Annotated in this window: 190 protein-coding genes (1 of these 190 running past the window's edge); 84 read left to right on the forward strand and 106 right to left on the reverse strand. The window is 66.4% G+C overall.

The features are described 5' to 3' along the window. The 5 genes from BMY06_RS11025 to BMY06_RS11045 all read left to right on the forward strand — a co-directional run. Nucleotides 1–1,162 carry the 3' portion of an HlyD family secretion protein gene (locus tag BMY06_RS11025; RefSeq protein ID WP_074983079.1) on the forward strand. 74 nt of this gene lie to the left of the window's left edge, so the window shows 1,162 of its 1,236 coding nt (coding positions 75–1,236); its start codon lies off the left edge, out of view; the stop codon is at nt 1,160–1,162. Next, nucleotides 1,159–2,646 carry an efflux transporter outer membrane subunit gene (locus BMY06_RS11030; protein WP_080180266.1) on the forward strand — a complete coding sequence of 496 codons (1,488 nt, stop codon included), beginning with the start codon at nt 1,159–1,161 and terminating at the stop codon, nt 2,644–2,646. The genes BMY06_RS11025 and BMY06_RS11030 overlap by 4 nt, the downstream gene beginning before the upstream one ends. A gap of 325 nt (nt 2,647–2,971) precedes the next feature. Next, nucleotides 2,972–4,045 (forward strand): alpha/beta fold hydrolase, encoded by a 1,074-nt coding sequence (locus BMY06_RS11035; protein ID WP_074983081.1) that lies wholly within the window; start codon nt 2,972–2,974, stop codon nt 4,043–4,045. Between the two features lie 67 nt (nt 4,046–4,112). After that, entirely contained in the window at nt 4,113–4,496 is a 384-nt protein-coding gene (locus tag BMY06_RS11040) for a putative quinol monooxygenase (protein WP_074983082.1), read from the forward strand. A 28-nt stretch (nt 4,497–4,524) separates the two neighbouring features. Further along, nucleotides 4,525–5,361: a transporter substrate-binding domain-containing protein gene (locus BMY06_RS11045; protein ID WP_080180265.1), complete on the forward strand. Its 837-nt coding sequence runs from the start codon at nt 4,525–4,527 to the stop codon at nt 5,359–5,361. A gap of 66 nt (nt 5,362–5,427) precedes the next feature. On the opposite strand, the gene BMY06_RS11050 is transcribed toward BMY06_RS11045, so the two are convergent. Then, nucleotides 5,428–6,261 (reverse strand): aldo/keto reductase, encoded by an 834-nt coding sequence (locus BMY06_RS11050; RefSeq protein ID WP_074983084.1) that lies wholly within the window; start codon nt 6,259–6,261, stop codon nt 5,428–5,430. A 162-nt stretch (nt 6,262–6,423) separates the two neighbouring features. On the opposite strand from BMY06_RS11050, the gene BMY06_RS11055 reads away from it, so the two are divergent. Next, entirely contained in the window at nt 6,424–7,044 is a 621-nt protein-coding gene (locus BMY06_RS11055; protein ID WP_074983086.1) for a TetR/AcrR family transcriptional regulator, read from the forward strand. 17 nt (nt 7,045–7,061) lie between these two features. On the opposite strand, the gene BMY06_RS11060 is transcribed toward BMY06_RS11055, so the two are convergent. Then, nucleotides 7,062–7,793: an SDR family oxidoreductase gene (locus BMY06_RS11060; RefSeq protein ID WP_074983094.1), complete on the reverse strand. Its 732-nt coding sequence runs from the start codon at nt 7,791–7,793 to the stop codon at nt 7,062–7,064. 160 nt (nt 7,794–7,953) lie between these two features. Next, nucleotides 7,954–8,355, reverse strand: coding sequence for a winged helix-turn-helix transcriptional regulator (locus tag BMY06_RS11065; protein WP_074983095.1), 402 nt, complete (start codon nt 8,353–8,355; stop codon nt 7,954–7,956). A gap of 149 nt (nt 8,356–8,504) precedes the next feature. Here BMY06_RS11065 and BMY06_RS11070 point away from each other — a divergent pair, with 149 nt between their 5' ends. Beyond that, nucleotides 8,505–9,626: an NADH:flavin oxidoreductase gene (locus BMY06_RS11070; protein WP_065064094.1), complete on the forward strand. Its 1,122-nt coding sequence runs from the start codon at nt 8,505–8,507 to the stop codon at nt 9,624–9,626. Nucleotides 9,627–9,684: 58 nt separating this feature from the next. Here the strand turns inward: BMY06_RS11070 and BMY06_RS11075 are convergent, their stop codons facing one another. Further along, nucleotides 9,685–10,461 (reverse strand): AraC family transcriptional regulator, encoded by a 777-nt coding sequence (locus tag BMY06_RS11075; RefSeq protein ID WP_074983097.1) that lies wholly within the window; start codon nt 10,459–10,461, stop codon nt 9,685–9,687. A 152-nt stretch (nt 10,462–10,613) separates the two neighbouring features. Between BMY06_RS11075 and BMY06_RS11080 the strand changes: the two genes are divergently transcribed. After that, on the forward strand, nt 10,614–11,558 hold the full coding sequence (locus BMY06_RS11080; protein WP_074983099.1) for a DMT family transporter: 945 nt from the start codon (nt 10,614–10,616) through the stop codon (nt 11,556–11,558). Nucleotides 11,559–11,576: 18 nt separating this feature from the next. Here the strand turns inward: BMY06_RS11080 and BMY06_RS11085 are convergent, their stop codons facing one another. Further along, entirely contained in the window at nt 11,577–12,821 is a 1,245-nt protein-coding gene (locus tag BMY06_RS11085; RefSeq protein WP_074983101.1) for a DUF1479 domain-containing protein, read from the reverse strand. 233 nt (nt 12,822–13,054) lie between these two features. Between BMY06_RS11085 and BMY06_RS11090 the strand changes: the two genes are divergently transcribed. Beyond that, nucleotides 13,055–13,438: an ATP-dependent protease gene (locus BMY06_RS11090; protein ID WP_065064087.1), complete on the forward strand. Its 384-nt coding sequence runs from the start codon at nt 13,055–13,057 to the stop codon at nt 13,436–13,438. Between the two features lie 433 nt (nt 13,439–13,871). Then, nucleotides 13,872–16,457 (forward strand): bifunctional aconitate hydratase 2/2-methylisocitrate dehydratase, encoded by a 2,586-nt coding sequence (gene acnB / locus BMY06_RS11095; protein WP_065064085.1) that lies wholly within the window; start codon nt 13,872–13,874, stop codon nt 16,455–16,457. A 154-nt stretch (nt 16,458–16,611) separates the two neighbouring features. Here acnB and BMY06_RS11100 read toward each other — a convergent pair whose 3' ends face one another. Further along, entirely contained in the window at nt 16,612–17,781 is a 1,170-nt protein-coding gene (locus BMY06_RS11100) for an FUSC family protein (protein ID WP_074983102.1), read from the reverse strand. 498 nt (nt 17,782–18,279) lie between these two features. Between BMY06_RS11100 and BMY06_RS11105 the strand changes: the two genes are divergently transcribed. The 4 genes from BMY06_RS11105 (at nt 18,280) to BMY06_RS11120 (ending at nt 23,932) form a co-directional block, all read left to right on the forward strand. Further along, nucleotides 18,280–18,702, forward strand: coding sequence for a hemerythrin domain-containing protein (locus BMY06_RS11105; RefSeq protein ID WP_065064081.1), 423 nt, complete (start codon nt 18,280–18,282; stop codon nt 18,700–18,702). Nucleotides 18,703–18,779: 77 nt separating this feature from the next. Then, a complete protein-coding gene (gene ubiM, locus BMY06_RS11110; protein WP_074983104.1) occupies nt 18,780–19,976 on the forward strand; it encodes a 5-demethoxyubiquinol-8 5-hydroxylase UbiM in 1,197 nt (398 codons plus the stop codon). Between the two features lie 522 nt (nt 19,977–20,498). Next, entirely contained in the window at nt 20,499–22,280 is a 1,782-nt protein-coding gene (locus BMY06_RS11115; protein WP_074983106.1) for a phospholipase C, read from the forward strand. A gap of 206 nt (nt 22,281–22,486) precedes the next feature. Continuing rightward, nucleotides 22,487–23,932: a cytochrome-c peroxidase gene (locus BMY06_RS11120; RefSeq protein WP_074983108.1), complete on the forward strand. Its 1,446-nt coding sequence runs from the start codon at nt 22,487–22,489 to the stop codon at nt 23,930–23,932. A gap of 106 nt (nt 23,933–24,038) precedes the next feature. Here BMY06_RS11120 and BMY06_RS11125 read toward each other — a convergent pair whose 3' ends face one another. Next, complete coding sequence (locus tag BMY06_RS11125; RefSeq protein ID WP_074983110.1) at nt 24,039–25,835, reverse strand: DNA-binding protein; 1,797 nt, start codon at nt 25,833–25,835, stop codon at nt 24,039–24,041. Between the two features lie 344 nt (nt 25,836–26,179). On the opposite strand from BMY06_RS11125, the gene BMY06_RS11130 reads away from it, so the two are divergent. From BMY06_RS11130 to BMY06_RS11140, 3 genes are all read left to right on the forward strand, one after another. Beyond that, complete coding sequence (locus tag BMY06_RS11130; RefSeq protein WP_074983365.1) at nt 26,180–27,433, forward strand: MFS transporter; 1,254 nt, start codon at nt 26,180–26,182, stop codon at nt 27,431–27,433. A 330-nt stretch (nt 27,434–27,763) separates the two neighbouring features. Continuing rightward, on the forward strand, nt 27,764–29,650 hold the full coding sequence (locus BMY06_RS11135) for a tannase/feruloyl esterase family alpha/beta hydrolase (RefSeq protein WP_161495540.1): 1,887 nt from the start codon (nt 27,764–27,766) through the stop codon (nt 29,648–29,650). A 110-nt stretch (nt 29,651–29,760) separates the two neighbouring features. After that, nucleotides 29,761–30,330 carry a DsbA family protein gene (locus BMY06_RS11140; protein ID WP_074983113.1) on the forward strand — a complete coding sequence of 190 codons (570 nt, stop codon included), beginning with the start codon at nt 29,761–29,763 and terminating at the stop codon, nt 30,328–30,330. A 188-nt stretch (nt 30,331–30,518) separates the two neighbouring features. Here the strand turns inward: BMY06_RS11140 and BMY06_RS11145 are convergent, their stop codons facing one another. The 3 genes from BMY06_RS11145 to BMY06_RS11155 all read right to left on the reverse strand — a co-directional run bounded on the left by BMY06_RS11145 (nt 30,519) and on the right by BMY06_RS11155 (nt 32,773). Further along, the gene (locus BMY06_RS11145; RefSeq protein ID WP_065064233.1) at nt 30,519–31,268 is read right to left on the reverse strand and encodes a glycosyltransferase family 2 protein; all 750 of its coding nucleotides are present in this window, start codon (nt 31,266–31,268) and stop codon (nt 30,519–30,521) included. 106 nt (nt 31,269–31,374) lie between these two features. Further along, entirely contained in the window at nt 31,375–31,581 is a 207-nt protein-coding gene (locus BMY06_RS11150) for a hypothetical protein (protein WP_065064067.1), read from the reverse strand. 304 nt (nt 31,582–31,885) lie between these two features. Continuing rightward, nucleotides 31,886–32,773 carry an SDR family oxidoreductase gene (locus BMY06_RS11155; protein ID WP_074983115.1) on the reverse strand — a complete coding sequence of 296 codons (888 nt, stop codon included), beginning with the start codon at nt 32,771–32,773 and terminating at the stop codon, nt 31,886–31,888. 112 nt (nt 32,774–32,885) lie between these two features. On the opposite strand from BMY06_RS11155, the gene BMY06_RS11160 reads away from it, so the two are divergent. The 5 genes from BMY06_RS11160 to BMY06_RS11180 all read left to right on the forward strand — a co-directional run bounded on the left by BMY06_RS11160 (nt 32,886) and on the right by BMY06_RS11180 (nt 38,877). Beyond that, on the forward strand, nt 32,886–33,818 hold the full coding sequence (locus BMY06_RS11160; protein WP_074983117.1) for a helix-turn-helix transcriptional regulator: 933 nt from the start codon (nt 32,886–32,888) through the stop codon (nt 33,816–33,818). A 9-nt stretch (nt 33,819–33,827) separates the two neighbouring features. Further along, nucleotides 33,828–34,766 carry a LysR substrate-binding domain-containing protein gene (locus BMY06_RS11165; RefSeq protein ID WP_074983119.1) on the forward strand — a complete coding sequence of 313 codons (939 nt, stop codon included), beginning with the start codon at nt 33,828–33,830 and terminating at the stop codon, nt 34,764–34,766. Between the two features lie 138 nt (nt 34,767–34,904). Then, on the forward strand, nt 34,905–36,656 hold the full coding sequence (locus BMY06_RS11170) for an L-lactate permease (protein WP_074983121.1): 1,752 nt from the start codon (nt 34,905–34,907) through the stop codon (nt 36,654–36,656). Nucleotides 36,657–36,778: 122 nt separating this feature from the next. Then, a complete protein-coding gene (locus BMY06_RS11175; protein WP_065064058.1) occupies nt 36,779–37,951 on the forward strand; it encodes a CaiB/BaiF CoA transferase family protein in 1,173 nt (390 codons plus the stop codon). Beyond that, nucleotides 37,948–38,877, forward strand: coding sequence for an HpcH/HpaI aldolase/citrate lyase family protein (locus BMY06_RS11180; protein ID WP_074983122.1), 930 nt, complete (start codon nt 37,948–37,950; stop codon nt 38,875–38,877). Before BMY06_RS11175 ends, BMY06_RS11180 begins: the two co-directional genes overlap by 4 nt. 39 nt (nt 38,878–38,916) lie before the next feature. Here BMY06_RS11180 and BMY06_RS11185 read toward each other — a convergent pair whose 3' ends face one another. Beyond that, nucleotides 38,917–39,864: a GlxA family transcriptional regulator gene (locus BMY06_RS11185; protein WP_074983124.1), complete on the reverse strand. Its 948-nt coding sequence runs from the start codon at nt 39,862–39,864 to the stop codon at nt 38,917–38,919. Nucleotides 39,865–40,034: 170 nt separating this feature from the next. Between BMY06_RS11185 and BMY06_RS11190 the strand changes: the two genes are divergently transcribed. Both BMY06_RS11190 and BMY06_RS11195 read left to right on the forward strand, forming a co-directional pair. Further along, entirely contained in the window at nt 40,035–40,793 is a 759-nt protein-coding gene (locus BMY06_RS11190) for an SDR family oxidoreductase (protein ID WP_074983126.1), read from the forward strand. A gap of 559 nt (nt 40,794–41,352) precedes the next feature. Further along, nucleotides 41,353–42,450: a porin gene (locus BMY06_RS11195; RefSeq protein ID WP_065064050.1), complete on the forward strand. Its 1,098-nt coding sequence runs from the start codon at nt 41,353–41,355 to the stop codon at nt 42,448–42,450. Nucleotides 42,451–42,506: 56 nt separating this feature from the next. Here the strand turns inward: BMY06_RS11195 and BMY06_RS11200 are convergent, their stop codons facing one another. Further along, nucleotides 42,507–43,289 (reverse strand): SDR family NAD(P)-dependent oxidoreductase, encoded by a 783-nt coding sequence (locus tag BMY06_RS11200; protein ID WP_065064048.1) that lies wholly within the window; start codon nt 43,287–43,289, stop codon nt 42,507–42,509. A 292-nt stretch (nt 43,290–43,581) separates the two neighbouring features. Between BMY06_RS11200 and BMY06_RS11205 the strand changes: the two genes are divergently transcribed. From BMY06_RS11205 to BMY06_RS11230, 6 genes are all read left to right on the forward strand, one after another. Continuing rightward, entirely contained in the window at nt 43,582–44,451 is an 870-nt protein-coding gene (locus BMY06_RS11205) for a branched-chain amino acid ABC transporter permease (protein WP_065064046.1), read from the forward strand. Continuing rightward, complete coding sequence (locus BMY06_RS11210) at nt 44,448–45,446, forward strand: branched-chain amino acid ABC transporter permease (protein WP_065064044.1); 999 nt, start codon at nt 44,448–44,450, stop codon at nt 45,444–45,446. Before BMY06_RS11205 ends, BMY06_RS11210 begins: the two co-directional genes overlap by 4 nt. Then, complete coding sequence (locus BMY06_RS11215) at nt 45,439–46,206, forward strand: ABC transporter ATP-binding protein (RefSeq protein ID WP_074983128.1); 768 nt, start codon at nt 45,439–45,441, stop codon at nt 46,204–46,206. The genes BMY06_RS11210 and BMY06_RS11215 overlap by 8 nt, the downstream gene beginning before the upstream one ends. After that, nucleotides 46,190–46,897 carry an ABC transporter ATP-binding protein gene (locus BMY06_RS11220; RefSeq protein WP_065064042.1) on the forward strand — a complete coding sequence of 236 codons (708 nt, stop codon included), beginning with the start codon at nt 46,190–46,192 and terminating at the stop codon, nt 46,895–46,897. The genes BMY06_RS11215 and BMY06_RS11220 overlap by 17 nt, the downstream gene beginning before the upstream one ends. A gap of 56 nt (nt 46,898–46,953) precedes the next feature. Then, on the forward strand, nt 46,954–48,129 hold the full coding sequence (locus tag BMY06_RS11225; RefSeq protein WP_074983129.1) for an ABC transporter substrate-binding protein: 1,176 nt from the start codon (nt 46,954–46,956) through the stop codon (nt 48,127–48,129). A gap of 98 nt (nt 48,130–48,227) precedes the next feature. After that, nucleotides 48,228–49,097 carry an SMP-30/gluconolactonase/LRE family protein gene (locus tag BMY06_RS11230; RefSeq protein WP_074983131.1) on the forward strand — a complete coding sequence of 290 codons (870 nt, stop codon included), beginning with the start codon at nt 48,228–48,230 and terminating at the stop codon, nt 49,095–49,097. A gap of 27 nt (nt 49,098–49,124) precedes the next feature. On the opposite strand, the gene BMY06_RS11235 is transcribed toward BMY06_RS11230, so the two are convergent. From BMY06_RS11235 to BMY06_RS11290, 11 genes are all read right to left on the reverse strand, one after another. Further along, nucleotides 49,125–50,696, reverse strand: a complete 1,572-nt coding sequence (locus tag BMY06_RS11235) for a class I adenylate-forming enzyme family protein (RefSeq protein ID WP_074983133.1) — start codon at nt 50,694–50,696, stop codon at nt 49,125–49,127. Nucleotides 50,697–50,714: 18 nt separating this feature from the next. Next, complete coding sequence (locus BMY06_RS11240) at nt 50,715–51,932, reverse strand: acyl-CoA dehydrogenase family protein (RefSeq protein ID WP_074983135.1); 1,218 nt, start codon at nt 51,930–51,932, stop codon at nt 50,715–50,717. 54 nt (nt 51,933–51,986) lie between these two features. Then, complete coding sequence (locus BMY06_RS11245) at nt 51,987–53,075, reverse strand: phosphotransferase (protein WP_074983136.1); 1,089 nt, start codon at nt 53,073–53,075, stop codon at nt 51,987–51,989. A gap of 358 nt (nt 53,076–53,433) precedes the next feature. Then, nucleotides 53,434–54,240 carry an IclR family transcriptional regulator gene (locus BMY06_RS11250; RefSeq protein WP_074983138.1) on the reverse strand — a complete coding sequence of 269 codons (807 nt, stop codon included), beginning with the start codon at nt 54,238–54,240 and terminating at the stop codon, nt 53,434–53,436. A gap of 285 nt (nt 54,241–54,525) precedes the next feature. Next, nucleotides 54,526–55,545, reverse strand: coding sequence for an alcohol dehydrogenase (locus BMY06_RS11255; protein WP_074983140.1), 1,020 nt, complete (start codon nt 55,543–55,545; stop codon nt 54,526–54,528). A 398-nt stretch (nt 55,546–55,943) separates the two neighbouring features. Beyond that, on the reverse strand, nt 55,944–57,668 hold the full coding sequence (locus BMY06_RS11265) for a methyl-accepting chemotaxis protein (RefSeq protein ID WP_074983144.1): 1,725 nt from the start codon (nt 57,666–57,668) through the stop codon (nt 55,944–55,946). A gap of 10 nt (nt 57,669–57,678) precedes the next feature. Further along, a complete protein-coding gene (locus tag BMY06_RS11270) occupies nt 57,679–57,978 on the reverse strand; it encodes a hypothetical protein (protein WP_083400879.1) in 300 nt (99 codons plus the stop codon). 86 nt (nt 57,979–58,064) lie between these two features. Then, nucleotides 58,065–60,662 (reverse strand): EAL domain-containing protein, encoded by a 2,598-nt coding sequence (locus BMY06_RS11275; RefSeq protein WP_065064025.1) that lies wholly within the window; start codon nt 60,660–60,662, stop codon nt 58,065–58,067. Between the two features lie 246 nt (nt 60,663–60,908). Then, nucleotides 60,909–61,532: a hypothetical protein gene (locus BMY06_RS11280; protein WP_074983146.1), complete on the reverse strand. Its 624-nt coding sequence runs from the start codon at nt 61,530–61,532 to the stop codon at nt 60,909–60,911. After that, nucleotides 61,502–62,248 carry a hypothetical protein gene (locus tag BMY06_RS39900; protein WP_173816792.1) on the reverse strand — a complete coding sequence of 249 codons (747 nt, stop codon included), beginning with the start codon at nt 62,246–62,248 and terminating at the stop codon, nt 61,502–61,504. Before BMY06_RS39900 ends, BMY06_RS11280 begins: the two co-directional genes overlap by 31 nt. Nucleotides 62,249–63,108: 860 nt before the next feature. Continuing rightward, complete coding sequence (locus BMY06_RS11290) at nt 63,109–64,056, reverse strand: cupin domain-containing protein (RefSeq protein WP_074983151.1); 948 nt, start codon at nt 64,054–64,056, stop codon at nt 63,109–63,111. Between the two features lie 219 nt (nt 64,057–64,275). Here BMY06_RS11290 and BMY06_RS11295 point away from each other — a divergent pair, with 219 nt between their 5' ends. Further along, complete coding sequence (locus BMY06_RS11295) at nt 64,276–65,274, forward strand: LysR family transcriptional regulator (protein WP_080180262.1); 999 nt, start codon at nt 64,276–64,278, stop codon at nt 65,272–65,274. Here the strand turns inward: BMY06_RS11295 and BMY06_RS11300 are convergent. The 16 genes from BMY06_RS11300 to BMY06_RS11375 all read right to left on the reverse strand — a co-directional run bounded on the left by BMY06_RS11300 (nt 65,264) and on the right by BMY06_RS11375 (nt 83,973). Then, a complete protein-coding gene (locus tag BMY06_RS11300) occupies nt 65,264–65,458 on the reverse strand; it encodes a hypothetical protein (RefSeq protein WP_065064021.1) in 195 nt (64 codons plus the stop codon). The two genes, BMY06_RS11295 and BMY06_RS11300, sit on opposite strands and share 11 nt — an antisense overlap. 172 nt (nt 65,459–65,630) lie before the next feature. Further along, on the reverse strand, nt 65,631–65,876 hold the full coding sequence (locus BMY06_RS11305; protein ID WP_074983153.1) for a hypothetical protein: 246 nt from the start codon (nt 65,874–65,876) through the stop codon (nt 65,631–65,633). Between the two features lie 46 nt (nt 65,877–65,922). Then, nucleotides 65,923–66,162, reverse strand: coding sequence for a hypothetical protein (locus BMY06_RS11310; protein WP_373681594.1), 240 nt, complete (start codon nt 66,160–66,162; stop codon nt 65,923–65,925). 308 nt (nt 66,163–66,470) lie between these two features. Then, entirely contained in the window at nt 66,471–67,493 is a 1,023-nt protein-coding gene (locus BMY06_RS11315) for an Ldh family oxidoreductase (RefSeq protein ID WP_074983155.1), read from the reverse strand. Then, on the reverse strand, nt 67,486–69,078 hold the full coding sequence (locus tag BMY06_RS11320) for an aldehyde dehydrogenase (NADP(+)) (RefSeq protein WP_074983156.1): 1,593 nt from the start codon (nt 69,076–69,078) through the stop codon (nt 67,486–67,488). The genes BMY06_RS11315 and BMY06_RS11320 overlap by 8 nt, the downstream gene beginning before the upstream one ends. A gap of 80 nt (nt 69,079–69,158) precedes the next feature. After that, nucleotides 69,159–70,748 carry an APC family permease gene (locus BMY06_RS11325; RefSeq protein ID WP_244144356.1) on the reverse strand — a complete coding sequence of 530 codons (1,590 nt, stop codon included), beginning with the start codon at nt 70,746–70,748 and terminating at the stop codon, nt 69,159–69,161. A 204-nt stretch (nt 70,749–70,952) separates the two neighbouring features. Next, nucleotides 70,953–71,873: a dihydrodipicolinate synthase family protein gene (locus tag BMY06_RS11330; RefSeq protein ID WP_065064014.1), complete on the reverse strand. Its 921-nt coding sequence runs from the start codon at nt 71,871–71,873 to the stop codon at nt 70,953–70,955. A 212-nt stretch (nt 71,874–72,085) separates the two neighbouring features. Then, complete coding sequence (locus tag BMY06_RS11335) at nt 72,086–72,877, reverse strand: AraC family transcriptional regulator (RefSeq protein WP_065064225.1); 792 nt, start codon at nt 72,875–72,877, stop codon at nt 72,086–72,088. A gap of 128 nt (nt 72,878–73,005) precedes the next feature. Continuing rightward, the gene (locus tag BMY06_RS11340; RefSeq protein ID WP_074983160.1) at nt 73,006–74,283 is read right to left on the reverse strand and encodes an FAD-dependent oxidoreductase; all 1,278 of its coding nucleotides are present in this window, start codon (nt 74,281–74,283) and stop codon (nt 73,006–73,008) included. Beyond that, nucleotides 74,280–74,546, reverse strand: a complete 267-nt coding sequence (locus BMY06_RS11345; RefSeq protein ID WP_074983163.1) for a 2Fe-2S iron-sulfur cluster-binding protein — start codon at nt 74,544–74,546, stop codon at nt 74,280–74,282. Before BMY06_RS11345 ends, BMY06_RS11340 begins: the two co-directional genes overlap by 4 nt. Next, entirely contained in the window at nt 74,539–75,696 is a 1,158-nt protein-coding gene (locus BMY06_RS11350; RefSeq protein WP_074983367.1) for an NAD(P)/FAD-dependent oxidoreductase, read from the reverse strand. The genes BMY06_RS11345 and BMY06_RS11350 overlap by 8 nt, the downstream gene beginning before the upstream one ends. A gap of 5 nt (nt 75,697–75,701) precedes the next feature. After that, nucleotides 75,702–76,661 (reverse strand): 4-hydroxyproline epimerase, encoded by a 960-nt coding sequence (locus BMY06_RS11355; protein WP_065064009.1) that lies wholly within the window; start codon nt 76,659–76,661, stop codon nt 75,702–75,704. A gap of 176 nt (nt 76,662–76,837) precedes the next feature. Then, nucleotides 76,838–77,794 carry a DMT family transporter gene (locus tag BMY06_RS11360; protein WP_074983164.1) on the reverse strand — a complete coding sequence of 319 codons (957 nt, stop codon included), beginning with the start codon at nt 77,792–77,794 and terminating at the stop codon, nt 76,838–76,840. A 188-nt stretch (nt 77,795–77,982) separates the two neighbouring features. Beyond that, nucleotides 77,983–80,208 (reverse strand): TonB-dependent siderophore receptor, encoded by a 2,226-nt coding sequence (locus tag BMY06_RS11365; protein WP_173816790.1) that lies wholly within the window; start codon nt 80,206–80,208, stop codon nt 77,983–77,985. A gap of 319 nt (nt 80,209–80,527) precedes the next feature. Continuing rightward, a complete protein-coding gene (locus BMY06_RS11370; RefSeq protein ID WP_074983166.1) occupies nt 80,528–82,315 on the reverse strand; it encodes a methyl-accepting chemotaxis protein in 1,788 nt (595 codons plus the stop codon). A gap of 530 nt (nt 82,316–82,845) precedes the next feature. Continuing rightward, nucleotides 82,846–83,973, reverse strand: coding sequence for an MBL fold metallo-hydrolase (locus BMY06_RS11375; RefSeq protein ID WP_074983168.1), 1,128 nt, complete (start codon nt 83,971–83,973; stop codon nt 82,846–82,848). 82 nt (nt 83,974–84,055) lie between these two features. Here BMY06_RS11375 and BMY06_RS11380 point away from each other — a divergent pair, with 82 nt between their 5' ends. Next, the gene (locus BMY06_RS11380) at nt 84,056–84,712 is read left to right on the forward strand and encodes a TetR/AcrR family transcriptional regulator (protein WP_074983169.1); all 657 of its coding nucleotides are present in this window, start codon (nt 84,056–84,058) and stop codon (nt 84,710–84,712) included. A gap of 9 nt (nt 84,713–84,721) precedes the next feature. On the opposite strand, the gene BMY06_RS11385 is transcribed toward BMY06_RS11380, so the two are convergent. After that, a complete protein-coding gene (locus tag BMY06_RS11385) occupies nt 84,722–85,960 on the reverse strand; it encodes an MFS transporter (RefSeq protein ID WP_074983171.1) in 1,239 nt (412 codons plus the stop codon). 104 nt (nt 85,961–86,064) lie between these two features. Between BMY06_RS11385 and BMY06_RS11390 the strand changes: the two genes are divergently transcribed. Continuing rightward, a complete protein-coding gene (locus tag BMY06_RS11390) occupies nt 86,065–86,979 on the forward strand; it encodes a LysR family transcriptional regulator (RefSeq protein WP_074983173.1) in 915 nt (304 codons plus the stop codon). 55 nt (nt 86,980–87,034) lie between these two features. On the opposite strand, the gene BMY06_RS11395 is transcribed toward BMY06_RS11390, so the two are convergent. From BMY06_RS11395 to BMY06_RS11415, 5 genes are all read right to left on the reverse strand, one after another. Beyond that, a complete protein-coding gene (locus BMY06_RS11395; RefSeq protein ID WP_080180260.1) occupies nt 87,035–88,177 on the reverse strand; it encodes a helix-turn-helix domain-containing protein in 1,143 nt (380 codons plus the stop codon). A gap of 296 nt (nt 88,178–88,473) precedes the next feature. Then, nucleotides 88,474–89,286 carry an ethanolamine ammonia-lyase subunit EutC gene (gene eutC, locus BMY06_RS11400; RefSeq protein WP_074983175.1) on the reverse strand — a complete coding sequence of 271 codons (813 nt, stop codon included), beginning with the start codon at nt 89,284–89,286 and terminating at the stop codon, nt 88,474–88,476. After that, nucleotides 89,283–90,692, reverse strand: coding sequence for an ethanolamine ammonia-lyase subunit EutB (locus BMY06_RS11405; protein WP_074983177.1), 1,410 nt, complete (start codon nt 90,690–90,692; stop codon nt 89,283–89,285). Before BMY06_RS11405 ends, eutC begins: the two co-directional genes overlap by 4 nt. Nucleotides 90,693–90,711: 19 nt before the next feature. After that, nucleotides 90,712–92,133 carry an ethanolamine permease gene (gene eat, locus BMY06_RS11410; RefSeq protein WP_065063991.1) on the reverse strand — a complete coding sequence of 474 codons (1,422 nt, stop codon included), beginning with the start codon at nt 92,131–92,133 and terminating at the stop codon, nt 90,712–90,714. Nucleotides 92,134–92,449: 316 nt separating this feature from the next. Continuing rightward, nucleotides 92,450–93,697, reverse strand: a complete 1,248-nt coding sequence (locus BMY06_RS11415) for an acyltransferase family protein (protein WP_074983179.1) — start codon at nt 93,695–93,697, stop codon at nt 92,450–92,452. A 361-nt stretch (nt 93,698–94,058) separates the two neighbouring features. Here BMY06_RS11415 and BMY06_RS11420 point away from each other — a divergent pair, with 361 nt between their 5' ends. The 5 genes from BMY06_RS11420 (at nt 94,059) to BMY06_RS11440 (ending at nt 101,913) form a co-directional block, all read left to right on the forward strand. After that, nucleotides 94,059–95,540, forward strand: a complete 1,482-nt coding sequence (locus BMY06_RS11420) for a TolC family protein (RefSeq protein ID WP_244144352.1) — start codon at nt 94,059–94,061, stop codon at nt 95,538–95,540. A gap of 5 nt (nt 95,541–95,545) precedes the next feature. Then, nucleotides 95,546–96,688 (forward strand): efflux RND transporter periplasmic adaptor subunit, encoded by a 1,143-nt coding sequence (locus BMY06_RS11425; protein WP_080180259.1) that lies wholly within the window; start codon nt 95,546–95,548, stop codon nt 96,686–96,688. Further along, complete coding sequence (locus tag BMY06_RS11430) at nt 96,685–99,786, forward strand: efflux RND transporter permease subunit (protein WP_074983183.1); 3,102 nt, start codon at nt 96,685–96,687, stop codon at nt 99,784–99,786. Before BMY06_RS11425 ends, BMY06_RS11430 begins: the two co-directional genes overlap by 4 nt. Before the next feature lie 106 nt (nt 99,787–99,892). Beyond that, nucleotides 99,893–100,555, forward strand: a complete 663-nt coding sequence (locus tag BMY06_RS11435) for a response regulator (RefSeq protein WP_065063985.1) — start codon at nt 99,893–99,895, stop codon at nt 100,553–100,555. Further along, complete coding sequence (locus BMY06_RS11440) at nt 100,552–101,913, forward strand: sensor histidine kinase (protein WP_074983185.1); 1,362 nt, start codon at nt 100,552–100,554, stop codon at nt 101,911–101,913. The genes BMY06_RS11435 and BMY06_RS11440 overlap by 4 nt, the downstream gene beginning before the upstream one ends. Before the next feature lie 40 nt (nt 101,914–101,953). Here the strand turns inward: BMY06_RS11440 and BMY06_RS11445 are convergent, their stop codons facing one another. Beyond that, the gene (locus tag BMY06_RS11445) at nt 101,954–103,963 is read right to left on the reverse strand and encodes a TonB-dependent receptor (protein ID WP_390971529.1); all 2,010 of its coding nucleotides are present in this window, start codon (nt 103,961–103,963) and stop codon (nt 101,954–101,956) included. Between the two features lie 597 nt (nt 103,964–104,560). On the opposite strand from BMY06_RS11445, the gene BMY06_RS11450 reads away from it, so the two are divergent. Beyond that, on the forward strand, nt 104,561–104,971 hold the full coding sequence (locus tag BMY06_RS11450; RefSeq protein WP_065063981.1) for a DUF6632 domain-containing protein: 411 nt from the start codon (nt 104,561–104,563) through the stop codon (nt 104,969–104,971). Nucleotides 104,972–105,168: 197 nt separating this feature from the next. Further along, a complete protein-coding gene (locus tag BMY06_RS11455) occupies nt 105,169–105,474 on the forward strand; it encodes a hypothetical protein (protein WP_074983186.1) in 306 nt (101 codons plus the stop codon). Between the two features lie 57 nt (nt 105,475–105,531). Here BMY06_RS11455 and BMY06_RS11460 read toward each other — a convergent pair whose 3' ends face one another. The 6 genes from BMY06_RS11460 to BMY06_RS11480 all read right to left on the reverse strand — a co-directional run bounded on the left by BMY06_RS11460 (nt 105,532) and on the right by BMY06_RS11480 (nt 111,415). Continuing rightward, the gene (locus BMY06_RS11460; protein WP_231957719.1) at nt 105,532–106,491 is read right to left on the reverse strand and encodes a Csu type fimbrial protein; all 960 of its coding nucleotides are present in this window, start codon (nt 106,489–106,491) and stop codon (nt 105,532–105,534) included. Further along, complete coding sequence (locus BMY06_RS11465; protein ID WP_080180257.1) at nt 106,488–108,857, reverse strand: fimbria/pilus outer membrane usher protein; 2,370 nt, start codon at nt 108,855–108,857, stop codon at nt 106,488–106,490. Before BMY06_RS11465 ends, BMY06_RS11460 begins: the two co-directional genes overlap by 4 nt. A gap of 130 nt (nt 108,858–108,987) precedes the next feature. After that, nucleotides 108,988–109,779, reverse strand: coding sequence for a fimbrial biogenesis chaperone (locus tag BMY06_RS11470; RefSeq protein WP_080180256.1), 792 nt, complete (start codon nt 109,777–109,779; stop codon nt 108,988–108,990). Then, nucleotides 109,776–110,312 (reverse strand): Csu type fimbrial protein, encoded by a 537-nt coding sequence (locus BMY06_RS11475; protein WP_080180255.1) that lies wholly within the window; start codon nt 110,310–110,312, stop codon nt 109,776–109,778. Before BMY06_RS11475 ends, BMY06_RS11470 begins: the two co-directional genes overlap by 4 nt. A gap of 193 nt (nt 110,313–110,505) precedes the next feature. Then, complete coding sequence (locus BMY06_RS38585; RefSeq protein ID WP_124263148.1) at nt 110,506–110,787, reverse strand: hypothetical protein; 282 nt, start codon at nt 110,785–110,787, stop codon at nt 110,506–110,508. A gap of 34 nt (nt 110,788–110,821) precedes the next feature. Further along, the gene (locus BMY06_RS11480) at nt 110,822–111,415 is read right to left on the reverse strand and encodes an ester cyclase (RefSeq protein WP_124263156.1); all 594 of its coding nucleotides are present in this window, start codon (nt 111,413–111,415) and stop codon (nt 110,822–110,824) included. A 383-nt stretch (nt 111,416–111,798) separates the two neighbouring features. Between BMY06_RS11480 and BMY06_RS40465 the strand changes: the two genes are divergently transcribed. The 8 genes from BMY06_RS40465 (at nt 111,799) to BMY06_RS11525 (ending at nt 123,514) form a co-directional block, all read left to right on the forward strand. Next, complete coding sequence (locus tag BMY06_RS40465; protein ID WP_065063971.1) at nt 111,799–113,334, forward strand: methyl-accepting chemotaxis protein; 1,536 nt, start codon at nt 111,799–111,801, stop codon at nt 113,332–113,334. A 222-nt stretch (nt 113,335–113,556) separates the two neighbouring features. Next, on the forward strand, nt 113,557–114,288 hold the full coding sequence (locus BMY06_RS11495) for a gluconate 2-dehydrogenase subunit 3 family protein (RefSeq protein WP_173816788.1): 732 nt from the start codon (nt 113,557–113,559) through the stop codon (nt 114,286–114,288). A 6-nt stretch (nt 114,289–114,294) separates the two neighbouring features. Then, nucleotides 114,295–116,073, forward strand: coding sequence for a GMC family oxidoreductase (locus BMY06_RS11500; protein WP_065063967.1), 1,779 nt, complete (start codon nt 114,295–114,297; stop codon nt 116,071–116,073). A gap of 13 nt (nt 116,074–116,086) precedes the next feature. Then, complete coding sequence (locus tag BMY06_RS11505; RefSeq protein ID WP_074983192.1) at nt 116,087–117,403, forward strand: c-type cytochrome; 1,317 nt, start codon at nt 116,087–116,089, stop codon at nt 117,401–117,403. Between the two features lie 354 nt (nt 117,404–117,757). Further along, the gene (hmuQ, locus tag BMY06_RS11510; protein ID WP_065063965.1) at nt 117,758–118,078 is read left to right on the forward strand and encodes a heme-degrading protein HmuQ; all 321 of its coding nucleotides are present in this window, start codon (nt 117,758–117,760) and stop codon (nt 118,076–118,078) included. A 290-nt stretch (nt 118,079–118,368) separates the two neighbouring features. After that, the gene (gene glgX, locus BMY06_RS11515) at nt 118,369–120,549 is read left to right on the forward strand and encodes a glycogen debranching protein GlgX (RefSeq protein ID WP_074983194.1); all 2,181 of its coding nucleotides are present in this window, start codon (nt 118,369–118,371) and stop codon (nt 120,547–120,549) included. After that, nucleotides 120,546–123,002, forward strand: a complete 2,457-nt coding sequence (locus BMY06_RS11520) for an ATP-binding protein (RefSeq protein ID WP_074983196.1) — start codon at nt 120,546–120,548, stop codon at nt 123,000–123,002. The genes glgX and BMY06_RS11520 overlap by 4 nt, the downstream gene beginning before the upstream one ends. A 74-nt stretch (nt 123,003–123,076) precedes the next feature. Then, the gene (locus tag BMY06_RS11525) at nt 123,077–123,514 is read left to right on the forward strand and encodes a response regulator (protein ID WP_065063961.1); all 438 of its coding nucleotides are present in this window, start codon (nt 123,077–123,079) and stop codon (nt 123,512–123,514) included. A gap of 39 nt (nt 123,515–123,553) precedes the next feature. On the opposite strand, the gene BMY06_RS11530 is transcribed toward BMY06_RS11525, so the two are convergent. The 4 genes from BMY06_RS11530 to BMY06_RS11545 form a co-directional block, all read right to left on the reverse strand. Continuing rightward, nucleotides 123,554–123,922 (reverse strand): nucleotide pyrophosphohydrolase, encoded by a 369-nt coding sequence (locus BMY06_RS11530; RefSeq protein WP_065063959.1) that lies wholly within the window; start codon nt 123,920–123,922, stop codon nt 123,554–123,556. Nucleotides 123,923–123,979: 57 nt separating this feature from the next. After that, nucleotides 123,980–125,629 carry a sensor histidine kinase gene (locus BMY06_RS11535; protein ID WP_074983199.1) on the reverse strand — a complete coding sequence of 550 codons (1,650 nt, stop codon included), beginning with the start codon at nt 125,627–125,629 and terminating at the stop codon, nt 123,980–123,982. An 83-nt stretch (nt 125,630–125,712) separates the two neighbouring features. After that, complete coding sequence (locus tag BMY06_RS11540) at nt 125,713–126,411, reverse strand: biliverdin-producing heme oxygenase (RefSeq protein WP_244144351.1); 699 nt, start codon at nt 126,409–126,411, stop codon at nt 125,713–125,715. 332 nt (nt 126,412–126,743) lie between these two features. Continuing rightward, on the reverse strand, nt 126,744–128,624 hold the full coding sequence (locus BMY06_RS11545; RefSeq protein WP_080180253.1) for a sensor domain-containing diguanylate cyclase: 1,881 nt from the start codon (nt 128,622–128,624) through the stop codon (nt 126,744–126,746). 423 nt (nt 128,625–129,047) lie between these two features. Between BMY06_RS11545 and BMY06_RS38590 the strand changes: the two genes are divergently transcribed. The 6 genes from BMY06_RS38590 (at nt 129,048) to BMY06_RS11565 (ending at nt 134,222) form a co-directional block, all read left to right on the forward strand. Beyond that, a complete protein-coding gene (locus BMY06_RS38590) occupies nt 129,048–129,257 on the forward strand; it encodes a hypothetical protein (protein ID WP_124263149.1) in 210 nt (69 codons plus the stop codon). Between the two features lie 33 nt (nt 129,258–129,290). Continuing rightward, nucleotides 129,291–131,333, forward strand: coding sequence for a putative bifunctional diguanylate cyclase/phosphodiesterase (locus tag BMY06_RS11550; protein ID WP_161495539.1), 2,043 nt, complete (start codon nt 129,291–129,293; stop codon nt 131,331–131,333). A gap of 67 nt (nt 131,334–131,400) precedes the next feature. Then, the gene (gene motA, locus BMY06_RS11555) at nt 131,401–132,270 is read left to right on the forward strand and encodes a flagellar motor stator protein MotA (protein WP_074983204.1); all 870 of its coding nucleotides are present in this window, start codon (nt 131,401–131,403) and stop codon (nt 132,268–132,270) included. A gap of 42 nt (nt 132,271–132,312) precedes the next feature. Further along, nucleotides 132,313–133,254 carry a flagellar motor protein MotB gene (motB, locus tag BMY06_RS11560; protein ID WP_074983206.1) on the forward strand — a complete coding sequence of 314 codons (942 nt, stop codon included), beginning with the start codon at nt 132,313–132,315 and terminating at the stop codon, nt 133,252–133,254. A 145-nt stretch (nt 133,255–133,399) separates the two neighbouring features. Beyond that, nucleotides 133,400–133,576 (forward strand): hypothetical protein, encoded by a 177-nt coding sequence (locus tag BMY06_RS39580; RefSeq protein ID WP_167371407.1) that lies wholly within the window; start codon nt 133,400–133,402, stop codon nt 133,574–133,576. Between the two features lie 160 nt (nt 133,577–133,736). Continuing rightward, nucleotides 133,737–134,222, forward strand: coding sequence for a PRC-barrel domain-containing protein (locus BMY06_RS11565; protein WP_231957715.1), 486 nt, complete (start codon nt 133,737–133,739; stop codon nt 134,220–134,222). Between the two features lie 93 nt (nt 134,223–134,315). On the opposite strand, the gene BMY06_RS11570 is transcribed toward BMY06_RS11565, so the two are convergent. The 8 genes from BMY06_RS11570 to BMY06_RS11605 all read right to left on the reverse strand — a co-directional run bounded on the left by BMY06_RS11570 (nt 134,316) and on the right by BMY06_RS11605 (nt 143,854). Next, nucleotides 134,316–135,479, reverse strand: a complete 1,164-nt coding sequence (locus BMY06_RS11570; protein ID WP_074983208.1) for an aromatic ring-hydroxylating dioxygenase subunit alpha — start codon at nt 135,477–135,479, stop codon at nt 134,316–134,318. A 636-nt stretch (nt 135,480–136,115) separates the two neighbouring features. Beyond that, on the reverse strand, nt 136,116–136,934 hold the full coding sequence (locus tag BMY06_RS11575) for a YkgJ family cysteine cluster protein (RefSeq protein WP_074983209.1): 819 nt from the start codon (nt 136,932–136,934) through the stop codon (nt 136,116–136,118). Between the two features lie 148 nt (nt 136,935–137,082). Continuing rightward, nucleotides 137,083–137,850, reverse strand: a complete 768-nt coding sequence (locus BMY06_RS11580) for an ABC transporter ATP-binding protein (protein WP_074983211.1) — start codon at nt 137,848–137,850, stop codon at nt 137,083–137,085. Next, nucleotides 137,847–138,770 (reverse strand): ABC transporter permease, encoded by a 924-nt coding sequence (locus BMY06_RS11585; protein WP_080180252.1) that lies wholly within the window; start codon nt 138,768–138,770, stop codon nt 137,847–137,849. The genes BMY06_RS11580 and BMY06_RS11585 overlap by 4 nt, the downstream gene beginning before the upstream one ends. A 15-nt stretch (nt 138,771–138,785) precedes the next feature. Continuing rightward, complete coding sequence (locus BMY06_RS11590) at nt 138,786–139,877, reverse strand: aliphatic sulfonate ABC transporter substrate-binding protein (protein WP_080180251.1); 1,092 nt, start codon at nt 139,875–139,877, stop codon at nt 138,786–138,788. Between the two features lie 189 nt (nt 139,878–140,066). After that, the gene (locus BMY06_RS11595; protein WP_065063936.1) at nt 140,067–141,128 is read right to left on the reverse strand and encodes a substrate-binding domain-containing protein; all 1,062 of its coding nucleotides are present in this window, start codon (nt 141,126–141,128) and stop codon (nt 140,067–140,069) included. Between the two features lie 63 nt (nt 141,129–141,191). Then, nucleotides 141,192–142,280 carry an ABC transporter permease gene (locus BMY06_RS11600; RefSeq protein ID WP_065063934.1) on the reverse strand — a complete coding sequence of 363 codons (1,089 nt, stop codon included), beginning with the start codon at nt 142,278–142,280 and terminating at the stop codon, nt 141,192–141,194. Nucleotides 142,281–142,294: 14 nt separating this feature from the next. After that, the gene (locus BMY06_RS11605) at nt 142,295–143,854 is read right to left on the reverse strand and encodes a sugar ABC transporter ATP-binding protein (protein WP_173816785.1); all 1,560 of its coding nucleotides are present in this window, start codon (nt 143,852–143,854) and stop codon (nt 142,295–142,297) included. Between the two features lie 317 nt (nt 143,855–144,171). On the opposite strand from BMY06_RS11605, the gene BMY06_RS11610 reads away from it, so the two are divergent. The 3 genes from BMY06_RS11610 (at nt 144,172) to BMY06_RS11620 (ending at nt 148,417) form a co-directional block, all read left to right on the forward strand. Beyond that, nucleotides 144,172–145,413: an acyl-CoA dehydrogenase family protein gene (locus BMY06_RS11610; RefSeq protein WP_124263157.1), complete on the forward strand. Its 1,242-nt coding sequence runs from the start codon at nt 144,172–144,174 to the stop codon at nt 145,411–145,413. A gap of 5 nt (nt 145,414–145,418) precedes the next feature. Beyond that, the gene (locus BMY06_RS11615; RefSeq protein WP_074983380.1) at nt 145,419–146,852 is read left to right on the forward strand and encodes an LLM class flavin-dependent oxidoreductase; all 1,434 of its coding nucleotides are present in this window, start codon (nt 145,419–145,421) and stop codon (nt 146,850–146,852) included. A gap of 89 nt (nt 146,853–146,941) precedes the next feature. Next, on the forward strand, nt 146,942–148,417 hold the full coding sequence (locus BMY06_RS11620) for an APC family permease (RefSeq protein ID WP_074983214.1): 1,476 nt from the start codon (nt 146,942–146,944) through the stop codon (nt 148,415–148,417). 50 nt (nt 148,418–148,467) lie between these two features. Here BMY06_RS11620 and BMY06_RS11625 read toward each other — a convergent pair whose 3' ends face one another. After that, entirely contained in the window at nt 148,468–148,839 is a 372-nt protein-coding gene (locus BMY06_RS11625; protein ID WP_074983216.1) for a hypothetical protein, read from the reverse strand. 354 nt (nt 148,840–149,193) lie between these two features. Further along, the gene (locus tag BMY06_RS11630; RefSeq protein WP_074983218.1) at nt 149,194–150,411 is read right to left on the reverse strand and encodes an SfnB family sulfur acquisition oxidoreductase; all 1,218 of its coding nucleotides are present in this window, start codon (nt 150,409–150,411) and stop codon (nt 149,194–149,196) included. A 371-nt stretch (nt 150,412–150,782) separates the two neighbouring features. Between BMY06_RS11630 and ilvD the strand changes: the two genes are divergently transcribed. From ilvD to BMY06_RS11645, 3 genes are all read left to right on the forward strand, one after another. Next, nucleotides 150,783–152,642 (forward strand): dihydroxy-acid dehydratase, encoded by a 1,860-nt coding sequence (ilvD, locus tag BMY06_RS11635; RefSeq protein ID WP_065063926.1) that lies wholly within the window; start codon nt 150,783–150,785, stop codon nt 152,640–152,642. Nucleotides 152,643–152,954: 312 nt separating this feature from the next. Continuing rightward, on the forward strand, nt 152,955–153,512 hold the full coding sequence (locus tag BMY06_RS11640) for a carboxymuconolactone decarboxylase family protein (protein ID WP_074983219.1): 558 nt from the start codon (nt 152,955–152,957) through the stop codon (nt 153,510–153,512). A gap of 37 nt (nt 153,513–153,549) precedes the next feature. After that, entirely contained in the window at nt 153,550–154,434 is an 885-nt protein-coding gene (locus BMY06_RS11645; RefSeq protein WP_074983221.1) for a helix-turn-helix domain-containing protein, read from the forward strand. Nucleotides 154,435–154,449: 15 nt separating this feature from the next. Here the strand turns inward: BMY06_RS11645 and BMY06_RS11650 are convergent, their stop codons facing one another. Then, a complete protein-coding gene (locus BMY06_RS11650) occupies nt 154,450–155,352 on the reverse strand; it encodes a hypothetical protein (protein WP_080180250.1) in 903 nt (300 codons plus the stop codon). A 988-nt stretch (nt 155,353–156,340) separates the two neighbouring features. Here BMY06_RS11650 and BMY06_RS11655 point away from each other — a divergent pair. Then, a complete protein-coding gene (locus BMY06_RS11655) occupies nt 156,341–156,913 on the forward strand; it encodes a cupin domain-containing protein (RefSeq protein WP_065063920.1) in 573 nt (190 codons plus the stop codon). A 76-nt stretch (nt 156,914–156,989) separates the two neighbouring features. Here the strand turns inward: BMY06_RS11655 and BMY06_RS11660 are convergent, their stop codons facing one another. The 18 genes from BMY06_RS11660 to BMY06_RS11745 all read right to left on the reverse strand — a co-directional run bounded on the left by BMY06_RS11660 (nt 156,990) and on the right by BMY06_RS11745 (nt 180,306). Then, the gene (locus BMY06_RS11660) at nt 156,990–160,121 is read right to left on the reverse strand and encodes a multidrug efflux RND transporter permease subunit (protein ID WP_065063918.1); all 3,132 of its coding nucleotides are present in this window, start codon (nt 160,119–160,121) and stop codon (nt 156,990–156,992) included. Between the two features lie 61 nt (nt 160,122–160,182). After that, entirely contained in the window at nt 160,183–160,764 is a 582-nt protein-coding gene (locus tag BMY06_RS11665; protein ID WP_065063916.1) for a GNAT family N-acetyltransferase, read from the reverse strand. Next, the gene (locus tag BMY06_RS11670; protein ID WP_074983224.1) at nt 160,761–161,309 is read right to left on the reverse strand and encodes a GNAT family N-acetyltransferase; all 549 of its coding nucleotides are present in this window, start codon (nt 161,307–161,309) and stop codon (nt 160,761–160,763) included. Before BMY06_RS11670 ends, BMY06_RS11665 begins: the two co-directional genes overlap by 4 nt. Nucleotides 161,310–161,424: 115 nt before the next feature. Continuing rightward, a complete protein-coding gene (locus BMY06_RS11675) occupies nt 161,425–162,726 on the reverse strand; it encodes a TldD/PmbA family protein (RefSeq protein ID WP_065064198.1) in 1,302 nt (433 codons plus the stop codon). 89 nt (nt 162,727–162,815) lie between these two features. Further along, nucleotides 162,816–164,252 carry a TldD/PmbA family protein gene (locus BMY06_RS11680; RefSeq protein WP_074983225.1) on the reverse strand — a complete coding sequence of 479 codons (1,437 nt, stop codon included), beginning with the start codon at nt 164,250–164,252 and terminating at the stop codon, nt 162,816–162,818. Further along, entirely contained in the window at nt 164,249–165,892 is a 1,644-nt protein-coding gene (locus BMY06_RS11685; RefSeq protein ID WP_074983382.1) for an ABC transporter ATP-binding protein, read from the reverse strand. The genes BMY06_RS11680 and BMY06_RS11685 overlap by 4 nt, the downstream gene beginning before the upstream one ends. Further along, nucleotides 165,892–167,004, reverse strand: coding sequence for an ABC transporter permease (locus tag BMY06_RS11690; protein ID WP_074983227.1), 1,113 nt, complete (start codon nt 167,002–167,004; stop codon nt 165,892–165,894). Before BMY06_RS11690 ends, BMY06_RS11685 begins: the two co-directional genes overlap by 1 nt. Then, nucleotides 166,958–168,013 carry a microcin C ABC transporter permease YejB gene (locus BMY06_RS11695; protein ID WP_065063906.1) on the reverse strand — a complete coding sequence of 352 codons (1,056 nt, stop codon included), beginning with the start codon at nt 168,011–168,013 and terminating at the stop codon, nt 166,958–166,960. Before BMY06_RS11695 ends, BMY06_RS11690 begins: the two co-directional genes overlap by 47 nt. Before the next feature lie 8 nt (nt 168,014–168,021). Then, complete coding sequence (locus BMY06_RS11700) at nt 168,022–169,920, reverse strand: extracellular solute-binding protein (protein WP_074983229.1); 1,899 nt, start codon at nt 169,918–169,920, stop codon at nt 168,022–168,024. Between the two features lie 132 nt (nt 169,921–170,052). Continuing rightward, a complete protein-coding gene (locus BMY06_RS11705) occupies nt 170,053–172,764 on the reverse strand; it encodes a TonB-dependent receptor (RefSeq protein WP_074983231.1) in 2,712 nt (903 codons plus the stop codon). A gap of 363 nt (nt 172,765–173,127) precedes the next feature. Continuing rightward, complete coding sequence (locus tag BMY06_RS11710; protein ID WP_065063901.1) at nt 173,128–173,703, reverse strand: helix-turn-helix domain-containing protein; 576 nt, start codon at nt 173,701–173,703, stop codon at nt 173,128–173,130. 260 nt (nt 173,704–173,963) lie between these two features. Continuing rightward, nucleotides 173,964–175,175, reverse strand: coding sequence for a tetratricopeptide repeat protein (locus BMY06_RS11715; protein ID WP_074983383.1), 1,212 nt, complete (start codon nt 175,173–175,175; stop codon nt 173,964–173,966). 8 nt (nt 175,176–175,183) lie between these two features. Next, the gene (locus tag BMY06_RS11720) at nt 175,184–175,615 is read right to left on the reverse strand and encodes an ExbD/TolR family protein (RefSeq protein WP_065063897.1); all 432 of its coding nucleotides are present in this window, start codon (nt 175,613–175,615) and stop codon (nt 175,184–175,186) included. A 63-nt stretch (nt 175,616–175,678) separates the two neighbouring features. After that, nucleotides 175,679–176,104, reverse strand: a complete 426-nt coding sequence (locus BMY06_RS11725; RefSeq protein ID WP_074983233.1) for an ExbD/TolR family protein — start codon at nt 176,102–176,104, stop codon at nt 175,679–175,681. 21 nt (nt 176,105–176,125) lie between these two features. Continuing rightward, nucleotides 176,126–177,046, reverse strand: a complete 921-nt coding sequence (locus BMY06_RS11730; protein ID WP_065063892.1) for a MotA/TolQ/ExbB proton channel family protein — start codon at nt 177,044–177,046, stop codon at nt 176,126–176,128. Between the two features lie 74 nt (nt 177,047–177,120). Then, nucleotides 177,121–177,828: an energy transducer TonB gene (locus tag BMY06_RS11735; RefSeq protein WP_065063890.1), complete on the reverse strand. Its 708-nt coding sequence runs from the start codon at nt 177,826–177,828 to the stop codon at nt 177,121–177,123. Nucleotides 177,829–178,579: 751 nt separating this feature from the next. Next, nucleotides 178,580–179,335 carry a DeoR/GlpR family DNA-binding transcription regulator gene (locus BMY06_RS11740; protein WP_074983235.1) on the reverse strand — a complete coding sequence of 252 codons (756 nt, stop codon included), beginning with the start codon at nt 179,333–179,335 and terminating at the stop codon, nt 178,580–178,582. A 68-nt stretch (nt 179,336–179,403) separates the two neighbouring features. Next, complete coding sequence (locus tag BMY06_RS11745; RefSeq protein WP_065063886.1) at nt 179,404–180,306, reverse strand: LysR family transcriptional regulator; 903 nt, start codon at nt 180,304–180,306, stop codon at nt 179,404–179,406. Between the two features lie 130 nt (nt 180,307–180,436). Here BMY06_RS11745 and BMY06_RS11750 point away from each other — a divergent pair, with 130 nt between their 5' ends. Beyond that, nucleotides 180,437–181,606 carry an alkene reductase gene (locus BMY06_RS11750; RefSeq protein WP_074983237.1) on the forward strand — a complete coding sequence of 390 codons (1,170 nt, stop codon included), beginning with the start codon at nt 180,437–180,439 and terminating at the stop codon, nt 181,604–181,606. Between the two features lie 34 nt (nt 181,607–181,640). Further along, nucleotides 181,641–182,309 (forward strand): type 1 glutamine amidotransferase domain-containing protein, encoded by a 669-nt coding sequence (locus BMY06_RS11755; RefSeq protein WP_074983238.1) that lies wholly within the window; start codon nt 181,641–181,643, stop codon nt 182,307–182,309. A gap of 63 nt (nt 182,310–182,372) precedes the next feature. Here the strand turns inward: BMY06_RS11755 and BMY06_RS11760 are convergent, their stop codons facing one another. Further along, nucleotides 182,373–183,200, reverse strand: a complete 828-nt coding sequence (locus BMY06_RS11760) for an SDR family oxidoreductase (protein WP_074983241.1) — start codon at nt 183,198–183,200, stop codon at nt 182,373–182,375. Between the two features lie 98 nt (nt 183,201–183,298). Here BMY06_RS11760 and BMY06_RS11765 point away from each other — a divergent pair, with 98 nt between their 5' ends. Then, nucleotides 183,299–184,246 (forward strand): LysR family transcriptional regulator, encoded by a 948-nt coding sequence (locus tag BMY06_RS11765; RefSeq protein ID WP_074983243.1) that lies wholly within the window; start codon nt 183,299–183,301, stop codon nt 184,244–184,246. Between the two features lie 57 nt (nt 184,247–184,303). On the opposite strand, the gene BMY06_RS11770 is transcribed toward BMY06_RS11765, so the two are convergent. The 3 genes from BMY06_RS11770 to BMY06_RS11780 are packed head-to-tail and all read right to left on the reverse strand — an operon-like array spanning nt 184,304 to nt 187,219. Next, nucleotides 184,304–185,266 carry a cyclase family protein gene (locus tag BMY06_RS11770; protein WP_074983245.1) on the reverse strand — a complete coding sequence of 321 codons (963 nt, stop codon included), beginning with the start codon at nt 185,264–185,266 and terminating at the stop codon, nt 184,304–184,306. Nucleotides 185,267–185,289: 23 nt separating this feature from the next. Beyond that, nucleotides 185,290–186,435 (reverse strand): glycerol dehydrogenase, encoded by a 1,146-nt coding sequence (locus BMY06_RS11775; protein ID WP_074983247.1) that lies wholly within the window; start codon nt 186,433–186,435, stop codon nt 185,290–185,292. A gap of 22 nt (nt 186,436–186,457) precedes the next feature. Beyond that, nucleotides 186,458–187,219 carry an SDR family oxidoreductase gene (locus BMY06_RS11780; protein WP_065063873.1) on the reverse strand — a complete coding sequence of 254 codons (762 nt, stop codon included), beginning with the start codon at nt 187,217–187,219 and terminating at the stop codon, nt 186,458–186,460. A gap of 260 nt (nt 187,220–187,479) precedes the next feature. Between BMY06_RS11780 and BMY06_RS11785 the strand changes: the two genes are divergently transcribed. Beyond that, complete coding sequence (locus BMY06_RS11785) at nt 187,480–188,544, forward strand: LacI family DNA-binding transcriptional regulator (RefSeq protein ID WP_065063871.1); 1,065 nt, start codon at nt 187,480–187,482, stop codon at nt 188,542–188,544. A 33-nt stretch (nt 188,545–188,577) separates the two neighbouring features. Here BMY06_RS11785 and BMY06_RS11790 read toward each other — a convergent pair whose 3' ends face one another. Next, nucleotides 188,578–189,120 (reverse strand): 2,4'-dihydroxyacetophenone dioxygenase family protein, encoded by a 543-nt coding sequence (locus BMY06_RS11790; RefSeq protein WP_065063869.1) that lies wholly within the window; start codon nt 189,118–189,120, stop codon nt 188,578–188,580. Between the two features lie 252 nt (nt 189,121–189,372). Then, the gene (locus BMY06_RS11795) at nt 189,373–190,209 is read right to left on the reverse strand and encodes an alpha/beta fold hydrolase (RefSeq protein ID WP_065063867.1); all 837 of its coding nucleotides are present in this window, start codon (nt 190,207–190,209) and stop codon (nt 189,373–189,375) included. Nucleotides 190,210–190,601: 392 nt separating this feature from the next. On the opposite strand from BMY06_RS11795, the gene BMY06_RS11800 reads away from it, so the two are divergent. Further along, entirely contained in the window at nt 190,602–191,990 is a 1,389-nt protein-coding gene (locus tag BMY06_RS11800) for an MFS transporter (RefSeq protein WP_065063866.1), read from the forward strand. Between the two features lie 143 nt (nt 191,991–192,133). Continuing rightward, complete coding sequence (locus BMY06_RS11805; RefSeq protein ID WP_074983249.1) at nt 192,134–192,877, forward strand: SDR family NAD(P)-dependent oxidoreductase; 744 nt, start codon at nt 192,134–192,136, stop codon at nt 192,875–192,877. Nucleotides 192,878–192,900: 23 nt separating this feature from the next. Here the strand turns inward: BMY06_RS11805 and BMY06_RS11810 are convergent, their stop codons facing one another. From BMY06_RS11810 to BMY06_RS11830, 5 genes are read right to left on the reverse strand one after another with little or no spacing between them, the layout of a single operon-like run. Then, nucleotides 192,901–194,139 carry an alpha-hydroxy acid oxidase gene (locus tag BMY06_RS11810; RefSeq protein ID WP_080180248.1) on the reverse strand — a complete coding sequence of 413 codons (1,239 nt, stop codon included), beginning with the start codon at nt 194,137–194,139 and terminating at the stop codon, nt 192,901–192,903. A gap of 20 nt (nt 194,140–194,159) precedes the next feature. After that, complete coding sequence (locus BMY06_RS11815; protein ID WP_074983250.1) at nt 194,160–195,098, reverse strand: SMP-30/gluconolactonase/LRE family protein; 939 nt, start codon at nt 195,096–195,098, stop codon at nt 194,160–194,162. A gap of 24 nt (nt 195,099–195,122) precedes the next feature. Further along, nucleotides 195,123–196,628: an MFS transporter gene (locus BMY06_RS11820; RefSeq protein ID WP_080180247.1), complete on the reverse strand. Its 1,506-nt coding sequence runs from the start codon at nt 196,626–196,628 to the stop codon at nt 195,123–195,125. Nucleotides 196,629–196,681: 53 nt separating this feature from the next. After that, nucleotides 196,682–197,383, reverse strand: a complete 702-nt coding sequence (locus tag BMY06_RS11825) for an RraA family protein (protein ID WP_074983252.1) — start codon at nt 197,381–197,383, stop codon at nt 196,682–196,684. After that, nucleotides 197,380–198,381, reverse strand: a complete 1,002-nt coding sequence (locus BMY06_RS11830) for a hydroxyacid dehydrogenase (protein ID WP_074983254.1) — start codon at nt 198,379–198,381, stop codon at nt 197,380–197,382. Before BMY06_RS11830 ends, BMY06_RS11825 begins: the two co-directional genes overlap by 4 nt. A 174-nt stretch (nt 198,382–198,555) precedes the next feature. Between BMY06_RS11830 and BMY06_RS11835 the strand changes: the two genes are divergently transcribed. The 4 genes from BMY06_RS11835 (at nt 198,556) to BMY06_RS11850 (ending at nt 202,557) form a co-directional block, all read left to right on the forward strand. After that, nucleotides 198,556–199,530 (forward strand): LysR family transcriptional regulator, encoded by a 975-nt coding sequence (locus BMY06_RS11835; protein ID WP_167371408.1) that lies wholly within the window; start codon nt 198,556–198,558, stop codon nt 199,528–199,530. A 151-nt stretch (nt 199,531–199,681) separates the two neighbouring features. Then, nucleotides 199,682–200,284 carry an NUDIX domain-containing protein gene (locus tag BMY06_RS11840; protein ID WP_074983257.1) on the forward strand — a complete coding sequence of 201 codons (603 nt, stop codon included), beginning with the start codon at nt 199,682–199,684 and terminating at the stop codon, nt 200,282–200,284. 30 nt (nt 200,285–200,314) lie between these two features. Then, the gene (locus BMY06_RS11845; RefSeq protein WP_065063853.1) at nt 200,315–200,611 is read left to right on the forward strand and encodes a YciI family protein; all 297 of its coding nucleotides are present in this window, start codon (nt 200,315–200,317) and stop codon (nt 200,609–200,611) included. Between the two features lie 245 nt (nt 200,612–200,856). Further along, nucleotides 200,857–202,557, forward strand: a complete 1,701-nt coding sequence (locus BMY06_RS11850; RefSeq protein WP_074983259.1) for a putative bifunctional diguanylate cyclase/phosphodiesterase — start codon at nt 200,857–200,859, stop codon at nt 202,555–202,557. An 8-nt stretch (nt 202,558–202,565) separates the two neighbouring features. Here BMY06_RS11850 and BMY06_RS11855 read toward each other — a convergent pair whose 3' ends face one another. From BMY06_RS11855 to BMY06_RS11865, 3 genes are all read right to left on the reverse strand, one after another. Further along, nucleotides 202,566–203,354 carry an FRG domain-containing protein gene (locus BMY06_RS11855; RefSeq protein ID WP_065064190.1) on the reverse strand — a complete coding sequence of 263 codons (789 nt, stop codon included), beginning with the start codon at nt 203,352–203,354 and terminating at the stop codon, nt 202,566–202,568. Between the two features lie 147 nt (nt 203,355–203,501). Continuing rightward, nucleotides 203,502–204,779: an MFS transporter gene (locus tag BMY06_RS11860; RefSeq protein WP_065064188.1), complete on the reverse strand. Its 1,278-nt coding sequence runs from the start codon at nt 204,777–204,779 to the stop codon at nt 203,502–203,504. Between the two features lie 43 nt (nt 204,780–204,822). Continuing rightward, nucleotides 204,823–206,292 carry a M20 family metallopeptidase gene (locus BMY06_RS11865; protein ID WP_244144350.1) on the reverse strand — a complete coding sequence of 490 codons (1,470 nt, stop codon included), beginning with the start codon at nt 206,290–206,292 and terminating at the stop codon, nt 204,823–204,825. A 160-nt stretch (nt 206,293–206,452) separates the two neighbouring features. On the opposite strand from BMY06_RS11865, the gene BMY06_RS11870 reads away from it, so the two are divergent. Both BMY06_RS11870 and BMY06_RS11875 read left to right on the forward strand, forming a co-directional pair. Continuing rightward, nucleotides 206,453–207,361: a LysR family transcriptional regulator gene (locus BMY06_RS11870; RefSeq protein ID WP_074983261.1), complete on the forward strand. Its 909-nt coding sequence runs from the start codon at nt 206,453–206,455 to the stop codon at nt 207,359–207,361. A 263-nt stretch (nt 207,362–207,624) separates the two neighbouring features. Continuing rightward, on the forward strand, nt 207,625–209,460 hold the full coding sequence (locus BMY06_RS11875) for a methyl-accepting chemotaxis protein (protein WP_074983263.1): 1,836 nt from the start codon (nt 207,625–207,627) through the stop codon (nt 209,458–209,460). A gap of 126 nt (nt 209,461–209,586) precedes the next feature. On the opposite strand, the gene BMY06_RS11880 is transcribed toward BMY06_RS11875, so the two are convergent. Beyond that, on the reverse strand, nt 209,587–210,549 hold the full coding sequence (locus tag BMY06_RS11880) for a response regulator (RefSeq protein WP_065063845.1): 963 nt from the start codon (nt 210,547–210,549) through the stop codon (nt 209,587–209,589). A gap of 417 nt (nt 210,550–210,966) precedes the next feature. Between BMY06_RS11880 and BMY06_RS11885 the strand changes: the two genes are divergently transcribed. After that, nucleotides 210,967–211,464, forward strand: a complete 498-nt coding sequence (locus tag BMY06_RS11885; RefSeq protein ID WP_065063843.1) for an acyl-CoA thioesterase — start codon at nt 210,967–210,969, stop codon at nt 211,462–211,464. Nucleotides 211,465–211,567: 103 nt separating this feature from the next. On the opposite strand, the gene BMY06_RS11890 is transcribed toward BMY06_RS11885, so the two are convergent. Further along, the gene (locus BMY06_RS11890) at nt 211,568–213,022 is read right to left on the reverse strand and encodes a sensor histidine kinase (RefSeq protein WP_065063840.1); all 1,455 of its coding nucleotides are present in this window, start codon (nt 213,020–213,022) and stop codon (nt 211,568–211,570) included. A gap of 518 nt (nt 213,023–213,540) precedes the next feature. Next, nucleotides 213,541–214,515, reverse strand: a complete 975-nt coding sequence (locus BMY06_RS11895; protein WP_074983265.1) for a GlxA family transcriptional regulator — start codon at nt 214,513–214,515, stop codon at nt 213,541–213,543. A gap of 139 nt (nt 214,516–214,654) precedes the next feature. On the opposite strand from BMY06_RS11895, the gene BMY06_RS11900 reads away from it, so the two are divergent. After that, complete coding sequence (locus BMY06_RS11900) at nt 214,655–215,296, forward strand: HD domain-containing protein (protein ID WP_065063836.1); 642 nt, start codon at nt 214,655–214,657, stop codon at nt 215,294–215,296. A 96-nt stretch (nt 215,297–215,392) separates the two neighbouring features. Here the strand turns inward: BMY06_RS11900 and BMY06_RS11905 are convergent, their stop codons facing one another. After that, nucleotides 215,393–216,667, reverse strand: a complete 1,275-nt coding sequence (locus BMY06_RS11905) for an MFS transporter (protein WP_074983267.1) — start codon at nt 216,665–216,667, stop codon at nt 215,393–215,395. Between the two features lie 170 nt (nt 216,668–216,837). Here BMY06_RS11905 and BMY06_RS11910 point away from each other — a divergent pair, with 170 nt between their 5' ends. The 5 genes from BMY06_RS11910 to BMY06_RS11930 all read left to right on the forward strand — a co-directional run bounded on the left by BMY06_RS11910 (nt 216,838) and on the right by BMY06_RS11930 (nt 222,802). Continuing rightward, on the forward strand, nt 216,838–217,737 hold the full coding sequence (locus tag BMY06_RS11910) for a LysR family transcriptional regulator (protein ID WP_065063832.1): 900 nt from the start codon (nt 216,838–216,840) through the stop codon (nt 217,735–217,737). A 118-nt stretch (nt 217,738–217,855) separates the two neighbouring features. After that, a complete protein-coding gene (locus BMY06_RS11915; RefSeq protein ID WP_074983269.1) occupies nt 217,856–219,679 on the forward strand; it encodes a diguanylate cyclase in 1,824 nt (607 codons plus the stop codon). A 248-nt stretch (nt 219,680–219,927) separates the two neighbouring features. Then, on the forward strand, nt 219,928–221,547 hold the full coding sequence (locus tag BMY06_RS11920) for an EAL domain-containing protein (protein WP_074983270.1): 1,620 nt from the start codon (nt 219,928–219,930) through the stop codon (nt 221,545–221,547). 61 nt (nt 221,548–221,608) lie between these two features. Next, complete coding sequence (locus tag BMY06_RS11925; protein WP_074983272.1) at nt 221,609–222,205, forward strand: helix-turn-helix domain-containing protein; 597 nt, start codon at nt 221,609–221,611, stop codon at nt 222,203–222,205. Nucleotides 222,206–222,253: 48 nt separating this feature from the next. After that, nucleotides 222,254–222,802: a GNAT family N-acetyltransferase gene (locus BMY06_RS11930; protein ID WP_074983274.1), complete on the forward strand. Its 549-nt coding sequence runs from the start codon at nt 222,254–222,256 to the stop codon at nt 222,800–222,802. Here the strand turns inward: BMY06_RS11930 and BMY06_RS11935 are convergent. After that, on the reverse strand, nt 222,757–223,428 hold the full coding sequence (locus BMY06_RS11935) for a GNAT family N-acetyltransferase (protein ID WP_390971501.1): 672 nt from the start codon (nt 223,426–223,428) through the stop codon (nt 222,757–222,759). The genes BMY06_RS11930 and BMY06_RS11935 overlap by 46 nt on opposite strands. Nucleotides 223,429–223,637: 209 nt before the next feature. Between BMY06_RS11935 and BMY06_RS11940 the strand changes: the two genes are divergently transcribed. After that, nucleotides 223,638–224,114, forward strand: a complete 477-nt coding sequence (locus BMY06_RS11940) for an OsmC family protein (RefSeq protein ID WP_065063820.1) — start codon at nt 223,638–223,640, stop codon at nt 224,112–224,114. A 9-nt stretch (nt 224,115–224,123) separates the two neighbouring features. Here BMY06_RS11940 and BMY06_RS11945 read toward each other — a convergent pair whose 3' ends face one another. Continuing rightward, nucleotides 224,124–225,023, reverse strand: a complete 900-nt coding sequence (locus BMY06_RS11945; protein ID WP_065063818.1) for a LysR family transcriptional regulator — start codon at nt 225,021–225,023, stop codon at nt 224,124–224,126. 95 nt (nt 225,024–225,118) lie between these two features. Between BMY06_RS11945 and BMY06_RS11950 the strand changes: the two genes are divergently transcribed. Together BMY06_RS11950 and fabV are read left to right on the forward strand one after the other, a co-directional pair. Then, nucleotides 225,119–226,141, forward strand: a complete 1,023-nt coding sequence (locus BMY06_RS11950) for an NAD-dependent epimerase/dehydratase family protein (RefSeq protein ID WP_074983277.1) — start codon at nt 225,119–225,121, stop codon at nt 226,139–226,141. Nucleotides 226,142–226,430: 289 nt separating this feature from the next. Beyond that, nucleotides 226,431–227,630: an enoyl-ACP reductase FabV gene (fabV, locus tag BMY06_RS11955; RefSeq protein WP_074983278.1), complete on the forward strand. Its 1,200-nt coding sequence runs from the start codon at nt 226,431–226,433 to the stop codon at nt 227,628–227,630. Between the two features lie 54 nt (nt 227,631–227,684). On the opposite strand, the gene BMY06_RS11960 is transcribed toward fabV, so the two are convergent. After that, the gene (locus tag BMY06_RS11960; RefSeq protein WP_074983280.1) at nt 227,685–229,427 is read right to left on the reverse strand and encodes an IlvD/Edd family dehydratase; all 1,743 of its coding nucleotides are present in this window, start codon (nt 229,425–229,427) and stop codon (nt 227,685–227,687) included. 271 nt (nt 229,428–229,698) lie between these two features. Between BMY06_RS11960 and BMY06_RS11965 the strand changes: the two genes are divergently transcribed. Beyond that, nucleotides 229,699–230,649, forward strand: coding sequence for an ABC transporter substrate-binding protein (locus tag BMY06_RS11965; RefSeq protein WP_373681598.1), 951 nt, complete (start codon nt 229,699–229,701; stop codon nt 230,647–230,649). The last annotated feature ends 37 nt before the right edge of the window (nt 230,650–230,686 follow it).

The following is a 230,686-nucleotide window of genomic DNA, read 5'->3' on the forward strand; positions in this document are numbered from 1 at the left end:
CAAGGAAACTCCGCCGAAAAAGAGCCGCGTGCCGCTCGTCATCGGCATCGCCATCGTGGCGCTGTTTGCCGGTGTCGCCGGCTGGAAGATCTACGCGCCGAGCGCCAACGTCTGGACCGACGACGCGCGCATCACCGCGCACTACACGACGATCGCACCGCGCGTCGCCGGACAGATCGCGAGCGTAAGCGTGCAGGACAACCAGAGCGTGCACGCGGGCCAGTTGCTCGCGACGCTCGACGACCGCGACTACCGCACCGCCGTCGAGCGCGCGCAATCGCAGCTCGATCGCGACCGCGCGCAGGTCGACGACGCGTCGGCATCGGTCGCGCGCCAACCCGACGTGATCGCGCAGAACAGCGCCCAGGTCCAGCAGATCGAGGCGCGCCTCGCGCTCGCGCAATCGAACGCCACGCGTTATCGCAACCTCGCCTCGTTCGGCTCGGGCTCGAAGCAGGACACCGAAGCCGCCGATGCCACCTTGCGCGAACAGAGCGCGCAACTGGCGCAGGCGCGCGCGGCCGTGAGCGCGGCGCAGCATCAGCTCGATCTGCTCAAGGCGCAGCACGAAGCGGCCATCGCCACCGTGCACGCCGACGAAGCCGCGCTCGCGCAGGCGCAACTGAATCTGAGCTACACGCGCATCGTCGCGCCGATGGACGGCGTGGTGGGCGAGCGCGCCGTCGAGCCCGGCAATTACGTGAGCCCGGGCGCGGCGCTGATGGCGCTCGTGCCCGCGAAGGGCATGTATGTGGAAGCGCAGTATCGCGAGGTCGCGCTCAAGCATATGCAGCCGGGCCAGCACGTGCGTGTGCATGTGGATGCCTACGATATCGATCTGAACGGCGTGGTCGACAGCGTGCCGCCTTCGACGGGCGCCGTGTTCGCGCCCATCGCGCCGGACAACGCCACGGGCAACTTCACGAAGATCGTGCAGCGTCTGCCGGTGAAAATCGTGTTCGCGCCGGACCAGCCGAAGGCGGATCTGCTGCGCCTGGGCATGTCGGTCGAAACCACCGTGCTGACCGATAACGCCGATGTCGTGGGCAAGCTGCGCGATACCTATCATGCAAGCGATGCCAGCGCCGCCGGCAACATCGGTAACGCCAGCGCCGCGAACACCGCACACGCCGCCAGCGACGCGGACGGAGCGGGAGCATGAGCATGGCCTTCGACAAGCTCAAACCTCGTACGCGGCCGCTTGCGCTCAAGACCGGCGTGATCGGCGCCATCGCCCTGCTGGGCGCGCTCGTCGGCGGCTGCACGGTCGGCCCGCGCTTCGAGCCGCCCAAACCGGACGCGCCGCCGCCCTCGGTCTGGCACCTCACGCCCGGCGACGGCACCAGCGACGTGACCACGGGCGCCATCGACGAAACCTGGTGGACGCGCTTCCAGGACCCCGAACTCGACAGCCTCGTGCAGCGCCTCGTCAAGCAGAACCTCGACCTCGCGAGCGCGAGCGAACGCGTGATCGAGGCGCAGGCGGCGCGGCGCGTGACGGCGTCGGCGGGCATGCCGAGCGTGGGCGCGTCGGTGTCGCAGGCGCACGATCGCATCAGCTCGACGGGCACCTCGACGCTCGTCACGCATCCGCCCGGCGCGCCGCTCGAATACGACGACTGGGGCGCGGGCCTCTCGGCGTCGTGGGAACTCGACCTGTTCGGCCGCGTGCGCCGCGCCGTGGAAGCCGCCGACGCGGGCACCGTCGCCGCCGAAGAAGCACGCCGGGGCGTGGCGCTCGACGCGCTCGCCGAACTCGCCGCCGACTACATGACGCTGCGCGGCGCGCAACAACGCGAAGCCATCGCGCGCCGCAATCTCGACAGCGCCACGCACGCGCTCGAACTGGTCGAAAACCAGTACGAAAACGGCATCGGCAATACGCTCGACGTGGCGCGCGCGAAGGCCACGCGCGACGCGATCGCCGCGCGCGTGCCGGATCTGCAAACCACGGAACAGCAGAGCATCAACGCTATCGGCCTGTTGCTCGCGCAACCGCCGCGCGCGCTGCAGGACGAACTCGCGCCCGTCGCCGCGCTGCCGCTGCTGCCGCCGCAAGTGCCGGCGGGCTTGCCTTCTGCGCTGCTGCGCCGCCGTCCGGACATTCGCGAAGCCGAGGCGCGGCTGCATCAGGCGACCGCCGAAACGGGCGTGGCCGTGGCGTCGTTTTATCCCGACGTGAGTCTGACCGGCAGCGTCGGCACCGAAGGGCTGCAATTCGGCAATCTGTTCAGTCTCGCGAGCCGCGCGTTCTCGATCGGGCCGAGCATCGATATTCCGATCTTCGAAGGCGGGCGTCTGCGCGGCACGCTCAAGTTGCGCCGCGCGCAACAACGCGAGGCCGCGATCGCGTATCAGAAGACCGTGCTGCAAGCGTGGCGCGACGTCGATAACGCGATGACCGCGTATGGCAATACGCAGCGCCGCCGCAGCGAACTCGCGCAGGCCGTCGATCAGGAACGCACCGCGCTCACGGCGGCCACGCAGCGTTATCAGCAAGGCAGTTCGAGCTATCTGCAGGTGGATACCGCGCAGGACGCGCTGCTCGGCGGCGAAGACACGCTCGCCCAGGCCGACATGGCGCTGCGCGAACAACTCGTGGCGCTGTACAAGGCGCTGGGCGGCGGGTGGTCGGCGGCGGGCTGATTTCCATTGACGCTTAAAGCGTTTTAACCGACACGAAAGACTTCACACACCCAGGTGTGATAGCCGAGGCGCCAGCCTCGTTTGCAGCCCCGGCGACCGGAATTCGCCGGGGCTTTTTTATCGCTATGCTTTTTATTCGATTCAGCTTACACGTAATACATTGAAAGCATTATTTTCAAAAATAGCTGAAGAATCTTTCAATGTCGGGACACATTCCCGAATTCACACGCGTGGCCGACAATATCAGGCTGCTATCGATACGCGCGAAGTATTCGCGCCCGTCGCACGCTCTCTTTCTCTCTCTTCGTCACGTCGATCAACAAGAATGAAAGTGCTTCGTCAATTCATGCCGCTGGCGATAGCAGCGGCACTCGCCTTCTCCGCCAGCCATTGCGCATTGGCTCAGGACAGCGCTGCGGCATCCGGCGCGGCCGAAACGCAGGACGGCCCCGTCTACGGCCCTGAACTTCAAGGCTTCGACTATCCGTATCCGGTCAAGACCTTCACGTTCACGTCGCAACGGCAGACGCTCAACATGGCGTATATGGACGTGCCGCCCGACGCCGCCAAAGCGAATGGCCGCACCGCCGTCCTGCTGCACGGCAAGAACTATTGCTCGGCCACCTGGGCGCCCACCATCAAGGTGCTCAGTGAAGCGGGCTATCGCGTGATTGCCATCGACCAGATTGGTTTCTGCAAATCGAGCAAGCCCGACAACTATCAATTCACCTTCCAGCAACTCGCGCTCAATACGCACGCGCTGCTGGAATCGCTGGGCGTCGACCATCCGATCATGATTGGCCATTCGACGGGCGGCATGCTCGCGATCCGCTATGCGCTCACGTGGCCCGAGCAAACGCAGCAACTCGTGCTCGTCGATCCGATCGGTCTCGAAGACTGGCGCGCGAAAGGCGTGCCGCCGGTTTCCGTCGATCAATGGTACGAACGCGAGTTGCATACGTCGGCCGCGCGCATTCGCAACTACGAGAAAAACACCTATTTCGCGGGGCAATGGAAAGACGCCTACGAGCCTTCGGTGCAGATGCTTGCCGGCATGTATCGCGGCCCGCAGCGCGCGAGCGTGGCGTGGAATTCTGCGCTGCTTTACGACATGATTCTCACGCAGCCGGTTTATTACGAACTCTCGCATCTCCAGCCGCCCACGCTGTTGATGATCGGCGATAAGGACACCACGGCCATCGGCAAGGAATACGCTCCGGCGGCCATCCGGCCGACGCTCGGCAATTACCCCGCGCTCGCGCATCATGCGGCCAGCGTCATTCCGCATGTTCAGCTCGTGGAATTTCCCGACGCCGGTCACGCTCCGCAAATGCAGGTGCCCGACCGCTTCCACGCCGCCCTGTTGCGCGGCCTCGCCGAAGCGAACGCCGCAAACTGATATCGATGAAAGGCAGGCGCGGCGCGGCGCGTTGCCGTGCCTGCCTGACATGCACTTGATTACCGCAATGAAATTCACTGTACTTGCCGCGGCTTCTTTCGCCGCTGTTGCCCTGTTCTCGAATGCCGCAAGCGCGGCGCAGTCCGAAACGCTCGCCGCCGATCCGGTTTATGCGGTCGTTCACGTCGATATCGAACCGCCGAAAGTGCCCGACGCCCTGCCTGCGCTGCGCGCCTTCGAAGCGCAGGCCAAACAGGACCCGGCCGTCGCAAGCATCGACATCCTTCAGCAAACCGGCGCGGAAAATCATTTCACGCTCGTGGAAGTGCTGAAATCGAAAGCGGCTTATGATGCGTTCGTTTCGCGTCCTTATGTGCGCACGCTGCGCGAGACGCTGCAACCGATACTCGGCGGTCCGTTCGACGAGCGTCTGCATCATGTCATGCCGTAAATGACGCCTTGCCCACTGAGATAAACCGATGAACGCATTCAAAGCCGCTGGCGCGTCGCTGATCGCCGGTCTTTTCTGCTTCGCCAGCGTGAGCGCCGTCGCGGCAACGGACGATGCAAACGTCAACGCCAACGCCTGCACGAACGCGGCCCGCAGCCTCGCGCCGGACGGCACCTTGCGCGCCTCGATCAACATCGGCAATCCGGTGCTGGCCGCGCTCGATGCGAACACGCATGAGCCGGTCGGCGTCTCCGTCGATCTGGCGGGCGAACTCGCGCGGCGTCTGGGCGCACGCGTGCAACTCGTCACGGCGACGAGCGCGGCCGCCTCGCTCGACAATGTCGTGAGCGGACGCGCCAACGTGGGCTTCTTCGCCATCGATCCCAAACGCGGCGAGGACATTCATTTCACCGCGCCTTATGTGCTGATCGAAGGCGCGTACGCGGTGCGCGACGGCTCGCCGATCGCGCGCAGCACCGACGTCGACCAGCCCGGCGTGAGCATCGCGGTCAGCCGCGGCAGCGCCTACGATCTCTATCTTTCGCGCGCGCTGCATCATGCGACGCTCGTGCGGATTTCGCCGTCGTCGGCCGTGTTCGACGCGTTTCAGAAACAGCACATCGACGTGCTCGCCGGTGTGAAGCCACAACTCGCGCAGGAAGCCGCGTCCGGCAGCGGACTGCATCTGCTCGACGGACGCTTCATGGTGATCCGCCAGGCAATGGGCGTGCGCAAGAACGAAGGCGACGACGCCGCGAACTGCGTCGCGCAATTCGCGGGCGAGATGGCGAAATCGGGTTTCGTGGCCGAGGCGCTCACGCGTCATCATGTGGATGGCGCGAGCGTCGCGCAGCCGGGCGACTGACGCGCTTCAAAACGACGCAGCGCGACCGGCACGAAGCCGTCGCGCTGCCTCTTTAACGGCGCATGCTCAGTGGCCGAACACGTCGGCGTCGAGCATGTCCGACTCGTCGCGCTTGAGTGCGCTCACGGCCGTCATCTCCTCGTCGCTCAGACGAAAATCGAAGATGTCGAGATTCTGCGCCTGACGTTCCGGGTCCGCCGATTTCGGCACCGGCACGAAGCCGCGCTGCGTATGCCAGCGCAGGACGATCTGCGCGGGCGTGCGCCCGTAACGCCGCGCGATCGACACGATCGCTTCTTCCGCCAGCAAGTCGCCGCCGCGCCCGATCGGGCTCCAGGTTTCCGTCACGATGCCGCGCTCCGCATGGATCGCCACGATATCGTCGCGCGCGTGCCAGGGATCGAGCTGGATCTGGTTCACGTGCGGCACGAAGCCCGCGTCGAACAGACGCTGCAGATGCTCGGGCTTGAAGTTCGACGTGCCGATCGCGCGCACCTTGCCCGCCTCCAGCAGTCGCACGAGCCCTTCGAACGCTTCCACGTAGCGGTTCTGATCGGGATTGGGCCAATGCACGAGCAGCAGGTCCAGATAGTCGAGACCCATGCGCTTGAGGCTCGCCTCGCAGGCCTCGCGCACGCCGTTCACGCTATGCCACTGGCGATTGAACTTGCTGGTGACGAAGATCGACTCGCGCGCGATGCCCGACGCGCGAATGCCTTCGCCCACCCCCACTTCGTTGGCGTAGTTTTCCGCCGTATCGATCAGCCGATAGCCGACCTGCAGGGCGCTCGCCACGGCTTTCGCCGCGCCGACGTCGTCGAGCGGCCAGGTGCCGAGACCGGTTTGCGGCATCTCCACGCCGTTGGCCAGTTTGATGAGAGGCGCCGGATTGACTGTCATGAAAAGTTCCTTGAAACGTCCTTGGTAAAATGCGTGCAGCCGCGCGGGCCGCACGTCCCGCGTGCCAAAAACAAACCGCCTACCGCGGTCTCCGGATACCCTCGCATACCGATGGGTATCCGCGTACCGGCCAGCCGAGGGCACTTGCGAAGGAATCCGCCCATGCCCCGCATGACCCGTGAAGAAAGCCAGGCGCAGACGCGCGAGAAGCTTATCGGCGTCGCGCAGATGCTCTTCGCGCGCGACGGCTATGCCGCCACCTCGCTCGAACGCATTGCCGACGAAGCCGGCTACAGCAAAGGCGCCGTCTATTCGAATTTCGACGGCAAGGAAGCGCTGTTTCTCGACGTGCTCGATGCGCACGGCAAGACAAGCCTCGCCACCATCCTCGCGGCGCTGCACGACGCGCACACGCTCGACGATGCCATCGAACGCCTCGCGCGCTGGTCCGACAAGCAGTCGCGCACCGGCAACTGGCCTTCACTGATCGTCGAATACGCGCGCCACGCCAAACCGGCCAGCGCGTTTCGCAAAGCCCAGGAAAAAGTGCTGCGCGCACAATGGCGCGCACTCGGTGAGCGGCTGCTCGCGCTGACTTCCACTTCGGCCGGCACCACGCTCTCGCCCGAAACGGTCGGCGCGCTCGTGTTCGAGTTGACCTACGCGCCCGCGATGAGTTTCGTCAGCCAGCCCACTTCGGGCGATTTATTGCGTGTGGCGCTGCAAGGCGTGTTTGGCGCAAGCGCCGCGCCCGCTCCCGCAAGCAAGCGCACGAAGCGCTGAGCACGCGCAAGAAGCGCTCAGGAAACGAGCGTGACGCCGCCATCGACGGCAATCGTCTGGCCCGTCACGAAACCGTTGCCGATGAGAAAGAGATACGCGGCGGCCACTTCCTCGACTTTGGCGGTGCGCCCGAGCGGAATGAGCGAGGTGAAGCGCTGCTCGATCGCGTCCACGTCGCTTGCGGGCAGATTGCGCCAGAGCGGCGTGCGCGTCCAGGTGGGCGCGACCGCATTCACGCGAGCACGCGGCGCCAGTTCCACGGCGAGCCCTTCGACCAAAGTGCGAATGGCGTCGTTACCGACAATCGCGCCCGACGCGTTGTGCGCCCGGCCGCCCGATCCCGCCGTAAACACGAGACTGCCGCCCTCGCGCAGACGCGGCGCGGCGTGACGCGCGAGCCGCAGATTGGCGTAGAACTTCTCCTCCACGGCCTGGCGAATGGTCTCGAGCGGCGCTTCGAGAAAGCCGCCGCCCATTGCGCCGCCCGCCATCGAGACGAGATGATCGAACGGTTCGATGCGCGCGAAAAAATCCGCTAGCGCGGCTTCGTCGGCGATATCGAGCGCGAGCGCGCTCACCGTGTCTTGCGGCGTGGCGAGCGCGGCCAGCGCCGCGTCACGCCGCTGCGCATCGCGGCCCGTGATGACGACCTGCGCACCGGCATCGCGCGCCATGCGGGCCACTTCAAAACCGAAGCCCGACGTACCGCCGACGATCACCACGCGTCGGCCCTTGAGTTGCGCTGTCATGTTTCACTCCCGATTCACGCCGCATTCCCGCGTTTCGCAGGCCTGCGCCGCTTCAGATTTTCAGATTCCAATGAGTATCTGAATACTACACCGAATTCCGAAACCGGATGGGAGGGGGAACAAGCCGCCAGGGCACCAGAGGAGAGTTTGACGCGCCCTCTTACCTTTCGCTCGCTTCGCTGGCAGCGCGCGCGTCGAATGCCGCGCGCGCGATATCGACGGCGTCGAGGTTGTGCAGCGTCCATGCATAGAGCGCCCTGAACGGCCCTTGCAGCGAACGCCCCAGTTGCGTGATCTCGTATTCGACCGCGACCGGCGACACTGGAATCACCCGGCGCGACACCAGACCATTGCGCTCCAGACGGCGCAGACATTGCGTCAGCGCCTTCTGCGTAACGCCTTCCAGATGGCGCTTGATCGCGTTGAAACGCATCGGGCCCGCGTCGAGCACGGTCAGAATCATCATCGACCATTTGTCCGCGATCTGGTCGATCAGCAGACGGCTCGGACAGTCGACGGAAAAATGTTGGCGGCAATCGGGCTTGAGTGGCAAGGGCGACATGGGGCAGGTTTCCTCGAGGATACCTAGGCGAAACAAAGTGCGTTCTTGACGCCAGGTATCCGGAATATACCATTCGGGGTGCTGCGGGATTCAGCCGCAATTCAGACCGGCATGCGCGCATGCCCTTGACCTCCACGGAGCCCCACCCGATGTCTTCATTTGCAACCGATGTCCTGTTTCAACCTTTCTCGGTCGGCTCGCTGACGCTGCCGAACCGTATCGTCATGGCGCCGATGACGCGCTCGTTCGCGGCGGACGGCATTCCCGGCCCGTCGAACGCGGCCTACTACCGGCGTCGCGCGGAAGGCGGCGTCGGCCTGATCCTGTCGGAAGGCACGGTCGTGAACCGCCCCGCGTCGCGTAACCATCCGGGCATTCCGTTCTTCCACGGCGAGGCGGCGCTCGCGGGCTGGCAACACGTGATCGACGAAGTGCACGCAGCGGGCGGCCGCATGGGCCCGCAACTCTGGCACACGGGCGCGGTGAAAAGCTTCCTCACCGACTGGACGCCGGACGCGCCCGTCGAAAGCCCCTCGGGTCTCGACGCACCGGGCGTGGAGCGCGGCGTGGCGATGAGCGACGCCGATATCGCCGATACGATCGCCGCGTTCGCGCAAGCGGCCGCCGACGCCAAACGCCTCGGCTTCGACACGGTCGAACTGCACGGCGCGCACGGCTATCTGATCGACCAGTTCTTCTGGTCCGGCACGAACCGGCGCGACGACCGCTACGGCGGCCCGAGCATCGGCGAACGCGCGCGTTTCGCGGCGGAAATCATCGCGGCCGTGCGCGCCGCCGTCGGCCCCGACTATCCGATCGTGATCCGCCTGAGTCAGTGGAAGCAGCAGGATTACAAGGCGCGCCTCGCGCCCTCGCCGCAGGAAATGGCGCAATGGCTCGAACCGCTCGTCGCGGCGGGCGCGAGCGTGCTGCATTGCTCGCAGCGCCGTTTCTGGGAGCCGGAATTCCCGGAAGTCGATGGCGAAAACGGCCTGAATTTCGCGGGCTGGGCCAAGAAGTTGACGGGCGCGGCCACGATCAGCGTCGGCTCGGTCGGTCTCTCGGGCGATTTCATGGGCGCGTTCGGCGGCGAAGGCTCGACGAGCGTCGGACTCGACCGCCTGGTCGAGCGGATGGAACGCGACGAGTTCGATCTGATCGCCGTGGGCCGCGCGCTCATCACCGATGCGTCATGGGCCGCCAAAGTGCGCTCGGGCGATGTCGACGGGCTGCGCGGCTTCGAACCGGCTTCGCTGCACGAACTGGTTTAATCGACGGCGCAGCGACAGCAGCAACAACGCGCCACGAGGCCATGTCCGGCAGAGCGTTTCATCGATAAAACTCCGATGGCGCAATGCCGAAATGCCGCTTGAACATCGCGGCAAACGCGCTCTGACTCGTGTAGCCGAGATCGAGCGCGACCGCGACGATCTTCTCGCCGCTCGCAAGCCGCTCCAGCGCGAGAAAGAGCCGCGCGTGCTGTCGCCAGCGCCCCGGCGTCATGCCGGTTTCGCGCTGAAACGCACGATGCAGCGTGCGCTCGGCCATGCCCAGTTGCGCCGCCCAGGGCGCGAGTTCGTGCGGCGCGTCGGGCGTGTCGATGATCGCATCGCAGAGCTTGCGCAGGCGCGCGTCCTCGGGCCACGGCAAGTGCAGCGGCAGACGCTGGATCACCGTGAGTTCGGCCAGCAGCAAGCGCATCAGCAGATCGTCGCGGCTGCCGTGCGCGTAGTCGAACGGCACGTCCACGGCGCCGAGAATCAGCTCGCGCAGCAAGGGCGGCACGGCGATGACGCAACTGCCATACGGCAGATCCGGCGCCGCGTGCGGCTCCACGAACACGGTCCGCATGCGCACGTTGCCGCTCATGCGGACCGTGTGTTCGAGCCCGGCGTCGATCCAGACCGCGCGCGTGGGCGGCACGACCCAGCGGCCCGCCTGCGCCTCGATCAGCATCACCCCCTCGACCGCATAGAGCAGTTGCGCACGCCGATGCCGATGCGTGGCGACGAACGCGCCGTGCGGATAGTCGGCGGCGAGCGCCGCGAGCGGCATGGGCGTGTCTTCGAACGGGACGTGGACGTCCGGCGGCGGAATAGCGGGCATCGGCGGGAGGGGGTGAAAAACCGGTTGAAAACCGAGTTGGCAGTTTCACGACAGATCGTGCCATTTTAGCGCGAGACAGACCACCGTTACGACGCGCATGCTCGGGGCTCGCTGCTTCCTTCCACCGCTGCCCCCTGAACCACGAGGCCCGCATGCCTGCTCCCTCTTCGCGCTCCGCGCTCCCTTCGCTGTTCCCGATCGTCGCGATTGCACTGTGGTCCGGCAACGTCATGGTGTCGCGCCTGTCCGCGCACACCATCGATCCCTACGCGATCACCTTCTGGCGTCTCGTGCTCGCCGTCGCGCTGATGAGCCTTTTCGTGCCGGCCGCCGCCTGGCGCAACCGCGCCGCCATCGTCCCGCAATTGCCGAAGCTCGCTTTTCTCGGCCTGCTCGCGATGGCGCTGTTCCAGTGCCTCTCCTACGAAGCCGCGAAAACGACCACGGCCACCAATATGGCGATCATGACCGCGCTCGTGCCGCTGCTGACGATGCTGCTCTCGGTCGCGCTGCTCGGCGAAACGCCGACCGCGGGCATGGCGGCGGGCGGCGTGCTGTCGTTCGCGGGTCTCGTCTGGCTGATCACCGGCGGCAATCCGCCCGCCCTGCTCGCGGGCGGCGTCCACCCCGGCGATCTGCTGATGCTCGGCGCGGGCGCCGCCTACGCGCTCTATGGCGTGCTGCTGCGGCGCTGGCACGTGGGCCTGCCGTCGTGGCAATCGACCTATTTTCAGGCGATCGCGGCGCTGCTCGTCATGTTGATCCTGATGTTGCGCCTGCCGCTCGCCGATGCGCTGCCCAATCGCGCGAGCCTGCCGCTGATCGCTTACGCGGGCTCGCTCGCCTCGGTCGTGCTGCCGTTCTTCTGGATGCAGGGCGTGAAGCATCTCGGCCCGAACCGCTGCAGCATGTATATGAATCTGCTGCCCGTGTTCACGGCGGTGCTGGCCGTCGGCTGTTTCGGCGAGCGGCTGCATGCGTATCACCTGCTCGGTGGCGGCGTGGCGCTCGCGGGCGTGCTGCTCGCGCAGACGTGGCGCGCGCCGCTGTCGGTCCGGCGCGTGGCCACGATGCCGCGCGAACCGTCCTGCGATTGAGCCGTGACGACGCGCGATTTACAGCCCGACGCCCATTTGCGCGCGCCCAATCGCCGTGAGATCGTCGAGACGCGCGCGGCCGGTGAAATTCACTTCGAAATGGTCGGCGGGAAAATCGGGCGGACTGTCTCCGTCGATGAAACTCGGCAGTTGACGCCGTAAATAAGCGTCGTTTTTCGCGCACGCGGGCAGCGAGGCGATATACATCACGTTGCTGTAACCGCTGCCGCGATGCGCGTCCTCGACCGCGTGAATCACGTCGCTGTGCCAGAACACGGTGTCGCCGGGCTGCATCAGCGGGATCGACGAAAGCGCGCGGAACAGCGGCGCGTGATACGCCGCCTTGATCGACAGCGCGCGGCCCGGCATGGCGCCGCAGAGGTCGTCGTCGGCGATATCGTCCTGCAGCGCGCGCAGCAGGATGTAGACCATGGCGCTGGCGATCGGCACGAGTTGCAGCGTGCCGTCGCCCGGCCCCTGCTGCGTCAGCGCGGTCCAGCCCTGGAAGGTGCGGAACATCGAGCACACGGCGGGCGAGGCGATTTCCTCGACCTCCGTGCGCCAGGCCGCGTCGAACGGATCGTAAGCGCGCCAGTTGCCGGAAAACACCTCGCGATAGACCTTGCGGAAATTCGGCTCGATCCAGCGCTCGACCGAGCCGCCATCGCAATGCGCCGACAAGCCCAGCGATTCCGAACCCGGCGGACGCCGGCGCAAACGGTCCGCGTAAACCGGCACGCGGTCGGGATCGAAATGCACGCGCCCTTCGCTTTCGCTGCGCCAGAGCCGGTTCAGAAAAACGCGCGCCTGCGTGAGTTCCGCAGACTGGCGCGCCAGCACTTGCGGCTTCGACCAGTACACGCCGTAAATCTGCGGCTTGCTGGAAGCCAGTTGTCCGAAGTATCGATCCTCCGCGCGGTTTTCGAGCTTCTTGTCGAGGCGATTGCGCTCGACATAGTCGGCGATATCGCGGTCCCATTGCTCGACGCGCGCGCGATCGAACACGTTGCGGATCACGCACGCGCCGCGCGTTTTCACGTTCGCGATCTGCTCCACGCTTACGCGGCCGGCCGCGATATCGTCGAAGCGGATCTCGGGAATCACCGGCTCGCCGCGCTCGCGCAGCGCCGCGATGCGCTCGGCCTGCGCGATCATGTCCGCCTCGACTTCGGCGAACACCTCGCGATAGTTGGGCAGCCGCTCGCGAAGTTCATTCTTTGCGGCGCGAATGGCGCCTGGGAGGTCATCGATCTGCAGGGGCATGCGCGTCTCCGTGTTGTGTTGTCGTCTTTATCGGCCCTAGCTTACGTGAGCGGCGAACGAAGCGAAAGCGCGTGGCGCCGGGGCGCGATCCGGCGCGGATATTGCGGGGTGTTATTCATTTCCGGCAAGGCCGCGAGGTAGTATCACGGACCGAGGGGATTCGACACGTTTCCCGCAGCCGATACTGTCTTTGCGATGCTGTTCAAGCGGCGCATTCAACCACGAGATACACCATGACCACGACATTCGACGCGGCCACGACAGCGGCGATTGCCGCGTTTGCCCAACTGGACTTCTACACGGCCGTGCAGGCGATGCGCGCCGAGGCCGACTACGACCGCGAGCGCGACCAATGGCTCACGGACTACATCGAGGAGCGTGGCGGCGGCGCGGACGACGCCGAGTACGACGCGCTGCACGCGCAAGCCCAGGCGACGCCGGAATATGCGCAATTCATCGAAACCGTGCGCAAGGAATTGCAGGAATACTTCGGCGTGACCGGCGAGCAACTGGACTGGATCATCGTGCTGCGCGACGACGAAAGCGACGCACTCTGGGCGGAGGTCAACCGCCAGCGGACCGCGCTCGGCACCGGCGAAGTGCGCGGCGATCTCTGAGCGTGGCGGAGGCCGTCGCGCAGCAAACCTTACGTGACTTTCAGACGCGATTTCGACCGCCTCGCCCCACTTCTCACATGGTGGAATAACATACCCATCCGGTAAATGTCCTTTCCGGATTCCGCTCTAAAATCGGGCCCGGATTGCCTTGCGGCGCGCGCGACGAATCCACCTGAATTCGTCCGCACAACAGAAAAATCCCGCTAAAACAGCGATCTATCGCAAATCGAACAAATCGCACGCTCCCGCCCGCCGCCCCACGCGCGGCCCCTCATCGCCAACCGCTCCGCCGATCAACTCTTATATAAGACATAAGACATTTGACGATAGACGGCACAGCGATTAGAATCGCGGTCAAAGTAGTGGTAGTGCCCGGAATAGCCTCGGCGTGTCTGGAACGCCTTCCCCTGAAACGCAATACAGCAGGTCCCCCATGCTTGAAAACTTTCGTGCTCACGTAGCCGCACGCGCCGCGCTCGGCATCCCCCCCCTGCCTCTCACGGCTCAGCAAACTGCCGAGCTGGTGGAACTGCTGACGAATCCGCCCGCAGGCGAAGAGGCCACGCTGGTCGATCTGATCACCAACCGCGTGCCGGCCGGCGTGGACGAAGCCGCGCGCGTGAAGGCCGGCTTCCTGGCCGCTGTCGCCAAGGGTGAAACCGCCTGCGCGCTGATCTCGCGCGAGCGCGCCACCGAACTGCTCGGCACGATGCTCGGCGGCTACAACATCGCCCCGCTGATCGAACTGCTGGCCGACCCGGCCGTGGGCACCGTCGCCGCCGACGCGCTCAAGAAAACCCTGCTGATGTTCGACCAGTTCCACGACGTCAAGGAACTCGCCGACAAGGGCAACGCAAACGCCAAGGCCGTGCTGCAAAGCTGGGCCGACGCCGAATGGTTCACGAGCCGTCCGGAAGTCCCGCAAAGCCTGACCATCACGGTCTTCAAGGTCACGGGCGAAACCAACACCGACGACCTGTCGCCGGCGCCGGACGCCACCACGCGCCCGGACATCCCGCTGCACGCGCTCGCCATGCTGAAGAACGCCCGTCCCGGCATCACGCCGGAAGAAGACGGCAAGCGCGGCCCGGTCAAGTTCATCGAATCGCTGAAGGAAAAGGGTCACCTGGTCGCCTACGTCGGCGACGTGGTCGGCACGGGTTCGTCGCGTAAATCGGCCACCAACTCGGTGCTCTGGTTCACGGGCGAAGACATCCCCTTCATCCCGAACAAGCGCTTCGGCGGCGTGTGCCTCGGCGGCAAGATCGCCCCGATCTTCTACAACACGATGGAAGACGCCGGCGCACTGCCGATCGAACTCGACGTGTCGCAGATGGAAATGGGCGACGTGGTCGAACTGCGTCCGTACGAAGGCAAGGCGCTGAAGAACGGCGCCGTGATCGCCGAATTCACGGTCAAGTCCGACGTGCTGTTCGACGAAGTGCGCGCCGGCGGCCGCATTCCGCTGATCATCGGCCGCGGCCTGACCGCCAAGGCGCGTGAAGCGCTCGGCCTCAAGCCGTCGACGCTGTTCCGTCTGCCGCAACAACCGGTCGACAGCGGCAAGGGCTTCTCGCTGGCGCAGAAGATGGTTGGCCGCGCCTGCGGTCTGCCGGAAGGCCAGGGCGTGCGCCCGGGCACGTACTGCGAACCGAAGATGACCTCGGTCGGCTCGCAGGACACCACGGGCCCGATGACCCGCGACGAACTGAAGGACCTGGCGTGCCTCGGCTTCTCGGCCGACCTCGTCATGCAATCGTTCTGCCACACGGCCGCTTATCCGAAGCCCGTCGACGTCAAGACGCACCAGACGCTGCCGAACTTCATCAGCACGCGCGGCGGTATCGCGCTGCGTCCGGGCGACGGCGTGATCCACTCGTGGCTGAACCGCATGCTGCTGCCCGACACCGTCGGCACCGGCGGCGACTCGCACACGCGCTTCCCGATCGGCATCAGCTTCCCGGCAGGTTCGGGTCTGGTCGCCTTCGCGGCCGCCACCGGCACGATGCCGCTGGACATGCCGGAATCGGTGCTGGTCCGCTTCAAGGGCAAGATGCAGCCGGGCGTCACGCTGCGCGACCTCGTCAACGCGATCCCGCTGTGGGCCATCAAGGAAGGCACGCTGACGGTCGCCAAGCAAGGCAAGAAGAACATTTTCTCGGGCCGCATTCTCGAAATCGAAGGCCTGCCCGACCTGAAGGTCGAGCAAGCGTTCGAACTGTCGGATGCGTCGGCTGAGCGTTCGGCTGCCGGTTGCACGGTGCACCTGAACAAGGAACCGATCATCGAGTACCTCAACAGCAACATCACGCTGCTGAAGTGGATGATCGCGCAAGGCTATCAAGACCCGCGCAGCCTCGAACGCCGTATCAAGGCGATGGAAGCGTGGCTGGCCGACCCGCAACTGCTCCAGCCGGACGCAGACGCGGAATACGCCGCCGTCATCGAAATCGATCTGGCCGACGTGCATGAGCCGATCGTGGCCTGCCCGAACGACCCGGACGACGTGAAGACGCTGTCGGACGTCGCCGGCGCGAAGATCGACGAAGTGTTCATCGGTTCGTGCATGACCAACATCGGTCACTTCCGCGCCGCGTCGAAGCTGCTCGAAGGCAAGCGTGACATCCCCGTGAAGCTGTGGGTCGCGCCGCCGACCAAGATGGACCAGAAGCAGCTGACCGAAGAAGGCCACTACGGCGTGTTCGGCACGGCTGGCGCGCGGACCGAAATGCCGGGCTGCTCGCTGTGCATGGGTAACCAGGCACAGGTGCGCGAAGGCGCGACGGTCATGTCGACGTCGACGCGTAACTTCCCGAACCGTCTGGGCAAGAACACGAACGTGTACCTCGGCTCGGCGGAACTGGCGGCGATCTGCTCGCGTCTGGGCAAGATCCCGACCAAGGAAGAGTACATGGCCGACATGGGCGTGCTGACCGCCAACGGCGACAAGATCTATCAGTACATGAACTTCGACAAGATCGAAGACTTCAAGGAAGTCGCCGACAGCGTGCAGATCTAAACGCGACGAGCGGCTACGGCGCGATAGCGGAAACGCAGATTCGCGCCGTCGTCCGGCTCTTCAGTTTTGCGTTTTAGCGGCATGCCGATAGCGCCGCAGGCTCCAGGCCTGCGGCGCTATTTTTTTTGTGGATCGCGCGGATTCAGGTGCAGTGTCACGCCCGCTCGGGCGCACTCGCCGACGGCATCAGCAGCATCGCCACGACGAGCGAGATGACGCATCCGGCCAGCACTTCCTCGATACGCAGGCGCGCGAGCGGCACGATCGCGAAACCCAGTTGCCCGTAGACGAGCCCGACCAGCATCGTGATGAAGAAGACGCCGCGCGCATAAGCGTGAAGAATGTAATAGGCCCAGCCGAACACCGATAAGGCCGTCGCCGCCACCAGCAGCCAGGGCTCGTGGCCGCAGAGGCCGATGAGCAGCACGCTCGCCGCCGCGCCCGTGAGCGTGCCCGCGATGCGCTTCATCACGCGGGCGCGCGTGCCCTGATGCGAGGTCGTGCCGAGAAACACCACGAAGGTGCTGATGACGGCCCACATCGCGCGATCCGCCGACAACGCGCTGCCCGCCAGCATCGCCAGCAACGCCGCGACGGTCGCGACCAGCGCCGGGCGCCACGCGAGCCGGTGCAGCCGATGTGCGAGCAACTCGCTCAACGGCCGCCGCGAAGGCCGCCCCGTGACGAGCACATCGGCGGCAAGACGCAGCGCCAGTGCAATGCGCGCCTTCGCCGCCGCGACGCTCGCGGGCACGCCGCGCACGAAGGCTGCGCGCGATCGCGACGACGCCGCCTCCACACGCTCGACCGGAATCAACACGCGCCCCACGAACGCGACGACGAGCGTCGCCAGCGCCATGCCGGTCAGCATCTCCGTGAGGCGCGCATCCACGGGATGCAGATACAGGCCGAGGTAAAACGCCACCAGCGTCAGCAACGCCGCGCCCACCGCGCGCGCGCCGAGCGACTGGCACAACATCCCGACGAACACGACGAGCAGCGAGCCCGCGTCGCGCCACATCGGTTGCGCGGCGACCGTGGCGGCGGCCGCGAACGCCGCGCAGGCGCAACCGCACAAGATCAGCAGCGACACCAGCCAGCCGGAAAGCCGCGCCTCGCGCAGAAACAGCGGCGCGATCATCGCGAACAGTGCGGCGGGGACGGCGAGCGTCGCGGTCTGATGGTGCTGGAGCGCCCACGGCACGCCAAGGCTCGCAGTGAGCAGGCTCGCGAGCGTGGAGCGTGCGGCGCCGCGTAGACGCGCGAATTCGGGGTCGTGGAGCAGTGCGCGGTTGACGGCGCGTGAACAGGCGGCGGCGATCATGGTCGACGATATCCGTGCAGGTCGGCATCCGGCTTGTGGCCGTATCCGACGTCCGGGCGTGAAGCCCGGCGATGAGGGGACGCCGGATGCGTCGCCCAACCGGGATCTCCGGTCCTGCGCGCGCACGGCGAGACAGTCCCCGGGCCGCGAGCGCCTGTGTCGAGGGTACGACGTGCGGCGCGCGGCTCGGGTTTTCCCGAATGATATCTGGTCAAAAAAGCGCGGGCGTGTCGATGCTTCCCGATGCCCTGCGCAGAACGTGCAGCACCTGCCGCCTGCACCCCTGCACGCCTGCATCGCCGGATCGAGTTGAATCGCGTGGGCGGCGCGCAAGGTTGCGCCGAGGAACGCGCCCATGCTTTCGCCGCAGTCGCGCGAACCCATTTGCCGCAGCCCCGGCAGCCCGCCTCCTTGCGCGAGATCATCGAGCGAACCGCGCGGCGTTGCTATCTTGATAATTTCCCCGAGACAGCCGTTGTGCTCGCTCCGCCCCGCCTCATGTCCTCGCCCGTCGCGTCTTCTCCCTCGCTTTTGCCTCCCGAGCTGCAACTCGGCGAGCCCGTCACCGACGCCATGCACACCGAATTCGTGCGCCTGCTCGACCTCGCGCACGATGCACCGGACGCGGCGCTCGTCGGCGCGCTCGACGTGTGGATCGCGCACACGCGCGAGCATTTTGCGCAAGAAGAGCGCTGGATGGAGGCGCTCGAATTCGGGCCGCGTCATTGCCACGCGGGCCAGCATCGCCACGCGCTGCACGTCGCCGGCCTCGTGCGCGACGAGATCGCGCAGAACGCGCGCTTCGATCTCGGCCGACGGTTGATCGGCGAATTGCGCGAGTGGTTCGCGTTTCACGTCAAGACCATGGATTCGATGATGATCGGCCACATGCGCGAGACCGGCGTCGCGCCCGTCGTCTGACGCGCGCCGCGCTTTCGTGCCCGCGCTCCGGCGCATCGCTGTTTCCTTTCCGCTCACTCCCTCCGCAGAACAGGTCCATGAATCACGATGTCATCATCGTCGGGGGCGGCCCCGTCGGTCTCTGTCTCGCGCGTGCGCTCAGCGGCCGCGGCCTGCGCATCGCGCTCGTCGAGCAACAGCCGCTCGACGTGATCGCCGCGCCCGCCTTCGACGGCCGCGAAATCGCGCTCACGCAACCCTCCGTGCGCCTGATGCGCGAACTCGGCCTGTGGGAGCGTATCGACGCCGACGCCCGCTCGCCGATGCGCGCCGCGAAAATCTTCAACGGCCTCTCCACGCATGCGCTCGAAATCGGCAGCGACTCGCGCGAGCATGCGGAGCTGGGCTGGCTGGTCGCCAACCAGGTCATCCGCCGGGCGGCTTTCGACGCGTTGCAGGCGAACATCGCCACGCACGGCGATGTCACGGTGATCGCGGGCGAAGCGGTCAGCGCTGTGGACACCGGCGCCGAAGCGGCGCGCGTGACGCTCGACAACGGCACGGTCTTGACGGGCGCGCTGGTCGTGGCCGCCGACAGCCGCTTTTCCGCGACGCGCCGCATGATGGGCATCGCCGCCGATCTGCACGACTTCGGCAAGACCATGCTCGTCTGCCGCATGACGCACGAGCTGCCGCATCGCGAGGCGGCCTGGGAGTGGTTCGGCTACGGCCAGACGCTCGCGCTGCTGCCGATGAACGCGCATGCGCCGAGCGGCGCGCATCAGTCGTCGGTCGTGCTCACGCTGCCCGCGCACGAAATCAGCGCGCTCGCGGCGCTCGATGCTGAAGCGTTCGGCGCGAATCTCGAAAGGCGTTTCGCGCGGCGGCTCGGCGCGATGCAACTGGTCAGCACGCGCCATCTCTATCCGCTGGTTTCGGTCTACGCGGACCGCTTCGCGGCCACGCGTTTTGCCGCGATCGGCGACGCGGCCGTGGGCATGCATCCGGTCACGGCGCACGGCTTCAACTTCGGCCTCGCGAGCGTCGAAACGCTTTGCGAGTGCCTGACGACCGCGCTGCGCGAAGGCGGCGATATCGGCGCGCTGAACGTGTTGCGCCGCTACGAGAGCCGCCATCGACGCGCGACGCGGCCGCTGTTTCTGGCCACGCGCCTGATCACCGAGATCTACACCAACGGCACGCTGCCCGCGCGCCTCGCGCGCAACGTCATGCTGCGCGCGGCCTCGCATCTCGCGCCGTTCCGCAAAGCCGTGGCCGCTTCGCTGACCGGATAATCAGCACATTGGATGACGAAAAATTACCGGCGCTCGCCCACGCGCCGGTTTCAAAAACGGCAAAGGTCCGCCGTCAATAAAAGCAAAACGAAATACGCACGAAATACAATCGAAATATTTCAATAAATTAATAACAGGAATTTTACAATTTATTTCAGCGTCGAATTGATAAATTCGAACCGGATTATCAACGAGTTAATTCAAAGCAACGCGGCCCTCGACGGCCGCGTTGTGCTTTTCACGCTGTAAACCCCTGCCCGCAAGCCGCTCGCCGCCGGCTTTCAATTGCCCGATTCCTGCCGGGCGTCAAACGTCTTCATTACCTGCATCGACTGCAATAATCGCCGAAAAACGCCTGCCGGATATTCGGAATTCTTTATAAAAGTTTCACACTCGAATGATTCAATGCGCCCACTTTGACGGCACCTCAAAGAATCCCGATTGCGATTATTGCAATTAACCCACTGCTTGCTTTCAACCCAATAAGACGAAGCGCCATACTAAAATCCAGGAGCGCGCGAAATGCAACACAGAAAAGCTTTGCTATCCATCTCGTTCGCTGCGGCGGTCGCCACCATCGCGGCCTGCGGCAGCAGCAACAACACGCCGTCCAGTTCGACGACGGCGGCCGTGTCGCCGCAAGACGCGCTCGCGACGAGCACGCCGATCAAGCACCTCGTGGTCATCTTCGGCGAGAACGAGTCCTTCGACCATTACTTCGGCACCTATCCGAACGCGCAGAACCCCGAAGGCGAGCCGACGTTTACGGCAGCCTCGGGCACGCCGACCGTCAACGGTCTCACGACCGCGCTCTTGACGAGCAACCCGACCGTCGCGAACACGAAGAACCCGAGCGGGACCAACATCAATCCGTTCCGCCTCGACCGTTCGCAGGCCGCCACGGAAAGCCAGAACCACAACTACACGCCGGAACAGCTCGCCGCCGACGACGGGAAGATGGATCTGTATCCGCTGAACACCGGCAATAACGCCGTGGGTTCGGCGAACACGTTCGGCGAGCCGGGCCTCGTGATGGGTTATTTCGACGGCAACACCGTGACCGCGCTCTGGAACTACGCGCAGCACTTCGCGATGAGCGACAACGCGTACACGGACACCTACGGTCCGTCGACGCCGGGCGCGATCTCGGTGATCTCGGGCCAGCACAACGGCGCCGTGGTGACGTCGAGCGGCGCGGTCGTCACGGGCAGCGCGACGACGAGCCCGTCGACCGACGTGGTGTACGACCTGCAAGGCGGCTGGACGCTCGTCGGCGACCTCGACCCGACCGGCGACGCCTGCACGGTCGCGGCCGGTTCGAGCACGACGGCGGCGATGTCCTCGAAGAACATCGGCGATCTGCTGAATTCGAGCGGCGTCACGTGGGGCGGCTTCATGGGCGGCTTCAATCTGCAGACCGTGAACGCGAACGGCACGACGGGCTGCAACCGCTCGACGTATTCGTCGGTGCTCGGCGCGAGCGAAAACGACTACGTGCAGCATCACGCGTGGTTCCAGTACTACACGAGCACGCAGAACCTCGCGCATACGCGTCCGTCGTCGGTGGCGGCGATCGGCTACACCGATCCGCTCGACAACACGGCCACGCCGGTGCATCACCAGTACGACGTGAACGACTTCTTCACGGCGGTCAAGGCGGGCAACTTCCCGTCGGTGAGCTTCCTGAAGGCACCGGCGGTCGCCGACGCCCACCCTGGCAACTCCGATCCGCTCGACGAACAGTCGTTCGTGACGAGCGTGGTGAACTTCCTCCAGCAGCAGCCCGACTGGAAGAACACCGCGGTCATCGTGACCTACGACGACTCGGACGGCTGGTACGACCACCAGTACATCGCGCCGACGACCTCCTCGTTCGACTCGACCTCGGCGGAAACGACGGGCCAGACGACCAAGACGGCCGTGACGGGCGCCGACCAGCTCAACGGCGCGGGCGTGTGTAACGCCACGGGCGCGGTGCAAGGCGCGGGCGTGAACGGCGGCGCCGTGAATGGCCGCTGCGGTCCGGGCACGCGCATTCCGTTCCTCGTGATCTCGCCGTACGCCAAGGCGAATTTCGTCGACGGCACCACCGTGGTCACACAGTCCTCGGTCGTGCGCTTCATCGAGGACAACTGGCTCGGCGGCGCGCGCATCGGCCAGGGCTCGAACGACGCGAACGCGGGCAGCATCATGAACCTGTTCAACTTCGCGAGCACGTCGCCGATCGCGCCGCTGTATCTCGACTCGAACAAGGGCACGCAGCTCTCGTCGGCGCCCGCTGCGATCACCGGGCCGTCGCTCTAAGCGTCGCCTCGTCGCATCCAGCGCAACGTTTGACCATCGACGGGCGTCCCGGCTTCCCTGCATCGTTTGACGCAGCGTTGGGACGCTCTTGCGCATCGGTCCGGCCACGGTCGGATCGATGCTTTTTTCCTGGCTTGTTCCTCTTTACAGCGCCCGGCATGCACGCAGGTTCGCCGGGCCTCGCGGGCATCGCTCATCACTCGTCTATGTCAACGCAACCGTACCGTCCGTCCCCTTCCGCCGAGTCCTCCGCGCCCAAGGGGCCGCCCGGCGCCAGCCGGACACGCGGCCGCACGCGCCTGCTGACCGGCTGCGCGGTCGCGCTGTTCGCGCTCGCCGGGCTGGCCGGCTACGCGCTCGCCTATCCCGAACGCATGCCCGCCGCCGTGGGCGACGCGGTGGAAGACCTCACCGGCGCCAATCCGCATCCCGTGCAGCTCGTGTTGCCGCCGCAGGCGCCGCTGAGCGCGGTCGCGAAACTCGGCAAGCAGATTTTTTACGACACGTCGTTGTCCGCGTCGGGCAAGCAGTCGTGCGCGTCGTGTCATAGCGCGACGCGTGGCTACGGTCCGCCGAACGATCTCGACGCCCAACTGGGCGGCCCGAATCTCGATCGCCAGAGCTATCGTCCACCGCCCTCGCTCGCGTATCTGTATCGCCAGGCGCCGTTCAGCATCGGCCCCGATGCCGCCGACGCCGCCGCGCCGCCCGACTTCAACGCGCTCGCCCAGGCCGCCAAGGGCACGCAGCGCGCCGACAAGGTCGCGGGCGCGACGCCCACGACCGTCGCCATGGTGCCGGTGGGCGGCCTGTTCTGGGACGGTCGCGCCGATTCGTATCAGCGCCAGGCGCTCGGGCCGCTGCTCAATCCGACCGAAATGGCGAACCCGGATGCCGCCACGGTCGCCGCGAAGCTCGCGCACGCGTCGTACTCGGACACCTTCCGCAAACTGTTCGGCCCGCGCATCTTCGACAACCCGACCTTGCTGACCGCCGAGGCGATGTTCGCGGTCGGCCGCTTCGAATTCGAGGAACCGGATTTCCACGCGTTCACGAGCAAATACGACGACTGGCTGCAAGGCAAGGCGCGGCTCACGCACGCGGAACTGCGCGGCCTGCGTCTGTTCAACGATTCGAAGAAGGCGAATTGCGCCGGTTGCCACTTGAGCCAGCCGACCTCGGACGGCCTGCCGCCGCTCTTCACCGACACGCAGTACGAAGCGCTCGGCGTGCCGCGCAATCCGCGCCTGGAAGCGAATCGCGATCCGAAATTCTTCGACCTCGGACTGTGCGGGCCGATCCGCCAGGACCTCGCGCAGCAGACGCAGTATTGCGGCATGTTCCTCACGCCGACGCTGCGCAACAGCGCGATTCGTCACGTGTATTTCCACAACGGCGTCTATCACGATCTGAAGCAGGTGATGGACTTCTACAACCTGCGCAATACCGATCCGGGCAAGATCTATCCGCGCGACGCTTCGGGCAAGGTGCAGATGTACAACGACATTCCGAAGGCGTGGCAAGGCAACGTCGATTACGCCGATGCGCCGTTCGACCGCAAGCCGACCGATCAGCCCGCGATGTCCGATCAGGATATCCAGGACATCATCGCGTTCATCAGCACGCTCACGGACGGCTACAAGGCGAAGTGAGCGCGGCTGCCGGTATTGGCACGAGGCGAAAAAAAACGCGCGGAGCGATCCGCGCGTTTTTTGTTTTGTCGACCGGCCAGGCTCGCCGGTGCGTGCGTCCAAAGCGTCAGGCCGATGCGTTCTCGGCGTTCAGCTTCGTGACCGCGCCCGTCGACGCGTCGTAGCGATAGCCCTGTGCTTCGAGCTGGGCGCTGATCGCCTCGACGATGACGCGCTGCTGGAACTCCTTGCGCAGCAACTCGTGATCCGGCTTGAGCTGGCTCAGCTCGCCGGCGAGGCGGCGGCTCAGCGATGCTTCGCCCACGCCGCGTGCGTGGATCAGCATCATCTGCTCGTTGGACTGGATCAGTTGCTGCTTGAGGCCGTTCGCGTAGTCGGCCCACTTCTTGAGGTTGTCGCGCGCTTCGTTGATCGCGGCGGCGTGCGTTTGCGCTTCCTGCGTGAACTGGGCCTTCAGCGTTTCCAGCGCTTCGATGGCCGCCGTGTCCTGCTGCGCTGCTTGCGGCGCTTCCTGCGGCGCCGACGCGGCTGCCTGAGCTTCCTCGGCCTGCGCTTCCTCGGCCTGCGCTTGTGCCTGCGCCTGCAGCGCCTCATGCGCTTCCTGCGCGTCCTTCACCGCCTGCTCGGCCTTCGCGATCGCTTCCGCGTTCGCGGCGGCTTCGGCTGCCGCGTTTTCCGCGAGTTGCGACAGTTCGGCCGCGCGCTCCTGCGCTTCCGTCACGGTCGCCGACAGACGCGCGATCTCGGACGCGCCGGCATCGCGCTCTTCGGTCAGGCTGGCGACCTGCGTCTGCACGTTCTGCAGTTCGCTGGCGGCGGCATCGCGCTCGGCTTGCACGCTGCTGACTTCGTCGCGACGCGCGGCGTGGGCTTCCTGCTCGGCTTGCAGCGCGGCGCGGATCGATTCGAGCTCGCCTTCCAGACGCGCGACGGTTTCCGCATGCGCGGCTTCCAGCGCGGCGCGCTCGGCTTCGTTATCGACTGCGGGTTCGGCTTGTTGTGCGGCTGCCTGTTCGGCTGCGGCTTGCTCTGCTGCTTGTTCCGCCGCGGCCTGTTCCGCCGCTGCCTGCTCGGCGGCTTGTTCCGCTGCCGCCTGCTCTGCAGCGGCCTGTTCGGCAGCCGCCTGCTCCGCCGCGATCTGATCCGCAGCGGCCTTTTCCGCAGCCGCGTGTTCCGCCGCCGCTTGCGCCGCGGCCTGCTCGGCTGCCGCGCGTTCCGCTGCCGCCGCCTGCTCCGCCACGATCTGCTGCGCGGCGGCCGTCGCTGCCGCGGCGATTTCGGTCTGGCGGACCACTTCGGCCTCGGCGGCTTCACGCGCCGCGCGCTCGGCCGCGAATTCCGACGCGGCCTGCTCGAGTTCCGCTTCGAGCAGGTTGACGCGCTCGGTCAGTTCCTGCACGCGCTTTTCGGCGGCGTCGGTGCGCTGCACGGCCAGTGCGATGTCCTCGTCCAGTCCGCTGCCGGCGTCGACCTTCGCTTCGTAGGCGCTCGTCATGCGGTCCAGCTGAACTTGCAGCGAATCCAGTTCCTGGACGGTGTTCTGCAACTCGGCGAGCGCGTCGTCGCGCTCGTTGCACGCGTCTTCGACGCGCTCGCGCATCGACGCCAGACGGCGCGTCACGGCGCGCTCGGCCTCGTCCTGCGCCGACGTCCACAGACGGTCGAGCGCGTCGCGCATCGTTTCGGTGACGGCGTCGGGCAAGGCCGGGCGCTCGGAAACCTGCGGCACGCGCGGCGCACGCGCCTCGCGCCACTTGCGCAGCGACGCGGCGACGGAGACCACGGAGCCGGTATGGACTTCCGACCAGATGGCCACGGGCGACACCGTCTGGCCGTCTTCGGCCATCCGGTCCGCGATTTCAGCGACGAGTTCGTCGGTGATCGCAATACTGCTGCTAGACATATCCGCCTCGATAACGCTAAGAAAATTGACGATCGACGCAACCGCAGGTCGATCGGTGGTGAGCATAGCCCCCGCAATATGAAAATTGTCGGGTCTCGGCCCCAAAGTTAATTGGCGGAAAAGCCGGGGGAACGGGGACGTATTCGCGCAATTGGATGTCGTCGCCGAATAGTGCGGGTCGAATTTTATAAAGCGATGCCGCGTTCTTCAAGACGTAATCTGGACGCGCTTGACCTGCGCTCGACCTGTGCTCCAGGCGCATTTGTCTGGTGAATCGCCGACAAAAACGCCATTCGCCGCCTGCCGGGCTCGCTATGATGAACAATCATCGCACGCGCCTCACCATGAACACCGCCCTCGCCCGCAAACGCCACGGGAATCGCCGGCAGGCGCCGCGTCTGCCGGGCGCCGTCGGCACCATCGCCATCGCGCAGCTTTTCGGCACCTCGCTCTGGTTCAGCGCCAACAGCACCGCCGGCGATCTCATGCGCATCTGGCATGCCACGGCCGCCGATATCGGCTGGCTCACGAACGCGGTGCAGATCGGCTTCATTCTCGCCACGTTGACGATCTCGTCGACGGGTGCCGCCGACCGATACGCCGCCAGCCGCATTTTCGTGCTGAGCTCGGTGACGGGCGCAGGCTTCAATCTCGCCTTCGCGTGGCTCGCGGGCGGTCTCATCAGCGGCGCGGCGCTGCGCTTCTGCGTGGGCGTGACTCTCGCCGGGATCTATCCGATGGGCATGAAGCTGATCGTGAGCTGGGCGCCCGAGAAAACCGGCCAGGCGCTCGCACAGCTCGTCGCCATGTTGACGCTCGGCACGGCGCTGCCGCACGCGATGCGCTTCGCCGGAGCGGGCTTTCCCTGGCAACTCGTGATCACGGCGTCGTCGGCGCTCGCGCTGGTCGGCGCCGTGCTTGTCGGCTCGCTCGGCGACGGGCCCTACACGCGCGCCCGCACGCAGCCGGATCGTGCCGATGACGATGCGCACCGCGCGCCCATCGCCGCGAGCGCGTGGTCGATGTTCCGGATTCGCGCGTTTCGCGCGGCGACGTTCGGCTATTTCGGCCACATGTGGGAGCTGTACGCGTTCTGGACGACGGTGCCGCTGCTGGTTTCGCGCACCGCGCTCGCGGCCACGTTTCCGCGCCTCGGCGTCTCGGGCGTGGCGTTCTGCATCATCGGCATCGGGGCGCTCGGCACCTGGATCGGCGGATCGTTGTCGCGCCGCGCGGGCAGCGCAAAGGTCGCGCTGGGCGCGCTGGCGATGTCGGGTGCGTGCGCGTTGACGTTCTCGCTCGCCTGGCGCCATCTGCCGCCCGTGGCGCTCGGCGCGCTGCTGCTCGCGTGGGGCGCGACGGTGATCGCCGATTCGCCGCAGTTCTCGGCGCTCGCCGCGAAAGCGTGCCCGCCGGGCGCGGTCGGCGGCGCGCTGGCGATCTCGAATTCGATCGGCTTCGCGATCACGGTCGTGTCGATCGCGGCCACGACCGCGCTGTTCGGCCAGATCGGACTCGACGCGACGTGGCTGCTCGTGCCCGGCCCGCTGCTCGGACTCATCGCTTATGCGGCGACGATGCGCGGCGGACGAGGTTGAGTGTGGGCGGCCTATCCCGGGCACACTGCTAAGCATGCCCAATCAAATAGCGCGATTGAAATCCACCCACATGCCAGGCTCGATCTGCGTTTGCGCCACGCCGGAAAATCGCGCACGTGCCTGGCCGGAGACTCCTGCCGCGCCGCTGCATCGACATTCAGCGCGCCATGCTTTCTGCTTATCCGGTCATCGATTGTCATAATCGCGCCGCCGAACCCGCGCCATCGAATCGAAAAAAATGCTAAGAACACGGTTCCTGAATTCGCGGCGGCCTGTTCGCCGTGCCGACCTCCGGCACGCGAGTGCCCACCGTTTCTCTCCATGAACGCCATGTCCTTAACTCTGCTTTCCCGTCGCGCGGCCGCGTTCGCCGTTGCGCTCCTCCTGCTCGCGGGGCTGGCGCTGCTGCGCGCGGCGCCCGCCTTCGCCGATCCCGGCACGACATTGGCCGTGGTCGCGCCCGTGCAAAGCTGCGAGGCGCTCGCCCAGACGAAGCTCGATGTCGCCGTCGGCGCCGCCGTGGCCATCGAAACGAAACGCGTGAACACCGCGCAAGGCGAGTTCTGCGAAGTGAGCGGCACGATCGCGCCGTCGATCGGCTTCAAGCTCGACCTGCCGACGCAAAAGTGGACGCAACGCTATCTGCAAGCCGGTTGCGGCGGGCTCTGCGGCCAGATCAACGCGAGCATCGGCAACGCGGGCGATTGCCGTCCCGCGCTCGACGGAGAATTCGCCGTCGCCGCCACCGACATGGGCCACACGGGCCGCATGGGTGCGCCCGACGAAGGCGCGTTCGCGGCCGATCCGCAAAAGCGCATCGATTTCGCTTATCGCGCGAATCACTTGACCGCGCTCGCCTCGAAAGCGCTGATGCGCGCGTTCTACGGCGTCGCGCCGCGCTACGCGTATTTCTCCGGCTGCTCGGACGGCGGCCGCGAAGCGCTGATGGAAGCGCAGCGCTATCCCGAGGACTTCGACGGCATTTCGGCGGGCGCGCCCGCGATGCTGTTCCAGATCCAGAACTCGTTCTTCCACGCGTGGACCGTAGCCGCCAATCGCGACAGCAACGGCAAGCCGATCCTGCTCGCGCCGAAGCTGCGCGTGCTGCACGATGCGGTGATCGCACATTGCGACACGCTCGACGGCGTCAAGGACGGCCTGCTCAGCGATCCGCGCGCGTGTCGCGTGCAGCCAGGCTGGGTTGCGTGCAAGACCGGTGCGGCCGATACGGCGCACTGCCTCACGCCCGCCGAATGGTCGGTGGCGCAGAAAATCTACACGGGCCCGACCGACGCCGCCGGTCATCGCTTCCTGCCGGGCGGCCTCGAACCTGGCTCGGAACTGATGTGGGGCTCGTTCGTGCCGCGCGACGCCAACTCGCGCGTGATGTCCGAATCGCTGTTCGCGAGCATGGTGCCGGTGGTCAATCTCGCGCCGTCGCAGGCCGAATCGAGCGCGACGACGTTCCCGTTCACGACCGCCCAATTCGCGCGCATGCAGGAACTGCATCCGCTCAACGACGCGACCAATCCCGATCTGCACGCGTTCTCCGCGCGCGGCGGCAAGCTCATCATGTGGCACGGCTGGGCCGACTTCTCGATCGCGCCGATGATCTCCATCGCCTACTATCGCGCCGTGCAGGCCGAGCTGGGCGTGGCCGCGACCGACCGTTTCCTGCGCCTCTTCATGATCCCGGGCGTAGGCCACTGCGGCGGCGGCGACGGCTTCGCGCAAGTCGATACGCTGAGCCCGCTGATGGCGTGGGTCGAGCGCGGCACCGCGCCCGCGAGCCTGCACGCGGATCGTATCGCCGCGAGCGCGGGCGGCTTCGGGCCGCCGCCGGGGGCTTCGGGTGCTTCCGCTGCCTCGGGGGCTTCGGCCACTAGCACCGCACATGGCGCACCGCAGACGGACGGCCCGCAAGGCGGCAGCGACGGACGCGGCGGCGGCATGGGCGCGCACGCGGCCCTGCCTCCCGTGGCGATCCCGAATCAGCCGGCGCTCGCGAGCCGTCCGATCTATCCGTTCCCGCAGATCGCGCACTATCTCGGCAAGGGCGACCCGAAACTCGCGTCGAGCTACGGTCGCGCGGCGAGCCCCGTGAAGGAGCCCGCTTCGATCGACTGGTACGGCGCGTTCATGCTGCGTCCGGGCTTCCAGAAGCAGTACGTCGTGCGCGACGATACGCTTTTCCCGCTGCCGCAATCCAGACCCTGACGGTACGCGACGTGCGCGGTTTTCAGGCCGCGTGCACGTCGCTTGCACGTCGCTCGCACGCCGCGTACTCGTCGCGTGACATCACTCATCCTCAACCGGAATCCGAAACCATGACGCAACCCGCTTCTTCCGCGCCCACGTGGCGTGCCGATCCGCTCGCCTGGGGCCACGGCCCGCGCGTGTTCGAAGTCTTTCTCGAACCGACCTGCCCGTACTCGGTGCGCGCGTTCGGCAAGCTCGACGCCCTGCTCGACACCGCGGGCGCCGACAAGATCACGATCAAGATCCGCCTGCAATCGCAGCCGTGGCATATGTATTCGGGCGTGATCGTGCGCTGCATTCTGGCGGCGTCGACGCTGCCGGGCGGCAAGGAAAGCGCGAAAGCGGTGATGGCCGCGGCGGCTGCGCATCGCGAGGAATTCGAATTCGAACGCCATTGCGGCGGCCCCAACATGGACGCGACGCCCAACGACATCATCGCGCGCCTCGAACGCTATAGCGGCCTCGCGCTGCGCGAGGCGTTCGCGATTCCCGGCCTCGACACCGAAGTGAAATGGCACGCGAAATACGCGCGTCAAAATGGCATCCACGTTTCGCCGACCTTCATGATCGACGGGCTGGTCGATCCGAAGATCAGCAGCGGCGATGAGGTCGCTGCGTGGGCCGAGCGCCTGCGTTAAAGCGCTGGTTTTAGCGCTAACGCATCAAGAAGAAAACCGGACGCACTGCAAGCTCTTGCCGTGCGTTCGGTCAACGTGTTTTTCGCGTGGGATCTGACTGGGCAACGCACGGCGCGATTGGCCGTTAGTTGCGAATGTGACGTCAAAAAAACGGCGATCGACTCACATCGACCGCCGCTTTCCACGCGTTACGGCGTACCGAGACGCGCGAGCTTCAGGAAGCGGTAATAAACCGTTTCGGCGTTGTACACCGCGATCACGAGACCCGCGCGGCCATCGAGAAAGCCGCGCCGCAGCACATAGGTGCGAATGAACGCCCACAGGCCGCGCCCGAGCGCCTTGCTCACACTGCTGCGTTTCGCCGACGCGCGCCGCTGCTCGGCGCCCAGCGTCGAATACAGATCCATCTTGCGCAGCACGCTTTCGACATCGTCGTACGAGTAATGCATCAGCTTGCCCGTGAGACGGCGAGACGGTGCGTCGTACACCACGCGCTCGTGCACGAGGTCAGTCGAAAAACGCGCCACGTCGCGCGGAAACAGACGCGGAATCCAGTCCGGATACCAACCCGAGTGATAGATCCACTGACCGCAGAAACTCGACAGCCGATCGACCGCATACACGACCTGATCGGGTTGCGCGATCGCCTCGCGAATCGATTGCGCGAGTTCGGGCGTGACGACTTCGTCGGCGTCGATGGACAGAATCCACGGCGTCGACAAGGCATCGATCGCGCGATTCTTCTGCGCGCCGAAACCAGGCCAATCCGCTTCGATTACGCGTGCGCCGTGCTGGCGGGCGATCTCCAGGGTGTCGTCGGTGCTGCCGCTGTCGATCACGACGATTTCGTCGGCGAAGCGCACGGATTGCAGGCACTCCGCCAGATGCTTTCCGGCGTTCAGGGTGATGATCGCTACGCCTAGCTGCGATGCTTTCAAGTTATCCTCAACATCCTGCGTGACTGCCATATCGGAGGATGCGCGCGCGACGCACCGGCCACGGCAACGCGGCGGTCCGTCATGCGCGCTTCAGGCTTCGGGTCGATCAGGCGAACGTGCTCGCGTGCGGCACGACGATCGCGCCGTGCGGGCCGCCACCGCCACCGGGGCCGCCGCCGAATCCACCACCGCCACCGCCGCCGGGACCACCACCCGGACCCCACGCACCCGGACCACAGAACGGCCACAGGCAGCAACCGCCCAGCGCGGCCGCCACTGCAATTGCGCTTGCCAGCGCCAGCAACTTCTTCATGAAAACTCTCTTCTTCAGGCAACGAAATAAAGCAACAAGCTGGCCGGTATGCTTGCAGAATTCAATCGCAGCTTGTTTACGCTGTGTTACGCGTTCTTTCCGCGCCTGACTCCGATAATTCGCAATACGTAGAAAGTATTGGTAAGGATTCTCCCGAATGCGGACGAGGTCGTGCGCCGTGCCCGCATGAGCGGCACGGCACACCTGAAAATCCGGCGCTCAGATCTCAATCAATCGATCAGCATACCGAACTAATTACCTGGCATTAGCGTGAGCATTGCGCACGCCGCGTCCCAATCCTCCGTTACACGAAACGCGCTTCGTCGAGATCGGCGATCAGCGTCGGGCCAACCGGCTGCCAGCCCAGCCGCGCGCGCGTGAGTGCGCTCGACGCCGGCATGTCCATGCCGACGAACATCGCCATCCAGCCGAAATGCGCCGCCGCTTCGGCGGGCGCAATCGACGCCGTGGGCAATCCGAGCGCGCGCGAAAGCGACTCGGCGATCGCGCGGCTCGACACGCCCTCTTCGCCGACGGCGTGATAGCGCGCGCCCGGCGCGCCTTTTTCGAGCGCGAGGCGATAGAGCCGCACCACGTCCGACAGATGACCGGCCGGCCAGCGGTTCTGGCCGTCGCCCACCCAGGCGCACATGCCCTTCTCGCGCGCCACCGCGACGAGCGGCGTAATGAGCCCTTGCCGGTACGGGTTGTGAACCTGCGGCAGACGCAGCACGCGCACGTCGAGCCCCGCATCGAGCAGTTCCTGGCCCGTCAGTTCGGAAGCGATGCGCGGATTCGCATGGGTCGCGTTGAACACGTCCTCGCTGGCCGGCTCGCCGTGCTGACCGCTGCCGACGCCCGTGCCCGACGTGATGATGAGCGGACGGTTCGAGCCCGCGAGCGCCGACCCGAGCGCGCGGATCGCGAGGCGATCCTTTTCGCAGTTCTCGACGAAACGCGAGAAATCGTGATCGAACGCCGTGTGGATCACCGCGTCCGCTTGCGCCGCGCCGTGGCGCAGGCTGTCGAGATCTTCGAGCGTGCCGCGATGCACCTGCGCGCCCGCCTGTTCGAGCGCCTGCGCACCCGCATCGGAACGCGTCATGCCGAGCACTGCGTGGCCCGCGTCGATGAGTTCGCGCACGAGCGCCGAGCCGATAAAGCCGGTCGCGCCGGTCAGAAAAATACGCATGTTGCTACTCCTGGGTCGTGGAACGCGTACTATCTGCCGTTTATCTATACCGTTAAAGTAGTGAGATCATCATATTAAGATGATTAACAGGATAGCGAGGATCGCTGCGAACATGCCTCCCCACGTTGCCTCGGTCGCCTCGCTCGGCGACTTTCTCAAGCGCTGCCGCACGCGGCTCGATCCCGCCAGCTTCGGCTTCAGCGGCCGCCGCCGCACGCCCGGCCTGCGCCGCGAGGAAGTCGCGCAGCGCGCGCATATCAGCCCGACCTGGTACACCTGGCTCGAACAGGGGCGCGGCGGCGCGCCTTCGCCCGAAGTGCTCGATCGCATCGCGGGCGCGCTGATGCTCACCGAACCTGAACGCGAGCACCTTTTCATGCTCGGTCTCGGACGGCCGCCGGAAGTGCGCTACCGGCCCGTCGAGGGTGTGAATCCGCGTCTGCAACGGCTGCTCGATTCGCTGCAATACAGCCCGGCCATCATCAAGACGGCGACCTGGGACGTGGTGGCGTGGAACCGCGCCGCCGCCATCGTGCTGACCGATTACAGCAAGTTGCCGCCCGGCCAGCGCAATATCCTGCGCTTTCTGTTCTGCAATCCCGACGTGCGCGCCAAGCAGCACGACTGGGAGGCGGTCGCGCGCTTCGTGGTCGGCGCGTTCCGGGCCGATGTCGCGCGCGCCGGGCTCGTCTCCGCCGTAGGCGAACTGGTCGATGAACTGTGCAGCCTGAGCCCCGAATTCGATGCGCTCTGGCGCAGCCATGAAGTACACGATCAAAGCGAGGCGCACGGCGTGAAGCGCCTGCATCATCCGACGCTCGGTCTCGTGGAGATGGAGCAGTCGGCGTTTGCCGTCGACGGCCGCCCGGATCTGCACATGCTGGTCTACAACCCGCTCGGCGCGGAGACGAACGCGCGCATCCGGGTGCTGATCGAAGCGGCGGCTTCGGCGGAATCTTCGCCCGATTCCTCGACCGAGACATCGACCGCGCCATCCACCAGCGATGACGCGACACACATGACGGCGGAGCCCGGCGTGCGATAAGCTAGGCCTATGGATATCCGCCAACTCAAGTATTTCGTCGCGATCGTCGATTGCGGCAGTCTCTCCAAGGCGGCCGAGCGGCTGTGCGTGGCGCAGCCGTCGCTGAGCCAGCAGGTCGCGAACCTCGAAGGCGAACTCAAGAGCCAGTTGCTGCTGCGCAGCCATCAGGGCGTGCAGCCGACCGAGGCGGGCCGCGCGCTCTATCTGCGCGCGCGCGACGTGTTGCGCCAGGTCGAGGAAATCCCGCTCGCCGTGCAGGTAAAAGGCACCGAATCGGGCCAGGTCGCCATCGGCCTGCCGACCAGCGTGGCCGTGGTGTTCGCGCTGCCGCTCTATGAGTACGTGCGGCGCCACTACCCGGGCATCCGGCTGCATATCGTCGAGGGCATGAGCGGCTATCTTGCCGAGCTGATGGCGAACGGCCGCCTCGACATGGCGATCCTGTTTCGCGAAGCCGAAACGCGCGGTATCGCCGTGCAGCCGCTGTTCGAAGAAAACCTGTACGTGTTCGGCGAAATCGACGGCATCGGCGCGGGCGCGGACGTGCCGCTGCGGCGTCTCGCCGACGTGCCGCTCGTGCTGCCGAGCGCCGCGAACGGCCTGCGTCTGCTGATCGAGCGCGCCTTCGCGCGCGAAGGCATCGAGCCGAAAGTGGTCGCCGACATCGACTCGCTGCCGACCATGCTCGCGATCGCGCGCCAGGGCGGCGGCGTCACCCTGGTCTCGTCCGACGCATTCGGCCGCAGCGCCGATCAGCACCTGATCCACCGCCTCGTCGAACCCGAAATCTCGCGCGCCGTGGCGTTGTGCGTGCCCAATGCGCTGCCGACCAGCGCCGCCTCGCTGGCGATCCAGAAAACGGTCGAGCAGCTCGTCGCCGAACTCGTGGAAAGCGGCGTCTGGGCGGGCGTGCTGCCGGGCCGATCCGCGCCCCGTTCGCGCCGCTGAACCGCGCGCTGACAGAGCCGCTATAGGCTGGACCTATACCCGATAGCCGTAATCGGTATTTCACGACGCGCGCGCCGGCGGTTAGATTGTCTCCTTCGATTCGATAGAAAACGTCCGTGAGGCGTTCGAAGGAGACGCATGTACACCCAGATATTCGATCCGGTCGCGCATTCCGTCGCGGCTTCCGCCGCGTTCGCGGCCCTCCCGCTCCTGACCCTGTTCGTGCTGCTCGGCGTGCTGCGCCTGCCCGCGCGCTGGGCCGCGCTCGCCTCGCTGATCGTTTCGATGATCGTGGCCGCGTTCGTCTACGGCATGCCCGGCGGCCAGGTCGTGAGCGGCGCGCTCGAAGGCGCGGCCATCGGTTTCTTCCCGATCATCTGGATCGGCATCAACGCGATCTGGCTGTTCAAGCTCACCCAGGCGAGCGGCCACGCCGACGTGCTGCGCCGCGCACTCGCCCATGTGAGCCCCGATCAGCGCGTGCAGGCCGTGCTGATCGCGTTCTGCTTCGGCGCGCTGCTCGAAGCACTCGCGGGCGGCGGCGCGCCGGTCGCGATCTGCGCCGTGCTGCTGATCTCGCTCGGCGTGGAGCCGATCAAGGCCGCGACCGTCTGCCTGCTCGCCGACACCAGCCCGGTCGCGTTCGGCGCGCTCGGCCTGCCGATCACCGTGCTCGCCAAGATCACGCGCCTGCCGGTGCACGACATCAGCGTGATGGTCGGACGCCAGGCGCCGCTGCTTTCGCTGTTCATTCCGCTCATGCTCGTGTTCATTCTCGACGGCCGGCGCGGACTCAAGGAAGTCTGGCCACTCGCCGCAGTCGCCGGTTTTGCTTTCGCGTTCGCGCAGTTCGCGGGCTCGATGGCGCTGCCAGTCGAACTCGTCGATATCGTCGCGGCGCTGTTCTGCGCGGGCGCATCGATCGCGTTTCTGCGTCTGTGGTCGCCGGCGGTGCTGCGCAGCGATCTCGCCGCGGCCGGTGGCGGCGCGCAACCCGCGCATGAAGCGCGCGACGCACGTGGCGCGGGCCTGCAAGGCGGCGCGCTCGCCATGCCGATGACGGGCGGCGGCGCGTCGTTCGAATCCGCCGCGCAACACACGACGCAAGGACATACGCAACGTCACGCTTTCGCCGACACCCCGCGCGACTCCACCGCCGAAGTGCTGCGCGCGCTCGCGCCCTACGCCGCCGTGATTCTCGTCGTCGCCGCCACGCAGATCGGTTTCGTGGCACACGCGATGGGCGCGCTGACCTCGGCGTTCGCGTGGCCCGGCCTGCATGTCGTCGATCCGAAAGGCGCGGCCGTGTCCGCCGTCAACGCGAAATTCGAATGGCTGCTGTCCGCCGGCTCGATCGTGCTGATCGCGGGCGCGCTCTCGGTGCCGCTGCTCAAGCTCGACGTGCGCACCGCCGCCCGCGCGTATGTGAAGAATCTGCACGAACTGCGCTGGGCCGTGTTCACGGTCTGCTGCGTCGTGGGCGTCGCGTACATCATGAATCTCTCCGGGCAGATCGTGACGCTCGGCATCTGGGCCGCGCGCGCCGGCACCGCCTTCGCGCCGGTTTCGCCGGTGCTCGGCTGGTTCGCGACCGCGCTCACGGGCTCCGACACCTCGGCCAACGCGCTGTTCGGCATGCTCCAGTTGACGACCGCGCATCACACCGGCCTCTCCGACATTCTGCTCACCGCCGCGAACACCTCGGGCGGCGTGGTCGGCAAGGCGATCTCGCCGCAGAACCTCGCCGTGGGCGCGGTCGCGGTGGGCCTCGTCGGCCGCGAGGGCATGCTGTTTCGCCGCGTCGCGGGCTGGACCGTGCTGATGATCGCGGCGCTGAGCCTGCTCGTCTGGGCGCAGTCCACGCCGCTGCTCGGCTGGATGGTGCCGTAACGCACGTTGTCGCAAGTCATTTTCACGCTGTATAGCCAGACCCGTATTTCGCGTCGCGCGGCCCGCATGATTCATCGATGCGCAAGCCGCCGCGCCGCACACTAGCAAGGAAACCCGACGTCATGCATAACTCCGCTCTCCCGCTCGCCGACATCACGGTCGTCTCGATCGAACAGGCTATCGCCGCGCCGCTCGCCAGCCGCCATCTCGCCGACTGGGGAGCGCGCGTCATCAAGATCGAGCGTCCGGGCGCGGGCGATTTCGCGCGCGGCTACGACACCGCGATGGACGGGCTGTCGAGCCAGTTCGTCTGGACCAACCGCTCGAAAGAGAGCCTCGCGCTCGACATCAAGGACGAGCAAGGTCAGGAGACGCTCGAAGCGCTGCTCGCGCGCGCCGACGTGTTTATCCAGAACCTCGCGCCGGGCGCGGCGAAGCGTCAGGGCCTCGACGCGAAGTCGCTGGTCGAGCGCTTCCCGCGCCTGATCGCCTGCGATATTTCAGGCTACGGCAGCGGCGGCCCGTACAGCAGCAAGAAGGCCTACGACCTGCTCGTGCAGTGCGAAACCGGCTTCCTCTCGATCAACGGCACGCCCGAGACGCCCTCGAAATGCGGCCTCGCGATCGCCGACATCGCCACCGGCATGTACACGCTCAACGGTATCCTGATGGGCCTGCATCAGCGCGCGCGCACGGGCCGCGGCATGGCGTTCGAAGTCTCGCTGTTCGACGCGATGACCGAGTGGATGAGCTACCCCGCCTACTACACGCGCGGACGCGGCGAACCCGTGCCGCGCAGCGGCGCGCGCCACGCGACCATCGCGCCGTACGGACCGTTCGCGGCCGGCGACGGCAAGACGGTGTTCTTCGGCGTGCAGAACGAACGCGAATGGCGCAGCTTCTGCGAGGTCGTGCTCGGCGACGCGAGCGTCGCGACCGATCCGCGCTACGTGACGAATTCGCTGCGCCTCGCGAATCGCGACGCGCTCGAACGCGGCATCACCGAACGCTTCGCCGCGTGGACGAGCGACGAAGTGCTCGCGCGGCTCGACCGCGCCGCGATCGCCAACGGCAAGATGAACGACGTGGAGGCGCTGCTGGAGCACCCGCAACTCGTCGAGCGCGATCGTTATCGCAGCGTGGACACCGAGCGCGGCGCGATGGACATGTTCCTGCCCGCCGTGACGATCGCGGGCGTGGAGCCCGTGATGGGTCCGGTGCCCGCCGTGGGCGAGCACACCGAATCCATTCTCGCGGAGCTTGCCGAACGCGCCGCGCAACGGAGCGAAGCATGAACGCGCCGCGCGTGACGCGCACCGTGCTCGCGGTGCCGGGGCATCGGCAAAACATGCTGCAATCGGCGGCGGCGAGCGCGGCGGACGCGGTGTTTATCGATCTCGAAGATGCCGTGCCGCTCGACAAGAAACGCGAAGCGCTCGACGGCGCGGTGCAGGCGCTCAACACGCTCGACTGGCAGGGCAAGTGGGTGTCGGTGCGCATCAACACGACGGCGCACGGTATCGCCGTGCACGAAGTGGACACGCTCGTGCGCGACGCCGCCCGCCTCGATGCAGTGCTCGTGCCGAAGGTGGAAAACATCGCGACGGTGCACGAAGTCGAGCGGCGGCTGCGCGAGCGCGCCGCCGAACATCGCCCCCTCGCCATCGAAGCGCTGATTGAAACGGCGCGCGGTCTCGTCTGCGTCGACGACATTGCCGCGTCGAGCGAACGGCTCGTGGCGCTGCATTTCGGCGTGGGCGATTTCGCGGCGTCGATCGGCGCGCGCACGGTGGAGATCGGCGGCGCGCACGCGGGCTACGCGCACACCGAGAAGACCGACGACGGCCACTACAGCACGACCGCGCTCGATCTCTGGACCTATCCGATGATGCGTCTGCTGGTGGCCGCGCGCGCCTTCGGCCTGCGCGCCATCGACGGTCCGTGCGGCGCGTTCCGCGACGCCGTGCTCACGCGCGCGTGGGCATTGAAGGCCGCCGCAATGGGTTACGACGGCAAGCAGGTGATTCATCCTTCGCAGATCGACCCGACCCGCGCCGCCTTCTCGCCGACCGACGACGAAGTGCGCGACGCGCGGCGCACGATCGAAGCGCTGGAGGCGGCGCAAGCCGCCGGGCTCGCGGCGGTCTCGCTCGACGGCAAGCTCGTCGATTTCGCCAACGTGCGCATGGCGCAACGCGTGCTGGCGATGGCGGACGCCTGACGCACCGGCGGCACGCGTTCGCCGCGCCGCTTCATGGCCTCACCCCGCCGCGCGCGCCTCGCGCCGCACCGCCTGCGGCGGCACGCCGAAACCGCGCATGAACGCCTCGCGCATATGGCGCCGGTCGCGGAAGCCGGTTTCGCGAGCAATCGTATCGAGCGGATGCGCGCTCTGCTCGATCATCAATCGCGCCGCTTCGAGCCGTAATCCCTCGATCGCGCGCGCGGGCGACTGCCCCGTTTCCGCGGTGAACACGCGGCTGAACTGACGCGGGCTCAGATGCACGGCCTCGGCCAGCGTCTCCACCGTCAGCGGCGAGCCGAGATTGCGCCGCGCATAATCCAGCGCGTTTTGAATGCGGTCCGATTTGGGCGCGAGGTCGAGCATTTCCGAATGCTGCGACTGCCCGCCCGAGCGGCGCTGATGCATCACGAGCTTGTGCGCGACCGAGCGCGCCACGTCCGCGCCCAGATCCTTCTCCACCATCGCGAGCGCGAGATCGAGACCGGCCGTCATGCCCGCCGAGGTCCACACCGTGCCATCGACGATATAGATGCGGTCTTCTTCCACGCGCACCGCCGGATGGCGCGCCTGCATCTCGCGCGCGATCGCCCAGTGCGTGGTGGCGCGGCGCCCGTCGAGCAAGCCCGCCTCGGCCAGCACGAAGCCGCCCGTACAGATGCCCGCCACGCGCCGCGCGCGCGTGCTCGCGCGGCGCAGATACGCGAGCGCCTCCTCCGAGGCCGGCATGGCGACCGGATCGATCACGCCCGCCACCATCCACGTATCCATCTGCCGGCGCGGCGGCGCGGGCAGCGTGCGCACGCTCATGCCCAACGACGAGCGCACTTCGCCGCCCGCGATCGAATAGTTTTCTAACGTGTAGAACGCGTTGCCGGCCGCTTCGTTCGCGAATTCGAAAACGGTCTGCGTGGCGATCGCCATGACCTGAAAACCGTCGCACAGCAGATAACCGATGCGATGCATGACCCGCTCCTCGCCGTATGGCCGTGGTTTTTTTCTGATGTCCTGAATCACTACCCTATACGTCATTTCGGCCACGGTCAATCCGGACCAGAATGGCAGCAAGACATCGCGCCATGGGACGGGTTCGACAGCGCGCTGGCTCCAACTTCATCCGACAAGGAAAGACGATCATGAAAACCACCGGCAACACGATCTTCATCACGGGGGGCACCTCGGGCATCGGACGCGGTCTCGCCGAAGCGTTCCATCGGCTCGGCAACCAGGTCATCATCGCGGGTCGCCGCCAGGCGCTGCTCGACGAGGTGGCGCGCGCGAACCCGGGCATCGACACCGTGCAGCTCGACATCAACGACGCCGCGCAGATCCGCGCCGTGGCGCAGCAGGTGATCGCGCGCCATCCGTCGCTGAACGTGGTGATCAACAACGCGGGCATCATGCCGTTCGACGACGCGGGCGGCGCGCTCGACGACGCCCAGGCCGTGCGCATGATCGAGACCAATCTGCTCGGCCCGGTGCGCGTGAGCGCCGCCTTCATCGAGCATCTCAAGCAGCAGCGCGAGGCGACCATCATCAACAACAGTTCGGTGCTCGCCTACGTGCCGCTCGCGGCCACGGCGCTCTATTCGGCGACCAAGGCGGCAATCCATTCGTACACGCTCTCGCAGCGCTTCATGCTGCGCGACACCAGCGTGCGCGTGCTCGAAATCGCGCCGCCGTGGGTGGACACCGACTTGATCCGCAAGAGCGGCGACCCGCGCGCGATGCCGCTCGACGCCTTCATCGCCGAAACGCTGGCCGCGCTGCCCGAGGCGCAAACCGAAGTGCTGGTGGAGTCCGCGAAGGCGTTCCGCGCGAACCCCGGCGTGAACGAACACGGCTTCATCGCGCAGTTCAATCAGGCCGTGGTGGACGACCCGCTGCCGGTTTAAAAACGGTTCCGCACCGCGCGCGCACGACGAAAATCACGTCAAAAAGCGACGTCGATCAACTCGCCGATCAGCGCGCGCGGCGCATCAATCACCCCACCAACACCCCGCCATCGCCCCCGCCTTACCGCATCTTTCGCCTTTGCCGCAACGCACCCCACGTTTCCCCCAGGGTGACACTTTCCGTACGACCGTACAAAAATAATCACGTCTGACATCCCTGTGGATGACGTTGCAAGCCCATCGGGTTTACGGAGAGGCAATCGGTGAACGAGCAGCTGCATCAACCTGCAATCCGCCACAGTTTCGCGCCGCGCCGACACGATCGCGCCCGCTCAACTGGCCTCGCCCGCACGGCATCCCTTCCCGCTTCACCGCAACAATCCCCGTGATGGCGTCCGCGTGACGCATCGCCGGCGGCGCCCCCACGGGCATCCACCGCCACGCGCATGGACGGCGTTCGCACGCCGCGTCCGTGTGCCCTGACGTACCGCGAAAGAAGTCGTTCGAATCCCGCTGTTTTGCCGCATCCCAAATCCATTCAGACAATCAGGATTCCAAAATGTCCAAACGCAATACGCTACGCAAAAAACTGCTTGCGACCGGGGTCGCGGCCACGGGTCTGCTGGGTGTGGCGGGCGCCGCGCAGGCGCAGAGCAGCGTGACGCTGTACGGTATCGTCGACGGGTCGCTGCTTTACACGAGCCATACGCTCAACACGACGACGGGGCAAAACGCGGGTCACCAGTTCTCCTTCACCGACAGCGGCATGACGGGATCGAGCTTCGGCTTGCGCGGCACCGAGGATCTGGGCGGCGGCATGCGCGCGATCTTCACCCTTGAGAGCGGCATCAGCGTGGCCAACGGCGGCTTCGACAATTCGAACGGCAACATGTTTGGACGCCAGGCGTGGGTCGGCATGAGCAGCGCGTACGGCACGGTCAAGGCCGGTCTGCAATTCTCGCCGTTCTTCCTCTCGCTTTACGACACCGACCCGCGCGGCATGTCGTATTTCGGCAGCGGCCTCGTGAGCTACGTGAACAACGTCTACGTCACGGGTCTGTTCAACAGCAATTCGCTGACCTACACCTCGCCGGAAATCTACGGCCTGCAAGCGGCCGGCATGCTCGCGCTCGGCGGCACGGCGGGCGACTTCCAGGCGGGCCGCCAGTATTCGGCGAGCCTGCGCTATCACCTCGGCGGCCTCACGCTGACCGGTGCGCTCTACAACGGCAACGCGGGCGGCAGCGCGACCAGCACGCCGGTGCCCAGCACCGTCGAATTCGTGGGCCGCACGCTCGGCGCGAGCTACCGTTTCGAAAACAGCCTCAGCGTGTACGCGTCCTATGCGCTCTACAAGGTCGCGGGCTCCTTCAGCAACAGCGTGTACTCTGGCGGCGCGAGCTACTTCTTCACGCCGTACCTGAGCGTCAACGCGGGCGTCTGGTACACGCACGACGGCAACGAAGGCTCGAATCATTCGCTTCTCGCCGCGACCGGCGTGCAGTATTTCCTCTCGAAGCGCACCACGCTCTACGGCCAGGTGGGCTACGTGAACAATCACGGCAACATGCACACGGGCCTGTCGATCAACAATGCGCTCAACGAAGTGACCGGCTCGACCGTCGGCACGAGCATCGGCATCCGCCATATGTTCTGATCGCGGCGCGCTCCGCGAACGCATCGCGGAGCGCGCTTCGAGACCCCGCGCAGCGCTCAGACTTTCATGCCGGGCAGATTCAGCGAAGCCGTGTTGCCGCCGTCGACGGGCAGCGCCTGGCCGGTGATATAGCTGGCGTCGTCGCTGGCGAGAAACGCAATCGCCGCGGCCACTTCGGCCGCGCGGCCTGGACGGCGCAGCTCGCAACGGTAGCCGAGCCGATCGATCTTGTTGAGCTCGCGTGCGCGGTCGAACACGGGCGCGGTCATGCCGGTCTCGATCAGGCCGGGGCAGACCGCGTTCACGCGGATCGCCCACGGCGCGAGATCGCAGGCGCTCGTCATCGTGAGGTTGATGACGGCGGCCTTCGAAGCGCTATAGGCATTACCGCCCGCGCCCGAGCGCACGCCGGCCACCGACGCCACATTGACGATCGCCCCTTGCCCGCGCGCGATCATCGCCTGCGAGGTCCATTTGGTGAAATGCACGACGCCCATGAGATTGACGCCGAGGATCTGTTGCCATACCGCCGTATCGGTTTCGGCGATGATCGAATAATCGCCGCCCGCGATGCCCGCGATATTGCAGAGCGCGTCGATTTCGCCGAAACGCTCGCGCACCTGCGCGACGCACGCGGCCACCTCGTCCTCGCGCGCGACGTCGAGCGCGCCGTGCCAGACGCGCGCCGCGTCGAACTGCGCGGCGGCCTCGGCGAGCGCGTCGCGGTTCCAGTCGACGAGCGCGACGCACGCGCCTTCGTCATACAGCCGTTGTGCCGTCGCGCGCCCGATTCCGCTGGCTGCGCCGGTCACGAGGGCCACCTTGTCCTTGAATCGCATCGTTCTTCACCTCTCGATGTGAGCGTTACCGGTTTGTTCTGAATTGCCCGAAATGCAGAATTTACGTCTGCATTGCAGAATTTATAGAGATGAACCATGAGCGTCAATCGGGCGAATCACGCTTGTTTTTACGATGCGGTATCGCAGAATTTATCTATTAGAGATAGCAATCCGGCAAATCAGCACGCTTTGCGAAGCGGTCTGGTAGTTTCCCCAGGCTGACTGCATTGCAGAATTCATTGCCAAATGAGCGCTCACGAAGTGCTGGCGATCGACGCACACGGAGGTCACGGTGGATCTGTTTTTGCAGCAGGTGCTCAACGGTTTGACGCTCGGAGGCATCTACAGCCTCGTCGCGCTGGGCCTCACGCTCGTGTACGGCATCATGGCCGTGCCCAACTTCGCGCACGGCGCGTTCTACATGGTCGGCGCCTTCGCGGCCTTCTTCCTCACGACGCACTTCGGCCTCGGCTACTGGAGCGCCATGGTGGTCGCCGCGCTCTGCGTGGGCGTGCTCGCCGTGCTCGCGGAACGCCTCGTCTTTCATCCGCTGCGCAACGCGCCCGAACTCGCGCCGATGATCGCCGCCATCGGCCTCATGCTGTTTCTCGAAGCGGGCGCGCAGGCGCTCTGGGGCACCGACTTTCATCGCATGTCGCCGCCGTGGCCCGGCGTGCTCGAATGGGGCGGCGTGATCGCGCCCATCCAGCGTCTCCTGATCATCGCGGGCGCATTCGGCCTCGTGCTCGCGCTGCAACTGTTCCTGCATCACACCGTGGCCGGCTCGACCATCCTCGCCGTGGCGCAGAACCGCGAAGGCGCCGCGCTCATGGGCATCGATCCGCGCAAGGTGGGCATGGCCACCTTCGCGCTCTCGGGCGTGCTGGCCGCCGTGGCCGCCGCGCTCTACGCGCCCATCAACCTGATCTATCCGGCGATGGGTCAGTTAGTGATCCTGAAAGCCTTCGTGATCATCATTCTCGGCGGCATGGGCAGCGTGCCCGGCGCCGTCGTGGGCGGCCTGATCATCGGGCTCGCGGAAAGCTTCAGCGCCTTCTACGTCTCGCCCGATTACCAGGACCTGATTGCATTCGTCCTGCTCGTGGCGATCCTGTCGCTGCGCCCGCAAGGGCTCTTTTCGAGGGAGATGCGCGCATCATGATGCCTACGCGCAATCTGGGCTGGCTCGCGCTGTTCGTGATCGGCCTCGCCCTGCCGTTTCTCGTGCGCTCCGATTATTCGCTCACGGTCATGTCGACGGCCTTCATCTTCGCGCTCGCGACGATCGGCCTGAATCTGCTCACCGGCTACACCGGCCAGTTCAATCTCGCGCACGGCGGCTTCATGGCGGTGGGCGCGTACACGGTGGGCATTCTCACCGTGGATTACCAGGTGCCGTTCTGGATCGCGTTCGCACTCGCGGGCGTGGTAAGCGTCGTGCTGGGCTTTTTCGTCGGCCTCGTTTCGCTGCGCCTGAAAGGCAACTACTTCGCGATCTTCACGCTCTGCGTGGGCTACATCATCTTTCTCGCGATCGAGAAATGGGACAGCCTCACGCACGGCGTGGTGGGCATCATCGGCATCGCCGCGCCGCCTTCGATCGGCTCGATCTCCTTCGAGAGTCCGCGCGCGCTCTATTACCTCACGTTCGCGTTTCTCGCCGCGGGCATGTGGATCATGCACCGCATCGTCAATTCACTCGTGGGCCATACCTTCGTGGCGATCCGCAACAGCGAGCATCTCGCGCAGGCGCTCGGCATCGACCTCATGCGCAACAAGATGCTCGCGTTCCTGATTTCGACGTTCTATGCGGGCATCGCGGGCGGCCTCTATGCGGGCTTCGTGCGTTTTCTCGGCCCCGATCTCGCCAACATCGGCCATACCTTCGACATGACGATGTACGTGGTGGTCGGCGGCATCGGCACGCTGGCCGGTCCGCTGCTCGGCGCGATTGCGCTGCCGTGGCTCACGCAGTCGCTGCAGTTCATGCAGGACTATCGCTTTCTCGTCTTCGGCCCCTTGCTGATCGTGCTGCTGATCTTCCTGCCGCGCGGTCTCGTCGGTCTTTATCAGAGCGTGCGCAGCCGCCTCGCCACGCGCGATGTTGCGCCCGCGCGAACGCGCCGCGCCACGTCCAGCGGAGACGGCCATGCTTGAAATCGCTTCGCTCTCGAAACACTTCGGCGGTCTGACTGCGGTCAGCGACGTCAGCACGCGCATCGACGAAGCCCGCATCAACGCGATCATCGGTCCGAACGGCGCGGGCAAGACCACGTTCTTCAATCTGATCAGCGGCATGTACCGGCCGAGCACGGGCAGCATCAAGCTGCGCGGTCAGGACGTCACCGGCCTGCGCGCCGATCAGATGGCGCGGCTCGGCGTGGCGCGCACGTTTCAGGCGACCGCGCTGTTCGAGACGGCTTCGGTGCTCGAGAACCTGATCGTGGGCCACCGTCTGCGCACGCGTTCGAATCTCTGGGACGCCCTGCTGCGCACCGCGCGTTGCAAGCACGAGGAACGCCTGTGCCGCGACAAGGCGCGCGAATCGCTCGACTTCGTGGGACTCGCGCATCTGGAAACGAAGCCCGCGGGCGCTATCACGCAGGAGGAGCGCAAGCGCGTGGCGATTGCGCTCGCGCTGGCCACCGACCCGACCGTGCTGCTGCTCGACGAACCGGCGGGCGGCGTGAATCCCGAGGAGACCGACGGCCTCGCGGCGCTGATCCGCAAGATCGCGCGGCGCGGCATGACGGTGTGCCTCGTCGAACACAAGATGAGCATGATCATGAATCTCGCGGACAAGATCATGGTGCTCGACCACGGCGAAAAAATCGCCGAGGGCACGCCCGACGAAATCCGCAAGAACCAGGCGGTGATCGACGCCTATCTCGGGAGCGACCATGCTGACGTTCAATGACGTGAGCCTCGACTACGGCAGCTTTCGCGCGCTGCACGGCATCAATCTGCGCGCCGACGAAGGCGAACTCGTGGTGCTGCTCGGCGCGAACGGCGCGGGCAAAAGTTCGATCTTTCGCGCGGCCAGTGCGCTCACGCGCGCGAGCGCCGGGCGTATCCGGCTCAAGGACGTCGACCTCGTCGGCAAGCGTCCCGCCGAGGTGGTGCGCGCGGGCGTGATCCACTGCCCCGAGGGACGCAAGCTGTTTCCCGCGCTCTCGGTGCTGAAGAATCTGATGCTCGGCGCGTATCCGCATCGGCGCGACCGCGCGGGCAATCGCACGCGGCTCGACGACGTATTCGGCCTCTTTCCCGATCTCGTCAAACGCAAGGACGATCCGGCCGGCGCGCTGAGCGGCGGTCAGCAACAGATGGTCGCCATCGGCCGCGCGCTGATGAGCCGTCCGCGCGTGCTGCTGCTCGACGAACCCTCGCTCGGCCTCGCGCCGCTCGTCGTCAAGCAGACTTTCGAGGTGATCCAGCGCATCAATCGCGCGGGCACCACGGTGCTGCTCGCGGAGCAGAACGCGCACGCGGCGCTGAAGATCGCGCATCGCGCTTACGTCGTGGAGTCGGGCCGCATCGTGCTCGAAGGCGACTACGACAGTCTTGCGGGCAACGAAGCCGTGCGCCGCGCCTATGTGGGCGGATAAGGCCGCGACGCTCGCCCCGCGCATTCAACGATAGCCCCTCCCTCAAGGACACGTACATGATCGTCAAGCAGCTGTGCCTCGCGCTTTCCGCCACCTTTGCCGCCTCGCTCATCGTCGCCTCGCCCGTGATGGCGCAGGAGAGCACCGTGCATATCGGCTTTTCGGGGCCGCTCAGCGGCGGCGCCGCCAAATACGGGCAGAACGTGCTCGAAGGCATGCAGATGGCGGTGGCCGAAATCAATCAGGCCGGGCTCGTCGTGGGCGGCAAGAAAGTGAAGGTCGACGTGGTCGCGCTCGACGACCAGTACAACCCGAGCGAAACGGCCATCAACGCGCGCCGTCTTTCGCAGGAATACAGCGCGCCGGTCGTGCTGGTGCCGCACTCGGGCGGTTGTTACGCCGTTCAGACGATCAACGCGCAGCAGAATCTCCTGTTGCTCGCCTACACGAGCGTGCCGCAGCTCGCCGCGCGCGGCAATCCGCTGACGATCCGCATCCCGCCGGAATTCACTTCGTACACGCCTGCTTTCGTGAAGTACGAGATGAGCAAGTACGGCAAGGAAGTGGCCATCGCGAGCACCGACACCGATTACGGCAAGGCATGGACGGCGGCATTCAAGCCCGCGTGGGAAGCCGCGGGCGGCAAGGTCGTCGCCGACAATCCGCTCTCGTACAACCGCGCCACCGACTTCTACAGCGGCGTGAGCCGCGTGCTGGCCGCGAAGCCCAAGGTCATCTTCGTGGGCGGCCCGTCCGAACCTACGGGCCTGATCATTCGCCAGGCGCGCGAACTCGGCTTCAAGGGCGGCTTCGCGGTGATGGACCAGGCCAAGCTCGACGAAGTCGCAAAGATCGCGGGCGGCTACGGCGCGCTCGAAGGCTCGATTGGCGTGATGCCGATCGGCGACGATCCCTCGCCCGACGCCAAGTCCTTTGTCGCGCGCTTCACGAAGACGCATGCGGGCCGTCTGCCGACGCAGGAAGCGTCGCTGAACTACACCGCCGTGTGGGCGACCGCGCAGGCGATGAAGATCGCGGGCACGACGACCGACGCCGCCGCGATCCGCAAGGCCTACGATCAGGCGCTGAAATCGCTCTCGCCGCAGAACAATCCGCATGGCCTCACCGGCGTCGATGCGCGCGGCGGCATCACGATGGGCCGAGCCGTGGTGGCCGTGGTCGAGAACGGCAACATCAAGGCGCTGCCCGACTCGGTCGCTTCGGCGAAGTGATCGCATTGAACCGCATCGCCTTGAACTGAATCGACCGGCATGAAGCAACGGCGCCGTCGCGCAAGCGCGGCGCCGGTTTTTTTTCTCGCGAGGATTCCATGACGCACACCAGAACGCCCGAGGTATTCGTCGAAGGACTGTGTTTTGCCGAAGCGCCGCGCTGGCACGCGGGCAAGCTGTGGTTTTCCGATTTCTTTCGCCACGAAGTGCTGTGCGCCGACGCGAGCGGCCGGCTCGAATCGGTGGCACATGTGCCGCATTCGCCAAGCGGACTCGGCTGGCTGCCGGATGGCACGATGCTGGCCGTATCGATGCACGATTGCACCGTACTGGCGATAGAAAACGGCAACGATAACGGCGCGACGCGCGTCTACGCCAATCTCTCGAAGTACGTGCCGGGCCCGTGCAACGACATGCTCGTCGATCCGGCCGGGCGCGCCTATGTGGGCAATTTCGGCTTCAATCTCTATGCAGACGAACCGGAGCGCGCCACCGATCTGCTCTGCGTGCTACCCGACGGCAGCGTGCGCGTGGCCGCGCGCGAATTGCGCTTTCCGAACGGCATGGCGCTCACGCCCGATGGCCGCACGCTGATCGTCGCGGAAACGTTCGGGCAGCGCATCAGCGCATTCGATGTCGATGTGGAAGGCAACGGTGCGCTGTCACGCCGCCGCGTGTTCGCGGACCTTGCCGGCAGCTATCCCGATGGTCTCTGCCTCGATGCCGAAGGCGCGGTGTGGGTGGCGGACGCACGCGGCAATCGCGTGCTGCGCATGAAAGAAGGCGCGGGCATCGTCGACAGCATTGCGATGGGCGACGAGCAATGCTACGCGTGCACGCTCGGCGGCGAGGACGGCCACACGCTGTTTCTGTGCGCCGCGCCCGGCATCGGCGCCGAGAACGGCGCGCGACGCGCGGGCCGCATCCTCGCCGTGCGCGTGGACGTGCCGCACGCCGGCTTGCCCTGAGCGCGGCTTACGCAAACCCTCGAACGCTCAATGCGCGGACGTCCCGAACGTATCGCGCAACTCGCGCTTGAGCACCTTGCCGATCGCGCTACGCGGCAGCGCCTCGACCACCACCACTTCGGCAAGCCGCTGCATCTTGCCAAGGCGCTCGTTGGCCCACGCGGCGATGGCGTCCGATGTCGCGCCATCGCCACTGCCTTCACGCCGCGTAACGAAAGCGACAGGCGTTTCGCCCCAACGCTGCGAACTCACGCCGACCACCGCCGCTTCCATCACCGCCGGATGGCCGAGCAGCACCTGCTCCAGATCGCTCGGATAGATATTGAAGCCGCCCGAAATAATCATGTCCTTCTTGCGGTCCATGAGCACGAGAAAACCGTCCTCGTCGAAGCGGCCGATATCGCCGGTGCGAATGAAACGCTGCCCGTCGCGGTCGTGCCATTCGGCTTCAGCGGTCTTCTCCGGCTGGCGATAGTAGCCCGTCATCATGGTCGGCGAGCGCCCCACGATTTCGCCGATGCTGCCCGGCGGCAACTCCTCGCCCGCCGCGTCGATCAAACGCATTTCGTGCCCAGGCATGGGCTTGCCGACCGTATGCAGCTTGGCGGGAAACTCGTCCGCACACAGCTCGCACGACGCGCCGCCTTCCGTCATGCCGTAAAACTCGGTGAGACTGCCGGGCCAGCGCCGCACCACGTCGGCTTTGAGCGCGGCATTGAACGGTGCACTCGTGCAGGACTTCGAAATAAAACTCGAGAGATCGTAGCGATCGAATTCCGGTTCCGCGAGCAGGCGCTGATATTGAACCGGCACCAGCATCGTGTGCGTCGCGCGATGCTGCTGCGCGAGTTCGAGGTAACGCTTCGTCTCGAACCTCGGCATCAGCACGACGGTGCCGCCCAGCGCGAAGGTCGGAAAGAAACTCACAAGTGTGGTATTCGAATAGAGCGGCGTGGAAATCAGCGTAACGGCTTCGGGACCATAACCGCGCGAGACGCTGCGCAGCGCATAAGCGAAGCGCATGGCGTGCGACTGTACGATGCCCTTCGGCATGCCCGTCGTGCCCGACGAATAGATGATGTTGAATGCCCACTGCGGCTCGATGCGCACGTCGCGCGGTGCCTGGCCACGCGGGGCGAGCCATGCGTCGAGGCTCGTGAACGCCGCGTTCCCGGTCTGTGCGTCGAGCCTCACGCGGCGCACGGCCGGCGCTTTCGCCGCGCCGTCCAGCGCGCGCTGCACCGGCTCATCGAGAAATAGCACGCGCGCGCCGGCATTCTCGATCATGCCCGCGAGGCTGTCCGGATGCGAAGCCGGCGACAGCGGCGCGACCGCCGCGCCCGCGCGCAACGCGCCGAGAAACACTGCCGCGTACCACGGCGACGCGTTCGCGCAGATCGCCACCACGTCTTCGGGCTTCACGCCGTCGCGCTGCAAGGCGCTCGCGCACTGATCGATCATCGCGTCGAATTCGGCGTAGCTATAAACCGTGCCGTCGCAAACGAGCGCCGCGTGATCGCCCTGCTCGCGCGCCCATCTGCGGATCTGCTCGCCGATGCTTTCGAACGGCGGCTGGTCGAGCGCTGCTGTGGAAGTCATGTCGTGGTGCTCCGCTGATCAGAGATAGCTCGCGAGTTCCATCTTGGCGATGGCGTTGCGATGCACTTCGTCCGGGCCGTCCGCGAGGCGGATCGTGCGGGCGCTCGCGTAGGCGCGCGCGAGACCGAAATCGTCGCTCACACCCGCGCCGCCATGCGCCTGAATCGCCCAGTCGATCACCTGGCAGGCCATCGCGGGCGCGGCCACCTTGATCATCGCGATCTCCTTGCGCGCCGCCTTGTTGCCCACGGTGTCCATTTTCCATGCCGCGTGCAGCACGAGGAAACGCGCCTGATCGATGAGAATACGCGCATTCGCAATGCGCTCGCGCGTGACGCCCTGATCCGCAATCGCGCGGCCAAATGCCGTGCGTTTCGCGGTGCGTTTGCACATGGCTTCGAGCGCGCGTTCGGCGCGGCCAATCAATCGCATGCAGTGGTGAATGCGACCCGGCCCGAGCCGCCCTTGCGCGATTTCAAAACCGCGACCCTCTCCGAGCAGCACATTCGTGACCGGCACGCGCACGTTTTCGAACAGCACTTCGGCGTGACCGTGCGGAGCATCGTCGTAGCCGAACACGGGCAGATGACGCAGCACCGTGACGCCGGGCGTATCGAGCGGCACCAGCACCATCGACTGGCGCTGATGACGATTCTCGCCGTGCGGATCGGTTTTACCCATGAAAATAAGGATCTTGCAGCGCGGATCATTTGCGCCCGAGGTCCACCATTTGCGCGCGTTGATCACGTAATGGTCGCCGTCACGCTCGATGCGCGCTTCGATATTGGTCGCATCCGACGAGGCCACGGCGGGCTCGGTCATCGCAAAACCCGAGCGGATCGTGCCGTCGAGCAGCGGGTCGAGCCACGCGCGCTTTTGCGGCTCACTGCCGTAGCGCAGCAGCGTTTCCATATTGCCCGTGTCGGGCGCGGAGCAATTGAACGGTTCCGCGCCGATGGCCGAGCGCCCCATGATTTCGCACAGCGGCGCGTATTCCAGATTCGTGAGGCCGCCCTCGGATTCGTGCGCAGGCAGAAACAGATTCCACAGTCCCGCACCGCGCGCCTTGTCCTTGAGTTTTTCCATCACGGGCGCGGGCTGCCACGGATTGCCCGCACGGCGCGCCGCGTCCATTTCGGCCGCGAACTGTTCCTCCGCCGGATACACATGCTGATCCATGAAGGCCGTGAGCCGCGCCTGGAGATCCTTCACCTTGCTCGAATGTTCGAAGTTCATAAGCTGATTTCCGCTGGATTGACCGGTTGAATGTCGCGCGAGGCTCGCGCCGCGCTAGCGCATGGCATCGACTTCGCGCGCGAGCGCCCACGCCTGCTCCGCGAGCGGACGCGTGCGCTTGCCCGTTTCGAGTGCGAGCGCACTCGACGCGTTGCCTTGCAGCGCGCGCGCCATCACGCCCTGCAGAATGCCCACGAGCCGGAACATGTTGAAGACGAGGTAATAGCCCCAATCGACTTCGGAAACGTCGTCGCGCGAGACGCGCGCGGCACGCTGCAAATAGCGCTGCAAGTAGGCTTTTTCCCCGGGAATGCCGAGCGCGTCGAGATCGAGTCCGATCAGGCCACGCCGCGCGCCCGCCTCCATATGCCAGATCATGCAGTGATACGCGAAGTCGACGAGCGGATGGCCGAGCGTGGACAATTCCCAGTCGAGCACGGCGAGGATACGCGGCTCGCGCGCATCGAAAATCACGTTGTCGAGCCGGTAATCGCCATGCACGATGCGGCGTTCGTCGCCCGCCGGAAGATGCTTCGGCAACCAGTCGATGAGGTGATCGGCGGCCTCGATGCGCTCCGTCTCCGAGGCCCGATATTGTTTGGTCCAGCGCGCGACCTGACGCTCGATGTAATTGCCCGCGCGGCCGTAATCGCCGAGACCGATCGCGTCGGGATCGACCGAATGCAACGCGGCGATCACGCGATTCATTTCGTCGTAAATCGCGCCGCGCGCTTGCGGCGTCATGCCCGGCAGCGCCGCGTCCCAGAAGATACGGCCCTCCACGTACTCCATCAGATAGAAGGGCGAGCCGATCACCGCCGCGTCCTCGCACAGCGCATAGGCTTTCGCGACCGGCACGTCGGTCTGTGCGAGCGTGCGAATCACGCGGTATTCGCGATCGACGGCATGCGCAGACGGCAGCAGCACGCCAGGTGGCTTGCGCCGCAGCACATAGCGCGCGCCGCCCGCACCGAGCAGAAACGTGGGATTCGATTGCCCGCCCTTGAACTGTTCGACGTGAACGCCGCCGGCAAAATCATGCAGATGCTCGCGCATCCATGTGGCGAGACGGGCGACGTCGAAGACATGCGCGTCCGCGACGGGGCGCGTGCCGCTGAAGCTCGACTGGAGATCGATACTCATGGGTTCGGGCAGCCTCCATCCGCGGCGCTTTGGGACGCAGATCCGCCCGATTGACGCCGCATGAAAATTCTGCAAAGCAGGTGTGAATTCTGCATTGCAGAAATGCTAGCCTGTGCGGCAGCGGTGTGTAAAGATCTATGAAGCGCGATTGGCTCGGGAAAAACCCCAGTGCGAAGCGCGCTGGAGATTCAATCGGCATGGGTTGACAGCGGAACGGCTCGGCTCCGCGCGAGCGCCTTTCAAATAGATTATCGCCTCCAATTTGATCAGGATATCGAACTATTCGACCGCGATTCAGACGAAAAAAAAACGCAAGCCGCTCGTCGCGCTTGCGTTTCTTTACAGCCGGCTTGAGTGCTTATCGTCCGGCCACGGCCGCTTCGATTTGTCCGATCATCTGCACCAGCCTCGGCTTCACCTCATTGAGCAGAAATTCGGACGTGAGCGAAAACGACGGACCGCCCACGTTGATCGCCATCACCGGCAAGCCGCCGCCCGGTTCGAACGCACGCGCAATGCCGTTCACATCCTTCTGCCAGTCGCCGAACGAACACGTCACGCCCAGCGTCTCGTGATCGCGCACGCCCTGCTCGATGCCGCGCCGCACGTGCGGCCACGCCACGTCGTCGAGCTCGCGGATCTGCTCCATGACGTCGTCGCGTTCGCGCGGCGCCACGGCCGCGAGCCACGCGCGCCCGATGGCCGAGGTGGCCAACGGAATGCGCGAACCCACGTCGAGCGTGAGCGCCAGCGCCGCCGTGCTGCGGCAGCTTTCGATGTAGAGCATCGAGAGCCGGTCGCGCACGCCGAGCGACACCGTGCCGCCCGAGAACTCCGAGAGTTCCTGCATCATCGGCCGCGCAATCTTGCGCACATCCAGACGCGCGAGCATCGAACTGCCGAGCGCCAGACACGCCGTGCCGAGCCGATAACGCCCGGTGTCTTCGAGGTGGATCAGATAGCCGATCTTCGTGAGCGTCATGGTCAGACGCGAGACGGTCGAGCGCGGCAGCTTGCAGCGTTGTGCGATTTCCTGATTGGTCAGCGAAGTGTCGCCGCCGCGAAAGCAGGCGAGGACGTCGAGCCCGCGGGCCAGCGCGGTCACGAAATGACGATCTTCCTTGTGGGCGCTTTTGCGAGCCGGCTTCGGCGCGGTATCGGACATTGCGATAAGAATGAAGTGGGCGCGCGTGCCGCGAGCACGGGCACGGTTTTGGGTTCGCGGAATTATATGCTGTATCGCAGGATCGACGGCGCGCGTCAATGGGTGGGGAACCCTGGCGTACGGCGGCGGCCTGGGCGGCCGGGCGGGAATGCGATGCGGGAAGGTGACAAGCCAATGCGCGGGGTGGTGATGCGGGCGCGCGAGCCGGATCGCGCCGCCGGAAAAATCCGGCGCGCGGCCCCATGAACCATTCGGCCGCGCCATAAAATTACTTAGTCATCCTGCTTACCTTGCCGGCTTGAGCACCACACGAAAGCGCGCCTTGCCGCTCATCATGCGCTCGTACGCTTCGGCGGCGCGCTCCAGCGGATACTCCTCGATCATCGGCTTGACGCCGGACATCGCGCTGAATGCGAGCGTTTCCTGCGAATCCGCAGCCGTGCCCGAAGGCCAGCCCTGCACCGAATGGCGTCCCATGATGAACTGCGTGATCGGCACCTCGACGGGCTCCTCGGACACGCCCACCATGATCAGCTTCCCGTTCAGCCCGAGACCGCCGATGGCCGCGCTCATCGCCTTGCCGCTCGTGACCGTCGCGAGCATCACGCGTGCGCCGCCGAGCGCGAGCAAGGCTTCGGCGACGTTTTGCGCCTGGCTGTCGATGTAGTGATGCGCGCCGAGTTCTTTCGCGAGCGGCGCCTTGTCCTGGCCGCGCGCGATGGCCACGGTGACGAAACCCATCTTGCGCGCGAACTGCACGCCCAGATGACCGAGGCCGCCGATGCCGAGTATCGCCACCACGTCGCCCGCGCGCGCGCCGCTGTTGCGCAGCGCGTTGAAGGTGGTGATGCCGGCGCAAAGCAGCGGCGCGGCGTCGACGTCGGAGAGGTCGTCGGGCATGCGCGCGAGCGCTTCCTGCGGCGCGACCATGTACTGCGCGTAGCCGCCGTCGTAGCTGATGCCGGGCACCTGGGCCGTCTGGCACAGCACGAAGTCGCCGTGGCGGCAGCGCTCGCAATGGCCGCAATGGCCGCCGTGCCAGCCCACGCCCACGCGCTGCCCGGGTTGCCAGCCCTCGACGCCCGCGCCAAGTTGCTCGATCACGCCCGCGATTTCGTGGCCCGGCACGCGCGGATACGCAAGCCCCGGCCACAGTCCGTCCTTCGTCATCGAATCGCTATGGCAGATACCACACGCCAGCACCTTGATCAGCACGTGGCCCGCGGACGGCGCCGGAACCTCGCGCTCGACGAGTTCGAGCGGACCGCCCGCTTTCGTCACCTGCACTGCCTGCATCGTTCGCATACGTTGCTCCTCGATCGGGAAGGAATGGCCGCGATGTGCCGGTTGGCAAGTGATCGAGGATACGCGGATCGAGGGTGACAGGCCGCGTGGATGGCCGCCATGGCAGCGTTTTTGGCGGTTTGACGGCGTCGCGCGTCGGCTTGCTGAACAGATTCAAGCCATATTTAGCAAATATCTCCACGTGGAGAGTGGAATAGGGTTCGATCACGACCACTTCGCCAAGGGCTGCGGGAGCGCCGTCAATTAATCAGGAATCCGATTAATTTATTCACACGATCATCTGCGCGTCGCTCGCCGCCCGAGTCGGCGCCCATGCCTTGCATGCGCAGCGTGCCGTTAGAGACGGCGGCGCGTCGATACCGGGTTGCCGCCCACCACCGTCGACAACACGAAGCGCCCTACGCCGCAAACTCCGGCTGCGCCTCTCCGGCTGACTCGATCGCCGCTTCGCTCGTCCATTGACGCGCACGCGCACTCATCGCGCCATCGGAGCGCAGGCGGAACGTCGCCACCGCGTCGGCCATCAAGTTGGCCTGCTGCTCCAGCGAACCGGCCGCCGCAGCCGCCTCTTCCACGAGCGCCGCGTTCTGCTGCGTGACCTGATCCATCTGCGTCACGGCCTGCTCGACCTGCTCGATGCCCGCGCTCTGCTCGACGGTCGCCGACGCGATCTCCTTCATCAGCCCCGACACGCGCTCGATCGACGCCACCACTTCCGCCATCGTCGCGCCCGCCTCGGTCACGCGCGCACGGCCGCCGCGCACGTCCTCGACCGATTCGTCGATCAGCGACTTGATTTCGCGCGCCGCGGCCGCGCTGCGTTGCGCGAGGTTGCGCACTTCGCCCGCGACCACCGCAAAGCCGCGTCCCTGCTCGCCCGCGCGCGCGGCTTCCACGGACGCGTTGAGCGCGAGAATATTGGTCTGGAACGCGATGCCGTCGATGATGCCGGTGATGTCGGCGATCTTGCCCGAGCTGCGCGTGATCGCCTCCATGGTCTCCATCGCTTCTTCGACGACGCGTCCGCCGCGCTGCGCGACCTCGGCCGAGCGCGCCGCCAGCGAACTCGCCTCGCTCGCGTGTTCGGCGTTCTGGCGCACCGTCGCGGTCAGTTGCTCGGTGCTCGCGGCCGTCTGTTCGAGCGACGCCGACTGCTGCTCGGTCCGGCTCGACAGATCGAGATTGCCCGCCGCGATTTCGCGCGCGCCCGTGTTGATCGCATCGCAGCACGCGCGCACGTTGCTCACCGTGAGCGTGAGGCCTTCCTGCATGCGACGCATCGCATCGAGCAACTGGCCGATCTCGTTGCGCCCGCCCGTGGCGATCGGCACCGCGAGGTTGTTGGCCGCGATCTGGTTGAGCGCTTCGACGGCGACCGCCAGCGGCGCGGTCACGAGCCTGCGCAGCGCGAGATGCGTGACGACGACGAGCGCGAGCGCGCCCGTGAGGCCCACCGCCACCATCGCCATGACCCAGTCGTGCTCGCGCTCGCCTCGCGCGAGCGTGGCGCGCACGGCGGCGTCCTTGTCGGCGTGGAAGGCCGCGATGCTCGCGGCGAGTTGCGTGCCCGTCTGGGCCATCTCGCCCGTCGCGAGCGTGGCGTAGGCTGCGGTGTCGCCGGTTTGCAGCGCGTCGGCAGCACGCGTGAGCACGGTGTTCATGGCGGCCTGCGCGTCGAGCACGGCTGCACGGCGCGCCGATTGCGCGCTTGCGGCGGTGTCCGATGCGGCGCTCGAAGCCGTGTTCGAAGCGGTATTCGTCGATGAATCCGATGCGCTGCCCGACGAAGCCTCGGCCGCGGGCGCATTGGCGCGCAGCGTCTCCGCATCGTGCGCGGCCTGGGTAACGAGATCGCGGGCGGCAGCAAGCGCGGTGTCGCGCGCCGACGTATCGTTTTGCTCCTTCAGCGCCGCATAGGCGCGCGCGAGCGTCGCCTGCGCGCGCGCCGAGTGGCCGCCGATCGCATCGGCGAGCGCACCCGCCCCCGCCGCGAGGTTCACGCGGTTCGCGGCATCGTCCGCGCGGCCGATCATGCCGACGCCGACCACCGCCCCGATCACCAGCATCGCCGCGAACGTGCAGAGCACCGCGAGCAAGCCGGCGCGTATCGTCAGATTGCGCATGACGCCTCCTTCAATGCGACGCCGCGGCATTGCCGCCGAGACGGTTCAACAGCACGTTGCTCTGTTCGAGCAGCGTGGCGCGATAGTCGCCGGGCAACACGGCGTTGTCGGCCACGTCCAGCGCCTCGCCGATCAGCATGCGAAACGCCTCGACGGTGCGTTCGACCTGTTGCGTGGACAGTTGCGGCAACACGGCTTCCGCGAACTTGCTCATCACGACCACGCTCGCGCCGAAGCGCGAAATGGCCTTGCCATGCGAACTGACGAGCGCCGTCATCGAGCGCAGCAGCATCTCATCGTTGGTGGTCACGGTCTTTCTCCAATCAAAAGGTGCGCCTCAACGAGGCATTGGGCGGCATCCTGCACGCGCGCGCCGGCAGGCATGATCAGCGTCGATCACGCGGGCAACGCACGCGGCATGCGCGCGGCCGGTGCGGGACGCGCGAGCAGAAAACCCTGCGCGCGCTCGCAACCGATCTCGCGCAGAAAGCGCAACTGGTTCGGCGTTTCCACGCCCTCGGCGACGACCGACACGCCGAGCGACTTCGCCATCGCCACGATCGCGCGCACGATGGAGCCGTTGCCCTCGTCGCGCATGAGCGGCCGGTTTTCGCCGACCTCCGCGAGAAACGAGCGGTCGACCTTGAGCGTGTCGACGGGCAGCGACTGCAAATAGCGAAACGATGAATAACCGGTGCCGAAATCGTCGATCGCGAGACTGATGCCGCGCGCCGCGAGTTCGTGCAGCAGCGCTTCGGTGCCGCCGTGGCTCGACGTCATCGCCATGCTCTCGACGAGTTCGAGTTGCAGACGGTTAACCGGCAAGCCGGTCTCGCCGAGTATGTTGGCGAGCTGCGCGAGAAAGCCGTCGTGCAGGCACTGGCGCGCGGACAGATTCACGCAGATGCGCCCGAATTCGAAGCCTTCGTCAAGCCACGCGCGCGCCTGGCGGCACGCTTCGCGCAGGACCCACGCGCCGATCGGCACGATCAACGCCGACTCCTCGGCAATCGGAATGAACTGGTCGGGCGGTACGAGACCGCGCTGCGGATGTTGCCAGCGGATCAGCGCTTCGACGTTCGAGAGGCGGCCGCTGCGCACGTCGAATTCGGGCTGGTAATGCAGCAGGAATTCGTTGCCGTCGATCGCGCGATGCAATTCCGTTTCGAGCTGGATGCGCTCCATCGCGCTCGACGTCATCGGCGCGGCGAAGAACTGGAAATTGTTCTTGCCCGCGCTTTTCGCTTCGTACATCGCGCGGTCGGCCTGCATCAAGAGGCGTCCGGAATCCTGCGCATCGTCGGGAAACATGCTGATGCCGATGCTCGGCGTGACGAAGAGCGTCTGCTCGCCGGTGCGGATCGGCGCGCCCACGCTGAGGAGCAGCGCTTCGGCGATGCGGCCCACGTGGCGGATGTCGTCGATATCCTCGATCAGCAGCGTGAATTCGTCGCCGCCCAGTCGCGCCACCGTGTCGGTTTCGCGCACCGATTCGCGCAGACGCCGCGCGATCACGGACAGCGCTTCGTCGCCCACGCCGTGGCCCATCGTGTCGTTGATGAGCTTGAAGCGGTCGAGGTCGAGAAACATCACCGCGACGCGTTTGCTCGAACGGCGCGCGCGAGCGAGCGCCAGCGCGATGCGCTCGGTGAACAGCGTGCGATTGGGCAGACCGGTGAGCGCGTCGTGCGTCGCGAGATAACTGAGGCGCGCCTCATTTTCGCGCCGCTGCGTGATGTCGGCGAAAATCGCGGCGTAGTGCGTGCACAGGCCTTGCGTGTCGCGAATGCTGGAGATCGTCAGGTATTCGAGGTAGGGCGTGCCGTCTTTACGGCGATTCCAGATTTCGCCCTTCCAGTGACCCTTGGTTTCGATGCTTTCCCACAGTCCCGCGTAGAACGCCGGACCCTGGCGGCCCGAGCTGAGCAGGCGCGCGTTGCGGCCGAGCGCGTCGGCTTCGGTGTAGCCGGTCAGGCGCGTGAACGCCGGATTGATGCGCTCGATCGTGCCTTGCAGGTCGGTGATCATCACGCCGTCGAGCGTGGATTCCACCACCTGATCGGCGAGACGCAGATTCGCGCGCGAGGCGAGCAGCGCGTCGTCGCGTTCGCGCAGCGCCGCCTGCAGTTCGCGCACGTATTCGTGCTCCATGTCGCGCAGGATGTCGGCGAGGCCGAGCAGGCCGCACAACTGGCCCGCGTCGTCGAGCACGCCCACGTGGCGCATGCGGTTGTCGAGCAGATACTGGCGCGCGGAATAGAGGCTGCGCGTGTGCGGCAGCGAGCGCAGCGGCCAGCTCGCGAAGGTGCCCGCCGTGGCGCCGTCTTCGCGCGCGCCTTCGCCGATCGCGCGCACCACGTCGCGCTCGGTGAGGATGCCGAGGCTGCCGTCGGCGGCGCACACGACGATCGCGCTCAGGCGCTCTTCGCGCATGCGCGCGAGCGCTTGTGCGAACGGCGCGGCAGCGTCGATGCAATGCGGCTTCGACGGCTTCGCGCAGCCGAGCGTACGCAGTTGCAGAAAACACTCGGGGCCCTGACTCATGACCAGATCGGTCTGTGTGACGAGACCGAGCGCGTGGCCGTTGTCGTCGATCACGAGTCCGTGGCGGATGCCCTCGCGCACGAAGCACGCCGCCGCCTCGCGCGCGGGCGTGCTCGCGGGCAGCGCGCGCACCGGCTGGCTCATGACAGTGCGGATCGGGCGATTGGCCGGTTCGTCGGCGGGATCGTCGGGAGGCTCGGGCAGCGGTTCGTCGATCAGTGCGTTGACGAGACGCGCGTCGGCCGAATGCGTGCGGTGCGCGGCGCTCGCGAGCGCGTCGTGCTCGGTCCAGATGCCGACCGGCTCGCCGTGATCCATCACGACGATCGCGCTGCAACGGTGCTCGGCCATGCGGCGCGCGGCTTCGCGGATAGGCACGTCGGGCCCGCAGGCGAGCAGCGGCCCGGAAAGAAGACGTCCTATTTCGACGTCCAGCGTGTGGTGTTGCATGTCGCGCCCCGTACCGCGTTTGTTGTCTTTTTGAGATATGGCGAACGTAGCAGGCGGGCGCGGAGATTGAGTTGACTTAAATCAAGGTCGCGGAGGTAATCCGGGATTAGGACGGTCGTGCTGGAGGGTGGGAGCGGCTTGCCGATGGGATGAAGAAGCCCGTCGCCGCGTGGTGCTGCGGGACGGGTTGGGGTACGCCCGGTGTCGATGAGGCCGGGCGCTCGGGCTTGGATGCGTCTTGCGTGCTTAGTGTTTCTTCGGGCCGTTGCTGCTGCCGGTGTTGCTGCTGCCGCCCAATGAGCCGCCCGGCGCGCCGCCTGTCAGACCGCCGAGCAGATTGGCCAGCGGAGCGAGCGTTGAGGTGGCGGATGAGCCGCCGGACCCGGTGCCGCCAGTGCTCGTGCCGCCGGCTCCGCTGCTGCTGTTGCCGCCCGCGCCCTTGAGCGCGCCGGTCAGCGTGCCGACGAGGTTCGTCAACGGCGCTGTCGGGTTCGACGTGCCGGACGTGCCCCCCGATGACGTCGAGCCGTGCGAACTGCCGCCGCCGGTGTTGCCTCCCGTGTTGCCGCTCGATCCGCTATTGGGTCCGCTATTCGATCCGCCGTGCGTGTTGCCGCTCGACGAAACGACGCTGGTCGTCGTCGCACCGCCCGTGAGCGCGCCAAGCAGGTTCGTCACCGGAGACAACAGGCCGCCGCTGCCCGTCTGAGCACCCGATGCACCGCCCGAGCCGCCATGCGAACCACTCGATGCGCCGTTGTTCACGCCGTTCCCATTGCCGCTGCCGCTGTTGTTGCCGATTGTGATCGGCACCACCGGCACGCTGACCGCGCCAACGTTCACGACGAGATCGACGAGCGGACTGAGCAAGCCGCCTGTGGATTGCGTGCCGCCAGCGTTGCCCGAGCCGATGCTCGTGCCACCGTGACCGGCGTTGCCGGAGCCGGAGCCGCCGGAGATGCCGTGGCCGCCGGTGCCGGTTGAACCGCCGGTGCCGCCGGTGCCACCCGTGCCGCCACCCCAACCGCCGTGACCGCCATCCCCGGTGCCTCCGTTACCGCCGGTGCCTCCTGAACCGCCAGAACCGCCGGTGCCACCACTTCCGCCGGAACCACCGTTGCCACCATGGCCGCCGTCACCAGAACCACCGCCCCAGCCGCCGTGACCACCTTCGCCGCTGCCTCCGCTGCCTCCGTTGCCGCCAGTGCCTCCTGATCCGCCCGTTCCCCCGGCACCACCGCTACCGCCATGGCCACCATCACTGGAACCACCGCTCCAGCCGCCGTGACCACCATCGCCAGTGCCACCGTTACCACCGGAGCCTCCGCTTCCGCCACTTCCTCCGGAACCACCGCTACCACCGTGGCCGCCATCACCGTTGCCGCCAGTCCCTCCCGTTCCACCTGAGCCACCTGAGCCACCTGAACCACCTGAACCACCATGGCCGCCGTCACCAGAACCACCGCCCCAGCCGCCGTGACCACCTTCGCCGCTGCCTCCGTTACCGCCAGTGCCTCCTGAGCCGCCAGTGCCTCCTGATCCGCCTGTTCCCCCGGCACCGCCGCTACCGCCATGGCCACCATCACTGGAACCACCGCTCCAGCCGCCGTGACCACCCTCGCCCGAACCACCGTCCCCTCCCGTGCCACCCCAGCTGCCCGACCCACTCCCACTTCCCCCGTCCCCCGAACCTCCATAACCGCCCGAGCCGCCGCCATACCCGCCACCGGTCCCGGTCCAGCCGCCGCTCATACCGTCGCCACCAGCCCATGCATAGCCGGGGCCGAACTGCCAGACGCCATTCCATCCGCTGCCTTGCATGGAAGCAGGCGGCGACGATGTCGTCCCATCGCCGGCATAAGCCGACGGCGCCAGCGACCACCATAGGAGTGCGCTCGCCGATGCAACAAGCGTGTGTTTGAAGGGAGCCATGATTAGTCCTTTCGCGATGAACTCGCGTCCTGATTGGTCAAAGGTGTAATCAGTGCCCCCGGAAAACCGCTGATCGGTTTTTCAAATACGGTCGATGCGTACTATTTCTGCTGTCCCGATTGCGCGTGGATACGCGTCGCCTGGAAGAATGGTGGAGCGTCGGCGTGGTAACGCTGCGCTCGAATATGGCGGAATCGGCGCTCGAAATCTGCAAATTCCACGCCAACGTTTTTGCGCGATTTACACGCGCGATTCGTTAGCAAAGGAAACAACACCATCGACGCGATGCAAGCGCGCGCCCCTTAGCCGGCGGCGTATCGTGCATCACATGAAAAAAGGCGTGACGGTCAGGCATCGCGCCGCGTTACGTCGTGGGCGTAACGTGTCACCGCCACATCGAACGTAACCTTGCGAATACCCAGCCGGCACGCCAGCAGGATCAACCCAGCATCGCGCAGTCCAAACAATCGCAGCATGCACTTAAACGCCGTGCAAACTGTCTACTTTTCATTCATCAACGCGCGAAACGAATATCGAGCGAACGCAAATACGTTTGCAGTCCAGCATCCTGAAGCGGAATCACATAGGCGGGCGAATCCGATTCATTGAAGTGAGCATGCCAATAACCAGGCGGCGTGATGAACGCCATGCCCGGCGTCCAGTCCACGCGCACGGGATCGACAATCCGGCCTTGCTCGTCGATCTCGGTCCCCACGAGCGTATATACGCCGGGCTCGCATGCCGGAATGAAGTCGAGCGCGATCGACTGATGACGATGCGGCTTTTGCACGCTGTGCGGCGCGATCATGCCGAACATCGCCCACAGCGAATGCGTGACGGTGCGCGTCTGCGGAAAATGGCGATTGCCGAGCAGCACGCTCACGCGATTGCGCTGCGCGGCGCCCGGCGCGCTGGCCACTTTCGCGAGCTCGGCCTGAGCCCGCGCAGCCGGATACAGCGTCGGCGTAAAACGCGCAACGTCGATCTTCGCGCCGAGATAAGCGAGCAGCGGGGCGTCGTTCACGTAATAAAGGCGCGCCGTCGACTGCGCCGACAATACGGCCTGTCCGCCGCCCGGCAGCGCAAAGAAGTCACCTTTGCCGAATGAAAATGCCGTGCCGTTTTGCGCAATCGTCCCTGCGCCATCGAGTACGTAGAACACCTGTGAAGTCGCGTTCGGATCGACCGTGAGCGTGTCGCCCGCAACGATGCGCAGAAAACTCGCCATCAAGCCCGGACCGGTGGCCGGATAATCGCAGCCCAATTCCGCGGACACATCGAGTGGCACGATGCGCGTCGGACCATCGTCGTAAAGCGAGGCGGCAAACGAACGATAAGGCACGCGCGAAATCAGCTTCGCGCCAATCGGATTCGCCGATGAGGTGTATTCGAAAAATTGCGCGTCGCGCGTGATCGTATCGTCGTCGAATGCAAGCGATGAAAGTGCGGTTTTGTCCAGCATGATAAGGCTCCTGAAAATGTCCATCGCTCGGCGAGCGAATCGTGCAGCGTGAATGGACTTTAGAAGCCGCAGCCGTGTGCTGGAACGGCGCGCATGGGAAATGAGCTTTGCAGAAAAGGGATAACCGGAAGTCGATCACTGCGGAAAGCGCGTGAAACCCGGCACCAGCGCGTTTTCTCTTACACTGCACAACAAAGCCATCAACACGTCCGCACGCATATGGATTATTTCGGCGCAATCCGCGCATTCCTTTCGGCTGCCGAATTGGGCAGTTTCAGCAAAGCGGCGGCCCGCATCGAGGTCAAGACGTCGACCGTGTCGCGCTATATCACCGAGCTCGAACGCGATCTCGGCATTGCGCTATTCAATCGTTCGACGCGCGGTCTCGTGCTTACCGAAGGCGGCCGCGTGTTTCGCGAGCATGCGATCGGTGTGATCCGCAATCTCGACGAAGCGCGTGAAATCGCTTCGTCGCTGAATCGCTCGCCGCGCGGTTTGTTGCGCGTGACCATGCCGCGCTCGTTCGGACGCCGTCATGTCGTGCGCCATCTGCCGGAATTCATGGACCGGTATCCGAAGATCGACGTCGATATCGTGATGACCGATACCGTCGTCAATATCATCGACTCGGGCATCGATCTCGCGATTCGCATTGGCGCGCTGCCGGATTCGCAATTGATGGCGCGGCAATTGACGGCGCATCGGCGCATTGTCTGCGCGAGCCCCGCTTATCTCGCGCAATGCGGCGCGCCCGCTACGCCCGCCGACCTGGCCGCGCACGCCGCGCTGCGTTTTTCACTCGCGGCGGACGACCGCTGGCTGCTCGTGCAGCACGCCAATGCGGCGAACGGTCAGCGCGAGGCATCGGTGACGGTTGCATTGAACGGCAGGCTGCGCGTGGACGACACCGAAGCCCTGCTCGATCTCGCCATGGCAGGACGCGGCATTGCCTTGCTGCCGACGTGGGCCGTCGGCGACGCATTGCGGGAAGGCAAACTGATCCGGCTACTGCCGGAATGGGAAGCGCAGCCGACGAAGCATGCGCCGGCGGTCTGGGCGGTGTATCCGCGCAAACGGACGGTGTCGTCGAAAGTGCGCGCCTTTATCGACTTCTATTCGGCGATTTTCAAACGCGAAGGCTATTGGGACGCGAAGGAGCACGCAAAAGAGCACGCAAAAACCGCCGACGCCAATGCGCGGCAAAGAATCAGCGTTTGATCCCTTTGCGTTTGCGCGACTCGATTTTTTTGCACAGGTCGGTCAATAGCCAGCGAGCGATTTGCTCGGGCCGATTTGCGCCGTGCGGGGCGAATTTGATTTCATTGGCGAAATACACGATGACCGAGCCGGTCATCACGCGCCACTTACCGGTGTAGTCGACACCGTCCACATTCACGCTCATGGCGTGAGTGATTTCATAATCTGTAGAAGCCAACGGTGAAGCGAAAAATGTCTAAAGTATGACAATATCGCTTCAATGAAGCATCAGTCAACGAAATATGCGTTTTGTTTCATATTTCAACCCGAAACGATGATGCAGGCTGCAATTAGAATGCCATTCAGCCACTCAAGCATTACGACACGCGGCGCAAATGCGTGGATTCACGCGGCGGTACGGAACTCGTTAAAGCGGTACCCGGAAGCGGCGTAATTCGCCGCATCGAGCGCTCGCCCACGGCGCTGCTCCACGCATTGACCCAGCGCCGCGCCATCGTGCGTTCCATGCCGTCCTGCGCATGGGTGAGCCGCTGCATCGCCCGCGTCAGGCGGCGCATGGCGTAGTGCTTGCAACGTGTGTCCTTCTCGTCACGCGGGTTCATACCGTTTCTCCCGTTCACCGGGTTTCAGTGTAGAACGATCCGCGCATTAAGGCATGAACGCAAATGCCGCACTAGCAGGGAGATCGGCAGGGAGACTATCGAGCGCACGATTGCCGTCGCGGCGAGCCTCGGTCTCGCCGTTGAATGACGTTTCGCTATAGGCAATGACCTTGAAGCCGCTGCCCGCCGACCTGGGGACCGTAATGCCCCAATGCCAGCCCCCTTCCTGCTCGAAAACATGTAGCTTCGGCGACGCTTCCAGCATCGACATCTGTGACGTGATCATGGCACGCCCTCCTTTCGAAAACTTCCGAATCCATAGGCGGTCAAGCTCAGTGTAGGCAGCATTTTGCTGCACCGCAATAAGCATTAACCTTGAGTGTCGCCAATGTAAAAGGGACAGTTTTCGAATTCGCGTGTCGCGGCGTTCATGCACATAAAAAGTGCAACGCTGCGGCGCAACCGGAACAGGCGCGAATTCGCCGATAAATTCACACAATCGGCGGTATCGTCAATTGAATGGGCCATCGCGACCGAAAGCGCGTGCGCCTCGGATCGCACGCGCTTTTTCTGCTGCTTTTGCTAAAACTTCATTCAATCAAAAAGATTCATCACATCGCGATACAGCGCGGAAGGAATGCGCACACCGTCGCGTTCGCTGCGCACACGCGCTTCGAAACGGCGTTGCGAAGGCAAGCGCGCGCCCTGCTCCACGACGGCGGCGAACAGACGCTCGGCACGCGCCTCGCCCGCCGCGTAATCGTCGCCCAGAAAGCGGCGCGGATCGATCGCGATCACCAGTTCGCCGTGGCAGGGACTCGCGCCCGCGCCGCCGTCGAAGGCTTGCGACTCCATGCTCGTGAGGTCGCCAATCAGCGCGCCCGCGAGCAATTCGACCATTGCCGCCAGCGCCGATCCTTTATGGCCGCCAAACGTCTGCATCGCGCCGTCGAGCGCCGCGCGTGCGTCGGTGGTCGGTTGCCCGGCGCTGTCGATCGCCCAGTGCGAAGGAATGGGCTTACCCTCGCGCGCGTGCAGTTCGATGTCGCCGCGCGCGATCGCACTCGTGGCGAAGTCGAACACGAACGGATGGCCTTCGGCGCGCGGCCAGGCGAACGCGATCGGATTGGTGCCGAACACGCCGCGCGTGCCGCCCGCGGGCGCGACCCAGCTATGACTCGGGTTCATCGCGAGCCCCACCAGACCCTGCGCGGCGATGGCTTCGACCTCGGGCCAGAGCGCCGAAAAATGGAAGCAGCGATTGATCGCCATCGCCGCGAGCCCCTGCGTGCGAGCCTTCTCCGCGAGCACGGGCAGGCCCGTTTCGAAGGCCAGCAACGAAAAACCATAATGCGCGTCGACCGCGAGCACGCCGGGCGCCACGTCGCGCAGGGTCGGCTCGGCACGCGGATCGACCTTGCCGCTCTTCACCGAACGCACGCAGCCGAGCAGGCGATAGATGCCGTGCGAATGGCACTCGTCGCGCTGGCCTTGCGTGATGACGCGCGCGATGGCGTCCGCGTGCGCTTCGGACACGCCGTGATGCATCAGTGCCTTACGCGCAAGTGAGAACAGCGCGTCGAGCGAAAGTACCACGTCGTCGGATTGATCAGTCATCCTGATGTTCCTCGCAATGAAGCGTACCGTCGATACGCCGCGCGAGCGCCAGCGGATTGGCGTCGCGCAGCGCGTCGGGCAGCAGGTCGTCGGGCAGATCCTGATACGAAACCGGCCGCAGGAAACGCTCGATCGCGCGACTGCCGACCGACGTCGTGCGCGCGTCCGAGGTCGCCGGGAACGGGCCGCCATGTACCATCGCATGCCCGACTTCCACGCCCGTGCCGAAACCATTGGCGAGTATACGGCCCGCCTTGCGTTCGAGCGTCGGCAGCAGCGCGCGGCACGCGGCGCGGTCGTCGTCGTGCAGATGCACGGCCACGGTCAATTGGCCTTCGAGCGCTTTCAGCACGCCGTGCAGCGCGTCGAGATCGCCGCAGCGCACGATCAGCGACGCCGGGCCAAACACTTCTTCGCGCAACGCGGGATCGGCGAGAAACGCTTGTGATGGGGTCGCGAACAACGCGGCCTGCGCGTCGAAAGGACCGCCCGTTTTGCCGCGCGCGAGTTGCTCGACATCGACATGCGTCGCGAGGCGCTCCACGCCTTTCGCGTAGTTCGCGTGAATCCCGGGCGTGAGCATCGTCGATGCAGGCGACTGCGCGAGCGCGTCGGCCGCCGCGCGTTCGAACGCGCGCAGCGCGTCGCCGTCCACCGCGAGCACGAGACCGGGATTGGTGCAGAACTGCCCCGCGCCCAGCGTGAGCGACGCCGCAAACTGCTGCGCAATCGTCGCGCCGCGCGTGGTCAGCGCATGCGGCAGCAAGACGACCGGATTAATCGAACTCATCTCCGCATATACGGGCACCGGTTCCGCGCGTGCATTCGCGATCTTCATGAGCGCCACGCCGCCCGCGCGCGAGCCCGTGAAGCCGACCGCCTTGATCCGCGCATCGGCCACGAGCGCCTGCCCCATCGACAGGCCGCTGTCGAACACGAGCGAGAACACGCCTTCAGGCAGCGCGCAATGCTGCACCGCCTTCTGAATCGCGCGGCCCACCAGTTCCGAGGTGCCCGGATGCGCGCCGTGCGCCTTCACGATCACGGGGCATCCCGCCGCGAGCGCCGACGCCGTATCGCCACCCGCCACCGAAAACGCCAGCGGAAAATTCGACGCCCCGAACACCGCCACCGGCCCGATCGCCACGTTACGCAGACGCAGGTCGACACGCGGCATCGGCTTGCGATCGGGTTGCGCCGGATCGATGCGCGCATCGACGAAATCGCCGTGACGCAACACGTTGGCAAAGAGACGCAACTGGCCGACCGTACGCGCGCGTTCGCCTTCGAGCCGCGCGCGCGGCAAACCGGTTTCCGCCATACAGCGTTCGATCAGCGCGTCGCCGATCGCCATGATCTGCTCGCCGATGGTTTCCAGAAAACGCGCACGCGTGTCGAGCGGCGTTTCGCGGAAGGTGTCGAAGGCCGCGTCCGCGAGCGTGCACGCGCGTTCGAGATCGTCCTGCGTCGCACCGCCGAAGGCGGGTTCAAGCGCCACACCCGTGCGGGCATCGACGCCATGAAACGCGCCCTGCGTGCCGAACACGCTCGTCGCGCCAATCAGCGACTGGCCGGTAATCGTCATGGTGGTCCCTGCAAAAAGCAACCGGGCCGACGCGGCCCGATTTTGAATCGATGGAAAGGGAAATTACGCTCGATGCGTGCTCACTGATCGTCGCCGTCGAGTTGGAGCTTGTGGCCCGGCACGCCCGTATTCGCGCCCCAGTAGTAAATGCCGAGGCTAGCGATCGCCACGGCCAGCGTGTCGTAGGGATGCGCAAGCGCGCCCACGCCGCCGAAACTGCCCTGCCACGACAACACGATCATCACGGCATAGAACGCGATCAGCCACGCCGACGAACGCACCTGTTCGCGCAGGCTCAATTCGCGCGTCGGCACGAAACGTCCTGCCGCCAGATAGATCACGAACATCACGATCTGCAAACCCAGCAGCCACGACACCGTGCTCCAGCCCGACCAGTACACGATCAGCGCGGCGATCACGAACGACACAGGCCCGACGAGGCCGAAGCGGCTCACGCGGAACGGGCGCGGCATATCGGGCGCATTGCGGCGCAGCGCGGCGACGGAAATGGGCGCCACCGCATAGCTCAACACCAGCGCCGCCGACACCACGTTGATGAGCGCTTCCCACGACGGAAACGGCAGCGTCCAGAACACCGCGAGCGCGAACGTGAGCCACAGGCCGGCGCGCGGAATGCCCGACGCTTCATCGACGCGCGTGAACACGCGGAAGAACGTGCCGGTCTTCGCCCACGCATACACTACGCGCGGCGTCGCGTTCATGTAGATGTTGCCGCAACCGCTCGGCGAAATCGCCGCGTCGGCGACCACCATATACGCGAGCCAGCCCACGCCGAGCGCGAGCGCGATATCGCGGTACGGCAGCGAAAACGCCTTGCTCACGCCTTCCCAGCCGCTCTCGAGCATCGCGGTCGGAATGCTGCCGATGAAGGCGAGTTGCAGCAGCACGTAAATCAGCGTGGAAAGCAGCACCGAAAGAATCAGCGCGACGGGAATCGTGCGTTGCGGATTGCGCACTTCGCTCGCGACCGAAATGATCGGCGTGAGACCGAGATACGCGAAGATGATGCCGCCCGCCGACACCGCCATTTCAATACCCGACATGCCGAACGGCGCAAATCCATGCACGCTCAAATTGGCAGGTTTGAAAAACGTGAACAGCACGCCGATCACCGAAATGGGCACGATGAATTTAAAAATGCTGATGAGATTATTCGCGCGCGCAAAAGTTTTCACGCTTTTGTAATTGAGCCTGAAAAACAGGCCCAAAAGCGCGAGTTGCACGAGCCAGCCGATCGTGGTCGGATTACCCGAACCCGGTTGACTCAGCATCGGAAACCACGCGGCCGCATATTGGCGCGCGGCCACCACTTCGATTGCAATCAGGCTGGAAAACGCAATCAGCGTGACGAAGCCCATCAGGTAACCGAGCAGCGGACCATGCGAAAACACCGGATAACGCACCACGCCACCCGCGCGCGGCAAAGCCGCGCCGAGTTCGCAATAGACGATGCCGAGCAGCAGCACCGCAAAGCCGCCGATGAGCCAGGACACGATGCCCGCCGGTCCCGCGATGGCCGACACATGGCTCGCGGCGAACAGCCAGCCCGAGCCGAAAATGGCGCCGAGGCCGATGAAGGTGAGATCGGTGAGCGAGAGCTGCTTCTTGAAGCGCCCCTCACCGGTGTGCTCGCGCGTTGCGTCGCTCATGGGCAGCGCGCCGCGCAGCTTGCCTTGAGTGGACATAGCCGTGTCTCCTCGTTAAGGGATGAGGCGCAGCGCCGGCGTGCCGTTGTTGTTGTGTGGGCACGCGGCGCGGTCGGTGCCGCGCGCCGCCGGACTCGCAAAAGAGGGAATGGAAACGCGAGAGGCGCGCGGCAAGAGAAAGCGCGCCCACGCGGCGCGCAAGGGGATTTACAGACCGACGTCCGGCAGTTGCGGACGCGTGGCGAGCGCCTGTTTCATGACGGACCGCACGTGCGCGAGCGCGTCGCCTTCGAGCGCGAGGCGCGGCGGACGCGTGAGCGCGCTGCCGCGATCGACGAGTTCTTCGCACAGCTTGATGCATTGCACGAGGTCCGGACGCGCATCGAGGTGCAGCAGCGGCATGAACCAGCGATACAGCGCGAGCGCTTCGTCGAAACGCTTTTGCTTCGCGAGGCGGAACAGCGTCTCGCCTTCTTTCGGGAACACATTCGACATGCCCGAGACCCAGCCTTCCGCGCCCACGGCCACGCTTTCCACCACCACGTCGTCGAGGCCCGCGAACAGCACGAAGCGGTCGCCCACGGCGTTGCGCAGATCGATGAAGCGGCGCGTATCGCCCGACGAGTCCTTGAAGCAGACGATATTCTCGCAGTCCTGCAGCGCGATCAGCACGTCGGGCGTGACGTCGTTCTTGTAGATCGGCGGATTGTTGTAGACCATCACCGGCAGGTCCGTGCTCGACGCCACGGCGCGGAAGTGCGAGGCCGTTTCATGCGGCTTGGCCGAGTAGACCAGCGCGGGCATCACCATCACGCCGTCCACGCCCACGCGCTGCGCTTCGCGCACGGTCTGGCGCGCAAACTCGGTGGTGAATTCCGCCACGCCCGCAATCACGGGCACCTTGCCGCCGGCGGCATCGCGCGCAGCTTCGATCACGGCCATTTTCTCGGACGTGTTGAGCGACGTGTTTTCGCCGACCGTGCCGCACACCACGAGGCCCGACACGCCGTCCTTCACGAGGTTGCTCACCACGCGGTGCGTCGCTTCGATATCGACGGAGAAGTCCGCCTTGAATTGCGTGCTGACGGCGGGAAACACACCGCTCCATTGGATAGCGTTACGGCTCACAGTGACAATCTCCTTCGTTTGAAAAATCGCGCCAACCCGTGTGGCGATGCGAAGAAGTATCGCTATCCAGAATGATCGAGGCTTGAGACCTTTCGCGACTCAAAGAGACGAAATCAGCACAATCGCGGCGCAGTCCCGAACACGTGCATCAACGCCTCATTTGGGTGCATTTTCGCTATCCGGGACAACCCGTATTTTTCGCGCTTAGGTCATTAAACTTTTTCGGCGGCGTCGCCGGTTTGCGCAACCTGTGGATGCAGCAGCGCGCGATATTGGCTCGGCGTGAGGCCCACGGTTGCCTTGAATTGACGCGTGAATGCGCTGTGATCGTTATAACCGCAGCGCGTGGCGATATCGGTAATGCTCAGCTCGCTCGCGAGCAATTCGGACGCCGCATCGAGCCGCGTTTTCAGCAGCATCTGGCGCGGCGTGAGATGGAAAATCTTGTGGAAATAGCGCTCGATTTGCGCCACCGACATATTGATGAGCGTGGCCAGATGCGAAAGCTTGAGCGGCTGTGCGTAATTGTCCTGAATGTATTTCGCCGCAATGGCCAGACGCTGATAAGCCGGATGTGTGCCTTCGGCCGCCTGCAGATCGCGCGAAATGCCGGCCACGCCCAGCACGCGTCCGTGCGCGTCGTGCAGCGGCACCTTCGACGTGAGGCACCAGCCCGGCTGACGCCCCGGATAAAGATGCAATTCGAGTTGATCGATGAAGCGGCTGTTCAGGCGCACCACGGCTTCGTCCTGCGCCGTATAGCTGCTGCCGAAGCGCGTGGGAAACACCTGCGCCGCGGTCTTGCCGAGCAGCGAGCGTTTGTCCTTGAAACCGCAGCGCGCGGCGAGCGTGACGTTCGCGATCACATAGCGCGCGTCGTGATCCTTCACGAAGAAGACCACGTCGGGCATGGCGTCGAATAGCGGTTCGAGCAACGCGAAATGCGCCACCATCTGCGGCAGCGTCGTGTTTTCGAGGGCGGCGGGCAGAACGAGTTCGGGCATTGCGATGAGCGGCGAGTCGTGATCCGCACGATTATGCCCTTCCGATGCACGCTTGCGCATCTGAAACGAAAATCGGGCGGCGCACTCGCGCGCGCCGCCCGTGATTCGATATCGCATGAAACGGCGCGTTACGCCTGCGACGACACTTCCAGCAAGGTCCCGATACGCGCGGGCGAGAACGGCGGACGCTGGCCGTTGCGCGGCCAGCCCAGGCAGAACGCCGCCGCCTCGCCGCAGATCTTGCCCTGACACGGCCCCATGCCGCAGCGCGTATGCAGTTTCGCATCGCGCCATGAACGGTGCTGCGCGGCCTCGCCGTACGTCACGTCCTCGCAGCGGCACAGCACGGTGTCGGGCGCCGCGAGCGTGCGCAGATGCGGCGCAAGCGCGAACGCATCGTGCAGCCGCGCGGCGAAGGCGCGATAGCGCGCGCGTTCGCCAAACAAGGCGCGCGCCTTGTCCTGCTCGCCGACGGCGGCGTGCGCGGCGATGCGTCCTTCGAGCGCCGCCAGCTCCATGCCGCCCACGCCTGTGCATTCGCCCGCCGCATAGACGTCGGGCAGCGAGGTCGCTTGCCAGTCGTCGACGGCGAGCGCGGCCATGCCCTGCGCCTCCGTGGTCCGGCAACCGAGCGCCGCGCCCACCAGCGTATTCGGCACGAGGCCATACGCACAGGCGAGGCGGTCGCAATCGAGCGCAATCGTCTTGTCGCCGTGCTGGATGCGCACACGCGTGAGTTTGTCTTCGCCGATCGCTTCGACCACGTGCGCACCGCAGAAATACGGCGTCGCGCGCAGATCGAATCGCATGCGTGCCGCCTGCATCAATTTCGCAGGCGTGTGGACGAGCCCGGCCGCGAAGCGCCGCACCGCCGACGGCGGCGCCTGCTCGACGATCGCCAGCACGCGCGCGCCCTGCTCGCGCGCCGTGACGGCGGCGGCCCACAGCAGCGGCCCCGAACCCGCGATCACGATGCGCTCGCCGCGAACCGGCAAACCGCCCTTCACGAGCGCCTGCAAACCGCCCGCGCCCGTCACGCCCGGCAGCGTCCAGCCCGGATACGGCAGGAAGCGCTCGCGCGCGCCGGTCGCGACGATCAGCTTGTCGTAATCGATCGTGTAGCCGCGTTGCGCGTCTTCCACCAGCAATTGCCGCACGCCGGGCGCCTGCACGACGCGCGTGCCGCTCAAGCGGACCACGCTGCCGCGCCGCACGAACGCCTCCACCGCGTCGATGACCGCGCGCGCCTCGCCCGTCGGCGAATGCGCCGGACCTTGACGCCAGATCTGTCCGCCGGGCCGCGTGTTATCGTCGACGATGCCCACGCGCTTGCCCGCCTCGGCGGCCACGCGGGCCGCCTGCAAACCGGCCGGCCCCGCACCAATAATCAGGATATCGAAATTCATTGCGCGCCTCTTGCCGTCACCACATTCATGCCCTCGGCGCACACGGTCTGGCACGCGAGCCGATGCGCGACGCCGTCGATCGTCACGCGGCACTCCTGGCACACGCCCATGCCGCACAACGGCCCGCGCAGCGCGCCGGTCACGGAACGGCGCGTCGCGACAACGCCATCGCGCGTCGCGAGCGCGATCGCCGCGACCACCGAACTGCCCGCCGCCACGCGCACGCTGCGGCCATCCACGTCGAGCACGACGAAATCAGACATGAGCAGCTCCTTGCGTCGCGCACCGCGCGGGCCAATACGGTGTAGCGTCGATCGGCAATGCGTCGCGCGCAGCGAGCATCTGCGCGGCGATCAGCTTGCCGGTCGCAAGCGCCGTCGTCACGCCCAGTCCCTCGTGCCCGGTCGCGAGCCACGTCTGCGGATGACCGTCGTCGCGCGCGAAGGGACCGGCCGGGCCGATCAGCGGCAAGCCGTCGCGCGTCGCCGGACGGAAACCGGTCCACGCGCGTATCGCATTCAACGACGGCAACTGCGGCAGATATTCGGCGGCGCGGCGCAGCATGCGCGCGAGAATCTCCGGCTCGATGGCGGGATCTTCGCTGTCGAATTGCCGCGACGAGCCGATCAGCAATTGACCGGTCGAGCGCGGCTGCACGTTGAACGCCACCGAGGTGCCGGTCGCGTTGTGCGCGCTCTTGATATAGCCGAGTTCGAGAATCTGGTGGCGTATCGCGCCCGGATAACGGTCGGTGATCAGCAGATGACCCTTCTTCGCCTGCATCGGCAAGCCGGGCAGCAGTTCGGCCGCTTGCAGGCCGTTGGCGAGCAGCACCGCGCCGGTCGCGATGACTTCGCCATCGGCGAGCACGACGCCTTGCCGGTTCAGCTGCGCCACGCGCGTATCGAGGCGGCACGCGATGCGCCCTTTCACCGGTTGCGCGAGCAGCCACGCGGCGGCGGACGGCGCGTAAACCACGGCGTCGTCGGGGACCATCATGCCGCCGCGCAAGCCTTCACGCAGCGACGGTTCGGCTTCGCGCACCTGTTTCGCGTCGAGCATGTGACAGGCGATGCCCTGCTGCACGAGCGCCGCCTGACGCGACTGCGCCAGTTCGTATTCCTCGTCGTCGGTGGCGACCCAGAGCGTGCCGCAGCGCACGAACGCCTGACGCGCATCGAGACGCGGCGCAAGATCAAGCCACAACTGCCGCGACCACGCGGAAAGCGCGAACTCGGCGGGCGTATCGTCCATCACGACGAGGTGGCCCATGCCCGCCGCCGTCACGCCGCCGCCGATGCCCGCGCGGTCGATCACGAGCACGTTCGCGCCGTCGCGCGCGAGTTCGTGCGCGCACGCGGCGCCGACGATGCCCGCGCCCACCACCACGACATCAGGACGCGATGCTGCCATGTTCATCACGCGCGAATGCCCCATGCGAACGGATCGTCGTCGGCGAAAATGAGCTGCGCCTGCGCGCTCACGTGCGCCGTGCCGCGAATGCTCGGGCGCACGTAACCGGGCGCGAGATCGCTGCCGCTTTCGTGGCTTTCGTAGCTCGCCTCGAACACGCTGCCGACGATGCTCTCCTGCTTCCACACGGCGCCCGGCGCAAGCGCCGCATCGGCGGCGAGGCAGGCGATCTTCGCGCTCGTGCCGGTGCCGCACGGCGAGCGGTCGTACGCCTTGCCGGGGCACAGCACGAAGTTGCGGCTGTCGAGGCCCGGCGTCGTCGAATCGGCGAACAGTTCGATATGGTCGATCAGCGCGCCGCCCTCGCCCGTGATGCCATTCGCTTCGAGCGCCTGGCGAATCGCCCAGGACACATTCGTGAGCGTTTCGACGTTGGCGAAGTCGAGCGACTGGCCGTGATCGGCGACGAGGAAGAACCAGTTGCCGCCCCACGCGATATCGCCATGGATGCGGCCGAGGCCCGGCACGTCGACCGGCACGTGGGTGCGGTAGCGATACGCGGGCACGTTGCGCACGGTCACGCTGCCGTCGGCGTGCAGTTCGGCTTCGACATTGCCCACCGGCGTTTCGATGCGATGCACGCCCGGCGCGATGCGGCCCATGTGCGCGAGCGACACGATCAGGCCGATCGTGCCGTGTCCGCACATGCCGAGAAAGCCCACGTTGTTGAAGAAGATGACGCCCGCCGAACAGGCCGGATCGTGCGGCTCGCAGAGCAGCGCGCCGACCATCACGTCGGAGCCGCGCGGCTCGCAGACGATGCCTGCGCGCACGCGGTCGAAGTCGCGGCGGAAAATTTCGAGCCGCTCGGCGAGCGGTCCGCGGCCCAGCTCGGGGCCGCCTTCGGTCACGAGCCGCGTGGGCTCGCCGCCGGTATGGGAATCGATGACGGAGAGGGTTTTCATGCCGTCAATCGTAGGTGCCGCCCGCGTGGCCGTCTTGTCGCAACGGCCCGCCGGCAATGACGATTTCGGCATAGCGCGCGATCGATGCGCGGGCGTCGCGCGTGGCTCGCCCGGTCAAGCCAGGCACAACCCTGGCGCGTGGTCGGCTGTTTGCCTTCGCTTTCGCTTTAGACGCCCTAGACGCCCGCGCGCGCTCGCGATCCGCGCCCGAACAGCTGGCGCAGCCACGCCTGGCTGTTCACGACCAGCAGGCCGGTCAGCACGAGCACCGAACCCGCGATGAAAGCGGCGTCGACGTGCTCGTGCAGCACCACCACGCCGAGCACGACGCCGAACAGCGGCGTCATGAACGAGAGCACACCGAGCCGCGCGGCGAAGTAGCGGCGCAACAGCCAGAACCAGGTCAGATAGCTCGCGAACGTCACCACCACGGTCTGGAAACCGAGGCTCGCGAGCGCGAGCGGCGTGCCATGAAACGCGGTCTGCCCCGTGAACAGCGCGAACGGAATCAGCAGCACGAATGCGCAGGCGAGCTGGCAAAAGAGCGTCTGCGTGGCGGGCGCTTCGCTGAGCCGCGTCGTGCGCACGCCCACCGTGGTCAGGCCCCACGCCGCGCCGCCGAGCAGGCCCAGCAGATCGCCGAACAGCCAGTTGGGATTCGTGGGCAGACCGGGCGCGGACAGGCCGCCGCCCAGCAGCGCCGGGCCGAGAAACGCGACGGCGATGCCGATGAACGCGAGCGCGATGCCCGCCCATTGCAGGGGCGCGAGCCGTTCGTCGGGGAGTTTGATATGCAGGCCGATGGCCGCGAACATCGGCGCGGTGTAGAGCAGCACGGCGATGTGCGAGGCGTTGGTCAGGCGCAGCCCTTCGGCGACGCAGAGGAATTCGAACGCGAACAGCACGCCGACGACGAGCCCCGAGCGCAGCGCCACGCCCGGCAGCCAGCGCTCGCGCAGCACGAAACGGTTGAACAGCCAGACGAGCGCCGCCGCGCCGCCCGAACGCAGGCCCACTTGCAGCATCGGGGCGATGTCGCCGGCCACGGCCTTGATCGCGACCTGTTGCGTACCCCAGATGAAGCACAGCGTCACCATGATGGCGACGGCCGCCCCATCGACATGCTTTCTCATTCCTGTCTCGCCCATGCTTTATTTTTTCGACGCGCGTATCTTAACGCGCGCGATCATCGGCACATAGAGCCAGTCCGTGCGCAAAGCAGCAGGCCACCCGCGACGCAGCCGGAACATCCGGATGCTGCGTCAGGGGTGGCCTGCGGGGTCACGGCAACGAGAGCGTGCCGTTTATGAGGTCGCGACGATCAGAAGTCGATCTTCGCGTTCAGGCTGATCGTGCGCGGATCGCCCGGCGCGATGTAGCTGTCGTACTGGAACATCCAGTAGCGGCGATTCGTGATGTTGTCGAGCGCCGCGCGCAGCGTCACGTCGTGGCCGCCGATGCGCGTCACGTAGTTCGCGCCGACGTTCACGAGCAGGTAGCCACCCGTTTCCAGATCGCCGGCCGGACGCACTTCGGTGTTGCCCGTGTACTTCGCATCGACGCCCAGTTGCAGGCCCGGCACGTACGGCACGTCGTACGTCACGCGCGTGGCCGCCGTGAATTGCGGTGCGCCCGCGACGCGCTTGCCGTTATAGGTCTGGCCCTTCGCGTACCACGTATCGAGCAGCATGATGTCGCCCGCGACTTGCCAGCTACGACCCAGACGCACGCTCGCGCCTGCTTCGAGACCTTCGTAGATCGAGTTGCCGTCCTGCATCAGCACGTTCTGGTCGTTCGCATACGACGCGCCGCGCTCGATGCGGAACAGCGCCGCGTTCGCGCTCCAGCGCGCGTGCTCGCTCTTGATGCCCACTTCATACTGACGCGAGCGCAGCGGATTGAGCACCGATCCGCCATTTGCGTAGATATCCGAAACAACCTGTCCTGCTTCGAGCGATTCGACATAGCTCGCGTACAGCGTGGTTTCCGGTTCGAGCTTGTACATCAGCGCGAAGGTCGGCGTGACGACGCCGTTCTTGCCGTACGACGAGGTCGTGCCGCCCGCTTCCGAAAAGCTTTCCTGATCGTAGTTCGTATAACGCAGGCCCGCGAGCAGCGACCAGCGGCTCGTGATCTGCATCGTGTCGCTCAGGAACAGCGCCTTCTGGTTGATCTCGCTCGCCCGGTACTTGTCGAGGCCGCTGCCCGAGTAGAACGCATACGGGTTCTGCACGTAGAGATTGCCCGCGCCGAGCGTGCCGCCCGCAGTGCCCGCCGCCGTGCTGTAGTCGTTGGTCTGATGCTGGATCGACGCACCGGCCACGATCTGATGCGTGAACGGACCGGTCTTCACCTTGCCTTCGAACGCGCCTTGCCAGTAGATGTCCTGGTGGCCTTCGTCGCCGTTCCAGCGATAGTCGGAGTAGTCGCCCGACTGGTTGAGCAGCGTGAGCGTGCTTTCGTTGCGGTCGCGCGCCGACTTGCTGTAGCTCGCCGACGTGTTGAACGTCCAGTCCGGCGTGATCTGATACTTCACGCCCGCCGTGTAGAGCTGCAGATTGGTGTTCAGATGCTGGCCGGCGCTGTTCAGCAGATTCGAGCCGCCGCTGATGGTCGCGGGCAGACTCGTGCCCACGTAGCTCGACGGAATATAGATCGCCGGCGTCTGACCGCTCGAACGGCTCGTCTGGTAGATCGCGTTGAAATAGACGTCGAGGTCGCGCGTGAGCTGACCGTCGAGCGCGAGCGCCACCGAATTGCGGTTGATATCGCCCGCGTTATAGGTCTTGCCCTGTTCGTGCGTGTAGTTGATGCGCGCGCCGAACATGCCGTCCGGGCCGAAGCGGCGGCTCAGGTCGGCGTGCTGGCTGAGCACGCCGTCCATGCGATAGCCGATGTCGAAACTCGTGACCGGGTTCTTGCCCGGCTTCTTCGTCACGTAATTGACCACGCCGCCCGGCTGCGCGAAACCGTACATGAAACCGCCCGCGCCCTTGAGCAGTTCGACGCGCTCGAGGTTTTCGTACGGCATGGTGATGCCATACGAAATGAACGGATTGCCGTCGATCTTGAAACCGTTCTGCCAGTCGATCGGTAGGCCGCGCACCGTGATGTAGGTCGCCCACGCGCTATAGGCGCTGCTGTTGTCGGTGACCGAGGCGTCGCCCGCGAAGACATCGCCGAGCTTGTTGGCCTGGCGGTCGGCGAGATCCTCGCCCGTCACGACCGTGGTCGAGAACGGCGTGTCGAGCTGCGAACGCGTGCCGAGCGCGCCGCTCGAAACCGGCGTGGCCAGATGCAACGGCGAGTCGACCACGGCGGCCGCGTTGACGTTGACGGCGGGCAACGCCTTCTCCGCGCCTGTGGCGGTCGCGGCGGCGCTGGCCGCAGCGCTCGCACCGGCCGGCGCGGCGGCGCTGTCGTTCGCGGTCGTGGCGGTCTGGGCAAACGCGGATGGCGCGGCGGCGGCAAACGTCAGCCAGACAGCGATCTGCAAAGGACGGGGCAGCTTCTGGCCCCTACGGCGTGCGGTTTCGTGATTGTTCATATCGGCCAGTGTTCGAGGCGTCTCCCGCCCCGGTTTAACGCTAAAGAATCTAAACGTCAATGAGACTGATTCGCATTACATAAGGCGCGCATATTAGCAAAGGGTCCTGGCTTTTGATAGTTCTTTACAAAAAACCAACACTTACGATTGGCTGTAATGCAATTTGCATGTAGACGCGCGCGTAAGCGGGGTTTTGGGGGCTAATCGGGCGCGCAGGCGGCGCGGCTGGCGTGCGCGATGTCGTCGATCACGCGATGGAAACGAAAACGCCCGGCACAGGCCGGGCGTTTTTCACTGCCTCACGCGAAGGACGCGCCGATCAGAACGTTTCCCAATCGTCGTCCGAGGTGGCGGCGGCGGCGGCGGCCACCGGCTCGGCGCGCGGCGCCGGTTGACGCAGCGCGGGCTCGCTAGCCGCTGCGCGCGGCGCGGACGTCGCGCGGCGCTTCGCGGCAGCAGGACTCGCGGATACCGGCTTGACCGCCGGCGCAGCCACGGCGGCGGTCGCACGCACAGCTGTCGTCGACGTCATCGAAACCGCCGAAGCCGCCGCCCCCGACACCTTGAACACCGACACCAGCTCGCGCAACGCGCCGGCCTGCGTCGACAGCGACTGCGCCGCCGCCGACGCCTCTTCGACGAGCGCCGCGTTCTGCTGCGTCACCTCGTCCATCTGCGAAACGGCCTGGCTGACCTGTTCGATGCCCGTGCGCTGCTCGCCCGACGCGGCGGTAATCTCGCCCATCAGGTCGGCCACGCGGCGCACCGACTGCACGATTTCGCTCATCGTCCGGCCCGCATCGTCGACGAGCGCCGTGCCGTTGTTCACGCGCTCGACCGAGGTCGCGATCAGATCCTTGATCTCCTTGGCCGCCGTCGCGCTGCGCTGCGCGAGCGTGCGCACCTCGCCTGCGACCACCGCGAAACCGCGGCCCTGCTCGCCCGCGCGCGCGGCCTCGACCGCCGCGTTCAGCGCGAGGATGTTGGTCTGGAACGCGATGCCCTCGATCACCGAAATGATCTGCGCGACCTGTTCCGAGCTTTGCGAAATCTCGCGCATCGTATCGACCACGCGGCCCACCACTTCGCCGCCGCGCGTCGCCGTGCTCGACGCCTGGCCCGCGAGCGTGTTGCCCTGGGTGGCGTTGTCGGCGTTCTGCTTCACGGTCGCCGTGAGCTCTTCCATGCTCGCGGCCGTTTCTTCGAGCGATGCCGCCTGTTCCTCGGTACGCTGGCTCAGATCGGTGTTGCCCGCCGCGATCTGCGCGGCCGCCGTCGCAATGCCTTCGCTGCCCGTGCGCACGCGGGCCACCAGATCGACGAGACGCTCGTTCATATGACGCAGCGCCGACAGCAACTGGCTCGCCTCGTCGTTGCCCGTGACGTCGATACGCGCCGTGAGATCGCCGCGCGCCACCGTTTCCGCCACGCTGACCGCGCGCGCGAGCGGCGCCGTGATCGAGCGCGTGATGACGAGCGCGATGACAATGCCGAGCGCGATTGCCAGCGCGATCAGCCCGATCGTCCAGGCGAACGCGCCCGCATACGCCGACTTGGCGCGCGCGACCTCGGCCTCGGCGCCTTGCTGATTGAGCTTGATGTCGTCGTTGATCAGCGACTGCGCCGTGGCGAAGGACTTCGCGGACGCGCCGGACGCCAGCGCACGCGCATCGGCGGCGCCGGAATCGCCGGCGTCGGCCAGCGTCTGCAACTGCTTGTCGTGGTCGAGATAGGCCGTCCACGCAGCGTTGATCTCGTCGTAGCAACGGCGTTCCTCGGCCGACGAAACCAGCTTCGAATAGGCGTCGAGCGTCGCCGCGAAATCCGTGATGAACTGCGCGTGCTGCGTGCGCAGCGCGTCTTTGTCGGCGGCGTCGACCGCGAGCAGCGAGCGCAGCGAGGTGCGGCGCACGTCGTCGGCGACGGAGCGCAGCCGGCCCAGCGTCTGCACGCTCGGCAGCCAGTCGTCGCCGAGTGCGAGCGTGCCGTCATAGATGCGCGAAGCCTGGAGGAGTCCGATGCCGCCGACGGCACCGAGAAGAAGCAGTACGACCGCGAAGCCCGCCGACAGACGCGGGCCGATTTTCAGATGAGAGAGAAATGACATAAGAAGCCGATGGGGTGACCGACTGTATGTCGACTCTCTGCGGCAATAATTAAGCCTTCGTTGCAAAAATAACAAAAAGACCGACGATCGGCTTTCAGCCCCGGCGCGGATTCGAGCCACGGAAATCGGCGGGCTTGAGACACATCTTGAGGCGCATCGAGACGCACCGACATGCACTGAGACGCACGGTCAAGTCCGCGCATGCGCATCCGGTAAGCTCCTCAGGCCTTGCGCCATGCGGCGCAGGGAGCAAGAACGGGGGACGCTTCGGCGTTCGCGCCCAGGCATTGCGAAAGGCGGACCGACACGCCCGCGCCGGCCAGACAGGGGAGCCGGCGCGGCATGCGGGCCGCCGCGCCGTCCAGAGCGTTGCGCGTCACGATAAACCACCGAGGGCCTTGACCGGCGAGCCGCAGCGGCACGACCGGCGAACGTGCAGCCTCGCGGCCGCCGCCCAGGCGGCGCGAGCGCGCCGGGGCGTCCCCCCTGCTCCCGCCCGCCGCGCTTTGCGCGCGCGGCCAGCCCGCCTTTTAAGAGTTGGCGTCGCCGGCCGCGCGGCACGGCCAGACGCGCGAGCGCGGCTTCGTCGCGGCGGCTTCCTCGGCCACCTCGCGCCACCAGCGCTCGCCGCGCTGCGGATCGGTGAGATGCAGACGCTCGCCCATGCGCGGCGTCGCCAGCATCACGCTGCGCGCGGCCGCGAGCCCCATCACGCGTTCGAACGGTTCCTGCCAGCGATGCATCGCGAGGTCGAACGTGCCGTTATGAATCGGCACGAGCCAGCGCCCGCGCACGTCCAGATGCGCCTGCACGGTTTCCTCGGGCTGCATGTGGACATACGGCCATTGCGGGTCGTACGCGCCCGTTTCGATCAGCGTGACGTCAAACGGCCCCATGCGCTCGCCGATCTCGCGGAAACCGTCGAAATACCCCGTGTCGCCGCTGAAGAACACGCGCAGATCGTCGGTCGCGATCGACCACGAGCACCACAGCGTGCTGTTGCCGTCGAACAGGCTGCGCCCCGAAAAGTGCTGCGCGGGCGTGGACGTGAAGGTCACGCCCGCGATGCTCGCGCTTTGCCACCAGTCGAACTGACGCACTTTCGCCGCGTCGATGCCCCACTCGATCAGCCGGTCGCCCACGCCGAGCGGCGTGAGGAACACGCCCGTGCTCGCGGCCAGCGCGAGCACGGTTTCGCGGTCCAGATGGTCGTAGTGATCGTGCGAGAGGATCACGCCGCGCAGCGGCGGCAGGTCGGCCAGGTCTATGGGCGGCGCGTGAAAGCGCTTCGGCCCGAGCCGTTTGAAGGGCGAGGCGCGCTCGCCGAACACCGGATCGGTCAGCCAGAATTCGTCGCGCAGCTTCATCAGCATCGTGGAGTGGCCGAGACGCCAGAGGCTGCCGTGGGGCGCGGCGTGCAGATCGGCGCGACTCAGGGCGTCGACGGGCAGCGCCGCCGACGGCACCGTGCCGCCCGGCTTGCGAAACAGCACGTTCCAGATGATGCGCAGACTCTTCGCGAGGCTTTCCTGCGGACGCGGACGCACATTGCGAAAGCGCGCGCCGTCGTGCTGCGTGGAGCCGTTCGCGAGCGTGCGCGAACGCTTCGCGGCGGCGAAGCCGAGCGTGCGGCCGAGAAAATCGGGGATCGAAGCCATGTCGGCGTCCTGAAGACAAAAGTAGACTGGCTAGTGTAGTTTATTCGGGAGAAAAGTAAACTGCCCGGTGTAAAATTCCCTCATGAGCACCGCCGACACCCCACAACGCCTGACCGACCGGAAACGCGCCGCCGTTCTGGAAGCGGCCATCGAGGAATTTCTCGCCGCCGGTTACGACGCCACCAGCATGGACCGCATCGCCGCGCGCGCGAGCGTGTCGAAGCGCACCGTCTACAACCATTTTCCGAGCAAGGAAGCGCTGTTCGCGGCCATCCTGCACCGGCTCTGGGATGCCGCGCTCACGGGCGCCGCGCCCGCCTATCGCGCCGACGCGCCGTTGCGCGCGCAACTGCTCGAACTGCTGCACCGCAAGCTGCGGCTGATGAGCGACGCGTCGTTTCTCGCGCTCGTGCGCGTGGCGCTCGCGGCGGGCATTCACTCGCCGGAGCGCGCGCGGGACATGGTCGCGCGCATCGGCGAGCGCGAGGAGGACGTGACGATCTGGATCCGCGCGGCGGCCGCCGATGCGCGTCTGGGCAACGCGGACGGCGCGCCCTTCGATCCGCTGTTTGCCGCGCATCAATTGCATGCGCTGGTGAAGGGATTCGCATTCTGGCCGCAGGTGACGATGGGGCAGCCGACGCTCAGCGCCGCCGAGCAGGATCACGTTGCGCAAAGCGCCGCCGATATGTTTCTCGCGCGCTATGCCCGCCCGGCGCGTTCATCGGACACAAAGTAACGCGCGCTTTTATCGCCCATCGAGCACGGCGGGCATGCGCTTTTCCATCGCGCGGGCGCGTGCGGGATCGCGCCAGAAGCGCCACGCGAGCCAGCCCGCGATCGCCTGCGCCACCATCACGAACGCCACGCAGCCCGCCCAACCCCACTGTCGCCACGCGGATGCCGGCAGAATCGAGCCGAGACTGCCGCCCAGGTAGTAGCACGACAGATACACGCCGATGGCCGTCGAGCGCGCCGCGCCCGCCGTCTGCGAAATAAAGGCATTCGCGGCGGCCTGCTCGACGAACACCGCCGTGGAGCCGAGCGCGAGACCGCAGAGGATCGGCAGCAAACCGTGCGCGAGCGTGAGTCCCGCGGCGGGCAGCGCGAGCAGCGCCGCGTAGAGCGCGAGTTCGCGCGGCGAGCGATGGCGCGCGAAGCGGCCCGCGAGCGGCGTGACCACCACGGCGAGCAGGAACACGGCGTAGAGCGCGCCGATCTGCACCGTGCCGAAGCCGTACGGCGGCTGCGCGAGCCGCAAGCCCACGAACGTGAACGTCGCGACCTGCGAGGCGAGCACGCAGGCGCCGAAGCCAAACGCGGCCAGCAGCGGGCGGCGCGTGAGCAAGGCGAGGCGCGAGGGCGCGTGGCGTGTATCGCGTGCTTCGACCTGACTGTTCACACCGGTTCTCGCACGCGCACTGACCGCCACGCGCGGCAAGCACAGATAAATCGCCACGCCCGCGCCCAGACTCAACAGCGCCACGATATCGAGCGCGTAACGCCAGCCGAGCACCGACGCGCACGCATTGGTGATAAAGCGCCCCGCAAAGCCGCCGAGCGTGGTGCCGGCGACGAACAGCGCGCTCACTTCCGCCGACTGCTCGCGCGTGAACAGCTCGCCGATGAACGCCACCGAGATCGCGAACACGAACGGCATCAGCATCCCCACCGCGAAGCGCGCGGCCAGAAACGACGCGAAGCTGCCCGCATGCGCGACCCACAAGGCAGGCAGCACCGACAACGACGCCGCGAGCGCGATCACCGTCCGGCGCGCGAACGGCCCGGCTAATGTGCCGACGAAAGGCGCGATAATGGCGACGGCCAGCGTGGTGGCGCTCACGCCCTGCCCCGCGCGCTCCGCGCTCACGCCGAAGGTGGCGGCGAGCTCGCGCAGAATGCCCTGGGTCGCGTAGAGATTGAGAAACGCCGCGCAGCCACAGAGAAAAAACGCCGCGCGCAAAGACTTGTCATGCTGGCCATTCATGGACGACGATCGCTCCCGCCTGATTCAGAGAGCAATCAGTCTCGCAATCCCGCGCCGCGCGCGCCAATACCGAATCCGTCGCGATTGATACCGGAAAAATCAGCATGCTCGACCTGCGCCGCCTGCGCTACTTCGTGACCGTCGCCGACGAACTGCATTTCGGACGCGCCGCCGAGCGCCTCCATATCGCCCAGCCGCCGCTCACGCGGCACATCGCGTCGCTCGAAAACGAGCTGGGCATCCGTCTGTTCGAGCGCTCCACGCGCGCGGTCACGCTCACGCCGGAGGGCGCGCAATTCCTCGAACACGCGCGTCAGGTGATCGAGGCCGCGGAGCAGGCGGAAGTGTCCGCGCAGCGCCTCGCGCATGGCACGGCGGGGCGGCTGGCGATCGGCTATACGAGTTCGATTCCGATTTCGCCCGCGTTCAGCGCCATCGTACGCGGCTTCAGCCGCGAGGCGCCCGACGTGGCGCTCACGTTTCGCGAGGTGGCCGGCACGGCACAGCCCCGGCAGATCGAGTCGGGCGTGCTCGACATCGCGTTCGGCTGGGCCGCGTCCGATCATGCCGACAATGCCGATCAAGCCGATGGCGCCGTCGCGCAATTGACCGTCGCGCGCCAGCCGATGGTCGCCGCCGTGGCCGCGAACAGCGAGTACGCCGCGTGCGCGGCCGTCGCATTCGAGGCGCTCGCGCATGAAAGTTTTATCGCGTGGCCGCCGGGTCAGGGGTCGGTGCTCAACACGGCGCTGCACCGGCTTTGCGCGCAGGCGGGCGTCGAGCCGCGTCTCGGTCCGCGCGCGAGCCAGGTCGCCGCGCTCGTCGCGCTGGTGGCGGCGGGCCAGGGCGTCGCCATCGTGCCCGCGTTCGCAGCGTCGCTGAAAATGGCCGATGTGGCCTACGTGCCCTTGATCAACGCGCCCGTGCTCGACCAGATCATCGCGTGGCGCACGCACGATCCTTCGCGTTGCGCGCTGCGTTTTGCGGCCTTCGCGCGCGCTGCGGCAACGGCGGGTTGATCGCCGGGCTGTCGAGTCGATAACTACATTTCGCGATCCGTACTATTTATCCGGATCACGACGCGCGCAACGCCTCCGAAGGCCGCATGCCGAACATGCGCCGATAGTCGGTCGCGAACTGGCTCAGATGCCAGAAGCCCCACGCCGCGGCCACGTCCTGCACCGATCCGGCCTCGCGTCCGCACAGATCGCGGCGCGCGCCGTTCAGGCGCAGCGCGCGCAGATAGGTCGCGGGCGCCATGCCCAGCACGTCCTGAAAACAGTATTGCAGCGTGCGGCGGCTCACGAGCAACTGCTCGCACAACTCCGGCACGCCAACCGGACGCGAACGATGCGCAAGCACGTACTCGCGCGCCTGCGCGACGATCCAGCGACGCCGCGATGCCTGCTCAGGCGTTTGCCGGGCGCTTTCGGCGTCATCCGCGTTGCCGTGCCGCGCGCAGGCGTCGAACAGCGCGGCGAGCAATTCGGCCTGCACGTCGTTGCGTTCGGCGTCGGACAGCGGCGTGCAAGCGCTGCGCGCGCGGTCGCCATCGGCGTCGTGGCGAGCGTCATCATCGTGATCGTCGAGACGCTGTTCGAGCACCGCGCACAGATGCGCGAGGCGCGCCGCGCCCGCCTGCACGATGGGCGTGTGCGGCAGACGCGCGTCGAGCGCGACGCCTTCCACGGTCTGCGCGTAATGGCGCAGCACCTCGCCGCGCACCACCACGCCGTAGATCGAAAACTGCGCGGGCGTGAGCAATTCGAATTCGACGTTGCCCGGCCGCATGGCGAAGGCTTCCGCGCCGAAGGGCTGCGCATCGACGCGCGCCTGCTGTCCGCGCGTGGCCGGAATGCCGAACCAGTACGCGTCGCCGCGCACTTCGCACGCCTGGCGCAGCGTGTGGCTCGTGGTCTCGCAGAAGACCTTCATGGTGTCGAGCGGGATTTCGGTGAGCGTACCGACGAAGCGGCCCGCCGCGAGCTGGTCGTAGGTCTGCCGCCAGCCGACGAGGTTGCGCGCCTGCTCGTCGGCGTCGTGCGCGACGCTCACGACCGCGCGCCCCGCCGGCGCGTCGGCGCCTTGCGCGGAACAGCGCGTGTTTTCGGCGGTGTTGTCCGCGAGGTTATCCGCGATGATTTCTGCCGCAGGGACCGCCTGGGACGCGAGCCGGCAAGCATCGGGCCGCTTGCTGAGCGTGGCCGCGTGGTTCATGGGTGCCTCCTTGCGCGCACTTTCTGTCAAAACGATCGGGTGATGATGCAAAACCCGCGCCAGATCGTCGGGACCCGGTTTCACGCGGCCAGGCCGCGCGGGATGCCTGCGCGTGCGCCTCGGCGGCACAGTGTGCGCGCGCGTCTGTTCAGTGGATGTTCATTTTTCGCACGGCGCACCACGCGCACCAATCCGGTGCAACCATGAGGACACGCACGATTCTGGCGAGTCCTTGTCGACGAACAGGACGCGCGCATCATGCAAACCTGCAAGGCCGAACGCAGCGATTCGATGGGTCACACCGACCCGATCCGTGCGCCATCAGCGACATCGGGCAGCAACGCGTCGCTATCGTCCTTGAGGCCGACGCCCGTGAGTTGCAGGCGGCGCGCATGCGTCATCAGATAGTGGAGTTTGTGCGCGGCGGCCTCGTGCGGCAGACCTTCGGGCCGCACGTTGGAGATGCAGTTGCGCAGCGCGTCGTGGCAGCCCACTTTCGGCCCCCACGTGAGGTACACGCCGAGGCTGTCCGGCGAGCTGAGGCCCGGCCGCTCGCCGATCAGCATCGCCACGAGCTTTGCGCCGAGCAATTCGCCGATCTCGTCGCCGAGCGCGACACGCGCCTGGCTCGCCACCACCACGGGACCGATGCGCCAGCCGCGTGAGGTATCGGCGTCGGCATCCGCGTCGAGTCGCGTACGCATGGCGTTGAGCAAGGGCAGCGCCTGCTTCGCCGCCGCAAACGCCGAAAGTCCGTCGCCGATCACGAACACCACGTCGGGTTTTTCACCGTCGCCGCCCGCTTGCGCGAGCGCCGCGCGGCTTTCGTCCGACAGCCGCCGACCGAGATCGGGACGCCGCAAATAATGCTGACGATCGGGCGCGGCACTCGACGCACCGAGCGTCGCGAAACCCGCGCTTTCGAGTTCGCGGCGCAGCGCGTCGGCGTCGAGCGGCTGATGCACCGCGTCGCGCGCCTGCGCATGCGAGAGATTGAACGCGAGCAGCGGCGCCGTGGGCAGCGCATTGCCCGCGCGACCGAGCGCGATGCGCGCGTTCGTGAACGCCTTCAGCCCGCCCCACGGATTCTTTTCGACGGCGTCGCTCATGCGCCCAGCTCCGTGCCCGCGCCGATCCATTCGTGCGCACCCGCCAGCAGCGGCACGCGCGCCGAGGCGGGCAGCAACGCGCCTTTCGCATCGGCGATTTCCATCGTTTCGAGCCATTCCTCGAACTCGGGCGCGCGGCGCAGACCGAGCAGATCGCGCACGTACAGCGCGTCATGAAACGAGGTGCTCTGATAGTTGAGCATCACGTCGTCGGCGCCCGGAATGCCCATGATGAAATTGATGCCCGCCGCGCCCAGCAGCGTGAGCAGCGCATCCATGTCGTCCTGATCGGCTTCCGCGTGATTCGTGTAGCAGATATCGCAGCCCATCGGCACGCCGAGCAGCTTGCCGCAGAAATGATCTTCGAGACCCGCGCGAATGATCTGCTTGCCGTCGTAGAGATATTCGGGGCCGATGAAACCCACCACCGTATTCACGAGGAACGGATCGAAGCGGCGCGCCACCGCGTAGGCGCGCACCTCGCAGGTCTGTTGATCGACGCCGAAATGCGCGTTCGCCGACAGCGCGCTGCCCTGCCCCGTTTCGAAGTACATCAGGTTGTTGCCGACCGTGCCGCGCTTGAGCGAAAGCGCCGCCTCACGCGCCTCGGCGAGCAGCGCGAGCGAAATGCCGAAACTCGCGTTGGCCTTTTCGGTGCCCGCGATCGACTGGAACACCAGATCGACGGGCGCGCCTTTTTCGATTGCCGCGATCGTGTTGGTGACGTGCGTGAGCACGCACGATTGCGTCGGCACGCGATAACGCTCGCGAAATCCGTCGATCATCGTGAGCAGCTTGACGATGGCCGCGAGGCTGTCGGTGGCGGGATTGATGCCGATCATCGCATCGCCGCAGCCGTACATCAGGCCGTCGAGCATCGACGCCGCGATGCCCTTCACGTCGTCGGTCGGATGATTGGGCTGCAGACGCACCGACATGCGTCCCGGCAGCCCCACCGTGTTGCGAAAGCGCGTGATCACGGGACGCTTCTTCGCCACCGCGATCAGATCCTGATTGCGCATCAGCTTCGACACCGCCGCGACCATCTCGGGCGTGAGGCCGGGGCCGATGCGTTCGAGCATGGCGCTGTCGGCTTGCGGCGACAGCAGCCAGTTGCGGAAGTCGCCGACGCTCAGATGCGCGATGGGCGCGAACGCCTGCGCGTCGTGCGTGTCGACGATCAGGCGCGTGACTTCGTCGCTTTCGTACGGAATCAGCGCTTCGTTCAGGAAGGTCTTGAGCGGCACGTTCGCGAGCGCCATCTTCGCGGCCACGCGCTCCTCCTCGCTCGCCGCCGCCACGCCCGCGAGCTGGTCGCCGCTGCGCAGCGGACTCGCCTTGGCGAGCACGGTCTTGAGGTCCGCGAACCGATACGTGCGCGGACCGATCGTCTCCGTGTACGACATCTGCCTGATTCCTCCGCTGTCACTCTTCGAGCAGCGCGCCCGAGGTTTCGGCTTCCAGCGCCGGGCCCGCTTCCGAGGCCGCCGCGCGCTGTGCGCCGGTCGCCAGGAAATAAGCATAGCCCAGCGCGAGGAACACCACGAACACGAGCGCCACGAGCTGGTTGTACCAGACCATCGCGCCGAGACAGACGAGCGCCGCCAGCAGCGCGAACGCCGGGAAGAACGGATACAGCGGTGCACGGAACGGACGCGCCATGCGCGGCTGCTGACGGCGCAGCTTGAACAGCGCGGCCATGCTGACGATATACATGACGATCGCGCCGAACACCGACATCGTGACGATATTGGCCGTGAGCGTCTGGCCGGCGAACTGGATCAGCTCGTCGCTGTAAATCGCGGCGATGCCGATCACGCCGCCCGCGATGATCGCGCGATACGGCGTCTTGAAGCGCGGATGCACCTTGGCGAGCCACGCGGGCAGATAGCCTTCGCGGGCGAGCGCGAAAATCTGCCGCGAATAGCCGAGGATGATGCCGTGAAACGACGCGACGAGGCCGAACAGGCCGAGCCACACGAGCATGTGCATCCAGCCGCTATGTTCGCCGACGATGTATTTCATCGCTTGCGGCAGCGGGTCGTTGATGTTGGCGAGCTTGGTCCAGTCGCCCGCGCCGCCCGCGAACACCATCACGCCGACCGCCAGCGCGACGAGCGTGAGAATGCCCGCCACGTAGGCGATCGGAATCGAACGCTTGGGGTTTTTCGCTTCTTCGGCGGCCATCGCCACGCCTTCGATCGCGAGGAAGAACCAGATCGCGAACGGAATCGCCGCGAACATGCCGTGGAAGGACCCCATCGAGAAATGATCGGCGCCCGACCAGCCGCCCTTCAGGAAGTGATCCCACGAAAAGCCCGGCGACACCACGCCCATGAACACGAGCAGTTCGAAGATCGCGAGCAGCGTGACGACGAGTTCGAAGGTCGCCGCGATCTGCACGCCGACGATATTGAGCGCCATGAAGACGAGATACGCGCCCATGGCCGCGTGCTTCGGTTCGAGCCCCGGAAACTGCACGTGCAGATACGCGCCGATAGCGAGCGCGATGGCCGGCGGCGCGAACACGAACTCGACCAGCGTGGCCGCGCCCGCGAGAAAACCGCCGGCCGGACCGAAGGCGCGGCGCGCGTAGGCGAACGGGCCGCCCGCGTGCGGAATCGAGGTGGTGAGTTCGGTGAAGCTGAAAATGAAGGTGGTGTACATCGCCGCGACGAACAGCGCGGTGACGACGAAGCCGAGCGTCCCGGCGCTCGCCCAGCCATAGCTCCAGCCGAAATATTCGCCGGAGATCACCAGTCCGACCGCGATCCCCCAAAGCTGCCAGGTGCCGAGCGTCTGCTTGAGCGCGGGCGCGCCCGCACTGCTTTTCGACTCTGCCTGCATGGTGTTCTCTCCTCGTGAAGGCCGGGCGGGCGCGCCCGCGACCGGCGAAGCAGGCCGCCCGTGCGACCTGATTCGAGCCATGCTAGAGAGTCATAAATCGACGTGTTATCGAAATTCGGCAATCTGTAATTATTACAAAAAGCCTACATGAATAATCGGACCGACGCGCGGCTTGCGTCGCTCCATCGCGTGCTAGAAGCGAGCCTGAAGCGCCTCATGCTCGATTCGCATTACCGCCACTCAGAAAGGCTTGTCGCTTTGAGCGGTGATTCGGGAAAGGAAATTCGACGATGCGACAACGCGCATTACGTCGTGGTTACCGTCGGCTGGAGCGAATCAACCATCCGGAACGGGCCGTGTCCAGCGTAAAGCGCATGGCGCGGAGCGCGAGCGCGGAGGGCGCGGGCATACGCGCACTCACGCGCAAGCCAAGGCGATGTCCCACATCGATCATCGGTCGCTCGACCGTTACGTGAATCACGGCTGCCACCGTGCAGAGCGTCAGCATGCCGATGCCGGTGGCGAGCCAGAACGCGGCCGCCGACTGCAGGATGGCGTGCGCAACCGTCGCATCGGCAAAACCCACCGAGAAAACGAAGCCTTGCAGCAGATAGATGCCGTAGCTGATATGCCCAAGGCGTACCGCCGGTCTCGACGTCAGCAGTCCGAAGAGCGTCGTACGATTGCAGAGCAGGAAGAAAACGCCGCCGAGAATCAGGCTTTGCTCTCGCGAGTACGGAAGCGCATGTAGCGCGAAGACGAGCACAATCAGCGCGATGACGGCGAGCGAGCGCGTCGCATCCGGCAAGCGCGCGACCGGACCGATCACACCGATCGACGCGACCAGCATGCCGATCGTGAACAGCAGCCAGAGCGGCGGGGCTTCCGCCGTCGAGGTCGTCGCCCAGATCAGCGTACCGACGAAGGCGACACACGCTGCGGCGAGATGCAGTCTGGGCCGCGCGAACAGCGACGCCGGCAGCAACGCGAAATAGAATCGCCACTCATATTTCAAGGTCCACACGACACCGGCGAGCACGATCCAGACGTTCGAGTAAGCGTTGAAGTCGTGATTCACCAGCAAGCCGAGTCCATACCAGTGGCCGATCTTGCCGAGCAGCGCGCCGACAGGTTCGCGGATTTCGAATCCCGAGCGAGCCATCACGACCAGCACCATCGCGGTGACGGCGATCCAGTACACGGGCGCAATACGGAACACGCGGCTCAGATAGAGCGCGATGAAATCCGGCCGCCCCTGCGACCTGATCAGCTTGCCCCAGAACAGATAGCCGGTAATCATGAAAAACAGCGAAACGCCCGCGCTGCCCAGTCGGCTGTAGAAGAAGTCGGGCGGCAAGGTCCACTCGCCGGTTTTGATCCAGAAGCCCGCCACCACCGCGTGATGCACCATCACGCTCAATGCAAGATAACCGCGGACACCATCGAGCGTGTTCACGCGTTGCTGCTGTCCGGCATTCTGTCCGTCGATGAAGCGCCAGCACGGGAGGGCAAAAGCGAGTGTGACGAGAACCATCAGGACGAAATACGGAACGACGAGCAGCATGAGCAAGCGAGACCGGCGGGCAATTGGGCAGCCCGCGATGGTAACGATCGTTCAGAAATTCCACAAGAATGTTAAATAACGTGTTGTATGGAAACCCAATCCACGCGAAATCCCGGGCGGTCGGCTGCATGCCCAAATTCGCCAGGTCATTGATATTAATGACGTATTGACATCCCCCAATTCACGCCGCCCCACACCCATACCCTTATTGCCTTAAGGCGGCGCTAAGGGTTTCCCCGCCAGAATCCCCACCAACCTGCCGCGCCACCGCCACAAGGCGCGCCGCATCGCGACACACGCAATCCACCCGCGCAGCCCGTTCGTCTCACCGATGCGACTGCGCAGTTTCATCGAGAACCCCATGCCGTCTCGCCCGCCGCCGTTCCGCGCCAGCTCGCTGCGCATGCATTGCCTGCTCGCCGTCGCCGCGTTATGCGCGGGCGCGCTGAGCGGTTGCACGCTCTATCGCGCGCAGCCGCTGCCCGCCGCCGCGTCGATGACGACGCAGGACACCCTCGGCCACCTCCAGATCGACCCGGCGAAAATGCCGCTGCCCGAACTGGCCGCGCAGCGTTTCGATCCGTCCGATGGCTTCGACATCGAAGAAGTCGCGATGCTCGCCGTCGCGAACAATCCCGATCTGAAGCTCGCGCGCGACGATCTCGGCATCGCGCAGGCGCAGGCTTTTTCCGCGGGTCTGCTGCCCGATCCGCAAATCGCGGTGTCGAGCGACTATCCGGGCGCGCTCGGTCTGTCGCGCGCGTTCAGTTACGGTCTGAGCATGGACGTCATGGCGATCGTCACGCGCGGCGCCAACAAGCAAGCCGCCGACGCCACCGTGCGCAAGACCGACCTCGGTCTGCTCTGGCAGGAGTGGCAGGTGATCGCGCAGGCGAAGCAGCTTTACGTGAAAACGCGCTTCCAGAACGACGCGCTGCCGCTGCTCGCGAAGCAGGCCGACCTCACGCAAACGCGTTACGAACGCATCGCGCACGCCGCGAGCGAGCACAACGTGACGGCCGATAGCGCGAGCGCCGCGCTCACCGCCAGCGAGGACGCGCGCAAGCAATACGCCGATCTGCTGCGCGCGCACGAGCAGACGCATCACGATCTGAACGCGCTGCTCGGCCTCGCGCCCGATGTCACGCTGCCGCTCGCCGACACGGCGCAAGCCGACCCCGCCGCCCCGCTCGCCGATGCCACGCTCGACGCCGCCGTCGCCGCGCTGCCGCAGCGCCGCCCCGATCTCATCGCGCTGCAGGCCGGTTACGAAGCGCAGGAGCAGAAATACCGCGCCGCGATTCTCAATCAGTTTCCGAGCCTCTCCGTGGGTTTCACGCGTCAGCGCGATACGTCGGAGATCTACACGAGCGGCTTCGCGATCAATCTCACGCTGCCCGTGTTCAATCGCAATCGCGGCAATATCGCCATCGAACAGGCCACGCGCCAGCGGCTCGCCGACGAATACCGGACGCGTCTGGACACCGCCGCCGCCGATATCGCGCATCTGCGTGCCGACGATGCGATCGCCGCGCAGCAGCTCGCGCAGGACGAAGCCGCGCTGCCCGAACTCGACCGCGCCGCCGCGCACGCACAGGACGCCTACGCGCGTCACGACATCGCGCTCGGCCAGTACGTCGATGCGCAGAGCGCGGCGCTCACGCGGCGTCTCGACGCCGCCACCGCGCGCGAGGCGCTCGCCGAACAGCGGATCGGTCTTCAGGCACTGCTCGGCAGTGCGATTCCCGATCCATACGGCTCATCCGCGCCGACGCGCGCCCCCGCACCCGCACCCGCGCAGCAAACCGGCAGCGCCCCCACCACTCTCACCGTTGCCCGTTGATCCTCATGGCCGACCGTCGATTTTTCTCCCGCACGCCGCTGCGTGCCACCGCCTGCGCGTGTTGCGCCGTGGCCGCGTTCGCCATCGGCGCGACGCTGCTCACCGCCGCCCACGCCGATAACACCCCCGCCGCCGCCGACACGCCCGCGCCCTCCGCCGCCGTGCAGACCGTGCGCGTGACGCGCGGCGCGGTCTCGCAGACGCTCGTCGCCTACGGCACCGTCGCCGCGGCCGCCGCGAACGCCACCACGGTCAGCCTGCCGTATCTCGCGCGCGTGACGCGCGTGCTCGTGCAGCCGGGCCAGACCGTCGCGCGCGGTGCGCCGCTGTTCGTCGTGCAGGCCGATCCGAACGCCGTGATCGCCTGGACGCAGGCGCAAAGCTCGGCCACGCTCGCGCGCGGCGAACTCGCGCGCACGCAGTCGCTCTATCGCGACGGCCTCGCCACGCAATCGCAACTGGCCGCCGCGCAAAAGGCGCTCGACGACGCGCAGCAGGCGCTCGCCGCGCAGCACGCCACCGGCATTGCCGCGGGCGAGAATACGGTGACGGCGCCGGTCGCCGGCGTGATCGCGCAACTCACGGCCGCGCCTGGCGACCAGGTGCAGGCGGGCGCCGCGCTCGCGCAACTCGTCGCCGACAACCCGGCCAACGCCCACGCGACGAACGTCTCGCTCGGCGTCGAACCCGCCGAAGCGCTCACGCTGCATGCGGGCGACCGCGTCGTGCTGCGTCCGCTCGCGCCCGCGCTCGACGGTCTGCAAGCGCAAGGACGCATCGTGCTGGTCGGCGCGGCCATCGATGCGCAGAGCCAGCTCGTCAACGTCGGCGCCAACGTGCCGCTCGCGGGCACCGCCTTCCTGCCCGGCACGCGCGTGCGCGCCGATATCGACACGCAAACCGGCATCTGGTGGAACGTGCCGCGCGCGGCCGTGCTGCAGGACGATCGCGGCCACTACGTCTATCAGATCGCGCCCGGCAACAAGGCGCAGCGCGTCAACGTCACGGTCAAGGTCGAGCACGGCAACGCCTACGGCGTGGACGGCGCGCTCGACGCCGCGCGTCCGCTCGTCGTCAGCGGCAACGACGAACTCGAAGACGGCATGGCCGTGCGCCTCGCCCAGACGAAGCAAGGCGACGCGCAATGACGTTCAGCCAATGGATGCAGCGGCATCGCCGCTCGCTGCTGTTCGTGATCGCGCTCGCCGCCGTCGCCGGTGCGCTGACCGCGCTGCGTTTGCCGATCTCGCTGTTCCCGAACGTGTCGTTTCCGCGCGCCGTGATTTCGCTCGATGCGGGCGACCGTCCCGCCGAGCAGATGGCGACGCTCGTGACGATGCCCGTCGAAGAAGCGCTGCGCCGCGTGCCGAACGTGCGCGACGTCGAATCGCGCACGAGTCGCGGCGCGGCCGAAATCTCGCTGAATTTCGACTGGGGCACCGACATGGCGCAGGCCACGCTGCAGGCGCAGTCGGCCATCGCCGAGATCCTCGCGACGCTGCCGCCCGGTACTTCCATGCAGGTGCGCCGCATGGATCCGACCGTGTTTCCGGTGCTCGCGTACAGCCTCACCTCGCACAAGCAGTCGCTCGCGCAACTCTACGATCTCGCGCAGTTCCAGTTGCGGCCGCTGCTGTCGTCGGTGGCGGGCGTCGCGCGCGTGGACGTGACGGGCGGCGCGCGCGACGAGCTCGAAGTGGCCGTCGATCCGCAGCGCCTCGCGGCGTACAAGCTCTCGGTCGCCGACGTCTCGCGCGCCGTGGGCGCGGGCAATGTGCTGATGGCCACGGGCCGCATCGAGGATCACGACAAGCTCTATCTCGTCGTCGCCAATGCGGCGCTCGGCGGACTCGACGCGCTGAAGAACGTCGTGGTGTCGACGAACGCCGGCAATCAGATCCGCCTCGGCGACATCGCCACGGTCACGCAAGGCACCGTGCCGCAGTGGATCCGCGTGACCGCCGACGGTCAGGATGCCGTACTGGTCAACGTGTACCAGCAGCCCGGCGCGAACAGCGTGGCGATGGCGCAGGCGATCCGCGACCGGCTCGCCGCGTTCGACACGCAGATGCCGCCCGGCGTGAAGCTCGCGAACTGGTACGACCAGAGCGAACTCGTGGTCGCCTCGGCCACCAGCGTGCGCGATGCAATCATGATCGGCGTGGTGCTCGCCGCGCTCACGCTGTTCGTGTTCCTGCGCAACGTGAAGATCACGCTGATCGCCGTCGCGCTCGTGCCGATCGTGATGGCCGCGACCATCCTGCTGCTCGACGTGTTCGGCATGGGCTTCAACATCATGACGCTCGGCGGCATGGCGGCGGCCGTCGGTCTCGTGATCGACGACGCCATCGTGATGATCGAGCACATCGCGCGGCGCATGCGCGAAGCGGGCGCGCACGCGTTTCATGGCCGCGTGATGAGCGCGGCGCTCGAATTCACGCGCCCGCTCGCGGGTTCGTCGGCGGCCACGCTCATCATCTTCGTGCCGCTCGCGTTTCTCTCGGGCGTGACGGGGGCCTTTTTCAAGGCGCTTTCGGTGACGATGGCCAGCGCCCTCTTCATCTCCTTCCTCGTCACGTGGCTCGCGATTCCGATTCTGTGCGACCGCTGGCTCACCGCGAAAGACGCCGAAGAACATCGCGAGACGCGTTTCGCCGCGTGGCTCAACCGCGGCTATGCGCGCCTCGTCGCACGCGTGAGCCTGCGTCCGGTCTGGGTGCTCGCGCTGATCGTGCCGCTCGCGGCTCTGTCGGCGCTCGCCTTCACGCGCGTCGGCAGCGGTTTCATGCCGTCGATGGACGAAGGCGGTTTCGTGCTCGACTACCACACGCGCCCCGGCACCTCGATCACGGAAACCGACCGCCTGATGCAACAGATCGAGGCGATCATCCGCGCGAATCCGAACGTGGCGACCTATTCGCGTCGCACCGGCGCAGGCCTCGGCGGCGACCTCAACGAGCCGAACAAGGGCGACTTCTTCGTGCGCCTGAAGTCGGGCAATCGCGAGCCGATCGACACGGTGATGGAGGAAATCCGCTCGAAGGTCGACACCCAGGTGCCGGGCGTAAGCGTCGAACTCGCGCAGCTCATGGAAGACCTGATCGGCGACCTCACGGCCGTGCCGCAGCCCGTGCAGATCAAGATCTATTCCGACGACCAGACCGTGCTCGACGCCACGGCGCAGAAAGTGGCCGCGCGCATCGGCAAGATCAACGGCATCGTCGACGTGAACGACGGCATCAATCCCGCCGGCGACGCCATCGACCTGCGCATTCGCCCCGACGCGGCCGCCGCGCAGGGCATGGACCCGCAGGCGATCGCGCAGCAGGTCGCCGATCTGCTCGACGGCAACGTGGCCACGCAGTACCAGAGCGGGCCGAAGAGCATCGGCGTGCGCGTGCGTGCGCAAGGCGCGCTGCAGATGACCGACACCGAACTCGCGCGCCTGCCGCTGCGTGCGCCCGACGGCCATATGTTCGCGCTCTCGCGCGTCGCCGCGCCCGTGCACGTGAGCGGCCAGCCCGAAATCAGCCGCGACAATCTCAAGCGCATGGTGGCCGTGACGGCGCGCATCGACGGCCGCGATCTCGGCTCGACCATCGCCGACGTGCAGCTCGCGCTGGCCGATCCCGCGCTGCTGCCGCAAGGCGTCTATTACGAACTCGGCGGCCTGTATCAGCAGCAGCAGATCGCGTTCAAGGGGCTGATGGCCGTGTTCGGCGCGGCGGTCGCGCTGGTGTTCGGGCTGCTGCTGTTCCTCTACGAACGCTTTCGCGTGGCGCTGGCCGTGATGGCCATGCCGCTGCTCGCGACCGGCGCGGTGTTCGTCGGCCTCTGGATCACGGGCATCGAGCTCAATATCTCGGCGATGATGGGCATGACTATGATCATCGGCATCGTGACCGAAGTGGCGATCTTCTATGTCTCCGAATTCCAGGGCCTCGTGCGCGACGACGGCCTGCCGCTCGACGAGGCGTTGCAGGCCGCCGGACGCAATCGCCTGCGCCCGATCGCGATGACGACGATCGCCGCGATTCTCGCGCTGCTGCCGCTCGCCTTCGCGCTCGGACAGGGTTCCGCGATGCAGCAACCGCTGGCCGTCGCGATCATTTCCGGGCTGATCGTGCAGATGCCGCTGGTGCTGCTGGTGCTGCCCGCGCTGCTGCGCCTGCTGCTCGGCGGCGGCAAGTCCGACGGCAAGCCGGACGGCCCCACCCGCGCCGTCACGAAGCCGGAACACGAATGAGCGGCGAAAGCGCGACGAAAGCGCACCGAATGAGGGACAATCGCTCATCGCGCTGCACGCCACGCCGCACCACTCACTGCGCATTCAAGCGAACTGGAGCCCCACGATGCGTCTGCTACTGATCGAAGACGACGAAATGATCGGCGAACCCGTGTTCGACACGCTGCGCCGCGAAGGCCATGCGGTCGACTGGGCCAAGGACGGCCGCGAGGCCGAGCTGTCGCTCGCCAACGACGTCTACGACCTCGTGCTGCTCGACCTCGGCTTGCCGAAGAAAGACGGCGTGACCGTGCTCGCCGCCTACCGCAAGCGCGGCGGCGAAGCGCCTGTGCTGATCCTCACCGCGCGCGACAGCGTGACCGACCGCGTAGCCGGGCTCGACGCGGGCGCCGACGACTACCTCGTCAAGCCCTTCGATCTCGACGAACTCGCCGCCCGCGTGCGCGCGCTGCTGCGCCGGCGCACCGGACGCAAGCAGCCCGTCTACACCCACGGCGACCTCGCGCTCGACCCCGCCGCGCACGAAGTCACCCAGGCGGGCGCGCCGGTCGCGCTCGTGCCGCGCGAATTCGCGCTGCTGCACGTGCTGATCGAAGAACCCGCGCGCGTGTTCACCAAGGCCGAACTCGAAGAACGCATCTACGGCTGGGGCGAGGAAGTGGGCAGCAACACCATCGAAGTGCATGTGCACAGCTTGCGCCGCAAGATCGGCGCGGAGCAGATCGTCACGGTGCGCGGCGTCGGTTATCGCCTCAAGAGGGCTGAATGAATTCGATCCGGCGGCGGCTGCTGGGCTGGCTGATCTGCGGATTCGCCGCGGCCTCGGCGATCGCGGGACTCGCGATCTTCCACACGGCGCGCAACGAGGCGAGCGAACTGTTCGACTATGAATTGCGCGCGGTGGCGCTGTCGCTGCCGCTGAACCTGCGCACAGGCCACGGCGCGGCGCAGGATCAACAGCCCGACATGCAGGGCATCGCCGACGATCGCATTCTCATCGACATCTGGGACCGCGACGGCGCGCCCATTTATCACTCGACGCAAGACCCGCCGCTGCCGCGCAATCCCGTGGGTTTTCACGTGATCGAGCGCGCCGAAACGCATTGGCGCACCTTCGGCGTGCAGCAGGCCGACCGCTTCGTGCAGGTCGCGCAGCCGATCTCCGTGCGCGAACAGCTCGCGCTGCAACTGGCGCTGCATACGCTCTGGCCGCTTGCGCTGCTGGTGCCGGTCGCCATCGTGCTCGTGCTGCTGGTGGTGGCGCGCGGCCTCGCGCCGGTCGGCGCGCTGTCCGCGCTGCTCGCCGCGCGTTCGTCGACCATGCTCGGACCGCTCAAGCTCGACGGCTCGGTGCCGATCGAATTGCGCCCGCTCGTGGAAGCGCTCAACGACCTGCTCGCGCGTCTGAATACGGCGTCGCAGGCGCAGCGCACTTTCATCGCCGACGCCGCGCACGAATTGCGCTCGCCGCTCGCGGCGCTCAAGCTGCAACTCCAGGCCGCGCTGCGCGACGGCACGCTCACGGGCGAGCCGCAAACGACCGAGCGCATCGCCACGCGCCTGAACCGCCTGATCCGCCTCGTGCAGCAATTGCTGACGCTCGCGCGCGAGGACGCGCAGCCGGAACTGCCGGTGGCGGCCGTGAGTCTGCGCCGCCTGAGCGAGCAGGCGATCGGCGACTTCTCGCTGCTCGCCGAGGACAAGCACATCGATCTCGGGCTGGAAGTGCGCCCGCCCGTGACCGAGGACGACGCCTGCAACGTGGCCGCCGATCCGCACGGTCTCGCCACGCTGCTGAACAATCTGATCGACAACGCGATCCGCTACACGCCGCCCGGCGGGCGCATCGACCTCGTGCTCACGCGCACGGGCGAGCGCCTGGGTTTCGAGGTCGTCGACAACGGGCCGGGCATTCCCGAAGAACACCTGGGCCGCGTGCTCGACCGCTTCTATCGCGGCAATCACGTGCCCGGCACCGGCAGCGGCCTCGGGCTGTCGATCGCGATGCGCATCGCGCAGCGTCACGATCTCACGCTCGTGCTGCGCAACAACTCCGGCGGCCAGGGCCTGACCGCCGCCGTCGACGGCTTGCGCGCGCAGGAAAGCCTGGCCGCCGTGCGCGCCTGACGTTGCGTTCGACGTCGCGCGCGCGGCCAGGCCCAGCGCGTCAGAACGTCGAGCGCAATCCCACCATCACGCTGCGCCCGCCTTCCGGCGCGATATCGCGCACGACCGAACTCGCGTAGCGCACGTCCTGGTTCGTCAGATTGTCGCCGCGCACATAGGCGAGCCAGTTCGTCGGACCGACGCGGAACTTGTACGTGAGGATCAGACCGAGCGTCGTGTAACCGCCGGTCGGCAGATCGTCCTCGGGAACGCGATGCTGTGCCCACGCATGCACGAGTTCCGCGCGCGCGCCGAACGGACCGTAGCCGTAATCGGCCGCCAGCGTCGCCCGCAGCGGCGCGATGCGCGGCAGCGCTGCGCCCGTATCGACATTGCGCGCGTGCGTGTAGTCCGCCGTAAACGCCACGTCCACGCGATGCGCGCCCTTCGCGAACACGCGCCACTTGCCGTCCAGCTCCACGCCGTAGAACTCCGCGCGCACGCCGCGATAGACGGCTTCGTTGAGCGCGTCGTCGGTGCCGGCGGGCACGACTTCGTCGTCATCGTCGACGAGGCGGCCCGTGTTGTACTCGGTCAGATAGTTGCGGAAGCGACTGTAGAACACGCCCGCGCTCGCCTTGTTCGGACCGCGTTCGAAGCGCAGCGACAGATCCGTCGAGACCGCCTTCTCTTTCTGCGCATCCGGATTGCCGATCAGATACTGGCCGGTCGCGTCGTGCGGCCCGTTCGCGTAAAGCTCGTAGAACGTCGGCGCGCGCTCCGTGTACGCGACGTTGCCCGCCAGCGACCATGCCGGTGCGAGCTGATAGAGCGCGCCCGCCGAGACGCTGCCCGCGTTGAAGTCGCGGCCCTGCGCGTTGGCGAAGCGCTCGTTGCCGTTGGGCGTGGGATCGAGCTTCACGTGTTCGAGACGCGCGCCCGCGCTGAGCTTCAGGCGCTGCGTCACCTGCCATTCTTCGAGACCGAACAGCGCGATGTTGGTGGTTTGCGTGGTCGGCACGAGCGCTTCGTCGCCGAGCGCCGAGAACGTGTTCTGACTCACCTGCACGCCGATCGCGCCTTCGAGCGGCCCGATCTTCTTGTGCCGCGCCTCAAGCCGCGCCTCATAGCCGTGATTGCGGAACGTCGTGCCCACTTCGCCGTTGTCGATTTCGCGATGCTCGTAATCGGTGTAGCCGAAATCGAACTTGAGCTGGCTGAACGGCCCGCTCAGATTGCGGATTTCCGACGCCACGGCGACGTGATCCTGATGCATGCGCAGACGCACGTCGTCTTCGGCGACCGAGCCGTAGTCGCTCTGGAAGCCGTTGTACGAAATGCCCGCGTAGCCGTCGGCCCACGTGTAGGAGGTGCCGACCGCGCCGCCGTGCCAGCGGCCGTCGCTGTTCGGGATGCTGCCGTAGGGCTCGTCGGCGCCGCCGTCGGCCGCCCGCTGCGCGGCGGAATGCGCGTAACCGGGAATGCGCTGATTGCTGGTGTCGCGATCGAAGGCGTCGACGTGGAAGGCGAACTGCCCGTTGCCCGCCTCGACCTGCGCCGCGCCCGCGCGCGCGTCGTTGGCGCCGCCGTAGCTCGCGTCGATGGCGCCCGTCACGCCCTGGATCGGCTCGCGCGGAATGCGGTTGTCGATGGTGTTGACCACGCCGCCGATCGCGTTGCCGCCGTACAGCAGCGCCGCCGGGCCGCGCACGATTTCCACGCGCTCGATCGACAACGGATCCTGCGGCACGGCGTGATCGTACGAGAGCGACGAAGCGTCGTAGGCGGCCACGCCGTTTTGCAGCAGACGGATGCGGTCGCCGTCCATGCCGCGGATGATCGGGCGACCGACCATCGGTCCGTAGGTGGTCGTCGAGACACCAGGTAGTCCGTTGAGCGTTTCGCCGAGCGAATTGGCCGCGCGCAGCGTGAGATCGTCGCCGCCGACCGAGGTAGCGGGCGAGATCAGGTCGCTGTCGCCAAGCGGATTGGCGGTGACGAACACCGGCGCGAGCGTGCTGCCGGTTGTCGTCGAGGCGTCGCTGTTGGCGTTCGACGTCTGCGCATGCACCAGCGCGCTCACGAGCGCCAGTGAAAGCGGCGTGAGGCGGGTGAGGTGCGAAAGCTGCGCGAACGGGGCGAAAGGCGTGAAGCGGCGCAGACGCGCGATCTGCGAAAGACGCTCCGCAAGCGATTCCACGCGCGAAGGGCAAGCGAAAGCGCCGCGAGGCTGGGCGCGCAGGCGCGCGGAACGCGGCTTCGAGGACGCGTCGGACTGGATGAAGGTGGCCACGATGATTCTTGTTTGCGTCGTTGTCGGATCGTTGAAATAAGACGCGCGATGAAGCGCCCGTGAGGCGCAACGCGGTCGCGAAACCCCGTGGTCGGCGACCGCCGCGCAGCGAAGAAAATCGAAAGTGCTGTGAAAGCCGATGCGAATGTTACGTTATAACATTGCCGATTGTGAAGAATTATTTCGACAGCCAGGCGAAAGACAGACGCGCTCCCTGCCTTCCTGCCAACGCAGCATTGAAGAACAAATGCGAACAAATACCGACACGATGCGCGACGATCATGGGATTTACCGCTGCACCGCAAGCTTGCAAGCGCGTGTACGGAGAGGCATAGTGGCGCCATCGGGCCGCCGTCATGCCCCGAGGAGACCGCCATGGATCCACGCAACCGCCTGCGCTATCTGCGCGGCGTGCTGCTCGTCACGGGTGCGATCGCAATATTCGCGCTCTACCCGCTGATGATCGTCTGGCCCGCCGGCTGGGCCTGGCACACCGGGCACTCCGACTATCAGGCGATGATCGTCGGCATTTACGCGACGCTCGGCGTTTTTCTCGTGCGCGCCGCGCGCGATCCGCTGGCGAATTTGAGCCTGATCTGGTTCACGATCTGGTCGAGCGTCGTGCATGGCGCGATCATGGCCGTGCAGTCGCTGATGGCGCCGGAACATCGCGGCCATCTGCTCGGCGATGTTCCCGCGCTGTTCGCGATCGCCGCCGTTCTGGCCTGGCTGACGCCGCGCGCCGCGCCGTCCCGCGCGCGCGCCGTGGCCGGGGAGCCGGTCTGAAGCGCCCCGCCGCGCGCGGGCAGCGCAGCGAATTGCCGCAGTGCTCAACTTTCGGGCCGCCATGCCGACAAACAGATAGATGCCGTACCAGCACCGCGCGGCGGCGCGCGACATCTCGCGCCGCCGCGTATCGAGACGCCGGGGCGCGCATCGTCCGATTCGCCCGGCTCGTCCGATTTACCCGATTGCTTCCGAACATGTCCCGCCTTCCCTACCTCCGGTCCGCGCTGGCCTTCGGCCTGGCGCTCGGCTTCGCGCTGCTCGCCCCAACCGGCGGCGCCGAACCCGTGCCGGCCTCCTCCATGGTTGTAAGCCTCGTCGTGCAGCAGAGTTGTCTGATCAGCGCGAGCGAGGGTGTGAGCGCGACTGCGCCCGCGGTCAGTTGTCTGCACGGCGAGCCGTATCTGGTCTCGCAATCCGAAGCGCCGGCCATGCAGCTGGCGTCGGCGGTGCAGTTCGATTCGCAGCGGTCGTCGCGGGCATTCTGGACGGTGACGTTTTAACGGTCCGCAGACGCCGCCGCGCGTGTCGCGATCCGCGTCTTATCCGGCCCCATCCGCTCAAAAATAGATCGTCGCCGTAATCGTGTCGCTATAGCTTCCCGGCGCGGGCGTGGTCTGTGACGGCACGCGCCCGTACACCGTGAACACCTGCTGCGTCCCGCTTCCCGTTCCGGCCGCCGTCGCGGTGCTCCCCGTGCCGTCGCCCCACGCGCTGCTATAGCCCGAATCCAGATAGAGCTGATAACTCACCGATCCGCCGCCTCCGGAGCGCGCCATCGTGCGCGCCGCGACATTGCCGCTCGAGCCGCTGTTGAGCGCGATCTTGAACGCATCGCCGTTCGTGCATTGCGCCGTGATCGAGCCGTTCGCGCGCAACGCCGAACTCAGCACGCCCGCTGAACCGAACGCCACATTCGTCGCGCTGATGTTGCAGTTGTTGATGACCGTGGCCGTCGACGAAAACGCAAACGTGCCTTGCGTCGCGGTCAGCGTGGCGCAGGTCGGTGCGATCAGTGTGTAGAAGCCGTAATTGATCGACGTCGTATTGCCGCCGAAGCTCTGCGTATAGACCGTGCTCGCATTGTTCACGGTCGGCACCGTCGGTTGCGCCGACGCGATCTGTCCATAGACGGTGACGGTCGTACTCAACGAGGTCCCGCTCGGCTTGCTCATCGTGAGCGAGATCGGCGTGCCGTTCGAATAAATCGATCCCCAGATCTGCGTGTGACCGGCATCGCGATAGAGGTCGTAGTTCATCGAATTCGTGCCGTTCGTGAGCGCGCGCGGACTCGTTCCGCCGAGGTTGAGGCACACGAGCACATCGGGCGTGAGCGTGATGGCGGACCACGTGCAGGTCACGCTGATCGTGCTCGTGGTGGTGAACGTCGTGCCCGCGATCGGGCTCACGTTGCCGAACGACACCGGCGTGGCCGTCGCCGTGCACGCCTCGGCGTGTGCGCCGCGCGCCGCGAAGCCAAGCGTCAGGCACAGCGCGAGCATCATCAACAGGCGTCTCATGGCGGCGTTCCCGCGCCACCGGCGCCCGACAGCGGACACACCAGCGGCCCGATGGTTTGCAGCGTCTCGCCCTTGCCGGCCTGCCACGCAAACGCAACTTCGCAATGCCTGTCACCGCTTTGAATCTGCAGATGGTTGTCCGATGACAGTCCGTCGACGAAGGTGATGCCGTCGTAACCCACGATGGTGTCGTGGCCGCTTTCCACGTGATGCACGCGCGCGCCCGCGGGCAAGGGCTTGCCGTCGGCGTCGTGAACGATGATCGACGCCGCGCGATAACGCGTCACCGTGAAATGCGCGAGCACGCCCGATTGCGCTTGCGGCACGATGTCCTTCGACGTGTCGGCGATGCGCGCGTCGGCCGGCAGATTCATCGTGTCGATGGCGAGCTCGTTGTGCTGATACGCGTTGAGATCGGGAATCAGCAGATGGCCGCCGCCGTCCGTCAAGCCGATCACGCGATTCTCGTGCAGCACGGGAATGCCCGCGACGCCATCGGTCGACACGAGCGCGAAACCGTCGTCGATACGGCGCGCGGGTTCGACCGTGCCGTCCATCAGCACGAGCGAGCCGGTCAGGTCGAGCGAGCCGATCGTCTGGTTGCCCACCTGCTGCACGGCGGCCGTCGCTTCGCCGTAGCGGCCGAGATATTGCAGCTGGCCCTGGCGGAACTGCGTCGAGCCCGTGCCGCCGTTCTGTACGCCCCAGCCCCAGCCGCCGCTGTAATCGGGCGGCTGCAGCGCGTTGACGTTCCACGTGGACGCGCCGTCCTGGCGGCCGACGGTCGCGTTGATCGACGTGTTGTGGCCGAGTCCGATGCTCGCCGAGAGCAGCACGCCGCGCGAATCGCGCTGACGAAAGTCCTGGTACGCGCTCAGGTTCAGCGACACCAGATTGCCGAAGTTGAAGGTCCACGACACCGAGCCGATCTGCGAAACCGGCGCCGAGGGAATCTTGTAGCCGATATAGCTCACCGAAAACGTCTGGTTGCGCAGGAAGGGAATCGCGAGCGTCACGCGGTCGGTCGTGGTCGGAATGGGCGTGCCGTCGCGCGCGGCGAGATCGCCGTAATTGCCGAACGCGCGAATCGATTGCGCGTCGATCGAAAAACGTGGCGACACGAACTGATAGCCGATGCTCAACTGCGTGCCCGAGAGCTTGCCCACGCTGCCCGACACCGACCCGTTGAGCACGCCCGCCGTGCCGAGTCCGAACAACGCGCCGCCGCCCGCGTTGAAGAGACCCGGCGTGGTTTCGCCGTGCGCTTCGAGCGTGAGGTGATCGTTCACGCCATGACGCCACGACGCGCTCACGGCGGGCCGCGAATCGTAATCGAACGAATCGAGCCCGTAATTGCGGCGCAAAAAGCCCGCTTCGAACGAATAGCTCGAGAGGCCCGTCGCCATCAGCCGCGTATCCACGTAGAGCGGCACCGAGGCCGAAATCGTGCGGCCGAGCGCATCGTGCGTGATGACCGTGGCCTGGCCCGCGCCCGTGATGCCCGGCACATCGTTGATGATGAACGGCCCGCTCGGCACCGTGCCCGAATACTGCCGCACGCTGTTGATGTACAGATCGACCGAGGTCGGCACCACGGCGCTGCCCGGCAGCGCGGGCACGGGAAACGTCACGAGGTCGGGGCGCAGCGCGAAGTTGCTGCGCCACTGGAAGCCGGCGATGCGGATCGCGCGCGTCCACGCAAGCGAGGACGTGATCGTGTCGCCGAACTGCGTGGTGCTCAAATTCGCGGGATTCGACATGCTCCACGAGGTGTCGTAGCGCACGTACTCGTCGCGGTCGCGATAGAAGTACGCCACGCCCGTGTTGCTGAACACGCCGTGCGGATCGAAGTAGCGCTCCTCGCTCCAGAGCGCGAATTCGTTCGCCGAGCCGGTCTGCGCGAACGCGTCGTAGTTGAACACGAGGCCGCGCGCGGACGTGGCGTTCGGCGTGGCCGCGACATCGCGCGTGTCGAACTGGAAGGGCTTGCGGATGGCGTTGGGAATCTGCAGATCGAGGCTCTGGCGCGTGGGATCGTAGCGATAACGCAGGCCCGGCAGCGAGTCGAGATCGACGCTCGCATCGGGCGCGATGCGCAGTTGCGCCGTGTCCACGCCCACGGCGTCGAGGTCCTGGCCGCTCGCGAACAGATGCCCGCCCAGTTGCCGGAAATGAACGATCTGGGTCGTGCGCTGGCCGTTCACATCGACTTCGAGATAGAGGTCACGCGTGTCCTGCGCGCCCGCATTGATCAACTGCCCCTGCGCATGCGCAGCGGCGCTGAGGAATGCGAACGCCACGGCGGCCGCCACGACCGCCATGCGCCTCGCCCGGCCATGACGGGACGCGCCTCGAATTCGTTTCATTCTGCGTCGTTCGTTTCATGTCTTCCGGCCCGCGCCTTGCGGCGACATACGGCCTCCTCCTTCACTGCGGCCCGCGCGCGCCTCCCGAGCGGCGCGCAGCCGTTCCCTGCCCTGATCGCGCGAAACGCGCTCATCCACCCTGCTCGATCGCCACCGCGCCTTCCACCGGCTGCGTGTTGACCGTGGCGCGCACCTTCATGCGGCCGATCTTCGCGTCGGGCGGCACCGGCACGTTCCACTGCCGGCCCTGATGCCCGAGCGCGTAGCCGAGCAGCCCGTGCGTGACGTCCCAGCTATGGCCCGAGTCGTCGAAAAGCTGCACCGCCGAAATCTGCGCGCGCCGCTGGCCTGCGTTGTCGGCGCGCAGCGCATAACCGTGCGCGCCGTGCACGAGCCGCCACGTCAACGCAGGCGGCGCCATGCCGCCGCGCGGCTCGACGAACACCGGCACCGAATAGCGCAGGCGGATCGTCACGCCGTCCGCGTTCGCCGTGCCCGGCGCGGGCAATTCGTCGATCAGCAGGCGGTAGCTCAGTTCGGCGTTCGCGTTCTCCGCCGTTGCGGGCGCGCTCGCGCCGCTCGCCGCGTTCGCCACATTCGCGGCGCCTGCCGGATTCACGCGCACGAGCCGCACGAGTTGATCGCCATGCGGCGCGATCTCGATGAGCGGCGGACTGGCGATGACGTCGGCGGTGGGCGTGAGCACGTCGTCGCCGTCCGCCTGGGTCCAGTGGAACACGCGCACCTGGCCGTAAAGCGGCGTATCGCCGGGATTTCGCAGCGTGAGTCCGGTGGCGTTCTCGCTCGCGGAGAACTCGATCGTCACCGGCGAGATCTGCAATGTGGCCGCGAATGCGCCGCCTGCGAACGCCCACAGCCACGCCGCCGCGAACGCGGCACAACCCGCCCGGCGCGCGCTCAAAAGTAGACCGTCGCGGTGACCGTGGTCTGGTAGGTGTCCGGTTTCGGCGTGGTTTGCGCCGGCACCTGGCCGTACACCGTGAGCGTTTGCGCCGAGCCGGTGCCCGTGCCGGCCACCGTGTTGGTGCCCTGCGTGTTGCCCCAGATCGTCGTGCGGCCCGCATCCTGATAGAGCTGAAAGCCGACGGTGGTCGTGGTGTTGCCGGTGGCCGTGCCCGCCATCAAGCGGCTCGCGACCGTGGACCCGGTGACGTTGCCGCCGTCGAGGCCGACGTTATAGGGCGTCGTGTTCGTGCAGGTGACGCTCAGCGTGGTCTGCTGGTTGATGGCCGTGGACAGCACGCCGTTCGTGCCGAAGGCCAGCGGATTGGCGGCGATCGCGCAGTTCGCCTGCAGCGTGAGCGTGACGTTGAAGGTGGCCGTGGCGGTGCCGTTGGAATACACGGCGGCGTCGGCCAGCGGCACGAAAGGCACCACGGGCAAGCCTGCAAGCGCCAAGCCGAGCGCGGCGGAACGGAGATTTTTGCGTTTCATCGACCTTGCTCCTGCATGCCAATCCGCGTGAGCGAATCACATCGGAAAACGGGGAAGAAAAACGGATTCGATAAGGAATTTATACGAAGAACGTCACTTTACCTTTAACGGAATTACATTTTGTTACAGTTTGCACATGCGATGCAGATAAGCTCAGTAAGACCTGCCTCACTTAATGCGTGTTTAATCGATATCAGTAGAACTTACGCGCGACATTATGCGCAACCGATGCGTTATCGAGGCGCGCACGACGCCACGGCGCTTTCATGATGTTCCTTGCAGCAAGGGCTATTACGGATATTGTCGGGAACGCATATTGCGCGCTTAAAACGCTTACTCGGCGGATTTCTTTAAAGACCAAACCAGCGCATTCGATCATAAAAAACGCGATGCTATTTAAATCGCATCGCGTATTAGATAAACCCGGTTTTCGTGCCGCAGTGAGTATTGACATTTGCGCCGTTTCAGCACTCATTCAGCATCGCTTTACCCTGTCGCTTTGCGCGCCATCACTTTGCCACTGCACCCACTTGTTGCAGAAAGGTGAGATTGTCTTCGATATGCCAGTTATCGGTGATCTTGCCGTCGCGAATGCGATAGATGTCCGTCGCGATGAAATCCACCGGTTGTCCCTTGCCCTGCACGCCGTTGAACGTGCCGGTGAAGTGCCCCGTGAAATGCAGATGCGTCACCACGCGGTCCCCGGCCACGACCATCTGCTCGATGTCGGCGTGCACGTCGGGCACTGCTGTATGAAACACCTTCGACGCCGCGAGCGGACCCGCCACGCCTTGCGGACGTCCCGCGGGCAACGTGCGATCCGTGAAATCCGGCGCGAGCGCGGCGCGCGCCTGAGCTTCGTCGCCCGTGCTCCAGAACGTGTCGTAGAGACGCGCGGCATGAATCTGCTGGTCGCGCTGCTGCGGGGGCAGGCTGCCGTCGACGATCAGCTCGCGCGGCTGCGCAAGTTCGCCGCCCGCGGCACTCGCGGCACTCGCAGCACTCGCAGCACTCGCGGGCGCGGCGACGCCGAGCGAAGCGGCGAAAACGGCTGCGACGGCAGCGGTAGACAAGCGGGCAAACGAGCGGATAGGCGTCTTCATGATGGGCTCCAGGTCGTGGGCGAGGTGCGTCTCGCGTTGCAGTGACGTCATTCTGCGCACCGCCGCGGCCTTTGATAATGAGTCCGTCGATGGAAGGATTTTCAAAAACTTCAGAAAGATAGCGAAAGACTCGGCAAGTTCCGCACGACCGTTCGACAACGTTTGCGTCCTCGGGAAGCCTTGCCTGGCGTGCCTCGGCGCTTTCGAGCGCCTTTCTTACAGCCTGATTTCAAAGGAATTTCAGTAGTTCCTTAAAAATATTTTAGCTTTGCCCTAAATATGGTCAGACGAATGTCGATAAGGAGGAGACGCCCGCGTCAGATCAGCCGCCGTAGATGCTGTTCGCCGCGCCACGTCCTCCCTGGTCAAATCGGTACAGACGCATGACACTTACGATCAGAGCGCGGATTGCGCTCACCTTCGCACTTCTCGCCGCCCTGCTCACCGTTTCCGGCGTACTGGGCTTCATCAGCACGGAAAAGGCGAACAGCGCGAACCGCGATACCTATCGCAACAAGCTCGCCGAATCCACGGCGATCGACAACGCGGAAATCTACATCGCGCGCACGCGTCTCGTGCTCGACCGCGTGGCGCTGCATCCGGAAGCGCCCACGGTCCCCGACCAGCTGCAGCGCGCAGCGGGCTTCTTCAAGAACTCCGACGAGTGGTGGAGCAAGTTCCAGCAGATGCCGCACGAGCCGGACGAACTGCCGCTGATCGAGAAGACCACCGAGCGCCGCACCAATATGCGCGACGCGGTGTCGGCCTTCACGAAGGCGCTGCAATCGGGCGACAAGACAACGGCCGACAACATCGCGATGACGCAGCTCTCCGACCTCTACAGTGCGATGAGCGCCGCGAACAACGAGGTCAAGAAGCATCTCTACGAGAACGCGAAGACGCGCTACGAGCAGGCTGAATCGAACTTCTACATGTTCTCGACGATCAGCGCCGTGATGGTGGTGCTCGGTCTCGTGGCCGCCGGTCTCGGCTGGATCATGCTGAGCCGCGCGATCATGACGCCGCTGAACTATGCGCTCGACAGCCTCCAGCAGATTTCGGGCGGCAATCTGAGCCAGACCGTGCGCGCCAACCGCAACGACGAAATGGGCACGCTGCTGGAAAGCATCGAAAAGACCCGCAAGGAACTCGGCGGCGTGACGGGCGCGGTGCGCTCGGGCAGCGAGTCCGTGTCGGTAGCCACGCGCCAGATCGCGGCGGGCATGATCGATCTGTCCGCGCGCACGGAGGAACAGGCCGCGTCGCTGCAGGAAACGGCCGCCAGCATGAACGAGCTGACCTCGGCGGTGAAGCAGAACACCGACAACGCGCGCACCGGCAGCGACCTCGCGCAGACCGCCGCCAGCGTCGCGGCGCGCGGCACCGAAGTCGTGCAGCAAGTCGTGAACACGATGGACGAGATCGAAGGCAGCTCGCGCAAGATCTCCGACATCACGGCGATGATCGAAGGCATCGCGTTCCAGACCAATATTCTCGCGCTCAACGCGGCTGTGGAAGCGGCGCGCGCCGGCGAGCAGGGCCGCGGCTTCGCCGTGGTCGCGAGCGAAGTGCGCTCGCTCGCGCAACGTTCGGCAGCGGCGGCGAAGGAGATCAAGGATCTGATCGCCAACTCGGTCGAGACCGTTTCGCACGGCACGAATCTCGTGTCGTCGGCGGGCGCGACGATGTCCGAACTGCATACGGCGGTCGAGCGCGTCACCGCGATCATGAACGAGATCGCTTCGGCGTCGGAGCAGCAGCAAAGCGGCATCGAGCAGGTCGACACCGCCGTCACGCAGATGGACGAAGTCACGCAGCAGAACGCCGCGCTCGTCGAACAGGTGACGGCCGCCGCGCAGGCGCTCGACACGCAGTCGAGCAAGCTCAGCAGCACCGTGCAGGTTTTCCGCGTCGCTTGATGCGGACTGGCGTGGCGCGTTTCCGGCAGTCCGGGAAACGCGCCACGCCGGATCGGCTGTATTGAACGCCACGTATCAGCTTCGTTTTAACCAGGCAACATCCAGGCAACATCCAGGCAGCACCCACTAGCAACACACGCGCGTCATCGCGGCCTGCGCAGCGCTGCACCGCCACGCCGCCGACTGCACGCACCCCACGCCACTCGCTGGAGTCCCCCTATCATGACATCGCCTGACAAGGCGGGCCGCCGCTCGTTCCTCAAAGGATCGATTGCGATCGTACCCGTCGCCGCCGTCGGCACGGCCTCCGCCGTGCTGCGTCCCACCGCGGACGACATCAAGCGCTCCGCGCCGCCGCCCGACACCCCCGCCCAGGAAAACTATCAGCCCGGCTATTTCACGCCCGACGAATGGGCTTTCGTGAACGCCGCGTGCGACTGCCTGATCCCGAAGGATCACATCGGCCCCGGCGCCGTCGAACTGGGCGTGCCGCAATACATCGACCGTCAACTGCAAACCGGTTACGGCGACGCTTCGCGCTGGTATATGCAAGGCCCCTTCCAGAAGGGCGCGCCCGAGTTCGGCTATCAGTCGAAGCTCACGCCGAAGGAACAGTATCGCCTCGGCATTCGCGCGATCGATGCTTATTGCAAGGCGCATTTCGGCGGCAAGACCTTCGCGCAGCTCGACAAGGAAAAACAGATCGCATTCCTGAAGGATGTCGAAGGCGGCAAGATCCAGGACGACTTCAACGTTAAGTCCTTCTTCAGCGGCTTCCTGCTCAAGAACACCATGGAAGGCTTCTTCGGCGACCCGATGTACGGCGGCAACAAGGACATGGGCGCGTGGAAGATGATCGGCTATCCGGGCGCGCGCGCGGATTACGTCGAGTGGGTCAGCGAATCGAAACCCTATCCGTATGGCCCGGTCAGCCAGTACGGAAAGCGAGGTTAAAAACATATGGCAACAGTGAAAAAGAAGGCCGTGGATGCCGTGATCGTCGGCTTCGGCTGGACCGGCTCGATCATGGCGATGGAGTTGTGCAGCGCGGGCCTCGATGTGGTCGCGCTCGAACGCGGCGACGGCCGCGACACGATTCCGAATTTCGCGTATCCGCAGATCGTCGACGAGATCAAGTATTCCGCGCGCAATGCGCTGCTGCAGAATCTCTCGAAGACGACCGTCACCACGCGTCACACGAAGAACGACACGGCGCTGCCCTATCGTCAGATCGGCTCGTTCAAACCGGGCGAAGGCGTCGGCGGCGCGGGCACGCACTGGTCGGGCGTACAGTCGCGCGTGACGCCGGAAGAACTGCGTCTCTACAGCCGCGTGAAGGAACGCTACGGCGAGAAGTTCATCCCCGAAGGCATGCAGCTGCAGGACTGGGGCGTGACCTACGACGAACTCGAACCGCATTTCGACCGCTGGGAATATGTGTGCGGCACCTCGGGCCGCGCGGGCAACATCAAGGGCAAACCGCAGGAAGGCGGCAATCCGTTCGAAGCGTATCGCTCGCGTGAATTCCCGCTGCCGCCGCTGCCCGATCACCCGACCGGACGTCTGTTCGCGAAGGCCGCGCGCGAACTCGGCTACAAGCCGTTCGCGCTGCCCGCGGGCAACGCCTCGGGCGCCTACACGAACGAGTACGGCTGCCAGCTCGGCCCGTGCAACTTCTGCGGCTTCTGCAGCGACTACGGCTGCCTGAACTACTCGAAGGCCTCGCCGCAAACCGCCATCATTCCGGCGCTGCTGCGCAAGCCCAATTTCGAACTGCGCGTGAATTCGCACGTGCTGCGCGTCGAACTCGACAAGGACGGCAAGCAGGCCATCGGCGTCACCTATATCGACGCTCAGGGCAACGAAGTCTTCCAGCCCGCCAACATGGTCGTGCTAGGCGCATTCCAGCTGCACAACATCCGTCTGATGCTGTCGTCGAAGATCGGCACGCCGTACAACGTCGATACCGGCGAAGGCACCGTGGGCCGCAACTTCTGCTACCAGGTGCTCAACAGCGTCAACATGTTCTGGGACAAGGACGTCTACATCAACCAGTTCATGGGCGCGGGCGGCGGCGGTCAGGCGATCGAAGAGTTCAACGCGGACAACTTCGATCACAGCAAGCTCGGCTTCATCGGCGGCGGCATCATCTGGGGTCGTCAGACGGGTAACGGTCCGGTGCGCGGCATTCCGCTGCCCAAGGGCACGCCCAAGTGGGGCGGCGAGTGGAAGCAGGCCGTCGCGGACAACTTCCTGCACACGGGCCGCATCGAATCGCAGATCAGCAACATGGCGTATCGCGGCTGCTTCGCCGACCTCGATCCGACCTACAAGGACGCCTACGGCGAGCCGCTGCTGCGCATCACGCTCGACTGGCAGGACAACGATCTGCGCGCCTCGGAATACGTGGCCGGCAAGATGATGGAGATCGGCCGCCAGATGAACCCGAAGAGCATCTCGGGCCGCATTCTGAAGCCGGGCGCGCACTGGGACACGCGCGCGTACCAGAGCACGCACGTGAACGGCGGCACGTCGATGGGCGCCGATCCGAAGACCTCGGTGGTCAACAAGTACCTGCAAAGCTGGGACGTCTCGAACGTGTTCGTGCTGGGCGCGAGCGTGTTTGCGCACGGCATCGGCTACAACCCGACCGGCCTTGTCGGCGGTCTGGCGTACTGGGCCGCGGCGAATATCCGCGAACGTTATTTGAAGAACCCCGGCCCGATGGTCCAGGTTTGAGGAGCCACACGACATGCGCAAACTTTCTGTAGCACTCGTCGCGGTCGTGGTGGTGGTGGGCGGCCTGTGGGCCGGCAGCCGCTCGAAGCCCGCCGTGACCATCGACCCGCAGGCGCTCGCCGCGCCGGGCAACGCCGCACGCGGCGAATACCTCGCGCGCGCGGGCGACTGCATGGCCTGCCACACCGCCAAGGGCGGCGCGCCGTTCGCGGGCGGCGTGCCGCTCGCGACGCCGCTGGGCGCCGTGTATTCGACCAACATCACGCCGGACAAGGCGCACGGCATCGGCGACTGGAGCTTCGACGACTTCGTGCTGGCGATGCGCGAAGGCGTGACGCCGAAGGGCCGCCATCTGTATCCGGCGATGCCGTACACGTCGTATGCGAAGGTCAGCGACGCCGACCTGAAGGACCTGTACGCGTACTTCACGAACCAGGTCGCCGCCTCGCCGCAGCCGAACACGCCCGCGGACATTCCGTGGCCGCTGAACCTGCGCTGGCCGCTGGCGTACTGGAACCGCGTCTTCCACGACGACGCGCGCTTCAAGTCCGACGACGCGCACAGCGTCGAATGGAACCGCGGCGCGTACCTCGTGCAAGGCCTCGCGCACTGCGGCACCTGCCACACGCCGCGCGGCGTGGGCTTCCAGGAAGTCGACCTGAGCGGGCTGAGCGTGCGCTACCTGAGCGGCGCGAAGATCGACGGCAGCGCGCCGGTCAATCTGCGCGGCGACAAGGGCGTGGGCCTCGGCGATTGGAAGGAAGAGGACATCGTGGCGCTGCTGAAGACGGGCCGCAACGCGCACTCGGCCGTGACGGGCCCGATGGGCGAAGTGGTCGAGCACAGCACGCAGCATCTGAGCGATGCCGACCTGCACGCGATCGCGGTGTACCTGAAGAGCCTGACGCCGGCCTCGACGGACGCGGCCGCGCCTGCCTACAAGGCCGACGACGCGACGCTCACGGCGATCATGACGGGCCACGCGAACGACGTGGGCTCGCGCATCTACATCGACAGCTGCGCGGCCTGCCACCGCCAGAACGGTGAAGGCGCGGCGCGCGTGTTTCCGTCGCTGGCGAACAACCCGTCGGTGCTGGCCGAGCATCCGGATTCGCTGATCGCGGTGATTCTGGCGGGCTCGCGCCTGCCGTCGACGGCATCGGCGCCGGCGCCACTGGCGATGCCGCCGTTCGCCTGGCGCTACGACGACGACGAAGTCGCGCAACTCGCGACCTTCGTCCGATCGGCGTGGGGCAACCATGCAAGTGCGGTGAGCGCGGATGATGTGAAGCGCGTACGGGCGCAGATGGGCCTGGAAGCGAAGCGGTAAAAGAGCGGTAAAAAAAGCAGTAAACACCGGCAAACCGAGGGTTTGCCGGTGTCCCTCACAGCGCGCGCAGCGCCGCCGGATGGATGACGGCTTTGTCACTCAGTGCAAGGGTGCGAGAAGCCGGACGCGCCTACACCATTCCCCATAAACGGCAGTTTGCGGACGGCGTCACACTGGCGGTGTGAGCGGCTTTCTTTTGCCTACTTTTCTTTGCCGCTGCAAAGAAAAGTAGGTGCCGCCCCGCACAGGGGCGACGCTTGCAGACCGACAGGAAAACCAGTTCAACGCCACCCCAAGCCAAGATCCCTATAATCAAAGCGAGAAAGCAACCGCCAACCACAGCCGAGGAAACCCATGTACATCGCCATGAACCGCTTCAAAGTCGCGCTGGGATCGGAACCGGCATTTGAAGAAGTCTGGAAGAACCGCGACACGCACCTGAAGACGGTCCCGGGCTTCATAGAATTCCACCTGCTGAAGGGTCCAGCGCGCGAAGACCACACGCTGTACGCGAGCCACACGATCTGGGCGAACCATGGCGCGTTTGAAGACTGGACACGTTCGGACGCCTTCCGCGCGGCGCACCGCAATGCGGGCAACGCAAGCGAGAGTCGGCCGCTCTACCTGAGCCACCCGGAATTCGAGGGTTTCGAAGTCGTCCAGACGGTGAAGTAAGCGCGCGCGACACAACCACGCGCAACCACGCGGGACCACGTCTGCCCGCACACACGCCGCACGCGCCCCCAAAAAACCGGCTAAAAACTTCACACCCACCCGGCCAAACTTACACAAAGCGGGGCACCACCACCCCGCCGACCAGTCAAGATCCCCGCGCCCACGCGCATCCCCGGCCTCATCCCCCTTGGCCCGGACCTTGCTTCCTCTTCTCTTCGGTTGAACGACCGACCGATCGACCGCCCTCCGCCCACCAGGCAAGCGTCAGCGCCGCCCCTCCACGAGAGCCCATGAAGAAGAAGACCGCCACTGCCATCGCCGAGGGCCAGCCGTTTCCGCTCGGCGCGACCTGGACCGGACGCGGCGTCAACTTCGCGCTCTTTTCGGCGCACGCGACCAAGGTCGAACTCTGCCTCTTCGACGCGACGGGCCTGCGCGAAATCGAGCGCATCGTGCTGCCTGAATACACCGACGAGGTCTGGCACGTCTTCGTCCCGGACCTGCAACCGGGCGCGATCTACGGCTACCGCGTGCACGGTCCCTACGAACCGCAGGCCGGCCATCGCTTCAATCCGAACAAGCTGCTGCTCGATCCCTACGCGAAGGCGCACGTGGGCGCGCTCAAATGGGATCCATCCGTGTTCGGCTACACGCTCAACCATCCCGACGCCGACCTGTCCTTCGACACGCGTGACAGCGCCCGCTACGTGCCGCGCTGCCGCGTCGTCGATCAGACCTTCAGCTGGCATCACCCGCTGCGCGAGCGCGTGCCGCGCGAACGCGCGATCGTCTACGAAACGCACGTGCGCGGCTACACGATGCGCCATCCCGACGTGCCCGAGGACGAGCGCGGCACCTTCGCGGGCCTCGCGCATCCGAAGGTGCTCGAATACATCCGCGAACTCGGCGTGACGTCGGTCGAACTGATGCCGATCCAGACCTTCGTGAACGACTCGCATCTGCTCGAACGCGGCCTCACGAACTACTGGGGCTACAACACGATCGGCTTCTTCGCGCCCGATCCGCGCTATTCGGTCGGCGCGCAAGGCTCGATCGACGAGTTCAAGAACATGGTGGACCGTCTTCACCAGTCGGGGCTCGAAGTGCTGCTCGACGTGGTCTACAACCACACTGCCGAAGGCAGCGAGCTCGGGCCCACGCTGTCGTTTCGCGGCATCGACAACGCCTCGTACTATCGTCTGCTGCCCGACAATCCGCGCTATCACATCAACGACACGGGCACTGGCAACACGCTCAATCTCTCGCATCCGCGCGTCCTGCAGATGGTCACGGACAGCCTGCGTTACTGGGTGCTCGAAATGGGCGTCGACGGCTTCCGCTTCGACCTCGCGACCATCCTCGGACGCGAACCCGAAGGCTTCGACGAAGGCGGCGGCTTTCTCGACAGTTGCCGCCAGGACCCGATTCTCGCCAGCGTCAAATTGATCGCCGAGCCGTGGGACTGCGGTCCCGGCGGCTATCAGGTGGGCGGCTTCCCGCCCGGCTGGGCCGAGTGGAACGACCGCTTTCGCGACACCGTGCGCGCCTGGTGGAAAGGCGACGAAGGCAAGGCCGCCGACCTCGCCACGCGCCTCGCCGCCTCCGCCGACAAGTTCAACCGGCGCGGCCGCCGTCCGTGGTCGAGCGTCAACTTCGTGACCGCGCACGACGGCTTCACGCTGCACGATCTCGTCTCGTACAACGATCGCCACAACGAGGCCAACGGCGAAGAAAACCGCGACGGCCACGGCGACAATCTCTCGTGGAATTGCGGCGCCGAAGGCCCGACCGACGACGCCGAGATCCGCGCGCTGCGCGAGCGCCAGAAACGCAATTTCCTCGCCACGCTGCTGCTCTCGCAAGGCACGCCGATGCTGCTGGCCGGCGACGAATTCGGGCGCACGCAGCAGGGCAACAACAACGCCTACTGCCAGGACAACGCGATCAGTTGGGTCGACTGGGACGGCATCGGCGACGAAGGCCGCGCGCTCACCGACTTCGTGCGCAAGCTCACCACGCTGCGCCGCGCGCTGCCGGTCCTGCGCCGCAATCGCTTTCTCAGCGGCGAGCACAACGAGGCGCTCGGCGTCACCGACGTCGAATGGCTCTCGCCCGCGGGCGTGCCGCTCACGGACGAGCAATGGGGCGATGCGCAGATGCGCTGCTTCGGCATGCTGATCGACGGCCGTTCGCAGACCAGCGGCATCATGCGGCTCGCCTCCGACGCCACGCTCCTCATCGTGCTCAACGCCTATCACGACGTGGTCGATTTCACGCTGCCCTCGGTGCCCGGCAACGACCAGTGGAGCTGCCTCATCGACACCAACATGCCCGTGCGCGACGAATTGCCCGAATTCGAGGCCGGCGACGTCTATCAGGTCACGGGCCGCTCGCTGCTGCTGTTCGCGCTGCATGCACGCGGCGCGACCAAACGCGTGTTCGAGCGGCTCGAAGAGGACCTGACCGCATGAGCGTGAATCCGTCCACCAATCCGTCGAACAATCCGCCAACCAATCCGCCCACCGATTGCGCGCGCGAGCCGATCCACCTGCCCGGCAGCATCCAGCCCCACGGCTATCTGGCGAGTCTCGACGACGCGGGCCGCATCGCGCAGCTCAGCGCCAATTGCGGCGCGCTCGCGGGCACCACGGCCGACGCGCTGGTCGGCGCGCCGCTCGCGCGGCTCGTCGGCGAACCAGCGGCGCAGGCCGCGCGCGAAGCGCTGGCCGCGCCGGGCTCGGACGGCGCGCCGCAACTCGTCGGCACCATCGACGATCCACGCGGCGGCGAACGCGCGCCGCTCGCCGTGGTCGCGCATCGCTACGACGGCGTCGCCATCGTCGAACTCGAACCGGCGCTCGGCACCGGCGACGTGTTCTCCTCGCTCTACCCGCTCGTGCGCACCTTCCTGCACGCGCTGCAAGCGAGCCCGGGCGTCGAGGAACTCGCGCGCCTCGCCGCCGGCGAAGTCAAGCGCATCACCGGCTACGGACGCACGCTGGTATACGGTTTCGACGAAGCGGGCAACGGCCACGTGATCGCCGAAGCGCTGGCCCCCGGCTACGCCTCGTATCTCGATCAGCGCTTTCCGGCCGCCGACATTCCGGCCCAGGCGCGCGCGCTCTATGTGCAGAACCGCATCCGTCTGATCGCCGACGCCGACTACGCGAGCGTGCCGCTCGTGCCGCCGCTGCATCCGGCCACGGGCCGACCGACCGATCTCACGTGGTCGTCGCTGCGCAGCGTTTCGCCCGTGCACGTGCAGTACATGAAGAACATGGGCACCGGTTCGTCGATGTCGATGTCGATCGTGGTGCGCGGCAAACTCTGGGGCCTGATTTCCTGCCATCACGCCAGCGCGCGCCTGCCCGCCTTCGAAGTGCGCGCCGCCTGCGAGCACATCGCGCAGATGCTCTCGCTGCAGATCGAGGCGCGCGAGGACGGCGCTCAGGCCGAGTACGGTCTCGCGCTGCGCCGCCGTCTCTCGCGCCTGCTCGCGAGCATGGCCAACAGCGAGCACTTCGTGAGCGCACTCGCGGCCGAGCCGCACGAACTGCTCGCGCTCACGGGCGCGAGCGGCGCGGCCATCGTGTTCGACGGACGCATCGTCACGGTGGGCGTCACGCCCGACAAAACACAGATCGAGCAGATCCTCAACTGGCTCGACAATCAGCATGGCGACGTCTACGCGAGCGAACAACTCGCGCAGGAGACAGGCACCGCGTTTCATCACGACGCGGCGGGCATGCTCGCCGTGTCGATCTCGCGGCTCTTTCGCAATTACGTGATCTGGTTCCGTCCCGAGGTCGTGCGCGCGCTCAAGTGGGCCGGCGATCCGCGCACGAAGCTCGCGCCGTCCGGCACGGCAACGACGCCCGCGCAGGCGCTCTCGCCGCGCGCGAGCTTCGACGTCTGGACCGAGATCGTGCGCGAACGCTCGCTGCCATGGCGCGCCGCCGAAATCGAAATCGCCCGTGAATTCCGCGCCGCGCTGCTCGACATCGTGCTGCGCCGCGCCGAAGAACTCGCGCAGCTCGCGCTCGAACTGGGCCGCGCGAACGAGGAACTCGAAGGCTTCTCGTACACGGTCTCGCACGATCTGCGCGCGCCGCTGCGCCATATCGCCGGATTCGCCGATCTGCTCGCGCAAACCGAAGCCGACGCGCTCTCCACGCGCGGACGCCATTTCGTCGAGCGCATCGCGGCGTCGGCGCGTTTCGGCGGCAAGCTCGTCGACGATCTGCTCGCGTTCTCGCACATGGGGCGCGCCGCGCTGCACAAGCAAGCCGTCGATCTGAACCGGCTCGTCAAGGAACTGATCGCCGATCAGCAGCGCGAACATCCCGCGCGCGCAATCGACTGGCGCGTCGCCACGCTCTGCACGCTCACGGCCGATCCCGTGCTGCTGCACGTCGTGCTGCGCAATCTGATCGACAACGCCGTGAAGTTCACGAGCACGCGCACGGAAGACGACGCGCCCGCGCTGATCGAAATCGGCTGCGCGCCGGGCGAAGGCGATTTCGCCGATCACGACATCGTGTTCGTGCGCGACAACGGCGTGGGCTTCGACGCGCGCTATGTCGACAAGCTGTTCGGCGTGTTCCAGCGCCTGCATCGCGTCGAGGAATTCGAGGGCACGGGCATCGGACTTGCTAGTGTCAAACGGATCGTCGAACGCCACGGCGGCCGCGCGTGGGCGACGAGCGAATTGAACGTGGGCACCACGGTGTCGTTCGCGATCCCGCGCGTGGCGCTCGCGCCATCCGCACAGGGAACACACTCCGCGGAATCGGTACAAAGCGGCGCACAAAGCAGCGCCCAAAGCGGCGCGAAACGCGGAGAATCGGCGGCCGCAGCGGTCGCGCGGCTCGCGTCCGTCACGCCGGGCGCGCAACCGTTTCGCAACGTGCGCAAGCCGGACTAGCCGCGCTCATCGATCAACCTGCAACCCTGCCCTACCCAACGCGCCTAGAGGCGCCGGAGAAAGAGGATACCGTCGTGCTAAGACCCATTCTGCTCGTGGAAGACAATCCGAACGATATCGAGCTCACCCTGATCGCGCTTGAAAAAGCGCGCCTTGCGAACCCGGTGGTTGCGCTGCGCGATGGCGCGGAAGCGCTCGACTACCTGCGCCGCGAAGGTCAGTGGGCCGATCGCCTCGACGAAAACCCCGCCGTCATTCTGCTCGACAAGAAATTGCCGAAGCTCGACGGTCACGAAGTGCTGAAGGTCGTGCGCGAGAACGCGCATCTGCGGCGCATTCCGGTGGTCATGCTGACCTCGTCGCGCGAAGAAAAAGATCTGCTGCGCAGCTACGATCTGGGCGTCAACGCCTACGTGGTGAAGCCCGTGGAGTTCGACGACTTCATGGATGCGATCAACGACCTCGGCGTCTTCTGGGCCGTGCTCAACGAGCCGCCGCCTTATTCGCGCTGATCGTCGCGCTGAATTGCGCATTGACGTGCGCGCCGGTCCTCACAGATCGGAATGCTTCTTCGCGTTGCCCTTCGCTTTCTCGACCGGATAGCGCGTTTCGTTCACGCGCACCTTGTCGGCGGCCGCCTTCACGAGATCGAACCCCGCCGTGTGCGCGGTCAGCAGCAAGTAGATGAAGACGTCCGCGCATTCCTGTTCGAGATGGGCGCGCGCGGCGGGATCGGCTAGCATGGCGGCGATCTGCGCATCGTCTTTCCATTGGATGGTTTCGAGCAACTCGCCCGCTTCGATGCTGGTCGACACGATCAGATTGCGCAGCGTATGAAACTGCTGCCAGTCGCGCGCCTCGCGAAACGCGAGCACCTGCTTGATGAGCGCGTCGAGCGGCGTGGAAGTGGAATCGTTCATGTCGGTGGCGTCAGGGAGCAATGCGGTGCGGCGATTTTACCGCTGCATTCAGCGCTTTCACCGATACCGCGGCATCGTCACCACGAACGTCGCGCCCTTGCCCACACCGTCGCTATGCGCGCGAATCGAGCCGCCATGCAGGCGCACGATGCTGCGTGCGAGCCATAGTCCGAGCCCGAGTCCGGACACGCGTCCGCTGCCGGCCGCCTGATAGAAGCGTTCGAAAATGCGTTCGAGCACGTCGGCGCCGATGCCGCGCCCCGTGTCGCGCACGCAAAGCTCGGCGTGCTCGCCGTGCACGCGCACGCTCACCGTAATCTCGCCCGCCTCGGTGAACTTCAGCGCATTCGACACGAGATTCCAGATGACCTGGCGCACGCGTTTTTCATCGGCCATCACGACGCAGGAATCGAGGTCGTCGGCGACGAGGCGCACGCCTTTTTCCTCGATGCGCATGCGCATGTCCTCGGCGATATTGCCCGCGAGCGCGCCCAGATCGACGGGCGCGAGTTCGATCGACAGCTTGCCGGTGGCGATCGCGCCGCTGTCGAGCAGATCGTCGACCATCAGCGCGAGCTGACGCGCATTGCGTTCGATGACCGTACCCGCGCGCGCCATGTGCGCGACATCGGCCGAGCGTTGCAGCAGCGTCGCCCACGACTGGATCGCGCCCAGCGGCGAGCGCAGTTCGTGGCTCACGGCCGCCACGAAATGATCCATCGCGCGCGTGGCCTCTTCGCTGCGCTCGCGCGCGGCGCGCTCGGTCACGGCGGCGGCCTGATGTTCAAGCTCGGACTCCTTGCGCATCGAAATATCGAGCGCGAGCCCGATGATCGACACCGCCGCGGGCGGCGCGTTCTCCTGCTCGCTGTACTCGATGGTTTCGCTGCCGCGCGGACGCGTGGCGCGCAACAGAATCCAGCGTCGCTGCCGGTTCGGCCAGGTCACGCGGAAATCGACTTCCACGGGCGTATCGGTATGGCGCGCGGCGTCGAACGCGCTGCGCACGCGCTCGCGATGTTCCTCGTCGATCAATTCCTCGAACAGCCGCCGTTCGGTGATGGTTGCCACACCCGGCAGACCCAGCAGCGTCTTGAACTGCTCGTTGCAGGTGAATACGCCCGTGCGCGTCTGCAGTTCCCACGCGCCCACGCTCGCGAATGCCAGCGCGTGCTGAAGCTGTTCCTGCTGCATGCGCAACTGCTCGTTGGCTTCGTCCACCAGCACCTGTCGCAGGCGCGCCTGCGAGCGCAGCTTGGCGCGCTCGCGCTGCTCGCGCGCCTCCTCTTCCATGCGTTCGGTGATGTCGTGCACGCAAAGCCCGTAGAGCGCCTCGCCGCGCGCGGTGCGCATGAGCGTCGCGCGCACCTGCCAGTAGCGCGGCACGAGCGCGCCGTTGCCGCCGAGCGCGAGGTCGTAGCGGATCGGCGGGGCAAGACGGCTTTCGCCTGGCGCGCCGTCGGCGAGCAGGCTCTCGAGCCACTGGCGGCGCGCCTCGCGCTGTGCCGTGGACCCCGCCTGGTTGATCGTGTAGATCGAGCGGCCGACGATAGCTTCGCGCTCGCACGCGACGAGCGCCAGATAGGCGCGGTTGGCCGCGACGACGGTGGCCTCGGCGTCGAGGATCAGCCAGGCGTCGGGCAGCGCCTCGAAGATGTCGGCGACGTCGAGCAGCGCGCCGGTCTCCGGCGCGGCGGACGCTGTCATTGAATCGGCCACTGAATCAGCCATCGACCCGGCCATCGGCCCCGCAGCGGACTCGCGCATGATGCGTCGACGCCCGGCAGCGCTCAGGCCGCGACCACGCGCGCGGCGGGCGCGACGGTGTCCAGCGACGATGGCGGCAGCAGCGCGATGAGCCGGTCGAAAGCGGCCCGCGCACCCGCGCAGGCGCGGTCGACCGCGACGGGCGTATGCACTTCGCGCCGCATGGCCGCCACGAAGGCGTGCCAGCGCGGACCGGGCGCGTTGCCGTCGCCGCTCAGATAGTCGAGCGGATGCGGCGCGAAGGCCGGCGCGTGCTTGCGCAGCAGCACCGCGCCGCCCAGTTGCGAGCCTTCGATCACGTAACACGCGCCCCAGCGCCACGCGGCGTCGGCGGCGAGCGCGGCGGATACCGCCGATACGACGGGCGGCACGGCGCGCACGCCGGATTGCGCGTGAACGCGGGCTTCGGCGAGTTCGTCGGTCGTGTCCTGCGGACGCAGCGCCGGATGTGCGAGGTCGCGCTCGATCAGCGTCAGACGCGCGATTTGCGGCAGGCTCGCGGCGTCCTGCGGGCCGTCGGCGAAACGCTGCAGCCACGCTTCGAGCGGCGCGAGCCAGTCGCGCAGCACTTCGAGGTGCAGACGGTAATGGGCGAGCGAGGGCGCGCCCACGGCGAGCGGCATCGCCCGCTCGACGGCCTCGTGGCGCGCGGCGGTTGCGAGGCGCAGAGCGCCGAGGACATCGACGAACGAGGATTCGGTGGCGGATCGGATAGCGGTCACGGTCGGGTCCTGATAAGCGAGACAAGCAAAACAAGCACAACAACGGCCAAGCATGATGACATTCGGGCGATGATCGCCGGCGGCATCGGTCTGCATTGGGGTCTGCATCATACCGGCGCGACGCGGCCTTGCGTGTCTGGCGCGCCCCAATTATCGCGCTGCCGGCACGATCGTGCGTGGACGCACGCAAGCGCGTCAGCAGATCGTCGGTGGGGAGATGCGCAGGTTTTGTGCCCGGGCGGGCGCAGCGTGAAGGCGTGTGAAAGACAGGCGACAGGGGAACATGCGCGAAGATCGTCGCGCGACGCGACTCGAAACGACGAAAGCGGAAACTACGAAAGCGACACCACCGGCGAGCGTCCGGCTTCGCCGCCCGCTTCCGCCACCGGCGCGCAGCCGAGCCGCCAGGTATTGCGCCCGGCGCGCTTGGCCTCGTACATCGCCGTATCGGCGATCGCGAGCAGATCGGCGGCCGCCACGCTCGCATCGTGGATCGCCACGCCCACGCTCGCGCTGGCCTCCACCCGCATGCCGCCCGTCACGAACGGCCGGGCGAGCGCGCCGCAGATCGCCTGCGCGATGCGCCCGGCGTCGCGCGCGTCGGCCACGCCGCGGCTCACCACCACGAATTCGTCGCCGCCGAGACGGCTCACGAAATCGCCCGCGCGCACAGTCGCGCCCAGCCGCTGCGCGGCCTCGCGCAACAGCGCGTCGCCGGCATCGTGGCCGTGACGATCGTTGATGCCCTTCAGGCCGTCGAGATCGACGAAAAACACCGCGAAGCAGCACGTTCCCGCGTGCGTGGCCGCCAGTTCCTCATCGAGCGCGCGACGGTTCGCGAGCCCCGTGAGCGCATCGACCAGCGCGCGCTCGCGCAGATGCTGCTCGGTGCGGCGCTGCTCCGTCACGTCGTGCGACATCACGTAAAAACCCGTCACCACGCCGTCGCGCTTCGCCGGAATATAGGTCGTGCACCAGACGCGTTCCTCGTCCTCGCGATACCGCACCTCGCTGCACGTCACGCGTTCGCCCGCGAGCGCACGCGAGAAGTATGGCTGCAACTGCGCGAGCACGTCGGGCCGCAGCGTTTGCGCCACGTTCGCCCCCACCTCGCCCGGCGCGCGCGGCCCGAGCACGCGCTTGAACGTCTCGTTGTAGAAGCGATAACGCAGTTCGCGGTCCACCACGGCGATCAGCACGGGCAGATTGTCGGTGATGGTCTGCAGCGCGTCGCGGCTGCGGCGCAGTTCGGCGGTGCGTTCGCGCACGCGTTCCTCGAGTTCCGCGTGATAGTTGCGCAGCGCTTCCTCGCTGCGCTTGCGGCTGTCGATGTCCTGCACGGCGGCGATGAAATGCGCGGGCACGCCCGCCGCGTCGCGCAGCAGCGTGACGGCGAGATTCACCCAGATCGCCGTGCCGTCGGGACGCACGTAACGCTTTTCGGTCGTATAGGTCGACTGCTTGCCCGCGAGCAATTCGGACGCGAGCGCCACGTCGGCGGCCACGTCGGCGGGATGCGTGACGTCGGCGAAGGTGAGCTTGCGCAGCGATGCCTCGTCGTAGCCCGTGATCTCCGAAAAGGTCTGGTTGACGTCGAGAAAGCGGCCGTCGAGCGCGACCAGCGCGTTGCCGATCGGCGTTTCCCGGAACACGGTCGTGAAGCGCGCCTCGCTGATCGCGAGCGAGCGGCGGTCGCGTTCGTGCGCCGTGCGCGAGCGGATCAGCTTGCGACGCACTTCGAGTTCGCGCTCGACGAGCTGCGCGTAGTCGGCGAGCGTTTCCACCTCCGCGATGTCGAACGCGCGCGGCGCGCTGTCGATCAGACAGAGCGTGCCGACCACCTGGCCATCGGCGAGACGCAGCGGCGCGCCCGCATAGAAGCGGATATGCGGCGCGCCCAGCACGAGCGGATTGTCGAGAAAGCGCTCGTCGTCGAGCGCGTCCTCGACCACGAGCGGACGCTTGCTCAATACCGCGTGCGCGCAGAACGACATGCTGCGCGGCGTTTCGCAGGCGGCGATGCCGTAATGCGACTTGAACCACTGGCGGTCTTCGTCGACCAGCGAGACCAGCACGATCGGCACGCGAAACGCCCGCGCGGCGAGGCGCGCGATGCGGTCGAACGCCTCCTCCGGTTCGGAGTCGAGAATATCGAGCCGTTGCAGCGCGCGCAGGCGGACGTCCTCGTCGAGCGGAAGCGGAGCAGTGATCATGTCGGTGTCTCGCAGTGGCGAACGCGTCACGCGCGACGCCTCGGTCGGTTCTCGATACACGTTAACGGCAAGCGCGCGCTAAACCTGACCCCAGCGCTGACACCGGCGCGCGACGTCTCGCTCTCCCCTACTTTTCCCGGTAAATACTGAATAAAAAGCGCACGCCCGTGCGATGAAAATACCGCTGCGGGTTCGGGCGGAGATGCGGGTATCTCCGCATCAAGCGCGGCGCGTGGCAGCGAAGCCAATCGCGCGATATCGCTCCATTCATCGGCGTTCGGCAATTTATTTCCATTGATACGGATACCTGATTAATTATCCGACTCCTGATGATCGATCCCCCGAAAAAAAACTCACAGGACGACTTCAGCAACGTGCGGCGCCGCCGTAAAAATGGCCAAGCTTCATGTTCGCGTAATCATCATGAGATCACTCACTCAGGCTGCAAAATTTACTTCGCCCGCTTCGTGGGCCAGCGCCGCGCGCCTCGCGGGCAGCCGCACCTCGGCGGCCCGTGCGAGCGCCGCGCCGCGCGCACGCCGCGCCGCTGCATGGCGCGGCCACGGCATTGGCGCCGCCACCAATTTCGCCACGCGTCGTCTGCTTGCGCGTCAGCGCACCTGCCGCGCTTGAGGATCATCGAGACGAACGCCTATGGATCACACCATGAAGCCCGCGTCCCGAGCGCCTCAGGCGCGCGATGCCTGGTCGCTGCGTAGCGCGACCGCCGCGTTGCGCCGCTCGATCCGCACGCGCACGAAGCTGCACATCGGCATCTTCATCGTGCTGTTCGCGGCGCAAACGCTGTTGCTCACGAGCCAGTTGCTCGCCGTGAACCATGCGCTCGAACATGCCGAACATGCCGAACAGGAACCGGCCGCACACGCGTTCCAGGATCGTTACGCGGATCGCAACAGCGATGAACTCGGCGAACGCAACGAACGCCCCGCGCACGCGCTCGACAACGTGCAGGCCGTGCCCGCGCGCCTCGTGCTGATCGACCGCCAGGGCCTGCGCGAAACGGACTTGCGCAACCTGCGCGACGACAGCCTGCAAACGGCCGGCGACGAACGTGCGCTCGGCGTTCACGATGCGGCTCGCCACGCGCGCCAGCTCGTCAAGCGCACGCTCGAAGCCGCGCTCGCGATCGCCTGTCTCACGCTGCTGCTCGGCGTCGCACTGTTCCGCCATGTCGAGCGCACGATGCTGCAGCCGCTGCTCGCGATCACCGATTCGCTCGTGCGGCTCGCGCGCGGCGAAGAAATTCACACGCTGCCCGACCTCGAACGCACCGACGAAATCGGCGCGATGGCCAAGGCTTTCGACGCACTCTGCGCCAGGTCGCGCGAACTCAAGGACGCGCACGAAGCCACGCGCGCCGCCGAGGCGCACGCCCAGGCGCTCGCGCGCCACGACCCGCTCACCGGCTTGCCCAACCGCCGCCTGCTCGCGGCGGAAATGGGCGCGGCATTCGAACAGGCGCGCCGTCGCGGCAGCGGCTATCTGGTGATCGTGATCGACCTCGACCGCTTCAAGCCCGTGAACGACCTGTACGGCCACGCGGCCGGCGACGCCGTGCTCTGCGAAATCGCCGCGCGTCTGCGCCGCAACGTGCGCGAGCGCGATACCGTCGCGCGTCTCGGCGGCGACGAATTCGCGGTGCTCGCCCTCGCCCCGCACGACGAACAGGCCGACGTCGCGCGCGAACTCGCGCAACGTCTGCTGGCCGCCGTGCGCGCGCCCATCGACGTGGACGGCGCGCGTCTGAACGTGGATGCGAGCATCGGCATCGCGTGCTGCCCGCGCGACGGCGAAGATGCCGACGACCTGCTGCGCGCCGCCGACATCGCCATGTACCGCGCCAAATGCGAAGGCAAAGGCACGTATCGTTTCTTCGAACAAAAGATGGACGACGAACTGCGCGAGCAGGCCACACTCGAATCGGACGTACGCCGCGCCCTCGCGGGCGGCGAGATCCGTCCGTACTATCAACCGCTCGTGCGTCTCGCCGACGGCCAGACCGCCGGCTTCGAAATTCTCGCGCGCTGGCATCACGCCGAACGCGGCTGGGTGCCGCCCGATCTGTTCGTCCCCTTGATCGAGCAGATGGGCATCGCGCCCGTGTTCATGGCGGCGATCCTGCGCCGCGCCTGCCGCGACGCGCTGCGCTGGCCCGAGCGCTATCGCCTCGCTTTCAACATCTCGCCCGCGCAGTTCAAGGACGAACAACTGGTGTCGCTGCTGCTGCCGATTCTCGCCGACGAAGGCTTTCCGCCCGAGCGTCTGGAGATCGAGATCACCGAGTCGGCGCTGATGTGCGACTTCGATATCGCGCGCGCCGTGCTCGCGCAATTTCGCGGCGCGGGGCTGAGCATGTCGCTCGACGACTTCGGCACCGGTTATTCGAGCCTGCAGCATCTGCACGAACTGCATTTCGACAAGCTCAAAATCGACCGCTCGTTCGTGCTCTCGATGGCGACGTGCAGCGAAAGCGCGAAGATCGTCGACGCCATCGTCGCGCTGGCCTCGAATCTCGGCATGGCCACCGTGGCTGAGGGCGTCGAAACCCGGGAACTCGCTCGCATGCTGCGTCTGAAGGGCTGCGAGTACGCACAGGGCTATTACTTCGGCAAGGCAATGGCCGCGCGGGACATCGACGCGCTGCTCAACGTGGACCGCGCCAACGCGCTCGCGCAAGACGCCGCGTAGACGTTGCGCAGGCGTCGCGCGCGGCCGTCGGGTCCGTTTCAACACTCAAGGAAGCAAGGGAAACATCATGTTTGTCGCAATCGGCTGGATCGTGGTCCTCGGATCGGTGATCGGGAGCTTCGTCGGCGTGGGCGGCCATTTGCCCGCGCTCGTGCAACCGTTCGAACTCCTGTGTATTTTCGGCGCGGCGATGGGTGCGTTCGTGGTGAGCAACCCCAAGTCCACGCTCGGCAAGACCATCAAGGCGCTGCCCACCTGTTTCAAGGGCGGCGGCTATACCAAGGCGCAGTATCTCGAACTGATCGCCCTGCTCTACGAACTGCTGCAAAAGGCCCGCAAGGAAGGGATGATGGCGCTCGAAGCGGATATCGAAGCGCCCGAGAACAGCCCGATTTTCCAGAAGTACGCGCGCGTGCTGGCCGATCATCATCTGCTCGATTTCATCGTCGACTATCTGCGCATGATGTCGGGCGGCAACGTGAACCCGATGGAAATGCAGGACCTGATGGACGAGGAACTCGACACGCACCACGCCGAAGTCTCGGTCGCGCCCAACGCGATCCAGAAGATGGCGGACGGCCTGCCCGCCTTCGGCATCGTGGCCGCCGTGATGGGCGTCGTGCACACGATGGGTTCGGTTGGCCAGCCGCCCGCCGTGCTCGGCGAGATGATCGCGGGCGCGCTCGTGGGTACCTTCCTCGGCATTCTGCTGGCCTACGGTTTCGTGGGCCCGATCGCCGATCTGCTCAACGCCAAGGGCCGCGCCGCCACCAAGCCGTTTCAGTGCGTGAAGGCCGTGCTGCTCGCCTCGCTCGCGGGCTATGCGCCGCCGGTGGCCGTGGAATTCGGCCGCAAGGTGCTGTTCACCGCCGACCGTCCGAGCTTCAAGGAACTCGACGAAACCGTGCGCGCCACCAAGACGCCGAAGCCCGCGTAAGCGCGGCGCACCGGCACACCGCAACACCGGGGAGAACACGACATGTCGCAAAGACAGCGCGCCGCGCAAGACAGCGAGAGCAGCAAACCCGCGCCCGTGATACGCCGCGTGAAGAAAGGCGGCGCCCACGACGCGCATCACGGCGGCGCGTGGAAGATCGCCTATGCCGACTTCGTGACGGCGATGATGGCCTTCTTCCTGCTGATGTGGCTGCTCGGCTCCACTTCGCAGTACGACCGCGACGGCATCGAAAAGTACTTCAACACGCCGCTGTCGAGCATGCTCGGCGGCAAGCCGAATTCGGCCAATCCGAGCCCGAGCATCATCAACGGCGGTGGCCACGATTTGTCGAACAAGCTGCCCGCCGTGGGCGGCGCGAAAGCCCAGCCGCCACAGACGCGCGCGGTGCCGGTGGCGCTCGCGCCCGCCGACGCCGCCGACAAGGCACGTCTTCAGCAACTGAAGGCGAAACTCTCGGCACTGATCGAGCAAAAGCCCGCGCTGAGCGCATTCAAAGACCAGATCCGCGTGACGATCACCGACGAAGGGCTGCGCATCGAGCTCGTCGATTCGCTCAAGCGCCCGATGTTCGCCACCGGCAGCGCGAAGCTCGAAGACTACGCGTACGCGATCCTCGTCGAGATCGGCAGCGCGCTCAACGACACGGCAAGCGGCGTGTCGATCGCGGGCCATACCGATTCGGTCCCGTATTCGGGCGGCCTCGCGGGCTACTCGAACTGGGAGTTGTCGAGCGAACGCGCGAACGCGGCGCGGCGCGCGCTGGTGGCCGGTCATCTGGCCGAGGACCGTCTGCTGCAGGTGCGCGGACTCGCCGACGTGCTGCCGCTCGACAAAGGCAGCACGGACAGTCCGCTGAACCGCCGCATCAGCATCCTCGTGATGAATCAGGCCGCCGAGCGCGCGTTCTTCGAAGATGCGCACCGCTACAACGTGGCGGGGCAAAAAGCGGGGACGGCGTCGTAGCGGGCGAGCGCGGTGTGAGTGTGAGTGTGAGTGTGAGTGTGAGTGTGAGTGTGAGTGTGAGTGTGAGTGTGAGTGTGAGTGTGAGCGCGCTCGGCGGGCGCGGACTTTGCGCTGCGAAAGCGTCCACTTCGATGGGAGCGACACCATGACTGCAACCGATCCGCGTAATCCGCAACCCGACGATCCGCGCCACCCCGCGCCCGCCCAGCACAACGACAACGCGCACAGCAAGATGCCCAAGCGCGACGACCGCGACCGCAAGCAGTCGCCCGCCGATCGCCCCGGCAAGCATCCGGGCGAAGGCGAGCCGTCGGTGAGTTGAACGAGGTGCTCAATCCTGCCCTGAAGCGAGCGCGGCGCTGAGAAAACCGCGCAATCCGCGGCACGGGCATTGCTCTAGTGAAGGTACGACGGCCGGCGGCGTCACGCAGCATCGCGAACGCGCCGGCCGAACTCAACGTAGTCCTTCACAGGAGGCGATCATGCCCACCTTCACCCCCAGCAATATGCCCACGAGCCAAGGCAGCCAGGGCGCGCGCATCGTCGGCAAGGGCAGCGAAACGGCCGCCGGTCCCGGCCCCGACATCATGGCCGCCAGCACGCTCGACAGCAATCGCGTACTCAGTTCGGATGGCGAAGAAATCGGCAAGATCAAGGAGATCATGCTCGACGTGCAAGGCGGACGCGTCGCCTATGCAGTGCTTTCAAGCGGTGGTTTTCTCGGTATCGGCGACAAGCTGCTCGCCATTCCGTGGGGCGCGCTCACGCTCGATACGAGCCGCAAGTGTTTCCTGCTCAATGTGTCGTCCGAACGCGTGCGTAACGCGCCGGGCTTCGACAAGGATCACTGGCCCGCGATGGCCGACGCCAAGTGGGGCAGCACCGTGCACGCCTATTACGGCAGCGAGCCGTACTGGGAAGGCGTCGAACCCGTGGTGCCGCCGCGCGACGACATCGGGCATCACTGATCGCGTCTGATGACGTAGTGCATTCGGTTCGTTCACGCGCGGGCGCTGTTTTTCGATGCGCTCGCGCGTGATGTTGCTGATTGATTGCGTGAGTTAGTTTGCTGCGTTCGCGTCTGAAACTGACGCAATGGGTATGACAGGCGTCAGTGTCCCGTCGAGCGCCCACGTCGACACATCGCGCCGCGCGGGACAAGCGATCACGTTGATCGCGCGCTTGTTCTCCAGTCTGTTTTCCACTTCGCTCGCCGCCTCGCCGGAACCCGGCGGCGCCGCAAGCCAGCCGCGCTGTTCGAGCGCGCGCACGCGCTGCCGGAACGCGATCTGCAAGGCATCCGATTTCACCGACACCTCGCTCTGCCAGCCATCCGGCACGCACTCGGGACGCACGCGCCGCAACACCGCGTGATCCTCGTTGAAAATACGCAGATTGCGCGCGCGAAACCGCGCGTCGAGCAACGGCGTCTTCAGAAACGTGCGCCCCATCATCCAGTACGTGCGCGTATGCAGCGCATCCACCGGCACATGCGCCGACACGATATAGATCCGCCAGCCGTTCCCCAGCTGCAGTTCGAGCGTCGCGCACGGCCCGCTCAGATGAAAACCCGTTTGCGTGACGACTTCCACGTGCTCGCCGGTCGCTTGACGGCGCAGCAAGCCGCGCCGCACGGGCCGCTGCATCACGAGCTTCGCGTGGCCGCTCCACGCATCGGGCGCGCTCACTTCGAACGCGTCGATCTCGGGCCGATCCGGCGCGCCGAACGAGGTGCCGTGCACGAACGGCGCGTGCGCGAAATCGAGGCCGTTCTCGACGATGCGCTCCCAGTTCGCGTCCCAGTCGAAGGTGCCGTGAATCACGCGCACGTTGGCGTCGTCGGCCCAGGCGAGCGGCGGCAGCGGCGGGCGTTCGGCTTCGGGCAGATCGCCGAGAAAGGCCCAGATCCAGCCGTGACGCTCGACGACCGGATAACCGTCGACACGCGCCCGCGCCGGAATGCGCGCCTGCGGCTGCGCCGGAATATGCGTGCAGACGCCGTCGCCGCCATAACGCCAGCCGTGATACGGGCATTGCACCTCGCCGTTCACACGCTGGCCCGCCGCGAGCGACGCGCCGCGATGCACGCAGATATCGGAGAGCAGACGCGCCCGGCCTTCGGTGTCGCGAAACGCAACGAAGCGATGGCCGAGCAGCGTGACCGGCAGCAACGCGTCGCGCAGATCGGTCGACGCAGCCACGACGTACCAAAGATTTTTCAGCATGGGATCGGCAATTTTTTCAGCGTGAAAACGGGATCGATGTTGCGTTGCGGACGCGCCGCCGAAAAAAGGGCCAGCGCGTCACAGCGGCAGTCTAACCGCTGCGACGATTGCATGCCGCGTGCCACGCAGCCGGTGCGTTCATGCCGCCGGACTTCGCCGAATTACGTCGGCCAGCGCACGGAAAGCCGCGTATGAAAGCGCGACCCTGCGCATGCAGCATCCACACTCTCGCGACATCCCCACAATTCAATCGACGGCGCGCGCTGTGTGCAAAGCGCAACAGCTTCGCGCGCGGACCTTTTCAGGTACCGGAGTTGCGGCGCAACATGCAGTCAAGAAGCCGGGGCGGCGCGGCACCCGGCATGAATGCCCGAACTGACCGGACAAACCGGTTTTGCTCGGCGCTTCGTCGAGAGGGGCTCGCCCCTAGACTGGCCTTGCATTCAAACCAACAATGGGGAATGGCAATGGGCGTGACTAACTGGATCCTGGTGCTCGAATGTGCCTATATGGAATTTTCGAGCTGGCGCGGCAAGAACATCTATCGCCGCACGGTGGACTACGATCGCGTGGTGTGGTGTTGAGCGCGGCGCACGCGGCGCTTTAGCTGCGCCACGTTCGACACGCTCGACACATTCACGCTTCGCTCGCCGGATGAAACCCCAGGTAGTGCTGGGGCACCGGCAACGCTGCGGGCGGCGCGCTCAGCGCGTCGACGCAAGCGAGCGCATCGCGCGTGGCCTGGCGGTTCGATATCAGCGTCCATGAGACGCCAGTTTCGAATGCGTCGGCCGCTTGAAGCGCGCTTTGCGCCGCGTTTTGCATCGACGCATTCGCGGCGTCGAGCGCGGCGGCAATCGCCGCATCCATCGCTTCGCTGCCCGGCTTGACGATCACGAAACCCTCGTTGCCGAGCGCCGCCATGCGCACGCCGAGTTCGTCGCAGAGTGCGCGCTTGGCCGGCACGTCGGCCACATCCGAATGGCGGCGCAGCGCGATATCGGCCTGCACCGTCTCATCGACATAACGTCCCCCGATTTCGAATACCGGATAGCGCGACTCCCACGCTGGCGGCGGACAGCCCTTCGCGGACGGTGCGAACGGCACGAACGGATTCACTTCGGCGGGATAGATGCGGCACACGCGCGGCCGGTGATCGTAAGCGCCGCAGCGCAGATCGGGCAGCAGGTTCGGACACGGACCGTCGAAAGCGGCCACCACCATCGGCACGATACGCACGGGCAGCGTGCCGCTCATCGCCGCGAACGAGCGCGCGCGTTTGTACGCGGCATAGCCATCGTCGGCGGGCGGTTCGTCGAGCCACGGCAGCGCTTCGCAGAAGAGCTGCACGTCGCCGCCGTCGCGCAACCAGACGCGCGCCTCGGCCAGACTCAGGGGAATGCGCAGATCGTGGCAACAGTGGCCACACATCGTGCAGGAAAAGTGGGTAGACATCGTGATTGACTGCGGGGACCGGCGCGGCCCGCGCAACGAGAAACGTCGCGCTCGCCCGCACCCAGGCAGCCCATCCTAGCGCGTGCGCCTTACGAAAGGCTGTAAGCGCGTCACGGCGGTTGCTATGTCGATGTCGATCCGGATCGCCTCAAGCGGCGAGCGGCGCCTTCACCGATGCCTCCAGACGTTCGAGCAGACGCGCGCGCAACGCGTGGTCCGCGCCCTGCTCGCGGCGCTGCGCGCGCGGTTGCGTCACGGCGTAAACGTGACTCGTCGCGCGCGTGGCCGCGCCCTTCGCCGGTTCCAGCAGCACGACGCGGTCGGCGAGATACAGCGCCTCGTCGAGATCGTGCGTGACCACGAGCGCCGCCATGTCGTGCGCCTGCACGAGCGTCAGCAACAGGTCTTGCAGACGCATGCGCGTCATCGCGTCGACGGCGCTGAACGGTTCGTCGAGCAGCAGCAGACGCGGCTGCGTGTAGAGGCCGCGCGCGATCGCCACACGCTGCGCCATGCCGCCCGAGAGATGCTTGGGCCAGCGCGCGCCGTCGTCGGCGTGCAGGCCCACTTCTTCAAGCAGCGCCGCCGCGCGGGCCGCCGCCGCGCCGCGAGCCCGATCCGGAAAGCAGACGTTGTCCGCCACGCGCAGCCACGGCAGCAGGCGCGGCTCCTGGAAGATCACGCCCGCGAGCGGCGACGGTGCGCGCAACGCCTCGCCATTGAGCGAGACCGCGCCCGTGTAATCGCGATCGAGCCCCGCCGCGATGCGCAGCAGCGTGCTCTTGCCGCAACCGCTCGGGCCGAGCAGCGCGACCACTTCGCCGGGCGCGAGCGTGAGTCGCAGCGCGTCGAGAATCGGCCGCGCGCCATAACGTTTACTGCGGATGTCGAGATCGAGCAAAGCCGGGGCGTTCATGCGCGCGCTCCTTCGTGGACGGTGTCGCGCCACGCGAGCACGCGGGTTTCAAGCAGACGCATCGCGCTGTCCGTGAGCTTGCCGAACAGGCCGAGCAGCAGAATCGCGCCGAACACGATGTCGGGACGGCCGGTTTCGCGGCCGTCGCTGAGCAGATAGCCGAGGCCGCGCGTGGCTGCGATCAGTTCGGCGGCGACCACGAACATCCACGCCACCGCGAGCCCCGTGCGCAGGCCCGTGAAGATCTGCGGCAGCGCGGCGGGCAGCAGGATGCGCGTGAACAGACGCCACGGCGGCAGCCGGTAGACCGCGCCGAGTTCGACGAGTTTGCGGTCGACGTTGCGGATGCCGGACACCACGCTCAGATGCACGGGAAAGAATGCGCCGATCGCGACGAGCGTGATCTTCGGCGCTTCGTCGATGCCCATCCACAGCAGCAGCACGGGCACCCACGCGAGCGACCGAATCGCGCGCAGCGCCTGAAAACTCGGGTCGAGCAGCGCGTCGAGCCGACGGCTCAGGCCCATCGCCGCGCCCACCGCGATGGCGAGCGCCGCGCCGCAGCCGAAACCGACCGCCACGCGCGCCGTGCTCGCGGCGATGTGCAGCGCGAGCGGCGAGCCGCCCAGTTGCCAGAGCGCCTGAGCGATTTCGCTGGGCGCGGGCACGAGGTTGTCGGGCAGCACGCCGCCGCGCACAAGCGCCTCGATCAGCGCGAGAAACGCGAACGGCAGCAGCACGCCCGCGATGCGCCAGCGACGCGGCGCAGCGGCCGTTTCGCTTGCCTGCGCAGACGGTGCTTGCGCAGACGCGTCGTCAAGCAAGCCGTCCTGCCGCTCGCGCGTCGCGGGCAAGCTGGATACAGCAGACGCAGCGGCAGGCCGCGAAAGCGCGGGCGCGCTCAACTCGTCGATGGCCATCGCGGCGATCCCCTTCTATTGCGCCGACTGACGCTGCGCCGACGCCAGCGCCGACTCCGACGCGTGCGTATCGATCAGCGACTCGATCACCTGATTCAGGTTCGTGCCCGGTTTCACGAGGTTTTCCTGCGTGAGAATCGGCGCGGCGGCTTCGAGCGCCTCGATCTGCTTCGCGCCCGGCTGCGGCTGGCTGAAATCGTTGCGGCTCAGTTGCAGCTTCGCGACCGCGAGCGACACCTTGGAATCGTCCGCGATGATCTGCGCCGCTTCGTCCGGATGCTCGCCGATCCACACGCGCGCCCGTTCATACACCTTGAGTACGCGCGCCACGGTCTCCGGATACTGCTTGAGGAAATCGTCGCGCACGTTCAAAAACCCCCACGTATTGAAGTCGACGTTGCGATACAGCAGGCGCGCGCCGTTGTCGATCTGCGCGGCGGCCATGTGCGGATCGAGCCCCGCCCACGCGTCGACCTGACCGTTCACGAGCGCGGTGCGGCCATCGGGATGCTGGAGATTGACGATCTCCACGTCGTCGCGCGTGAGGCCCGCCGTGTGCAGCGCACGCAGCGTGAAGAGATAGGGATCGGTGCCTTTGGTCGCGGCGATCTTCTTGCCCTTCAAATCGGCGAGCGTCTTGATCGGCGAGTCCTTGCGCACGACCAGCGCGGTCCATTCGGGGCGCGAGAAGATATAGACGGTCCTGATCGGATTGCCGTTGGCCTTCGCGAGCACGGCTGCAAGACCGGCGGTCGAGCCGATATCGACCGCCCCGCTATTCAGGTATTCGAGCGCGCGATTGCTGCCGAGGCTCAGCACCCAGCGCACCTGTGTGTGATCGGGCGCGAGCGCCTGTTCGAGCCAGCCGTTGCGCTTGATGACGAGACTTTCGGGCGAGTAATACGCGTAATCGAGCTTGAGTTCGGCGGGCGCGGCGCTCGCGGCCAGTGCGGGCGTGGCCGTGGCGGCGAACAGCGCCAGCGGCGCGAACGCCGCGACGGCGCGCAGCGTTGTCGTCAAACGGCGCCAGAGCGGTTTGTGCCCGCTTTGGGATTCGCGCGTGGTCGGCTTCGAATCGGTGAAGATGGTGGTCGTGTGGTCTCGCATCGGCTTTCCCCTGTTTGTCTGGCTGCATGGGGAGGCACGTGGTGTGCCTCCCGAATTCGCCAAGCATAAGAAGCGCGGACGCTAGAACGAACCAACAATCGCTCAGATCGTAAGCAGCGAAAGGAATATCCGCGCGGCCGGGAAGACCGCGGGAAGAGTCGTCGAAAAAATCGCGGAAAACCCGCGCGCTCAGTCCACCGGAATCCACGCCGCCGTGGCCGCGTCGCTCACGCGGAACGCCGGGAATTTGACGCCCAGTTCGGCAATCGTGTGGATGTCGTTTTTCACGAGGTCGTCGCGCGTGACGAGCGTCGGCTTCACGACGATGTGATGCGCGAGCGGCTGCCCCGCCACGTCGAGCGCCGCCGCGCGCACCGACACCGCGCCCACCACGGCGGGATTGGTCGCCGCCGTCGCCACCCAGGCGCTGCCCGGCGCGCGGATTGCCTCGATGTCGGCGGTCGAAATATCGGCGCTGTAGATGCGCAGCTTGCTCGCGACGTTCGCTTCGTCGGCGGCGAGGCTCGCGCCGCGCGCGAACTCGTCGTACGGCGCGATCACCACGCGAATGTCCGGATGCGCACGATAAGCCGCCGCCGCCTGGTTCGCCACCGACTGCGCGATCGGATTGTCGACCGTGCCCCAGCGCGCCTGCTCGTGCACGCCCGGATGCGCCTGCTTGAACGCCTGCCACACGGCATCGCGGCGATCGAGCGGCGCGAATCCCGCCACGTAGACATAGCCCGCCGAGAACGCATTGCCGTTGTCCTTCACGGCCTGACCGAGCAGCAGCGTCGCGAGATCGTGATCGCTCTGCTCGATCTGCGGAATCTTCGGATTGGCGAGATCGACGTCGAAGGCCACGACCTTGATGCCCTTGTCGAGCGCCTGCTGCACCACGTCCTTGAGCGACTCCGGCAAGCCATGATTGACGATGATCGCCGACACGCCCAGATTGATCGCCTGCTGGATCTGGTCGCGCTGCTGCGCCGCGTCCTGACGCCCTTCGTAAATGCGCAGATCGATGCCGAGCGCCTTCGCCTGCTTCTGCGCGCCCGCCTCGTAAGCCTGGAAGAAGTCGCCTTCCGAGAGATAGTTGACGAGCGCGATCTTCACGCCGCCTTTGTCGAACGGCGGCGGCGCGCCCTTGAGCGTGGCGGCGTCGGCGGATGCGGCGCCGAACAGCGCGGCGGCGCTCAACGCGATGGCGCCGATGGCGAAGCGCGCGGTACGGGACATCGACTTGTTCATATTGCTCCTCTTGTTTTTCAGGTTTTTTCTATGTGTCGGAAGACGCCTGGCAGACCCCGAATTTCAGGCGCGCGCGTCGTTTTTTCGGCCGATGCTGAAGGTGAACGCCAGCGCCACCACCAGCAACGCGCCCTTGATGCAGTCCTGCAGGTAGTACGGTGCGTTCAACATCGTCAGGCCGTTGAGCAGCACGCCCACGAACACCGCGCCGATCACCGTCCCCGGCACGTTGGGCCGCTTCGCGCCCCACACCGCATAGCCGACGAGCGAGGCCGCCACGGCGTCGAGCAACAGCGAATGCCCCGCGCTGACGTCGCCGCGTCCCACGCGTGCGGCGATCAGCAAGCCGCCCAGCGAAGCCAGCACGCCCGAAGCCACATACGCCGCCACGCGGTAGCGCGCGGCAGGCGCACCCGCGAGCCGCGCCGCCGTTTCGTTGCCGCCGATCGCGTAGATCACGCGGCCCCAGCGTGTGGCCGCCATCACGACCGAGACCAGCACGGTGAGCGCCGCGAGCACCAGCACGGGCGCGGGCACCACGTCGAAGAAGAAGCGCGCGCGGCCGAGCGCGAGAAAGGCGTCGGGGAACGTGCCGCTCGCTTCGGTGCCGTCGGGCAGGATCGTGCCGGTGGCGAGCGAGCGTCCGCCCGTCGGAATCAGTTGCAGGCCCGCCAGCAGGAACAGCGTGCCGAGCGTCGCGAGTTGATCGGGCACGTGCAGCCGCGTGATGAGCGCGCCGTTGAACAGCCCCGCCGCCACGCCCAGCGCGAGGCACGCGGCGGCGGCTTCCCACGCGTTGCCGTGCCACACGACCAGCACATAGCTCGCAGCCATTTGCGCGGATGCCGCCACGCTGCCCACGGAAAGATCGAAGCCGCCCGCGGCCAGCGTGATCGTTACGCCAATGCCGAGCAACGCGACGATCGACACCGCCTGCAGGATGCTGAAGAGATTCGCCACGTTCAGGAACGCGGGTTCGCGCGCGGTGAACAGCACGACCATCGCGGCGAGCACGAGCAGCAGGCCGCTGCGTTCGAGCAGCACGAGCAGGCGGCGCGATAGCGGCGCGCTTGACGACGAGGCGCCCGAATGAGCAGGCGCGGCGAGCGAAGTGGAGGGATCGGTGACGAGCGGAGTGGCGGCGCTTTTCATGGTCGCTTGAAGTGTTATGACGATTCGATGGCTTCGGCGGTGTGGAGGGCTTCGTGTGCGCCCCGGTCGAGCGCGCCCCGATCGAAGTACACGATGCGGTCGGCGACCTCGTGCGCTTCTTCGAGATCGCTCACGAATACGAGCGTCGCGCGGCCTGGCGCTTCGCGGCGCAGCGTGGCCGCGATATCGGCGCGCGCGCCCGCATCCACGCCCTGAAACGGCTCGTCGAGCAGCAGCACGCGCGCGGGTTCGGCATGCCAGCGCGCAAGCAGCACCTTTTGCTGATTGCCGCCGGAAAGACGCGGCAGACGGTCGTCCGGGCCCGAACAGCGAATCCCGAACGCGTCGATCGCCGCGCGCGCGGCGGCCCGTTCGCGCTCGCGCGAGACGAACACGCCCCGGCTCCAGCGCGACAGAAACGGGAAGCCGAGCGTCCCCGCAATCGAGGCGAACGGCACGGCGTCGGGAAACAAGGACGTGCGCCAGCGGTCCTCGCCAGCGAGAAACACGCCCGCGCGGATTGCGTCGCCGGGCGTGCGCGGACGCCACGTCGCGCCGTCGAGCCGCATCTCGCCCGCGAAGGCCCGCGACGCGCCGAAGATCGTCTGCGCGAGCCACGACTTGCCCGCGCCCACCGGCCCGACGACAGCGACGATTTCACCATCGCGCACGTCGAGGTCGAAGGCGGCGGTGCGATCGGTGAGGCGCAGTTGATTCAACTGAAGAATTGGCTTGGCGTGATTTGTTTCGACATCCGAATCAATTCTGGCGGGCGGAAGCGGGCGGCCGATCATCGTTTCCAGCGCCGCGTCGAAGTCGATGGGCGCGGGCTGTTGCGCCACGACGCGGCCATCGCGCAACACCGCCACGCGCGTCGCGAGTCGGCGCAAGTCCGCCAGCCGATGCGAGACCAGCAGCACGGCCACGCCTTCGTCGCGCAGCGTATCGACGAGCGCGTGCAGTCGCGCGGCCTCGGCGGCGGAGAGACTCGCCGTGGGCTCGTCGAGGATCAGCAGACGCGGCCGTGTCGCGAGCGCGCGCGCCAGCACCACGCGTTGCTGCGCGGCGAGCGCGAGCGTGCCGAGCGGCGCGTCGAGATCGGCATCGAGACCCACGCGCGCGGCCAGTTCGCGAGCGCGCGCACGACGCGCGCCACGCGGCGCCCACCAGTTTCGTCCGCCACTCTTAACATCACTTCGAGCACCACTTTGAACGCCGCCCGACACGCCGCCGCACAGTTCATCGAGCAGCAGATTGTCGGCAATCGACGACGTGGGCACCACGGCATCCGCGATCGATTGATGCACGGTCGCCACGCCGAGCTTGCGCGCGGCGAGCGGCGAAGCCGGCGCGTAAGGCCGGCCGTCGAGTTGCATCGCGCCCGCATCGGCGCCCTGCACGCCGCTCACGATCTTCACGAAGGTCGATTTGCCCGCGCCGTTCGCGCCCATCAGCGCGACCACTTCGCCCGCGCCGATCGAAAAGTCCAGATGCGAAAGCGCGACGGTCGCGCCGAAGCGCTTGTCGATGGCGCGAGCGGAAAAAATCGGCGCGGAAATTCGGGGAGCGGACATACGGTCGTATCGGTCTCGCGGGCAAGGGATGGCGTCATCGTAGCGAGACGCGCAGGCCGGCCCAACGAAGCGATGCTCATATTGATCCGCCCAGCGCCGATAAGGCGGACGCACGCCGCCACCTCTGTTTTTACGTGCTTTTCTCCGTTATGACGCGATGCAATCAGCACAAATGCGCGCAGCCGATATCGATTCGAGAATCCGTTATTGGAGCGCCGCGACACGCATTTCTATACTGGCCCTTCACGCCATTCGAGGCCGCGGCCCGATGGAGAAACACGGAGGAACACACAATGACGACACCGCGATCCGCTCCCATTCAGCACCCTCACGACGCCACGCTCTCCACCGGCACCGACTATGAAACGCTCGCCGCGCGCTTTCGCCCGATCTTCGCCGAGATCGCGCGCGGCGCGGCCGAACGCGACCGCGAACGCATCCTGCCGCACGAGGCCATCGCCGCCCTGAAAGACGCCGGTTTCGGCGCGGTGCGCCTGCCCGTGCGCGACGGCGGCGCGGGCGCGTCGATTCCGCAACTGTTCCAGTTGCTGATCGAACTGGCCGCCGCCGATTCGAATCTGCCGCAAGCCTTGCGCGCGCATTTCGCCTTCGTCGAGGACTGGCTCAACGTGCCGCCCGATGCCGATCAGCGCGCGTGGTTCGACCGCTTCGCCAGCGGGCAGATCGTGGGCAGCGCGTGGTCCGAAGTCGGCGAAGTGGCCGTCGGCCAGGTGCAGACCAAAGTTTCGCAACGCGACGGCCGCTTCGTCGTGAACGGCGCGAAGTACTACAGCACGGGCACGATCTACGCCGACTGGATCGACGTCTACGCGCAGCGCGAAGCCGACGGCAGCGACGTGATCGCCGCCGTGAGCACGCATCAGCCCGGCGTGGTGCGCGAGGACGACTGGGACGGCTTCGGCCAGACCACCACCGGCAGCGGCACCACGCGCTTCAACGACGCCGTGGTCGAGCCGCGCAACGTGATCGACTTCGCGCGCCGCTTCAAGTATCAGACCGCGTTCTACCAGCTCTTTCACGTAGCGACGCTCGCGGGCATCGCCGAAGCCGTGCAGCGCGATGCCGCCGAACTCGTGCGCACGCGCAAGCGCGTCTACAGCCACGGCAACGCGCCGCACGTGAGCGAGGACGCGCAGATCCAGCAGGTGGTCGGCGAGATCGCTGCGTGGGCCTATGGCGCGCGCGCCGTCGCGCTGCAGGCCGCCGAGCCCGCGCAACGCGCCTACGAGGCGCGCTTCGGCGACGACGACGCGGCCGAGCACGCCGCCAATGTCGAAGCCGAAATCGCCTCCGCGCAAAGCCAGCTCACGGCGTCGGAGTTCGCGCTGCGTGCGGCCACGCATCTGTTCGACGCGCTCGGCGCGTCGGCCACCAGCACGCGCCTCGCGCTCGACCGGCACTGGCGCAACGCGCGCACGGTGTCGTCGCACAATCCGCTCGTCTACAAGGCGCGCATCGTCGGCGACTGGGCCATCAACGGCACCGAGCCGCCCTTCGTCTGGCAGATCGGCAACGGTCCGGGCCGTGGGAGCAAGTGAACGTCATGAGTAAAACCATCCGCCTGAACGCCTTCGAAATGAACTGCGTGGGCCACCAGTCGCCGGGACTGTGGACGCATCCGCGCGACCGCTCGTGGCAATACAAGGACCTCGAATACTGGACCGATCTCGCGAAGATTCTCGAGCGCGGCATGTTCGATGCGATTTTTATCGCCGACGTGATCGGCTATTACGACGTCTACAAGGGCGGCAATTATCACGCGCTGCATCAGGCCGCGCAGATTCCCGTCAACGATCCGCTGCAGCTCGCCGCGCCCATTGCGATGGTGACGGAGCATCTGGGCATCGGCATTACGGCGTCGACGAGTTTCGAGCATCCGTACACATTCGCGCGCCGCCTGTCCACGGCCGATCATCACACCAAGGGGCGGCTCGCCTGGAACGTGGTGACGTCCTACCTCGAAAGCGGCGCGAAGAACGTGGGCCAGCTCGGCCTGCGCGATCACAACGACCGTTATGCGGTCGCAGCCGAATATCTCGAAGTGCTCTACAAACTGTTTGAAGGCAGCTGGGAAGACGGCGCCGTGGTGCGCGACCGCGAGAACCGCGTGTTCACGCATCCGGAGCGCGTGCACGAAATCGGTCACAAGGGAAAATACTTCGAAGTCCCAGGTTATCACCTGTGCGAGCCGTCGCCGCAACGCACGCCGGTGCTGTTTCAGGCGGGCGCGTCCGGTCCCGGCAAGCGCTTCGCCGCCGAACACGCGGAATGCGTGTTCGTGGCCGCGCCCACGCAGACGCTGCTGCGCGACTACGTGGCCGACGTGCGCCGCCAGGCCGCGCTCGCGGGCCGCGATCCGCGCCAGGTGCTGATCTACAACCTCGTGACCGTGATCGTCGACGAAACCGACGCCAAGGCGCAGGCGAAGTTCGAGGCGTATCAGCGGCATGTGTCGTACGACGGCTCGCTCGTGTTCATGTCGGGCTGGACCGGCATCGACTTCGGCCAGTATCTGCCGACCGACACCGTCAAGCGCGTGGAAACCAACGCGATCGTGTCCGCCGTCGAGCATCTCGCGGGCGGCGACAAGGCGTGGACCATCGAGGAACTCGCGCGCTGGGGCGGCGTGGGCGGACTTGGCCCCGTGTTCGTGGGCTCGCCAGCCACGGTCGCCGACATTCTCCAGCAATGGGTCGAGGCCACCGACGTCGACGGCTTCAATCTCGCCTACGCCGTCGCGCACGAGACCTTCGAAGACGTGGTCGAACATCTCGTGCCGGAATTGCAGCGGCGCGGCGTGTATCCGCGCGCCTATGCGCCCGGCACGCTGCGCGAGAAATTGTTCGGCGCGCAGGCGCGTCTGCCGGACGATCATCCCGCCGCGCAGTATCGCGACATCGAGCGCGTGAAGCGCGAAGCCGCCGAACAGTCTGCCAACGCCGCCGACGCCAGCGTGCAGAACGCAGTCACGGCCTGACCTGTCCGCAGCCACGAAACCGGGCGCGCCCGCGCCATTCCCGCCGGGCGCGCCTCACTCCGATACCCCCCACACACCGGATCTCACCCATGACTGAACTCGCGGCCACGTCGGCGCACGACGGCACCTTGCGTCGCGGCTATCTTTCGCTATCCGAATTAATTGCCCAATCGATTGGACTCGTCGGCGCGGCGGGCGGCGCGGGCCTCCTGATCCCGGCGGTGTTCGCCACTGCGGGCAACGGCACCTGGCTCGCCTATCTGTTCGCGACCGTGGGCCTGCTGTTCGCCTCCTGGAGCATCACGCAGTTCGCCAAGCGCACGGCCTCGCCCGGCGCGCTCTACACCTATGCCGCGCGCGGTCTCGGCCCGATCTGGGGCGCGGTCGCGGGCTGGTCGCTGCTGATCGCCTATGGCGTGGGCGCGGCGGGCATTCTGCAAGGCACCGTCAACGAGATCGTGGTGCTGTTCAAGGATATCGGCTTGGCCTCGGGCGCGGGGCTCGCGGTCACGGTCGGGATCACCGTGTTCGTGACGCTGGGCGCGTGGTTCATCACGTGGCGCGACATCCGGCTCTCGACGCGCACCACGCTGTGGATCGAGCTGAGCACCGTGGCGCTGATCCTGTTCGTGATCGTCGCGGCGCTGTTCGCGCAGCATCGCTGGGTCGATACGCATCAGCTCGCGCTGACCGCCGTGAAGCCCGATCAGTTGCGGCTCGGCATGGTGCTCGCCTTTTTCAGCTTCACGGGCTTCGAGAGCGTGACCGCGCTCGGCGCGGAGGCGCGCGAGCCGTTCCGCCTGATTCCGCGCGCTGTGATCGTCAGCATTCTCGGCCCGGCGGCGCTGTTTCTCGCCGCTTCGTACGGGCTCGTCGCGCTGTTCCAGGGCGCGGCCACGCCGCTCGACCAGGCGAGCGCGCCGCTTTCGGCGGTCGCGCACGGCATTCATCTGGGCGCGCTCGGCGTGCTGATCGACGCGGGCGTGGCGCTGAGTTTCTTCGCCGCGTTCTTCTCGTCGATCAACGCCGCCGCGCGGCTGCTCTACACCTTCGCGCGCCAGGGCCTGCTGCACGCCGCGACGGGCCGCGCGCACGCGGGCAACGCCACGCCGCACGTCGCGGTCACGCTGCTCGTGGTGCTGTCGCTGATCGTGGCGGTGACGTTCCAGTTCGCGGGCACATCGCTGTTCGATGCCTACGGCTATCTAAGCACGGTCGCCACGTTCGGCTTTCTGCTGACCTATGTGATCGTGGCGGTCGCCGCGCCCTGCTTCCTGCGCCGTCGCGGCGAACTCAAAGCGCGCCATGTGGCGATCAGCGCGGCGGCCATCGTGCTGATCGGCATTCCGTTCGTCGGCAGCATCTATCCGGCCGCGCCGGGCGTGTATGCGGTGCTGCCCTATGTGTTCGGCGCGCTGCTCGCGGCGGGACTCGGGTGGTTTCTGGCCTTGCGGGTGCTCGCGCCGCATCGGCTGCGCGACATCGAAGCGGAATTCGCCGATGCGGATGCGCCGCGCGAAGCAGCCGCAACGCTCGCCGATGCACGCGGCGTGTCGGCGGCCTGAATCGGATAGCGGGGTTTTTCGGGCGCTCATGTCGAGCGCCTGGCGTTAGCTCAAGCGCCTGACGAGCCGGATTGGCCCGATACGCCCGTGCAGCGGCCGCACGAGCGCGCCTGACCGAGACGCAGGCGTCCGGCGCTGACCGTGACTTCGTTGCCGCATTCGCAGCGGCACACCCAGACGCCGTCGCCCGCGTAGCGCTCGGTCGTCAACTGGCCGAACACCTCGCCGCCCTTCAGCGACGGCGAACCCGGGCGCGAGCGCCAGATCTGGCGCTGCTCGCGGCAGCCGCAATCGCGCGTCTCGCCGCTTTCCACCGCATCGAGCCGCGCGCTCACGTAGCCGCCGCAGCGGCAACGCCAGAGCCACACGTCCGCGCCGCGATAGCGCAGCGCGACGAGCTGGCCGAAGCTTCGGCCAGACACATCGCGGCTCGGCGGAAACGGCCACGCAGGCGGGAGGGGGTCAGGAATACGCGAATTCACGACGAATAAATGGGCGCCGGCGGCCGGGTTTCAACGGCAATCGCGCGGGCCGGATCTCGGCCGCAGCCGCTGAAAACGGGGCGTCAGGCAATATTGGGGCGCCCCCATTCTACCGCCACGGCGGAAAATCGCCCTGGGCCGCCCGTCCCGGGAAAACCCGGCAATCCGGCGGCAGCGGCGGAGCGGCGCCAATGCCCAAAAAGCAAACGGCACACGCGACGGTCGAGCCGTCCGCGTGTGCCGTTGTCGCGACGTCCGCTTGACTACAGCGCGCTCATCCTTTTTGCGCGCCGCTCAATTCCACGCATGCCGCGCGGGCTTTTTCCCGTTCAGATAGTAATTGCCGACGAGGTGATACTTCCAGCGCACCGGATCGTGCAGCGTGTGCGTGCGCGCGTTGCGCCAGTGGCGGTCGAGGTTGTGCGCGGCCAGCGTCGACTGCGTGCCCGACAGCTCGAACAGCTTTTCGCCCGCCAGCAGCGCGGCTTCGGTGGTCAGCACCTTCGCCTCGCCCACGGCGACCGAGGCGCGCGCGACGTCGTCCTCGCTGATCGCGTCCTGCGCGGCGATCGCGTCGAACAGCCTCGCGGCGCGCTCCAGCAGCGCTTCGGCCGCATGCAGCTGAATATGCAGATGACCGATTTCACGCAGCGTCAGCGGATCCTCGCTGGCGCGTTCGACGCCGCTGTCGACCCACGGACGCGCGCGCTCGCGCACGAAGGTCAGCGTGTCGTCGACGGCGGCGCGCGCGATGCCCGCGTCGATCGCCGCCTGGAGGATCTGCGAAACCGGGCCGTTCAGCGTCGGCAAATCGGACACGCGGTGCGCCGGGAACACGTGCGAGGCGCTCACGCGGACGTTGTCCAGCGTGATCGTGCCGCTCGCCGTGGTGCGCTGGCCGAAGCCGGACCAGTCGTCGGTGATCGCGAGGCCCGGTGTGCCCTGCGGGATCCACGCGAGCCAGCCGCGCCCGTCCGCATCGAGGCCGAGCACCGGCACGTAATGCGCGAACAGCGCGCCCGTCGAATAGAACTTCGTGCCGTTGACCACGTAGTCGTCGCCGTCGCGCAGCACGCGCGTCTTCAGGTCGAGCACGTGTTTCGTCCCTTTTTCGGAGAAGCCGTTGCCGAAGCGCTTGCCCGCCAGCACTTCGCCGAAGAAAAAGCGCTTTTGCTCCTCGGTGCCTGTGAGCGCGATCACATCGACGAGACCGAAATGGTTCTGCGGCAACTGTCCGAGCGACGAATCGGCGGCCGAAATCAGCTTGAAGACCTCGGTCAGCGTGACGAACGAAACACCCGCGCCGCCGTAGGCCTTCGGCACCGTGATGCCCCACAGGCCCGACTGCGAATACCACTCGATTTCCTCGCGCGGCAGCCGCCGCTCGCGGTCGCGCTGCGCGGCGCCTTCGGCGAGGCGCGCGGCCAGTTCGCGCGCGGCGTCGAGCGCTTCGTTGTCGTCGGCGATAACGCGCGCGGTCGTGCGCGCGGCCTGGTCTCCGGTCTCTGCCATGGAGGGCTCCGCGTGATGAGATCGATCGTTGAAGGAAGGCATACGCAAGGCATGCGCAGCCAATCTAGCAGCGCGCCCGGCGCGGCCCAACCGAGCGATTGGCACATCGATATTCCGCGCGGGACTAATCCGCTTTCCGGCACGAGCGGCCAGCGGGCGGCAAATCAGGAACAAATCCGCCGGAAAGCAGGCGGCGGCCCCGCAAAACGCCCCGGCGGGCGGCCCGGGCGGCCCTGCTGCGGGTGTGGGATAATCGCTGAGTTTGCCCAAAGCGCAGCTCAAAAGGTTGTCCGCACGGGCGCGCGAAGGGCCTTTATTCCCGTGGCCCGCTGTTTTCCTGCGACCTTTTCGACCTTTTCATAGCACCCACGATGCCCGCATACCGTTCCAAAACCTCCACCGCCGGCCGCAACATGGCGGGGGCGCGCTCCCTGTGGCGCGCCACCGGCATGAAAGACGAAGACTTCCAGAAGCCGATCATCGCGGTGGTCAACTCGTTCACCCAGTTCGTGCCCGGCCACGTGCACCTGAAGGATCTGGGCCAGCTCGTCGCGCGCGAGATCGAGGCCGCCGGCGGCGTCGCCAAGGAATTCAACACCATCGCGGTCGACGACGGCATCGCGATGGGCCACGACGGCATGCTCTATTCGCTGCCGAGCCGCGACATCATCGCCGACTCGGTCGAGTACATGGTCAACGCGCACTGCGCCGACGCCATGGTCTGCATCTCGAACTGCGACAAGATCACCCCGGGCATGCTGATGGCCGCCATGCGCCTGAACATCCCCGTGATCTTCGTGTCGGGCGGCCCGATGGAAGCGGGCAAGACGCGCCTCGCGAACCCGGTCACGAAGGCCATCGAAGTCAAGAAGCTGGACCTGATCGACGCGATGGTGATCGCCGCCGACACCAAGTACAGCGACGCCGAAGTGGCCGAAGTCGAGCGCTCGGCGTGCCCGACCTGCGGTTCGTGCTCGGGCATGTTCACGGCCAACTCGATGAACTGCCTGACCGAAGCGCTGGGCCTCTCGCTGCCGGGCAACGGCACGGTGGTGGCCACGCACGCGGACCGCGAACAGCTCTTCAAGCGCGCAGGTCACCGCATCGTCGAACTGGCGCGCCAGTACTACGAAGAGGAAGACGAACGCGTGCTGCCGCGCTCGGTGGGCTTCAAGGCCTTCGAGAACGCCATGACGCTCGACATCGCCATGGGCGGCTCGACCAACACGATCCTGCACCTGCTGGCGATCGCGCAGGAAGCGGGCATCGAGTTCACGATGCGCGACATCGACCGCCTCTCGCGCATCGTGCCGCAGCTGTGCAAGGTTGCGCCGAACACGAACAAGTACCACATCGAAGACGTGCATCGCGCGGGCGGCATCATGGCGATCCTCGGCGAACTCGACCGCGCCGGCAAGCTGCACACCGACGTGCCGACCGTGCATGCGCCTTCGCTCAAGCACGCGCTCGACCAGTGGGACATCGTGCGCACCGACGACGCAGCCGTGAAGACGTTCTACATGGCGGGTCCGGCGGGCGTGCCCTCGCAGGTCGCGTTCAGCCAGAACACGCGCTGGCCGAGCCTCGACACCGACCGCGCCGAAGGCTGCATCCGCTCGTACGAGCACGCGTTCTCGAAGGAAGGCGGCCTCGCGGTGCTGACCGGCAACATCGCGCTCGACGGCTGCGTGGTGAAGACGGCGGGCGTGGACGACAGCATCCTCGTGTTCGAAGGCACGGCGCACGTGACCGAATCGCAGGACGAAGCGGTCGCGAACATCCTCGCCGACAAGGTCAAGGCCGGCGACGTGGTGATCGTGCGCTACGAAGGCCCGAAGGGCGGCCCCGGCATGCAGGAAATGCTCTACCCGACCAGCTACATCAAGTCGAAGGGTCTGGGCAAGGCCTGCGCGCTGCTGACCGACGGCCGCTTCTCGGGCGGCACCTCGGGCCTCTCGATCGGCCACTGCTCGCCGGAAGCGGCAGCGGGCGGCGCGATCGGCCTCGTGCGCGACGGCGACAAGATCCGCATCGACATTCCGAACCGCACGATCGACGTGCTGGTGTCCGACGAGGAACTTGCGCGCCGCCGCGAAGAGCAGAACGCGAAGGGCTGGAAGCCGGTGCTGCCGCGTCCGCGCAAGGTGTCGGCCGCGCTCAAGGCCTACGCCAAGCTCGTGATGTCCGCCGACAAGGGCGCCGTGCGCGACCTTTCTCAGCTCGAAGACTAAGCTGGCCGATCCTTCGTGGATCGTTCGCTGATGAAAAAGCCGCTCTTCGGAGCGGCTTTTTTTTCGCGCGTCGGTTTGCATCTGCGCTTGCGCTCGGCGCGCCAGGCGTGAGTGCAACACGGATGCGAGAACCGGTGTTGCCTGGCTCTTTCTCACTGCGCCAAGACTCGGCGACACCGCTCAAAACGCGGCTTCACGACGCGAGCGATTACATCGCATGTCATTGGCCCGCCGCACACGCGCCACTACGCTTGGGCTGTCGCGTCATCCACGGTGGATGGCGCTGCCACACCTCGACAGCCAGGAGCCATCATGTCCCGTTATCCCGTCCTCACGCTCGACACCGCCCCCGAGTCCTCGCGCCCCGCGCTCACGCAACTTCAGCAGGCATTCGGCCGGATTCCTGACATCGCCGCCACGATGGCCGCTTCGCCCGTGCTGATCAACGCCTTCATCGGCCTGTTTCAGCGCGTGCATGCGAGCAGTTTGAGCGAGTTGCAAATCCAGACGCTGCTGCTGACCAACGCGGTCACGAACGCCTGCGAATGGGCTGTCGCGTTTCATTCGGCGCTCGCGCTGGAAGCCGGCGTCACGCGCGCCGACGTCGATGCCATGCGCGACGGCGCGCTGCCCGCCGACCACAACCTGGCCGCGCTTTCGCAACTCGCGCGCACGCTCATCGAGCGTCGCGGCCGCATCGACGACGCCGATCAGCAGCGTTTTTTCGATGCGGGATTCCGCGCGGAACAGGTGCTCGAAGTCATCGCCGTCGTGGCTGCGTCGACGATCACGAACTACACCGGTAGCGTCACGCAGCCGCCGCTCGAAGCGCCATTCGAGGCCTTCATTTGGCGGACGAATACGCGCTGAACCGGCTATATTCGTTCGTCTCACTCTGGGGAAAACGATGAACGCCACCCGTCCCGTTGCGTCCGGCTCGCCGCGCGACACCGGTACGCCGCTCGGCGCACTGCTGCGCTACTGGCGCGACGCACGGGGCGTGAGCCAGCTCGATCTCTCGCTCGACGCGGGCATCTCGCAGCGGCAGATCAGCTTCATCGAAAGCGGGCGCAGCGTACCGGGCCGCGACACGCTGCTCACGCTCGCGCAAACGCTCGACGTGCCGCTGCGCGAACGCAATGCACTGCTGCTCGCGGCGGGCTACGCGCCCCTCTATCCGGAAGCGCCGTGGAACGCCGAGGCCATGCAGGGCGTGACGCGCGCGCTCGAACGCGTGCTGCGCCAGCACGAACCGTTTCCCGCCATCGTCATGGACCGTCACTGGAACGTGCTGATGACGAACGACGCCGCGCCGCGCCTGTTCGGCTGTTTCATCGACATGGCCGCGCGCACGGGGCCGCGCAACATGCTGCATCTGATGTTCGATCCGCACGGCCTGCGCCCGCATGTGGACGACTGGGAACGCGTCGCGCGCAGCCTGCTGCAACGCGTGCATCGCGAAGCCGTGGGACACGTGATCGACGGCGGCACGCAGCGGCTGCTCGACGAACTGCTCGCGTATCCGGACGTGCCGCGCGACTGGAACAGCCCGCCCGCGCGCCTCGCCGCGCCGGATCTGCCGATGGTGCCGATCGGGCTGAAACACGCGGGCGAGGTGCTGCGCTACTTCTCGCTGGTGAGCACGCTCGGCACGCCGCAGCATGTGGCCGCGCAGGAGTTGCGCATCGAGTGTCTGTTTCCCGTGGACGAAGCGACGGAAGCGCGCCACGCGCGGCTCTTCGCCCAACACGCGGCGAGTTCCGGTCAATCGAGCGACGCGCAAGCGCACTGAAGCGCTACCTCGCGCTTACTGATCGTCGTCCGGTCCCGGCGAACCCGCATCGATATGACCCGCCGTGCCCGCGCCTTGCGCCGCGATGGCGCGCGCGAGCAGGCGTTTCGCTTCCTGGCTCGACGCGTCGATCGTCACCGCATGGCCCGCGTTCTGCCACGCGCACGACCATTTGCCTTCGCGCGCGCAGAGCCGGCCGTAACCGAGCAAGGCGTCGCGCTCCTGCTCGCGCGCCAGCAGATCGGCTTTCATCTGCTGCGCGTCGGCGTTGCCCGGCTGCTCGGCGAGCGCGCTCATGATCGCGCGGCGCGCAGGCCACAAACGGTTCTTGTCGAGACTCGTGCGCGCCGTCGCGAGATTGCGCGCGACGTCGCCACGCGTCGCCGTGCCGCCGTTCTGCGCCGCCGCTTTTCCGGCCGCTGCGTGCGCGTCCACGGCGGCATTCTGGATCGCGCCGGGCGCAACGGCGGCGAGCGCGGGCGCGGCGCGCGGCGAGACCGGATCGCGATGCGCAGGCGCCGTCGGCGGCGCGGCATGGATCGCGCCCACGGTCTTCGAAGACGGCGTCGCATCGTTCTGCTGCGACGACACTGTGCCTTCCACCGTCTGCCCGATTATCGGACCCGAGCCGGCACCGGACCCGCTGTCGCGATGCGAAATCACATAGCCGGTCAGCGCCGTCGCCACGAGCGCGACCGCACCGAACGCATACAGCGGCAGACGCGAGCGGCGCGCGCCGTGCGCTGCGTGGCCGCCGTGCGAGCCGTGCCCTCCGTGCGCGCGATAGCCGTCGTAATCGGCGTAATAGCGTTCGCGGCCGAAACCCGCCGGCACCGCGCTGCGTTCAGCCGGAAAACGCTGCGCGGCCACGCGCGGCCGCTCGGGCTCCGCGCCCGAACCGCGCATCGCGCCGGACAATTGATTCGTGCCGCAATGGGGACAAAATATTAATGGCGCATTCAGCCGGTTTCCGCAGTGGGGACACTGTCTCGGACCGGGGGCGCCTCGACCTGGTTCGTTGAACATGGACGTGCTAGGGCTTCGAAAGCTTTCAGGGCCGCCGCGGCCCGAAGGCCAGGTGCGGCGGATGGCGAGTGGCGAAGGCACGCAATTGGCGTGCCGTTGCGTCAGGTGCGCGAATGCGCGAGGGAGGATGGGCGAGAAAGTGGAATCGAATATGCGCCGCTTCGCCGTGAAGATCAATCGGCGGATTCGGCCACGATGGCGGATCTGGATGACGCCCCATGTTGCGATCGCGAGCGATCGCCGTTGCGCGCCGTCGCCCCCGCATCGCGCAGAATAAAAATCAGTCTGAATATGACCGCGACGTCACATCGAATTACCGATCAACGTGCGCTGGAACACAGTCGCGGGCATTAGGCGCGGAATCGGACGAGATTCATGCGGAATTCATGCTAATCCGGGCGCCATTCAGAAGCGATTTCGTCTCGCCTGAATCGCCGATTTATGCGCGCACTGCGCCCTTCTAATTCAGTCTGCGCCGAATAATGCGCAATGTGGCGCTCAGCGTGCGTTTCGGGGCGCGCGTCTTACATCGCTCACATGTAAGGGAAAGAATAAGAAACAAACTCCGATACCCTCAGAAAAATGGCGATGTTATGCTTGGGACACCAGTGAAGTGATGCGATGCACACGACATCGCCCATTTTCGCTAATGCGCGGCGGCGGGTTTTCACGCGCACATTTACTAGAACGAAATCGATGGAGAAGCGAATTGATTCGCAGCGGGGAAATCCAGCCGGAATACGCAGTTTTTTCAACACTCCGCGCAACAATCCACATCGAATGCTCCGGCATTCGCATCCATCAGACAAATCATTACCGCTAGCGCGCCGGCATAGCGGCAAGCCTCTTCTCGCACCCATTCCAACGACTCGCCCCCAACATGGCATCGAAAACCGTCGAAACCCAGAACGTCGTCTCCGTCGGCAGCAAGATCCGCTCGCTGCGCCAGCGCCAGGGGCGCACGCTGGACGACATCGCGACCGTCTCGCAGCTATCGAAACCCTTTCTCTCGCAGGTCGAACGCGATCACGCGAGCCCGTCCATCACTTCGCTCGTGAGCATTGCGAAAGCGCTGGGCGTGCCGGTCAGCTATTTCGTCGATACGCCGACCGAGGAAGGCTGCGTGCGCCGCCGCAAGGATCTGCAGTACTTCGCCTTCGCGGATTCCGCCGATCTGTTCGCACGCCTGTCGAATCAGTCGGGCGGCCGCCAGCTCGAAGCCATTCTGGTGCGCATGCCGCCGGGCGAGCGGCCGAGCGAAGTGACCACGCACGCGGGCGAGGAATTCGTCCACGTGCTCAGCGGCGAAGTGACCATCACGCTCGAAGGCAAGTCGTTCGTGCTCGGCGCGGGCGACAGCGCGCACTACGAATCGACGGTGCCGCATAGCTGGACCAACGCGCGCGACGACGAAGCGGTGCTGGTCTGGGTCGGCACGCCGCGGCTGTTCTAGGCGCGTCGATCATGCGCGGGTGCACGCCGGTTCGTGCACCTTCATGCGTCCCGATGATCGCGTCTTACCAGCCGCCTTACTGCGCGTTTTCCTCAAACACCGCTTCGCCACGCGCCGCACCGCGTCCGCGTCGCGAACGGGGCGCGCGCCGTACCGGCGAGCGCGCGGCCACCGCGCAATAGAGCACCGGCGCGAACACGAGGCCGAGCGCCGTCGCCGCCAGCACGCCGCCGAGCACGCCCGTGCCGATCGAATGACGGCTCTCCGCGCCCGCGCTGTGCGAGAGCGCGAGCGGCACCACGCCGAGCACGAAAGCCGCCGAGGTCATCACGATCGGACGCAGACGTTCCGCGCAACCCGCCACCACCGCCGTCGCCACCCGCATGCCGCGCTCGCGCCGCGCGTTCGCGGCCTGCACGATCAGGATCGCGTTCTTCGCCGTGAGCCCGACCACCGTCACGAGCCCCACCTTGAAGTAGATGTCGTTGGGCAGGCCGCGCAGCAGCATCGCCGTGACCGCGCCGAGCGTGCCGAGCGGCACGACCAGCAGCACCGCGAGCGGCGTGATCCAGCTTTCGTAAAGCGCCGCGAGCACCATGAACACCGCGAGCACCGAAAGCCCGAGCAGCAGCGGCGTGTCGCGCGCCGCTTCGATCTGCTCGAACGCGGTGTCGGTCCATTCGTAGGCCACGCCCTCGGGCAGATCGAGCGCGAGCCGCTCCATTTCCGCCATCGCCTCGCCCGAACTGTGGCCGTGCGATTCGCGCCCGCTCACGTCGAGCGACGGATAGCCGTTGTAGCGCGCGAGCATGACCGGACCGCGCGTCCAGCGCGTGCTCGCCAGCGACGACAGCGCCACGGTCGCGCCCGTGCTGGTCTGCACCGGCAGATCGAGCAACTGACGGTCGGCCATGCGCGCGTTCGCATCGGCGGACACGATCACGCGACGCATGCGTCCGCCCGCCGGAAAGTCGTCGACGTAGGTCGAGCCGAACGTGGTGCTCAGCAGATCGGCGATACGGTCGAACGGCACGCCGAACGCGTAGGCCTTGGCGCGGTCGATGTCGAGATCGACGCGCGGCGCATCGGGCAAATCCTCCGAATGCACGCCCGCCAGCACGGGACTCTTCGTGGCCGCGTCGATCAACTGTCCGCGCGCGGCCTTGAGCGCGTCCATGCCGACGCCGCCGCGATCTTCGAGCCGGAACGTGAAGCCCTCCGAGTGCCCGATGCCCGGCACCGGCGACGGCAAGGTCGCCTCGACGTCGCCGTCCAGGATCGTGGCGAATTTCTCGTTGAGGCGGTCGCGCAGCGCCTGCGCGCTGATCGAGCGGCGGTCCCAGTCCTTGAGATCGACGAAGGCCATGCCCACGTTCTGGCCACTGCCCGCGAAGCTCCAGCCGACCACGCCCGTGACGTTTTCAACCGCGCTTTCGCTGCGCAGAATCTGCTCCGTGCGCTGCAGCACGTCGAGCGTGCGCGCCTGATTCGCGCCCGCCGGCAACTGGATCATCACCTGCAACTGGCCTTCGTCCTCGGCGGGCAGAAAGCCTTCGGGCATCTGCCAGTAGAGCCACGCGCCCGCAGCCAGCAGCACCGCGTAGATCGCGAGCACGCGGCGGCTGCGGCGCAGCAGCTTGATCACGATGCCGCGATAGCCGCGCGACACGCGCGCCACCCGCGACGTGCCGTGCGCTTCGATATGCTTCGGTTTCCTGAGCATGCTCGCGCACAACGCGGGCGTGAGCGACAGCGCCATGAACGACGACACCAGCATCGACGCGATCATCGACACGGCGAACTGACGATAAATGCCGCCCACGTTGCCGGTGAAGAACGCCATCGGCACGAACACGGCCGTGAGCACCGCGGTCACGCCGACGATCGCCCCGCCGATGCGCGACATCGCGCGGCGCGTGGCTTCGCGCGGCGGCAAGCCTTCTTCGTGCATCGCACGGTGCACGCTTTCCACCACCACGATGGCGTCGTCGACGAGAATGCCGATCGCGAGCACGAGGCCGAACAGCGTGAACACATTGATCGACATGCCGCCCATGTAGAGCGTGAGAAACGCGCCCATCAGCGTGACCGGAATCACGACCGTGGGCACGAGCGTCGCGCGCAGATCGCGCAGGAACAGCCACATCACGCAGAACACCAGCACGATGGCTTCGAGCAGCGTGATGACCACTTCGCGGATCGCCACGCGCACGAAATGCGCGCTGTCGAACGGAATCTCCACGGCGATGCCGGGCGGCATGCGCTTCGAGAGTTCGGCAAGGCGCGCGCGGATCGCGTCCGAGGTTTCGAGCGCGTTGCCGCGCGGGCCGAGCTGGATGCCGACCGTCGCGGCGGGCCGTCCATTCAGGCGCGAGAAAAACGAGTAATCGCTGCGGCCGATTTCCACGCGCGCGATGTCGCGCAGACGCACGATCGAGCCGTCGGTTTTCGCCTTGAGCACGATCTCGCCGAACTGCTCGGGCGTATCCAGTTGACCCTTCACATCGACCGACGCATTGGTCTGCTGGCCTGCCGCGAACGGCGCATCGCCGATCGTGCCCGCCGTCACGGGCGCGTTCTGCGCGGTAATCGCCGTGGTCACGTCGCTCGCCGCGAGCCCGTATTCGCGCAGCCGGTACGGATCGAGCCAGATGCGCATCGCTTCGTCGGAATCCCACAGCTCGGCCGAGCCCACGCCGGGCGCGCGCTTGAGTTCGCGCAGCACGTAGCGGTTCAGATAGTCGGCGAGTTGCGCGGAGTCGCGCGAGCCGTCCGTCGAGGTGAGCGCCACCAGCATCAGGAACGTGTTGGACGCCTTCACCACGTTCACGCCCTGCTGCACCACTGCCTGCGGCAGACGCGCCTCGATCTGCTTGATGCGGTTCTGCACGTCCACGAGCGCGATGTCGGGATTCGTGGCGGGCGCGAAGGTCACGTCGATCTCCAGATTGCCGAGACCGTCGCTGCTGGTTTCGTAGTAGAGCATGCCGTCCGCGCCATCGAGGCTTTCCTCGATGATGCTCGCGACGTTGTCATCCACGGTTTGCGCCGACGCGCCCGGATACTGCGCGACGATCACGATGCGCGGCGGCGAGAGACGCGGGTACTGCGCGATGGGCAACTGCGTGATGGCGAGCGCGCCCGCCACCATGACGGCGAGCGCGATCACCCACGCGAAGACCGGCCGGTCGATAAAGAAGAAGGGCACGCGAGGCGTCCTGGCTGAATAGGCTGAAGGGGCTTTGGATGGCCCAAGGGGCCGCGCGGGCTCAGGGCGCTTGCGGACCGTCCGTGACGACCGGCGGCGCGAACACCGGCGCTTCGACGAGCCGCGCCATGTGCAGCACGTCGTGCAGCGCGCCGTCGAGGATCGCGTCGCCGCGTGCGCGCGCTTCCACCACGAAGCCGAACTTGCGATAGAGCGCGAGCGCGCGCGTATTGTTCGCGAACACCTGCAACTCGACGCGGCGCAGCCCGAACGCGTTGTCGGCGGCGTCGAGCAGCCCCGCGAGCAGCAGCGAGCCCACCCCGCGCCCATGATACGCGTCGTGCACCGAAATGCCGATCGAGCCGCAATGCGAGCGCCGCCCGTCGTACGCGCGAAGTTCCGACTGCCCGACGATCTGCCCTTCGTATTCGGCGACGATCATCATCGAGTCGGCCTTCTGGGTCGCCAGCCACGCGCGCACCGCCTCGCCCGTGCGATAGCCGTGCGAGAGCGTGCCGGGACGCACGCCCGGCAGGTTCATGAGCGCGGCCATCGCCTCGCTGTCGTCGGGTTCGGCCGCGCGCACGCGCAGCGCTTTCGCGAACGCGGCGCGTTGCGCCGCCGCATCGTGAGGAAGATTCATGATGCCTCGCTGTCGATGTAGGGAAGCGGCTCACGCAGACGCCCCATCAGAAACGAATCGATGTACGCGCCGTCGCGCAGCATGTTGCCGCGCAGCCGCCCTTCGATCTCGAAGCCGAACTTGCGATAGAGCGCGATGGCGCCCTCGTTGTCGACGAACACCTTGAGTTCGAGGCGGCGCAGGCCGAGCCAGTTGTCGGCGAGATCGAGCATCTCGGCCATGAGCCGCGAGCCGACGCCGCGCCGCTGCCAGTCGCCGTGCACGCCCACGCCGATTTCCGCGACGTGCGCCCGGCGCATGCGGCCGACCTGCACCTGGCCTTCGCCGACCAGTTCCTCGCCCATCCATGCGCCGATCATGATCAGTTGCGGCGTGCGCTTCGCGATCCATTCGCGCGTGGATTCCAGCGTGCGAAACGGCGTTTGCGGATCGCCGTGCGCCATCGAAGGCGCGTAAATGAGCGCGTGCAACTGCTCCGCGTCTCGCTCTCTTATGCCGCGCAGCACGAGCGGCCCGCCCGTCTGCGGATTTGCGTTATTCGACATCTGTGCATCCTTGTTGTTTTACGTTTTGCTGCACTTCCGTACTGCGCTTTCCAGTTTCGCTGCCTCGCTGCTTTCTGCGGCGCGCCCTCGTGCGCGCCGCTTCCAACCCTGCGCGCTACAACACCAGTTCGAACGACTTCACGAGCGCGCCCGGCAGTTGCACCCCGCCGGTCGCGCGCTGTCCCCAGGTGGAATCGGAGAGCAGCAGTTCGGACTGCGCGCCCAGCGCTTCCAGGCGTTCGCCGAGCAGGCCGTAGAGGCTGTCGTCGAAACGCATGGCGTCGACGGGCGCGACGATCTCGCCGTCTTCCACCCAGAAGGTCGCGAAACGCGTCATGCCGGTCAGGCGGCAATTCATGCGGTCCGAGAAGTTCACGTACCAGAGATTGCCGATGTAGAGCCCGGTGCCCAGACGCGCGAGCACGTCTTCGGGCGCGAGGTCGCCGGTCGCCATCGACACCGTCGTGGCCATTTCCTGCGGCAGCGCGCCGTTCGGTTCGAGCCCGTACTCGCGCGCCGAACGGGCGCTCGTCAACTGGCCCACACCACGGCCGCCCTCGATCAGCGGCACGCTCGCGCGCAGATAGCCGTCGTCGTTGAAGGCGGGCGAGATGCCGAGTTCGAGCGACTCGGTCAACGCCACGCGCGAATCGAATGCAACCGCGCCCGTGTTGAGCTTGTAGAGCGGACTCGTCGATGCCGCCTGGGCGCGCGCCGAAAAGCCGCCCCACGCCATCGACTGCACGAACTCGGACAGCGCCGCCGGCGCGAGCCACGCGCGATAGCCGCCCGGCGTGAGCACGCGCGGCGCGCGCAGCAGCACCGGCAGACGCGCGGCCGCTTCGCTCACCTTGGCCGCGAACACGGCGTCGTCCCAGTTGTCGCCCGCATAGCGCGTCTTGATCGCGCGCCCGTTCGGCTGATACAGCGACCAGCTGAAATTGAAGTTCTCCACTTCGTACCAGCCGCGGCTGCCCGCCGTGGAGGCGAAGCCGCGCGAGAGCGTGCCGCCCGCGTAGAAGCCCACGAAATCGAGTCCCTGCGCGCATTGCGCGACCCGTTCGACGAGCGCCTGCGGTTGCGGCAGCTTGCCGTTGCGGCGCGTGCTGCGCGACCACGAGGTGGTGTCGAACAGCACGTGCGGATCGTCCGGGGCGTCGAGCAGACTTTCGCGCAACGCCGCGAGCGCCTCGGCCGTGTGGCGCACGTCGGCGTTCGCGTCGCCGCTCAGGTCGAGCGTGGAATAGGCCTGACGCGCGCCGTGCACGAGCCGCAGCGTCAGCCGCCCCTGCTCCACCTGGCCGCTCTGGCGCACCTTGCCCGCATTGAAGCGGATGAAATCGGACTGCTCGCCCGCGAACGCGCTCAGCACGGTTTCACCGGGCTGGCGCTGGCGCTCGATGGCGTCGGCAAGCATCGCGAAATGCGCGTGCCAGTCGATCGAGGCGCCCGGCGCACGCGTGGCAGCAGCGGCGGCATCCGAGCCTGCAAAAAGCAAATCGGTCATCAGGCGGCTCCGAACACTTCGACGTTGGAAAACACGCAGGCCGGCGAAGCGTGGCCCACGCGAATGACCTGCGCGGGCTCGCCCTTGCCGCACATCGGCGTGCCGTAGACGGCGCGCGTGGACGCGTCGCCCACTGCCGCGAGGCTGCGCCAGAAGCTCGCGGAAATGCCGCGATAGCTCGGCCGCTTGACGATCTCCGTGAGCTTGCCGTTTTCGATCAGTTGCCCGAACTCGCAGCCGAACTGGAACTTGTTGCGATGATCGTCGATCGACCAGGACGTGTTCGTGCTCATCAGAATGCCGTGCTCGACGCCCGCGATCAGCGCGTCGAGCGACTGGTCGCCCGGCTCGATATTGAGGTTCGCCATGCGGTCGATCGGCGGCCGGTTCCAGTTCGCCGCACGCGAGTTCGCCACGCCGGGCAGGCCCGCGCGCTGCTGCGAGAGCGCGCCGCCGAGCGGACGCTCCAGCACGCCCGCACGAATCAGATATTCCTTGCTGGCCGCGCTGCCGTCGTCGTCGAAGGCATAGGCGGCGGCTTCCTCGCGCGTGTCCGGGTCGAAGGTCACGTTGAGCAGTTCGGAGCCGTACTGATAGCTGCCGAACATCTCCGGCTTCACGAAGCTCCAGCCCGCGAAATTGCGTTCGTCGCCGAGAATGCGGTCGAGTTCGAGCGGATGGCCGATCGACTCGTGAATCTGCAGCATCATCTGGTCGGGCATCAGCAGCAGGTCGCGCTTGCCCGTGGGGCAGTTCGGCGCCGCGAGCAGTTGCAGCGCCTCGTTCGCGACGCGCGCGCCTGCGCCGTCGAAACCGTAGCGCGCGAGAATTTCCATGCCGCCCTGCGCGAGCAAGCCGTAGTGGCCGCCGAGCGTGCGCTCCTGGGTGTCGCCGTCGTCGTGCGCGACCACGGACAGCGCCGGCATCAGAAAGCGGAAACGCTGTTCGATGCGCACGCCGTCGCTCGTCAGATAGAGCTGGTCGCACTGCGTGACTTCCATGCCCGCCTGGCGCTCGACGATGCGCGCATCGAGCTTCGCCGCCGCGCATTCGTGCGCGAGGCGGTCGAGCCATTCGCGTCGCGACGGCAGCGCCGCCTGCGCGTTCGGCGAGACATACTCGCCGCTTTGCGCGGGCCGCGCGACCTCGCGATGGTCGATCAGCGCGTGCGCCGCGCTCGCCTGCGCGCGCGCCGTGGCAATCTCCAGCGCGCGTTGCAGACCGCTCGCCGTGAGGTCCGCCGTGGCCGCGTAACCCGCGCCCGCGCCGGCCCAGGCCGTCACCATCGCGCCGCGCTCGCGCGCGATGCGCAGCGGCAGCGCCACGTCGTTGCGCACGACGTGATCGTCCTTGCGTTCGTCCACGAAACGTACCGACCAGAAATCGGCCGAACTGCGCAGTCCGCGTACGGCCAACGTCCAGCTTTCATCGATCATGCAATGTTCTCCTTGAGCGCGGCGGAGGCCGATGCCGGATTCGCCAGCATCGATGCCGCGAGCAACGACTGCGTATAGGGGTGCGTGGGCGCGTCGAGCACCGCGAGCGTGTCGCCCTGCTCCACGATGCGCCCCGCTTTCATCACGATCACGCGATGCGCCATCGCGCGCATCACCGCGAGATCGTGCGTGATGAACAGATAGCTCAGACGATACCGCTTTTGCAGGTCCGTGAGCAACGCCAGCACCTGTTTCTGGATGGAAACGTCGAGCGCGCTGGTCGGTTCGTCGAGCACGATCATCTCAGGTTCGACCGCGAGTGCGCGCGCAATCGCGATGCGTTGACGCTGGCCGCCCGAGAATTCGTGCGGATAACGCAGCATCGACTCGGCCGGCAGCCCGACTTCCTCCAGCAGCCCGCCGATGCGGCGGCGCTTCGCCTCGCCCTTCAGTTGCGGCTGATGCACCGTGAGCCCTTCGCCGACGATCTGCTCGATCGTCATGCGCGGCGAGAGCGAACCGAAAGGATCCTGAAATACGACCTGCATGCGCTTGTAGAGCGACAGGCGCTCGCCCGCGCCGCGCAGCGCCGCGAGCGGTTGCCCGTCGATACGGATCTCGCCCTCCGCCGCGCCCTGCAAGCCTAACACCGTCGAGGCCAGCGTGGACTTGCCCGATCCCGATTCGCCGACCACGCCGAGCGTTTCACCGCGCCGCAGCGTGAGACTCGCTTCGTGCACGGCGCGAAACGCGTCGCCGCCGAACAGCGAGCGCCAGCCCTTGCCCGCCGTGCGGTAATCGACGGCCAGATCTTTCACGTCGAGAATCACGGGCGCGTCGGGCGCGACCGGCTGCACCGCTCGCGACGGCTCGCTGTCGAGCAGACGCTGCGTGTACGGATGCTGCGGATTCGAGAACAGCGCCTCGGTCGTGTTGGTTTCCACCAGCACGCCCTTTTCCATCACCGCCACGCGCTGCGCGAAGCGGCGCACGAGATTCAGATCGTGCGTGATCAGCAGCACGGCCATGCCGCGCGCGGCTGCTTCCTGCTCCTGCAATTCGAGCAGCAGATCGACGATCTGCTGGCGCACCGTCACGTCGAGCGCCGTGGTCGGTTCGTCGGCGAGCAGCAGACGCGGACGGCACGCGAGCGCCATCGCGATCATCGCGCGCTGACGCTGACCGCCCGAAAGCTGGTGCGGAAAGCTGTCGATGCGGCGCTCCGGCTCGGGAATGCCGGTGCGACGCAACAGTTCGATGCCACGCGCGCGCGCCGCATTCGGTCGCAGACCTTCGTGCAGGCGCAGGCTTTCCGCGATCTGCTTGCCGATCGTGAAGAGCGGATTGAGCGCGGTCATCGGCTCCTGAAACACCATGGCGATGTCGCCGCCGCGAATGCCGCGCATCTGGCGCTCGCTCTGTTGCAGCAGATCGACGCCGTCGAGCAGCATGCGCCCGCCGAGTTCTGCCTGCGCGACGAGGCCGAGGATCGACAGCGCGGTCACGCTCTTGCCCGAACCCGATTCGCCGACCAGCGCGACGCGTTCGCCGCGCGCGATCGACAGGCTCAGATCGCGCACGGCGAGCTTGTCGCCGAAGCGCACCGAAAAGTCCTGAATATCCAGCAACGGTGCGCTCATCATTTGCCTCCGCCGAATGCCGAGCCGCGTGCGCGCGTGTCGAGCGCATTGCGCAGCGCGTCGCCCATGAAGGTCAGCAGCAGCAGCGTGATGACCAGCGCCGCGAACGCCGAAATCGAAATCCACCACGCGTCGAGATTGTTCTTGCCTTCCTGCAGCAACTCGCCGAGGCTCGGCATCGGCGGCGGCACACCAAGGCCGAGGAAGTCGAGACTCGTGAGCGAGAGAATCGCCGCGCTCATGCGGAACGGCAAGAACGTGATGACCGGCGTGAGACTGTTCGGCAGCACGTGACGCCACATGATCTGCCAGTTCGTCAGGCCCATCGTGCGCGCGGCCTTCACGTAGTCGAGCGAGCGGTTGCGCAGGAATTCGGCGCGCACGTAATCGGACAGCACGAGCCAGCCGAACATCGACAGCAGGATGAACAGCAGCCACAGCGTGGGCTCGAAGATCGACGCGAAGATGATCAGCAGATAGAGATCGGGCATCGAACTCCAGATCTCGATCAGGCGCTGGCCGATCAGGTCGGTGCGGCCGCCGTAGAAGCCTTGCACCGCGCCCGTGAGCACGCCGAGCAGCACACCCGAGACCGTGAGCGCGAACGCCATCAGCACCGAGAGGCGGAAGCCGTACAGCAGGCGCGCGACCACGTCGCGGCCGAACTGGTCGGTGCCGAGCCAGTTGCTCGACGACGGCGGCGCCGGATACGGACGTGCCGCGAAATAGTCGATCGTGTCGTAGCGGTACGGATTCGGCGGATAGACCGCGAAATTGCCGTGCGAGGTCAGCTTCGAGCGAATGTACGGATCCAGATAATTGGTCTGCGCGGGAAAATCGCCGCCGAACAAGGTCTCCGGATAATCCTTCACGATCGGGAAATAGTAGTGCCCGCCATAGCGCACCACGAGCGGCCGGTCGTTCGAGAGCACTTCGCCGAACAGGCTGACGACGAACAGCACCATGAAGATCACGAGGCTCCAGTAACCGAGCCGCTGCGAGCGAAAACGCAGCCACGTGCGACGCCACGGCGAAACCGGCTGCGCGTGCGCGAGCGTGGCGGAATCAGCGGTCCAGCCGGTGGAACTGGATGCGGGGGTCGACGAGGACATAGCAGACATCGGCAATGAGTTTGGTGACGAGGGCGATCAGCGTGAACAGAAAGAGCGAGCCGAGCACGACGGGGTAATCGCGGCGGATCACCGAGTCGTACGAAAGCTGCCCCATGCCATCGAGCGAAAAGAGCGTTTCAATCAGCAGGTTGCCGTTGAGAAAGGCGCCCACGAATGCGGCGGGAAGACCGGTGACGAGCGGAATCGCCGCGTTGCGCAGCACGTGCTTCCAGAGCACGTCGCGCTCGGGCGCGCCCTTCGCGCGCGCGGTCAGCACGTACTGGCGGCCGATTTCTTCGAGGAAGGTGTTCTTCGTGAGGATCGTGACGATCGCGAAGTTGCCCACCACAGAAGCCGTGACCGGCAGCACCATGTGCCACAGATAATCGAGCACCTTGCCGATCGCGCTGAGGTCGTCGAAGTTGTCGGAGGTGAGGCCGCGCATCGGAAACACCTGCCAGAAGGTGCCGCCGCCGAACATCATCAGCAGCAGCACGCCGAGCACGAAGCCGGGAATCGCGTAGCCCGCGAGCACCAGCACGCTCGTGACGGTGTCGAAGCGCGAGCCGTTGCGCACGGCTTTCGCAATGCCAAGCGGCACCGAGATCAGATACGTGAGAATCACGGTCCACAAGCCGAGCGAGATCGACACCGGCAGCTTCTCGCGAATCACCTGCCACACGCTCGCGTGCTGATAGTACGACTGGCCGAGATCGAAGGTGGCGTAGTCCTTGAGCATCATCACGTAGCGCGTGAGCGGCGGTTTATCGAAGCCGAACTGCTTCTTGATCTGCTCGATCTGCTGCGGGTCCACGCCCTGGCTGCCGTGATACCCGCCGCCGCCCGCACCCACTTCGCCGCCGCGCGCGCCGCTGCCGTGGCGCAACTGCGTGAGCACCTGTTCGACCGGACCGCCCGGCACGAACTGCGTGACGATGAACGTGACCGTGACCACGCCGATGAGCGTCGGCACCATCAGCAAAAGACGTCTGAGAATATAGGCGTACATGCGGCTCCTTACTGCACGGCGGCGGTGTGGGTGGACGAAGCGCCGCCCGCGCGCGCGGGATCGGGCGCGCCGGGTTTGCGGTACCAGTAGTCGATGGCCCACTCTTCCGGCACGTAGGTCAGCGGCGAAATGGCCGGCCGGCCGATCGTGGTCTTGAAGGCGATGCGCTCGTTCGGCGCGTAGTATTCGGGCACGAGGAAGTATTCGTTCATCAGCACGCGGTCGAGCGCATGCGTGGCCGTTTCCAGATCGGCGAGCGTGTTGGCTTTCTGCACGGCGTCGATGAGTTTGTCGACCACTTTCATGCGCACGCCCGGATAGTTTTCCGATCCCACCTGGCTGGCCGCCGCGCTGCCGAAGCGGCGCACCAGTTCCGCGCCCGGAATCGTGGTGGGCGCGTAGATGTAGGTGGTCATGTCGTAATCGAAATTGTCGATACGCTTCTGATACAGCGCGCTGTCGATCTCGCGCAGATGCGCCTGGATGCCGAGCATGCCGAGCGCCTGCGTGTACGGCAGGATCAGACGGTCCATGCCCGGCTCGTCGTCGATGATCTCGACGGTCATGGGCTCGCCGGCCGCGTTGCGCAGCGCGCCGTCGCGATAGTGCCAGCCCGCCTGCGCGAGCAGATCGCGCGCCTCGCGCAGATTGCCGCGCAGCGAATTGGGCGGCAGCGTGTTCGGCAACTGCATCATCGGGCCGAACACCTCGGGCGGCAGACTCGCGCGATACGGCTCCAGCAGCGCGAGTTCCTGCGGCGACGGCAGGCCCGTGGCCGCGAACGGACTCACGTCGAAATAGCTCTTCAGGCGCGTGTACTGACCGTAGAACATCATGCGATTCATCCAGTCGTAATCGAACGCGAGCGAAAGCGCATGACGCACGCGCACGTCTTTGAAGCGGTCCTTGCGCGTGTTGATCAGCATGCCCTGGAACTGCGCGGGACTCGTCGCGAAATCGCGTTTTTCGAGCATGCCGTTGCGGAAATTCTTGCCCACGTATTTGCGCGCCCATTGCGTGGCGCTGTACTCCACGTGCACGTCGGCGTCGCCGGCCTTGAACGCTTCGAGCTGCGTATACAGGTCGAGATACAGATTGAAGACGATGCGCTGGAAGCGGTACATGCCGCGCCGCGTCGGCAGATCGGCGGCCCAGTAGTCGGGATTGCGGCGGTAGATGATCTGCTTGTCGTTCTTGCGCGACTCGATCAGATACGCGCCGCTCGCGATCGGCGGCACGTTCGAGAGCTGGTTGAACGCGATGGTCGTGCCGTCGGCCTTCTTCGCCCACTTCGGCGAGAACACCGGCAGATCGCCCGCGATCAGCGGCGCGTCGCGTTCGGCGCGGCGGAAATCGAAGCGCACCGTATGCGGGTCGATCACCACGACGTCGCGAATCACTTCGAACTGCGCGTTGAACAGCGGCGAGGCCTGCGGGCTCGTGAGCGTGTCGAACGAATACTTGACGTCGGCGGCCGTGATCGGGTCGCCGTTCGAGAAGCGCGCGCGCGGGTCGATATGGAAGGTCGCCGACGTGAGGTCGGGCGCGACGTCCACGCTCTGCGCGATCAGCGGATACTCGGAGGCGAGTTCGTCCCAGCTGCGCTGCATCAGCGTGTCGAACATCAGGTTCTTGATGTCCGGTGCGGGCGAGCCGCGCACGAGGAAGGGATTGAGCGAGTCGTAGCTCTGCGCCTGATCGAAATTCTGGAAGCTCAGCGTGCCGTCGGTGGGCGCGTCGGGATCGGCGTAATCGAAATGCGTGAAGTTGGCCGGGTATTTGGGCGAGTCGTACTGCGCGATGGCCGTGGCCGCCTGCGCGGCGCCGGCGAACGCCGCCCCCAGCGTGCATGCTGCAAGCGCTGCGCGGGCTGCCGCCACGACGCGCGCACACTTCGTCAGTCTCATCTTCGGTCTTTCTGTCCGCATGGTTTGCGTTGCGGCACGCGGCGCGCGCAGGTGATGCGCGCGCCGCGGCCTTGATGCGTCCTTCGTGAGGACAGGGCCGGTTGCCCGGCCCTTGCTGCTAGCCCACTGCGTTTAGAACTTGTACGTTGCGCCGATCTGCAGGTAACGGCCCACGTAGTTGTACAGCGACTGGTCGTAACCGGTCTGGTCGATCGAACCGAGCCAGAGCGGATCGTACGGCGGCGCCTTGTTGAAGATGTTGTTGATGCCGCCGTAGATGGTCCAGTGCTTGAAGCCCGAGTACGCGACGTTCAGGTTGAACTGGCTGTACGAGCCCGTCGAGTAGTTGTAGCCCAGCGCATCCGAATACGGGCCGACGTACTGCCAGTCGAGCGTCGCATTCCACTTGTGCCAGTTCCACGACAGATCCGTGGTGCCCTTCCAGCGCGGGAACGAGCCGCCGAACGGCTGTGCGAGCGTCGAGTCGTTGCCCGCGCCGTCGATCGTGCCCGTGCTGCCGCCGATGCCGTCCATCTTGAAGTGCCAGACGTAGGCCCAGTCCGCCGACAGCGTGAAGCGCCCGATCTGCGTGTTGATCGACTGGCTGAAGGTGGTTTCGAAGCCCGACGTGTCGAACGAACCGAGGTTCTGGTACGGCTCGACCATGTAGGCAATCGAGCCGTCCGAGTTGTAGACCGTCTTGCTCGGGTCGACCACCGCGCCGATCGCGTTATCCACGTGAATCTTGTAGAAGTCGAAGCCCACATCGGTGCCGCGGGCCGGCGAGAGCTGGAAGCCGATGTTGTAGTTCTTCGTGCGTTCCGGCTGCAGCTTCGTGTTGCCGGTCGTGACGACGGTTTCATCCGCGCCATTCGGACCGACCGGCGAGATGCCCGTGCTGGTCGAGTTGGTGTTCTCGACGAAGCTCGGCGCACGGAAGCCGCGGTTGTACGAACCGTACATCGTGAACTGCTGGATCGGCTGGAAGCGCAGCGCGAAGCGCGGCGAGAACGCGCCGCCGAAGTCGCTGTAATGGTCGTAGCGGCCCGACTGGCTGAAGGTCAGGATGTGCTGCCAGAGCGGCACGTCGACCTGGTAGTACACGGCCGCGACGTTACGCTCGCCGTCGACGGTCTGCAGCGCCGGGCTCAGCACCGAGCCGTCCATCGTGTTCGCGCCCTGGTTGATACGCTCGCTCTGGTGCGTGAACTGGCTGCCGAGGCCGAGACCCACGTCGCCGGTCGGGATGTGGAACAGGTTCGGCGTGGACAGCGTGGCGTCCACCACGTCGAGCTTCGACACCGCGATGTTGTTGGTGTCGGTGAACACGCCGTTCAGGCCGTTAGGCGTCGCCGACGGATTCGCGAAGTCGTAGGTGCCGTTCGCGAGCATGTTCTCCACGCCCGCCACGCTCAACTGACCCGTCGTGGTATTCGTGACCGTGCTCTGCGAGTGGCCGTACGACAACGCCCAATCCCAGTCTTCCTTCGAGACCGAGAAGTTGCCCTTGATACCCATCGCCGCGCGGTAGAAGTTCGCTTCGGTGGTATCGGAGACCGTGTTCGGCAGCCACGTGAAGATCGTCGCGTCGGTGCCGTACGGGTTGTACTTGTTGCTGGCCGGCACCACGGCCTGCCATGCGGAGAGCGTGCCGGTGGCCGGGTCGTAGACCGTCTTGTTGCCAAGGTACGACGTGAAGTCGTTGGTGACCGTCTTGATGTTGCTTTCCCAGAGGTCAGCCCAGGCCGTAGTGTTGTCGTTGACCTTGAAGTCCGCGTGAACCTTGGCGTTCCAGCGCTCGGTCCACGGATCGATCGAGCCCGATTCGGCCGTGTTGCGGCCGCACACCGTGCCGCCCGAGGCCGCTCCCGTGTTCGACGCGATGATGTTGCTGCCGTACGGCTGGACCACGCCGCCGCAGGGACCGACGGCTTCCGCGAGGCCCGAGGTCGGGTTCAGCCAGTACGACGGCGAGAGGACCGAGCCGCCGTAGCCCTTGTTGCTGAAGTCCTGGTTTTCGGTGGTGTCGCGGTCGGCGAGCGTGAAGCCATTCGACTTGTAGTAGCTCGCCGTGGCGGTCACGTTGAAGCGGTCGCTCGTGAGATTGCCGAAGCCGCCGAGAATGCCGAACTTGGTCGTGCCCGCGCCGCCTTGCGTGGCGCCGCCGTAGCTGCCGTCCAGTTGCAGGCCCTGGAAGTCGTGCTTCGTGATGATGTTCACGACGCCCGCGATAGCGTCCGAACCGTATTGCGACACGGCGCCGGTCTTGACCACTTCGATGCGGTCGACGGCGTTCAGGGGAATGGCGTTAAGGTCGAAGAAGGTGTCGGTGCCGTTCACGGCGAAGCCGTACGGCGCGACACGCTGACCGTCCACGAGCACGAGCGTGTACTTCTCGCTCAGGCCGCGCAGTGCGATACCGGCGCCGCCGGCCGCGAAGCTGTCGTCGTTCGACTCGCCCCAGCTGTTCGCGGAGTTCGCCGAGATCGTGCGCATGTAGTCCGAGACGCTCGTCGCGCCCGAATTCTGGATCTGCTGCGGCGTGATCGTCTGCACCGCCTGATAGCCGGTCTTGTCGGACTGGCGGATAAGCGAGCCGGTCACCTCGAACTTCTTGAGCTGCGCGACGTTGTCGCCGTTCGCCTTGGTCGTCGTCGACGACGAAGCCGAGGGCGCCGTCGACGCCGCAGCGTCGGACGCACCCGTGGCCGCCGCGGCGGCGGTCGCGCCGCTCGTGGCGGCAGGCTGGCTTTGTGCGAATGCCGGCGCCGCGATGGCCGCCGATAGTGCGACTTCAGCCCAGATTATCCTTTTGATGGCTAGCGCCAAAACCCTCTGTTTCACTTTTTCCCCTTCTCACTCGTCAGTCACGCCCACTTGCGTCACGCGGGGCGAGGTCTTGTGAACCTCGCCGTCGATTGACGACGCTGTCGCGTCGCGCCCATTGTGCGAATCGCCCCGGCGGCGCGGTTGCATCCGGCGTGGCGATTCACCCAAACCCCTTTTGAAATCGGACTGCTAACGGCTTTCAAAGCATGTGCGCCACGCAATCACAGCACTACGTCTTTCTTTGCGGACGCCTTCTGTCCCGCGCGGCAACCCCTGTTTATGCTTGCGCGCCGCGCGGGTGAAGTCTTCACATTACATTTGGACTACTAATATTTCTGTATTGCCGTGAAGCGCTTTTTTCTGTTGCAACGGCGTTTCTCAAATCAGCTTCGGCGTCCCCACCCAGACGAATACGCTTTCCGTATCCGAGGGATTGGCCCACGCGTGCGGCACCGCCGATTCGAAATGTGCGGTGTCGCCCGCGCGCAGCACGAACGTCGTATCTTCCAGCGTAAGCGACACTTCGCCGCTCATGACATACAGGAACTCTTCCGTTGCCTGCGCAACGACGTCGAAACGTTGTGCGCCGGCCGGCATCTTCACGAGCTGCGCGTCGAGCTTGCGGTCGCCGCCCGTCGACGTCAGCCGGCCATACTGATTCGCCGACCCGGTGAAACCAAAAAACTTCAGGCGCTCGGCGCGGCGCACGACCTGCTCTTCCGCCGGTGTTTCGATGAAGTACTGCAAGGTGACGCCCAGCGCCCGCGCGATGCCGATCAACGAGCGCAATGACGGCGTGGCGCGCCCGCGTTCCACCTGCGAGAGATAAGGCTTGGATATTCCCGCCAGCTCCGCGGTCTCCTGCAACGTGCGCCTGAGGCGCTGACGCAGGGCGCGAATGCGGCGGCCGGTGGTTGCTGCAACGTATGCCTTCTCGTCAAGTGGCGAAACCATAGCAAGACAAAATAACGCGTCAAAATTTGTTTGATTAGATCGAACCTCTTTTTATGGCGCGACACCTCCATCGGCTCGCCCCAAAAAACGAGCCGCTTTTTATTTCGAACGGTTTGAACGCACAACGAGAGAAACGTACTGCGTAAAACGCCTGCAATTGGTGCGGATCGCGCCCAATTACGGTGATGCAATTACATCGCCATAACGACGATATAACAACGAGATAACAGCGCGATTACCTCACCGCGCCGCTATCGCGATTACTTCGCCGCAATCAGCAACCAGAGCTGAGCGAGATCGGCTGAACCGTCCGTGCCCTTGACCGCCTTGAAAGCCGTCACCGCGCGCGCCTTCTGGCCCGCGAAGTAGTACGCCTCGCCAAGCCGCAGACGCGCCATATCCGGATGATCGACGCCCTTGGCGAGCGCCGCGTCCATCGCTGCGAAACCGGCCTGCTGCTGACCCGCGAACACCTGATTGAAGCCCAGATCGAACGGCGAAAGCGGATTCTGCGGATCGGCGGGCGCGCTCGCACGTTTAGCGGCGAGCGCCTGCAGCCGACGCTCGCGGTCCGCCTGCGCGTCGTGGCCGAGCACGCCGCTCGTGAAGCCCTGATCGACGACCTGCTTGCCTTCCGCCGTCGACCCGGCCATGATCGCGAGCTGCGTGAATTCCATGTAATCGTTCGCGCCCGACAGCGAACCGGCGGCGCGACGCAGCCGGTACACGTCGACATCGAGCGCGGAGAGATAACCGGGCTTCGCGCGGATGGCGTGAATCAGGTCGTCCCAGTAAGCGGGTTTCGGGTGATACGCCACGAGCTTTTCGAGCGCGCCGCGATAAGCCGCCTGATCGTTGGCCTTCTGCGCGACGGTGCCGAGCAGCTGCAACTGCGCTTCTTCGGGCGCGTGACCGGCGCGCACCTGCGCATCGACGCTCGAACGCAGCAGCGCGAGCGCGCCCGCGTTGTCGCCCGAGAGGTAATACGCCTCGATCAGCAGCGTCTGCATCTGCGGATCGGTGCCGCCCGCCTTCTGATAGCGCTGCGCGGTGCGGATCGCCTTCGCGTAATCCTTCTGCTGGAAATACAGCCCGGCGAGCGCGGCCGCCGTGCGCTGCTCGTCCTCGCCCTTCACCTGGCCGCCCGCGAGCAGCGTTTCGTACGCACGCTCGGCGGTGGCGTTGTCGCCCGCCGCCGCCGCTGCCGCGCCGCGCATCTCTTCGACCATCAAGGTCTCGTAGTCGGTGCGGTTGGGCACCGCGGCCGCCTGAGCGATCTTCGCGAGCGCCTCGCTGTAGCGGTGCGCGCGATAGAGCGTCTGCGCGTCGTTGAGCGGCTTCGCCACCTCGGGACGCAAGGTCGGCGCCGCCTGCGCGGCGTGCATCGCGAACGGCGCCGCGCCGAACACGCCGGCGCCGCCCAGCGCGGCGGCCAGCACGGCCTGTCTGAATCGTCGGGAAATACGCGCCACGTCGTTCCTCACTGCATGTACTGTTCGTTGCCGATCAGGCCGATCTTCGTCGCGCCTTCGCGCTGCGCCGCGGCCATCACGGCCGCCACGTCGCGATACGGCACGAGCCGGTTCGGCCGCACATGAATCTCCGGCTGATCGGGCTGCGCGGCCGCCTGCGCGAGCCGCGATTCGAGGTCCGCCTCGGTGGGCACGGGCTGGCCGTTCCACGTCGTGGTGCCGTCGAAGTCGATGTCGATCTGCACGATCTGCGGCTGCGTGGCGGGCGGCGGCGGATTGCCCACCGGCAGATTCATCTTGATCGAATGCATCTGGATCGGAATGGTGATGATCAGCATGATCAGCAGCACCAGCATCACGTCGATGAGCGGCGTGGTGTTGATGTCCACCATCACTTCCGGCTCGCCGCCGCCACCGCCCGACCCCACGTTCATACCCATGACTTTCCCCTGCTCAATGAAACCCCCGCCCTCAAACCGGCGGATGGAACCCGCTCATCGCGCTCAACCGCCGCGTGCGGGCGGCTCCGTGATGAACGACACCTTCGCGATACCCGCGCGCTCGCACGACGTGAGCACCCGGCCGATGAACTCGTAACGCGTGCCCTGATCGCCGCGCACGTGCACTTCCGGCTGCGGCGTCTGCTGCGAGGCCGTTTTCAGGCGTTCGAGCAGCGTGGGCGCGTCGACGAGCGACTCGTTCCAGAAGAAGTTGCCGTCGCGATTGATGGCGATCTCGACGCTCTTCGGCGTGGTCTGCAGCGGCTGCACCGTTTGCTTGGGCAACTGCACAGGCACGGTATGCGTCACCACCGGAATCGTGATCAGGAAGATGATCAGCAAGACCAGCATCACGTCGACGAGCGGCGTCGTATTGATGGCGGAGATGACTTCGTCGTCGCCGCCCTCCTGCCCCACGCTCATGGCCATGGCGTACCTCGTTCGACGGGATTATTCGGCCATCGCGACGGCGCGCGACGCGGCGCGCGCGCCACGCTTGCCGCCGGCGAGCAGGACTGCGTGCAACTGGGCGCCGAAGGCGCGCACGCGCTCCATCACGGCCTTGTTACGACGCACGAGGAAGTTGTAGCCGAGCACTGCCGGCACCGCGACCGCGAGGCCGATGGCCGTCATGATCAGCGCTTCGCCCACCGGACCCGCGACCTTGTCGATCGACGCCTGGCCCGCGATGCCGATGGCGGTCAGCGCGTGATAGATGCCCCAGACCGTGCCGAACAGGCCGACGAACGGCGCCGTGGAGCCGACCGTGCCGAGGAAGGCGAGGCCGTCCTGCAGGCGGTTCGAGACGTTGGTGATGGCGCGCTCGACCGAGACGTCGATCCACGTGTTGCGGTCGACCGCTTCGAGCAGCGCTTCGTCGTGATGCTCGCCCGCTTCGATGGCCGTTTCGGCGATGAAGCGGAACGGCGAGGTTTCTTCGAGCTGCTTCGCGCCGTCGGCGAGCGTGGGCGCGTTCCAGAGCTGGTCGTCGGCGACCTTCGCGCGGCGGTTCGCACGGGCTTGCTCGATGAACTTGGTGATCATGATGTACCAGCTGCCCATCGACATGATCACGAGCAGCAGCAGCACGAAGCGCGCGACGAAGTCGCCGTTCTTCCACAGCGCGCCGAGGCCATACGGGTTGCTCACGGTCTCGGACGTGGCGGGCGGCGGCGGCGGCTGGTCCGCTGCCGGGACCGGCGCGGGCGCCGTGGCGGCCGTGGCCGGCGCGCTTGCGGTTGCGCCGGCCGAAGCCGTGGCGCTCGTGTCGCTTGCTTGCGCATTGGCGAGCGTAGGTGCAACAAAGGTGTCGACCGTGGCTACGGCGAACAACATGCTGGCCGCCAGTGCGGCGAAAGAACGCTTCTTCATGCCTGCTCCAGTTCAATCGTTGAACTTGTGAATCGTGACTAATGAATCGCCACCCGAATGCTGCCGCCCGCGCCTCAGTTGAGGTTGAACGAGAACGGCACCTGCACGCGGACCGGCTGCCCCTGCGAAATGCAATTGAACTGCTTCACCGCGTTGAATGCCGCACGATCGAGGCTGTCGTCGTCGGCGGACTTCGCCACGCGCTCGTTCGTGATATGGCCTTGCGCGTCGACGACGAACTCGATCAGCACATCGCCCGTCACGTTGTTTTCCTGCGCTTCCTGCGGATACTTGATCGACGAACGGATCTGGTCCGAGTTCGGGCACACCACGCCCACCTCGTGGCTCACCGGCTTGGCCGGCGCCGTCACCGGAGCCGGCGGCGCGGGCGGCGCCGTCACGGGCGCGCTCTGCACCGGCGTGGCCGCGTGCGTGATGGTGGCCTGCGGCGGCGCCTGCACCGGCACCTCGGGCGGCGGCACGAACGGCGGCGGCGGCGGCGTGAACTTCGGCGGCGGCAGCTGCACGGTCGGCAGCGGCGGCGGAGGCGGCGGTTTCACCGGCTCGATGATCTTCGTTTCGATGGGATGCTGAATGACCTGCACGACCTTGGTCGCAAGACCGTTGATCAACGCGTAGATCAGCACGATGTGCAGCAACAGGACGATCGCGATGCCGCCAAAACGGCGCACCGGGTTCTGCTGCTTGCGGCCGAACTCGCGAGGCCGCGCGGGCCGTTGCAGCGCGGCGCCCGCCGATTGCAAACCGACTTCCCCTTTCATCACCACCTTCGCTCCCTCGGGCGTCTTGCGCCCACTTTCCGCTGTGCAGCAACGCCGGCGCCGATCCGGCGCGGGCGTTGCATCAAGTCAGGTGTTTCTTTCGCAGTCCGAATGGCATGCATGACATCGGGATCCGTTGTGGGAAACCCGATTCATGCGCTGGCACGGAAGCGGTCTGCGGCATCGCGTCATTTCCGGCGCTTCGACAGCATCCTCACGCATGGCGCGGTGACAAACGTGTGTCGAAGTTCAGTAACGCGTGTGGCGGACTGAACGATAGCAAGTAAAAAAAAGCTCAGTAAACTTTTTTGATGGGAGATTACCGAAATTAGAAAAATCATTCTAAATCGCCACAAATCCCGCCCGGAGCGCGTCCTGGATATTGACCCGCCTTAAATTTAAATGCAGGAAATGCGATATCTTACAAATAGCAGAATGAACATTTCTTTTGTATTTCAATTTAAGCAAAATGAATCAAACTGGTGCGATGGCTTTAAAACGCCACATATTGGTGCATTAAAAGGATTTCGGCGTGTAAAAGCGAAATATGTAAAGTATTTGTAATTAAATGCCCATTGCCGGTGTGAAACCGGTGATTTTCTCGCTTATTTCGCAACACGAAGGGTTATTCGACTGGCGTTGAATTCGCGCCAAATAATCAGGATGACTTTACGACGTTCGGCCGTCACTCCAATTTACTTCGGCATCCTGATAGAACGTTTCGAGCCCGTTTTCAGGCTCGAAACACACGTTACGCCTTCACCACCGTCAAGCCCGCCTTTTCGATCGGCTTCACGAGCCGCGCATCCGCGCCCGCGTCGACGATGAGCGTCTGCGCCAGATCGAGTTCGCCGATGCGATACGGCGACGCCGTGTTGAGCTTCGACGCGCACGCCAGCACGACCGTTTCCGCCGCGCGCTGCGCCAGCGCGCGCTTGACGTAGGCCTCTTCGAAGTCGCCGGTGCTCAGCCCCGCCTTCGCATGCACGCCCGTCACGCCCATGAAGTAGAGATCGGCGTGTATGTGCGACATGGCCTCGACGGCCGCCGCGCCCACTGCCACGAGCGAATGCTTGTAGAGCTTGCCGCCGATCAGCACGACGTCGATCGACGGATGCGCCGCCAGCGCCACGGCCACGCTCGGACTGTGCGTGACCACGGTCGCCTGCAGATCGGGCGCGAGGCACTGCACCAGCAGCGCCGACGTGGTCCCGCCATCGACGATCACGACCTGCCCCGGCTCGATCATCGCGGCGGCCTTGCGCGCGACGCGCTGCTTCGCGGCCACATCCATATCCTGACGCTGCGCGAGCGGCGCAACGGCCGGCGAAGCGGGCAACGCGCCGCCATGCACGCGCTGCAAGCGCCCTTCGGCGGCCAGTTCGCGCAGGTCGCGCCGCACCGTGTCCTCGGACACGCCGAACTCCACGCTCAGCGCGCCCGCCAGCACCTGGCCGTCGCGTTCGAGTGCGTCGAGAATCGCTTTCTTGCGTTGACTCGTCAGCATGATTTGCACGAATTTTCTTGTAATTTCACGAACGTGCACGGTAGCACGCGGTGCTTCACGTCTGCAACTCAAGCTTCCAGTCTGGGACTCAGCGTCTCCACGAGGAAGTCGATGAACACGCGCACGCGCGCCGTCATATGACGCTGATTGCTGAAGATCACGTGGATGTCCTCGATGTCGCCCGGGTTGTAGTCGGGCAGCAGTTCGACGAGGCGTCCCGACGCGAGATCGTCCTTGATATGAAAGAGGCCCAGACGGCTGATGCCGAGTCCCTCCAGCGTCATCTGGCGCATCGTCGCGCCGTTGTTCGTGAGGATGTCGCCGCGCACGGGAAAGTGAAACACGCGCCCGTCGATGCGAAACGGCCATTCGTCCATCGCGCGGCGAAAGTTGAAGTTGAAACAGCGATGGCCCGCGAGATCTTCGGGCGCTTGCGGCACGCCGTGCGCTTCGAGATAACGCGGCGCGGCCACCACCGCGCGTCCCGTCGACCCGAGCTTGCGCGCATGAAAATTCGCATCCGACAACGGCCCCGTGCGCACGGCCACGTCGACGCGTTCGCGCTGCAGATCCACCACTGCGTCCGTCAACGAGAGATCGACGCGAATGCCGGGATAGCGCGCGGTAAACAGCGGCATCAGCGGCACGATGTAATGCGTGCCCATCGGAATCGACACGTTGATGCGCAGCGCGCCGTGCGGCGCCGTGATGCCCTCGGCGATGCCGTGCTCGGCTTCGTCGATGTCGTCGAGAATGCGCACGCAGCTGTCGTAGAACAGCCGCCCTTCGTTGGTCACCGCGAGATGCCGCGTGGAGCGCTGAAACAGCAGCACGCCGAGCCGTTCTTCGAGGCGGCTGATCACCTTGCTGACCGCCGAAGGCGTGAGCTCCAGCGTCTTGCCCGCCGCCGAAAAACTGCCGGTTTCGACCACGCGCGTGAACACCCGCATTTCGCCGCTTCGACTGTCCATGTGAACGTTTGATTCCAGAATTTAGTTCACAAATGATATTCCATTGCACCAGCTAGGAAAAGGAATCCACGGCGCTCACAATGGTTGTTTCGAAGACGCGCGCACGCCGCAGCCAAGGACAGCCAGCACCATGACGACACTTTTCGATGCCTACGATCTCGCGGGCCGCCCGCTCCGCAACCGCGTGGTGATGGCGCCGATGACGCGCGCCCGCGCGCCCGGCAACGTGCCCAACGCCGCCACCGTGCGCTACTACGCGCAGCGCGCGAGCGCGGGCCTGATCGTCACGGAAGGCACGCCGATCAGCCCCGAAGGCAATGGTTTCGTCGATTGCCCCGGCATCTGGAACGACACGCAGGTGGCTGCGTGGCGCGACGTGACCGATGCGGTGCACGACCTCGGCGGCACGATCTTCACGCAGATCTGGCACGTGGGCCGCATGAGCCACGTCTCGCTGCAACCGGGCGGCGCGGCGCCGGTCAGCTCGACCACCGCGCAGGCCGCGAAGAGTTCCGCGTTCGGTTACGACGAGCACGGCCAGCCCGCCTTCGTAACCGCGAGCAAGCCGCACGCGCTCTCGCTCGACGAAATCGCGCGCGTGATCGAGGACTTCGCGAACGCCGCGCAGAACGCCGTGGACGCCGGTTTCGACGGCGTCGAAATTCACGGCGCGAACGGCTATCTGGTCGAGCAGTTCATCAACGGCGCGGTCAACGACCGCACGGACGCCTACGGCGGCGACACGGTGGAAAACCGCGCGCGCTTCGCGCTCGCCGTGGTGGACGCGTGCATTGCGCGCATCGGGCGCGAGCGCGTCGGCATCCGGCTCTCGCCGTTTGGCCGACTGCACGAACTCGGCGACTTCGACGGCGAAGCGGACACCTTCCTCTATCTCGCCCGCGAACTCGGCGCGCGCGGCATCGCCTACGTGCACATCATGGATCAGGCCAGCCGCGGCGCACCCGCCATGCCCGCCGGCTTTCTCGAACGCTTCCGCGCCGCGTACCGCAGCGAAACGCGCGGCACAAGCGGCGCCACGCTGATCCTCGCGGGCGGCCTCGATTTCCAGAAGGCCAGCGCGCTGCTTGCCAGCGGCACGATCGACCTCGCCGCGTTCGGCGCGCCGTATATCGCGAATCCGGATCTGGTCGAGCGCTTCCGCCACGGCTGGGCCATCGCGAAGGTCGATGCAAGCACCTACTACGGCGGCGACGCGCACGGCTACACCGACTATCCGCATTACACGGGCGACGCCGCACACGACAGCGTCAACGAAGCCGCGCACGACGTCACGGCCTGATTTTCCCCACACTCACATTCTTTAGAGCATCGACATGAAACCGGTTCTTATCGTCATGACCAGCCACGGCAGCAAGGGCGAAGGTGGAGATCCCACGGGCTTTTATCTGTCGGAAGTGACGCATCCGCTCGCCGTGCTCGAAGCCGCCGGGATTCCGGTCGAATTCGCCTCGATCCAGGGCGGCGAGCCGCCCGTCGACGGCCTCGATCTCGACGATCCCGTGAACGCGCGCTACTGGAACGACGCCCGTTTTCGCGCCGCGATCGCGCAGTCGAAAGCGCTCGCCGATGTCGACCCGAGCACGCTTTCCGCGATCTTTTTCGCGGGCGGCCACGGCGCGATGTGGGACTTCCCGACCAGCGCGGCCGTCAACGATAAAACGCGCGCCGTGTGGGAAGCGGGCGGCGTGGTGGGCGCGGTCTGCCACGGTCCCGCCGCGCTGGTCAACGTGACGCTCAGCGACGGCCGCTATCTCGTCGCGGGCCGCAAGGTCGCCGCGTTCACCGATGCCGAGGAAGAAGCCGTCGGCCTCACGCAGGTCGTGCCGTTCCTGCTCTCCAGCACGCTCGCGCAGCGCGGCGCGCAGATGCAGCCGGGCGCGGAATGGACGCGCACGGTGGCCGTCGACGGCAAGCTCGTGACCGGCCAGAATCCGCAATCGGCGACCGGCGTGGGCGAAGCGATCCGCGATCTGCTCAAGTAAGCGGGCGCCTCCACGCGCAAGCGTATCAACGTGAAATGAACGGCGAGCGCCAACGCTCGCCGTTCACGCTTTCTCCATCACCGATAGCGCGATCTCCTTCTGCGCTTCCAGCGCTTCGAGCTGCCGGATCAGCGACGCGCGAATCGATTCGTACGCCGAGCGCCCGAGCGCGAGACGCAAAAGCGGCGACGCGCTGTCGATCGTCGCGATCATGGCGTCGACGGTCTTCGCCGCATCGGCGAATTCGAAATAACCCGCGTCGAGCGCGCGGCGAATCTCGCCCACCGGCGTGGCATCGTAGACGCGCATCGGCTGCGTGCGATCGAGGCCCGCGCCGAAATTCGTGCGCGTCGCGCCCGGCTCCACGATCACGAAGTCGATACCGAACGGCGCCACTTCCTGCGCGACCGCTTCGACGAAACCCTCGATGCCCCACTTGGTCGCGTGATACGCGCTGAACGCCGGATAGGCAATGCGACCGCCCTCCGACGACACCTGCACGATGCGCCCGCCGCCCTGCTCGCGCAGACGCGGGACGGCCGCGCGAATCAACTGCATCGAGCCGGTCAGATTGGTCGCGATCTGCTGCTCGATGCGTGCATCGTCGAGTTCCTCCGCCGCGCCGAACAGGCCGTAACCCGCGTTGCTCACCACGACGTCGATGCGCGGCAGCGCCGCGAACGCGTGCGCCACGGCGGTGCGCAGCGTGTCGAGTCGCGTCAGATCGAGTTCGACGACGTGCAGACGCTCACCATATCGCTCGCGCAGATCGTCGAGTGCGCCGGGCTTGCGCAGCGTCGCGACCACGGCGTCGCCGCGCGCCAGCAGACGCTCCGTCATGCCCCGCCCAAGGCCGCTCGACGCGCCGGTAATCAGCCAGTTCTTCGTCATGTTGCGCTCCGTCGATGAATGTTGGCTTCATGCTAGAGCGGTATGATTCGTCGCAGAAGCCCCGCCAATCGGCATCTCGTGTTGAGGAAAATTCACCAATGCGCAAGTCCACCAGCAAAGCGACCAGCAAACCGCCGGGCAAGCCGACGCTCGCCGATCTCCAGGCGTTCATGACGGTCGCCGCGCGGCGCAGTTTCGTGCAGGCGGCGGGCGAACTCGGTGTGTCGCGCTCGGCGCTGAGCCACGCGATGCGCGGGCTCGAAAACACGCTGTCCGTGCGATTGCTGCACCGGACCACGCGCAGCGTCTCGCTGACCGAAGCGGGCGAGCGGCTGCTCGGCCGCCTGCGACCCGTGCTCAGCGAACTCGATCACGCGCTCGACGACGTGGCGCGCGACGACGAGGCGCTGCGCGGCTCGCTGCGCATCAACGGCAGCGACGGCGCGATCCGCCATCTGCTGCAAACCGTCGTGCCGCGCTTTCTCGCGCAGTATCCGCAGATGGAGCTGGATCTGGTGTCCGAGGGCCGTTTCGTCGATATCGTCGCGGAGGGTTTCGATGCGGGCGTGCGGCTCGGCGAGGCCGTGCACAAGGACATGATCGCCGTGCGCATCAGCGACGATCTGCGCTTTCTCGCCGTGGCCTCGCCGCGCTATCTGCGCAAGCATGGGCGTCCGGCGCTGCCCGGCGATTTGCAGGCGCATCGCTGCATCCGCCAGCGGCTGCCGGGCGGGCGGCGTTATCGCTGGGAATTCGCGCGACATGGCGAGGCGGTCGCGATCGATCCGCCCGGCGCGCTCACGCTCGACAGCAACACGCTCATGGTGGAAGCCGCGCTCGACGGGCTCGGCATCGCTTACGTGCCGGAGCCTTACGCGCGCGACGCGCTGGCGCGCAAGCGGCTCGTGGCCGTGCTCGAAGACTGGTGTCCGGCGATACCTGGGTTGTTTCTGTACTTTCCGGGCAACCGGCATATTCCCGCGGGGTTGCGGGCGTTGATCGAGGTGGTGCGAGCGGAGCGGGAAGAAAGCGGCGCAGCACCATGAACGGCATCGCGCGGCCCGTGCAGGCCGCGCAAACACACGCAACGCAAGAACGCGCGCCTACTTGATCACGATCGGATTAACCGGCGCGCCCGTGCCGCCCACGACCTTCAGCGGCGCCGCCGTGTACAGGAACGCGTACTGGCCGTCCTGCGCGCAATCGTCGGCGAGCGCGTCGAGTTGCGCGATCTCGGTCAGCGCGATGCCCAGATTGCGCATCAGCGCATTGTGCAGCGGCAGATCGACGCCCGAGACCGGATCGGTCGTCACTTCGTTCGCGATCGTGTCGGTCACGAGGTTCGGAATCTCCATGTCCTGAAACCACTGCACGAGTTCCGGGCTATAAGTCAGGCCCGGCTCCTTGAAATTCGCGTAGAACTCCGCGCGGTCGCGCTTGTAGAACGAGCCGATCCAGCCGGTGCGGATCACGAGAATATCGCGCTTCTCGATCGTCACGCCCTGCGCTTGCGCCGCGTCGAGCAGATCGCGATGCGTGAAAGTCTCACCCGGATCGAGCACGTCCTTGCCGCGATGGCGCGCGATGTCGATCAGCACGCCGCGCCCCACCACCCCGCGCTCGCCAATCGGGCAGACGCTCGCTTTAGCGAGGCCGCCGATCGTCGTATCCGCGTCGTAGCCGTTCCAGATCTGATCGTCGTACCAGACGTGCCCGAGCGCGTCGTACTGCGTGGAGCCTTGCAGATACATGAACATCACGTCGTCGGCGTATTGATAGGAGCCCGGGAAAACCGGCCCCTTGCCGCAGTTGTAGTGGCCGCGATCCATCACGCTCATCCGCTTCGCGCCCTGGCGGCCCGGCCAGACCGGATCGCCGTCCGGGTCGCCCATGCGCACCTGCAGCGTGAAGGTCTTGCCCTGACGCACCGTGGCGATGCCCTTCAGGATCTGCGCGGCGGTCAGGTAGTTCAGCGAGCCGACCTCGTCCTCGGGGCCCCATTTGCCCCAGTTTTTCGGCGAATTCGCGAGCAGTTCGCTCACATGCGGTACGTTTCTGACTTCCATCGATGTCTCCTTCCGTGTGAGTGTCATACGAGGCCGGGCGCGTCGACCGGCGCAATCGTGGTGGCGGCGCGTCGCCGCAGCGCCGCTTCGCCTCGCCGGTCCGCGTCGTGCAGCGCGCGCGCAAGGCGCCCGGCCGTCAGCGGCGGCGTCATGTGGCGGCTGTACGCGGCGGCCAGCGTGGCGTCGACAATCGTGTCCCGCTCGGCCTGCGTGAGCGCATCGCGCTGGCCCAACTCGCGCAGCGTCACGGGCAGCGCCACCGCCACAAGCAATTCGATCAATGCTTCGATATCCTGATCGTTTTGTCCTTCGGCTTCCATCTGCACGAGCGTGCCGAACGCGACCAGCTCGCCATGCAGCATCGACGAAATCGACGGGATCGCCGTGAGCCCGCGAATCAGCGCATGGGCGAGCGACAAGCCGCCGCTTTCGAATCCGACGCCGCTCAGCAGCACGGTCGCTTCGACGACGCGTTCGACCGTCGCGTCGAGCCGTCCCGCGGCGACGGCCGCGCAGGCCGCACGGCCATCGCTCATCAGCACGTCGTACACCATGTTCGTAAGGCGCAGCGCGGTATCGAGCGGCGGCGTGCCGAACGAGTTATGGCCGCCCGACGCACAGCATTGCGCCGCCTCGAACCGCTTGCTGATCGCGTCGCCGATGCCCGCCGCGAAAAAACGCACGGGCGCGCGCACGATCACGTCGGTATCGACCAGCACGAGCACGGGATTGCGGCTCAGATAGTCCACGCCGACCACGCGATGATCGTCGTCGTAGAGCACGATCAGGCGGCTCGTCGGGGCATCGTTCGAGGCGATCGTCGGGCAGACGGCAACCTGCGCGCCGAGCGCCATCGCCACGCCTTTCGCGCAGTCGATCGCTTTGCCGCCGCCCAGCCCGACGACGACGTCCGGCACGAACGCACGCACGCGGTTCGCGAGATCCGCAATCGCGCCTTTCGTGCATTCGCCCGGAAACATCGCGCGATGCGCGTCGAGTCCGGCGCGACGCAGCGAGGCGTCGACGCGCGGCCACAGCGACTCGCCGACGGCCGTATCGCACAGCACCACGGCGCGCGCGAAGCCCGCATGCGCAAGCTGCTCGCCGAGCGCATCGAGCGCGCCCGGGCCCTGGGTGTACTGGCCGGGGAAACCGATGGTTCTCAACATGGTGCGCTCCCTGGACAGGCCATCAGGTCATCAACCAGCCGCCCGCGACGTCGATCACCTGGCCGGTGACGAAGCTCGCGTCCGCCGAGGTCAGAAACGCGCTCACCGACGCCACCTCGTCGGGCGTGCCGAGGCGGCGCAACGGCGTCGCCTCGACCACCGCCGCATTCGCATCGCCGGAAACCGTGCGCAGCAGCGGCGTGTCGATGCGCCCGGGCGCGAGCGCGTTCACGGTGATGCCGTGCGGCCCCAGCTCGCCCGCCAGATGGCGCGTCAAGGCGATCAGCGCGCCCTTGGTGGCGCTGTAATGCGCGCCGACGATATCGAGGTACGCCCGGCCCGCCACCGACGACATGGTCACGATGCGTCCAAATCCGCGCGCGACCATCGCGGGCGACGCGACGCGGCTGAAATGAAATGCGCTGTTCAGGTTCACGTCGACGACGCGCGCCCATTCCGTTTCGCTCATTTCGTAGATGCGTCTGGGCGCGCCGTTGTGCTTCGGCGAAATGCCGGCGTTGAGCACCAGCGTGTCGACGTCGCCGAGTTCGGCGGACACTTCGGCCAGTGCGCGCGCGCAGTCGTCGTAGCGGCCGACGTCGGCGGCGGCGAAATGCACGCGGCCGCCGGCACGCGTCCATCCGGCGGCCCGGTCGCGGCCCGCAGCCGCGTCGAGATCGACGATCCCGACGCGCGCGCCTTCCGCCAGATAGCGCTCGACGATCGCCGAACCGATGCCGCCCAGCGCGCCCGTGACCAGCACTACGCGATCCTGATGTCTCATGCGTCTCCTCCATTCGTCCGGCCGCGCCGGCTTCGCGGCCCACGCGGCATGTATTTCAAGTCGAATATGAATCGCTTCATTTTTTGTTCGTATGAATTGAATCGCCTCGTTTCTCCTGCGCGATTATTCGCACATTGCTCGATCAATCCATATTTGAAGCGCTTCAATTATTGAGTCCGGTTTGAGGTTTGTCAACACGAACGTTTACCCGTAAGGCACAATAGTGAACGACTGTTTCCTTGCTGGCGCCGCCGAACTCCATGACGAAATCCGATCCGCCCCGCCCGACCCTCGAAGACGTCGCGAAACTTGCCGGCGTGTCGCTGGGAAGTGCGTCGCGTGCGCTCTCCGTCCCCGACCAGGTCAAGCCCAAGACGCTCGCCCTGGTGAAGCGCGCGGTCGAGCAGCTCGGCTATGTGAGCAACGGCGCGGCGCGCGCGCTCGCGTCGCGCAAGACGCACACGATCGGCGCGATCTATCCCACGATGTACAACCCGGCGTTCGTCGACTCGCTGCAAACGCTTCAGCAAACGCTCTGGGGCCTCAATTACCAGGTCGTGCTCGCGATCCACGAATACAAGCCGGAGCGCGAATACGACGTGGTGCGCGCGGTGGTCGAACGCGGCGTCGACGGCGTCGTGCTGGTCGGCACCTCGCATGAAGACCGCGTGTTCGACCTCATGCGCCAGCGCCGCATCCCGCTCGTGCTGACCTGGCAGATCGGCGAATCGCGTTACGGCGAGTGCATCGGTTTCGACAACCGGCAAGCCACCTACGACATGACGCGCGAAGTGCTCGCGCGCGGCCACGAGCGCATCGCCGTGGTGTGCGGCACGCGCGCGAACAATCCGCGCGCGGTGCAACGCGTGGCCGGAACGGCCGACGCCATGCGCGAGGCGGGCTTCGAACTCACGGAAGACTGCGTGATCGAGGAACCGTTCTCGCTCGAAGGCGGCCGCGACGCGGTGCGCCGCCTCGCCGCCATGGCGCAGCGGCCCACGGCGCTCATCTGCCATACCGACCTGCAAGCCATCGGCGCGATGTACGAATGCGGCGTGCTCGGCCTGCGTGTGCCGGAAGATCTCTCGATCACCGGCATGGACGACATCGAACTCGCCGCGCTCATGAATCCGCCGCTCACCACCATCCGCGTGCCCACCAAGGAAATCGGCGTACTCGCGGCGCGCCGTATCGTCGGCATGGCCGAGCAGCGCAAATTCGACGATCCGGCTACCGTTGCCTGCGAAATCGTGCTGCGCGAAAGCCTCGGGAAGGCACCGGCGCGTCCGGCGCCGTCACGCAAGCGCGCGGCGCGAAAGGCCTGAACCCGCGCGCCGCAACCGGCGCACACCCGCCGATCAGCGGATGAACTGCTTCACATAGTCGGCGCCGAGGCCCGACGCTTCGTAGTGGCGCGTCGCGGCCTCGATCTTCGTGAACACATCCTCGTAACCCACGGCCACGCCCTGCGGGTCCACGTAGGTGTAGCCGCCCGTCACGTGGAACCACGTGATCATCTCGTCGACACCTTCCGGCACGTACAGCGTGTGCGTCTCGCCGGCCGGCTCGTGCGCGTACGAACCCTGCTCCGCGATCCAGTCGTGTTCGAGGTAGTACCAGCGCCCCTTCAGCACGATCGCGTGAACCGGGCCGGTATGCCGGTGCCGCGACAACACCCCCGATTGCCGCACGCGCAGCAGATTCACGTAATAGCCCTGGCTCGCGCTGAGCAGCAGCGGCTTGAACGAGACCGTCGCCGTGGTGGGCACCCACAGCGCGTCGTCCTTCAACCACTGATCGAGCACGCCAAGGTGCACGAGGTCCGGCGACATGAACGGAACCTGCGGCAGCGCATACGGAATGGCCTGCTCGTCGGGCCGGCGTTCGAGTAGTGACGACATAAAGACTCCAGAATTAACGGGTAAATCGCAAGAGAGTGAATATGAAGCGCTTCATATTTAACCTAACCCAATCCGCATGATGCGAAAAGAACTCGGTGAAGTTTATTTGAAGCGCTTCATATTTGCAACGAAAAATCGGCGGCGTGATGACGGCCTGAATCGGCTGCCGCCTCGCCGTCGGCCGTGCGGCCCGCGCACGAGCATCGCGAGCGCGCTGCGAACGACGGCGCTGCACCGCGCCGACCCGCGCCTTCAGACGCGCGGCGTCGTGAAGAAGTCGACGATCGCGGGCAGCACCACGTCCGGCGCTTCGAGCGTCGGGCTGTGGCCGATCTTCGCGAGACGCATCAGGCGCGAATTCGGCAACTCGCGCTTCATCTCGTCCGACCAGGCGGGCGGACGCGGCATGTCTTCTTCGCCATTGATGATCAGCACCGGAATGCGGATCGACGCCAGCAGCGGCACCGAAGTCTCGCGATGCATGACGCCCTTCATCGCCGGGCGCAGCGTCTTCGGCAGCGCGGCAATGCGTTCGCGCCAGAAGCCCACGAGCGCCTGCTTGTCGGGATTCGCGCGCGTGGTCTTGCCGAACATCACGGCCATCGTCAGTTCGAGCACATCGCCGGTGAATCCGCGCTCGCCCGCGTCGACCACCCACTGTGCGAATTGCGCACCCTGCCCCGGCGGCTCGCCGCACGCGGACGAACCCGCGACGATCAGCGAACGAAACAGCGCCTGGTCGCGCGCGATGAGGCGGAATGCGACGTCGCCGCCCATCGACTGCGCCATGACGTTGATGTCGCGCAGCGCCATCCGGTCGATCAGCGCGGCGATATCGTCCGCGCACTCGTCCATCGTGATGATGTCGACATCGTGATACCGGCTCTTGCCTTGACCGCGAAAATCCGGGCGAACCACGCGGAATTTGCCCGCGGCCGCTTCGACCAGGCCGTCGAACATCGAGTTGTCGAGAAAGCACGAATGCAGACAGAGAATCACCGGCAAATCCTGCTCGCCCGTGTCTTCCACCCAAAGCTCCGTGCCGTTGACCGCATACGCGCGGCCTTGCGTTGTCTCTGCTTGCGCCATGTGACGCTCCTCCAGGGAATAAGTTGCCGGGATCGGCATCCGTCTTGCCGCCCGGTCGGTTATGAAACGCTACAAATTCGTCTGACGCTGCGCCGCGTGGGCGACCCCGATTCGTCATCACGGCTACTTATCGGATAAATTTGAAGCGCTTTCAGAATTGCGCATCCGGTTCGAGATGTCAAGAAATACCCATCAATTTCGCGCCATTTCCAACGCACAGGGAAAACCCTCTATACCAATTGCATTTTTCCAGGATCACAATTGAAGCGCTTCATATCGACGCATAACCGAGCCCATCCGCCGCGTTAGCCGCCGCCAAATTTGAAGCGCTTCATAACATTCAAACAACACGCGAATTCACGATTCGTCAGAGATCATTCAGGAGGTTGGGTATGGAAACGGCAGATAAGGGGCTGGCGCCGGCGCGCGTCGCCTCACCCGCAAAACGGCGCGCGGTCGCGCCGCAATCATGGATGGCCTTGCTGCTGCTATGGCTGGTCTACGCGATGGATGCGAATTCGCGCAGCATGCTGTTCGCGGTGCTGCCGTCGATCACCAAGGAATTCGGCACGAGCGCGCAGACCATCGGTCTCTACGCGACGATCATCACCATGTCGACGGCGCTGATCGCCATCCCGACGATGATATGGGCCGACAAAGGCGGCCACGGCTGGCGACGCAAGTACCGGCATCTGCCGATCGTCATCGGCTATACGTTGTTCACCTGCCTCTCCGGCGTGACCGTCCTGACCGCCTCGATCGGCGTGCTCATCGCGATGCAGGTGCTCTCGCATGCATTTGGCGGCGCGGGTGAATCGATCGAAGTCACGTCGCTCGCCGAATGGTGGTCGAAGGAACGCCGCGGCCTCGCGCTCGGCATTCACCACACCGGCTTTCCGTGGGGCTCGCTGCTCGGCGGTTTCGCCATCAGCGGACTGCTCAGCGTGTATGGTCCGCAGAACTGGCGTCTCGCGTTCCTGCTGTTTCCGATTCCGATGATCGTCGTGTTCGCGTGGTACTGGATCTATTGCAACGCGAAGCGCTACGACCAGTTCCACGCGCACGTCCAGAGCATCGGCGAAACGCCGCCGTTATCGCCCGACCTCGAACACGGCGCGGGCGCGCCTCCCGGTTCGTTCGGCGTCGCGATGCGCAATCCGAACATCTCGGTGATCGGTCTGATCTCGCTGCTCGCGATCGTCGGTTACTTCGGGATCAGCTTCTGGCTGCCGCAATATCTCGCGTTCGTCGCGCACTACAACTTCGCGGAAGCCGCAGCGTATAGCGTGCTGTTCACGATCACGGGCGGCATCGGCCAGATCGTCTGGGGCTGGATTTCGGACCGGCTCGGCCGCAAGCTGTGCCTCATGATCCTGTTCGTCTGGCTGACGGTCGGCATGCTGCTGTTCAAGTATTCGTCGGTGAGTCTCGGCACGCTCGTCGCGATTCAGCTATTCGCGGGCTTCGCGCTGAATGCGCCTTATACGCTCGTATACGCGATTGCATTCGATTCGACCAAACCGGGCACGACCGGCATCGCAGGGTCGATCATCAACGTGGGCATCTATCTCGGCGGCTTCGGTCCGTTCGTGATCGGCGCGCTCATCAACGCGGGGGGCGGTCTCGGCAACGCGAGCGGCTATAACACGGCGCTGTATTTCATCGCCGGACTCATGGTGATCGCGCTCTTCCTGACCGCGCTGTTCACGCGCGAGACGACCGGATGGTTCGCGGCGTACGATCGCGCACTCGTGTCGCGCAAGGTGTGCAATCTGCAATAAGACTGGAAGCCGTCTGAAAGCGGGCGAGCGGCGGCTCGCCCGTGCGCATTCGAGTGTGCGTGTGCATCGCGTGACACCACCCGCCGAATCACCGACAATCGTCCGCTGATACGAATCGACCGGCCTTGTCCAGAGCATTCCCGATGAAAACCCCGCAACCCGTCGCCCTCGTCACGGGCTCGACTTCCGGCATCGGCGCGGCCATTGCGCGCCGCCTTCACGCCGACGGTTATTCAGTCATCCTGCATTCCCGAAGTTCGGCGGAAACGGGCGAGGCGATGGCCCGCGAACTCGGCAACGCGGCCTACGTGCAAGCCGATCTCGCCAACGACGCCGATCGAACCCGCCTCATCCGCGAAGCCGCTGCGGTCAGGGGCCGCCTCGACGTGCTGGTCAACAACGCGGGCATCAGCCGCGTGATCCCGCACGACGATCTCGCCGCGGCCACGCCGGAGGTCTGGCAGGAATTGAACGAAGTGAACGTGGTCGCACCGTTCCGGCTCGTCACCGAAGCGCTGCCGATGCTGCGCGAAGCCGCCGCGCGCGGCAAGGCCGGTTGCGTCGTCAACGTGAGTTCGCATGCGGGCGTGCGGCCCAAGGGCGCGTCGATTCCCTATGCCGCGAGCAAGGCGTCGCTGAACCACGTCACGCGTCTGCTCGCGCTCACGCTCGCGCCGGATGTGCGTGTGAACGCCGTCGCGCCCGGTCTCGTCGATACCCCGCTCACCGCGCAGTGGACGCAGGCGCAAGCACTCTGGCGAGAACGCTCGCCGATGCGCCGCGCCGCCAGCCCCGAGGACATCGCGCAGGCGGTGTCGCTGCTCGTCGCCTCGGATTATTTGACGGGCGAGATTCTGCTCTCGGACGGCGGCCTGAACCTCACCTGAGCGCCGCGCGCGTCAGCAACGCCTCACTCGCCGCGCCGCCGCAAGCGGCTCGCATCGACTTCGTCGGCACGCGTCACGCCGAGCAGCGCCATATTGCGGCGCATTTCCGCCGCGACGATCGCGAACGCGTGCAGCAGGCCCGCCTGCCCCGCCACCGCGCCGGCGTAATTGAACGGACGGCCGATCAACACGGCACGCGCGCCGAGTGCCAGCGCCATCAGCACGTCGCCGCCGCGGCGGAAGCCGCTATCGATCATCACCGGACAATCCGCGTCGACGGCCGCCACCACGCGCGGCAACGCGCGCAGCGGCGCGATCGAACCGTCGAGCTGACGTCCGCCGTGATTCGACACGATCAGCCCGTCCACGCCGAGTTCGCGGGCGCGGCGCGCGTCGTCCGGATCGAGAATGCCCTTGAGCACCAGCGTGCCGCGCCAGCGCTGCCGGATCATCCGCAAATGCTCCCAGCTCAGATGGTCGCGCGCGCCGAAGTCGCGCAGCACGTTCGACGAGAGAATCGGCGCGCCGCGCGTGGTGCGCGAGTTCTCGAAGTGCGGCATGCCGTGACGCCAGAGCGTGCGCAGCGCGGTGCCGAACAGCCAGCGCGGATGCGTCAGCCCATCCCACGCGAGACGCGGGCCGGGGCGCAGCGGCGTCGAGAATCCCGCGCGCAGATTGTTCTCGCGATTGCCCGACACGGGCACGTCGGCGGTCAGCACCAGCGTGCGAAAGCCCGCCTGCGCGACGCGGTCCACGAGCGCCGCGATCGTCTTCGGCTCGCCCGGCACGTACATCTGGAACCACGCCTGCGGATTCGCCTGCGCGATCTCCTCCATGCGGATCAGCGACGACCCGCTCATGATCATCGGCAGGTTCGCGAGCGCGCTCGCCTGCGCCTGGATCAGATCGCCGCGATACGCCGAGAGCGCGCTGATCCCCATCGGCGCGATGCCGAACGGCGCGGCATAGCTGTGGCCGAACAGCGTCGTGTCGAGCGTGCGCTGCGAGGTGTCGACAAGCACGCGCGGCACCCAGTCGAACTCCTCGAACGCGGCGCGGTTCTCGCGCAGCGAGCGGTCGGTTTCGCAGCCGCCACTCACGTAGGCGAAGATCGGGCGCGGCAGATGGCGACGCGCCGCGACCTCGAAATCGGCGAGCGAGAGCACGCGCGCGAGACGACGCGGAATCGGCGGCGAGGTGCCCGTGCGCGGTGCGGAATGGTTGGCGAGCGGATAGTCGCTCAGGCTGAAGGCGGCGGTCATGGCGCGCTCCTCGCGGCGGATCAGGCCACGCGCGGCAAGGCGATGCCGGGCGCGATCGCGTCGGCGACCAGCACATTGCCGCTCTTCGATTCGGTGATGAAGATCTGCCTGCGTTCGTGGCCGCCGAAGGCGAGATTGGTCACCGTCTCGCCCGCGCACGATTTCACGCGCGCGATGCACGCGCCGTTCGGCGCGAACACGAACACATGGCCGAGCGACGCGTGCGCGACGTAGAGGTTGCCCGCTTCGTCCATCGCCAGGCCGTCGGGGCCGCTCGTGCCGAACAGCGAGCAGAAGCGCCCGACTTTCGCGGTGCCGCCATTGTCGAGCAGCGGCACGCGCCAGACGGCGTTGTCGCGCGTCATCGCCACGTACAGCACGCGGCCCGACGGATCGAGCACGAGTCCGTTCGGGCTCACGCCGTTCGAGAGCAGGCAGTCGAGGCGGCCGTCGGCGCGCAGACGGTAGACGCGGCCCGTGGGATCCTGGAGCCCCGTCTGTCCCTGATCGGTGAAATAGATGTCGCCGTTCGCGGCGATCGCGAGGTCGTTGCAGCCTTTGAACGACTCGCCGTTACGCGAGGTCAGCAGCGGCTCGACGCGTCCGCTTTGCGGATCGAGCTGCATGACGCCGTTGCGGTAATCGGCGATCAGAATGCGGCCGTCCGGATGGAACTTGAGGCCGTTCGGCTCGCCTTCGTATTGCGCGACGAGCGTCCAGTCGCGTTCACCGCCGCCCTCGCCACCTTCAATGCGAAAGATGCGGCCGAACGGAATATCGACGACATAAAGCCGCCCTTGCGCGTCGAACGCCGGACCTTCGAGGAAGCTGTCGACGCTCTGCCCCGCCTTGTTGGCGTTGGCCCAGGCCGAGCTTACGCCGGTCTGGCGAAAGCGCGCCGGCATCGTGGAAAACACGCGCGTCGGCACGACGCGCGGCGGTTCATCGAGATAGAACATGCGGTGCCCTCAGGCAAGGCGACATTAACCAGAGATCTGTTCGAGGCTCAGGCCGCGCGAGCGCGGGCCGAACAGGCCGATCGTGAGCATCACCACGAACATCGATCCGGCGATCAGCGCGAACACGCCGGGCACGCCCAGGTGACGCAGGAAGAAGCCGATCAGGAAGCCCGAGAGCATCGCGCTGATGCGGCTCGCCGAATAGACGAGGCCGATGGCGCGCGCCCGCATGCGCGTCGGGAACAGCTCGGCCTGGTAGGTGCGGTACGAGAACGTCATGCAGTTGCCCGCCAGCGTCATCAGCAGGCCCATCGCGACGAGCAGCATCGGCTCGCGCTGCTGCGCGAAGACGATGCCGAGCACGGCCATCGCGGCCGACGCGCCCACGATCAGCCATTTGCGTTCGACGCGGTCGGCGATCAGCATCGACAGCAGCGGCCCGAGCGGACTCGCGATGGCGATCAGAAACGAATACCAGAGGCTGTGCGTGAGCGTCACGCCTTTTTCGGCGAGCAGCGTCGGCACCCAGCTCGCGAAACCGTAATAGCCGATCGACTGGAAGAAGTTGAACACCAGCAGCATGATCGTGCGGCGACGATAGCGCGCGTTCCACGGGCTGTCGTTCTCCGCCGATACGGTTGCGTGCGCAACGTTCTGGACAGGCTCGACGCGGGCCACCGGCAGCGGCTTTCCCGTCGCGCGCTCGATGCGCTTTTCCAGCCGCGCGACGATCGCTTCGGCCTCGGCCACGCGGCCGTGCTGGATCAGCCAGCGCGGGCTTTCCGGCAGACCCAGGCGAATCAGCCAGACGAACACCGCGCCCGAGCAGCCGATCCACACGACCCAGCGCCAGCCGTCCTGACCGAACGGCGCGATCGGCACGAGTTGCCACGACAGAAACGCGATGGTGGGAATCGACGTGTACTGGATCGCCTGCACGAAGGCGAAAGCGCGGCCGCGCAGACGCGCGGGCACGAACTCGGAGACGTAGGCGTCGATGGTCACGAGTTCCGCGCCCACGCCGATGCCCGCGATCACGCGCCAGAACACGATCCAGCCGGGCGCGTCCTGTAGCGACATCATCACGGCGGCGAACGTGTAGCAGAGCAGCGCGCCGACGAACACGCGGCGGCGGCCGAGCCGGTCCGCGATAAAGGCCACGCCGATCGTGCCGATAAAGAGCCCGAGAAACAGCGCGGCGACGAACGCGCCGAGACCGCCGAGATCGAACAGCGAGGCCGTCGTCTTCGTGAAGATGCCGGCCTTGACGAGTCCCGGGCCGATATAGGCCGTGAGGAACATGTCGTAGATCTCGAACCAGCCGCCAAGCGCGAGCGCGCCAATCAGAAGCCACACGGGCGCGCTGGGCGGCAGCCGGTCGAGACGCGCCGAGATCTGGCGCGCGTGGGCCTCGGGCGCGGCATACGCGCGAGGGACTTCGTGCGCGCCCTCCGAGGCACGCGGCACATCGGCCGCCGTACGCGCGTCATGAACGTCACGCGCGCCGGCAACGGGGGTGCTCGATTGCATGGCCTTGTCTCCTGTCTTGTTTTTTGGTGTCGCTGCGTTCGACCGATCGTCGTTTAAACCGGACAGCCCTTCTTGCGCAGCAGCGCGTTGAAGCGTTCCGGGTCCGCGCTGCCCGCCGCGTTGGTCGCGCGGATCGTGTCTTCCTTGTCCGCGTGGGCGCGCACCAGCGGCAGCAGCGCGTCGAGCCGGTCGACCGGCACGGCGATCACGCCGTCCGCGTCGCCGAGAATCAGGTCGCCGGGATTCACGACCATGCCCGCGCACGCGATCGGCACGTTCACCTCGCCCGGGCCTTCCTTGCTCGGGCCACGGAACGTGTGGCCGCGCGCGTAGACCGGCATGCCGCCTTCGGCCCATTCGGCGAGATCGCGGATCGCACCGTCGATCACGAAGCCGCCGATCTTCTTCGTGAGCGCCGAGGTGCGCATCAGTCCGCCGATCAGCGCCTGGGTCAGATCGCCGCCGCCATCGACGACGATCACGTCGCCCGGCTGCGCCAGCTCGATCGCCTTGTGGATCATCATGTTGTCGCCGGGACGCACGCGCACCGTGATGGCCGGGCCGCACATCGTCAGCGTGACCGAATGGTGATAGGCGCTCAGGCCGTAAGCGCCCGTGCTGCGGCCCATGCAGTCGCCCGCGTGCGCGACCGGCACGCTGCGGAACGCTTCGATCTGCGCGGCGCTGGGCAGCGAAGTGCGCTGGCCGACGAAGAAACCTGCGGGCCAGCCGGCCCGGTCCTGGAGGGAGTTCATGCGATGACCTTGAGATCTGAGTGAGGATTCTGAAGCACGGCGCCGTTCACGCAGGCGGCGGCATCGACCGCCTCGCCGCGCAGAAAACGCAGGCAGGTTTCGGCGGCGGACACGGCCACGGCGTCGAGCGCGTCGGGCGTCGAGCCGCCCACGTGCGGCGTGAGCACGACGTTGGGCAGCGCGGCGAGCGGATCGTCGGCGGGCAGCGGTTCGTTGCGGAAGGTGTCGAGGCCCGCCGCCGCCAGCTTGCCGCTGCGCAGCGCGGCCACGAGCGCCGCTTCGTCGATCAGTTCGCCGCGCGCCGTATTGACGACGATCGCGCCATCGGGCAGACGCGCGATCGCCTCGGCGTCGAGCAGATTGCGCGTGTGCGCGTTGACGGGGCAATGCAGGCTCAGCACGTCGGCCTGCGCGAGCAGCGCGTCAAGCGAGGTTTCGAGCGTGACGAAGGGCTGCGCGTCGGCCTGCTTCGCGACCGGATCGAAGGCGCGCACGTGCAGGCCGAGCGCATGCGCGATCGCCGCGACGCGCTTGCCGATCTGCCCGTAACCGACGAGACCGAGCGTGCGGCCATGCAGTTGACGGCCGTCGCCCGTACGGGTCCAGCGGCCCGCGCGCAGTTCGCTGTCGAAGAAGTTGAGCTTGCGCGCCGCGGCCAGCATCAGGCCGATCGCGAGTTCCGCGACCGAATGCGTGTTCGTGCCGGGCGTCGTGAAAACGGGAATGCCGCGCTGCGTGGCGGCGTCGACGTCGATATTGGTCACGCCCACGCCGTGCTTGCAAATCACGCGCAGCGTCGGGCAGGCGGCGATGGCCGCGCCGCTCAGCTCGACCGTGCGCGAGATGACCGCGTCGATGGGTTGCGTGGCGAGAACGCGCGCGACCTGCGCGGCGTCCTGGGCGTCGTCGATATAGACGGTCTCGCACTGGGCGGCGGCCAGCACACGCTGCCCCGCGGGCGCCAGACGCGGCGCGGTGACGAGAATGCGATACGACATCGGGTGTCTCCTTGATGATCTCGAAGGCGGGCGCCTGGTCGGTGGCCGCCTGCTTCCTGTCGTCATTGTTGACACCTCGACTCATAATGTCTATTTTCGATTTTTCATCTTTCCATTCCTGTCAGCTATGAATTTCCCTCGCGGCGCACGCGCCGGAAGGCAGTCGCCATGGTCATGAATCTGCAGGTCCGCGACCTGATGTATTTCGCGAAAGTGGCCGAACTCGGCCATCTGGGGCGCGCCGCCGAGGCGCTGCACGTCACCCAGCCCGCGCTGTCCAAGTGCATCGACCGGCTCGAAGAGAACTACGGCGCGGCGCTGTTCGAGCGCAGCGGACGCGGCATCCGCCTGACCGACGCCGGACGGCTGCTGCAGGAGCGCGTGCGTCTCGTCGAACGCACGCTCGACGAGACGCAGCGCGAAATCGCGACGCTCGGCGCGGGGCTCTCGGGGCTGGTGAAGGTGGGCGCGGCGGCCACCATCGCCGAATTCATCATGCCGACGGCGTGCCGCGTGCTGCACGAAGAAGCGCCCGCGGTGGTGGTGGAACTGCAGATCGGCATGAACGACGTGCTGCAGGACGCCTTGCGCAAGCGCCAGCTCGACGTGGTGATCGGCCCGCTCGGCCGCCACGACGACGCACTCGTGCAGATCCCCATCCTCGCCGACGACGTGGTGGTCGCCGCCAGCGCCACGCATCCGCTCGCGGGCAAGCGCGCGACGCTCGAAGCGATGTCAGCGTGCGGCTGGGTGCTGCCCGCGCAATCGGTCGCCACGCGGCAGTGGCTCGAAGCGGTGTTCGCGGCCCACGGCCTGCCCGCGCCGCGCGCCGCCGTGATGACAAGCTCGATCGCGGCCGTGCCGCGCCTGATCGCCGAAACCGGCCTGCTGAGCTTTATTTCGCGGCGCAATCTGGAGGCGGGCCGCTTCACGCCCGCGCTCGTCGAACTGCCGAATCCGGTCACGACGATGACGCGCGAGTTCGGCGTCGTACATCGCAACGACGACTATCTGTCGCCCGCCGCGCGGCGGCTGATCGAGATCGTGCGCGCGCAGCACGACGAGGTGACGGGCACGACGGAGACGGCTGCGGCGAAGGGGCGGGTGAAAGCGGGTGCTGCCGGCGGCCGCGCGAATGGGGGGCGATAAGCGCGTCGCGTCGATCCGCACATTTGCACGAATTTTCTTGAATTTGCACGAGTCTGCACGTTACCATGCGAAGCAGATCGCGCCGGATTCGTGCTGCCCGCACGCCGAGCCGCGCCCCCAAAATGCCGGAAAACCGCCTCAGGAGACGCCCATGACCGCCACCCGCGACCGCATCCGCATCGTCGATACCACCGTGCTGTCCGACAACTGGTACGTGCTGAAGAAAGTCACGTTCGACTACCAGCGCCGCGACGGCACCTGGCAGCGCCAGAGCCGCGAAACCTACGACCGCGGCAACGGCGCGACCATCCTGCTGCACGATCCCGCGACCGGCAACGTCGTGCTCACGCGCCAGTTCCGCATGCCCGCGTTCGTCAACGGCCACGACGGCATGCTGATCGAAACGGCCGCCGGTCTGCTCGATAACGCCTCGCCCGAGGCGCGCATCCGCGCCGAAGTCGAGGAGGAAACCGGCTATCGCGTGCGCAATCTGCGCAAGGTGTTCGAGGCGTTCATGAGCCCCGGCTCGGTCACGGAGAAGCTCTACTTCTATCTCGGCGAATACGACGCGTCGCTGCGCACCGGCGAGGGCGGCGGGATCGCGGAGGAAGGCGAGGATCTCGACGTGCTCGAACTGCCGCTCGGCGAGGCGCTGGCGATGATCGAGCGCGGCGAGATCGTGGATGGGAAGACCATCATGCTGCTGCAGTACGCGGCGCTGCGAGGCCTCGCCGGTCGGGCGCGCGCCGTCTGAACCGCTGTCCTTCACTGTCACGGAATCATCATGTACATCGTCACCCTCACTTATTGCGTCTCGCACGAACGCATCGACGACGCCCTGCCCGCGCACCGCGTCTATCTCGACGCGCAGTTCGCCGCCGGCAACTTCATCGCCGCCGGGCCGAAGCTGCCGCGCGACGGCGGCGTGATCGTCGCGTCGAATATGGATCGCGCGCGTCTCGACACGATCCTCGCCGCCGATCCGTTCGCGCAGCAGGAACTCGCCACCTACGCGGTCACGGAGTTCAAGGCCACGCGGCTCGCGCCCGGTCTGAATCTGCCGGTTCCCGAGGCGTCGTAACACACGCGCGCACACGCTCGCCCGACGTTACCGACGTTACCGATGTTACGTAACGCCGTCACGCGACACGCGCGCCGCGTTACGTAACCCCCACGCGCGCGGGAACCTAATCGGGCCGTTGCGCGCGCATCGGATGCCGCCGCGCCGTGGCATGGCTCCTGCTTGAATGAAGCGCATAACCACAAGCACGGCGCGCGGCGCAGTCACGGATTGCGGCGCGCACGGGCACCGACCACGCGACTTCGATGAGCACGCCCACCGTCTACGAAACGGCCTTTCTTGCCGCGCCCTTCGGCGCGTTTCTGTGCCGCGCCGATGGCGTCTTCGCACGCGTGAATCCCGCGTACGAACAGCTCACCGGTTATCGCGCGCAGGACCTGATCGGCCAGCGCAAATTCATCGCCCTGCACGATCCCGCCGAACTCGTGCGCCGCGCCGGACCGCTCAACGACGCCAACGGCGCGCAGGGCGCGCACGGCATCGAGCGATTCCAGGGCGAATGGGCCTACGTCAAGCGCAACGGCACGCGCGTGCCGGTCTCGCTCGCGCTCGCACCGCTGCCGGGCGCGCTCGACGCGCACTACATCGGCATTGCCGTCGACACCACGCGTCACTCGCAGGCCGAGGCGCGGCTCTGGTACGTCTCGTATCACGACCGCGCCACGCGCCTGCCCAATCGCGATCTGTTTCTCGAACGGCTCGATCTCTCGCTCGCGCGCTGCCGGCGCGCGGACACCGCGCTCACCGTGCTCGTGGTCGAGATCGACGATCTGCAGAAAACGCGCGAAGCGCTCGGTCCCGACGGCGCCGATCTCGTGCTCGAATACGCGGGCGAACGCCTGCGGCGGCTCGTGCAGGCCGAGTGCAGCGAGAGCGTGGTCGGCTCGATTGGCGGCGACCAGTTCGCGATCGCGCTGCCCGGTCACGGCGACGATGCGAGCCCGCTCGCGCAGCAGCTGATCGACGCGTTCGCGCGCACGGACGGCGCACAGCCCACGCGCGGCGCGACCATGAGCGTGGGCGCGGCGCGCTTTCCCGCCGATGGCGCGGATGCCGCCACGCTCGTGCGCCGTGCGGGCGTGGCCGTGTCGGAAGCGCGGCGCGCCGGACGCGGCCAGCTATGCCGCTTCGTGCGCGCGCAGGAAACGCGCGCCACGCGTCAGCTCGAACTCGAACAGGCGCTGCGGCGCGCCATCGACGCCCGCGAATTCTTTCTGCATTATCAGCCGCGCGTCTGCCTGAAGACCGGACATATTCTGCAATCCGAAGCCTTGCTGCGCTGGCGGCATCCGGTGCATGGCCTCGTGAGCCCCGCCGAATTCATTCCCGTGGCCGAACAGGCCGGGCTGATCGACTCGATCGGCGCGTGGGTCATGGATACGGCCTGCCGCGAGACCGGCCAGTTGCAGCGCCTCGCGCGCACCGCCACGAAGGTGGGCGTGAATGTGTCGCCGCAGCAGTTCGCCAATCCGCGCCTGCTCGAACAGATCGAACGCGCGCTGGAAAAGGCCGCCATCGCGCCCGAGCAGCTTGAAATCGAAATCACCGAGAGTCTCTTGCTGACCGACACCGAACGCACCGTGCGCACGCTGCATGCGTTGCGCGCGCTTGGTATCGAAGTGGCCGTCGACGATTTCGGCACCGGTTATTCGAGTCTCGCGTGGCTCGCGAGTCTGCCGCTGAACCGCCTCAAGATCGACCGCTCGTTCATCGCGAAGATGGGCGCCGACGCGCGCAGCGACGCGCTGGTGGGCGCGATCATCTCGATGGGCCACGCGCTCGAACTGAGCGTGACCGCCGAAGGCATCGAGACCGCCGACCAGGCGCAGCGGCTGCGCGAACTCGGCTGCGACGAAGCGCAGGGTTTCTGGTTCTCGCGGCCGGTCTCGCTGCAGACGCTGCGCAATCTGCTGGAGCCGGGAGTGGGGCTGGTGTGTCCGGCGTAAGCGACGCTTTATTGCGCCTGACTCATCCCCGACCAGACAATCTCCAGTTCCACGCCAATCGAGCGCGCCAGCCCGTCGAGGCCGGGAAACAGCGAGGCGTTGGTGATATTCATCCGGTAGAGCCACTTCATGGCGTCCATGCGGATGCGCGCGGGCAGCACGATCTGATGCAGCAGTTCTTCGTTGCTCTCGTAGCCATCGAGAATCGCCTGCAACGGCTTGTCGATCACACCCGGCACCACGAACGTGCCCGACTGCGCCACCAGCCGGTCGTCCATTTCGGTCGGCTCGCCGGACCAGAGAATTTCATTCGTATTGCAGAAGAAATAGCGCTCGAAATGACCGGGCACGCGCGGATCGATCACGTCGCGCGTGAGGACGGGATCGGTTTTCGGACGCGCGCGATTATTCCAGAGCGCGGGCGTGTTGAGCGCATACACGGCCGCGTCGCCGGTCGCGCGTTCGAGCGCGAAGAACGCGGCCACGAACGGGCTCTTGGTGAAGTCGAGCAGACGCGTGGGCGCGCCGTGATGCTGCATCAGCGCGAGGCAGCGCAGGTCGTCTTCGAGAATTGCCGGATGGGCGAGAAAGTTATGCGCCTTGCGGCGAAACACGCGGATCGCGCGTTCCTCGCGCGAGCGCCATTCGTCGTGGTCGCCCACATAGTCGCGCATATAGCGTGACAGCGAGCTTTCCAGCCGCCATTGGGCATTCTGTTGCCCGCGAAACGCCCACCCGTCGAGTTGCGTGGTGAGCGCCATGAACTGATTCCAGTCGGTGAGTTCGGTTGTCTGCATGCCCTGTCCTCTCGCCGCGCGGCACGGGCGCTGGCCCGCGCCGTCGCGCGCATCGTCGGACAACCTAACACATCGGCGGTGACAGCGTGAAGTCCGCGTTCGGCGCGTGCATCGTGCACGAACCCCGCTGCGTGCAACGCACGCTCATCACGCCGCCGCGCGGCGCGGCAGCGGCTCCATCGGCACGCGGCTCACCCATGCGAGCGCCCCGAGACTGATGATCGCCGTGAGGATCAGGTAGTAGCCCGGCGCGCTCTTGTCGCCGGTCGCGCCCAGCAGCCAGGTGACGATGGCGGGCGTGAAGCCGCCGAACACCGTCACGCCCACGTTGTAGCCGATCGCCATGCCGGTCGCGCGCGTGGCGGCCGGGAAGATTTCGGCCATCAGCGCGGGCAACGCGCCGAAGTAGATCGACTTGAGCAGCGCGAGCCAGGCGATCAGCACATAGAGCGCGAACGCACTGCCGCTGGATGTGGCCCACACGAAACCGGGGTACGCGCTCACGGCGAACAGGAGCGCGATCCACGTCATCTGGCGGCGTCGGCCGATGCGATCGGAGACGTGGCCCGCGAACGGCGTGACCACCGTGAGGATCACGCCGCCCAGCATGGTCGCCGCAAAGCCCGTGGTCGCCGGCAGATGCAGTTCCCGGATCGCGAACGTGGGCACGTATTGCAGCAGATAGTTCACCGCCGTCGACACGGTCAGCAATCCAATTGCGGTCAGCACGAGACGTTTTTGCTGCGCGAGCACGGCGCGCACGGGCGATGTGCTGTGCTCGGCCTGCGTGAAGTCCTCGGCGTCCTGAAGAAAGCGTCGCAGATACAGCCCCACGGGGCCGATCAGCAAGCCGAAGAAGAACGGCAGACGCCAGCCCCACGCGGCGAGATCGGCGGGCGCCATCGTCTTCGCGAGGCCGAAGCCGAACGACGCCGCCAGCAAGGTCGCGAGCCCTTGCGTCGCGAACTGCCAGCTCGCGATAAAGCCGCGCCGATGCGGCGCATGTTCGATCAGCAGCGCCGTCGACGCGCCGAATTCGCCGCCCGCCGAGAAGCCCTGCACGAGGCGCGCCGCCAGCACGAGCAACGGCGCGGCCACGCCGATCGACGCGTAGTCGGGCACCAGCGCGATGATCGCCGTGCCGAGCATCATGAGGCTCACGGAGAGCATCAGCGCCGCCTTGCGGCCGCGTTTGTCGGCGTATGCGCCCAGCACCATGCCGCCGAGCGGGCGCACGAGATACGAGGCACCGAACGCGCCGAAAGTCAGCAACAGCGAGGCGGTCTCGTTCGCGGCCGGAAAGAAGTGCTTGCCGATAAAGACCGCGAAAAAGCCGTAGATGGCGATGTCGAACCATTCGAGCGCGTTGCCGACCGAGGTGGCGACGACGAGCTGCATGAGACTGGGCGTGCGTTTCGTGGACATGATGTTGGGCGCGCGCGGCGCAGGCAAAAAGTGACGATGACGGCTAGCGGACGGCGTGATCCGCAGCGCTCGCGGAACGCGCCGCGAGCCGCTGCGCATCCGCGCCGAGGTCGAACCAGAGTCCCGCCATCACGGCGAGCGACTCGCGCGCGACGCTGCCGAGCAGATGCTCGTTCGGCGCGTGCTGCGCGCACGCCGGATACGAATGCGGCACCCACAGCGTGGGCAGGCCGAGCGTTTCGGCGAACACATCGTTCGGCACCGTGCCGCCGAGGTTCGGCAGCAGCGCGGGCTTCTTGCCGGTGCTCGCGCGCAGCGAATCGAGCGCCCAATGCACCCACGCGTCGTCCGGATCGAGACGCGTGGCGGCCGCCGTCTGCATCACGCGCACGCGCACTTCCGGAAAGCCGAGCCGCGCGAAATGCGCCTCCAGATGCTCGCCCACGCGCCGGTAATCGGTGCCCACGACGAAGCGCAACTGGCAGGTCGCCTGCGCGCGCGGCGGAATCGCGTTGACGGGCGCATCGGGATTGCCGGCCTTGAACGCGAGCACTTCGAGCGTGTTCCAGGCGATCACGCGTTCGGTGGGCGTGAGGCCCGGTTCGCCCCAATCGGCGTCAATGGCAGGCGCGTTGTCGTCGCCGCCCAGTTCGATGTCGGCGAGCGCCGCGCGCACGCTTGCGGGCACGGGCGGCGGACGCAGCCCTTCGACGGCAATCGCGCCGTGCCGGTCGACGAGGCTCGCAATCGCGTGCGAAAGCACGATGGCCGGATTGCGCAGCGCGCCGCCCCAGTTGCCCGAGTGATGCGCGCCTTCGCGCAGATCGATCAGAAGTTCGAAGGTCACGCCGCCGCGCGAGCCGAGGAAGATCGTCGGGCGCTGCGCGCTCACACGCGGACCATCGGACGCGATGAAGACGTCGGCGGCCAGCGCGTCGCGTTCGGCGGCGCAGACTGCGTCGAGGCCCGGCGAGCCGATTTCCTCGCCGGTTTCGAAGATCACCTTCACGTTGTAGCCGAGCTTGCCCTCGCGCGCGGCCAGCACCGCCGCCAGCGCCGCGAAGTTGACCGAATGCTGGCCCTTGTTGTCGGCGCAGCCGCGTCCGTACCAGCGGTCGCCCTCCACGCTCACGCGCCATGGCGCGAGGCCCGCGCGCCACTGGTCGTCGTAGCCGCGCACCACGTCGCCGTGGCCATAGGTCAGCACGGTCGGCAGCGCGGGATCCTCGATACGTGTGGCGATCAGAAACGGCGCGCGCGCGTTCACCGGGTTCGCCGCGAGGCGGCTCGTGAAGCCCAGTTGCGCGAGCGCGGGCGCGATCTCGTCGCTGAGATAGGCGCGCAGCGCGTCGGCCTGAGCGGGATTCTGGCTTTCGGTGCGAAACGCCACGCGGCGTTCGAGGTCGCGCAGGAAGTCGCCGGAATCGAAGTGGCGCAGCGCAGCGTCGATGGCCTGCTGGCGTTGCACCGACGTTTCATCGGCGCTGGCGTGAGCGTTGAGGTGAGCGTTCACGGAGTCTCCTTTCATGTCGATCGAGCGTCGATCAAAGCGTTTCGCGGATGCGGAATGAAAGCAGTCTAGGAACGTCAAAAATTCGCAACAATTTCAAATTTTGCGGATAGCATTGCCGAAAAGGCAACGCACCCATCGATCGCATCCCGGAGAGTTCGTCATGCTGCACGGCATCGCCCTGCGCTATTTCGTCGAGGTCGCGCGCACCGGCTCGCTCGCCGCCGCCTCGCAGACGCTGCACGTGGCCGTCTCGGCCATCAGCCGCCAGATCGGCAAGCTCGAAGAGGACGTCGGCACGCCGCTGTTCGAGCGCATGCCGCGCGGCATGGTGCTCACGGAGTCCGGCGAGCGCCTCGCCGCGCATGCGCGCCGCGCGCTGCTCGAAGGCGACGCCGTGCTCGCCGAAATCGCCGCCGCCAAGGCGCTCGGACGCGGCATCGTGCGCGTCGGCTGCACCGAGGGCTTCACGCGCTCGTTCCTGCCGAGCGTGCTCGCGCGCCATCACGCGGCCGTGCCGCACGTACAGTTCATGTTGCGCGCCGGCACGCCCGCTCAGGTCGAGCACTGGGTCGCGGCGGGCGAAGTCGATCTCGGCCTCGCGTTTTCGGGCGGCGATCCGGCGAAAGTGCACGTGGAATACACCGCGCGCGCGAGCGTCTGCGCGCTGCTCAATCCGGCGCATCCGCTCGCGCAACGCGCGTCGCTCACGCTCGCCGATCTGCGCGACTATCCGGTCGCGCTGCTCGAACGCGGCAACACCGCGCGCCAGCTGCTCGACGAATGCTGCGCGCGCCAGGGCGTCCAGCTCGCACCGATCCTCACGAGCAATAATTCGAGCGCGCTGCATGCATTCGCCGCGCTCGCGAACGCCATCACGCTCGGCAGCCGCCTCTCGCTCGCGGGCCTCCAGCATCTGAGCGACGATCTCGCGCTGGTCGCGCGCCCCATCGACGAACCCGAGCTGAGCCAGCGCAGCCTCTGCATCACGACCATGCGCGAGCGGCGCCTGTCGTCGGCGATCGAAAGCGTGTTGAAAGCGCTGATCGAGGCGATCGAAGCGGCTGCCTGAATGCGCCGCCGAATTCGGCACGGCAAACGTTTCGTCCCTAAAAAATGGCGCCGATCCGGAAGATCGCAAACGATTTGCGAAATGTCATGCGCGGCGCATCGCGCGCCTTCAGTTCCCATCCGGCGCGCCGATAAACAGGTCGGGAAGGCGGCCATGCATCGCCTTCCCGCCATGCACCTGGCGCCGGCGACGCACGCGATCGCGCCGGCCCGCCACGGAACGGAGACCGCTCCATCTGGAGCCGCACGGGAAATCAGGAAAACGTGAAGCGACTATCGTTGAAACAGAAGGCGTGGAGCATCGTCGCGCTGTTGTGGATCGCCCTCATCGTGCTGGTCGTGGTCAACGCGATCATGACGCGCACCGGCATGCTCGAAGACCGCAAGGCGTCGCTCGCGCAGCAGACGCAGACCGCGCTCGGCACGGTCGCTTACTTCCAGAAAGAAGCGGCGGCGGGCCATCTGTCCGTCGACGAGGCCAAGCGCCAGGCCATCGCCGCGCTGCGCGGCATGCGCTACGGCGCGGACCAGAGCGGCTATTTCGGCATTTACGACAGCGCGGTGCTCGCGCTGCTCGTGCCGCCCAAGCCCGAACTCGAAGGCAAGAGCCAGGCGAACATGACCGATCCGAACGGCACGCCGGTCGCCGCGGAGATCGTCAAGAGTTCGTCGGCGGGCGGCAATCACTTCAGCACCTACGTCTGGCCCAAGCCGGGCCACAGCAAGCCGGTCGGCAAGATCACCTATGCGGACGTGGTGCCCGACTGGGACTGGCACGTGTTCACGGGCGTCTACGTGGACGATATCGACGATGCCTTCTTCGCCTCGCTGCTGCGCAATCTCGCGCTCGTGATGCTGATCGGCGCGGCGCTCACGCTCGGCATGTTCTGGCTGATCCGCAGCATCCGCGCGAGCCTCGGCGGCGAGCCCGATTATGCGGCCGACATTTGCGAGCGCATCGCCTCGGGCGATCTCACGGCGCGCGTGCAGGTCGCGAGCGGCGACGATCGCAGCCTGCTGCATGCGATGAGCCAGATGCAGCGTCAGCTCGTCGATACGGTGCAGCGCATTCAGACTTCGGCGGAATCGATCACCACGGGCGCGCAGCAGATCGCCGCGGGCAATCTCGATCTTTCCTCGCGCACCGAGGAGCAGGCCGCTTCGCTGCAGGAAACCGCCGCGAGCATGGAACAGCTCACGACCACGGTGAAGCACAACACCGACAACGCGCGTCAGGGCAACACGCTCGCCGTCAACGCGTCGGACGTGGCGGCGCGCGGCGGCGACGTGGTGCGCCGCGTGGTGCAGACCATGCACGATATTTCGGAAACCTCGAAGCGCGTCGAGCAGATCATCGGCGTGATCGACGGCATCGCGTTCCAGACCAACATTCTCGCGCTGAACGCCGCCGTGGAAGCGGCGCGCGCGGGCGAACAGGGACGCGGTTTCGCGGTGGTCGCGGGCGAGGTGCGCACACTCGCGCAACGCAGCGCGGGCGCGGCGAAGGAAATCAAGGAACTGATCGGGCAGTCGGTCGCGCAGGTGGTGGAAGGCTCGAAGCTCGTCGACGAAGCGGGTTCGACGATCGACGAAGTGGTCCAGCAGGCGCGCCGCGTGGCCGATCTGATGGGCGAGATCGCGGCGGCGTCCGAGGAGCAGCACACGGGCATCGAGCAGGTGAACCGCGCCGTTTCGCAGATGGACGAAGTCACGCAGCAGAACGCGGCGCTGGTGGAAGAAGCGTCGGCGGCGGCGCAGTCGATGGCCGCGCAATCGAACGGTTTGCGCGACGTGGTGGCGGTGTTCCGCATCGGCTCGCAGACGGCGATGCACGCGAGCGCGCCGACAACGCCAACGCAGCCCGCACGCCAGGCGCGCGGCGCGCAAGCGGTTCGCAGCGCGCCGGTTGGCGGGAAATCCGCGAAATCCGTGCAAGCCACGCCAGCCCCGCAAACCGCGAAATCGAACGAAGTGCTGAAGCGTCCGAATCTCGCTGCGAGCGCGAAAAGCGCCGGCGCAACGAAGGCTGCTTCGCCTGCCTCCTCGCCCTCGCCCGTCGCCGCGACTGCGGGCAGCGATGAGGACTGGGAAACGTTTTAAGCCTTTTAAGTCTCGCGTGAGCGCTTCACGAATCGCTCACGCGATCAACGCAAAACACCCATAAAAAAAGGCGCACGCTTCACGGCGTGCGCCTTTTTTATCGTCCGCATCGAGCGGATCGATACCTCATGCCTCGCGCCGCGAACGCATCCATTGCGCGAACGTCACGCACTCCTGCGCGAGTTCCACGCCTTCGATGCGCGTCCAGCTATAGTGCGCGTCGGGCGAACCCGGCAGCGGCTGCGGCTCGGCGAACTCCACGCGCGCCATGCCTGGACGGTACGCCTCGTTGGGCCAGAACACCGGCATGATGCGCCGCCCTTCCATTTCCTCGCGCAGCGCCGACGGACCGCCTTCGTCGGTCACGACGTCGCATTGCGCGTCCCAGTCGTGCGCGTCCCACGCGAGAAAGACGCCCGGATTGCCCGACGCGTCGAACGTGAGCACGGCGTTCTGCTCGGGCCGCCAGTAGTATTCGACGAGCCGTTCGCGCTGCGCCAGCGCATGCAATGCGTCGTTGGTGCGCCGGTCGGCGTAGATCGCGCCCACGCCATGCACGCCGATATGCCCGCGCCCCGCGCAATGCTTCTGCTGCGCGTTGGCGAGCGCGTGCGCGAGCTTGCGCGTCATGCCCGGGTCGGACTTCTTCAGGTAGAAGTGGATGAGGCCCGCGTTGAAGGCGTCCACGGCATGCGACTCGTCGGCGGTGCCGGTCAGCAGGATGCGCGTGCAGTTCACGTCCTTCACCGAGTCGAGGAATTCGAGGCCGTCCTGGCCCGGCATGTCGTAATCGACGACGATGGCCGCCACTTCCTCGAAGCGCGAGGCGTCGGCGAGCGCGTCGTGACCGAGCGCATTGCCGCCTTTCTTTTCGAACTCCGACCACGCTTCGCCCGACATCGGGCTATGGGCCGCGCCGCGCGCGCCGCGCTGTTCGATAAACGCACGCGCCTCTTGCTGCGAAGTGAAGAAATGATGCGTGGGCAGGTTCGGAAAGAGACCGCGCAACGCGTGCAGGAAATCCGCGCTGTCGTCGAGAAAGACCACGGATACGGGGTAAAAAACCGGCTGTCTGACGATGGAACTCATGTATTTGCCTCGGTGAACGCGCCGTCATGCGCCGCGCTTTCACGTCTCGTGCTCGAAGAACAGATGCGATGGCGGCAGGAGCCTCGCGCGGGCTCCGGCATTACGGCAAGCTGCACCGCCTTGCCGCCGCCCGGTGATTATGGGGCCTCGCGGGCGCACTCGGCAACCATTCGGCCAGCGCCAGGCCACGCCGCTGCGCCGACGCCACAACCCCGGCTCCATGCGCGATCGCGCAGAAAACGTTTGCGCGCATCGCCATTGCGCGCCAATCCAGCCAAACCTTCGAGCGCCGCCTCGAGTATGTGGCCACAGCGGTATTGGCTGCCGGGGAACGCGCACAGAATTGGGGGCATGTCTTCAAACATCGAAGACATGCGCGGCCGCCGCAAGCGGCCATTCCGATCTGGAGTCAATCGCATGAATGCCCGTGAATCGATCCCCGCAGTGCTCTCCCGTGGCGCCAACGGATTTTCCGACGAAATCATGGAGGCTAAGCCGAGCAAGACTTTCCATCACGTCATCGATATTTATCTCAAGGACTCGAATGCTTTCATGAACACGTATTTCGCCCGCTATTTCGAGTGGCAGGGCATTTGCCGCGAGCGCTGGTTCCACGAATGCATCCATAACAATCTGCTCGCGGCGGGCGGCGTCTTCGTGACGAAGCGCGCGCATCAGGAATATGTGCAGGAGACGTTTCCGTTTCAGCGCGTCGACTGCTACATGAACACCTTCCAGGTGCGCCAATGCTCGGCCTATCTCGTGTTCCGTTTTTGCGTGGACGGACGGCCCGTTTCGCTCGGCTACCAGCAGATTCTCTTTGCCGGCACCGACAAGCGGATTCGCCGTTTCCCGCCGGGGATCATCGAGCGCGTCAAGGAATACGAGCTCGTTCTGCCGACCAGCGCGAATTGAGCGCGTCCGGTGCTTCGTTCGCCGCGCCAGGAAAGCGGCAACGCGGCGGCATGCTGTCTGAAACCGAGGCAGGCGGTCATCCGGTAGAAACTGCCGGATACGCTCAGCCCGCGTAGTCCTGCCCCGCCGTGCGGCGGGGCTTCCCCGGCGACTCGTGCAGCGCGCGGTCCGCCGGGGAACCCGGCTCGGGCAGTTGCAGCGTGAAGGTGGTCGCGAGCCCCGGCACCGACTCGCAGACGATCGTGCCGCCCAGCGCGTCGGCCACGCGGCGGCAGAACGCCAGCCCCATGCCCGCGCCCTTGCCGTGCGATTTGGTCGAATAGAACGGCTCGAAGATATGCGGCAGCACATCGGGCGCGATGCCCGGCCCGCTGTCCGTGAAGCGCAGCACGCAGTAGCCGTTCTCGCTCGCCGCGCTGATCTCCACGCGCCCCGCGCCCACCGCGTGAATCGCGAACAGCGCGTTCTTCAGCAGATTGAACAGCACGAACACGACCAGCGAATCGGAGCCCGAAAAGCACAGTTGCGGATCGATGGCCTCGACCTGCACCATCTCGCGTTCGCCGGGCCGGAACGGAAAGCGCTCGAGCGCCGCGTTGACGCACGAGCGGATCGGAAAGGCCTCGAAGCTGCGCCGGTCGAGCCGGTCGAGCGTGAACGACGCCAGCGACATCTCGACCACCGTGCTGGTGCTGTCGACCTGACGGCGGATCGAGGTGGCCAGCGTCGACAAACGTTCCGACTGCCCCGGATACAGTCCATCGACGCAAAGCTGGTGCTGCACCGCGAGCTGATAGCCGCGCATGAGTTCGGGCAGCACGTTGCCGATTTCCTCCGCATGCATGCCGATGGCCGCGAGCGGCGTGGCCACTTCATGCGCCACCGTGGCGGCGAGCAGATACGGCCGCATGAGCCCGTAGCGCACGATGGTGACGGCGAGAATACCGAGGCTCACGGCGATGAACACCGCGCCCACCGGATAGAACGCGATGCCGTAATTGACCGCGTAATCGGTCGCCGCCACGCCATAGAGCCCGAGGCTCAGCAGGCACAGATCGAGCAGCTTGCGGCGGTCGCGCGCCTCGGTCTGGCGTCGCGCCGAGAGCAGCAGCCAGCCGCTGCGCAAGGCGAGCAGCACGGTCTGCGCGACGTGCAGCGGATGCAGCAGTCCCGCATGCGGATACTTGCCGAAGAAGAACGTGCCGTAGCCCGACACGACTTCGTCGCTGACCGCGAGCAGCATCGCGAGCACGACGCTCAGCCCGTACGACGCGAGCAGCAACGGCCGTTCGCTGCGCCGCGCGCTCACTTCGATCACGAAGTGATAGAACGTGGTGGGCAGGAACAGGATGAAGAGATAACCGAACTTGACCAGCACGCCCGCCAGTTCGGGGTCCGAGGTCTGGAACAGGAATGCCCACGTGCCTTGCCAGACGAAGGTGGTCGCGCACATCGATGCGAACGGCACCGAGAGCCGCGTGACGCCTTCCGTCAGCAGTACGTACACGCCGAATCCGAGAAACAACGCGGACACGAACGCGGGCAAGATCGAGTACATAAAAATATGTCGCGTGGGTTTTTGTTTTTGCTGAACGGCGCACGGCGCGGACTCAGCGTGCATCGCACATCGTTTCCTGCGCAACCTTCGCGCCCGCTCCGTACGCGCATCATGCACGCCCCGGCGTGATGCCGCGCGACGATGCGCGTTCGCGCGTGGCGCCCTGGCCGCGTCTCCCGTTGACGGGATATCCCCGTGCGGCCCGTTCCGTTTGCTGCCTGATTGCGTAATTGACTGCGTGCCTGACTGCGAGTTCGCTTGCGAGTTCGCTTGCGAGTTCGGTTGCGTGCCGGATTGCGCCATTGAGCCGCTTCGAGCGGCGCCCCGGAATCTCGCTCGCGGGCCGGGCCCGCCGCCTTCATGCACGCCGCATCGGCCACGGCGCGCGCCGTTCGAACTCCGCGATTATCGCCGGGATCGTCGCCTTCTGTATGAAATATTCCCGCGTTCCGCGCGCCGGATGCCGCGCGGGCTGGCGCTTTGATGCGCGACGGGTCAGGTTCGCGATAAACGGCCTTTTATGCCGCCGCGTGCGCCGCGCCCGCGAAGCGCCGGCGGTACTCGGCGGGCGTCACGCCGACGTGTTTGAGGAAGGCGCGGCGCAGCATGTCGGCGTTCGCGAAACCGCAGCGCGCGGCCACGCGCTTGGGCGCCTCGTCCTGCGTGTCGAGCAGCGCGCGCGCCGCGTCGACGCGCGCCGTCTCCACCCACGCCGCGGGCGTCACGCCCACTTCGGCCTGAAAGAGCCGCGCGAAATGGCGTGGACTCAGGTTCACCCGCGCGGCCAGTTCCGGCACGCGATGCGGCAACTCCGGATTCGCCGCCACCCAGCGCTGCAATTCCTGTAACGCCGAGCGCCCGGCCGGCTGCGTCTCGCCCTTGCGGCTGAATTGCAGCTGGCCGCCGGGCCGCTTGAAGAACATCACGAGCTGACTGGCCACACGCAGCGCGATCTCGCGCCCGAGATCCTCCTCGACGAGCGCCAGCGCGAGATCGAGCCCCGCCGTCACGCCCGCCGCCGTGCGCAGCTTGCCGTCGCGCACGTAGAGCGAATCGGGCTCGATGACCACGCCGGGACACGCCTGCGCAAGCGCGTCCACGGACGCCCAGTGCGTGGTCAGCCGGCGCGATTCGAGCAGGCCGCTCGCGGCCAGCGCGAACGCGCCCGTGCAGACCGAGCCGAAGCGCCGCGAGCGCGCCGCCGTGGTGCGCAGCCAGTCGCGCACGCGCGGCGCGAGCTGCTGGGTGGCGGCGTCGGGCGCACCGGCGACGAGCAAGGTGTCGATGCGCTCCGTCGTCTGCCCCGCCACCGCGTCGGGCAGCAGACGCGCGCCCGACGAACTGCGGATCGGGCCCGCGCGGCACGCGATCACGCGCAGGTCGTAGAACGCGCGGCCCGACTCCGTGTTGGCCTGGGCGAAGACGTCGAGCGGGCCGCTCACGTCGAGCAGCTGCACGCCGGGCAGCGCAAGAATGGCGACGATTCTGGGCATGAGGATCGGGCTCCGGAGGGCACGCGGGCGCTATGTCCTGATTCCGCGTGAAATGGCAGAAATCGACGTTCTCAGTCGAATCCAGACAATGCTAGCACAGTCCAGAATGACTTCCACACCCACCCGACGGAGTCCCGCCATGAGCCTCGAACTCGCAGACGTTGCCATCCCCGATAGCCAGCTTGCACGCGAAATCACCGAATTCGTGCGCGATACCGAATCGCCCTTGCTGTTCAACCATTCGAGCCGCGTGTATTACTTCGGCGCGCTCGCGGGCCTCAAGCGCGAATTGAAGTTCGACCGCGAACTGCTCTATGCGGGCGCGATGTTCCACGACGTCGGCCTCACGCACGCGCACAGCAGCGCGCACGAGCGCTTCGAGGTGGACGGCGCGAACGCGGCGCGCGACTTCCTGCGCGCGCGCGGCATCTCGCAACAGGATATCGATCTCGTGTGGACGTCCATCGCGCTTCACACCACGCCTGGCATCCCTCAGCACATGCATCCGGTGATCGCGCTGGTGACGGCGGGTGTCGAAATGGACGTGCTCGGCCTCACGTATCACGAGTACAGCCACGCCGAGCGCGACGCCGTGGTGCACGCGCATCCGCGCACGCCGCATTTCAAGGAAGACATCATTCAGACCTTCTACGACGGCATCAAGCACAAGCCCGAGACGACCTTCGGCAACGTGAAGGCCGACGTGCTCGCCGACAAGGACCCGCATTTCCACGCAGGCAACTTCTGCAGCGTGATCCGCTGTTCGGCTTGGGCCGCGTGACGTACGTGTCAAAGTCCGCGTGAATAAAAAAGCGCGCAGCCGGTGAAGCCGGCGCGCGCCTGTTTGCATCGGCGATGCTCGTTATGATTCGCGGCTTCAGATTGGCGCGCGAGCGAGCGCCTGTCTGCGTGCGATCACGATGCCCAGCGCGCCGCACGCCGCCAGCAACGCGAACGCAAAACCCGCCACCGAAGGCCACTGGCCCTTCTGCCAGAACCAGCCGCCCCACGAACCCAGCACGCTCGATCCCAGGTAATACGCCAGCAGATAGAGCGACGTGGCGTGCCCCTTCGCGCCGTCCGCGAGTTGCCCGACCCAGCCGCTCGCGACCGAATGCGTCGTGAAGAAGCCCACGGTCAGCACCACGATGCCGATCACCACCAGCGCCAGCGCGCTCGACAACGTGAGCGCCAGCCCGACGGCCGCGACGATCACGCCGCCGATCAGCACCGGCGCGCGTCCGCAGCGATCCGCGAGCGCGCCCGCCGCCGACGCCGCCACGATGCCCGCGAAATACGCGCAGAAGATCATGCCGGTTTGCGTCGCGCTCAGATCGAACGGCGGCGCGAGCAGACGAAAGCCCGCGTAGTTGTAGACCGTCACGAACACGCCCATCGCGAGGCAGCCGGTGGCGAACACGGCAGGCAGCGTCGATGCGGACAGATGCTTGCGCCACAGCGCGACATGATGCGCGGGGCTCAGATCGGCGCGGCGCACGAAGTGGCGCGACGCGGGCAGCAGCGCGAAGAACGCCAGCGCCGCGATCACGTCGATCACCCCGATCGTCAGCATGGCCGTGCGCCATGACAGATGCTCCGCGAGCCAGCTCATGCCGACGCGCCCGATCATGCCGCCGAACGCGGTGCCGCCCACGTACAGCCCCATCGCAAGACCGAGGCCGCCCGCGGAGATTTCCTCGGCGAGATAGGCCATCGCCACCGCCGGGACGCCGCCGAGCGCGAAGCCTTCGAAAGCGCGCGCGATCAGAATGCCGTGCCACGACGGTTCGAGCGCGGCGATCACGTTGAAGAGCGCGGCCAGTGTCATCGATACGAAGATCAGACCGCGCCGTCCGACGCGCTCGGACAACGCGCCTGCGCAGAGGATCGAGATCGCGAGCAGGCCCGTCGAGAGCGAGAGCGCGAGCGAGCTTTGTGCCGCGCCGATATGGAACTCGCTCGCGAACACGGGCAGCAGCGGCTGCACGCAATAGAGCAGCGAGAACGTCGCGAAACCGGCGAGAAACAACGCGATGCTGATGCGCCGGTACGCGGACGAGCCGGGATCGACGCCCGTGCGGGTGGAGGCTGGCGAAGGTGCGGATGAAGCGGCCGGCGACGCGCGGCGCGTCGCGGCGAATTGGGTGTTCATGATGACGGGGCCTCGCGGCAAGCTGCAATGACGAGGCAAATTGTCCCGCCGCGTCGTTATACTGTCCAATATATGGAACTGGCTAACGCGATATGTTTTAGCACTGGCTCGCCAGCACATCCGTCACGCGCGTCACGCCTGAGCACGCCCACCGGAACCCGAGGCATCGCATGGAACTCCGTCATCTGCGCTATTTCGTGGCCGTCGCCGCCGAACGCAACTTCACCCGCGCCGCCGAAAAGCTCGGCATCGGCCAGCCGCCGCTGAGCCAGCAGATCAAGAGTCTCGAACGCGAGCTGGGCGTCGAGCTGTTCGTGCGCACGCCGCAAGGCGCCGCGCTCACGCAGGCAGGCGAGGCGTTTCTGGTCGAGGCGCGCCGCGTGCTCGACGACGCCACGCGCGCCGCCCAGGCCGCGCAACGCGCGGCGCGCGGCGAGTCGGGACAGATCCGCATCGGCTTCACCGGCTCGGCGGCGTTCAATCCGCTCGTGCCCACGCTGATCCAGCGTTACACGCAGCGCTTCCCCGCCGTGCAGCTCACGCTCGACGAAGCCAACACGCCGATCCTCGTGCAAGGTCTCGCCGAAGGCCGTCACGATGCCGTGTTCTTCCGCCCCGGCCGCACGACGCTGACCGAGCTGGACGGCATCGCGGTCCAGCGCCTGCCCGACGAGCCGATGAAGATCGTGCTGCCCTCGGCGCATCCGCTGGCCGCACGGCGGCGGCTGCCGCTGGCCGCACTCGCCAACGAGCCCTTCGTGCTGGTGCCCGGACCCGCGGGCATCACGCTGAACGAGGAAATCGTGCGCGCGTGCGCCGAAGCGGGCTTCAGTCCGCGGCTCGCGCAGCCCGCGCCGCAGATCGCGTCGGTCGTGAATCTGGTGGCGGCGGGCCTCGGCGTGTCGATCGTGCCCGCGGCCATCGCGCAGGTGCAGGTCAAGGGCGTGCGCTATCTTGACGTGACCGGCGTGCGCATGAGCGCGAAGCTCTCGCTCGGCTGGCGCGAAGGCGATACCTCGGCGACGCTTCGGCAGTTCGTCGCGCTGGCGCAGCACGCCGGACGCGACTGAAGCCGTCAAGCCGGGCGCGTTCGGCCACGTCACGCACCAAGCCCGCGCCGCGACCCGATGCTATGCTTGACGCCGCGCATTCCCGCAGACAGGCACATCTCCGAAGGGGCCGGGCACGATGCAGCGCAGCGCGCAGGACACCGCGAACCGCACGTCGGTGCGCGTTCTCTCCAGCATGATCATGAAGCGGCCGCATCTCGTGGTCACGCTCTGCTTTGGCGTGGCGATGCTGCTCGTCGCGCTCGTCGGCCTGCGCCAGCTTTACAACATGACGCGCTACGACCTGCAAAGCCGTCTGCGCGATCTGCAGGTGCGCGCCGTGGGCGTCGACGCGCTGATCGAAGCCGAGCGCCGCCGCCTGACCTTCCTGCGTAATTACGCCGAACACGTGCTCGCCGCCGCGCCCGAGGCGCGCGGCAGCATGCTCGACCCCGCCGTGCAGCGCGCGCTGCAAGCCAGCACGCAAGTCGCCTGGCAGACGACCGGCGAAGTGAACGGTCCGCCCGTGTTCGGCACCAACGCCGCGACGCTCGCGGGGCTGCCCGGTTTTCATCGCGACGACGTCGACCTGCCCGGCGACATCGCGCTCGCCCGCGCGATCAGTCCGCTCGTGGACATCAGCCAGCACGCCGACGCCGTGCAGAGCACCGTCGCCTTCATCTCGACGAACGGCGTCTTCGTGATCTCGCCCGAGCAGCACGGCATGAGCGTGCCCGCGCTGCTGCGTCGCTTCAGCAGCATGAACTACTATCGCGGCCAGCTTCCCGACCGCAATCCATCGCGCGACGTGCTCTGGACGCCGGTCTATACGGGCCTGCAAAAAGGCGAGGCCATCTCCACGCTCAGTGCGCCCATCTATCTGAACGACCGTTTTCGCGGCGCGGTGGTCATGGACATCACGCAGTCGCGTCTGCTCTCGCTGCAACTGGCGACGGCCGACCCCGGCGACGTACTGGAAAACGCGCCGCCGGTTGAATTCGGCCTCCTGAACAATAACGGCAACGTGGTCTACTTTCGCAACGGCGTGCTCACCGAGGAACGCCCGCGTCGTTTCAGCCTCGCGCTGCTGCAGATCGCGCGCGACTCCACCGGGCGCTGGATGCAGCGTGGCTCGGGCTATATCGAGCGGCGCGGCGATTACCTGCTGTATCAGCGCATCGGCCAGACGCACTGGATGCTGATGGCCGCCACCGACGACCGCGAACTCACGCTCGCCGCCGCGCGCCGCGTATTCAGCAGCCCGCTGATCGCCGCGTGGGCCGTGCTGGTCTTGCTGCTCGTCGGCACGCTTTTTATCGTCAAGAATATCTTCGGCAATTATGTGGAGGCGAGCGGACGGCTCGAAACGCTCGCGCGCAGCGACCCGCTCACGGGCCTCGCGAATCGCCGCCGCTTTCAGGAGGCGTTTGCCGAAACCGTCGAACGCGCGCAGCGCGCCGACGACACGCGTGACACGCAGGACGCGAACATGCCGAATGCAGGCGCCGCGTCCGATCGCTCCGCGCTCGCCGTGCTGATGCTCGACATCGACTATTTCAAGCGCGTGAACGACCGCTACGGCCACGCAGCCGGCGACGCCGTGCTCACGCTGCTCGCGCAGATCCTGCGCGCGAACCTGCGCGGCGTGGACGTGCCCGCGCGTCTCGGCGGCGAGGAATTCGCGGCGCTGCTGCCGGGCGCCGATCTCGCGACCGCCAGCGCCGTGGCCGAGCGCGTGCGGCTCGCGGTCGAGGTGCACGCGCAACATCTCGCCGGGCCCGCGAGCGCGGCGCATCCGGAAGCGATTCCGTTCACGGTGTCGATCGGCGTGGCGGTCTGTCCCGCCGACGGCCCCGCGCACTACGAACCGCTGCTGCAAGTCGCCGACCGGCGGCTCTACGTCGCGAAGGAAAGCGGGCGCAACCGCGTCGTGATCGCCGATCCGCAGACGCTCGGCGCGTAGCGCGGGCGTCACTTCGCGAACCCAGGCGGCATTCGGTTCCACCATTCGGGGCGCCACGCAGGGCGCGATTCAGCGTTCGCATTCATGCACGAATTCGCGCGCGCATTCGCGGGCAAATTCATGCGCAACGAATCGCCTGAATCGCCCGCCCCGCACTCGCTCGCGCTTCGGCGCGCAGTGCCGCATCGGCCCAACGCGAAAACCGCTAACATCGGGCGCAACGCTTTTCCCTCGCGTGCGCTCCCCGCATGAAACGACGACTGACCGCGCTGACGACGTTCTGTCTCGTGGCGCTTGCCCTCTCGGCAACGCTCGCGGCGGTGACGTATGCGTCCGACGCCGTCGTCGAGCGCAATCAGCGCCAGCAGGTCGACGAATATTCGCGCCGCGCGCTGATGCGCGCCGAACTCGTCACGAACGACGCCGTCGCCGCGTTGCGGGCGCTCACGAGTCTCGACAACACGCCGTGCACGCCCGCCCATCTGCAGGCGCTGCGGCAGACCGAGGAGCAGTTCCGCTACATCCGCAACGTGGCCTGGACCGACGGCGAGACCATCCGTTGCTCGTCGCTGCACGGCAACGTCGCGCGCACGCTGCCGCCGGCCGAATGGTCGTATGGCGCGGATTTCAGCGCGTGGCATTCGGAAATCGGCAAACGCGGCAACGAACTGCGCATGCTGAACATCCGTCTCGGCGCGCATATCGTGGTGATCGATCCGCGCTTCTATCTCGACATCGTCCCGCTCGACGACACCATCGAACTCGCGCTGCTCGAATCGGGCGACGGCACGATCATCGCGCGCTGGCCGCGTGCGAATGCCGAACTCGTGCAGGCCGCCTTCACGCGCGAGGGCGGCAAGCCCTTTTTCGAAAAGCGCTATTACGTGGTCGAACGCTCGCGCCGTTATCCGATTGCGGTGATCGCCTACGAGCCCGCCGACCGCGTGCGCCCCGACATGCTCGCGCAACTCAGGCTGTTCGCCGTGCCCGCGCTGCTTGCGAGTGGCTTCCTGACCTGGCTCGTACTGCGCTGGCGGCGCAAGCTGCGCACGCCGCGCAGCGCCCTGCTCGAAGGCATCCGGCGGCGGCAGTTCGCGGCGTGGCTGCAACCGATCGTCGATCTGCAAAGCGGACGCTGCGTGGGCGCCGAGGCGCTGGTGCGCTGGACGCTCGAAGACGGCACCGTGATCTCGCCCGACAGCTTCATCCCGATGGCCGAATCGCTCGGTCTGATCCACGCGATCACCGACCGCGTGATCGAGTCGGTGTTCGAGGGCGTGGGCGCGCTGCTCGCGAAGCGCCGCGACCTGCACGTGTCGATCAACCTCACGCGCGACGACCTGACTTCCTCGCGCGCGCTGCAAACGCTGCAAATCGGCTTCGCGAAACACGACGTGCACCGCGACCAGATCTGGTTCGAATGCATCGAACGCGCGTTCATCGACGCGAGCGAGACCGCGCCCGTGCTGCAACGCTATCGCGACGCGGGCCACAAGATCCTCATCGACGATTTCGGCACCGGCTATTCGAGTCTTTCGTATCTGCAGGACTTGCCCGTGGACGGCATCAAGATCGACAAGGCCTTCGTCAACGCGCTCGCGACCGGCGCTGAAGTCAACGCGATCGTGCCGCACATCATCGGCATCGCGCACGAGCTCGGGCTGATGATGATCGCCGAGGGCGTGGAGGTCGAGCAGCAGGCCGAGTATCTGCGCGAGCACGGCGTGCAGTTCGCGCAGGGCTGGCTCTACGCGAAGGCCATGCCCGCCGCCGAGTTCGCGCGCTGGGTCGCGGCTGCGCAGACGTCCGGGCCGTCCCCGGCGAAGCGCGAGGACGAAGCGGCGGCGCACGCCGCGCCGCGCGCCTGATCCGCGCCTCATTTCCAGCATATTGACCACAAATTCCAACTTAGTGGATAATGCGTCCACTATGTCAGAACACAGCCCGACCGACACCGGCATCAACGAGCGCATCGCCCAGCGCGTGCGCGAATTGCGCGCGGCGCGCGGCTTCACGCTCGAAGCGCTGGCCACGCGCAGCGGCGTGAGCCGTTCGATGATCTCGATGATCGAGCGCGGGTCAGCCAGTCCCACGGCGGTCGTGCTCGAAAAACTCGCGTCGGGTCTCGGCGTATCGATGGCGAGCCTGTTCGGCGGCGCGAGCGAATCCGCGCCCGCCGAGCCGCTCGCGCGCCGCGACGCCCAGAGCCAATGGCGCGACCCGCAGTCGGGCTACACGCGCCGCAGCCTCTCGCCGGCCAACTGGCCCTCGCCCATTCAGCTCGTCGAAGTGGACTTTCCGCCCGGCGCGCGCGTGGCCTATGAAACCGGCAGCCGCGAGCACGTGTTTCATCAGCAGGTCTGGCTGCTCGAAGGCCGCCTGAATGTCGAACTCGGCGATCAGTTGCACGCGCTCGAAGCGGGCGACTGCCTCGCGATGCGGCTCGACCAGCCGCTGATTTTCAGCAATCCGGCTTCCCAGCCCGCGCGCTACCTCGTCGCGATTTGCGACGCGCGCGGCAATTGACACGGCGCGGCGTCGCCGAATTCTCATCACGCTTGCACAGGAATCCTTATGAATACCGAATCGCCGCGCGACAGCGTGAAGTTCATCGAATGCACCGAGGCTGAGCACGCGGGCGCCATTCTCGAGATTCTGAACGACGCCATCGTCAATTCGACCGCGCTGTACGACTACAAGCCGCGCGCGCCGGAAGCGATGCGCACGTGGTTCGAGGTCAAGCGCGCGAACGGCTTCCCGGTCGTGGGCGCGGTGGACGAAGCCGGCACGCTGCTCGGCTTCGCGAGCTGGGGCGCGTTCCGCCCGTTCCCGGCCAACAAGTACACGGTCGAGCACAGCGTCTACGTGCATCGCGACTCGCGCGGCCTGGGGCTCGGCGAGCGCCTGCTGCGCGAGCTGATCCGCCGCGCGCAGGAAAAGGAACTGCACGTGCTGGTGGGCTGCATCGACGCCACGAATGCCGCGAGCATCGCGCTGCATACGCGCCTCGGCTTCACGCACTCGGGCACGATCAAGGAAGTCGGCTTCAAGTTCGGCCGATGGCTCGACGCCGCGTTCTACCAGCTCAATCTGGCCACGCCCGCGCAGCCGGTGGACGGCTGAATGGGCCGAATGGACCGGATGCCGGGCCTCGCCGGCGCGAACGGCTGATTCGCGGCGGCGGGTTTGCTGAGCACGGCGCTGTCGTAGCCGCGGCCCGCGAAGCGCACGACATCGACGAGACTGAAACCCTGCGCGCGATAGAACGCAATCAGATCGGCGGCCGGAAACGGCGTGTCGAGCGCGAGTTGCGTGCAGCCGCGCGCGGCGGCCCAATGCGAGGCGAACGCCAGCAGCGCACGGCCGATGCCGCGACTCTGCCACGTCGGCTCGATACCGAACTGATGCACCGACGCCACGCCGCGCGAACGATACTGCTCGCAAGGCGATGCGCCGTCGCGGCCTTCGAGGGTCAACGTGCCGACGATCCGCCCGCTGCACACCGCCACGAAACAATCGCCCGCCAGCGCGCGCTGACGCGTGGCGCCCGCGCCCTGATCCGCGCACGCGCAATGCAGCCCGAGCGACGCAAGCCGCGCGAAGGCGCGGTGCAACAGTTGCGTAAGCTGCTCCCACGAATCGCGCTGCGGATCGAAGCGCCGCAGCACCAGACGCCCCATGCCGGGCGGCGTGCAGACAATGCGCTCGTCGCGTTCGTCTTGAGCTTGCGGGGCTCGGCGTGTGGACATGGCCTCTCCTGTCGTTGTGCTGAACCGAAGTCTAGGGTCGGCCCCGGCATGCCTCAAGCAAAAATCCCGTAAAAATCGTGGCGATTCACGTGAATATCGCATGTTTTTTATCGCGCAAATTATTACGGCATCCGAATTAAATAATTCAACGCCAACCGATTCATCCGTCGATGAGACAATAGCGCCACCCGACCACACGGAGAACGACAATGGCGCACGGCGAACACATGTACACAGTGAAAGTCCAATGGACCGGCAATCGCGGCAGCGGCACGAGCGGCTATCGCGACTATGACCGCGACCACCTGATCGAATCGGCCGGCAAGCCCGCCATTCCCGGCTCGGCCGATCCCGCGTTTCGCGGCGACGCCGCGCGCTGGAATCCGGAAGATCTGCTCGTCGCGTCGGCGAGCGCCTGTCACAAGCTCTGGTATCTGCATCTGTGCGCCGACGCGGGCATCGCCGTGCTCGATTACGTGGACGAAGCGCAAGGCACCATGATCGACACCGCCGAGGAAGGCCGCTTCAAGGAAATCGTGCTGCATCCGCGCGTGACGATCCGCGCCGGCGACGACCGCGCGCGCGCCGAACATCTGCATCACACGGCGCATGAGAAATGCTACGTCGCCAACTCGGTCAATTTCCCGATTCGCTGCGAGCCGGTCATCGTGCAGGCGGACGCGTAAGCCGGGTGATCACGCCCGCGCGCTCGCAAGATAGGCGTCGAGGCCGCTCGCGAGCGCATCGAACACGGCCTTGCAGCGGCGATTGCCGCGCAGGTCTTCGTGCATCGTGATCCACACCGGCAGGCGAATCGCGAACGCGCGCGGCAACACCCGCACGAGCGCGGCGTCGCGCCGCGCGATGCCGACCTGGCATGCGCCGATGCCGCAACCGGCGCGGATCATCGCGAACTGCGCCACGTCGCTGTCGGTGCGCAGCGCGAACGCCTCGCGCTTCCAGAACGGCCACTTGCGCGTCGCCTCGCGCACGAAGGGCGTGACCGTGTCATAGCCGATCAGCGCGAACTGCGGCAGGTCGGCGAGCGTGCGCGGCGTGCCGCTGGCGTCGAGATAATCGGCGCGCGCGTGCAGCCCCACTTCCGTTTCGCCGATCCGCCGCGCGATCAGCATCTCCTGCTGCGGCTGCGTCATGCGCACGGCGATATCCGCTTCGCGTTGCAGCAGATCCTGCACGCGGTTGGTCGCGACCAGTTCTACGACGAGTTCGGGATGCGTGCGCCGCAGTTGCGCGAGGACCGGCGGCAGCACTTCGATGCCCACCACTTCGCTCGCCGAGACGCGCACCACGCCGCGCATGCCGTCGCCCTGCCCCGCCGCCGCACGTTCGAGCGCGGCCGCCGTGGAGCGCATGGCTTCGGCGTGGCCGCGCAATGCGCGCGCCGCCTCGGTCGGCAAAAAGCCTGCGGGCGAGCGCGTGAAGAGCGGCTGGCCGAACGCGGCTTCGAGCGCGACCACGTGTCGCCCCGCCGTGGGCTGCGTGATGCCGAGCGCGCGCGCCGCGCCCGAGAGCGAGCCCTCGGTGAGCACCGCGAGGAAGGTCCGGTAGAGTTCCCAGTTCAGATTCGAGGCCATACAGAAATGTATAGCCGATCGACCATCTTCGGTAATTTTTTATGATCGCCGATCCGCGCAGAATGCAGCCATCGAATCCACAACGGAGAACGGCAATGGCGGCAATTCCTGACACGGCGCGCACCGCACTGGTGCTGGGCGCGAGCGGCGGCATCGGCGGCGAAGTGGCGCGCCAGTTGCGCGGCGCGGGCTGGCAGGTGCGCGCGCTCAAGCGCAACCTCGGCGGCGCGGCTGGCGAGCACGGTTCGCGCGACGCGGACGGCATCGACTGGATCGAGGGCGACGCGCTGGACCGCGCGGCCGTCCTGCGTGCGGCGCAGGGCTGCGCGGTGATCGTCCACGCGGTGAATCCGCCCGGCTACAAGCGCTGGGCCGAAGTCGTCCTGCCGATGATCGACAACACGCTCGCCGCCGCTGCGGCCGTGGGCGCGACCGTCGTGCTGCCCGGCACGGTCTACAACTTCGGGCCGGAAACGCTGCCGCGCGTCGCCGAGGATGCGCCGCAGCAGCCGCGCACCCGCAAGGGCGCGATCCGCGTGGAGTTGGAGCGGCGCATCGAGGCGGCCGCCGCGCAAGGCACGCGCGCGATCATCGTGCGCGCGGGCGACTTTTTCGGTCCGCGCGTGGGCAATAGCTGGCTCGCGCAGGGCATGGTGCAGCCCGGACGGCCGGTGCGCACGGTGCGCGAGCCGGGGCGGCCGGGCATCGGCCATACGTGGGCCTACGTGCCCGATGTGGCGCGCACGATGGTCGAACTGATCGAACAGCGCGCCGAACTCGCGCCGTTCGCCCGCTTTCACATGCAAGGCCACCGCGACGCCGATGGCACGCAGATGGCCGCCGCGCTCTGCCGCGTCGCCGAACGGCACGGGCTCGCCGCGCGCCGCAAGCCCTTCGCCTGGCCGCTGGTCTGGATCGGCGCGCTGTTTTCGACCACGCTGCGCGAGATGCTGGAAATGCGTTATCTGTGGCGCGAGACGCTCGAACTCGACAACGCGCGCCTCGTGCGCACGCTCGGCCGCGAGCCGCATACGCCGCTCGATACCGCGCTGGAGGCCACGCTCGCCGGGCTCGGCTGCCTGGGCGCGCCGGTTGCGGCGCTCGCGGCGGGGCATTGAGGGGTTTTCATCGCGCTGTCATCGCGCCAAGTCGAGCGATATCGCGCCCTATCGCGTTCCGGCACGTTTTGGCGCGGCTTCCCTGCGCAAGCATCGGAAAGCTCGCGAAAGCGCTGGGAAGCGATGGAGCACCCTCAACGGACCGTCAACGCACCGTCAACGCGCCCTCAACGCACCATCAACGCGCCCCGAACGCCCCCATAAACACCCGCCTGGCGCGCCGCGCCGCGCTGGCTCGCGTACAATGCGCCCCGTCCCTGCAAGTACCTGAGATAGACGGAGAAGTCTGATGATTATCGAACCGCGCGTTCGCGGCTTTATTTGCGTGACGGCGCATCCCGCCGGCTGCGCAGCCAACGTGGCCCAGCAAATCGAATATGTGAAAGCCAACGGCGCCATCGCCAACGGCCCGAAACGCGTGCTCGTGATCGGCGCGTCGACGGGCTACGGCCTCGCCGCGCGCATCTCGGCGGCGTTCGGCAGCGGCGCGGCCACGCTCGGCGTGTGCTTCGAGCGCGCGGGCAGCGAAACGCGCCCCGCCACCGCCGGCTGGTACAACACCGCCGCGTTCGAGCAGTTCGCCGCGCAACAGGGCCTGTACGCCCAATCGATCAACGGCGACGCATTCTCGACCGCCGTGAAGGACGCCACGATCGAGACGATCAAGCGCGATCTCGGCCAGGTCGATCTCGTCGTCTACAGCCTCGCCGCGCCGCGCCGCACGCACCCGGTCACGGGCGACGTGCACGCCTCGACGCTCAAGCCGGTCGGCAAGACGCTGCGCATGCGCGGCGTCGACACCGACAAGGAAATCGTCAAGGAAACCGTGCTCGAAGCCGCCTCGCAGGCAGAAATCGACGGCACCGTGGCCGTGATGGGCGGCGAGGACTGGCAGATGTGGATCGACGCGCTGCTCGACGCGGGCGTGCTCGCCCCCGGCGCGAAGACCACGGCGTTCACGTACCTCGGCGCGGAAATCACCCACGACATCTACTGGAACGGTTCGATCGGCGCGGCCAAGAAGGATCTGGACCAGAAGGTGCTGGGCATGCGCGAGAAGCTCGCGGCGCATGGCGGCGGCGACGCGCGCGTGTCGGTGCTCAAGGCCGTGGTCACGCAAGCCAGCTCGGCGATTCCGATCATGCCGCTCTACCTCTCGCTGCTGTTCCGCGCGATGAAGGAAAACGGCTCGCACGAAGGCTGCATCGAGCAGGTCTACGGCCTGTACAAGGACTCGCTCTACAACGCCGCGCCGGTGCTCGACGACGAAGGCCGTCTGCGCGCCGACTACAAGGAACTCGCGCCCGAAATCCAGGCGCAGGTGAAGGCCGCCTGGGATCAGGTGAGCGCGGAAAATCTCTACGAGATCACCGACTTCGCGGGCTACAAGGCCGAGTTCCTGCGTCTGTTCGGCTTCGGTATCGAAGGCGTGGATTACGCGGCCGACGTCAACCCCGACGTCGCGATTCCGGGTATCCAGCAGCTTTAATCGGCACGATCAAAGTTTGTGCGCACGGCGCGTCAGCGCCGCGCGCTGCCTCGCTCAATGCGAATGCCGGGGCACCTCCGCGCCCCGGCAACCCACCAGAAAGTCGAAATCGCAGCCTTCGTCGGCTTGCAGCACGTGCTCGACATAGAGCTTGCGATAACCGCTGCCATCGGCGGGCAAGGGCTGTTGCGCCGCGCGCCAGGCATCGAGCCGCGCGGTTACTTCGCTATCCGTAATATCGATACGCAGCGTGCCGCGCTCGCAATCGAGTTCGATCCAGTCGCCGTTCTGCACGATCGCCAGCGGTCCGCCCGCGCGCGCTTCGGGCGCGACGTGCAGCACCACCGTGCCGTACGCCGTGCCGCTCATACGTGCATCCGAGACCCGCACCATGTCCGTCACGCCTTGCGCGAGCAGCTTGGGCGGCAAGCCCATGTTGCCCACCTCGGCCATGCCCGGATAGCCCTTCGGTCCGCAGTTCTTCATCACGAGCACCGAATCGGCGGTGACGTCGAGATCGGGATCGGCGATACGCGCCTTGTAGTCGTCGAAATTCTCGAACACCACCGCCCGTCCGCGATGCTTCAAGAGCTTCGCCGTCGCCGCTGAAGGCTTGAGCACCGCGCCGTTCGGCGCGAGATTGCCGCGCAGCACGCACAGGCCGCCGTCGTGCACCAGCGGTTCGCCGAGCGGTCGAATCACTTCCTCGTTGAAATTGGGCGCCTCGCGCACGTTCTCCCAGATCGTCTTGCCGTTCGCCGTGAGCGCGTCGGGATGCGGCAGCAGCTTCGCTTCGCCGAGACGTCTGAGCACCGCCGGCAAACCGCCCGCGTAATAGAACTCCTCCATCAGAAAGCGGCCCGAAGGTTGCAGATCGACAATGGTCGGCGTGCCGCGCCCGATGCGGGTCCAGTCGTCGAGTTCGAGCGGCACGCCGATGCGTCCCGCGATCGCCTTCAGATGAATCGCCGCATTGGTCGAGCCGCCAATCGCCGCGTTGGTGCGAATCGCGTTCTCGAACGCCGCGCGCGTGAGCAGCTTCGAGAGCCGCAAATCTTCGAACACCATCTCAACGATTCGGATTCCTGACATCTGCGCGAGCACGTAGCGCCGCGCGTCCACGGCCGGAATCGCCGCGTTATGCGGCAGCGACACGCCGAGCGCCTCGGCCATGCACGCCATCGTCGACGCGGTGCCCATGGTGTTGCAGGTGCCCGCCGAACGCGACATGCCCGCTTCCGCCGACATGAATTCGTGCAGCGAGATCTTGCCCGCCTTCACCTGCTCGCTCAGTTGCCATACGACCGTGCCCGAGCCGATGTCGCGCCCCTCGTGCTTGCCGTTGAGCATCGGCCCGCCCGTCACGACGATGGCGGGCACATCGCAGCTCGCCGCGCCCATCAGCAACGCGGGCGTGGTCTTATCGCAGCCCACCAGCAGCACGACGGCGTCGACCGGATTGCCGCGTATCGCTTCTTCCACATCCATCGATGCGAGATTGCGCGTGAACATCGCCGTGGGCCGCAAATTCGATTCGCCATTCGAAAACACGGGAAATTCAACGGGAAATCCGCCCGCTTCATAAACACCGCGCTTAACGTGTTCAGCGAGCTTACGAAAATGCGCATTACACGGCGTAAGTTCGGACCACGTATTGCAGATGCCGATAATCGGCTTGCCCGCGAACTCGTGATCCGGAATGCCCTGGTTCTTCATCCAGCTTCGATACATGAAGCCGTTCTTGTCCGTGGTGCCGAACCACGCGGCTGAGCGCAGGCGCGTCTTACGAGTGTTCATGGCGTGACCCACTTAGTGAGAAAGTCCCATAAATAGCATGACTATATAAGTCGCGAGGATCGGGAAAACGCTAATAAAAACCGCAAATAGCGTCGCATATAGTTTGGCTATTCAAATTGCAGGCGAACGGCTGCCGGTCTCCAACCGGCGGCGTGGGATGGCGCGAACATACTCGTGACACTGTCCGGCCGTGATGGACGCGGGTGTAGCGCCATGAATTAAAAAACTACAGAGCTACACATCGGAGACACGCATGAAATTCGCTACACGTATGGTGAGCGGGCTCGTCGCTGCAGCGGCGGCTTTCTCGATGGCCGCGGGCGTCGCCCACGCCGAAGATAAACAGATTACGCTCGGTTTCGCGCAGGTGGGGGCAGAAAGCGCCTGGCGCACGGCCAACACGGTGTCGGTGAAAGCCGCCGCCAAGGACGCCGGCATCAATCTCAAGTTCTCCGACGCACAGCAAAAGCAGGAAAACCAGATCAAGGCGATTCGCTCGTATATCGCGCAGAAAGTCGATGTGATCGCGTTCTCGCCGGTCGTGGAATCGGGCTGGGAGCCGGTGCTGCAGGAAGCCAAACGCGCGAAGATTCCGGTCATTCTCACGGACCGCAACATCGACGTGAAAGACCAGTCGCTCTACGTGACGATGATCGGCTCGGACTTCATGGAAGAAGGCCGCCGCGCGGGTAAATGGCTCGAAGATCACTACAAGAGCAACCCCGGCCCGATCAATATCGTCGAGTTGCAGGGCACGGTGGGTTCGGCGCCCGCCAACGACCGTCATGCCGGTCTGATCGAGGTGATCAAGAACGATCCGAAGTTCAAGATCATCGCGTCGCAAAGCGGCGACTTCACGCTCGCGGGCGGCAAGCAGGTGATGGAAGCGTTCGCCAAGACGTATGGCAACAAGATCAACGTGGTCTACGCGCATAACGACGACATGGCGCTCGGCGCGATCCAGGCGATGGAAGAAGCCGGCATGAAGCCGGGCAAGGACGTGAGCGTGGTGTCGTTCGACGCGACCAAGGGTGGCTTCGAGGCGATGATCGCGGGCAAGATGAACGTCGACGTGGAATGCAGCCCGCTGCTCGGGCCGCAACTGATGTCGGCGGTGAAGGACATCGTCGCGGGCAAGCAGCTGCCCAAACGCATCGTCACCAACGAAACGGTGTTCCCGATGGACGTGGCGGCGCAAGTGCTGCCGTCGCGCAAGTACTAAACTTCACGCGAGTTTGTAGCCAGTTTGAAGCGAAATT

Source organism: Paraburkholderia tropica, from assembly GCF_900109265.1.
Classification (GTDB): Bacteria; Pseudomonadota; Gammaproteobacteria; order Burkholderiales; family Burkholderiaceae; genus Paraburkholderia; species Paraburkholderia tropica.

Coding starts and splice junctions, on each gene's coding strand:
- BMY06_RS11030 (WP_080180266.1), top strand. CDS start 1,159: ATGAGCATGGCCTTCGACAAGCTCAAACCTCGTACGCGGCCGCTTGCG.
- BMY06_RS11035 (WP_074983081.1), top strand. CDS start 2,972: ATGAAAGTGCTTCGTCAATTCATGCCGCTGGCGATAGCAGCGGCACTC.
- BMY06_RS11040 (WP_074983082.1), top strand. CDS start 4,113: ATGAAATTCACTGTACTTGCCGCGGCTTCTTTCGCCGCTGTTGCCCTG.
- BMY06_RS11045 (WP_080180265.1), top strand. CDS start 4,525: ATGAACGCATTCAAAGCCGCTGGCGCGTCGCTGATCGCCGGTCTTTTC.
- BMY06_RS11050 (WP_074983084.1), bottom strand. CDS start 6,261: ATGACAGTCAATCCGGCGCCTCTCATCAAACTGGCCAACGGCGTGGAG.
- BMY06_RS11055 (WP_074983086.1), top strand. CDS start 6,424: ATGCCCCGCATGACCCGTGAAGAAAGCCAGGCGCAGACGCGCGAGAAG.
- BMY06_RS11060 (WP_074983094.1), bottom strand. CDS start 7,793: ATGACAGCGCAACTCAAGGGCCGACGCGTGGTGATCGTCGGCGGTACG.
- BMY06_RS11065 (WP_074983095.1), bottom strand. CDS start 8,355: ATGTCGCCCTTGCCACTCAAGCCCGATTGCCGCCAACATTTTTCCGTC.
- BMY06_RS11070 (WP_065064094.1), top strand. CDS start 8,505: ATGTCTTCATTTGCAACCGATGTCCTGTTTCAACCTTTCTCGGTCGGC.
- BMY06_RS11075 (WP_074983097.1), bottom strand. CDS start 10,461: ATGCCCGCTATTCCGCCGCCGGACGTCCACGTCCCGTTCGAAGACACG.
- BMY06_RS11080 (WP_074983099.1), top strand. CDS start 10,614: ATGCCTGCTCCCTCTTCGCGCTCCGCGCTCCCTTCGCTGTTCCCGATC.
- BMY06_RS11085 (WP_074983101.1), bottom strand. CDS start 12,821: ATGCCCCTGCAGATCGATGACCTCCCAGGCGCCATTCGCGCCGCAAAG.
- BMY06_RS11090 (WP_065064087.1), top strand. CDS start 13,055: ATGACCACGACATTCGACGCGGCCACGACAGCGGCGATTGCCGCGTTT.
- acnB (WP_065064085.1), top strand. CDS start 13,872: ATGCTTGAAAACTTTCGTGCTCACGTAGCCGCACGCGCCGCGCTCGGC.
- BMY06_RS11100 (WP_074983102.1), bottom strand. CDS start 17,781: ATGATCGCCGCCGCCTGTTCACGCGCCGTCAACCGCGCACTGCTCCAC.
- BMY06_RS11105 (WP_065064081.1), top strand. CDS start 18,280: ATGTCCTCGCCCGTCGCGTCTTCTCCCTCGCTTTTGCCTCCCGAGCTG.
- ubiM (WP_074983104.1), top strand. CDS start 18,780: ATGAATCACGATGTCATCATCGTCGGGGGCGGCCCCGTCGGTCTCTGT.
- BMY06_RS11115 (WP_074983106.1), top strand. CDS start 20,499: ATGCAACACAGAAAAGCTTTGCTATCCATCTCGTTCGCTGCGGCGGTC.
- BMY06_RS11120 (WP_074983108.1), top strand. CDS start 22,487: ATGTCAACGCAACCGTACCGTCCGTCCCCTTCCGCCGAGTCCTCCGCG.
- BMY06_RS11125 (WP_074983110.1), bottom strand. CDS start 25,835: ATGTCTAGCAGCAGTATTGCGATCACCGACGAACTCGTCGCTGAAATC.
- BMY06_RS11130 (WP_074983365.1), top strand. CDS start 26,180: ATGAACACCGCCCTCGCCCGCAAACGCCACGGGAATCGCCGGCAGGCG.
- BMY06_RS11135 (WP_161495540.1), top strand. CDS start 27,764: ATGTCCTTAACTCTGCTTTCCCGTCGCGCGGCCGCGTTCGCCGTTGCG.
- BMY06_RS11140 (WP_074983113.1), top strand. CDS start 29,761: ATGACGCAACCCGCTTCTTCCGCGCCCACGTGGCGTGCCGATCCGCTC.
- BMY06_RS11150 (WP_065064067.1), bottom strand. CDS start 31,581: ATGAAGAAGTTGCTGGCGCTGGCAAGCGCAATTGCAGTGGCGGCCGCG.
- BMY06_RS11155 (WP_074983115.1), bottom strand. CDS start 32,773: ATGCGTATTTTTCTGACCGGCGCGACCGGCTTTATCGGCTCGGCGCTC.
- BMY06_RS11160 (WP_074983117.1), top strand. CDS start 32,886: ATGCCTCCCCACGTTGCCTCGGTCGCCTCGCTCGGCGACTTTCTCAAG.
- BMY06_RS11165 (WP_074983119.1), top strand. CDS start 33,828: ATGGATATCCGCCAACTCAAGTATTTCGTCGCGATCGTCGATTGCGGC.
- BMY06_RS11170 (WP_074983121.1), top strand. CDS start 34,905: ATGTACACCCAGATATTCGATCCGGTCGCGCATTCCGTCGCGGCTTCC.
- BMY06_RS11175 (WP_065064058.1), top strand. CDS start 36,779: ATGCATAACTCCGCTCTCCCGCTCGCCGACATCACGGTCGTCTCGATC.
- BMY06_RS11180 (WP_074983122.1), top strand. CDS start 37,948: ATGAACGCGCCGCGCGTGACGCGCACCGTGCTCGCGGTGCCGGGGCAT.
- BMY06_RS11185 (WP_074983124.1), bottom strand. CDS start 39,864: ATGCATCGCATCGGTTATCTGCTGTGCGACGGTTTTCAGGTCATGGCG.
- BMY06_RS11190 (WP_074983126.1), top strand. CDS start 40,035: ATGAAAACCACCGGCAACACGATCTTCATCACGGGGGGCACCTCGGGC.
- BMY06_RS11195 (WP_065064050.1), top strand. CDS start 41,353: ATGTCCAAACGCAATACGCTACGCAAAAAACTGCTTGCGACCGGGGTC.
- BMY06_RS11200 (WP_065064048.1), bottom strand. CDS start 43,289: ATGCGATTCAAGGACAAGGTGGCCCTCGTGACCGGCGCAGCCAGCGGA.
- BMY06_RS11210 (WP_065064044.1), top strand. CDS start 44,448: ATGATGCCTACGCGCAATCTGGGCTGGCTCGCGCTGTTCGTGATCGGC.
- BMY06_RS11215 (WP_074983128.1), top strand. CDS start 45,439: ATGCTTGAAATCGCTTCGCTCTCGAAACACTTCGGCGGTCTGACTGCG.
- BMY06_RS11220 (WP_065064042.1), top strand. CDS start 46,190: ATGCTGACGTTCAATGACGTGAGCCTCGACTACGGCAGCTTTCGCGCG.
- BMY06_RS11225 (WP_074983129.1), top strand. CDS start 46,954: ATGATCGTCAAGCAGCTGTGCCTCGCGCTTTCCGCCACCTTTGCCGCC.
- BMY06_RS11230 (WP_074983131.1), top strand. CDS start 48,228: ATGACGCACACCAGAACGCCCGAGGTATTCGTCGAAGGACTGTGTTTT.
- BMY06_RS11235 (WP_074983133.1), bottom strand. CDS start 50,696: ATGACTTCCACAGCAGCGCTCGACCAGCCGCCGTTCGAAAGCATCGGC.
- BMY06_RS11240 (WP_074983135.1), bottom strand. CDS start 51,932: ATGAACTTCGAACATTCGAGCAAGGTGAAGGATCTCCAGGCGCGGCTC.
- BMY06_RS11245 (WP_074983136.1), bottom strand. CDS start 53,075: ATGAGTATCGATCTCCAGTCGAGCTTCAGCGGCACGCGCCCCGTCGCG.
- BMY06_RS11250 (WP_074983138.1), bottom strand. CDS start 54,240: ATGTCCGATACCGCGCCGAAGCCGGCTCGCAAAAGCGCCCACAAGGAA.
- BMY06_RS11255 (WP_074983140.1), bottom strand. CDS start 55,545: ATGCGAACGATGCAGGCAGTGCAGGTGACGAAAGCGGGCGGTCCGCTC.
- BMY06_RS11265 (WP_074983144.1), bottom strand. CDS start 57,668: ATGCGCAATCTGACGATACGCGCCGGCTTGCTCGCGGTGCTCTGCACG.
- BMY06_RS11275 (WP_065064025.1), bottom strand. CDS start 60,662: ATGCAACACCACACGCTGGACGTCGAAATAGGACGTCTTCTTTCCGGG.
- BMY06_RS11290 (WP_074983151.1), bottom strand. CDS start 64,056: ATGCTGGACAAAACCGCACTTTCATCGCTTGCATTCGACGACGATACG.
- BMY06_RS11295 (WP_080180262.1), top strand. CDS start 64,276: ATGGATTATTTCGGCGCAATCCGCGCATTCCTTTCGGCTGCCGAATTG.
- BMY06_RS11300 (WP_065064021.1), bottom strand. CDS start 65,458: ATGAGCGTGAATGTGGACGGTGTCGACTACACCGGTAAGTGGCGCGTG.
- BMY06_RS11305 (WP_074983153.1), bottom strand. CDS start 65,876: ATGAACCCGCGTGACGAGAAGGACACACGTTGCAAGCACTACGCCATG.
- BMY06_RS11310 (WP_373681594.1), bottom strand. CDS start 66,162: ATGATCACGTCACAGATGTCGATGCTGGAAGCGTCGCCGAAGCTACAT.
- BMY06_RS11315 (WP_074983155.1), bottom strand. CDS start 67,493: ATGACTGATCAATCCGACGACGTGGTACTTTCGCTCGACGCGCTGTTC.
- BMY06_RS11320 (WP_074983156.1), bottom strand. CDS start 69,078: ATGACGATTACCGGCCAGTCGCTGATTGGCGCGACGAGCGTGTTCGGC.
- BMY06_RS11325 (WP_244144356.1), bottom strand. CDS start 70,748: ATGAGCGACGCAACGCGCGAGCACACCGGTGAGGGGCGCTTCAAGAAG.
- BMY06_RS11335 (WP_065064225.1), bottom strand. CDS start 72,877: ATGCCCGAACTCGTTCTGCCCGCCGCCCTCGAAAACACGACGCTGCCG.
- BMY06_RS11340 (WP_074983160.1), bottom strand. CDS start 74,283: ATGAATTTCGATATCCTGATTATTGGTGCGGGGCCGGCCGGTTTGCAG.
- BMY06_RS11345 (WP_074983163.1), bottom strand. CDS start 74,546: ATGTCTGATTTCGTCGTGCTCGACGTGGATGGCCGCAGCGTGCGCGTG.
- BMY06_RS11350 (WP_074983367.1), bottom strand. CDS start 75,696: ATGGCAGCATCGCGTCCTGATGTCGTGGTGGTGGGCGCGGGCATCGTC.
- BMY06_RS11355 (WP_065064009.1), bottom strand. CDS start 76,661: ATGAAAACCCTCTCCGTCATCGATTCCCATACCGGCGGCGAGCCCACG.
- BMY06_RS11360 (WP_074983164.1), bottom strand. CDS start 77,794: ATGAGAAAGCATGTCGATGGGGCGGCCGTCGCCATCATGGTGACGCTG.
- BMY06_RS11365 (WP_173816790.1), bottom strand. CDS start 80,208: ATGAACAATCACGAAACCGCACGCCGTAGGGGCCAGAAGCTGCCCCGT.
- BMY06_RS11370 (WP_074983166.1), bottom strand. CDS start 82,315: ATGTCATTTCTCTCTCATCTGAAAATCGGCCCGCGTCTGTCGGCGGGC.
- BMY06_RS11375 (WP_074983168.1), bottom strand. CDS start 83,973: ATGGCTTCGATCCCCGATTTTCTCGGCCGCACGCTCGGCTTCGCCGCC.
- BMY06_RS11380 (WP_074983169.1), top strand. CDS start 84,056: ATGAGCACCGCCGACACCCCACAACGCCTGACCGACCGGAAACGCGCC.
- BMY06_RS11385 (WP_074983171.1), bottom strand. CDS start 85,960: ATGAATGGCCAGCATGACAAGTCTTTGCGCGCGGCGTTTTTTCTCTGT.
- BMY06_RS11390 (WP_074983173.1), top strand. CDS start 86,065: ATGCTCGACCTGCGCCGCCTGCGCTACTTCGTGACCGTCGCCGACGAA.
- BMY06_RS11395 (WP_080180260.1), bottom strand. CDS start 88,177: ATGAACCACGCGGCCACGCTCAGCAAGCGGCCCGATGCTTGCCGGCTC.
- eutC (WP_074983175.1), bottom strand. CDS start 89,286: ATGAGCGACGCCGTCGAAAAGAATCCGTGGGGCGGGCTGAAGGCGTTC.
- BMY06_RS11405 (WP_074983177.1), bottom strand. CDS start 90,692: ATGTCGTACACGGAGACGATCGGTCCGCGCACGTATCGGTTCGCGGAC.
- eat (WP_065063991.1), bottom strand. CDS start 92,133: ATGCAGGCAGAGTCGAAAAGCAGTGCGGGCGCGCCCGCGCTCAAGCAG.
- BMY06_RS11415 (WP_074983179.1), bottom strand. CDS start 93,697: ATGCTGCTCGTCGTTCCGTATTTCGTCCTGATGGTTCTCGTCACACTC.
- BMY06_RS11420 (WP_244144352.1), top strand. CDS start 94,059: ATGCCGTCTCGCCCGCCGCCGTTCCGCGCCAGCTCGCTGCGCATGCAT.
- BMY06_RS11425 (WP_080180259.1), top strand. CDS start 95,546: ATGGCCGACCGTCGATTTTTCTCCCGCACGCCGCTGCGTGCCACCGCC.
- BMY06_RS11430 (WP_074983183.1), top strand. CDS start 96,685: ATGACGTTCAGCCAATGGATGCAGCGGCATCGCCGCTCGCTGCTGTTC.
- BMY06_RS11435 (WP_065063985.1), top strand. CDS start 99,893: ATGCGTCTGCTACTGATCGAAGACGACGAAATGATCGGCGAACCCGTG.
- BMY06_RS11440 (WP_074983185.1), top strand. CDS start 100,552: ATGAATTCGATCCGGCGGCGGCTGCTGGGCTGGCTGATCTGCGGATTC.
- BMY06_RS11450 (WP_065063981.1), top strand. CDS start 104,561: ATGGATCCACGCAACCGCCTGCGCTATCTGCGCGGCGTGCTGCTCGTC.
- BMY06_RS11455 (WP_074983186.1), top strand. CDS start 105,169: ATGTCCCGCCTTCCCTACCTCCGGTCCGCGCTGGCCTTCGGCCTGGCG.
- BMY06_RS11460 (WP_231957719.1), bottom strand. CDS start 106,491: ATGAGACGCCTGTTGATGATGCTCGCGCTGTGCCTGACGCTTGGCTTC.
- BMY06_RS11465 (WP_080180257.1), bottom strand. CDS start 108,857: ATGAAACGAATTCGAGGCGCGTCCCGTCATGGCCGGGCGAGGCGCATG.
- BMY06_RS11475 (WP_080180255.1), bottom strand. CDS start 110,312: ATGAAACGCAAAAATCTCCGTTCCGCCGCGCTCGGCTTGGCGCTTGCA.
- BMY06_RS38585 (WP_124263148.1), bottom strand. CDS start 110,787: ATGAGTGCTGAAACGGCGCAAATGTCAATACTCACTGCGGCACGAAAA.
- BMY06_RS11480 (WP_124263156.1), bottom strand. CDS start 111,415: ATGAAGACGCCTATCCGCTCGTTTGCCCGCTTGTCTACCGCTGCCGTC.
- BMY06_RS40465 (WP_065063971.1), top strand. CDS start 111,799: ATGACACTTACGATCAGAGCGCGGATTGCGCTCACCTTCGCACTTCTC.
- BMY06_RS11495 (WP_173816788.1), top strand. CDS start 113,557: ATGACATCGCCTGACAAGGCGGGCCGCCGCTCGTTCCTCAAAGGATCG.
- BMY06_RS11500 (WP_065063967.1), top strand. CDS start 114,295: ATGGCAACAGTGAAAAAGAAGGCCGTGGATGCCGTGATCGTCGGCTTC.
- BMY06_RS11505 (WP_074983192.1), top strand. CDS start 116,087: ATGCGCAAACTTTCTGTAGCACTCGTCGCGGTCGTGGTGGTGGTGGGC.
- hmuQ (WP_065063965.1), top strand. CDS start 117,758: ATGTACATCGCCATGAACCGCTTCAAAGTCGCGCTGGGATCGGAACCG.
- glgX (WP_074983194.1), top strand. CDS start 118,369: ATGAAGAAGAAGACCGCCACTGCCATCGCCGAGGGCCAGCCGTTTCCG.
- BMY06_RS11520 (WP_074983196.1), top strand. CDS start 120,546: ATGAGCGTGAATCCGTCCACCAATCCGTCGAACAATCCGCCAACCAAT.
- BMY06_RS11530 (WP_065063959.1), bottom strand. CDS start 123,922: ATGAACGATTCCACTTCCACGCCGCTCGACGCGCTCATCAAGCAGGTG.
- BMY06_RS11535 (WP_074983199.1), bottom strand. CDS start 125,629: ATGACAGCGTCCGCCGCGCCGGAGACCGGCGCGCTGCTCGACGTCGCC.
- BMY06_RS11545 (WP_080180253.1), bottom strand. CDS start 128,624: ATGATCACTGCTCCGCTTCCGCTCGACGAGGACGTCCGCCTGCGCGCG.
- BMY06_RS38590 (WP_124263149.1), top strand. CDS start 129,048: ATGAGATCACTCACTCAGGCTGCAAAATTTACTTCGCCCGCTTCGTGG.
- BMY06_RS11550 (WP_161495539.1), top strand. CDS start 129,291: ATGAAGCCCGCGTCCCGAGCGCCTCAGGCGCGCGATGCCTGGTCGCTG.
- motA (WP_074983204.1), top strand. CDS start 131,401: ATGTTTGTCGCAATCGGCTGGATCGTGGTCCTCGGATCGGTGATCGGG.
- motB (WP_074983206.1), top strand. CDS start 132,313: ATGTCGCAAAGACAGCGCGCCGCGCAAGACAGCGAGAGCAGCAAACCC.
- BMY06_RS39580 (WP_167371407.1), top strand. CDS start 133,400: ATGACTGCAACCGATCCGCGTAATCCGCAACCCGACGATCCGCGCCAC.
- BMY06_RS11565 (WP_231957715.1), top strand. CDS start 133,737: ATGCCCACCTTCACCCCCAGCAATATGCCCACGAGCCAAGGCAGCCAG.
- BMY06_RS11570 (WP_074983208.1), bottom strand. CDS start 135,479: ATGCTGAAAAATCTTTGGTACGTCGTGGCTGCGTCGACCGATCTGCGC.
- BMY06_RS11575 (WP_074983209.1), bottom strand. CDS start 136,934: ATGTCTACCCACTTTTCCTGCACGATGTGTGGCCACTGTTGCCACGAT.
- BMY06_RS11580 (WP_074983211.1), bottom strand. CDS start 137,850: ATGAACGCCCCGGCTTTGCTCGATCTCGACATCCGCAGTAAACGTTAT.
- BMY06_RS11585 (WP_080180252.1), bottom strand. CDS start 138,770: ATGGCCATCGACGAGTTGAGCGCGCCCGCGCTTTCGCGGCCTGCCGCT.
- BMY06_RS11590 (WP_080180251.1), bottom strand. CDS start 139,877: ATGCGAGACCACACGACCACCATCTTCACCGATTCGAAGCCGACCACG.
- BMY06_RS11595 (WP_065063936.1), bottom strand. CDS start 141,128: ATGAACAAGTCGATGTCCCGTACCGCGCGCTTCGCCATCGGCGCCATC.
- BMY06_RS11600 (WP_065063934.1), bottom strand. CDS start 142,280: ATGAAAAGCGCCGCCACTCCGCTCGTCACCGATCCCTCCACTTCGCTC.
- BMY06_RS11605 (WP_173816785.1), bottom strand. CDS start 143,854: ATGTCCGCTCCCCGAATTTCCGCGCCGATTTTTTCCGCTCGCGCCATC.
- BMY06_RS11615 (WP_074983380.1), top strand. CDS start 145,419: ATGAGTAAAACCATCCGCCTGAACGCCTTCGAAATGAACTGCGTGGGC.
- BMY06_RS11620 (WP_074983214.1), top strand. CDS start 146,942: ATGACTGAACTCGCGGCCACGTCGGCGCACGACGGCACCTTGCGTCGC.
- BMY06_RS11630 (WP_074983218.1), bottom strand. CDS start 150,411: ATGGCAGAGACCGGAGACCAGGCCGCGCGCACGACCGCGCGCGTTATC.
- ilvD (WP_065063926.1), top strand. CDS start 150,783: ATGCCCGCATACCGTTCCAAAACCTCCACCGCCGGCCGCAACATGGCG.
- BMY06_RS11640 (WP_074983219.1), top strand. CDS start 152,955: ATGTCCCGTTATCCCGTCCTCACGCTCGACACCGCCCCCGAGTCCTCG.
- BMY06_RS11645 (WP_074983221.1), top strand. CDS start 153,550: ATGAACGCCACCCGTCCCGTTGCGTCCGGCTCGCCGCGCGACACCGGT.
- BMY06_RS11655 (WP_065063920.1), top strand. CDS start 156,341: ATGGCATCGAAAACCGTCGAAACCCAGAACGTCGTCTCCGTCGGCAGC.
- BMY06_RS11665 (WP_065063916.1), bottom strand. CDS start 160,764: ATGAATCTTCCTCACGATGCGGCGGCGCAACGCGCCGCGTTCGCGAAA.
- BMY06_RS11670 (WP_074983224.1), bottom strand. CDS start 161,309: ATGTCGAATAACGCAAATCCGCAGACGGGCGGGCCGCTCGTGCTGCGC.
- BMY06_RS11675 (WP_065064198.1), bottom strand. CDS start 162,726: ATGCTTGCCGACGCCATCGAGCGCCAGCGCCAGCCCGGTGAAACCGTG.
- BMY06_RS11680 (WP_074983225.1), bottom strand. CDS start 164,252: ATGATCGATGAAAGCTGGACGTTGGCCGTACGCGGACTGCGCAGTTCG.
- BMY06_RS11685 (WP_074983382.1), bottom strand. CDS start 165,892: ATGAGCGCACCGTTGCTGGATATTCAGGACTTTTCGGTGCGCTTCGGC.
- BMY06_RS11690 (WP_074983227.1), bottom strand. CDS start 167,004: ATGTCCTCGTCGACCCCCGCATCCAGTTCCACCGGCTGGACCGCTGAT.
- BMY06_RS11695 (WP_065063906.1), bottom strand. CDS start 168,013: ATGTACGCCTATATTCTCAGACGTCTTTTGCTGATGGTGCCGACGCTC.
- BMY06_RS11700 (WP_074983229.1), bottom strand. CDS start 169,920: ATGAGACTGACGAAGTGTGCGCGCGTCGTGGCGGCAGCCCGCGCAGCG.
- BMY06_RS11710 (WP_065063901.1), bottom strand. CDS start 173,703: ATGGTTTCGCCACTTGACGAGAAGGCATACGTTGCAGCAACCACCGGC.
- BMY06_RS11720 (WP_065063897.1), bottom strand. CDS start 175,615: ATGGGTATGAACGTGGGGTCGGGCGGTGGCGGCGGCGAGCCGGAAGTG.
- BMY06_RS11725 (WP_074983233.1), bottom strand. CDS start 176,104: ATGGCCATGAGCGTGGGGCAGGAGGGCGGCGACGACGAAGTCATCTCC.
- BMY06_RS11730 (WP_065063892.1), bottom strand. CDS start 177,046: ATGAAGAAGCGTTCTTTCGCCGCACTGGCGGCCAGCATGTTGTTCGCC.
- BMY06_RS11735 (WP_065063890.1), bottom strand. CDS start 177,828: ATGAAAGGGGAAGTCGGTTTGCAATCGGCGGGCGCCGCGCTGCAACGG.
- BMY06_RS11740 (WP_074983235.1), bottom strand. CDS start 179,335: ATGCTGACGAGTCAACGCAAGAAAGCGATTCTCGACGCACTCGAACGC.
- BMY06_RS11745 (WP_065063886.1), bottom strand. CDS start 180,306: ATGGACAGTCGAAGCGGCGAAATGCGGGTGTTCACGCGCGTGGTCGAA.
- BMY06_RS11750 (WP_074983237.1), top strand. CDS start 180,437: ATGACGACACTTTTCGATGCCTACGATCTCGCGGGCCGCCCGCTCCGC.
- BMY06_RS11755 (WP_074983238.1), top strand. CDS start 181,641: ATGAAACCGGTTCTTATCGTCATGACCAGCCACGGCAGCAAGGGCGAA.
- BMY06_RS11760 (WP_074983241.1), bottom strand. CDS start 183,200: ATGACGAAGAACTGGCTGATTACCGGCGCGTCGAGCGGCCTTGGGCGG.
- BMY06_RS11765 (WP_074983243.1), top strand. CDS start 183,299: ATGCGCAAGTCCACCAGCAAAGCGACCAGCAAACCGCCGGGCAAGCCG.
- BMY06_RS11770 (WP_074983245.1), bottom strand. CDS start 185,266: ATGGAAGTCAGAAACGTACCGCATGTGAGCGAACTGCTCGCGAATTCG.
- BMY06_RS11775 (WP_074983247.1), bottom strand. CDS start 186,435: ATGTTGAGAACCATCGGTTTCCCCGGCCAGTACACCCAGGGCCCGGGC.
- BMY06_RS11780 (WP_065063873.1), bottom strand. CDS start 187,219: ATGAGACATCAGGATCGCGTAGTGCTGGTCACGGGCGCGCTGGGCGGC.
- BMY06_RS11785 (WP_065063871.1), top strand. CDS start 187,480: ATGACGAAATCCGATCCGCCCCGCCCGACCCTCGAAGACGTCGCGAAA.
- BMY06_RS11790 (WP_065063869.1), bottom strand. CDS start 189,120: ATGTCGTCACTACTCGAACGCCGGCCCGACGAGCAGGCCATTCCGTAT.
- BMY06_RS11795 (WP_065063867.1), bottom strand. CDS start 190,209: ATGGCGCAAGCAGAGACAACGCAAGGCCGCGCGTATGCGGTCAACGGC.
- BMY06_RS11800 (WP_065063866.1), top strand. CDS start 190,602: ATGGAAACGGCAGATAAGGGGCTGGCGCCGGCGCGCGTCGCCTCACCC.
- BMY06_RS11805 (WP_074983249.1), top strand. CDS start 192,134: ATGAAAACCCCGCAACCCGTCGCCCTCGTCACGGGCTCGACTTCCGGC.
- BMY06_RS11810 (WP_080180248.1), bottom strand. CDS start 194,139: ATGACCGCCGCCTTCAGCCTGAGCGACTATCCGCTCGCCAACCATTCC.
- BMY06_RS11815 (WP_074983250.1), bottom strand. CDS start 195,098: ATGTTCTATCTCGATGAACCGCCGCGCGTCGTGCCGACGCGCGTGTTT.
- BMY06_RS11820 (WP_080180247.1), bottom strand. CDS start 196,628: ATGCAATCGAGCACCCCCGTTGCCGGCGCGCGTGACGTTCATGACGCG.
- BMY06_RS11825 (WP_074983252.1), bottom strand. CDS start 197,383: ATGAACTCCCTCCAGGACCGGGCCGGCTGGCCCGCAGGTTTCTTCGTC.
- BMY06_RS11830 (WP_074983254.1), bottom strand. CDS start 198,381: ATGTCGTATCGCATTCTCGTCACCGCGCCGCGTCTGGCGCCCGCGGGG.
- BMY06_RS11835 (WP_167371408.1), top strand. CDS start 198,556: ATGAATCTGCAGGTCCGCGACCTGATGTATTTCGCGAAAGTGGCCGAA.
- BMY06_RS11840 (WP_074983257.1), top strand. CDS start 199,682: ATGACCGCCACCCGCGACCGCATCCGCATCGTCGATACCACCGTGCTG.
- BMY06_RS11845 (WP_065063853.1), top strand. CDS start 200,315: ATGTACATCGTCACCCTCACTTATTGCGTCTCGCACGAACGCATCGAC.
- BMY06_RS11850 (WP_074983259.1), top strand. CDS start 200,857: ATGAGCACGCCCACCGTCTACGAAACGGCCTTTCTTGCCGCGCCCTTC.
- BMY06_RS11855 (WP_065064190.1), bottom strand. CDS start 203,354: ATGCAGACAACCGAACTCACCGACTGGAATCAGTTCATGGCGCTCACC.
- BMY06_RS11860 (WP_065064188.1), bottom strand. CDS start 204,779: ATGTCCACGAAACGCACGCCCAGTCTCATGCAGCTCGTCGTCGCCACC.
- BMY06_RS11870 (WP_074983261.1), top strand. CDS start 206,453: ATGCTGCACGGCATCGCCCTGCGCTATTTCGTCGAGGTCGCGCGCACC.
- BMY06_RS11880 (WP_065063845.1), bottom strand. CDS start 210,549: ATGAGTTCCATCGTCAGACAGCCGGTTTTTTACCCCGTATCCGTGGTC.
- BMY06_RS11885 (WP_065063843.1), top strand. CDS start 210,967: ATGAATGCCCGTGAATCGATCCCCGCAGTGCTCTCCCGTGGCGCCAAC.
- BMY06_RS11890 (WP_065063840.1), bottom strand. CDS start 213,022: ATGTACTCGATCTTGCCCGCGTTCGTGTCCGCGTTGTTTCTCGGATTC.
- BMY06_RS11895 (WP_074983265.1), bottom strand. CDS start 214,515: ATGCCCAGAATCGTCGCCATTCTTGCGCTGCCCGGCGTGCAGCTGCTC.
- BMY06_RS11900 (WP_065063836.1), top strand. CDS start 214,655: ATGAGCCTCGAACTCGCAGACGTTGCCATCCCCGATAGCCAGCTTGCA.
- BMY06_RS11905 (WP_074983267.1), bottom strand. CDS start 216,667: ATGAACACCCAATTCGCCGCGACGCGCCGCGCGTCGCCGGCCGCTTCA.
- BMY06_RS11910 (WP_065063832.1), top strand. CDS start 216,838: ATGGAACTCCGTCATCTGCGCTATTTCGTGGCCGTCGCCGCCGAACGC.
- BMY06_RS11915 (WP_074983269.1), top strand. CDS start 217,856: ATGCAGCGCAGCGCGCAGGACACCGCGAACCGCACGTCGGTGCGCGTT.
- BMY06_RS11920 (WP_074983270.1), top strand. CDS start 219,928: ATGAAACGACGACTGACCGCGCTGACGACGTTCTGTCTCGTGGCGCTT.
- BMY06_RS11925 (WP_074983272.1), top strand. CDS start 221,609: ATGTCAGAACACAGCCCGACCGACACCGGCATCAACGAGCGCATCGCC.
- BMY06_RS11930 (WP_074983274.1), top strand. CDS start 222,254: ATGAATACCGAATCGCCGCGCGACAGCGTGAAGTTCATCGAATGCACC.
- BMY06_RS11935 (WP_390971501.1), bottom strand. CDS start 223,428: ATGTCCACACGCCGAGCCCCGCAAGCTCAAGACGAACGCGACGAGCGC.
- BMY06_RS11940 (WP_065063820.1), top strand. CDS start 223,638: ATGGCGCACGGCGAACACATGTACACAGTGAAAGTCCAATGGACCGGC.
- BMY06_RS11945 (WP_065063818.1), bottom strand. CDS start 225,023: ATGGCCTCGAATCTGAACTGGGAACTCTACCGGACCTTCCTCGCGGTG.
- BMY06_RS11950 (WP_074983277.1), top strand. CDS start 225,119: ATGGCGGCAATTCCTGACACGGCGCGCACCGCACTGGTGCTGGGCGCG.
- fabV (WP_074983278.1), top strand. CDS start 226,431: ATGATTATCGAACCGCGCGTTCGCGGCTTTATTTGCGTGACGGCGCAT.
- BMY06_RS11960 (WP_074983280.1), bottom strand. CDS start 229,427: ATGAACACTCGTAAGACGCGCCTGCGCTCAGCCGCGTGGTTCGGCACC.
- BMY06_RS11965 (WP_373681598.1), top strand. CDS start 229,699: ATGGTGAGCGGGCTCGTCGCTGCAGCGGCGGCTTTCTCGATGGCCGCG.